This window comes from uncultured Algoriphagus sp. (genome assembly GCF_963974365.1).
In the GTDB taxonomy this organism is placed as follows: Bacteria; Bacteroidota; Bacteroidia; order Cytophagales; family Cyclobacteriaceae; genus Algoriphagus.
Genome location: NZ_CAXBBX010000005.1, coordinates 1 through 230,686, shown reverse-complemented (window position 1 = coordinate 230,686; position 230,686 = coordinate 1). Strand labels below are relative to the sequence as shown.

Genomic DNA, 230,686 nt, shown 5'->3' with positions numbered 1-230,686 from the left:
TACCTCCAACGATCAATCACTTCGAAGATGATGAAGCATTTGATCCAAAATTGAATTTAACTTTCAACAAAGCGCAGAAGAGAGAAATAAACTATGCGTTGAGCAATACCTTTGGATTTGGTGGACATAATTGTTCAGTAATTTTCAAAAAATATAATTAATCTGGATTTTGAAATTATTTCAAAGACTCGGATTCAACCATCTCTTCTTTAGTGAAAAAGACAAAAGGCTTGCTACCTCCATCAATTTGATGACGGGAAGCAGGCCTTTTAACTTATCTCTATATAAGCTTGCCCTCACTCCTTCTGGTCTGGGAGAAGAGACTTCCCAGGGTTTTCGACTTTCCAATGAACGACTGGAATTCCTGGGGGATGCAATCCTCGGAGCTGTGATTGCTGAATTTCTTTTCCAAAAATACCCCTTCAGAGACGAAGGATTTCTTACCGAAACTAGATCAAAACTCGTAAACAGAGAATCGCTGAATGATACCGGCATAAAAATCGGTTTGAGAAAAGCATTGGATATGGAGATCGGAGAGCGAAACTTCACAGGAAATAAATCACTTTATGGAGATATGCTGGAAGCCTTTCTTGGAGCAGTCTATCTCGACAAAGGTTACCATTTCACAAAGAAATTTATTACCCAAAGAATACTCCTTCACTTTGATGTAGAAAGCATGATTGCTACTACGACCAATTACAAAAGTAAAATCATCGAATGGTCTCAAAAGGAAAATAAGCAAGTTGAATTCGTGGTGCTTAGTGTAAGTGGCAACCAGCGTTTCAAGGAATTTAAAGTTGCTTTGCAGGTAGAAGGAGAAGAAGTAGCACAAGGAAAAGGAAGTACCAAAAAGAAAGCGGAGCAGGAAGCATCCAAAAACGCATGCGAAACTCTAAAAATCGCAACCTAGCTTCGTAATTTTAGGATCAATAATATCCATTCATGTCTTCAATAAAAATCGGCGGGGCAACCGTCAATCAAACACCGCTAGACTGGTCAGGCAACCTGAACAGAATCATTCTGGCTATTGAAGAAGCAAAAAGACAAGAAGTAGAAATCCTGTGCTTGCCCGAATTGGCTATCACAGGATACGGATCTGAAGATTTATTTTTGAGCTATTGGTACCCAAAGAAAGCGCTTGCTCAGCTGGAGCTTTTACTTCCTCATTGCCAGGGCATCACTGTAGCAGTAGGATTACCCATCAGAATTCAAGACAAAGTCTACAATACTGTAGCTGTCGTTGAAAACAGCAAAGTCAAAGGATTTGTAGCCAAACAATTCATGGCCATTGATGGAGTACATTACGAATTCCGCTGGTTTACCCCGTGGATAGCAAATGAAGTCGTCGAAATAGAATTTCAGAACCAGATGATCCCGCTTGGTGACCTTACTTTTCACCACAAGGACATTCATTACGGATTTGAGATCTGCGAAGATGCATGGAGAGGCAAGCTAAGACCTGGCTATAGACTTTGTGAACGAAAGGTAGATCTGATCTTCAACCCCAGCGCAAGCCATTTTGCCATGGGCAAGTCTCAGCTGAGAAAAGAATTACTGGAAGAAAGCTCAGCGACTTTCGACTGCTATTATTGCTACGCAAATTTGCTGGGAAATGAATCTGGAAGAATGATTTTCGATGGAGAGATCATGCTTGCTAAATCAGGAGAAATACTTTCAAGAAACAGCTTGCTTTCTTTCGAAGACTATCAGCTAAATAGCTTCTTCTTAGAACCTAAAACTCAAAAAATTGCTCCCATTAATTCCAAGAACGAGGAATTTGTACAAGCTTCAGCTTTGGCACTTTTCGACTATATGAGAAAAAGCCGAAGCAATGGTTTTGTGCTTTCACTTTCAGGTGGAGCTGATTCTTCTTCGATTGCAATCCTTGTAGCTGAAATGGTCAAGCGGGGAATCGATGAATTAGGACTGGACCGTTTTTGTAAAAAAGGCGGAGTAAAAAACTTCCCGACTTCTAAATACCCAGAAAAAGAACTGATGAGTCAGCTTTTGACTACGGCTTATCAAGGCACAAAAAACTCCTCCGACGACACATATTCTTCAGCAGAATCTCTTGCTGAAAGTATTGGAGCCACCTTTTACCACTGGGAAATCGATGAGGAAGTAAAGTCCTACACTTCAAAAATCGAAAAAGCAATTGGCCGAAAATTGACTTGGGAGCAAGACGATATCACGCTACAAAATATTCAAGCCAGAACCCGCTCACCTATTATTTGGATGCTGGCAAATATCAATAATGCACTACTTCTAACTACTTCCAATCGTAGTGAAGGAGATGTGGGCTACGCAACCATGGATGGTGACACGTCAGGAAGTATCTCTCCTATCGCTGCTGTGGACAAATATTTCCTTCTCAATTGGCTACGTTGGGCAGAGAAAAGTCTCAGTCGCCCAGGCCTAGCAAAAGTAAACTCGCTACAGCCAAGTGCAGAGTTACGTCCATTGGAAAGAACTCAGACGGATGAGAAAGATTTGATGCCGTATGCAGTAATCTTGGAAATAGAAAAACTTGCAATTCGCGATCGACGTTCACCCATGGATGTTTATCTCATACTTTCTGAAGAACTAACATTAGAACCTGTCACTTTAAAAGGCTATATCAAAAAATTCTTCCAACTTTGGTCACGAAATCAATGGAAAAGGGAAAGGCTTGCTCCTTCCTTCCACTTGGATGAATTCAATGTGGACCCTAAAACTTGGTACAGATTCCCGATATTGTCGGGAGGATTTACTGAAGAACTTGCCCAACTAGATCAACTTTAACTTATCAACTATGCTTGAATTAATCATGAACTATATCGTCTGGGATCCTAATCCTTCCGTAATTCACGGCTGGGAGAGACCGCCTTGGTATAGTATTCTTTTTGCTGCTGGCTTTGTGATTTCCCAGCAGTTCATGGTTCACTTCTTCAAGAAGGAAGGTCAAAACCCTGAGTTAGTTGATAAACTTACCATCTACATGGTGATCGCTACAATAGTTGGAGCAAGGCTAGGGCATGTGCTTTTCTATGAGCCAGCAAAATATTTAAGCAATCCAATCGAGATATTGAAAGTCTGGGAAGGTGGGCTTGCCAGTCATGGAGCTGCTATCGCCATTCTTTTTGCTCTTTGGCTTTATGCCAAAAGAACACCTGGGCAAAGTTACCTCTGGGTTGTCGATCGAATAGTCATCGTCACCGCACTGACAGGGGCACTTATTCGATTTGGAAACTTGATGAATTCAGAGATCGGTGGAAAAGATACCGGATCAGATTATGGAATAGTGTATGCATGGGACACTGAAGAATTACTTTCCACACTCAAAGTTCCGATCGAGTCAATCGATCCATATAAGCCAGCAGATAGAGAAAATGAATTGGTTGGAAATGGAATTGTCCCAGTTAATATTGATTTGAAAATCAATAAAGGATCTTATTCAGTAGAAGAATTAGAAAACACCTTAAGACGAGACATTAAGTACGCTTTAACGCAGTTCTCCTCCAGCCAGGATTACCTTGCCGAACCAGTAGAGAGCCCTTTGGATATGTCAATCTCTGATAAGGGGGATCATTATTTGGTGACAGTACGAACTTTTGGCAGGTCAAAGCATCCCACTCAGATCTATGAATCAGTGTCTTATTTCGTGATTTTCTTGGTTCTATTTGCACTTTGGAACAAATACAAAGAGCGATTGCCTGAAGGCATTCTCTTAGGAATATTCCTCATCACCGTGTTCGGAATGCGCTTCATATGGGAGTTTTTCAAGGAAAGCCAAGTTGACTTTGAAGATGCTATGCAATTCAATATGGGACAGTTACTTAGTGTTCCGCTGGTAATTGCCGGAATAATCTTAGTAATTCGAGCGCTAAGAAATGGCCTAAAACCAATCAAAAATTAAGGAACTGGATCATGCCCGTGGCCTCCCCAAGGATGGCAACGGGCGATTCTTTTCAACCCCATCCAGCCACCGCTGATGACTCCATGCTTCATGATTGCTTCCTTCATGTATTGACTACATGTGGGTGTAAACCTACAGCTGGAGGGGAATAATGGTGAAATGGTGTATTGATACACCAAGACTGGAAATATAGCTATCTTTCGAAGAATGGATTTTGCCATGAATAAGTCCTATAATTGTGGACATTGCGTAAATAACCAAAAATAAACTTTCAGAATTCCCTCTTGATCCTCAAGAAATCAAATATCCTTTATTTCTCTATACTATTCATGGCTCTTTTTATAGAGTTAGGGACTACTAAATCCTATGCACAGGTAGACACCTCTTACTCTCCAGCTAAAAAAGATACGCCAGACAGCGTAATGGTTAATAATATTTTTATCGTAGGGAATGTAAAAACAAAGAAAAGCGTAATTCTTAGAGAGCTTGATTTCGTCACAGATTTCTATTACGATTGGAACACTTTTTTAGAGATTCTAATTGCTGATCAAAAAAAAATATACAACCTAAGGCTTTTTACATCAGTAGAGATCACCCCACTGATTACTGAGGAGAGCCAAGTTGAGATCCTAATTACCGTAAAAGAACGCTGGTATATCCTTCCTCAAATCATCTTTCAGCTCGCTGATAGAAATTTTTCTGAATGGTGGACAAACCAAGACCACAGTTTTTCTAGGGTAAATTATGGACTTAGACTGAGTCACAGCAACGTGGGTGGGAGAAACGAAAAGCTCAAATTTGCGGGGCAACTAGGATTCACAAAGGCTTTGGATCTTCAATACAGCAAACCTTACATTGACAAAAAGCAAAAACATGGACTCGCTGCTCAGTTAACCTTTAAGGAAAATAAGACCATTCCGATTAAATCCGAATACAACAAGCAAATATTCTATACCGATGAGAATGAAGACATTATCAAGAAAAGCTTCTTAGCAGCACTTCGCTATACCTACAGAAGAAGCTATTACAATTATCATTTCGTGACATTGGGATACAGTTCCACCTGGGTCAGTGACGATGTACTCACTGAAAACCCAAATTACTTTCAACATGAAGGCAACAAACTGCGCTATGCATTTGCAACCTATACTTTCAGACACGACCGTCGAGATAATGTCTCCTATGCCACAGATGGGGAATTACTTCAGCTCTCAATCACCAAATATGGAATCATATTCACTGATGAATTAGACGAAGTAGAAGTGAATTTGACGGCGAATAAATATTTCAAGATCTCAGATAAATTCCATTTCAATACTGGTCTGACTGCCGATTGGTTTTTGAGTAAAACTCAACCTTATACCCTAGTAAGGGGAATCGGATATAACCCAAATTTCATCCGAGGCTATGAACTTAATGTAATAGAAGGCCAGCAGCTATACGTTCATAAAAATAGTTTCAGGTGGAAATTTGTCGACTGGGAAATTGACATTTCCAACCTGATACCATTAGAGCAATTCAATACTATTCCTATTCGACTTTACTTAAGTGCAAATTTCGATCATGGTTATGTCAAAGACAGAAACCACATTCCAGAAAACTCACGACTAGCCAACAAATACCTCATGGGCTATGGAACCGGAATAGATTTGGTTGGTTTTTACGATGCTGTTTTCAGGTTTGAATACTCGATGAATAACAGCAAGGAGGGCAATTTCTTTTTCAACTTTTCCGCTCCATTCTAACTAGCTCCGAATAAAAAAATCATCATTTTGGATTGAATATCAAGTTTTTAACTAAATTAGTTAAGACTTTTTCCAATCCATTATGAAGCAATTGACTTTTTTCTGCTTCCTGCTTTTCCTGTACTTTTCTACACAGGCTCAAACGGATCCGCTCACTCAGGTACATGGCGCGAGAAGCCAAGGCATGGGTAATCTTCGAGTGCATGGGATGGATACTTGGAGTTATTTTAATAATCCAGGCGGTCTTGCCAAACTGGAAAACTCTGCCATCTCTGCTGGATACGATAGTCGGTTCGGATTAAAAGAGCTAAGCACTGTTGATCTGGTCGGTGCCTGGAAAGTGAAAACTGGAATACTAGGATTCGGCGTCACTCGCTATGGAGGTAAATTATTCTCTCAGCAATCGCTTGGGGTAGCTTTCGCCAATCAGCTAGGAATTGTGAGCATCGGAGCAAGATTAGAATGGTTTCAAACACAGATAGAAGGGTTTGGAACAGGCAGCAGCCTTATTTTTAGTTTAGGAGGCATGGCTGAACTCAGTCCCGATTTTTCAGTTGGTGCCAGTATCATTAATCTTAGCCGTTCCAAAATCTCAAAAGACTCCGAAAATAGACTGCCAACTGGAGTGAGTTTAGGAATTTATTATACTCCAATCCCCGAGCTACAGCTTCACCTAGAAGTAGAAAAAGACATCCAGATCAAACCCATCGTAAAAGCTGGGATTGAATATGGTATTAGAGACTGGATATTTCTTCGAACTGGGATCAACAGCAATCCTAGTAGATTGTTCTTCGGTATAGGTCTAGAGTCAAATAGGATGAAATTAGATTATTCCTATGGTCAAAATCAGGCTCTTGGAAGTACAAATCATTTAAGTTTAGGTTTTTCTTTTGGCACAAAATGAAAGCGCTACTCCTGATAATGAGCCTTTCTGCCATATTCTATACCCATGCTAAGGCCCAGCAACCTCCACAAAAGGAAATAAATCTAGAATCATTTATGGAGCGCCTTTTTCCTGTTCAGGATGAAGACCTAGATTACGAGTCGATCTATGAAGTACTGCTTCAATTATATCTAAATCCCATGGATATAAATAAAGCAACTTCCGAAACATTAGCGGCAAGCTACCTGCTAGATCCCAGACAAATCAGCAGTTTGATAGCTTATCGCAATCGTTTCGGTCCGTTTATTTCACTCTATGAACTTCAAGCTGTCCCAGGTTTTGATCTGAAAACCATCGATCAAATTCTTCCCTTCCTAACAATAGGCTCTGGATTTTCTACTCAAACTCAATCCCTTTGGAAGCGAGTTATTACTGAAGAACAGGCTTACTTTCTTGTTCGCGTGCGGAGAAACTGGGAGACGCGCAAAGGATACACACCAGCTGATACTAGCTCCACAGGGAAAATTTCAAGTCGCTATTTAGGAGATCCAAACGAATTCTATCTCAGATTTCGGATACAGCATGCACGTGATTTTAGTTTGGGTGTCACACTGGACAAAGATCCTGGCGAGCAATTCACCTGGGATGGTAAAACTGCGAGATATGGCTTTAATTTCTTTTCATTTCACTTCACAAAGTATTATGTAGGAAAATGGAAGACAATTGCCTTAGGTGATTTTCAAGCACAGTTCGGGCAAGGGCTGGTTTTTGGAGCGGGATATTCCTTGGGCAAAGGGGCTGAAACAGTACCAACCGTCCGGAGAAGTAGCGTTGGTATTTTGCCCTACACTGCTGCTTTAGAATTTGGTTTCTTCCGAGGAGCTGGCCTTACTTATCAAAGTGGAAAATGGCAAAGCAGCATGATAGCTTCCTTTGCACCGAGAGATGGAAGGGCAGCTAGTACACGAGATACACTCAGTACTGAAGATTTGACGATTAGTTCGTTCAATCAAAGTGGGCTTCACCGCACAAGCAGTGAATTGGGTACAAAAAATCAATTTCGGGAAATTAGTCTTGGAGGCAATGCGCAGTACGCTGCAAGTAACTTTCAAATCGGTACAACTTATTTATTTACAAAATTTGATCATGCTTGGATCAAGGACCCAACACTTTATAATCAATTTGATTTTGCAGGAAAAAGCAATCAAGTAGCCAGCATTTACCTGAACTACAACTGGAAAAATTTCTTTCTTTTTGGAGAGTCTGCTATTTCCCATTCTGGCGGAAAAGGAAATGTAGTAGGATTTATTTCAAGCCTGAGCAAGCAGGTCGACTTCTCGTTGCTCTGGAGAAAATACGATAAGGACTTCCATAGTTTCTACGGCAATTCATTCTCAGAAAGTACAAAGCCAGCCAATGAACAAGGCGTCTATCTGGGTATTCAGATCAAGCCAATACCCAAATGGAAGGTAAATGCCTACTATGATTTTTTCAAATTCCCCTGGTTTCGATACAGAGTTTACGCTCCTTCCAAAGGCTACGAATGGTTAGCTAAAATCAGCTTTCAACCAAATAGAAATATGACTGCTTTCTTTCAAATAAGAGAAGAACAAAAAGACAGAAATCTCTCGGACTCAGGTGAACCTTCCCTCCCCTATCTCATCAAACCACTGAATAAGGTAAATGGATTGCTCAGCCTGGAGTACCAAGTAAGCAAAGCATTCTTCTTCCGATCACGAATTTTATTCAGCAGAGTACATTACTATGATCAAAAATCTTCGGGATTTATGATCCTTCAGGATGCCCAATACAGTTTTAGCAAATTCAGAGTAACGGGCAGGATAGCCCTTTTTGACACCGAGGATTACGACACGCGCCTTTATGCATTTGAAAACAATGTGCTTTGGACTTTCTCTATCCCTGCGCTTTCTGGTCAAGGTATGCGTTATTATTTATTAGGTCAATATCAACTTAATTCTCAAATCACAGCCTACTGCCGATTTTCTAGGACAACCTATACAGATAGGGAAACCATCAGTTCAGGACTACAGGAAATAAAGGGGAATCACCAAACTGAAACCACCTTACTCATTAGATACATGCTTCACCGCTAAATTTCCATCAATGGTATAAATCAAAGCCAGCTTTTTTGATAATTTGTAATCAAACCACACTATTCTATGAAAATAACACTACAATTAACCATTCTACTACTTTTCTCTCTGAGTTCAGGGTTTGGTCAAAACCTAGATTTGAGCAAATTGAGTAAGAATGATGGATTTATCCCATTTTACTTAGATGAAGAAAAAGGAAAAATATACCTCGAAATCGATAAGCTAGATTGGGAATTCCTCTATGTGAATTCACTAACGGCTGGTGTCGGGTCCAACGACATCGGATTAGACCGCGGCCAATTGGGAGACACTAGAATCGTAGAATTTAGGAGATCTGGAAATAAGCTTTTCCTAGTTCATAAAAATTACGATTTCAGAGCTTATTCAGACAACCCAGCCGAAGTCCAATCCATCAAAGATGCATTTGCAGAATCAATCTTGTGGGGATTTGAGATCGCCCAAAAAGATGGTGACACTTTCATCGTCGATGCCACGAATTTCTACTTACAAGATGTCCACGGAGTAGCGGAGACACTGACAAGAAGTCGTCAAGGCTCTTTTCGTACAGATGCAAGTAGGTCAGGGTTATACTATCCAATGACCAAAAATTTCCCTCAAAATACGGAAGTGGAAATGACCATCACCTTGACTGGCCAAGCAACAGGTGGAAACTTAAGGTCTGTCACTCCTTCGCCAGATGCCGTCACAGTTCGCCAGCGTCATTCCTTCATTGAACTTCCTGACGATAACTATACGCCGCGTGAGTTTGATCCAAGAGCTGGTTTTGGAAGCATTTCTTACATGGACTTCACCACGCCTATCTCTGAGCCGATCATGAAGAAATTCATTGCCCGTCATCGGCTTGAGAAAAAAGACCCGAGCGCTGCGATGTCAGAAGCAGTCGAACCAATTGTTTATTACCTCGATCGAGGTACTCCGGAGCCAGTTGCTTCCGCCCTCATCGAAGGTGGCAACTGGTGGAATCAGGCTTTCGAAGCCGCAGGATTTATAGATGCATTTCGGGTAGAACTAGCGCCGGAAGGAATGGATCTCATGGATGTGAGATACAATGTAATTCAATGGGTTCATCGCTCCACCCGAGGCTGGTCGTATGGCGCCAGTGTACGTGATCCTCGGACCGGTGAGATTTTGAAAGGACATGTTTCCCTGGGATCGCTACGTGTAAGGCAGGATTTTTTGATCGCACAGGGCCTTTTGCAGCCATTCGAAGATGGAGCTCCTGCTAATCCGAAAATGCTTGAACTTGCCGTTGCCCGCCTGAAACAGCTTTCGGCACATGAGATCGGTCACACAATTGGTCTGGCGCATAGCTATGCTACTTCGGCAGAAAATCGTTCCTCTGTGATGGATTACCCATATCCTTTGATCACAGAAACAGCGGATGGTGAACTAGACCTTAGCAATGCCTATGATGACAAAATTGGTGATTGGGATAAATGGGCTATTAAGTACGGATACGCTATCGCTCCTGAAGGTCAAAATGAAGCTGTTTTTCTCAAGACAACACTAGAAGATACTTACGATGCTGGACATCAATTTATCACAGACGCTGACTCTAGAAGTCAAAGTGGAGCACATCCTACTTCTCACCTTTGGGACAATGGAAAATCAGCCCCAGATGAATTAACCAGGATGTTAAAACTGAGGAAAAACAGAATGAAATCTTTTAACCTGAATGCAATCCCTGAAGGTCAGCCTACTGCATTACTGGAGGAGGTTTTTGTTCCACTTTATATGATGCACAGATTCCAGATAGAAGCTACAAGTAAGCTTTTGGGAGGCGTGGATTACAGGTATAAGATTAAAGGTGACAACCAACCTACCCACGGATGGGTACATTCTGACCAGCAAGAACAAGCATTGGAGTCTTTGCTTCTAACCATTTCTCCTGAGCAACTTCGGGTGCCGGAACATATTTTGAAATTAATTCCACCAAGACCATTTGGCTATGGAAGAAATAGAGAAACTTTCGTTTCGCGGGTAAATCCAATTTTTGATCCAATTGCACCGGCTGAAACCATCGTTGACCTGACCTTTGACTTTATGTTGGATGGGTCTAGAGTGAGCCGCATTTACCTACAACATTTGCAACAAAACAATCTTTTTGGGCTGAATGACATGTTGGAAAGCATGGAGAAGCAGCTATTCAAAAACTATCCTGATGAAGACCTCAACCTTGAGATAATCCTAATGACTCAAGCCAAATATGTCGATCATTTGATAGTATTATCTAAAAATGCAGATGTTTCCAATACAATCAGAGCGATCGCCAGAGGGAGATTAAGACAGCTATCTGTAAGCGGACCGCTTACATTAGGCGCAAATACCAGAGCCCAGCACCAATCTTACCTAGCTGAAAAGATAACAGCATTCTTAGACCTACCAGAAGAACTTATTGTCCAGGAAACCTTGAAAGCTCCAGATGGCTCCCCTATTGGAATGGAATCCATGAGCTGTGATTTAGATTACTAACCTGAGATCAGCACCGATTACTTGCACTTTGGCTTTCGCAGCTGAAGTGCATTTTTATTTTTATGGGAGACAACTAAAAAACAAACCATAAAATAGTAGTAAACATGTCAGGCCTACTCAAACTTTATCGACCAAATCGGTAAATTAGCTACTGAATTGACCTAAGCAGGTCATTTGATGGAACCTATCTTGAAAGCTCCTGTTTACTTAGCCAAACGATTTTAGATTTATGAATAACCCATTGTTGGTAGATTTCTCCACTCCCTTTGAAACTGCCCCTTTTGATCAGATCACCCCAACTCATTTTCTTCCTGCAATTAAATCAGCTATAGCTGAAGCCAAGGAAGATATTTCAAAGATTAAAGCCGAAGACGCTCCCGATTTTGAAAATACCATTGTTGCATTGGATGGTGCAGGCAAGAGACTAGGGATAATCGCCGGAATATTTTTCAATCTTAATTCCGCCGAGACAAATGAGGAAATACAAGCTCTGGCAAGAGAGATTTCCCCTCTTCTTACTGAACATGGGAATGATATTTTACTTGATCAAGAGCTTTTCCAGCAAGTCTTAAAGGTTTTTGAACAAAAAGACCTGTTAAATCTGACTGCTGAACAAACAACTTTATTAGAGAAAACTTACAAATCCTTCGTAAGAAATGGAGCGAAACTAACTGGAGACAAAGCCGAACAGCTACGGAAAATTGATCAGGAATTAGCTCAAGTCTCATTACAATTTGGTGAGAATGTTCTTGCTGAGACTAACAAATTTGTCCATTTCGTAGCCGAAGAATCTGATCTGGAAGGGCTTCCCGAAGGAATCAAAGAAGCAGCTGCGCAAATCGCCGAAGAAAAAGGCAAATCTGGCAAGTGGGCGTTTACGCTGGACTATCCTAGTTATATCCCTGCGATGACCTATGCAAAAAACAGAGGTTTGCGGGAAACACTCTTTATGGCAAACGGGACGAAATGTGCTAAAGGAGATGAACTAGACAATCAGGATAGTATCAAGAAAATCCTAAAACTTCGTCATGACCGAGCGGTATTGCTCGGCTATAAAAGTCACGCTGATTTTGTACTGGAAGAGCGCATGGCCAAAAGTCCCGACCAAGTCATGTCTTTTCTGGATTCCTTACTCGAGAAGGCCAAGCCAAAAGGAAATGCAGAAATAAAGGAATTAGAGGCATTTGCAAAGAGTTTAGATGGCATCGAAGAGTTGAAAAAATGGGATTTCGCTTACTACTCTGAGCTCCTAAAGAAAGAAAAATATTCACTAGATGACGAGTTATTGAGACCTTATTTCCAATTGGAAAAAGTAATCGACGGGGTGTTTCAAACTGCAGAAAAACTGTTCGGAATCACCTTCACTCCTGCTCCAGAAATCCCACTTTATCATAAAGACGTAACTGCATACGAAGTCAAAGACAAAGATGGAAAACATCTATCTGTCTTCTACGCAGACTTTTTCCCTCGCCCAGGCAAAAGAAATGGTGCTTGGATGACTAGTTACAAAGGACAAAGCATGCAAGGAGAAAAAGATTTACGTCCACATGTCTCTATTGTCTGCAATTTTACCAAACCAACCAAGTCCAAACCTAGCCTACTGACATTCAATGAAGTAACTACCCTCTTCCATGAATTCGGCCATGCACTGCACGGAATGATGGCAAAGGGCACATATGAATCGCTCTCAGGAACGAGTGTGTTTTGGGACTTTGTAGAGTTACCTTCCCAGATTTTTGAAAACTGGTGCTATGAGAAAGAATGCCTGGATCTTTTTGCGAAGCATTATGAAACCGGAGAAAAAATCCCTGAAGACTTAATTGAGAAAATCAAAAAAGCATCAAATTTCCAACAAGGCTATCAGACGTTAAGACAAATTAGTTTTGGGCTCTTGGACATGGCGTATCATAGCAAAGATCCAAGTGAGATTACTAGCATTTTCAACTTTGAAGCAGAGGTAATGAAGCCGACAGATCTACTTCCAAAAGTACCAGGAACCTTGATGAGCACTTCATTTTCCCATATTTTCCAAGGTGGTTATTCATCAGGATACTACAGCTACAAATGGGCAGAAGTATTGGATGCTGATGCATTCGAACTCTTTCAGGAGAAAGGAATTTTCGACAAAGACACGGCAGATTCTTTTGTGAAAAACATTCTATCCGCTGGCGGAAGTGAGCATCCATCTCTTCTTTACAAGCGATTCCGAGGAAGAGCACCAAAGCAGGGTGCATTACTGAAGCGTGCTGGATTGATATCAGAATAATTTGCTTTCTTTACTTAAACATATTTTGTAGAGATATATTAATATCAAAACCCAACCCTTAATGGAAATTACAAGCAATAAACTTCCTACATACCTTCGGGCGCTTTCAGTAATGATTTTCATTATTGTACTGGTTTTCTTTTTGATTGTAGGGAAAAGTTTGCTTGTTCCCTTATTTATGGGCGGTTTTTTTGCTATACTATTTACCCCATTAGCTATTTGGCTGGAATCAAAAAAAGTCCCTAGAATACTTTCCTGTATCATTTCACTGTTTCTGATGACAGCAATGGTTGGTGGACTTTTGACTTTTGTAATCAGCAATGTGGCAAAATTCACAAAGGACTTTGATGATGTATCTGGAAGACTTACTGAATATGCAATTGAAGTGGATCAATGGGCATTAGAAACATTTTCCTATGACACAGCTTTAGAAGAAAAAGCCAATACTGATTACTTGAAAAATTTGCTTAATGAGCATAGCTCAAGTATTGGGGACTTTGCTCTTAAAACAGTCGGGTCGCTTACTGGATTAGTGTTGATTCCCGTATTTATGTTTTTCTTTCTCTTGTATAGAAATCACCTAACCAATGTACTAATCCATATCTACAAGGACAAGGATCCTGAATTGGTAAAAATCAGAATAGTTAACCTACGAAAGGTAATTTTAAACTACATCGTAGGAGTAGTGAAAGTAATGGGAATCCTTGCTATCCTTAACATTACAGCCTTTTCATTACTAGGAATTAAACATGCAGTTTTCTTTGGTACACTTGGAGCCATTTTAAATATAATTCCTTACGTAGGTCCTTTCTTCGGAGCTATGCTCCCGATGGTTTACTCTTTCCTTACCAAAGACAGTTTATTTTATCCTGCAGGTGTTCTCGTTAGTTATCAGGTTATTCAAATGATTGAAGGCAATTACCTCACTCCAAAAATTGTAGGAGGAAATGTAAACTTGAATGCATTTATCACATTCCTTGGACTGATTGTAGGTGGCTCCATTTGGGGTGTAGCTGGAATGATCTTGGTTATACCAAGTATGGCAATTTTAAGAGAAATATTTGATCTTAGTGATGACACAAAACCATTCGCGCTTCTATTGGGTGAAGAAAAAGAGGAAGACAAAGAACAAGCATTAAAAGAGGAAGCTGAAGAAATAAATGAAGATAAGATCGATTAAAACCTTTTTCCTAGTTGCACTTTTAGTAATCGCGTTTTCATGTGATTCAGATGAAAGTAAGAAAGGGAGATTCCTTTTGAAAGGAAATGAAAAAATGGAAGAAAATGATCCTAAAGGGGCTATGGAATTCTATAGCGAGGCCCTTGAAATGGATTCAACATATGCTGACGCCTATTATAATAAAGCCCTTGCACACTTGCGGCTAAACCAACTTTCGGAAAGCATACAAGATCTTAGTCTAGCAATAAAATACAAGCCAGATTATTACGATGCCCTTTTCCAACGAGGGTTGAATTATCTTGATAATGGAGAATTTTATAACGCAAGAGAAGACGCACAGAAACTAGTACACCTCGATAACCAAAACTGGAAAAGCTATTTTCTCAAAGGTTTGGTAGAAGAGAAACTCACAAATTTTCCTGAAGCCATAGCAGCTTTCAAGCAGGCGTCTGGACTCGATCCTGAAAATTCAGATCTATTGGTAAACCAAGCCACCATTCTATATTATCTAAAGGATTATGAAGGAGCAAAAATGGTTTTAACACAGGCAATGGAAATCAACCCTCTGGAGCCAAACCTTCATAATTTAAGATCGATGATCTATTTTGATGAACAAAATTATTCTGAAGCATTAAACTCTGTAGAGAAAGCAATTTCTTTGGATAAGAGTCAAGCCTATTTCTACAATAATAAAGGCTTGTATTTGCTCTTTCTGGATCAGGAAGAAGAAGGACTTGCACTGATCAACCAAAGCATTAAAATGGACGCAAACAACCCTTTTGCGCTTAGAAACAAAGGGATTTACTACGTGATGCAAGGAGATAAAACCTCTGCTTTGCAGTATTTGGTGGAATTAAATCGGAATTATCCAGAAATGGATTTAGTGAAAGAATACCTTCAAAAGGCTCAGGCACTCTGATTTCTTTCGAAAATCACGTCTTGAATTATTTTCTGTAGCTCAGTCGCATCTATTGGCTTTGCTACAAATCCATCAAAATCACATTCCTCTATTCGGTCTTTGATTTCAAGTTTTGCAGCTGCAGTAAGAGCGATCACTGGAGCTTCAGTGATTTTTTTGATAGCCAATGTTGCATCAAAACCATCCATCTCAGGCATTTGAATATCCATTAAAATACAATCGAAGTTTGTCTGTTTTACAGCATTCACTGCTTCTAGACCATTCAAAACACGCTCGTAAGTAAAGCCCCATTTACTGATGATTTTGCCCAAGACCAAGGCATTTACATCGTTGTCTTCAGCCATAAGTAAATGTAGCGATGAGCTTTGTTTTGAATATCCATTAATCGAAATGGTATTCTGAGTCTGAATTTCAGCGATTTCAAACTCTAACTCAAAAAAGAAACGACTTCCAACATTTACGGTAGATTCGAGGGAAATTTCCGAACCCATCAAATTCAGGAGTTTTCGTGTGATGGAAAGTCCTAACCCAGTTCCGCCATATTTGGTACTGAAAGTAGGTCTCACCTGATCGAAATCCATAAAAATCTTCTCCTGATGCTCGGGAGCTATACCTATTCCATTATCACTTACTTCAAAGTAAATTTTGGCCTTCCCTTCTCCACTTTCAAGTAAATCTACCTTTACTTTAACTTCACCTTCATTTGTGAATTTGAGTGCATTTGTAATTAGATTATTCAGCACCTGAGAAAGGCGTGTTTTATCACCGGAAACTGCGATATCCAATCCTTCAGACATGGTTACTTCCAATCTGTTTTTACTGTCTCTAGCATGGAAAGACAAACCTTTAATTGTTTGAGCAACAAAAGTATTCAGCTGAAATGGTGCCTTTTCTATGGTAAGTTTACCTGCTTCAATTTTCTGGAAATCTAGTAAGTCATTGATCATAATGATCAGGTTATCGACTGCGAAATTGATCGTATCCAATTCAGATTTTTGATGCGATAATGGGTCATCCTGCATTAAGGAGTAAGTGGATCCTGAAATCGCATTCAATGGTGTACGCAGCTCATGACTGATCATTGATAGAAATTCAGATTTGATCTGATTTGCTTTTTCAGCTACTTTTCTCGACTCATCTAGAGTCGCTTCAAATTCCTTTTGCTTGCTAATATCTGTCAAGTAACCATACCAGACCATATCTCCATTTTCGAGAGCTTGTGGTCTAGCAGCACCCAGAATCCATTTGTATTCATCTGAGTTCAGATCAGATTTAACTCGGAACTGACACTGCCAAGGCTCTACTTTCCTGGCAGATGCAATAGAGGTCGTAATCACCTGCGGCAGATCCATCGGATGAACTCTAGAAATAGCCATTGAAATATCTGTGAAATTTTCAATATCGTCAGGCTTTAACCCTAGTACTAAGGCAATTCCTTTCGAGAGAAAAGAAAAGCTCATTTTGCCATCACTATCCAGAACTAGTTGATACAACCCGCCGGGAACTTGCTCAGTAAGGTTCATCAAGAAGTTGCTGCTATCTTCCAAATTCTTCTCTAGAATGACTTTCTCAGAGATATTTTGAAAAGAAAGCATTACATAGTGAATTCCATCCACAAGCAACTGCTTTGACGCAATCTCTAAGGTCAATTCATTCCCATCAGCGCTTGTAAGTGATGATGAGAATCTGTGAACTTTAAATTCAGAAACTGCAGCGCTTATCCAGTTTTTCCATTGATATGGATCAGAAAATATATTATCTAGTTCGCTGAAATGTACTGGTTTTTCATCCTTCTTATCAAATCCAAAAAGGCTTAATGCCGCTGCATTTGCAAGAAAAATTGTACCATCCGGCTTTAAAATCATTTGCGCATCTGGAGATTCTAACAGAAAGCGCTGGAACTCATTTCTTGTTGGCTGTCCTTGAGACCTTATTTTTTTTCCATTATGAAATAAAAAATAGTTTGTTGAGCTGTCTTGAGGAAGCTCAATCTTAAAGTCATATTCATTGCCACCATGGCTTAACGCTAATTCCTCTTTGAAAATAAAGCTGCTGATATCCAAACCAAGTCCCACTAGACTTTTTTCGATCAGACTTGAACCAATCTGATCTTCGAATGCTCGATTGGAATAAAAAATAGGGTATGGAAATGTGTCATCTGCAAGAAACACCATCTCTGATGACTCGTAAATTAATTTCTTAAATGTACTGTTGATTCCTCTTTCTTGCATCGAAGTAGCGCTTACTATGACTTCCTAGGGATCTTGATATAATTATAAATTTCAAAACCTTCCAGACATCAGGCAAACATACAGCAATTTGTATTTCGTAGCAAATAATTCGACTTATAAATACATTTATTTGAAGATAAATACACAATTGGCAATTTAACAGAAACAGCTTCTAGAGACTATCCATTATGTTGAGCATACCAATAGGTCAACTAGTAAATAAGAAAAACACAAAAAAAAGCCGTAGCGAAATCGCTACGGCTTTTTGCAAGAAATTGTGTCTTATGCTTTCGCTTTGATCAGGTTTAGTGCTGATCCTGCTTTAAACCATTCTATTTGTCCTTCATTGTAAGTATGATTTACTTGGATAGTATCCGAAGATCCGTCCGCATGGTTCAATACAACTTGCAATTGCTTGCCTGGAGCAAAAGTAGTGAGGCCAAGAATATCTATAGAATCATTCTCCTGAACCAAGTCATAATCGGCTGGATTCGCAAAAGTCAATCCTAGCATACCTTGCTTCTTCAAGTTAGTTTCGTGAATTCTGGCGAAGGATTTAACCAAGATAGCTCTAACACCAAGGAACCTAGGCTCCATTGCCGCATGCTCTCTAGAAGAACCTTCTCCATAGTTTTCGTCACCTACCACGATAGAACCGATTCCATTTGCTTTATAATCTCGCTGCGTTGCAGGAACTTCACCATACACTCCAGTCAACTGATTCTTCACAGAGTTGGTAGCATCAGTATAAGCATTTACTGCTCCAATAAGCATGTTATTGGAAATATTATCCAAGTGACCTCTGTATCTCAACCATGGACCAGCCATAGAGATATGATCTGTAGTACACTTACCTTTTGCTTTTATTAGGAGTTTTAGACCTTTCAGATCTGTTCCTTCCCAAGGCTTAAATGAATCCAATAATTGAAGACGGTCTGAAGTAGGGCTTACAGCAACAGTTACATTTGATCCATCTTCTGCCGGCTGCTGATAGCCAGCATCTTCAACTGCAAAACCTTTAGTAGGCAATTCAAGTCCACTTGGCTCATCCAACATAACGGAAACACCTTCTTCATTTACAAGACTGTCAGTCATAGGGTTGAAAGTCAAGTCACCTGCAATCGCCAAAGCAGTTACAATCTCTGGAGAAGCTACAAAAGAGTGCGTATTTGGATTTCCATCAGCACGCTTTGCAAAGTTTCTATTGAAGGAAGTGATAATAGAGTTCTTCTCTTGCTTTTCAGCTCCATGACGTGCCCACTGACCGATACAAGGTCCACAAGCATTCGCAAGAACTACACCGCCCATTTGACCGAAAGTATCCAAAAATCCATCTCTATCGACAGTAAATCTTACCTGCTCAGATCCTGGAGTGATTGTATATTCTGATTTGGCTACCAGTTTTTTGTCCACTGCTTGCTGAGCAAGAGAGGCAGCTCTGGAAATATCCTCATAAGAAGAGTTAGTACAAGATCCGATCAAACCAACTTCCAATTTTGCAGGCCAGCCATTTTCTTTTACTGCAGCAGCAAATTTAGAGATAGGCCAAGCCAAATCTGGAGTAAATGGACCATTCACATGTGGCTCCAATTCAGAAAGGTTAATTTCAATTACCTCATCAAAGTAAGTTGCAGGATTAGCATAAACCTCATCATCACCAGTAAGGTGTTCTGCGATTCCATTTGCTAATTCTGCTACATCTGCTCTCTCTGTAGAGGCTAAATAAGCGGCAGATTTTTCATCATATCCAAATATGGAAGTAGTTGCACCGATTTCAGCACCCATGTTACAGATTGTACCTTTTCCGGTCGCAGAAAGTGATCTAGCACCGTCACCGAAATATTCTACGATAGCACCAGTCCCACCTTTTACGGTAAGGATACCAGCTACTTTCAAAATTACATCTTTGGCAGAAGTCCAGCCAGAAAGTTTACCGGTAAGTTTCACTCCAATCAACTTAGGGAATTTCAGTTCCCAAGGAAGTCCAGCCATAACATCACACGCATCAGCTCCACCTACTCCGATCGCCACCATTCCAAGTCCACCAGCATTTGGAGTATGAGAATCAGTTCCAATCATCATTCCTCCAGGAAACGCATAGTTTTCTAAAACTACTTGGTGGATAATACCTGCTCCAGGCTTCCAGAAGCCAAGGCCATATTTATTGGAAACAGAAGCCAAGAAATCATAAACTTCCTTGTTTTTGTCTTTTGCTTTAGTCAAATCTTGATCAGCACCTACTTCCGCTTGGATCAAGTGATCGCAATGTACCGTAGAAGGCACTGCTACTTGACTTTTGCCAGCTTGCATAAACTGAAGCAAAGCCATCTGTGCTGTTGCATCTTGCATTGCAACCCTATCTGGTTGAAAATCAACATAAGAAACACCACGACCATATGCCTGTGAAGCGGCACCTTCACTTAGGTGTGCATAAAGAATCTTTTCAGTCAAAGTAAGTGGACGCCCCACAGCCTTACGAGCTGCTTCGATACGCTCAGGGTATCTGGCATACACTTTTTTGATCATTTCAATATCAAAAGCCATTGTATAGGGATTTTTTGTTTGGTAAAAGTTTCGATTTTAACGACTGCAAATATAGGAAGTTAGCCCAATAATCTGTAACCATCTACCCAGTGTAAAGTATCCTTTTCCTTATTTAAAACCATTTTAGCTTACATCTAATCATTATCACTCCATTTGATACCCATCCGCACTGAAAGCAGTCACTTTTTGTTCGAGTATTACTTAGTTATTTGTTTTTTTACTTTTTTAGGTAAGCTAATCCTTGTAATTTTATCATTCAACTTTTGGAGGTAATTGTCCCAAACAAAAGGTGATGACTGCAACTGATGGAATTTCCTACCTACTTATTTTCATTCACCCTTATACTTTCTTCCTTGCTAGTCAGCATGTTAGCTATTTATATAGCTACGAGCATTAAGGAACTCACCAGGACGGTCACTATTACCATGTGGTGTGCGGCGATATGGGGATTCTTTTATGGACTGGAGTTGATATCTGACACACGAGAACTCAAACTTCTTTTCATAGACCTTGAGTACATAGGCATTTCATTTATTGCAGCAACTTGGGTGAGATTCGCTATAAATTATACTAGTTATAAACCCAAAAATCGTTCTCTCATTCTTGGCTCTCTTTTTTTAATTCCAACTATCACCTTCATCCTAGTCCTTACAAGCCCTTATCATTCATTCTTTTACGAGCGAATGACCATCATCAAAGAGGATAATTTTACAAATATTGTTTTGGACAAAGCGCCATGGTATTATGTGCAAGTAGCATTTTCCTATTCAGCGTTTATTCTAGGGATAATAATTCTATGGCGTCGCTTCCGGTATTCAAACCCACTCTACAAAAAACAAACTAAACAAATAATCCTAGCAGGATCCATTCCAATTGCTTTCAATATTTTCTATCAATCCGGCATTCTCCGACCGTTTGATACGATTGACCTCACTCCTTTTTCGTTCTTGTTGTCTTTCGCGATAGTTGGCCTATCTATAGCGAGACATAATCTATTCAACATCAAACCTATAGCGCATAGTAAAATCATCGAGGCGCTCTCTCGCGGAGTTTTAGTTCTTAATTCGAATTCTGAAATTGTTGACTACAACTCTGTGATGAAATCATTCTTGGTAGAACCGAGGATAATCAAACCAGGAGACCCAGGTAGTGGCCTATTTCAAAACCAGCCTGAAGTAAGATTATTGCTATCCAGTGACGATGAAAAGACTATAAGATACATTCTAACTCAGAAAGACAAAAAAAGAAATATACAGGTAGAGAAAGTAGCACTTACCGAAAGTGAAAAAACTGTAGGTACTATCCTCTTATTTGAGGACACTACTGAGCAAAGAACCATTAATGAAACCTTACAGAATCAAGCTCAAGAACTGCAACAACTTAATGATCTGAAGGATAAATATCTCAGCATCATCTCTCATGATTTGAAAGGACCAATTTTCGGCATTAAGGAACTGATACACATGACCAACACTGGACTAGTTTCTCAAGATGAATTTATGGAGATGCTTCCTGAGGTTTCAAAAAACATGGAGCAGGTAGCACTTTTATTGGAAAATCTTCTGGCATGGTCTAGTTCTCAACTTCGTGGTGGAGAAACTGTGACTATTCAGGAATTCGATATTCATAAAATATTGACTCAGCAAAAAATAATTTTAGAACGAATTGCTAGCGAAAAGAAAATTGAAATAGTTATCGATGCTCAGGCTAAATCCTTCGTAAAGGCTGACAAAAACATGATGGAATTGGTCGTGAGAAATCTAATCAGCAATGCGATCAAGTTTTCTGAGCAAGGAAGTAAAATCTTGGTTTCAACTCAAGATATAGAAACAAAAATCAAGATTTGTATAGAAGATTATGGCAAAGGGATTTCTCGAGAAAACTTATCAAAAATCCAAGATGGCATATCTTTTACCACCATCGGGCAAAGCAACGAATCAGGAACTGGACTTGGCTTGGTCTTAGTTAAGGACTACATACAAAAAAACCAAGGTCAATTGGAAGTCTCATCTGAAGTAGGTGTTGGCACTAAATTTTGCATGAAATTACCAGCTGCCCCACCAGAATACCCTTCTTAACCCAATCCAATCAAAAAAGCCATAGTATCAACTTCATCAGCATAATCCCAAGGCTCAGGATTCTGAGCAGCCCCAAAAGGAACCTTCCCTGGACCAGCACCCACGATACATTGTATTTTATCTTTTAAGCCTGTAAGCTTTTGCTCAAGTTGGACTTCATCCTCATATACTTCATAAAAAAGCACAGAAATCGGAGACACTAGATCTTCGCTTTCTTTCAAAAGTAAAAAGCCGTTATCCAAGTGATCTTCTAAGTTTACCAGATAGATAGACTTATTGTAATCGTAATTATTATGGTATTTGTGATGCGAAGCGATTGGTGAATAAACTTCAAGCGCCCCCAAAAACCCCTGAAGTTGTTCTTTAGTTTTCACATAAATCTTAGAGACATTTCTGCAACCTAAGCCGAAGTATTGGAATATGTCCCTTCCCAAACGAATATAGTCTTCTGTAGTTTCATTGCCGGATAAAACAGCCACCGAAGTTCTGTTCTGTCGGATGACATGAGGATATTTCCCGAAATAATAATTAAAATAACGAGAAGAATTATCGCTTCCAGTAGCGATATAGGCATCCATTCCTTTCAGCATTTCTTCAATCCGAATCTGCTTTTCCAATCTAGGCTCCAGTTCCACCAGCTTTTTAATGATCCATTTCATCAAAATCTCGTCCGAAGAACTTAGCTTGATCACTGCCAGATTACCGGACAGAATCACACACATCATATCATGAAAACCAACGGCTGGAATGTTCCCCGCCAGCATCAAACCAATCGACTTTGGGTTTTCAACAGCTTTTAATTCGTAGTTGGACAGCCAAGCATCTAATTTTTCTCTAGATAACATTAAACAAATGCCTTCCAATGAAGACTCTACTGATTCTTTAGTAAACCAATTATTGTTGTTTTCTGCTCTCCAAAGCAATTCCTCCTTCTCATCGGGACTAAGGTTTTTTATGGCTTCCCCAAGATTTACAAATGCTGCTATTCGTTCTGCTGGCTTCATACGATACTATTAAAGTCACAAATTTAGCTTTTTTGAAAGGATGCGAACTTAGAATCGAATTAAATTAGTTAGTGTGACAACTTTTTTATTGCCTTACAGTTTTAAGGTTATTACTTTTGGTCTTTAAATAATTGAAGTTATGGCTATAATGATTACCGACGAATGCATCAATTGTGGTGCATGCGAACCAGAATGCCCAAACACAGCGATCTATGAAGGTGGCGTAGAGTGGACTTGGGGTGGCGGTACTAGTTTGAAGGAAGTTACGTTAGAAGACGGTACTGTCGTAGATGCTAATGACAAGCAGGAGCCTGTTTCTGACGAATTTTACTATATCGTGACAGATAAGTGCACAGAATGTAACGGATTCCATGAAGAGCCGCAGTGTGCTGCTGTGTGCCCTGTAGATTGCTGCGTAGATGATCCTGATCACCGTGAAACTGAGGAAGCTCTGCTGGCTAAAAAAGCCATGATGCACGGAGAATAATCACGCTGACTCCCCTATTTTCTCATTTAATTTCTACCAGATCCCCAACCAATTAGGGCGAGTAAGAGGTTATTCAGATAAAAAAATAAAGTTCTAGCTTGAATTGTAGGTTCGAATTGTTTTACTTAGGTCGTATTTTATCCAACCTTATCATATAACATATAGAATTGTGGACGATCAAAGAGGCTATGACAGAGAGGAGATTTTCTCTAAAAAAGTAAAAGCAGGTAAGAGAACGTATTTTTTTGATGTTAAATCAACTCGCTCAAATGACTACTATCTTACCATTACAGAAAGTAAGAGAAAGGTAAACGGCGACAATTTCACTTACGAGAAGCACAAAATCTTCCTTTACAAAGAAGATTTCTTCAAGTTTGCGGAAGCGCTTAATGAGACCGTTGATCATGTGAAAAATGAACTCCTTCCTGATGTTGATTTTGAGCAATACGAAAAGGAAGAATCCGAATCAGAGTTCAACGATGAATTGAAGTGGGAATAATTAGCTTTGATTCATTGAATTTCTAGTTTCAAAATAGAGAAATAGTATATTAGAGGAGGCAGTAATGTCTCCTTTTCTTATTTCAGAATATGCAGCGTTTTTTCATTTACCTCATTTTATTTATTGCAGTCTTCCTGCTTTTTGGATGGTATTTTTCCAATATCACCCTTTATCTGATTATTTCTTTGATCCTAGCTGCGCTTTTGCGTCCACTCACCAATCATCTAAATGACTTCCATCTTTTAGGACAGCACATACCAAGATGGGCGGCAATAATCCTATCCTACTCTGCTATAGTGCTACTGATGGTATTGCTCAGCTTTCTATTTTTCCCATTGATTAACAATCAAATCATCATCCTAAGCGAATTGGATCTCAATGGAATTTATGAACAAATACAAATTCCGGTTTCAAGAGTTGAAGCTTTCCTTTTCAGGCATGAGCTATTAGAAACTCAACCAGGATACCTATTTGGCCGGATGAAAGTCAGTATGATTGAAATGATCAAAGGCTTTGATTTCACCTCATTTATAGGAGGAGTCATTAACATTACCAGTGGTCTTTTCATTGGCACGCTCGCTATCGCATTTATCAGCTTTTTCCTTTTGCTGGAAAATGGATTGTTGCGAAGAAATTTGCTCAACCTGATCCCAAATCCATTCTTTGAGCTTTCTGTCGCGACTTTTACCAAAGTTGAGAAACTTCTATCCAATTACCTTTCTGGTCTTTTGCTTCAAATGCTAGCAATTTTTTCTCTTGCCAGTTTCGGTCTTACAGTCATGGGAGTAGAATACGCTTTGACTATTGCCTTATTTGCTGCTGTGGCAAATCTAATTCCTTATGCAGGACCATTATTAGGAGCTACTTTTGGAATTATCGTAGGCATTTCTTCCGGAAGTTTCGATACAACTACGGAATTGAACTACCTAATCATCAAAATACTTTCAGTATTTGGACTCGTACAGATCACGGATAATATATTTCTTCAGCCGATGATCTTTTCTAAATCTGTAAAAGCGCATCCCCTTGAAATATTTGTTGTTATCTTTGCCGGGGCAAAAATTGCCGGCGTTGTCGGGATGATCTTTGCTATTCCTGTTTATACCATTTTTAGGGTCTTCATTTTGGAGTTCTACAAAGGGTATAAATCTTACAGAATATTTAAAATAAAATAACGAATTAATGGCATTACAATGTGGCATTGTAGGACTTCCAAACGTAGGGAAATCCACTCTGTTTAACGCCCTATCCAGTGCGAAAGCTGAAGCAGCTAATTTCCCTTTTTGCACTATTGAGCCTAATGTGGGTGTAGTTACTGTACCAGATAAACGACTTCAAATTCTTGAAGAACTGGTCAATCCTCACCGTGTACTTCCTACAGTGATTGAATTTGTAGATATCGCTGGACTAGTGAAAGGCGCAAGTAAAGGCGAAGGTTTAGGAAATAAATTTCTAGCAAACATTCGTGAGGTAGATGCAGTTATTCATGTAATCAGATGCTTTGATGATGAAAACATCGTCCACGTAGCTGGTGGTGTAGATCCTATTTTCGACAAGGAAGTGATTGACACAGAACTTCAATTGAAAGATTTGGAGTCCGTGCAGAAAAAAATCCAAAAGACTGAGAAAGTAGCAAAGGCTGGTGATGCAAAAGCAAGAAAAGAACTTGAAACACTTTTGTTGTTCAGAGATGCTTTGACAGAAGGCAAAAATGCTAGATCGGTAGATGTGGAAAAAGAAGATTTGCTGGCTGTTTCCGATCTGCATTTATTGACGATCAAGCCTGTAATCTATGTCGCCAATGTAGACGAAGAAAGTCTACAAACCGGCAACAAATATGTAGATAAGCTAAAGGAAGAAGTGAAAGATGAAAACGCCGAGGTAATCATCCTTTGCGCAGCAATAGAAGAACAAATCGCTGAATTTGAAGACCCAGAAGAAAAGGAAATGTTCCTTGGAGAATACGGTTTGGAGGAAAGCGGGCTGAACAAATTGATCTACGGGGCGTATTCATTATTAAACTTAATCACCTATTTCACCGCAGGTGTGCAAGAAGTAAGAGCATGGACCATCAAAAAAGGATGGAAAGCCCCGGCTGCAGCTGGCGTGATTCACACAGATTTCGAAAGAGGTTTCATCAAAGCTGAAGTAATAAAACTAGCTGAATATCAGAAATTCAAAACTGAAGCAGCGTGCCGAGAAAATGGTAAAATCGCAATTGAGGGCAAAGAGTACGTTGTCCAAGATGGTGACATTATGCATTTTAGATTTAATGTATAACATTTTCTCAAAAAAAATGATAATTTTGTAATTGCTTATTCACCCCAAACGTTACAGTTTTATCTTATTTATTGTCTCATTTTATTTTTAATTTACCGTGAGAGTTAGACTAATATTTTCCCTAAAAAACAAGGGTTCCTATTTACCTTTCCACCATCAGTACATACTGGCGCAATTCCTTAAAGGGTTAATTGTGAAAGGTGGCAGAGAAGAGTTTTACAACTACAACTATTTCAATTTTTCTGGTCTGAAAGGCCAGACTAAGGTAAGTAGAAGTGGTTTGCATTACTATTCGAGTTTAGTGACCCTGGTGCTGTCTTCCCAAAGTGAAGACTTCATGGATTACTTGTTAGAGCAGGTTTTTGCCACCCCAAAAATCGAACTCGGCAACCTAATCATGGTTCCTGAATACACTGAAATCGAAGTTGAGCCAGTATTGGAAACCTCAAACAAGTTTGTTTGTATTTCCCCTCTGGTATTGATCACTCCTGCATTCAATGAGGAAGCAGGTAAGCGATTTATCAGCCCGGACAGCGATGAGTTTTCTGATTTACTGTATGAATCTACGCTTACACGGATGGAGCGATCTGGCTGGTACACTGCAGAGCAAATGGAGACTTTCTATAAGTTTCAGGTTGTTCCAGACATGGTTTATGTTAATAAACTTAAAGAAGCACAGAAAAAATTCGCTAGAATCTATGCCGTTTATGACATGGATGTGAAATATGAGGTAAGAGGATATACACTTCCTATCACCTTATATGCAGCTCCTGAGGTTCAGGATTTCGTATTCAAATGTGGTTTGGGAGCATTCACTCACAAAGGTTTTGGTATGCTGGATTTGGCTAATCACCCAACTGGCCCAAGAACTACCACATATAAATTCAAAAGAGAAGGTTTTGTTCCTTACAAACCAAGCAGCGAACGTACTCGTGAAAATGTTGCTCCACCAGTTGAGGATAGCAATGAAGATTCCTCTTCTACAGAAGAATCCTAAAATAAAATCCCTTCCGAAAATTCGGAAGGGATTTTATTTTATAGCCTTCGGCGATTTGGGTGTAGATAAATATAACCTACTAACTGATCATACCGAGAACCCAAATTCCTGAAATAGACAAGCACCTCGTACTCATTCTCCGTTTCGAAATAACTCCCTTCAAAATCCTGCGGGTTGAACTCTCCATTTTCCAAATACGCATATTGGTAGTCATACCAGCCTTGCTTAGCTAAGAGCGAGGTCGTATAAACACCCATTTTTGGATCCCATTCCATCTTTGCTTCGGGAGCTTTACCCCAATTTGTCAAAGAACCAAGCAAATATACTGGCTCAGCGCTTTGTGCTATTGCTAGCCTGTAAGTCATCAGCATGTATTCACTTTCTATTTCAGGATTTCCACCTGGCCTATCTTTGGTTTCAATCAAGTATTGACCATTTAAATCCAAATATTGTGAATAGGCACCGTCCGTTCTTGGCTTGTTTATATTTCCATCTGCGAAAATCACATCAGTCTCCACACGGATATCAGCGATATTCACACCATTTGCTCGGATAAATCGTAAATCCACAAACCTAAACTCATTACCTGCATCGAAGGTATTTGCTCCATCGAAGGATTCATATCTCAAAATCTTAGAACTCTCATTTAAGAAAGTCGGTTTGGCTAAATACTTAGCATTATCCCAGCGTTGGTTTTGGCGCATCAGCACTTTAATCTGTTCCTCAGGGTTGGTCACTTCGCCAGCAGAATAATTTACCACAATATTTATTTGTTGGGAATTCCGTCTATCTGAAGTCTGAGAAGGAGGAACTATAGCAGCCCCAACCTTAAAAATCTCCTCGTAAACCATAAACCTTTTGGTTAAAATCACATCAGTTTCATCTCGCTGTCTATAAACTTTCAAAATATAATTTCCTGATTTGGTCACTCTTGGCAGTTCAAACCGGTAGTGAATGTATGGAATTCGCGTGTTGACTGAATATTCATAATCCTGAATATTAAACTCGTTGAATGTCGGAGAAAAATCATTGTCTTTAAGCTGTGATTTTTGCCAATCTGCATCGCAGTGAATCAGCTTAGCAGTATAAAGCTCTGGATCATAAGCCAAATCATCAAACAATAATACTAGCGGCTTTCCATTCAAGAGGGGCACTACAGGCGCATCTAAAGAAGCATCAAACGTCACGCCTGCAGGAAATAAGCGCACAGACTGAATGTGTTCTTTGTATACTTTATCTTCCAGCTGTTGCGCAAAAAGTTGCAAAACAGCCAACATACTAAATAAAAAACTTAAAAAAAGGGATTTGGTCTTCATCCTGAAAAATAGGCAAAATGAAGACCAAATCTAATATTTACTAAGAAAGGACTTCCTGAAGATTAGAAATTTTGTCTACCAAAACTTCCCAATGCTCATTTGAAGCTTTGAGTTTGGCCTGAAGTTCTTGATAATTTTCCTGTATTTCTTGAGCTTCTTCCTCGCGAGAATACAATTCTGGATCAGCCATTTTTCGTTCCAACCCCAACTTTTTATCCTCCAAATTCTCCACTTCCTTCTCCACTCGCGCTAACTCTTCTTCAAGCTTTCTCAGATCTTTTTTGGCTTGCTGCGCCTCAGGATTATTCGCTTGAGGCTTTGGCTTTTGCTGCTCCTTTTTTGCTGGTTTAGGTGCAGATTGAGTAGGAGTAGCTTCTATTTGCTTTTCACGCCATGCTTCATACTCAGCATAAGTACCTGGATATTCTTTGATCTCATGATTCTCGATGTACCAGATTTTATTTGCCACTCCTCTTATGAAGTGTCTATCGTGAGAAACGGTTACAAAAGTACCCTCGTACTGCTGCAATGCCTGAATCAAGATGTTTACCGATTGGAAATCCAAGTGGTTTGTAGGCTCATCTAGAAGCAGAAAATTTGATTCTGAAATCAGGGTTTTTGCCAAAGCGACTCTGGATTTTTCTCCTCCTGAAAGTACTTTGATCTTTTTGAAAACTTCCTCATTGGTAAATAAGAAGCATCCTAGTACTCCTCGAAGCTCCATTTCAGACTTAGCACTTCCAGCTTGAGCCATTTCCTGAAGGATCTCATTGTCCAGCGTCAAAGCCTCTAACTGATGCTGAGCGAAGAACGATTTGATGACGTTGTATCCTTCTGTTCTTTCGCCTTGTAAATTCTTTTCAGAGCCATCGATAATTCTTAGCAAGGTTGATTTACCCTTTCCATTAGCTCCGATCAAAGCTATTTTATCCCCTCTTTCTATTCTTGCCGTAGTATTTTTCAGAATAACATTATCTCCATACGCTTTAGAAATATTATCCAGAATGACCACATCACGACCAGATTGCTTTGAAAACTTGAACTTGAAATTCACTGAAACCTCATCGCTCACCACCTCATGCACTCGATCCATTCTGTCCAGCGCTTTGATTCGAGACTGAACTTGATTGGATTTTGTCGCCTTAGCTCGGAACCGCTCAATAAACTTCTCAGTTTGCTTGATCATCTGCTGCTGATTCTCATATGCATTCTGCTGAATCTCCATTCTTTCCTTTTTCTCCTCTTTATAAAAAGAGTAGTTGCCTGAATAAAGAGTCAATGTATTACTCGCCACCTCCACAGTGCTGCTGATACAATTATCCAAGAAAGTCTGATCGTGAGAAACCACGATCACCGCACCTTCGTAGTTCTTCATGTAGTTCTCCACCCATTCTATAGACGGAAGATCCAAGTGGTTAGTAGGCTCATCGAGCATGAGTAAAGATGGCTTTTCAAGCAAAAGCTTCGCAAGCATCACACGCATTCTCCATCCCCCAGAAAAAGTTCTTAAAGGTTTTTCAAGATCTGCAGATTTGAAACCAATTCCTTCCAAGACCTCCTCAGCTTTTGCTTTGATAGTATATCCTTCATTTGCTTCGAATCTATCCTGAAGAAAAGCCAATCTATTGATAATCTCCTCAGAGTAATCAGTTTCCATCTTTTTCAAGACTTCATCGATCTCATCTTGAAGTGCCAAAGTTTCTTTGAATGCTGCCAAAGCCACATTCAAAATACTATCATCTGACTGATAAGACAGCAAATCCTGATTCAAAAATCCTATCGTACAATCCTTAGCTTTCTGAACTTCTCCAGAACTCGGCTGGTAGTCACCATTGATAATTTTCAATAAAGTAGACTTACCTGTACCATTTTGGCCTACTAGGCCGATCTTGTCTTTAGGCTTGATGTGTAAATTAGCGTTCTCATAAAGTGGACGCCCTCCGATGAAGTAAGAAAGATTGGAAATCGATAACATGGCGCAAAATTAACCATTAACCCGCTCATAACCTTTTCATTCCTAAACATTCTGAATGTTTCTTAACTTACTATATCAAAGAAACACCCAATTATGAAATATTTATCACAAATCTCAACAGCACTTGGTCTTGCAATCACGCTATTCAGCTTTGGATGCGAGCAAAACAAAAAAGCTGAGGCTCAAAGTTTTACAACACCAAATAGTGCAAACAAAAGAAATATCAGTACCGCCAAAGCTGATGTAAAACTGGATAAAATTATCCTTCCGGCGAATTTCAAAATCGATGTTTGGGCAGCAGACATTCCTAATGCCAGAGAAATGGCAATTTCCGATGAAGGAGTACTTTTCGTCGGAAGCAGACAAGAAGGAAATGTCTATGCTGTTATTGATGAAGATGGCGACGGCAAAGCGGACACCAAATTTACACTTGCTGAAGATCTCCAGATGCCCAATGGAGTTGCCTATAAAGATGGCGATCTCTATGTGGCTGAAGTCAGTAGAATTATCCGCTTCAAAGACATTTTAAACAATCTGAACACACCAAAATACGAGGTCATTTTCGATGAATACCCCACTGAAACTCACCATGGCTGGAAGTTTATCGCTTTTGGACCAGATGGAAAACTGTATGTTCCAGTTGGCGCTCCTTGTAACATATGTAAATCAGATGATGAAATTTTCGCATCGATCACACGAATTGATGTGGATTCACCAAACCCTACTCCTGAAATATACGCTCATGGGGTGAGAAATTCAGTTGGTTTCGATTGGGACCCAACTACTGGCGACATGTGGTTTACAGACAATGGTCGTGATATGCTTGGCGATGATGTACCAAATTGTGAGTTGAATCATATCTCTGAGGCTGGACAGCATTTCGGCTACCCTTATTGGCACGAAGGATCGGTCAAAGACCCAGAGTTTGGAGATCAAGGTGGTCCAGCAAGCGATTACGTAGCTCCAGCCGCTAAAATGGGGGCACACGTAGCTCCACTAGGAATGAGATTCTATGAAGGAAGTATGTTCCCAGCAGAATACAAGAATCAAGTGATCGTAGCCAAGCATGGCTCCTGGAATAGAAGTAAAAAGTCTGGATATGTACTTACTTCTCTTAAAGTAGATGGATCTACTGCTTCGGGAGAAAAAGATTTCGCAACAGGTTGGCTAGACGAAGAAGCTCAAGAAGCTTGGGGACGTCCTGTGGACGTACAAGAATTGAAAGATGGAAGTCTATTGATTTCTGATGATATGGCTGGAGTGATTTATCGGGTCACGTATTCGGCAAACTAGTTCATAATAAAGGGAAGCAATTGCTTCCCTTTTCTTTTTTACTATAATGTATTACTCTATTGCAGAGAAAACCATTTGGCGAAACTTCCAGCTGGATTCGTCTCCAGTTCCGCCTTGTGTTTGCTTCATAAGGATGCCAATCGTATTGGTGACTGGATCAGCAAAATATTGTGTATTGAAATATCCGCCCCAATCAAAAGTACCAAGACTACCTATCCCTCCCTGGGCAACACCATTTGCATCTACCAGTCCAAAAGCCAATCCATAATCTTTGCCTCCATCACCCAATAAATCTCCAACTTGATTGCTCATAATGGCTTTTATGGTAGTTGGACTTAAGAATCTTGTACCGTTATAAGCTCCACCGTTTAGGTACATCTGTAAGAATTTAGCATAATCTTCAGCAGTGGAAGAGAGTCCAGCTCCTCCAGAGAAGAAAGTTTTTGCACCAGTTTTTGGATAATCAGGATCGTAAAAAGTCACAGGAAATGATTCCCATTGGTTGTTTACTTTTCTGTGGATAGTGACCAATTTCTCTGCCTGAGTATCATTCAGATAAAATCCTGTATTCTTCATTCCCATAGGATCAAAAATCCTGGTTTGCAGAAATTGATCAAATGGCATCTCTGATACCACTTCAATAAAGTAACCTAAAACATCCAATCCTTCGCTGTAAGTGTATTTCGTACCAGGCTCATGATGAAGAGGCAGCTTTGCCAATTTCTTGATGTTATCCCCTATTTTAACCGGTTCAGTTGTAAATAAGTCTACAATTCCAGCCTTTTGGTATATCATTTTCATCTGCTCATTCCCATCGATCATTCCATAACCTAAACCAGAAGTATGCGTAATGAGATGCCTAATGGTAATTTCTCTCGGAGAAGGCTTTGTAGAGTATGAAGAATCCCCATATCGGAATCCTGAAAGTATTTGTGGATTGGCAAACTCTGGAATGTACTTGGAAATAGGATCATCTAATCTGAATTTTCCTTCCTCCCATAGCATCATGACCGCAGTGGAAGTTATTGCTTTGGATTGTGATGCTATTCTGAAAATCTGATCTTTGGCCATTTTGGTACTCGAAGCCACATCTGCAAACCCCTTAGCTTCGTGATAAACGATCTTCCCGTCTTTCACTATTAAAGCCACTAAACCCGGCACTTGGTTCGCACTTAATGTCTGATCTAGCATTTTATCGATGCGCGCCAATCGTTCAGCTGAAACGCCAGAAAGTGGTTGTTTTCCTTGTGGAGTTAAAGTAGTTGAGGGTGTTTGGGCAAAGAGGCTGAGGCTAAAAAGCATCGAGTAAACAAAACAGCTAAGTAAGCCGAAATTCCTTTTCATAGGTCGTAGGTTTTAATTGAAAAGTAAAATAAGAAATCTCAACCACTATTCTATCCCGCCAATACCGAAGACAAAAAAAACAGGCCGATGAAGAGTCACCAGCCTGTTTATAGCTTGATTATAATATCAATTAGTCAACTTCAAAATAATATTCAGTTCCGTCCCTGAACATCCCAAGAACGACTATTGAATCCCCTTCAGTATCTTCTAGCACTTCCAATAAATTGTCTACTCCAGAGATTTTTACCCGTCCGCTTTCTGTGATTATGGATGTTATGATAAACCCTGGTTTAGCACCAGCTCTTCTCCATTTTTCTCCCGCAACAGATGATATTAAGGCTCCACCAGATAATTCAAGTTGCTCTTTCACTTGATCAGAAACTTCTTCAAAACTAACTCCCTCAAACTCGTAAGTTTTAGGAATAATTTTCTCAACAATATCTGTAGTACCAGAGAAATTCTTAAGTGTCGCTTTGGTTTTGTAGGTAGTCCCGTCACGGATATACTCTACTTCCACTTTGTCTCCAGGGCGTTTTCTAGCTACCATTTCTTGTAGATTTGCCACGTTATTGGTCACTCTTCCGTCTACGCTTATAATGATATCGCCAGCTTTAAGACCAGCTTCTTCACCACCACTATTTTCATTTACACTTCTGATATAAACTCCTTGCTCAACAGGAAATTCCAGACCAAGACCGTCCGCTAGCTCTTGACTAACATCAAGAATCCCTACTCCAAGCAATGCTCGTTGGGCAGTACCGTACTTCATAAGATCATCCATCACTTTTTTCACAAGAGTACTTGGTACTGCAAAAGAATATCCACTAAATGTACCGGTAGAACTTGCAATTGCAGTGTTGATCCCAATCAATTCTCCTGCAAGATTGACCAGAGCACCTCCAGAATTCCCAGGATTAACCACCGCATCTGTTTGCAAGAAAGCTTCTACAGATAAGTTATCTTCTACATTTCTAAGAATACCGATATTTCGAGCTTTAGCAGAAATAATCCCTGCAGTCACTGTAGAATTCAGATCAAATGGATTACCAACTGCAAGCACCCATTCTCCAATTTTTGTCTTATCTGAATCCCCAAATCTCACAAAAGGCAATCCCTCTGCATCAATTTTCAAAAGAGCCAAATCAGTCGTAGGATCAGTTCCGATTACTTTGGCAATAAATCGCTTATTATTATCTAGAGAAATCTCTAATCTGTCGGCGTTTTCTACAACGTGGTTGTTTGTAACAATATATCCATCAGGGGAAATAATAACTCCTGAACCAGAACTCATCATCGTAGGCCCCTGCTGACCTCTTCCTCCCTGCTCATCTCTCGGTGGTATTCCAAAAAACTCTTGTAATGGATCTCTACGGCTTCTGCTACTTCCTGTATAAGTCATTTGACTTTTCACATGAACAACAGCCGGCACTACTGCCTCTGCAGATGCTACAAAATTAATTCCATCTGGGACTGTAAACTCTTCCCCAGAAAGCAAGTTTGCAAAACTCGCTGGTTGCTTCTCATCGAAGCTAGATGCATTTTGTGGTTGTACTAGAAAGCTAACGCCTGCCAAGGCAACGATGCCCCCAATTAAAGAGGCAAGAAGCATTCCTAGAAAGAATTGTCTTTTGCTCATATTTCCTAAGTTTTATTTAAATTATTAAACAGAATGATGATCAAATAGATCCAAAAACCACACCTGAAAAAGTGGCTACTAGGCCAAATTAACAGGAATTAACTGATTTTCTACGTATGGTAATTAATTAACTTGTGAACTGTACCCAGAGTTTAGAAATAAGTAAATAAAGAATGTGCATCATCGATAGAATAGGATATTCTCCGCAGCAAATAACATTTTGCAAATAGAAATACAAATACGATGAACCAAATCCGACAGATACATATATTAATTGGCAGAAAGCTGAATAGCTATTTATATAAAGCAGCTTCTTTCTACTTAGCAACCTTTTTTCAGTATTAAATATATTTTTAAATCATTACAGCTAACTTCATCTAAGTAATTTTGCATGAGAATGCACATCCTTACTTTTATATCAATCCAAAAAAGTCCTCTATGGTTAGGGAAATAGTTCTAAGCTTTATACTCTTTTTCAGTATCAGCATTTGCGTCCAAGCCCAAATAGACACAGCTGCTAAAACCCAAAATGACACTTTAGCGAGAAAAAGTTCATCTAGTTTACTAACTGACGTAAAATCGCTGGATAGTCTTTTTATTTTCCCAGATAGTACTGCCATTGTCTCCAAAAAGCGTACTTCCAATATTGGAGAAATACTATCTCTAGTAATCAATAAAGCCCAATTACATGCCATAGAACTAAGTAAGATTAAGCTTGAGTTATCTGATGTTATGGATACCTTAGAAATGAGCGAAAAACTTCCCGGGATAAACACATTTGCAGTTTCACTCAAAAAGCAGACAGAAGATAATCGGGATAAATTCAATCTCCGATACCTGCAAGGAATGGATAACCTTATCCGCTTGGTAAGTGAAGTCAATGTCGGTTTTGATAAGCAAATCAAGGAAAGAATACGAAAACTAACAGATGTAGGAAACCGGCTGGAAGAAATTAAATCTGACTCAGTATTCAACCTGACACTGCGTGATACGATGCTGATTCCTGCGATTAATAAGGAACTCAAGATGTTGAAAAACAACATCATATCTGTCGATAGTGCCTTTTTGGCCCAAGAAGTGATTTTAGCCAGATTTCAATCTAAAATCAGTAGCAATACAATCACTTTTCTGGAACTTGAACAAATCCTCAGCGCAAATAGACAACAACTCGAGCGTAGAGTATGGACTAAAGAAATTAACTATCCCTGGGAGCCAACAAACTTCGAAAAAGACCTGAGCTTTAAGCAGGTATTCTTAGAATCCACCATCCTCAATTTCCAATTGATGATCATATACATCAAAAGGTCCGCCGTGATGGTTGGTATTGGAGTTCTAGCGTTATTAATGTTGTATCTAGGATTTAAAAAAATCATCAAGCAGATATCTGATGAAAAAGAATTTGCAAGTCTAATACTTCAACGTGTAGAATATTTTGAAAAGAATACCTTTTGGTCAACCCTGATTATTCTTGTCCCACTCTATTTGATTGCCTTCACAAGTCCACCGTTGGTATTTGTGTCGATTCTGTCACTTCTGCTTGTGATCTCTTCCAGTTTTCTTATCAAGAAACAGTTCGGTTCGCAATTCTTCAAGTATTGGTTACTATTCCTAGGTCCATACATCCTACTAGCTTTTAGTGGTCTTCATTGGAAAATTGCCTTTCAGGAGCGTTGGTATATCATGATTTCTTCTTTGATTTTCATTGCCATGGGTTACCTTATGTGGAGAAATTTCAAAAATAAGAGTTTCGCTGGAGCAGATTTACTTGGCTATACGTCTGCTTTCATGATAGCCATGCAGGTCTTCGCTTTGGTGGCCAACATTTTGGGAAGATTTAATCTAGCCAAAACTTACGCTGTCACTGGAGCGATAACTTTCTATAGAGCAGTTGGCCTTTTCCTATTTGTCCAAGTCTTTCTGGAAGCAGTCTACCTGGCAATAGAATATAGCAAAAAGGAAAATGATGGATTCACTTCATATTTTGACTTCCAGGATCTTCAAAAAAGAATGAAAGGGATTTTATCCATTCTTGCAGCTGTGATATGGGTATATGGGCTTCTTTGGCATCTGGGCTACTATGACCATATCTATGAGTGGATTGTAGAGTTCTTAGACAAAACACGTTTATTGGGCGAAACTGAATTCCAATTTGGAAGCATACTTTTCTTTCTGTTTATTCTGTATGTCTCTGCATTTCTGGCGAATAATATTGCCTATTTCGCATCCATCAAAGATCAAAAACATGCAGGGTCAAGGAAACAAAGACTCGGAAGTTCCATCTTGCTGATCCGCTTGGCAATATTAATAGTCGGCTTCTTTATAGGTATGACAGCAGCTAAAATCCCATTCGATAAAGTAGCGATTGTACTCGGCGCTCTGTCAGTAGGTATTGGTTTTGGCTTGCAAACTATCATCAACAACCTTGTTTCGGGGGTAATTCTTGCCTTCGAGCGACCTATTCAGATCGGGGATGAAATTCAAGTTGGCCTGAATTCCGGGACGGTAAAAGAAGTAGGAATCAGGGCCAGTAAGATCCAAGCTTACGATGGCTCAGAGATCGTGGTACCCAATGGTGATCTGCTCTCACAAAGCTTGATAAACTGGACACTTTCGGATAAAAGGCGACGAATAGAATTGATTATTGGAGTGGGATATGGATCAGATATGAAACTGGTAAAGGCTGTGCTGGAAGAAGTACTAACTGGTGAAAGAATTCTCAAAGCCCCTGCTCCACACGTTTATATGCAGACGTTCAATGACAGTTCTGTTGACTTTCGTGTGCTCTTTTGGGTAGAAAACATGGATATCTGGATTGCAGTAAGAGGGGAAGTGATGAGTGCAATTTTTGAAAAATTCGCGGAAAACAATATTGAAATCCCATTCCCAAAGAGAGATCTCTATTTAAAATCTGTTCCTTCCAACTGGCAGGAGAAAATCTCCAAACCTGGAGAAGACATCAGTCCTAACAAACTAGATACTGATTCTGACGAAGAAGGGGAAGAAAATAACAATAAAAAATCCTCTGATGAATAATCATCAGAGGATAGTTTTTCGCTAACAAAAAAGATCTTAATTAAGCTCTTTTGACATTGACAGCATTTGGCCCTTTTTTGCCCTCTTTGATGTCATAAGTTACTTTGTCATTCTGTGCGACTTGATCCACCAAACCGGTTGCGTGTACGAATACTTCGCTTTGAGACTCATCGTCAACGATAAATCCGAACCCTTTGGCTTCATTGTAAAATTTTACTGTTCCGGTAAACATAATAATTTGTGATAAATTGGAATTGAAAGAGCGCTAAAAGTAAATATTCAATTAAAAAAAACAAAATAATCATTCTTATTTTCAGGAAATGAAGAAAATAATTTTGGTGAGGCACGGAAAATCAGCTTGGAACAATCCTAATCTGACAGATCACGACAGACTCTTAGCTGCACGTGGATTGGATGATGTACCTGAAATGGGCTTTAGGCTAATGGAAAAAGGAATCTTTCCTGATCTTATTATTAGCTCCACTGCCATTCGAGCTTCTCAGACTGCAGCATTATTAGCTGAAGTACTCCACTTGCCAAAATCGAAATTGACTTATGACAAAAACCTGTATCATGCTTCTGCTTCCATGATTTTAAAAACGATTCAGCGACAAGACGATTCGAACGAGTTGATTTTTGTGGTTGGACACAACCCTGGAATGAATGACTTCATTGATTTTTTCGGAGGAAATCTGGACAACTTACCCACCTCCGGACAATATGGCTGGCTAGCAGATACGGATCACTGGCTCCAACTTCGGCCTGAAAATTCCAGAACTTGGTTTATTGATTACCCGAAAAAATAAATAAAAAGGGATCATTCGCAGTATTCAGTCACAGCAGAACACTCTTAATCTCTAGTAATGTCAGAAAAACTAGCATTTGATACTTTTTAATAGCTGCGCTCTCTGCACAAAACTCGGCATCCACCGCGGTTATATAATCATCAGTGCAAATCAAAATTTCGGACATCCTGGATAACTTCCTGGAATTCATTTTCATGTTCCAATAGATAAGAAATCTTGGATGCTACTAATTCTGGAGAGGATAAATCCCCCTTCTCTTTGTAGCTCTTGAATCGCTCTATTTGCGGAAAATCCAACTCGTTAGCCTGTCTGATTTCTTCCTGCATCTGAGTGTCTACAATCCCAGGAGCTACACTAAAAAATCTAAAACGAGAATTACTACTCTCCTTCGCTGCAACCATGGTAAACATGGCAATTGCAGCTTTGGTGCTACAGTATTCTCCCCAACCTTCCATAGGCTTCGATGCGGCACCAGAACTTATATTACAGATAATCTTTTTCGCTTTAGAATCCTTATAAGCTGAAACAAAAGCATTGGTCAGATACATAGGTGCCAGCAGATTGGTATTGATACTATTCCTCATCGTTTTCACCTGAAGACTACCTACCGGTTTAATCTCCCCTATCCAACCAGCATTATTGATCAATAAAATCTCCTGGAATTCATCTGAAGGAAACAAGCTGGAAAGTTCAATTTCTAAAACTTCCAACTCACCGAAATCCATGCTGATTTCGGTGAGATTTGGTTTGTTCAATCCCAGTTTTGTTCTGGAAATAGCAATGATTTCAAACCCTTCTTTTTGCAAATACGCATCCAAAATTGCTCTTCCAAGCCCTTTACTATGACCTGTAAGTATGAGAAGTGACTTCATTACCTATTGGATTTTATTTCAAATTAGAATTAAAGAATATACTGAGACAGATCTCTATTCTGAACCAGCGAACTCAACCTATCCTGAACCATCTCTTTGGTTACCATGATTTTCGAATTGGCAGTGATCGTATCTGGCACATCAAACAAGAAATCATTTAACAAATGACTCATCACAGTGTGGAGCCTTCTTGCTCCTATATTTTCAACTTCCTGATTGATCAAAAAAGCTAATCGTGCGATCTCTTCAATCGATTCGTCATTGAATTCCAGGTAAACTTCCTCTGATTCAAATAGCGCCTGATACTGCTTGGTAAGTGCATTTTTAGGCTCTCGCAAAATTCTGGAAAAATCTTCCTGCGTCAGGCTTTGAAGCTCTACACGAATCGGAAATCTACCCTGAAGCTCAGGAATCAAATCAGAAGGCTTAGCCACATGAAAAGCACCAGCAGCGATAAATAGCACATGGTCCGTATTAATCACACCATATTTCGTATTGACAGCAGAACCTTCCACAATCGGCAGCAAATCACGCTGTACCCCTTCACGGCTTACATCAGGTCCACCTCCATTTTTACTTGATTTGGAAGCAATTTTATCAATCTCATCTATAAAGATGATTCCATTATTTTCTGCTAAATAAATAGCCTCTTCTTTTACTTCTTCAAAATCAACTAGCTTAGACATTTCCTCCTCAAGCAAGATTTTTCTAGCTTCAGAAATACTCACTTTACGCTTCTTGACTTTTTTGGGCATCATGTTGGAAATCATATCCTGAAGACCTGCCATGCTGGCATCGTCCATCATTCCATTTCCAATCATCCCTACGCCCATCGGAGAACCAGCCTTTACGCTGATCTCTATTTTGCGCTCATCCAATTCCCCATCCCGAAGCTTCTCACGGAAACGATCTCGGGTTCTCTCGTTCAATTCGGCATCATTGCTTGGCTCAGAATTATCATCCGCATCAGCAGGAATAGCTCGTGTAAAACCTGCGCTTTTCACAGGAGGAATTAAAATATCGAGGATAATTTCCTCCACTGCTTCAGAAGCCTTCACTTTTACTGCTTCGTTCTTCTGCTCTCTTACCAAAGCCACAGACTGCTCTACCAAGTCTCTTACCATGCTCTCCACGTCACGACCTACGTAGCCAACCTCTGTAAATTTAGAAGCTTCTACCTTCGTGAATGGCGCATTGGCAACCTTGGCTAACCTTCTCGCGATTTCAGTTTTACCCACACCGGTAGAACCGATCATTAAAATATTATTTGGGACAATATCTTTTTGAATATCCGACTTCACCATTAGGCGACGAATTCTATTTCTTAATGCTATCGCCACGTTGCGCTTGGCGTCGTTTTGACCAATGATATATTTATCCAACTCAGCGACAATCTGTCTCGGAGTAAGTGAAAGTATTTTTTCCATGTTGTTAGGTTAAAATGAGCTCAGTTCGACGTGGCTAATTGCGAACTAAGCAATAGTTGGTATCTTATTTAAAAGTGAGATGATTCCTTCAACCGGAGCATCTCACTCTTTTTTAGCTGTCTTTTCCGTTTTCGGACTGCAGATTGAAATGAATCGGATAATCTACTTTGGTTTTCAGCAAAGCTATCTCCAATACTTCTTCCACTCTATCCACAAAGTGGAATTCAACTCCTTTGATGTATTGCTCATCGATCTCCTCGATATCACGTTTGTTTTTACGGCAAAGAATAATCTCTTTAATCCCAGCTCTCTTCGCCGCAAGGATTTTTTCCTTGATTCCGCCGACCGGCATCACTTTGCCTATCAAACTGATCTCACCCGTCATTGCAACTTTAGCCTTCACTTTTCTCTGAGTAAATACTGATGCCATCGCTGTAAGCATCGTAATACCAGCAGAAGGCCCGTCTTTAGGAACAGCGCCTGCAGGCACGTGAATATGCAAATCGTATTGATCAAAAACCCTATGATCAATGCCCAGTCTATCTGCTTTTGACTTCAAATACGAAAGTGCTGTAATCGCTGATTCTTTCATCACATCACCCAGCTGACCTGAAAGCGTAAGCTTACCCTTTCCTCTGCTCAAGCTAGTTTCTATGAACAAAATCTCTCCTCCTACGCTCGTCCAAGCCAAACCAGTTACTACACCTGCAATACTATTATCAGTATAAGATTCCTTATCGAAAATCTCAGAACCCAAGATTCTCCTAACAGCTGCAGGGGTGATTTTTGGGCTATATTCCTCTTCCATTGCAATAGATTTGGCGATATTTCTCACCACTTTACCAATCGCTCTTTCCAAGCTTCTCACACCAGATTCGCGGGTATAATCCTCTATCAATTTCACCAAGGCAGCTTTATCGAATGAAATATCCTTAGCCTTCAACCCGTGCTCTTTTCTTTGTTTGGGCACCAAGTGACGCTTGGCTATTTCGACTTTTTCTTCTTGCGTGTAGCCAGTCACTTCGATGATTTCCATTCTATCCCGCAAAGCAGGTTGAATGGTATCCAGTGAATTGGCAGTTGCGATGAAAAGCACTTTGCTCAAGTCATATTCAACCTCCAAGTAGTTATCCAAAAAGGCATTGTTTTGCTCTGGATCCAGCACTTCCAAGAAAGCTGAAGAAGGATCACCACGGAAATCCGAAGAAAGCTTATCAATCTCATCCAGTACATAAACCGGATTCGAGATTTTGACTTTTTTCATATTCTGAATAATCTTACCTGGCATAGCGCCTACATAAGTTTTGCGGTGCCCACGGATCTCAGCTTCGTCATGCATCCCTCCAAGGGACATTCTGACATACTTTCTACCCAAGGCAGCAGCTATTGACTTTCCAAGGGATGTTTTACCCACACCTGGAGGGCCATAAAGGCAAAGAATTGGCCCCTTAAGGTCATTCTTCAATTTCAATACAGCCAAGTATTCTATGATTCTTTCCTTGACTTTTTCCAAGCCAAAGTGATCGCCATCCAATACTTTCTTAGCATGATTAAGGTCAAAATTATCTTGGGTAAACTCATTCCAAGGTAACTCAACCATCGTTTCTGCATAATTCAAGGCAATTGGATATTCTGCAGCAGAAGGATTGATTCTTAAAATCTTATCCAGTTCTTTTTGAAAATGCTTATTCACATCTGCAGGCCATTTTTTTAATGCACCTCTTGCAGCAAGATCTTCTACTTCCTTTTCTGGTCCCTCATCGCCAAGCTCAGTTTGGAGCACTTTCATCTGCTGGCGAAGGAAATAATCCCGCTGCTGTTGATCTATATCTGTATGTACTTTCTTCTGAATTTCAGATTTCAGCTCCAGCATCTGGATATCTTTCATCATGAATTCAAGCAAAAGCGTTGCACGCTCTACCCCATCATTGATCTCCAATAATCGTTGCTTGGATTCTACCGGAGCATTGATATTTGATGATAGAAAGTGTGTAAGAAAAGGGGTATTGTCAATATTGTCCAGCGCAACCTGAGCCTCACGAGGAATTTCAGGATTCAAGTGAAGAATTCGAGTTGCAGACTCCTTCAAAGATTCCTCAAGCGCTTGAATTTTCTTTGAGCTCTTCGGGAAATTTTCTTCCAAATATTCTGCTTTTGCTATAAAGTATGGATCATCAGTGATTTGCTCGCTGATTTTGAAACGCTTTTTACCCTGAATAATAATCGTAGTATTCCCATCAGGAAGCACGATCATTTTGATGATCTTGGCAAGGGTACCTACTTGATAGATGTCTTCCCATCCTGGATCATCGATATTTGGGTTGATCTGAGCACAAACTCCTATCAATTTATTTCCTTTTTGGGCTTTTTTCACAAGACGGATAGAACGCTGTCTCCCCACCGTAATCGGAATTACAACTCCTGGAAAAAGGACCGTGTTTCTCACAGAAAGAATAGGAATTTCCTCTTCCAGGATTTCCTTTCCTTGTGCATCATCCTCTTCGTCGGTAATCAACTGGATCAGATCTCCCTCACCGGCAAACTCACCGACCATTAAGTTTTGAAACACAGAATTTTCGAATTGGCTCATATAGACATAATGACAGCTAGGCTGTCTGTTTTTTGCTAAAATAAAAGAAGAACCCTCAAAATACGAAGGTTCTTCCTAAAAGGTCAAGGTGCATGCCAAAGGCTGAAGTAGTCAGATTGGCAGGTCACAAGTTATATTTCACTTCAAAATCTTCAACTTAAAAGATGTAAATGTATAACCACTAAATACTAGAGATTACAAGATACTGATCATAGCTCAATTCCCACAGACAGGGTACTCACCAAATAATTATAAACTGCATGATAGGTAAGTGGATAGAAATCCAGGTTTTTGATGAGAAAATCCCCTTTAAGCTCAACAAACAAACCTGTCTTCTCCGACAAGGCATGTCTATACCCTACTTTCAAATTTGGGCTTACAGCCATTTCCGATCGATCAACAAATATCGAATTGATCACATTCGGGCTCGGTTCTCCATTATCAATAATGAGCTCGCCCATATCAGGCTCGAATTTCGAAGCCCAGAAAGTCAACCCGACTCCAGTGTAAATCTCATTCCTATTTTGCCTAAATACAATATAACTCAAATGGATAGGGACTAAGAAAGATGATGATTTGTACTTTTCACGTCCCGATAGCTCAAAAGACACCAGCTTAGCATCCAACTGTAACGTATTGCTTTCTGAAATATACCCTAGACCAAGATCTACTATCAGCCTCGGTGCATTCCTAAATTCGCTGAACCTTACTCCTAATTCAAAATAAGGTAAGCTTCCCTTATCTAAACTATAACTTACATCCTTCTGAGTTGAGTAATGTTCAATCATACCGATTAAGCCTAGTCCACCCTGAAGTCTAAAAGCCAATTTAGAATAAGGGACCTGAGAAGCATAAATTTCAAATGGCTGACTATTGCATTTATAATACTCTGTAAACAATGAAATCAAATCTCTATCAATCAGGCTGGTTGATTCTATCTTTCTCTTAAGACCAACTCCACACTCATCATTCATGGCCAAGGTCAGCACACCTACATATTGGTTACTGTTCACATTCACTAGTTTCCCATTTTCAGTCCTAGTGGATTGATTTACTTTGAGTTCTATAATTACGCCTTCCCGATTGATAAAATATTTATTATCCCATTTATACAGGTCCATCATACCTGAAACTAGTACTTGTACGAAAACCGCCTTATCCCTCAATGGAATGATTTCAGATTTAAAATATCTTCCATTCTCTAATCCAAAACCTTGGATTTCACCAGGCAGATAAACTGATTTTTCACCTGACTGGGAAATAAATATAAGTTCAGGATAAATCTCCAAGTCAAACTGGCCTTCAATATCTCCTATAATCTCATCACCATTATTTAGGATTACAAAGTCACTCATCACTTTCACCTCCTGAGCGAAAGACGCTAAGGATAGAAATAATAAACCAAGCGAAAACAGTGTTTTAGAAGTTCTTAATTTCATTACTAATAATTTTTACCCTAAAAATAGATAAACAAATTATATGGACAAGAGAGATAGCAACATAAAAAAAGCCGGGATTTCTCCCGGCTTTGAATTCTAATTTTTAATGACTTATCCCTCCCCAGTAAACAGCTTCAGCACGTCATTTCCGATAGCAAAAACCATCAAAGCGAGGAGTATGACCATTCCGACTTTCTGAGCATTCTCAAGGAATCTATCAGAAGGCGCACGACCGGAAATCATTTCATAAAGCAAGAATATCACATGTCCTCCATCCAAAGCAGGAATAGGAAGTAAGTTCATAAAAGCAAGAATCATAGAGATCAGTCCAGTAATGGTCCAAAACTTACCCCAGTCCCAAGTATCTCCATAGATTTTCGCCATTCCGATAGGACCGCTTACGTTTTTGGTAGAAACCTCACCAGTGAACATCTTACCCATCGCTTTTGCATTCACAATAACTACAGTAAATGCTTTGGACGTTCCTTCCACAATTGATTCAGAGAAACCATATTTACGCTTTACCATATCAATTAATGGATTCACAGCAATATCAACTGTACCTCTATCAGTGACTGCTACCATCGTGTGAATGGTGTCATTTGCGCTAGTCAACAATTCAAAATCTGCCTCTGTGCCTTTATATTTTGCGAGCACAGACTGCAACTCATCGAAATAAGTAATTGGCTGTCCATTCACAGAAAGAATCTTATCATCAGTTGTAATTCCAGCTTTTTCAGCAGCGCCACCTTCGTCGATGGCCCTCAATTCAAATGGAAAGCGTATTTCTACAAAATTATTTAATGCTTCCTTACTATTGAAAGAATTGATAAAACCTCTTGGGATATCAATCTTTAAAATCTCACCTCCTCGATCTACCGTGTAGTAACCATTTTCGCTAAGCAAAGCTGAACCTGCAGTTAGATCACCTATTTTCTGATAGGGTTCTCCATTGATATCCAAAATCTTATCACCGGTTTTCAACCCGATAGATTCACCAATTTCCAGCGCTTCAATACCATTTTCTACTACTTGATCACGGGAATAATAAGTTTCCCCATTATTATAAACCAAGACCACAAAAATGACAATACCTGTAACGACGTTAACAATAATTCCCCCCAGCATCACGATCAGACGCTGCCAAGCAGGTTTAGAGCGGAATTCCCACGGCTGCGGTTCTCCAGCCATTTGGTCAGCATCCATGGATTCATCCACCATTCCTGAAATTTTCACAAATCCTCCCAAAGGAATTGCACCTATAGAATATTCAGTTTCTCCCCACTGGAATCCAGCAATTTTCGGAGGAAAACCAATAGAAAATTTCTCTACTCTCATGCCAAACATCTTGGCGGTAAGCAAGTGCCCCAATTCATGTAACCCCACAAGGATTGATAATCCCAGGAGTAATTGGCCCACCATAATTAAGGTATCCATTATACTTTATTCGTTATTAGTTTTTTAGTAATTTCTCTCGCCCTCATATCCGTCTCCACATAATCCTCCAAATTTGGATGTGCAATAAACTCAGCTTTTTCGAGAGTTTCACCTATCAAATCAGACATTTCCAGAAAACCTACTTCTTTATTCAAGAATGCAGCAACCGCAATTTCGTTGGCAGCATTCAGCACGCAGGGAGCATTTCCCCCTTTTGCAAGGGCGTTATAAGCCAATTGAAGGTTTTGGAAAGTCTTTAGATCAGGTTGCTCGAAAGTCAATTGAGGGTAATTCATAAAGTCAAAACGCTCAAAATCACTTTTCAAACGATCAGGAAAGCTCAGGGCAAACTGAATTGGGATACGCATATCCGGCAATCCGAGTTGTGCTTTGATAGAACCATCCTCAAATTGTACCATAGAATGAATGATACTTTGTGGATGTACGACTACATCGATCTGTTCGGTTTTCAGTCCAAAAAGCCATTTAGCCTCGATCACCTCTAAGCCTTTGTTCATTAAAGAAGCCGAGTCAATTGTGATTTTCGCTCCCATATCCCAATTAGGATGCTTCAGCGCTTGCTCTCGCGTCACTGTCTCCAGAAACTTTCTGTCTTTCCCTCTGAATGGGCCGCCAGAAGCAGTGAGAATAATCTTTTCTATTGGGTTGTGGAATTCGCCAATCAGACATTGAAAAATTGCCGAATGTTCTGAATCTACAGGGTAAATATTCACTCGGTTTTCCTTCGCAAGCGCTGTGATGATTTCTCCAGCAACTACGAGTGTCTCTTTATTGGCTAAGGCAATTTGCTTGCCTGTTTTAATCGCATTCACGGTAGGAATAAGGCCAGAATAACCTACCAATGCAGTCAATACTACATCGATCGTATCCATTTCTACTACCTGTGCAATTGCTTTGGTGCCTGCGTACACTTTGATATCCTTTGGCTGTAAGACATCACGTACTTTTCCGTACAAGCTCTCATTCCCTATTACCACGACATTTGGAGAAAACTCCAGCGCCTGGGTTATAAGTAAATCAGCATTATTTTGGGCCGTAAGAACCTCTACGATAAAGTCTTCAGAGTGCTGTCGAATTACCTCGAGGGTTTGAGTACCAATACTTCCGGTGCTGCCCAGGATGGCTACGCGTTTGGGTTCTGTCATTCAGTTTGAAATTGTTGAGTAAATAAAATCCGGTCAAGTAAAAAGGATTTTCTCAATAGCTGACAAAATTACAAGATGCTCCCATTTATCCTCGTACAATTCGTCAGTTTTTGCCAAATGGCATAATATTAAAGGATAAAAGGCAGCATTACTCCAATTTAGGAACTTAAAAAATGTGAATTTATTCAACGGAATATTTTCTCACTCGTCAAATTGATAAAATGATTCGCCTATGAACAGTCTATTCAAAACAACCGGAGTTTCCTTTCTGGCAGGCTTGGCCGGAGCTGCAGTTTGGACAACTATCAATTTCAATGAAACAGAGCAATTCTCTGATTTGCCAACTACTAATCAAACAGAAGTAAGTTTCGCTTCGCAATATCAACCCATTTCATCCCGCTCAAGTGCTGATGCTCCCATATCCTTTGTGGACGCTTCAGAAAACAGCACAGAGTCAGTCGTCTTCATCAAAAACTTTTCAGGAACAGACCCCAGAAGATACAGCATGTTCGATTACTTCTTCGGGGGCGGTGGAGCGCCTTCACAGCAAGTGAGCACAGGATCTGGTGTGATCATTTCGGGGGATGGATACATCGTTACCAATAACCACGTAATTGATCGTGCTGAAACCATTGAAGTGGTACATAAAAAAAGAACCTATAAAGCTACACTAGTCGGAACTGACAAAAACACAGATATAGCTGTTCTGAAAATTGAAGGAGAAAACCTCCCATCAATTAAACGAGGCAGTAGTCGTGACTTGAAAATCGGGGAATGGGTGCTAGCCGTTGGAAATCCATTTAATCTGACTTCCACCGTGACTGCGGGGATAGTATCTGCCAAAGAGCGTCAAATCAATATTCTTGGAGGAGACTTTCCTTTAGAGAGCTTTATCCAAACCGATGCTCCTATTAATCCTGGTAATTCCGGAGGAGCGTTAGTGAATGTAAATGGAGAACTAGTTGGAATAAACACAGCAATACTTTCCAGAACGGGTTCATACACAGGCTATGGTTTTGCGGTACCAGTTGACATCGCGATGAAAGTATCGAATGACTTAATCCAATACGGTGAGGTTCAAAAGGCTATTCCTGGAATCGAGGCAGTCGAAATCACGCCAGAATTGGCTGAAGAAATGAATATCAAAACGCTGGATGGCGTAATCGTCACTCACGTGATCAAAGACGGTGCGGCAGAAAGAGCTGGCCTTCAGAGAAATGACGTGATTACCAAACTTGGTTCACAGCCAATTACAGGAAAAGGAAGCTTTGAAGAAGCGCTATCCTACTATTACCCAGGTGAACAACTTCCAGTATCTTATTTGAGAAATGGAAACAGTAAATCAGCTAATCTAAAACTTCAAAATCTAGAAGGAGGAAATGGCGTAATAAAGCGCGAATTCTACAGCTCAGGCATACTTGGAGCGAGACTAGAAGCTGTAAATACCATCGAAAAGGACAAATTCGGAGTGGACTACGGCATCAAACTCACTGGTTTGACTCGTGGCTATCTCAGGGAGCTTGGGCTAAGAGAAGGTTTTATTATCACTCAAGTAAATGGTGATCCAGCGAAGGACCCTACCAAAGTTGGAGCCTATTTGGAGAAATTTAGTGGCAGATTATTGCTGGAGGGAGTAGCCTCCAATGGTCAACCATTTATGCAAAGTTACAGCGTGAGATAAGTTATTTCTGGGTGGATTGCTGCGGTAGGGGCTGCGACCATTGTACAGATGTCCCGTCCTTTCTGAGCAAATCCACCCAAATCACATGTTTCTCCTGTACATCTGAATCATCCCACTCAAGCGTTTGGGATTTTTCAGAGTTGATAGTCTCGACAGATACCCAAAGAAGCACTGGTCTTAGGTCCGGTGATGAGGGATCAATTTCTTCTGAATTGATTTGCACCAGATCATTGATTCCTAAATAGAATGGATATCCATCCTTCTTAGCACCTAACGGATCCTCGAATTCCGGCTTCATTTCTATACTTACCACTCCAAATCTTCCAAGTATCCCAAAGCGCTTCAGCGACTGAAATGAATTGTATACTGAAATAGAATAAATCTGATGCAGGGGAGTTTCGATCAAATCACCAAGTTGAAAAATTGGCGAACCATTGAACAAAATCAAGGGGCTTTTCTCATAGCGAAAACCTGAATTAGCGGGAGATAGAATTAGTTCGTAGCTGTCTTTATTTCGCTTCACAGACACCTTGGAAATAATCCCGGAAAACGCTTCTCGCAGTGTAGCAATTCCTTCATAATCTTTAGAGAAATAGACATTATCTGGAGCTACTTGATCGGACTTTTGCCAGAATGGCTCATAATTGTCAAAATCAGTTCTATAGATTTGGTCTATGTATTTCCGCTTTCTTTTATGATCCAGAATATTCACAACTGCATCATCAAAGGGCACCGTATTATCGAATGTGCTAAACTGCTTGTTTTTCCAATCCAAAAGATTCACTGTCACTTCCCCTAGCGGTTCCCCCAAATTATCAAACTGATACGCCCATACTGAAGAAGAGCCTTGATGTTTCAATAATTCCCCCTCCATTGAAGCACTATCCCGCAAATGGTATTCTTCCACCAATTCCTGATCCAAAAAATACACCGAAATTCGGGAGTTTGGATCTTTAGCAGGCGGAACCAACTGAAATGACTCCTTATTTCCTTCGCCTAACTCGGACTTTCTCACCACACCTACTACAGGATATCCCTCTAATAAAGGATCAAAAACCTTTACTGCCAACACTCCAAAATCTAGCATTTCGGATGAAACACTAAAGCTGTCTCCCTTTACATCCCATTGTATATCTTCACCTTCGCTAGAGCTAGTTACTATCTGAGCTCCTAGGTCGGGATTTGCATTTTCAGGTAAAACTGTAGAGGAAAAAATCGTAGGACTATAGACATGAATCAGTGCTTCTGTCTGAAAACTTGATCCTTGGATCTGGGCTATTAATTTATAATTACCCGTACTCAATTCCTCTGGCAACAAAAAAGCTTGATCAGTTTCCTGATTACCAGAATTGAACCGTTCTATCGCAGAGGTGCTTCCATCGTGCGCCACGAGATACAGATTGATCAGACTACCATCAGTCACTGGCAATCCATCTGGATCAAGTGTCTGCAACTGCAAGGCTACCAAATCCCCACTCACATACACTGAAGAAGAAACGAGCATTCTCACCTGAAGTGAGGCTGATTGCCCCCATGATCCAATCGTGGTGAACAATGAACAACATAATGCTAAGGGTATTATTTTCAGTATTCGTCCCACCATATCGGTTTTTGATTGGTATTTTCTGTTTGTGAACCTCGGTAATCTAGGCAATTGGAACAGCCAGCTGGAGGAATAAATGGCACACCTGGAATAGGTTCACAAGGATCCCTGAACGTAAGTGTGTAAGGCAGATCTTCCGGGGAAAGCTTCCATCTGTAGGAAGATTCATGTGCTACATAGAAAAAACCTGATACGGCTTCTTCCGGATTATTCACATTCTTAATATTGGTCACCAATGAAAATGGCGGAGGATCAAAAATTCCTCCTCCACTCTGCTGCTGAGTAGCCAATTGATCCCAAAACTCATAGCCTGCTGGAGAAAGGCTATATTGGGTAATGAGGGAAGAATAACCGTATTGAACCTGCTCATTGTCATCAGTTTCCAGGAAATACAAATCACGATTATAACCACCAGCCTTATCTTCCCAAACGCTTATGAACTGATACTCATAGAGATTGGTGACATAGCAGCGCTTATTAATGTTATTTTCGTCCAACCGAGACGTCTCAAATATCCAGCTAGGAATTATTTTCCAGCGGTAATAGTATTCTTCTCCGCCGTGCTCAGGCAATGGAACCGAAACTTGGATACCGCGCTGTTCTACGATCTCCGTTTGATTCCCAACTTCTATACTTTTTAAGATTGTTTTGTAATCCACATCGATCTCTTGAATCTCAGGAGCAGGATGTAATCTATCGGTGTCCGATTCATAAACTTTGCCATCGGAAGTTTCAATGCGGACTTTGTAATCCACATTTTCATTTGCGGAAAAATTCATATCTCTGATGAGATATCTCTGTTCTACTTGATCCCAGAAGTACCCAATACTTTCTCCATCAGATGAAATCAAAGTTACTGTAGCATCCGAAATCACTTCATCCAACACGTTATCCACGGCACTGCTCCATCTTACTGCTACATAAAAACGACGTGGCGGAGCAGGTTTCTGGGATTGATCTGCAAAAGAAATATTAGATATAAATCCATCCACAACCAGACGTCGGGGCTCACTACCAGTTTCAAAAGAAATCGGCTCTATACATGCCATCAGAATCAATAGAAGCGCAATTATATAACTCGGTCGCATCTTTATAATTTAAAATTGTAAGAGATTGAAGGGAAAGCACTGCCCAGAACGGAAAGCTGAAATGCGTTTCCTCTTTGCGTGAAATACACTGAGAATGGGTTTTTCCTCCCATAGACATTATACACAGAGAATACCCACTCTCCATCAATTACTTTCTCTTTTTTGAGACCACTTTTCAGGGTAAATGACAAGTCTAGTCTATGGTAATCCGGCACCCTATATTGATTTCGATCAGAGAAATTCAAGACAGAAAGAATGTCTTCATACTGGAATTTGGAAACGGGAACTGTGATCGGCCTTCCTGTAGAATATGCGAAGTTTAAGTTCATCTCAAACCTTCTACTTACCTTATAGTTCATCACCAACGAGATGTCGTGTGGTTTGTCATAATTTGCAGCAAAGAAATCCCCTCCATTAATCTTTTCTTCATCAAATGGAGATTCATCAAATTTTCTCAAGCTTCGCGAATAGGTGTATCCTAGCCATCCCGTGAGCTTTCCACGATTTTTCCGCACTAGAAACTCAGCGCCATATGCACGTCCTTCACCTTGAATAAGGTCTGCATCGAGGTTCTCATTAAGCAGAATAGAGGCTGCATTTTTGTAATCTACTACCTGCTGTATAGTCTTGTAATATCCCTCTACTGATATTTCGAAGAGGTTATCATTCCAGTTTTTAAAGAGGCCAATGGTGTATTGATCCGCGATTGATGGGGAAAGATTGTAGCCAGAAGATTTCCAGTAATTTACCGGAGATATAGCGGCAGTATTGGAGATCAAATGAATATATTGATTGGTCCTATAGTAGCTAAGTTTCAAAGAACTGGTAGGTGTAACGAGCCAGCGAAAAGATGCACGAGGCTCAAAGCCAATGAAGGTTTTGGCTACCTCATTTTGACCAAAACTCAAGGTATCCGTGATGCTTGCTGAGGACCTAGGCTGACTAGGATCAAAATCGTAATAGCTTCCACCGAGAGCCAAGTAGTTAGATACTCGAATACCATACACAAGCGAAGCTTTAGGAGAAATAACAAATTCATCATTGACATAAATAGCACTCTCTAAAGCATACTCTTCGGGTATGTGGATTTCTTCAGAAGTAGTGTTCTCTGTGCCAGGGTTAAAATTCCCGTTGTTAAAGGAATAGTAAAGTGAACTTATGCCAAAATCCAATTTATGGGCCGTGCCTAATTCATAAGAGAAATCGACTTTCCCTTGATAGTTGAGAATACCAGAGGTGTAGTCAAAATCATAGCTTTCTTGGGTATTTCTGATGTTACTTTGAAAGTCACTGACCACCAGCTGAGTCTGCATCAGGAACTTGTTACTAAATCGATGTGCCCATTTTAATATCCCAAGCTTAGTCTTCCACACATATGCAGTATCAGAAGCAAACTCAAAATTATCATCACTCAGATAGCTAGAAAAAGTAAGGACATTATTATCATCAATGGTGTGATTTATTTTGAAGTTCACATCATAAAATCCAGCCGCACTTTGGTAGAGATCTGGGTCTTTCATCTGCTTTAGCATCCAATTAGGATATGCAGTCCTACCGGAGAGCAGAAAAGTAGTTTTATCTTTTTTCAATGGCCCTTCTACCAAAAGTCTGGAGGAAATCAAGCCAATTCCACCTTGCACGTCAATGCCTTTCGAATTCCCATTTCGGAGATTGACATTGAGCACTGAGGAAACCCTTCCTCCATAATTGGCTGGGCCTCCACCCTTATAAATTTCTACGTCTCTGATCAAATCAGAATTGAAAGCGCCAAAAAAGCCAAATAAATGTGAGCTGTTGTAAACAATTGCTCCGTCCATCATCACTAGATTTTGGCCAGGATCACCACCTCTTACATTAAATCCCGATGAGCCTTCGCCTACGGAACTAACTCCTGGAAGAGATATTAGGCTTTTAATTGGGTCTACTTCGCCCATGAATGTAGGTAGGCTCCTGATCACGGCAATATCCAAAATCTCCCTACCGGCGATTTTTTCAGAAACTGAAACCTCCTGACTTCTGGCTGTAATCGTGAATTCTTCTAGCTTCAGCGTTTCATTAAAAAGTGCCACATCTAATTCACCAGAGTTAATTACCTGAACGTCGATGGACTTAGGTTCATATCCGGAGTACTGCACCAGTAATTTGTATTTACCTGGAATGATAGATAGCTCATACTTGCCATCCAAATCAGTCACTACTCCCTCGGAGCTATCTACTACTTGTATACTAGCTCCTATTAATGCTTCTTTTTCACCTGCGTCAATGATTTGACCGGTGATGGTCACTGGCAAATTGGAGTTTTCCGGTTTGCCTGTACCTATTAACTGATACTCCTTGAGATTGAGATCATCTTCATCCCATTGTTCATAGCGATAAGCTTCAAGGCCTTCTTGATTTACTAAAACTAAAAGGTTTCTATAGGGTACAATACTAAAACCATACGTACTCAATAAGTTTTTGATATTCTCGAGTGCATCTTGCCCCTTGGTTCCATTGACAAGGAAAGCTTCTATTCCCCATTCCTCTTTGTAGAAAAAGCGGATTTCGGATCTACTTTCAAGAGCCTCCAAAACTTCTGGCAGAGGTGTTTCTACGTAATTTTGATCAAAAACAATAGTTTTTTCGACTGTTTGACCAAAGAGAAAAGTTGTATTAAGAAGTACTAAAAATACAAGTAGTGGAAGTAGTTTTTCTTTCATAAAGAATATGAAGCATAAAAATGCCATCTACAAGTTGTAGATGGCATTTAATGATATTCAGTTTGTATTATTTATCCCACCACACTGGTGTATCCAATCCGTCAGCACCTTGACGTGCAACTACAGCTTGGTAGTTGTCAGAGTTAAGGTTCAACTCAAATAGTGGATAAGCCTGGCGAACTGGGATTTGCTTGCTTTCATTCAGAGCATCTACTCCAGGTTTCAAATCTGGATAGCCAGTTCTTCTCCATTCAGCCCATGACTCATAACCGTTTAGGTAGTTAGCAATCCATTTCTGAACAAGGATTTGCTCCATAGCCTTAGAAGCATCATACTTTACCCAAGTATTGGTAATGTAAGTTGCATAGCCATTAGATACACCATACTGGTCAAGAGAAGCTTCTATACCTTGGTAATAAAGTGCCTCAGCATCACCAGATATCCAGCCTCTTTGCGCAGCTTCAGCCATTGAAAACAATACCTGAGCTGAAGTAAAGATGTAGTTAGGAGCATCCTGAGATCTCAATTCCTCATTCAAGAAAGAAACATCAGAATTTGAAATTGCTCCAGCTTTAGCTTCAGATAGTCCATAAGGCATACCTACATACTTTCCTCCGATATCTGTAGGATCAGCATATTCAGGAAGACGAGGATCCATTGCTACGTTAAGAACGCCTCCATTAGCAGTAGTTTGCATTCTGTTCACAAGAGTATTAGCCACCGTATAATCACGACGGGTAAGGAATCTTGCGTACCAAGCATTTTGGAAAGCTGCTTCAGGAAGGTTAGCATAGAATACATTCTCACTGTTATCCAATGCAATCACTCCATCACTAATAGCAGAAGAAAATTCTGCTTGAGCAGTAGCAGGTTCCACCTGAGACATTCTCAATGCCATTTTCATTCTGATCGTATTAGCAAACTTTCTCCACATTTCCATATCACCTCCGAAAAGGATATCTCCTTGTACAGGAGCAGTAGAAGAAATGTTCCCCTGAGCTGTTTTAAGTGTAGATAACACGCCAGCGTAAACTTCTGACTGAGGATCAAAAGCAGGCTGACGAATACCCTCAGCTATGTCCAATGCCTGAGAGTAAGGAATATCACCCCATCTGTCAGTCAAAAAGCTGTAGAAGTATGATTGAAGAATTTGAGCAACAGCAATCTGGTTAGCATTTGAACCATATCTAGAAGCTTCTACCATCGTCTCCTCACTGGAGTTCATGATAATAATTTGCTCCAAATCCATCAAAACTCCTCTATAATACCCGCCGTAATCGAAAATGATTGTTTGGTAATTATCAGCACTAGTGTACTGAGAGTTTGCAAGATATTGGGAATAAAGTGATCCAGTTGGATCATCAATTGTACCCTTCAAGCTATTGATCGAGTTTGTCAACAAAGAAGATGGGATAGCCTGAGTCGTCTGATTAGGATTGACGTTAGTATCTCCAAAATCTCCTAGTTCACAGGATGTTACCCCTACGGCAATCAATCCTACAAGTATATATTTTGAAATTGAATTTTTCATGTTTCTTTATTTTAGAATCCTAGACGAATGTCAAAACCGATAGAACGAGTAGAAGGCAATTGACCTGAATCTACCCAAGCACCATTGTTTCTGGAGTTTCTAGTATCACCACTCACTTGAGAAGGATCCAAACCAGGAACATTAGTTTTAATCAACCAAGGATTGTTTGCAACTACTGCAAAAGAGGCAGTTCTTACAAAATTAGTACGCTGAAGAAGTGACTGTGGAAGGCTGTAACCAAATCTGATTTCACGAAGCTTCACATAGCTTGCGTCATAAACCCATGCCTCGTGAAGGCCGAATTGACTCTTCCAATATTCAGAAGTCTCTAGGTAAATGTTGTTTTCAGTACCATCAGCAAGAACTCCATCGAATCTCAATCCACCACCCTCGGCAACTGGATCACGCATTGGAGTACCTCTGTCGTTATTTCCTACAGTCATTTCACCTAGACCTGAGTATGCGTTAAACATATTGGTGATAGAGTTGATTTTACCACCCATTTGCCAATCAATAGTGAAGCTTAATTCAAAACCTTTGTAAGTAACTCTATTGAAAATACCACCTGTAAAATCAGGAAGAACTGTTCCTAGCACTTGGTTTTGTTCAGTCATTGGGTAGCCATCTCCATCAATAAGGATGTTTCCAGCCTCATCTCTTTGGAATTTTTCACCGATGATAGTACCCCACTCTTCTCCTACTTTCGCTCTTGCGGAGATGGAACCCCATCCACCACTCACGCGGTCTCCTAGGAATCCGTTTGAAAGTTGGATTGCATCGATACCAGGATAGATTTCTTCGATTACGTTTCTACTTCTAGCGATGTTGAAGTTTACATCCCAGTTGAAGTTTGCAGTCTTCACAGGAGTACCACCGATTGTCGCATCCCATCCTTTGGTAAAGGTTTTACCAGCATTGATCGTATAAGAAGAAATACCAGTAGTACTTGGTACCTCAGTACTTAAGATCTCGTTAGTGTTGTCATAGTAGTAGTATGAGAAGTCTGTTCTAATTCTACCTTGGAAAAACGCTAATTCAACACCAGCTTCCAAAGCTGCAGTAGTAGCAGCACGAAGATTAGGGTCAATCAATGAGTTAGGATACGTCATGGTAGGATTACCATTATACGGAGTATTCAAAGTGAACGCAGGATCCAACTGATAAGGATCAAGCTCTCCACCTACTTCAGCATAACCAGCACGTAGTTTACCAAAAGATAAAACATTAGTGCTTGGCAACAATTCAGAGAATATGAATGATGCAGAAACCGCAGGATAAGTAAATGCATTACTTGTCTCAGGAAGTACAGAATCATAATCACGACGAATAGATCCATCCACAAAAACGATTTCTTTCCAGCCGAAACTAGCTTGAGCAAAGATAGAGTTAACTTGTCTTTTCTCAATTCTGTTAGATGTGTTTGGTCTATCTACGGATGCACTGATGTTATACAAGTCTGGCACTGACAATCCACCTGCAGTAGAAATCTGATTATTGTCATAAAAATTATTTCTGATGTTACCACCGACTAAAGCAGACACTGAGAAGTTCTCAGTTACTTTATTGTATTGAGCCAAAAACTCATAGTTATCTTCCGTTTGTTGATATTTTCTCTGAGAATAAGAATCTAGATTCAATGTACCAGAGGCTATACGTCCCTCAGAAAAATAAGAACTGAAGTAACGGCTAAGATTAGCAGAAACAGAGAACCCATCTAAAAACTCGTAAGACAAACCAAACTTACCGCTGTAAGTATCTTTAGTGCTTTCAGAGAAGTTAGCATACTGCTCAGTGTAAGGATTATTCCAATACAATGGTCTAGGATTTCTTGCTGAATTGATGTTCCAGCTAGTATATCTACCATCAGGCATTTTATAATACTTTTTAAGCAGGTCCATATCTATCTGTCTTTGGAACCATTGGTTGAAGTTTTGACCGATACTTCCGTCTTGGTAACCTTCAGTTAAGCTACCGAATACATTTGTTCTGTTGTAGTTAGCCAAAGTATTCAACTTCAATCCTTTAGCAAGATCAACAGTTGCATTTAAATTCAAGAAAGTCTTTTCCTGCTTGGTATTAGGTAAAACACCAGAACGATTCACGTTTGATAAGGTACCAGTGATATTGTAACCTTCACCAGCTTTACTTATGGACAAACTGTTCTGTAGAGAAACACCAGTCTCAAAGAAGTTTTTAACGTTGTCAGGATTAGGAGACCAAGGTCTAGTCTGACCATATGTATCAGTACCTGGCGTAAATGCATCCCATTGTGCTACCTGCTGGCCACTCATTCTCGGACCCCAGCTCTCATCCGCATAAAACTCAGGAATCATAGCACCATCTAATCCAGCAAGAGCAGGATCATCAGTAGCAGGGTTAAAATTGAATGTCTGGAACTCCTGAGAGTAACCTCCACCGTATTCATTTTGATACTTAGGCATTACAGAGACATTCTCAAACGTAGTAGTGTTGTTGAAGTCAACGTTCATTCTACCTGATTTCGCCTTTTTCATGGTGATCAAAATCACACCATCACGAGCTCTTGAGCCATAAAGTGCAGAAGCATTCGCACCTTTAAGCACGTTGATAGACTGAACATTGTCCATGTTGATTGTAGAAGGATCTGATGTTGGAATACCATCCACTACATATAGTGGAGAGTTAGATCCAAATCCTCTTACACCACGGATACGGACAGCAGCCTCACCAAATTTAGCACCTGAACCAGAGATTACTTGTACACCAGACACTTTACCTGCCAATGCTTCGTTCAAGTTAGTCTCTCTAGCTACACGTAGGTTATCAGAGGTTACTTCTTGAGTAGCATAACCCAAGGTCTTTTTCTCTCGCTCTACGTTCAAGGCTGTTACTACCACTTCGTTTAGTTGAGTCACATCATCTGTCAACTGCGCGTCAATGGTTGATTGATTTCCAATCGTAATCTCTGTTGAGGTCATGCCTACAAAAGAGAATACCAATACTCCTCCAGTACTTGGTACTGATAGTTGATACTTACCGTCAATGTCGGTAATCGTTCCGTTTTGAGTTCCTTTCACGAGGACACTTACTCCGGGTAAAGTGGTTCCATCCGTCGAAGACGTCACCGTACCGTCAATGGTACGGGTCTGGGCCCAGGCTATACCTGTAAGGACCATCAAGAAAGAAAATAGTAAAATTTTCTTCATAAAGGTTTTGTTTAATTTGGTGTGATTGATGATTAGTTGAAACGTTAATATTTCATAATCGTATAGGGCAAATATATGTAATTTCGTAAACCGTACAAATTTGAACAGAATTCGCAAAGCACCAGTATTTGGAAAAAAGCCTCTTTTTCGATTACAACATTAAGACTATAGACCCACCAACAGATTTTTTCATCTATAAAAATTAAATTCTCTTCAGTTTTTGAATCTTATATCGAAATTTTCGAATTATTCATCTTCACCATTTTTTTCCAGATTCTCACTAAAAAAATTATTTTTTTTCCCGTGCCAAAAATCTAAACCCTCTTCCCTTATTTAACTTTAAGATAACATTCATTAAATAATATATATTATTCATCATATTTTATTATTTTAAGAGTATTAGATTTTAGACCCGTATTATGAAAACTATCTCAAAATCCTGCGCACTTCTTTTCGATGATTTCAGTGCTGAACTAGTTGATCTAACTGACTACGGAAAGAGAGCTAAAAGCGGCAACCTCACGGAATCACAATCGAGAGATCTCTTAAGTCATTTTGAAGCAACTCACGAAATGGCGTTAAATGTGATTACGCAGTATTTCAAGCAAATTGGCAAAGGGCCTTTTACAGGATCTAGGGATTTGACCGTTGAAGCTTTTCATGCGGAGTTAATCGATGATGGAAAAGCTTGGCTGGATATAATCATTGACCGCATCCAATACAACCCCGTGTATGATATTGATACTCAGGAAAAATTTCTGGACAATATCCAAAAACGCTACATCAGATTACTTCAGCGCTTTGAAGATACCATGGGTAAGAAACTGAATGAGTAAAGAAAAGCTTAATGGGAGGGAATTATCTTTTTAAAAAGACAGGTAGTAACTAATCAATGAAATTTGAATCCTATTAATAAGACCTCATCTTGAATTTCTTCTTCAACTCCAATACAGAATTACGGAAAGAAGTATCCGTTTCCATAATATCATTTACGGTTTGCACGGCATGAATCACTGTAGAGTGATCTCTTCCTCCAAAGTGATACCCAATCGATTTTAAAGAATGATTTGTGAATTCCTTGCAAAAATACATCGCTACTTGGCGAGCAGTTACAATTTCTTTTTTTCTGGTTTTAGCCTTCAAATCATCCAGCGCTATTCCATAATATTCAGAAACCGTCTTCTGGATAAAATCTACACCAACTTCAGTTTCTATATCCTTGATGATGTTTTTCATCACCGTTTTGGCAAGTTCTAGGCTGATTTCCACACGATTCAAGGAAGCATGTGCGATCAGAGAAATCAGAATTCCTTCCAATTCACGAACATTTGTATCCACAGTATATGCGAGATATTCCACCACATCGTCAGGAATAATGATTCCTTCAGATTGCATCTTACGACGGATTATAGCAACTCTCGTTTCAAAATCAGGCATCTGCAAATCTGCAGTCAAACCCCATTTAAATCTGGAAAGCAATCGCTCCTCCAATCCTTTCAGATCCCTAGGTGGACAATCTGATGTCATGATGATTTGCTTCTTACTCTGGTGCAGGTGATTGAAAATATGGAAGAACATTTCCTGAGTTCTATCTTTTCCAGCCAAAAACTGGATATCATCAATGATCAACACATCCACTTGCATATAGAAATTGGTAAAGCTTTTCACGTTACCATCTTTGATGGAATCCATGAATTGATTCACAAATTTCTCTGAGGACACATATAGCACAAACTTGTCTTCCGGACCATTTTTGATCTCGTTTCCAATAGCTTGAACCAAGTGGGTTTTCCCCAGTCCTACTCCACCATAAACCATCAGTGGATTGAAGGAAGTAATGCCTGGCTTTGTAGCAACCGCAAAACCAGCAGATCGCGCTAGTCTATTGCAATCACCTTCTATATAAGTGGTAAAAGTGTAAGTCGGATTTAGATTACTATTCGTCAATGCCTCAGCATTCAGCGACTTCATCTCAAAAGGAGTTTTATCAGGCTCTACTGGAGCTGCTGCTTTTTTGGTTCCATTATTTCCCTGGGGAAACGAAACCACATAGGGTTGATTGGAAGAATTCCCCCGATCGACCACTACTGCATATTCGAGTCTTCCGCTTTGCCCCAAAGTTGTTTTGATCGCAATTTTTAATTCCTGAACGTAATTATCCTCAAGCCATTCGTAAAAGAATTGACTTGGTACCTGAATGGTCAGCGAAGTGCCTTCCAGCTTTACAGGATTGATGGGCTTAAACCAAGTTGAAAAGCTCTGCTCATTGACGTGTTGTTCGATAACACGTAAACATTCATTCCAAACGGCGCTAGCTTCTGAACTCATTAGAGAAGATTTCTGAAAAACAATGATCTTGCGGTAGGTGCAAGGGTGTCAAATTTGGAGAAAATTAACTTAAATAAAAAATGGATTTCTTCTTGAAATATTGAGTTTTTGATCAATTAGTATTTTTTCCTCAAAGATTTTTTGGGATCAAAATCCATTTTGGTTTTTGAGAATCATAATGGAGCGACTGAAGGCATATTTTGTTTTCAGTAATTAACTATTCTATGTTTCAAGAGCTTGAAAGAATCATCAAACAAATCAAATTTTTATTGCAATTCAATTACATTCTTGATTTCCCCCTCATTTCCCTAATTTTGATAAAGGCCATTTTGATAGGCTAATGCAGAATAAAAAATGGTTTGAATCAACAGAAATACAGCAATAGCAAAATTTTAAACCCAACTATGACTACTAAGGATTTTTATCCCTTCTCTCCTTCCAGCAAAAATGACTGGGTTGATCAAGTAAAAAAAGATCTAAAAGGAAAGAATTTTGATGAAACACTTACTTCCATTTTATGGGAGAAAATCAGAATTCAGCCATTCTATACAGCCGAAGATTTAACTGAAGATGCTAACCAATACCAATTCCATCCTAGCTCAGAAATCCCAGGTATGTCTCCTAGAATCTGGAATAATTTAGTTTCAGTTTTTCCCGAAAATGAAAAAGAGACAAATGAAGAAATCCTGCATGCACTTCAAAATGGTGCAGATGGATTGGTTGTCTATTTAGATGGAACAGAAAATATAAATGAGCTACTAAAAGCCGTTCGTACAGAGTTTATTTCAACAAACCTCTTGCCCACTGGAGATACGATCCAATTCTTTCATTTAATAAAGGAATGGATTGAGTCTTTGAGTCTGAAGCCAGGAATGTTGCAAGGCGCGATCTTATGGAACCCCTGTGATGAGTTGTTCCGAAGTGGAGAAAATTTTGATTCAGCAATCAGCCAAGCGGCCAAAGCAATCAATGACTTTAAGGATTTCAGAGATTTTTATCCCATGACCATTGACCTTTCTCGCTATGCCAACGCAGGCGCAACTGGAGTCCAGGAACTTACTTATGGCCTGGCGGAAGTAATTGAATTGATAGATACGCTTTCCAAAAAAGCAATTTCACCTACACAGGTCTTTGAAAACCTGACATTTCATACGGCTATTGGCGATTCCCATTTCGCAGAGATCGCCAAAGTCAAGGCTCTACGAAAACTGATCGTTGGGCTAGCTGGCAATTATGGTGTAACTATCCAGATGGAAGACATAAATATCATCACTTCCCCTAGTGGATGGAGTAAGTCACTTTTGGATAAAAACACAAACCTTATCCGCCAAACCTATGAGGCTATGGCTGGGATTTTAGGAGGTGCAAATTCACTTTGGGTGAAACCTGTCGAAGGAAAAAAAGCCAGCATTTTAGAAAAAAGAATTGCGAGAAATGTTTCATCGATTTTAAAGGATGAAAGTTATCTGGATAAAGTAATGGACCCAGCAGCTGGATCATTCTACTTGGAAAAACTTCAAGAGGAATTAGAAAATTCGGTAATCACAGGATTACAGGAATTGGAGAAGAATGGCGGTTGGCTAAAAAGCTTTGAAGACCGTACCCTACATACTGAAATTCGAAATTCCAGAGAAAACACACAAAAGGAAGTTTTATCTGATGCCGCTATAAAAGTTGGTGCCAATAAATACCTCGCTAAGGACAAGCTTGAAAATAATCTAGCTTTTGAGCCTATTAAAGAAAAAGAATTTGAATTGCTCCCTAGCCGAGCAACCTATTTAGTGGAACAAAGAAACCTGAGCAACGCATGAGACCAGACTTAACAAATTGGAAATCTGCAAAAATTCAGAATTCTACATCTGAAAGAAACGCGAACTGGGAGGCTCCAGAACAGATTTTTATACCCGTCGCGTTCGATTCAGAACAAATCTCAAAGCTATCACATAGTAACTTTGCAGCGGGAATTCCGCCTTATTTACGTGGGCCTTACAGCACCATGTACCGTATGCGTCCTTGGACTATACGTCAATACGCGGGATTTTCAACCGCGGAAGAATCAAATGCATTTTATAGAAAGAATCTCGCTGGAGGCCAGAAAGGGCTATCTGTAGCTTTTGACTTAGCTACTCATCGAGGCTATGATTCTGATCATCCACGGGTAGTAGGAGATGTAGGAAAGGCCGGGGTTGCGATAGATTCTGTCGAAGACATGAAACTACTTTTTGATCAAATTCCCCTCGATCAAATGTCAGTTTCCATGACTATGAATGGAGCAGTGATTCCAATCCTCGCTTTTTACATAGTCGCTGCCGAAGAGCAAGGAGTGAAACCTAAGCAGCTAAGCGGAACGATACAGAATGATATTCTCAAAGAATTCATGGTGCGCAATACCTATATCTATCCTCCGCAGCCATCCATGCAGATCATTGCAGACATTTTCAAGTTCACCTCAGAGCACATGCCGAAATTCAATTCTATTTCCATCTCCGGCTATCACATGCAGGAAGCAGGAGCTACTGCGGACATAGAATTGGCGTATACGCTTGCTGATGGATTGGAATATTTGAAAACTGGAGTAAAAGCCGGTTTAGACATCGATGATTTCGCTCCCCGACTTTCCTTTTTCTGGGGAATTGGGATGAATTACTTTATGGAAATCGCCAAGATGCGAGCAGGGCGTTTACTTTGGGCTAAAATCGTAAAGCAGTTTAACCCAAAATTTGACAAATCTTTAGCGCTACGTACCCACTGCCAAACATCAGGCTGGTCACTTACCGAGCAAGACCCTTTCAATAATGTCACCAGAACAGCAGTTGAAGCACTTGCCGCTGTCATGGGTGGCACTCAGTCCCTTCACACGAACTCACTCGATGAAGCCATTGCTTTACCCACTGACTTTTCAGCAAGAATTGCCCGAAACACTCAATTGGTCCTACAGGAAGAAACTGGAATCACCAAAGTGGTCGACCCATGGGGAGGCTCACATTATGTGGAGTTTTTGACAGATCAGTTGGTGCAGCGCGCATGGAAATTGATCGAGGAAGTTGAAGAATTAGGAGGAATGGCTAAAGCAATAGAAGCCGGTCTTCCAAAATTGAGAATAGAAGAAGCAGCTGCTAAAAAGCAGGCGAGAATCGATAGCGGAAGGGATGTAATCGTCGGCGTGAATCGCTACGTGGTGGATGAGGAATCTGAAATTGAAGTTCGTGACGTGGATAATCAGGCTGTGAGGGAATCCCAGTTAGCCCGGCTGAAAACAGTGAAGGCATCTAGAAATCAAAGTGAAGTAGAAGCAAGTCTGGAAAAACTGACTCGGGCTGCGAAATCAGGCGAAGAAAATCTACTAGAATTGGCGATCGATGCTGCTAGAAAAAGAGCTACTTTGGGAGAAATCTCAGATGCGATGGAAGTTGCATTTGGCAGACATCAAGCGCAAACCAAATCAATAACCGGAGTTTATGCAGCAGAAGTGAAAAATCAAGACTCATTTAAAAAAGCGATCGCTTTATCTGACGAATTCGCAGCACTGGAAGGTCGCCGTCCTAGAATTATGGTGGCCAAAATGGGTCAAGACGGACATGATCGGGGTGCCAAAATTATTGCAACTGGTTTTGCAGATATGGGATTTGATGTGGACATCGGTCCACTTTTCCAGACACCCGAAGAAGTAGCTCAGCAGGCAATAGAAAATGATGTGCATATTGTCGGAGCTTCCTCTTTGGCAGCGGGTCATAAAACTTTGGTTCCTCAGTTGATCGATGAGTTGAAAAAACTGGGAAGACCGGATATTATGGTTGTCGCTGGGGGTGTGATTCCTGCAAAGGACTATCCGTTTTTAAAGGAGGCAGGAGTATTTGCTGTTTTCGGGCCTGGAACTGTTCTTTCTGAGGCAGCCATTAAAATCTTGGAGAAATTGATAGAGGAGTGAGATCAGCGATTCTATTTTGAAAACAAACGCATATCAAACTCAAAGGGATCTATTGAAGTGATTTCAACTTCTCTAAATCTTCTATGAGCAGGATTTATCAAAAAATTAAAGTCCCCCTGTACAACTACAGAAGGGACTTTAAAAACCAAGAAGTTATTTTCGGATAAAAATCCGTCTCCAATTTCCTGTGTAGTATGAGAATGTGGTATTGATTTCCAATCAGGAGGTAAATCCGAATTTTCAATAACCTTTATCTCAACTCCATCTGGTATGGTGATCTCAACTATTTCGTAGTCTGTAGGAATGTTCCCTAGTGGCGTATGGACCGCAATTTCAGCGGTACAAAGAGCTCGAGATTGGCTGGTATAAACCACGGCTTTTCCTTTGCTATTCCATCTCCCGCCCGCCAATTCAGCTCCTTTTCCTGATAAATCACTTGAGAACTTACTTTTGCTCAACCGAAAAACTATCATGCCAAGACACCATATTCAATTCTAGTCAGCTCATCTCTCAAGAGATTAATACCAAAGCTACTATCCAAAAAGGATTTTGGCATCAAGTCCCCCAATGCCAAACAAGGTGTCTCAAGCCAAGTCTGAAACTTTGATTTACTTCCGAATACTTCTACTCCCCTTTTTTGAAGCAGAGCAATTTCAATTATCTTTTCTGACTGCAAGGAATCAAATGACTTCTGTTCTTTTTGATAACGCTGCAACGTACGCTCTGATATATGCAGGTACTCTGCCCATTCTTCAGTTGAAAATGCACTTTTGGAGGCGAATTTATCAAAGTCTTCAAAAGTAACACCCTGCCTTACCAGCATTATCACCTCATTTATAAACTTATCATCTGTAGTATTATAAGCTACTTCTGGATCGAAAATAGTAAATTGAGTCATGGTCGATAAGCTATATTAAGTACAACTGTCATAAATTTAACGACATTTGTCGGAAGTTGTTTAAATTCATCAGTTTTTTTCAAAACTATTTCAATATGCCCTTTAGGTATTATACAGCTCTCTTTCTGTCAGTTTTATTTGCGTGTCATTCTCCTGAAAAGGAGGAAGATCCCAAGGAAATACTTGCGGACCAAATGGAAGATCATCTCACAACCGAAGTCCTCGACAAATGGTATCCTCAGGCTTTAGACACAGTTGATGGTGGATTTCTGAGCAATTTCTCTTACGACTTCAACCCAGAGGAAAAGCAGGAGAAAATGATCGTTACCCAGTCTCGCCACGTCTGGACCAATGCTAAAGCTTCAAAAAAGTATCCTGAAATTGAATACTACAAAAGAGGAGCAAAACACGGATTTGAATTTCTAAGGGATAAAATGTGGGATTATGAATATGGTGGATTTCATTGGCTGGTGGACAAACAAGGAAATCAGATCGGCAATCCAATGAAAACGGCTTATGGGAATGCTTTTGGGATTTTTGCACTTGCAGCCTATTACGAGGCATCGGGAGATAAATCTGCTTTAGACTTCGCAAAGGAAGCCTTTTTTTGGCTAGACAAACATGCACATGACTCTATAAATGGAGGATATTATCAGCATTTAGCCCCAGATGGCACTCCTATTTCCCGACCAGAATCTACTCCTTCCACTTCAGACCTGGGTTATAAAGATCAAAATAGCTCCATCCATTTATTTGAAGCATTTACTGAACTGTATCAAGTTTGGCCTGAACCATTGGTTAAAGATCGATTAGAGGAAATGTTGCTGCTCATCCGGGACCAAATTGTTACAGAGAAAGGCAACTTGACACTTTTTCTCTATCCCGATTGGAGCCCAGTAACCTTTGTAGACTCTACCGAAGAAGTGATATTGGCCCACCATAATCTTGATCATGTTTCCTTTGGTCACGATGTGGAAACAGGTTTTTTGATGATAGAGGCATCTGAGGTTTTAGGATGGGAAAATGACACAACTACTCATAGAATCGCCAAGAAAATGATTGATCATGCGCTGGAAAATGGTTGGGATAAAAGCGTAGGTGGTTTTTATGACGAAGGCTATTATTTCAAAGACGGCTATCGTGTGACTCATGATACCAAAAACTGGTGGGCCCAAGCCGAGGGGATGAATGCACTTTTATTGATGGCTGAGCTTTACCCAAATGACCCGCACGACTATTACGGGAAGTTTCTAAAACTCTGGGACTACACAAATGCTTATTTAATTGATCATGAAAATGGTGATTGGTATTCCGGAGGGTTGGATAAGCAGCCTGAGTTAAAAACTGTAGGAAAAGGAAATATTTGGAAAGGGATTTACCATCATTACAGATCATTAGATCACTGTACAGATCGATTGAGAGAAATGAGTGAACGATCCGAGTAGATAGAAAGAATTCAAAAGCCAATTAACTTTTCTAGATCATACCAAGTCGAGAACAATATTTGTAAATAAAAGGCTTTCCATTTGCTCAGGCTGGTATTTCCAACTTCCGTACAGTTTAGGAAATCAAACTTCTGTTACGCTAATAACCCAAAATGAAGAAAATCACTTTTGTATATGATCCGGAAATATCAAGCGAAAAACTCGATGAGTTGCTCGAAATGATGGATCCCAAACCTGATAAAAAACTTTCTTTGGATCAAGTGTCTATAGAAAACCTGGGCCAAAATGAATGGTTTGCCTGTTCGCTTTCAGATATTCAACTTCACCAACTACTCGATCAAGCAAAAGATAAAGAGATAAATGTAGCGCTCCTTCCCCACCCTGAGATGATTCAGGCTAAAAAAGGATTTGGAATTAATACTAATTTTAAAACTGCCTGGCAGGAAATTCAGGAAGCTGAAGAAATTCCTGAAATTGATTTGATGCAGGTAAATGAGGAGCTGGCATTTAATTCTTTAGTGGTCGGCACATCACTAGGCATTCTTTACTCCAATGGAGCAGCCAATTTCTTCGATGGTGTCAAGACAAGGTTCTCTCAACTACTTAACCTTTTTCGAAGAGTAAAACTCAAACCTTATACCATCACTTATAAAAATGGAGAGGAAGAAAGTAAAATTGACATAGCAGCAATGGGAGTTTTAGCTGTAGCCCATTGTGAAAGCAACTTGATTTTTCGTCGTGTAATTGAACAATCCGGTTTGGACGATGGTAGAATCCACCTGTTGATATTGGCACCGAAAAGCCTTTTCTCCTTAATTCAATTTGGATTGCAGAATCTTTTTTTCCCTATCAAAGGAGGAACGCTGCCAAGATTTGTAGGCTATATTTCCACCAGTGAAGCATGCATCACGTCAACTGAGACGATAAAGTTCGCCGTGGATGGAAAGGAAAAGGAGGAACAAGAAATAAAGATTTCCTTGACTGAAGAAAGGGTTAAAATTCTTCCGGGTGCAAGTATACAGGAAAAGGAAACTACAGAAGGCCCAAGATCCATCAATGTGTCAAGGCTTCCAACAGGACGATTAAAGGAAGAATTACTCCACTCTTATTTACCCTGGGTTCGCCATGCCACGGCTGAGGAATTCAAAGATCTTTTTACGCTCTTAAGGACAAATTCTCAGACTTCGTCCACCTACTTAGTGCTGATGGCACTCTCTACAATGATCGCTTCTTTTGGACTTTTTGGCGATTCCGCCCCTGTGGTAATTGGTGCAATGATTTTGGCTCCACTCATGGGACCAATTATTTCCTTGGCCATGGGTATGCTTCGTCAAGATGGTTTATTGATCAAAAACAGCTTGATTACCATATTCTGGGGCTCAATAGTAGGCCTATTCTTTTCAATTATGATTTCTCTGATCACTCCTCTGGAAGTATTAAATGATCAAATTCTTGCCAGGATTCGACCTAATCTTCTTGATCTAGGTATTGCAATAGCATCTGGAATAGCAGGAGCATATGCTTACTCCAAGGAGGAAATATCTAAAACGCTCGCAGGAGTGGCAATTTCAGTTGCACTGGTTCCCCCGCTGGCTGTGGCTGGAATTGGAATTGGATGGATGGATAAGGAAGTCTTTGGTGGAGCCATGCTTTTGCTGGGCACTAACCTAGCTGGCATCACCATGGCGGCAGCATTGACATTTCTGCTACTTGGATTTAGTCCTTTCAGGTTGGCAAAAAGAGGTCTATTGATAAGTCTGGGGATCTTGGCAGCAATAGCCTTACCGCTAGGACTGAGCTTTAATAAAATGGTAAATGAAACCTCGATCATCCAAGATCTGAGTGGTAAGGAAATCCCACATGGATTGCTTCGTGAGGTAAAAGTTGTACAGATGGAACCTTTGAAGCTTTCCGTAACCATTCTTTCAGAAAACGCATTGGACGCAAATGATTTCAAAGAGATCAAAGCTGAAATTGAAGAAAAAATCGGAAGAACGGCATCAATTGAATTGACACTTGGAGTACAATTGGGTGAGCCTATTACTAAGGCGAAGGAGTAACAGGAATCAGGTCGCAATACCAAAATCCGTATTTAGCAGGATCTTCTTTATCCTTGGAAAAGCACTGGTCCGAATTATCTTCGGTCTTTGGAGCTTCGTATTTTCTTAGCACCTTTTCTCCGACTTCAAATGTTATTGACTCACTGAAAATTGGCCCATCATAAACGAAAGTATGGAATTCACCATTTTCACCGCAGGGATCCACATCAGAAGGAAGGTCTTTTAAAAAGTCCTCATCGATCACTCGCCCGACAAAACTTTTATCCAAAAACTTCTCGTTGACACAGGTAGTGATGGTTTTGAAACCCAAATCCAAAAACTCGCGGATTAAGTTCTTTGTAGGCTGTTTCCAAAGAGGAAAAATTCCCTTCAAATCTAACTCAGCAAGTTTAGTCTCACGGTAAGTTCTCAAATCTTCCAGAAAGATATCTCCAAAAATTGAGGCAGTAATACCTTCCCTTTTCAACTCAGAAAGCGTTTCTCTCATCGTCTTTTCATAAACTTCCATTGACGGCATATCTGGAATCTCCATCTTCACTAAGGGAATCCCTATGTTTTTTGCCTGCATTTCAAGCAATTCAGATCGAACACCATGCATTGAGATTCGCTGATATTTTTGACTGATACTGGTTAGCAAACATGCAATTTCAAACTCCTGTGACTGCTGTAATTTGTATAAAGCAAGTGAAGAGTCTTTGCCCCCACTCCAATTGAAAAGTGCTTTCTCTTTGATCAAAATTTTAAAGTTTGCTTTATCAAAAGTAAATCCATTTGGGGACAACCGCAGCTTTCAAACAAAAAAACGGATATAAATTACTTTATACCCGTTTTCGATTTGACTGATAGTTATTCTTTATTCTACTTTCCTCAATTCTTTTCTCGGAATCATTTCATCTTTTTGAGCTGTATTATACACAAATGAAGCAATAACTACTGCCATTTGCTTTAAATCATCCAATTCCAATCTCTCAAATGTATCCATATTCGTATGGTGAGTACGGGTACGGTATTCTATTGGATCTTGGATAAACTGAAAACCTGGAAGGCTCAACGCATCAAAACTCTGGTGATCTGTGCCACCTGTATTACTGATCGTGATCGTTCGATCCTCTACGATATCATCCAAAGGCAAAAACCACTCATTGAAAATCGGCTCTGCAGCAGCATTTCCCTGTAGGTAAATCCCTCGAACTCTACCTGTCCCGTTGTCAATATTGTAATAAGCAGAAAGTTTCTCATGTTCTGGCTTCAACTCCATAGTTTGTGGATCGCCAAAATGTTTTGCCACATATCCTCTAGAACCATGTAAACCTTGCTCTTCACCTCCCCAAAGGGCAATACGCACTGTTCGCTTTGGCTGAAGACCTGTAGCTTTCAAAATCCTTACAGCCTCCATCATTACGATACATCCTGCAGCATTATCAGTCGCTCCGTTGGCTCCATGCCAAGAATCCAAGTGTCCACCAAGCATCACCACTTCTGACTTCAATGAAGGATCAGAACCTGGAATTTCTGCTATTACATTATACCCCTGAAGATCTTCTGTTCTAAAACGAGTTTTCACCTCTGCTTCTATCTCCACTTCTACCCCATTTTCACTCAATCGAGCCATCAAATTCACATTCTCAGGAGCAGTTTCCAATTCAGGAACACCTTCTGGAGTATCTTTTAGGTAACCTCTAGGGCTGCTGGTGAAAAGCGTACCGTGACGACCATTTACTCCTTTGATAATTAAAGAAACCTCCTCTTCCGCCATAAACTCCGTTACTCTTTGTTGCAAAGCTCTTGCTGCTCTGAATTCAGCAATCATTTCTGGAGTGTAGCTATTATTCCCGCCGCCTCGAGGAGCTGGATGTTCCATACCGTGTAATTGCTCTACGGTAAATCGAACTGCATCTGGTTCAAATGTAGGCTCTTGTGTCCCTGTTGGCTTAATAGCTACGATAGCACCTTTAAGTTTGCCTTTGTATTTGGCGAAGTCTTCTTCAGTTTTGATGTCGAGAAAATAAACCTTGCCACTTACTTCACCTTTGGTACTTTCTGTCCAAGCTTTTGGAATTGCAATAAAAGGCATATAATAAGGCTTAGTCATCGCCACATAGCTCTTTTCCATTTCCCAGCCTCGACCAAATTCTCCCCAAGGTTCGGCGTTGGCATTTTGTAAACCCCAGTCTGAAAGCTGCTGGATAGCGTAATCCACAGCCCGCTCGTAACCTTCGGAATTACTCAACCTCGGGCCAGCCTTGTCCACTAACTGAAATGCGATTTCCTCTACTTTTGAATTTTCTAAGCCTTCTTTTTTGATTTTTTCAATTGCCGCAAGGTCAACTTCCTGAGCAAAACTCATTCCGGCTAAAAGCAAGGCCGGCAGGATTAATAATTTTCTCATCATATTATTAGGGTTTGGTAATGGTGCTATTTGAATAAATTTTTGTCTAAAAATAAATTTCAGGGTGAAATTAAGCCAAAATATAGGATCACAATAGCTATTCATGTAAAAGTAGGTCACTCCTATAATAGGATGCAAATCAGTCACCTGCAGGCAGCATGTTTCGAATTGCGAAGATTTTCCATTGTTCCGTTTCTGTCACCACTGCGAAGGTGCTCCACATCTTTCGGATGGTTCCGTCAGCATTTTTGATTTCATAGCGTGCATCGACGATGGCCGCATCAGGGTTGAGAAATCGGATAGATTCCACCTTTAGTGTTCGGTCTCCAGGATTTTCAGCAGAACTTTCCATCATTCCTTTCACAGCCTCGACGATTCCCTTTCGCCAAACTCCAGAGGAAACCAACTGATCCACATCTTCAACCAATATTTCCTTGAGCAGAACTGTATCCCTTGTCTCCCTAGCTTTGGAATAAGAACTGATCAGGTCGATGATCTCTTGGGATTCGCTTTTTGTATTTATAGGGTTTTGGCAAAAGACTGAAGAGCTGATTAGGAGAAAGAAAAGAAAGACTAGGGTTTTCATAAGACTATTGACTATTTACGTAACATCAAATTAATCAATCAATTATATAAAACATAAGTAATTAATTAAAGTGCAAATATGCTGACAAAACTATCATACTCTTCTCCCGCGGGGTAAAAATAAATGGGGACGATGAGCTTAATAGAACCATCTATTTCATCTGACTCTTGGTAGAAATTTAATTTCCATGTTGATTGATAAAGCTGTTCAATTATTTCACCGTCTAAGTCCTCACCAAAGCCTTTAATCATTTTCACATGAGAAGGATTAGAATGATCCGCTAGCTCCACTTCGAAAAGGGCGAATTTCTCTTTTATACGAATTCCATTTTTGCTTTCCAAAAACAGAGTGAAACTTGGTGATATGTAAGCGCTATAATGTGCTTTAAATGAATTATCATAGCTACTTAAGGCTCTAATAACTTCAAGATCCCTCTGATTACTACTAAAATTGTCCTTGAAATTTATTTTATAATCACACATGCCAAAGACATACCCTCCATCTTCTTTTGTGTGAGCGCTAACTAATAAGTCAGATCCTTCAGGGAAAAACACAGCACAAGAGGTACCAATATTATCATCGCTTCTTCCATAGACATAGATGAAATTTAGTTTCGGTCCTTTAAAATGTTCGATAACTTCCACATCTGCCCTGTAAATTTGTTCTTCTCCTTTGTTGGGATAAACTTTTAAAATCTTAATCCTTCCCACAAAATCTGCCCCGATAAAGCTAGTATTAGGAGCTGAAAATGAACAATCACAGGCAATTGCGCTACTGCCTAAAATCAGAATGATTAATGTGAGTAGAAATTTCATATCCCTCTAAAATAGCAAAAGCTACTCAGCACTTAATAGCATTAAGTATTTTTAAGACATCCCTTCTCGCTTTAACAAGTCCAACTTCTGGAGAAGCAGGGCAACTCTAACCTCTGCGTAACCTTTGCGTCCTCAGCGGTAAAAACACCAAAAGCCACCCATTCCTGAGTGGCTTTAAGAATATTTAAAACTGTAATCGCTTACTGATCTTCTCCTCTTAGTTTGAGTACAGAACCTTCCAATACATCTCCAATACGGATTTGGCAAGCCAAACGGGATGTTGGAAAGTACTCTGGAAGGTTTTCCAACTGATCTAATTCAGGATCCGTGGCCTGACCCAATTCATCCTTGCCTTCCAACACTTCGATGTGGCAAGTTCCGCATAAGGCCATACCTCCACAGGTAGCCAAAATAGGATATTCGTATGCTTTGAGGATTTCCATCAGGTTGAAGCCCATATCATCTGGCGCTTCGCATTCTTGACGATTCCCTTCTTGATCTTCTACAGTGAAATTAACCATGCTGCAAAAATAGTATTAAAATGAATTTACACCATTAACGGTTGTGTATTTGAAGCTCAACTTCTGATCTGGATACACATATTTGAAAGCAGAATGCATCATGATCGCCGCTTCGTGGAATCCACAAAGAATCAATTTCAGCTTTCCAGGATAAGTATTGATATCACCTATCGCGTAGATTCGGTCAACTCCAGTAGAGTAATCTCGCGTATCTACCTCAATCGCATTTTTATCTATGCTCAATCCCCAGTCGGCAATAGGGCCAAGCTTTGGACTCAAACCAAATAATGGAATTAAATAATCAGTCTCTATCTTGATTTCAGCTTTGCTCTTATCTACAAAAGTGACAGATTCCAACGTGCCGTTTCCTGACACTTCTTTCAAATTAGAAGAAAGAATCAAATCAATTTTACCATTATTCGCTAGGTCAAATACCTTAGCAGCAGAATCAGGTGCTCCACGGAAAGTCTCATTTCTGTGAACCAAGGTTACTCTTTTAGCAACTTTAGAAAGGAATATAGTCCAGTCCAAAGCAGAATCTCCACCACCGGCAAGAATCACATTTTTATCGCGGAAAGTTTCAGGATTTTTCACCATGTAAGTAATTCCTTTTCCTTCGAAAAGCTCCAAGTTCTCTACTACTGGCTTTCTAGGCTCAAAGCAACCCAAACCACCTGCAATCACAATCACCTGTGCATGAACTTTTGTTTTGTCGCTAGTCGTCACGATAAACGATCCATCTTCCTGCTTATCCAAATGGTCTACTCGCTCACCTAAGGTAAACGTCGGAGAAAAAGGCTTTGCCTGCTCCATCAGATTGTCCACCAAATCCTGCGCATTCACTTCCGGATAGCCCGGAATATCATAAATAGGCTTTTGCGGATAAATCTCCGAAAGCTGACCACCCACCTGAGGCAGGGCATCAATAAGATGACAACGCATTTTCAGCAAACCAGCTTCGAATACTGCAAAAAGGCCTACTGGGCCGGCTCCGATAATACAAAGGTCTGTATGGATCATGATGTATGAAATTTGGGGTGCTTCCCCGGTTAAAAGTTTCCTTTTTCTTTAAACTTACTTATTGATCAAGCGACTCCCCATTGAGATTCTGATAAATTGTATTGAGAATTCGCTTAAACTCCTCGAAATCATGAGGGCTTAAATTCTCCCATGCTTTCTCTCTAATCTGAAGAATCTCCGGTCGCAAAGAACTCACTTTAGAAACTCCAGTTTCAGTCAAATGCAACTGAAAACTACGGCGGTCCTGTGGATGTGGCACTCGCTCCACGTATCCCTTTTTGCAAAGCAAATCGATAATACGAGTAAGCGTAGGATGATCTTTAAAGACCATATTTGCCAATTCTGTTTGACTTAACAGGTCATTTTCAGAGAGGTTTTTCAGCACCAACCATTGATCGACGGTCACATCAAAATCTCCTGATTTGAACTGTTGCTGAGCATATTGCTTCACTTTACGGGCCGTACGGTCCAATAAAAATGAATACTTAGAATATTGCTCTTGTGTCATACCAATAGTTAGTGTGACAAATATATAAAAAATCTGAATCGGGAATACAATTCTCTATTATTTTTATAGGGTTTATAGGATATTGAATTTAAAATTTGAAATTTCAAATCTCAAATTGAGAAATATCTCAATACCCATATTTCCCTTGCCACTTCAAGCTAAGGTATCTTCTCAACTCATTTTCACGGGCATTTTCTCCTGGATCATACAGTTTTAAACCTTTTATTTCGTCAGGCAAAAACTCCTGAGCGACAAAGTTTCCGGGGAAGTCATGGGAATACTTATAGGCTTTTCCATAGTTCAAATCCTTCATGAGTTTGGTTGGAGCATTGCGCAAATGAAGCGGAACGGAGAGATCACCTTTCTCCCGGACCAAGGCCTGAGCTTGATTTATCGCCATGTAAGCCGCATTGCTTTTCTGAGAACTTGCTAAATAAGTCACGCACTGGGAAAGGATAATTCTAGACTCTGGATAGCCGATAATCTTAACCGCCTCGAAGCAATTGGTAGCCAAAAGCAGCGCATTTGGGTTAGCATTACCAATGTCCTCTGAAGCCAGAATCACCAATCTTCTAGCTATAAATTTCACATCTTCTCCTCCTTCAATCATCCGAGCTAACCAATAAACCGCTGCATTCGGATCAGACCCACGGATTGATTTGATAAATGCAGAAATAATATCGTAATGCTGTTCGCCTGATTTATCGTAAAGTGCTACTTTCTGCTGGGCAATCTGCATCACTTTTTCATCGGTGATCACGCAGGGATCCTCATTTATCCCATCGATTACGATTTCCAGCAAATTCAACAACTTCCTTCCATCTCCTCCAGAAATACGCAGGAGAGCATCGGTTTCCCTCAGCTCAACATTGATTTTCTTCAACTCAATATCCTGCTCTAAGGCCTGATGTATCATCGCTTCAAGCTCAGTTCTTCCCAATGAATTGAGGGTAAAAACCTGACATCTGGATAGCAATGCAGCATTGACTTCAAAAGAAGGATTTTCCGTTGTAGCACCGATTAGTCGAATCACTCCCTTTTCCACAGCTCCCAAAAGCGCATCTTGTTGGGACTTATTGAAGCGGTGAATTTCATCTATAAAGAGAACCACGCCTTGTTGAAACTTTGCTTTTTCGATTACCTCACGAATGTCTTTTACCCCAGAACTTACAGCACTTAGCGTGTAGAAAGGCGCTTTTATTTCATTTGCTATGATATTGGCAATGGTAGTTTTCCCAACACCCGGAGGGCCCCAAAGGATCAAGGAAGGCACATTTCCGGATTTGATCGCTTTAAATAAAAATGACTTGGGAGAGGACAAATGTTCCTGTCCGATCAAGTCTTCCAATCGGGTTGGGCGCATTCGCTCTGCAAGAGGGGTGTTATTCATTTTGAGAAATCTAGATTCAAGAGGCAAGATAAGGAGAAATGAAAAAAGGACTTCTGGCGACCTATATTTTGACAATAGTTGTCTAGTTGAATTCTCTTACTTTGAATTAATTCTGAATCATCCGAATTTATCCATTGCCATTTACTCTCCAAAAAAATAGCATGCTGGAGTTTTTGATTCTGATTTTAAAGGTCTCATAAATTAAGTCAGGCACACTATTCATTATTAGCGCCTTTGAAGAGTCCACCCAAACTTCACTTCAAAAACATAATCCCTATTAGACGTCTCCACAGGTGGCTTGCTGTCGGTATTCAACACATAGTGGATACCTATATTGAAATGGTTAAGAAAAATATATCTTACATCCAAGCTTAAGCTATTTCTGAATCTTTCTCGGTCATCAAAGCTTTTGAAATATGTCCAATCTGAAGTCAGATCCAAATGTTCAAATAATCTTCCATTAAAATTAGCATTAAACATCCCTTCGGTGCTTTTAAATTCACTAGGTGAGTTGGTATAGTTTTCATAGTTTGAAACCAAACCAGTGGTCACAGAAAGATGCTGTGCTCGGCGATATATCAGATTTTTACCTAGTCCAAGTGTGAAATTCCTTCTTTGATCCAAACTTTGTTCTGTACTGGAATAAAGCAATATTTTACCATTGAAAAACCATTCTTTGGGCAGAATATAGGAAAGATTATATGTAAATGAAGTCCTGCCAATTATGGTTAACCCAACTATTGCTCCATAGTCCTTGTATTCCAGGCCGGTATCCCATCTTCTTGTCCTAAAGCTAGTATTTAATCCCAGAGAAAGGGACATAGAATTGTTGGATTTAGCTCTAGTGTAGCCTGCATCTATCCCCAGCTTGAACTTATCTTTGAACTTCTTCTTTTGGTCTCTGGAAAGCTCAAAAATATCCCGTTCCTCAAAAAAGTAAACTGAATCAGCTGTCTTGATTCCTATCAAATCATTGTTGAGCGAGTCTAAAACCAAATTCCCACGCCAATTCTTATTTCGAATATCATTCAATAGAAATCCCTCAGAACTTTTGGCATTAACAATTTCACTTAGTTTTATATCCACCGCTGAGCTACGGTAGGAAGTTTTAAAATAAATCTTATCAAAGGTGATCTTTTCTATCTTCCCTATTAAAACATCCCCATACTTGGTGTAAAGACTGTCTTGAGCAGTGGCTTGAGTGCAAAAGCCGATAATACCTAACAAGAGAAGGGAAAAGAAAAGCGTCTTATTTTTCATTCAATCTAATTGTGGCCCAAAGATGCTAAAATTATATTTTTTGGGATTTTGAATGAAAAATATCTTGACCTTTGGACTTAGAGTGGTTGATTTCTTTAGAACATTGCTAACCTCTTCCCAAACTCTTCCAACTGGTCATCATCAAAATCCAAATGAGTAACAAACCTTACCAAGTCTGGACCGAATTTGACAGCTTTGATTTCCTTGCCTGCAAGATTCTTTAAGAACTCCTCCGGAGAAATCCCGTCCAATCGGGCAATTACAATATTTGTAGCAACAGGAAAAACCTCAGATACAAAAGACAACTTCAATAACATCTTTCCTAAGTCTCTTGCTCGCGCATGATCCTCGGTCAATCGCTCAACATGATTGTCCAAGGCATAAATCCCTGCTGCAGCCAAGAAACCTGCTTGTCTCATTCCTCCTCCCCAGGATTTTCTTACTTTTCTAGCCCGCTTAATATCTGATTTTGAACCCAGAAGCAAGGAACCAACTGGACAACCAAGACCTTTACTCAAGCAAATAGAAATCGTATCAAACTGAGCCCCCCAAGCGGCTGGACTTTCTCCTGATTCTGCCAACGCATTAAACAATCTTGCTCCATCCAAGTGCAGTTTCAGTCCATTATCATCGCATACTTTGCGAATTGGCTTGACTTCATCTAGCGTATAAACACTTCCCCCACCCTTGTTCATCGTGTTTTCCAAAGAAACCAAAGTGGTCTCAGGAGCATGTACATCGTCAGGATTAATAGATGCTTTGACTTGTTCTGCAGTAATTTTCCCCAAATCTCCTTCGAGCAATTTCACCGAAGCCAAGGAATTTGCCATAATTCCGCCTCCCTCGTAGAGGTAAACGTGAGAATATTTATGGCAAATCACTTCTGTTTGAATTCGGGTATGAAGCCTGATTGCAATCTGATTGGTCATGGTGCCTGAAGGACAGTAAAGCCCAGCCTCCATCCCAAATAGCTTGGCAGCTTTCTCTTCCAATGCATTCACCGTCGGATCTTCTCCAAAAACATCGTCTCCAACAGACGCAGAAAACATTGCTTCCTTCATTCCTGCGGTCGGTTTTGTTACCGTATCGCTTCTTAAGTCAATTATCATTTTTTGAAATACTTGGATTTAGAACTTTTTGATGGAGCCAAAGTCTTGATAGCAGCTGCTGCTTCGATCGGTCTATCAGTAGCAAGAATGTCAGCACCTTTCTGCACAAAACTAGTATAGAGTTGGTCTCCACGCGCAATGGCACTTTTATCAAGGTTACCAAGTACACCCAAAATGGTAAATACTCCTTTTTCGTGTAATGCCCTATTGAACTCCTGTGGGCGCTCAGTTACTCCCGTAAAAGCAATAACTCTAGTCCAAGGAATCCCTGTTTCCTCAAACCGCTCAATCTCTTCTTCGTTTCGGATAGTCACCGAAAGCATTAACTCAGGAGCCATGGAATGAAGCTTTTTGGCTGCCGCAAAAGAATAAGTGATCAAAGCTGCATGGGCTTCTGATTCAGTTTCCCGTACCGCTTCGATGATTTTTTCATAAGGAACCGACTGCTTAATATCAACAGTCAACAATGCTTTTCCCTTTGACCAGATCAATGCTTCTTCAAAGGTTGGCACCTTGAAATCGGTAACATTCCCATCTTCATCTTTCAGAAAAAGAGTTTGAATCTCTTCATAGGTGGCATCACTCACCAGCCCTTTGCCAGTTGTGGTTCTATCCAGTTTATCGTCATGCATCAGAACCAAAACTCCATCTTTGGTCATGGCCACGTCCAACTCAACAATTGTCGGCGTGTATTTCACCACATTGGCAAAAGTCTCAATCGAATTTTCCGGAAAACCTGGATACGGCCCACCCCGATGAGCAGAAACCATAGGAATGCGATCCGAAGTCCAGGTATAAAAATCCCGGGCTTCTTCTACACTGCCTACCTTAATGTAATTTTCAGTAGTCTCAACTCCTGATTCTACTTCAAGGACTTCCTGATGCTCTAGTGGTTTTTGGCTGCATGAACCAAAAACCAAGAGTAGAAATGGAATCCATAAAAACTTATTCTTCATCCTTTTTTGATTCTTTTTTGAAGATAAAATCCAGCCCGCTACTTCGTTTTTCGAAAATATCCTCCATATCCCTAAGCTCAAGATTCAAAGCTTTCGTAGAAATCTGAATTTCGATTAGGGATATTCCCAAGGAAATCAAGAGTGAAGCCATGCTCCCTACGAAAACCCAATTTGCTACCATGGTATATCCGCGGAAGAGCAAATACATACAAATGATGCATAATAAAAAGCTGAAAACTCCGAAGAGTTGCATGTTTTTGATGAGTGTAAGTCGGCGTCGCAAATTATGGATTTGCTCTACTATAATTTCCTGATTAGATGCCTCCATATAGTTTTTGTGCAATCCTCTAATCAAGCTGGCAATTGCTAAAAAGCGATTGGTAAAAGCAAGCATTAGAAGTGTGATTGCCGAAAAAAGTAAGGCAGGCGTTGAGAGTTGGAGTTCCATAGGCGAAAGTTAATAGATTAAAGATGCTTCTATTTCCCGAAAATGAAAAAAGCCTACTCCTTTCTGAATCTACAAACCAGAAAATCAACCGCTATCAAAACTTATGGTGTAAGCTAACTTGTAATTGGCCTTTGCTCCAGTTATCCGTGGTCTGCAACATCCAGCCTCCCTGCACCCGAAGATTGGATAGCAAGCCATATCCCCCGCCGAGGTATAATCGATTTCTATCAAATAGCTCTACCGTCCTTCCATCACCAATATCACGTTGCCCATTAATGAAAATCTCATTATAAAGAGCCAAGTAAACGACTCCTTTTTCTAATGCAGAACTATTTAATGGGACATTCAGAAAAAGGTTGTACCGATATCTGGTTCGTAGATCCTGCGACTCCACCCATCTTTGCTCATACCTAATCCGATGAGTGAACAGGAATCTGTTACCTACCTTAGTTGGAAAAAGTACCTCTTGGTAAATCCTGTTTTCCAGTACCGTGTCATCAGATTCACCGAAAGCCCCAGTTGTAATATGGGCATAACCCAGCGTAAATAAGATATTGGCATTTTCAGGCGTATAAGTAAGCCCAGACCTGAGCAGTAACTGCTCCAAATCACTTACTGGACTCCAAAGCCTAAGTTGCACGTCTCCTTGGATACCAAACTGGGAGTTTTTGAAGGATTTATTATAAAAGTACATGTACCAAGTACCCAGCTGATCTTCATCCGGACCTGATTGGGCAAAGGAAACCACGGACAATGCAGAAAGAAAGAGACTGAATACTAACTTTTTCATAAGGTAAAACTGGTTGGATTTTTACAAAATAAAAAAGCCTGCTCTTTTCAGAACAGGCAATTATAAATTAAATCATTTTAAATTCTTAGGCCACTTCACCCAACACTACCAACTTCTCTAGTGTCGGTGATTTGGATCCGCCTTTCGGCTCAATAGTTATCGCAAATGCTCCGGCTTGTGCTACCGCTTGCATCTGTTGTAAAGTGAGCTTTTCACCTGAATTCACCAAGCCAATTCCTACTGGCCCATCGTCACCGATAGCCCATAGTTGATAATCAAGATCATCACTGAGATCATTTAGGTTATTTACCGCAATAAATACTTCTTGTGCATTTTGATCCCAAAGCACATCGACTCTGGCATCCTTCTGCATGTCGAAGCCTTCGCCTTTCATTTCAATTCGCTTGAAATCTCCAGCTACAAATTTATCAAGACGACTATCTGCTTCTTCAAATTCCTGCTTCACCTGATTCAGGTTATCAGCCATTACGCTTTGATCCTGAAGTAAGGCAGTAAATTGATCGTTTCTTTTTTGGTACTTGTCAGCATAATAGAATGCTGCTCCTGAGGCTACTATTGCCGCTATAGATGCTGCTATCGCAAAAGGCTTCCAAGGACTACCAATAGGCACCACTTTGGTATCAGCTGGTGCGGCAGTTGGCTTTGGAGCTTCTTTGAGGATGAACTCATTTTCTAGGGTAGAGAAAATCTTATCCTTTACTTCCTGAGATGGCGCTACACCAGTCATATTATCAAAAGAGAACATAGTCTCCTCCAACTCATCCAACTCTTTTTGGATCTCCGGATGCATCATAGCTAGGCTCAATACCTCCTCACGCTCTCGCTCCGTCAACTCTCCAAGAAGGAAGAGTTCCAGTTTACCTGACGATATGTAAGATTGAATATCCACTAGATTCTTGCTACATTTTTTTTCAACACTTGTATGGCCGCTCTCACCCTAGACTTGACGGTGCCAAGAGGAATATCGAATTCTTCCGATACCTCAGAATGTGTATATCCTTTGAAGTAAATATACTCTACTATGAACTTCTGATCATCGTTAAGTTCGATCATCAGCTCTTTCACTCCGATTCCGTCTATTTGTTCTTGGGTGCCTGATTGGCTCTCCATTCCATATACGAAGTCATCTATTGTGTTGGTCTTACCGGATTGTGAAATTTCTTTGGAGCGGAGTTTATCAATTGCTGAATTACGACAAATATTAGCCATCCAAGTGTATAGACGGCCTTTTGATTCGTCGTATCGCTCTATTTTTCTTGTGATTTTGACAAAAGAATCATGAAAAACCTCCTCAGCAATATCCTTATCGAATACAATTCTTGAGATCACCGCATAGAGAGCTCTTGAATATTTGTCATACAAATACTCTGTTGTCTTTCTGTCTTTTGCCCTGAGTCCGGCGATGAGTTGTACTTCTTCCAAAAATTGGGGGTTTGAAAAATTTCTTCCTAAATGTAAAACACAAGACCTACACTAGTAAGTCTTGTGCCCATTATTTTCAAAATATTTTTATCAAAGGTGGATCACTTCGTCATAAGCTGCGGCCGCAGCCTCCATAATCGCTTCAGACATAGTTGGGTGAGGATGCACGGTTTTGATCAATTCGTGACCAGTGGTTTCCAGTTTGCGGATAGCCACAATCTCGGCGATCATCTCAGTCACATTGTATCCTATCATATGTGCGCCCAGCAGTTCACCGTATTTCTTGTCGAATACCAGTTTCACAAAACCGTCCTTTGCGCCAGCAGCAGATGCTTTTCCTGAAGCAGAGAATGGGAATTTACCAATTCTCAACTCGTAACCAGCTTCTTTCGCTTTAGCTTCTGTCATACCTACAGAGGCAATTTCAGGAGAACAATAGGTACAGCCAGGAATATTTCCATAATCCAAAGGATCTGGATTCTGACCTGCGATTTTCTCAACACAGATAATACCTTCCGCAGATGCTACGTGAGCCAACGCCGGACCAGGAATCACATCACCGATCGCATAATAGCCCGGCATGTTTGTCTTATAGTACTCGTCAACTTTGATTTTACCTTTGTCTACCAAGATTCCAACGTCTTCCAAACCTACATTCTCCAAGTTTGAAACTACACCAGCAGCAGATAGCACAATATCACATTCTAGCGTTTCTTCGCCTTTTGCAGTTTTTACCGTCACCTTACAGCCTGCACCTTTGGTATCTACCGCAGTCACTTCTGAGGAAGTCATGATGGTCATACCTGCTTTTTTGTAAAGCTTCTCCAAAGTCTTGGAAACTTCAGCATCTTCAACTGGTACGATTCTATCCAAAAATTCTACGATGGTTACTTCTGTACCCATAGTCGCATAGAAATAGGCAAACTCGATTCCGATAGCACCAGAACCTACTACGACCATTTTCTTTGGCATTTTATCCAAAGTCATCGCATCTCTATATCCGATAATTTTCTTCTTATCGATCTTCATTGCAGGAAGCTCACGAGATCTTGCACCAGTAGCGATGATGATATTATCAGCAGCATAGACCGTTTTCTTGTCCTCGCTATCTGTTACTTCTACTTTCTTACCTGGCTGGATCTTACCCCAACCTTTGATCACTTCGATCTTATTTTTCTTCATCAGGAAGGTAACTCCCTTGCTCATTCCGTCAGCTACTCCACGGCTTCTTTTGACGATCCCTGTGAAATCAGCGCTGGCGTCTTTTACGGTAATGCCGTAGTCCGCAGCATGATTGATGTACTCAAAAACCTGAGCACTTTTCAATAAAGCTTTGGTGGGAATACAACCCCAGTTAAGACAAATACCACCCAATTCCGCAGCTTCTACTACGGCAGTTTTTAGGCCGAGCTGGGAAGCGCGAATGGCAGCCACATAGCCACCTGGTCCACTGCCCACCACGATCAAGTCAAATTTGGTCGAAGACATATCTATTACTTGTTTTTTAAAACGAATTGATTAACGCAAAAATAGGCCTTTTGGCTTCAGAAAAAAATCAGGTTCACTTCTCAATTTCAGGATAAAAACCTGAATTCTGTAATATCTGAGCGGCTTATCCAATCAATATTTTACTATTACGCATAGAAATAAAATTATATATCTGATAATTTAACTTTTACCAACTATTACTTATTAGCAGAATCAAAAGACAAGGGAAATCAATTTTAGAATCGAAAGTTTTGGGTTTTTTTCTAATTTTGACCAAACAAAATTTTAAACCCCATGGGATTACTTTCAGGAAAAACGGCATTGATCACCGGCGCATCTAAAGGCATCGGAAGAGCAATAGCTATCAGATATGCACAAGAAGGCGCAAATGTCGCTTTTACTTTTTTGTCAAGTGTGGAAAAAGGCCAAACACTCGAAAGAGAATTGGCAGCATATGGCATTAAAGCCAAAGGCTATAGATCTGATGCGTCAGATTTCAAAGCTGCTGAAGAATTAGTAAATGCTGTTGTTGCAGAGTTTGGTGGATTGGATGTTTTGATCAATAATGCCGGAATAACCCGCGACAACCTGTTGATGAGAATGACCGAAGAAGCTTGGGACGAAGTGATCGGGATCAATCTAAAATCCTGCTTCAACACCGTAAAAGCAGCAAATAGAACGATGATGAAAGCAAAAGCTGGATCCATAATCAATATCACTTCCGTAGTAGGCGCAAAAGGAAATGCTGGTCAATCAAACTATGCAGCTTCGAAAGCTGGTATCATCGGCTTTACCAAATCAATCGCTCTTGAATTAGGCTCAAGAAATATCCGTTGCAATGCGATTGCCCCGGGATTTATTGAAACTGAGATGACTGAGGTTTTGGACGAGAAAACTGTCCAAGGATGGAGAGAAGGAATCCCTATGAAGCGGGGTGGCCGACCTGAAGAAGTGGCTGACGCTTGTGTATTCTTAGGGTCTGAAATGAGTAGCTATATCTCAGGACAGGTGCTTCATGTGAATGGCGCGATGTATACTTAATCAATTTGAAATTTATTATTTGAAATTTGAGATTAAACGGCTGGAGAGATTCAGCCGTTTTTTTATAGCAACCTTTGAGGTGTCATTTCGAAGGAAGGATGACTGAGAAATCTCCTCGAAGTTTTTTATTTACATAAGACCTTCTTATTTACATAAGAGCTTCGAGGTTTGAGAAACCTCAAAGGTCAGACGAACGGCTGGAGAGATTCAGCCGTTTTTTTTGTTTTAACCGCGAAGTGCACGAAGTGACGCAAAGCGGTGGGATTCTAGTTATCCTCTATTTATTCAATCACTAAACCGACTCAAGTCAATCTTATAGAACTCGTATTCATCTTCGGATGCTTGCTCGGGTTTATTGATAAATAGACCTTCTGAAGTAGAAAAAATATTCTCAAAACGGGTTCCTGGAGGGTAAACTACTTCGAGCTCTGCTCTCAGTTTCCATTCAGAATCATAGATCAAAAGTAAATATGTGTTTTCATCCAAATACAATCTCTGCCGGGGATCCTTGATTTCAGGATCGTCCTTTTCGTTCTTTACTAGTGTCATTCTTACATTCATACCAGAGGAAAGGTCATGAATCAGATGCAAATTGAGAGCTCCGTTCTCAGGTCTTTCCCAAGAACCCCTATTTCTATCTCCTACATAAGTATCTGGATAATATGGAAATGGAGTCAACTTAGTCAATTTTATACGGTCTATCACTTTACAGTTTTTGATTTGATAAAGGGAATCTGAATAAGGAAACATTGCCCAAGACTTCCCCTCTGCCACCATCCTCAGCAAATTTCCTCCTGAAGAAGACTGAGAATAGGATTCATCGTATGGCGCCTTAAAATCAGATTTACATATTAAATTTCCCTCACCATCAAATTCCCCTATCCAAGATTTGAATGACAAATCCAAACCATCCCTCCCTTCACGAAATGCCATAAATTCAAAAGGGTTAAACGTCAATTCATACCTATTGTCGGTAAGGGCATGAAATGCATTTCTCTTATCTGTCAAATAAAGGTATTTACCTGGCTCATATGCTTCCATATCCCGCATATATGAGAGAGCCAAAGTGTCATTCCTGTATATATTGGTAAAGCCAGTAGAGCTTGTTACAAATAATCCACCATCATTCAAAAAACCTCCAACTTCCGGCATACTTTTAAACGCCATTGGCCCTTCCCTAGGAACCACATAAGTTGCTGTTTTCCGACCGTTCTTGACATCGTAAAAACTAAAAATCTCATTCCACTTAGTATAAGCCATTTCAATCCCGTCTTTAGTTATACTTCCCTGAAACCCCATAAATCCAGTCTCTGAGTCCCGTTCAAAACTCATTTCTCCCAAGACAAAATCTTCAAGCTCACCTTGGATCGGCTCTTTTTCTTTGGAACAAGCAAAAAATGTAAAGACCAGTAGAAGAGAGTACAGATGTTTCATTTACGAAATTTTAGAAGGATAACTAATAATACATAAAATCCTTTATCAATCATCCTGAATTGCCGGTAAAAAAAATTTTGAATGAAAACACCCTTCAATTTAAATCAGAAAACTTCATTTGAAAAATAGCATTATTCTTATAATCAGTTATAAAACATTAAATTCAGTAAAAAATGGACAATTGAAATTTTATTGATACCACTTTTAATTTTTTGGCATTTTTATTGGTACAAATAACATTTTACTATTTATAAGTTTTGAAATCACCCAGTTTTCACCCCATTCAAAAACTTTTAAACAAGTGAAAAAATATGTTTATACCCACACCCAACTTTAAAAAATATGAAAAAATCAATATCCGAAAAGCTAGGCATGATTACTCTAGCTGGATCCGTGTTAATGGTTTCCTGCTCTCCTCTGATCGAAGAAAGCATAGATCCTCAGCTAGTTAAATCATCAGAAGCACTTGTAGTTCCCGGATCATCCGGAGACCTAAATGCCAGAAAATCAACTGAAGTAGCTTATTTCGAACGGTTCACGAATCAACTTACACAGTTAGATGAACACGGTAATTGGACCGCAGTTAATCCCACATTCTTTCCAGGTACAGGCATAGGGAATTCCAGTCATATGGGGAAAGCCCTTACTTTTCTTAATCAGCGTACTGATAGATTAGGAACCGTGGGTGCTCCAGTGACTCAATTTTATTCTGAACAACTAGAAGCTTTAGGGATTTTTGTAGATAATCTTGAAGTAAGTTCGGTAACGACAGATGGAAAAGGCAATTCTGTTTGGTTCAAAAACATTCAAAACATTGCCTCTCCAATTAGTGAAGAGAGAATTGAATTTAAAGCTGAGGTTGAAATTATAGGAGGAACAGGGAAATTTGAAGGTGCTTCAGGTTCGGCAACTGTCGATGGTTTTTTCAATCCTACAAATGGCCAAGGCATGAGCACTATTAAGGGAAACATGTTGTATTAATCACCAAGAGTATAAGTAAAAAAGGCCAGCAAATGCTGGCCTTTTTATGTTTAGAATGTTCGTGTTTAAATCTGAGCTTGGCTCAATTTCAAATCAGCAAACTATCTTACAAATTAGTCTTCTCCCAAAAATGGATATTTGTAATTCTCAGGAGATACAAAAGTCTCCTTAATCGTACGTGGAGAAACCCAACGAAGCAAGTTGATCATAGAACCAGCTTTATCATTCGTCCCTGAAGCTCTAGCTCCACCGAATGGCTGCTGACCTACCACTGCACCTGTTGGCTTGTCATTGATATAGAAGTTACCGGCAGCATTTTTTAGTTTAATAGTCGCCAATTCCACCGCATAGCGATCCTGGGAGAAGATTGCTCCAGTCAAAGCATACGGAGAAGTCTGATCAACCAATTCCAGCGCCTCTTCGAATCTTTCTGCATCATAAACATATATAGTCAACACCGGACCGAAAATTTCTTCACACATGGTCGTGTACATAGGATCTTGGGTTACGATGACAGTTGGCTCGATGAAGTACCCCTTCGACTTATCGTAGTTTCCTCCAGCGATGATTTCCACTGCTGGGTTAGCTTTCGCATTGTCTATGTACTTAGCGATTTTATCAAAAGATTTCTCGTCGATCACCGCATTGATGAAGTTGGTGAAATCTTCCGTTCCACCCATTTTCATATCAGCAAGATCAGCCAGCAAGTTTTCTTTCACCTCATCCCAAATATTTGAAGGGATATAAGCGCGGGAAGCAGCTGAGCATTTTTGACCTTGGAACTCAAACGCCCCTCGGGAAAGCCCTACAGAAACAGCTTTTGGAATTGCAGATTTGTGAGCGATTACAAAGTCTTTTCCACCTGTCTCACCTACAATTCTTGGATAAGATTTGTATTGGTGAATGTTCGTGCCAATTGTTTTCCAGATATGCTGAAATACGCCTGTAGAACCTGTAAAGTGAATCCCTGCGAAGTCAGGATGTTTGAATATCACATCTCCTGCAACAGGTCCATCCACATAAATCAAATTGATCACACCAGCTGGAACTCCAGCTTCTTTGAACACTTGCATCAGCACATTTGCAGAATAAATCTGCGTATAAGCTGGTTTCCACACGATGGTATTACCCATCATAGCTGCTGATGCTGGAAGGTTACCAGCGATTGCTGTAAAGTTGAATGGAGTCAGGGCAAATACGAATCCTTCAAGAGGTCTTTGCTCCAGTCTATTCCAAACGCCATTTCCAGAAACCGGAGGCTGTTGAGCGTAGATTTCAGTCATGTATTGCACATTGAATCTCAAAAAGTCAATGAATTCACATGCCGCATCTATCTCTGCCTGCATCGCATTCTTGGACTGACCAAGCATGGTTGCTGCATTGATTTTAGCACGATATGGCCCAGCCAAAAGATCAGCTGCTTTCAAGAAAATCGCTGCTCTTTGTTCCCAAGCTAGGTTTTCCCAAGCTTCTTTGGCTCCCAAAGCTGCATCAATCGCCTGCTCAACGTGAGAAGCGTCTCCTTCATGGAAATGCCCCAACACGTGTTGATGATCGTGGGGCGGAGACATAGTGTGCTTATTACCTGTTCTGACTTCATCGGAACCAATATACATTGGCACATCAACTTGCTGAGATCTAGCTTCTTTGAGTGCAGCTTGTAACTCTTTTCTCTCGGGGCTTCCGGGAGCGTATGCTTTTACCGGTTCGTTCACCGGAGTTGGTACATTAAAAAAACCTTTGAGCATGATATCTGGGGTTATGATTTTCTGATTCGCCAAAGATAACCAGAAGGTTTTATTGGCGGGTGGATTTGAAGTAAAAGAACCCTAAAGTATGTCTTCTAGTTCTCTCAAATGTGAAATAGTATAGGTAGGCATCAGGTCAATGGACTTTCCAAGTGGATTGAAAAACACCTGATCTATACCCGCATTATATGCTCCTTTGATATCAGAGATAGGATTATCTCCTATCATCAGGCTGCTTTCTTTAGTTGCACCGGCTTGCTCCACAGCATATTGAAAAATTCTCGAATCAGGTTTTTTATGGCCAGTAGTCTCAGAAGTAACAACTATATCAAAGTAATCACTTAAGCCTGAAGATCTCATTTTTTTCGACTGACTTTCATAAAAACCGTTTGTGATCACATAAAGCTTATACTTTGGTTTGAGGTAATCCAAGATTTCAATCGTGTGTGGAAAAAGATGAGGTTTACTAGAAGTTCGGTGCATGAAGTCTCCCTCAAATTCTTCGGGAATCACCGCATCGATCGCTCCAGCCTGAGCAAATATTCTTGGAAAACGAGTTGACCTCAATTCTTCCTTAAGCAGTTCTCCTTTATCATAAGCTGCCCAAAGCTTGAAATTCACAGCATAAAAAGAGTCGATAAAATGCTGAGCAGATGATAGTCCTAGTTCCTCTAACTTATAATGAAGAAACAGCTCGGAAAGGGATTCTTGTACATTTCGATCATAATCCCAGAGTGTGTGATCTAGATCGAAGAATAGGTGCTGGTAAGTTTTCACGGTGATTAACGACGGTACTGATTATTCTGAATTTTATTGATTGCGAGCTCCCTGTTTGATTTTAAGATTTCAAAGGTTTGTTGATCCTTGATTAGGCTAGGATCTTTCTGGATAAACTTGAAAATCTGCTGAATGATTTCCATGTATTCTTCCAAAATGTAATAAAACACCCATTGGTCCACACGCCTGCTACCTAAAAGTCCTGCGTTTTTTAAGTAAATTAGATGCCTGCTTGTTTTTGTTTGGGTAAAATCTAGGATCAATTCAAAGTCAGAGATTGAAAGTTCCTTGTTGAGCATCAACAGGTGAAAAATCCTTACACGAGGCTCCTCTGAAAGAGCTTTAAAGATCCTAAGTCCGTAGTTTAAACTGATGTTTTTTAACCGCATTAGTAAGTTTTAACGGAGTTTATGAGGGTAAAATAAAAATTCATCCGAAATTGGAGTATTATCGTACCACTATTGACAACCATCTACCGTTCTATTAAGTTATTTTATTTGTGAAGAATCAATTACTACTTCGAATCACGTTTCTGTTTGTTTTGGGATTTATTTTTTCCCTGAATCACGCTAATGCCCAAGATGCGCAAGAAAAAAAAGTAATCCAACTATCTGGCATTATCCTTAATGCAGATAGTACAGATGCTGTGGCAGGGGTGAATATCTACGTTCCGAAGAAAGGAAGAGGTACCAGTTCAGGTCGGTTTGGTTACTTTTCCATGCCGGTTCTAGAAGGAGATTCAATTATCTTTAGCTTTATCGGTTTGAAAAAACAGACATTTAAAGTGCCTGAATCAGTAGAAAGTGACAGAATTAGCTTAATACTTACAATGCAGGTAGATGAAATTGCGTTGGCGGAAATCGAAGTAATGCCATATCCTACCGAGGAGGAATTCAAACAAGCAATAATTGCGTTGAATGTAGTCGATCCAATGTCTATTTCACGAGCCAATATGAGTCCTGAAATGCTCCTTCGCTGGGCAGAATCCATGCCTGCCTCTGGCAACGAAAACTTCCGCTATTTCCAGCAAACCCAAGCACAACAGAATCAGGATCTCTATGGTCCGAGAACACTCAGGCTCCTCGATCCATTCGCTTGGGGGCAGTTTATTCGATCAATTAAGCGGGGTGATTTGAAGAAGAAGGATTAGAAGAGGCTCTTTTATTGGTGCTATATTATTTCTCGCGGCGACGCAGCGGCGCGACGAATGATTTCGACCATGCTATAAATTGTTTGCCACTCTTTTAATTCCATCTTTTAATAGGGCTTCGTTGAAATTCAACAAGAGACCTAATTTCAACTTGGTTAGCCGTAAGTAGCTCATTAATTGCTTGGAGTGGACAGGAGCGATAACTTGTACGGATTTAATTTCCAAAATCACTTTATCCTCAACTATTATATCTGCTCTAAATCCATTTTCAAAAGTTATATCATCCCATTTAAAAGGAATGAAAACTTGATTGGATACTTTAAGTCCAGATTTTTTCAACTCGTGCATTAACACCCTTTCATAAATAGATTCCAGCAAACCTGGCCCCAATTCTCTATGAATTAAGAATGCTTTATCCAGAATCAGAGTAGAAATTTCATTTTCAACCTTTTCCATGTTCAAATAAAAAACACGCAGCGCCGCCGCGTCGCTGCGAGAAACATTAAAACATTCTAATCGATCTCCGGCAGTACCCAGTCTTCCAACACGCTTGGGAGGCGCATCATCTCTTCGATGGCAGCTACACTTCGAGGTGCATCTCCTGAAAGGTTCACAGCGCCTTGCTCAGTGATCAAAATGTCATCTTCAATTCTTACCCCTATCCCCCACCATTTTGGATCACAATCTGCCCCTTCAGGTATGTATATTCCCGGCTCAATAGTGAACACAAAACCAACTTTCAACGGCTCACGGGTTCCTCGATCATGCACATCTAAACCAATGTGATGGCTAGTGCCATGAGGAAAATACATGTGACTTTCTCCAGCTTTGATTATTCCAAGTTTTGCAAGTCCATCATTAATGATTTGACGACCTGCAGCATCTATCTCCTGAAAAGTTACCCCAGGTTTTGAAAGGGCTATCCCAGCTTCTTGTGCTTGATACACCAGTTCATAAATAGCTTTTTCCTCTGCATTGAATTTGCCATTTACCGGAATTGTACGGGTGACATCGGCGGTATACCCTCTCCATTCTGCACCGAGATCCATCAGGAGAAGTCTATCTTTTAGATCACGCTTGTCATTTTCGATGTAGTGTAAAATACATCCATTATTTCCTCCACCTACTATCGAAGGATAACCTAACTCTTCTGCACCGTAGCGTTTATAAATAAATTCATGCACTCCCTGGATTTCCCGCTCAGTCATCCCAACTTTCGCCGCTTTCATCACCTCTATTTGTCCTACAGCCGAAATTTTTACCGCTTTCTTTAATAAGACAATTTCCTCAGGAGTTTTTATTTCTCGAAGCACTCCCATTAAACTCGGCAAAGAAGTGATGTCAAGTTTTTGTTCTGGAATTCCTTCCTTTACAATCATACGTTTTTCAGGAGACTCTGCATTCATAAAAGAACTAATCAACGGGTCATCCATCATTTCAGGATATTGCTGCTTATATCTTCCCAGCATCTGAACCACTCGATCAGAAGATTCCAAATCAGAATTTTTGATTAATCTATACACTTGAGCACTTGCTTCATTTAGCTTCTCAGGATAGGCAGTGGCTTTTTTAAATTCCTCTACCATTGTGATCAATGCGTCATTGCTACTGCTTTCTTCTATATCCTCAGAAAGGCTAAAGGTCAACACCTTATCAAAGTCTTGAAGATTAATCCCTGATTTCGCCCCGAAATCCGAGTTGAGCAGCGCTTCCTTAAATCCCAATTCATTCATCATCCCTTCTACTCCCAAGCGCTTGCCATTCCACATTTCGGCACGAGGGTCTCTATTTTGCACGAAAATGAGTTCATCAGCCATTCCGCCATTTACCTCTCGCATTTCGCTAAATAACACAAGGACTGCATTGGGCTCACGGAATCCTGTCAAATAGAAAAAATCTGTATTGGGGTGATAAATATAATCTACGTCATTGGTTCGGTTTTTTACTGGATTATTAAAAAACACAGCCACAGAATTTTTCGGCATGAGCTTTCTCAACTCATCTCTTCTACCCCTATGCCACTCAGAAGTAAGTCCGTCTTCAAAATAGGACTGAGCGAAACCGCTCGCAGCGAACATCACCAAAACTAGAGTCCAAATAGTCTTTTTCATAAAATTAAATTAGGTATGGAAATCTAATGTCTATTGTTTTGACCATTTAACAAAGTCTTAATCCACAGATAGCACCATATCCTTATCTTTGGGAGTCCAAAAAATTTAAACCATGGGATCGGGCTGAACCTACCGAAAAGCGGTAGACTGCTAGGTAATTTCCAACCATGTTAGATTTTCCCGAATAAAGTTTCGGAAAAGGCTATTTGGCCCATTAATAACAATCATAAACACATGAAAAAATCAGGGATCGTATTTTTGCTTTTTATTTTGGCCTCAGGCCCATTGCTGGCGCAGTCAACTGCTAAAAAGCCCAAGCTAGTTGTAGGAATTATTGTCGACCAGATGCGTCAGGAATATTTATATCGTTTTGCCGATAGGTATTCAGATGGTGGATTCAAGCGTATGATGAAGGATGGCTTTATGATGAAAAATGGTCATTACAACTATATTCCGACATACACAGGACCAGGTCACGCATCAGTTTACACTGGTACTACCCCGGCTACACATGGCATTATCAGCAATGATTGGTATGTGAAAAGTTTAGACAAAATGATTTACTGTGCAGAAGACACACTGGTGACTAATATTGGTGGGTCTGAAGCAAATGGCTTTATCAGTCCAAGAAACCTACTAACCACTACCATCACAGATGAACTTAGAATTGCGACTCAAAAGCGTTCCAAGGTAGTTGGTGTAGCAATAAAAGATCGAGGAGCAAGTCTGCCTGCAGGTCATTTAGGCGATGCTTACTGGTATGATTCCAATACAGGTGAATTCATGACCTCCACCTATTATTATGATAAATTACCAAAGTGGGTAGATAAATTCAATGACAAAAAATCAGCTGACACCTACTTATCTCAAACTTGGAATACACTTTATCCTATAGATACCTATAAAGCGAGCATGGTGGATGACAATCCATTTGAGGGTACTTTCAGCGGAAAAGACACCCCTACCTTCCCATATGATCTGAAGGAACTTAGAAAGAGCAACGGAGAATTTGGGATAATCGCATCTACTCCTTTTGGAAACTCAATGACTTTAGATTTTGCTTTAGCAGCGCTTGAAGGCGAAAAAATGGGGATGGGAGAAGAAACTGATTTCTTGGCTCTGAGCTTTTCATCCACCGATTATGTAGGACATAGATTTGGACCACAATCGAAAGAAATTGAAGACACCTACTTAAGATTAGACCAAGATATTGAGCGCTTACTGAACTACCTAGATGAGACTTATGGTAAAGACCAATATGTAGTTTTCCTATCTGCTGATCACGCTGTAGCGGAAATAGCCACACATATGATCAGCGAAAATGTACCAGGCGGGAATCTTCGCACAAGCTTAGTCGGCACGGCACTTCTCAATTATATTTCTTCAAAATACGGGGCTGGAAAATGGATTAAAAACAGCTCAAATGGCCAGCTTTTCTTAAATCATGAGTTGATTCAAGAGAAAAATATTAATCAGGAAGATTTCGAAAATGAGATCGCTCAGTTCCTGTTAAAGTTTGATGGCATTAAAGAAGTTTATACTGGTACTGCCTTGCGCACGAGAGAATTCACAGAAGGCCGGGCTATGCGACTACAAATGGGATACAACCACAAAGCTTCGGGTGATATCTTGATGATCTTGGAGCCGGGATGGCTTACTGGCGGAGCAACTGGTACTTCCCATGGAACAGGATATTCTTACGACACCAATGTGCCAATCCTATTCTATGGATGGAATGTGCCGGCAGGAGAAAGCTCTCGCTATGCAACAATCACAGACATCGCTCCTACACTTTCCATGATGTTGGACATCAAATTGCCGAATGGTACGACCGGACAGCCAATCTTGGAAATCACAGACAAGAAGTAAGAATTAATTCTCCTCATGTAAAAAGCCTCGATCTGCACAGATCGAGGCTTTTTGATTTAGTGCTTTTTAGACAAACTCGCTTTACTCCGTCCAGCTCATCGGATAATTTTCATCTACAAATTCAAGTGCATCAGTAGTAATCTGAAGTGACTTAAACGTATCCAACATTACAGCATATTCATCTGTTGCTTTGGCTCCGATGGATTTCTCAACTGTCCCAGGATGCGGACCATGTGGCAAGCCCCCCATGTGAAGTGTGAAAGATCCTCTATCGATTCCTTTTCTACTCATAAATTCTCCTTCGGCGTAATACAAGACTTCATCCGAATCAATATTCGAATGATTGTAAGGTGCAGGAATAGAAAGTGGATGATAATCAAAAAGCCTTGGCACAAAGGAGCAAATCACAAATCCCCAAGCTTGGAATGTCTGGTGAACAGGTGGTGGCTGATGGATTCTCCCAGTGATAGGTTCAAAATCATATATGGAAAGCGCATAAGGATATAAGTAGCCATCCCAACCAACAATATCCAGCGGGCTGTGGCCATAAGCGTAATGATGAAGCATTCCCTGCTTTTTGATCTGGACTAGGTATTCAGCTTTCATATCCTCGACATGAAGCTCATATGGCGGACGAATATCCCGCTCACAATACGGCGAGTGCTCAAGTAATTGCCCTACCTCATTTCTATAGCGCTTGACCGTCTCAATAGCCCCAACAGATTCTATAATTAACAATCGCAGTGGACCCTTTTTCTCAAATTCAAAGCGGTAAATCGTCGTGCGAGGAATGACGATGTAATCTCCCTTATGAACTTCAAGTTTCCCAAACTGTGAATACATCACTCCTTCCCCATCGTGCACATAGATTAACTCATCTCCATCCGCATTTTTGAAATAATAATCCATTTTCCGCTGGCGAGGAGAGCAGATACCCATCATGACATCTGAATTCATCATGAGGTTTTTTCGTGCAGACAAATAGTCATCACCAGTGAATTCTACCCCAGAAGTCTTCAGGTGGGTTTGATTTAGCCCATGCGCTGTAGCTGGTTTCCAGGAATAAGGTTCAGGCTTGCCAATAGACTTTACTTGATTTGGATTATGAATATGGTAAAGTGTGGAGTAGATTCCTGAAAATCCTTTTGAACTGACCACTTCCTCTTTATAAAGACTGCCATCTGGCTGACGGAATTGTGTATGTCGTTTGGGCGGGATAGTGCCCATTCTGTGATAGTATGCCATTAGTTTTGGGTTTATTTCTTAGGCTAAATTTAAGCAAAGTATCAAAAGGACTTCGACTGTAGGTAGTAAAATAAGAGTATTACTTAGGTCTTTGTTTAAAAAATCACCAGCTTATTTACTTCTTCAATGATTAGAATGAAAATCCTTAAAAAACTAAATACGTACGAAATAGCAGGGAAAAGTCATAAAAAAAGCGGCTTTCGCCGCTTTCAATGAAATGATAATACTTAGTCTTCGAAAAGTTCTTTTCTAAGTTTATCTTCTGCTTGTCCAGTTTTCTTTTGAATTCGACCAAGCAATTCATCTTCTTGTCCTTCGACATAAGTCAAATCATCATCGGTCAATTCTCCGTATTTTTGTTTAAGATTACCTTTCAAGATATTCCAGTTTCCTTTTAATTTTAAGTTGGAAGACATAATAATAGTGGTTTAAGTTAATGATATTTGAATACTACTTATAAAGTCGCAAAGCCCATACCAAGCAAACCCAAAATGAAGATACTCCTAACCTTATCACTTGTAATCTTTATCTTAAATACGCCCTTAATAGCTCAGGAAGCGCGATTAATTTGGTCAGATGAGTTTTCTACCGAAGGTCTACCAGACCCTGATAAATGGACTTATGATGTGGGAGATCATGGATGGGGCAATGATGAATTGGAATATTATTCACAAAGTGACCTTAAAAATGCCCGAATTGTAAATGGGGAATTGATCATCGAAGCGCATGCTGATCCTTCTCACCCCAAAGGATACACTTCTGCACGACTGCTTACAAAAGGCAAAGCTTCCTGGCAATTTGGTTACATAGAAGTCAAGGCTAAATTGCCCTATGGTCGAGGTACATGGCCTGCAATCTGGATGCTTCCTGAAGAAAATCTCCATGGTGGATGGCCAAAAAACGGGGAAATTGACATCATGGAACACGTGGGTTACGACCCCGGTAAAGTTCATGGCACAGTGCATACCGAAGCATTCAATCACGTAATAGGAACTCAAAAAGGAGGATTTCAACAAGTCCCTGATTTCAACGATGTTTTCCATACCTACGCTGTTGACTGGACTGCTGATAAAATTGATTTTTTGATCGATGACTCCATTTATTTTACTTTTGAAAATACCGGAAAGGATTACAAGGAATGGCCATTTGACCAACCTTTTCACCTAATCCTAAATATTGCCGTTGGTGGTGGATGGGGAGGACAGCAAGGTGTAGCTCCAGAAATTTGGCCACAGAGAATGGTGGTAGATTATGTGAGGGTTTATGACAAAAAACCTCAACAGTGACATTTCAGTTAGTATTTTCAGAATGAAATTATATTTAAGAAACTTTTATTCTTAGTTTATCGAAATTTGGGAAGTCTGAAAGATATTCCTAAACTGGCAAACGACTTAGACCCTAATTAGCTATCCATGCAAAATACACCTTCTAAAAAAAGAAAAATCACGGCACTTATTATCATTGGTTTCTTGATGCTTTTAATGTACGGAAAGAACCTAACCGAGCGTACCGCATTTAATAACATAAGCAATACGTTCAAAGAAGTTTATAATGACCGCTTGGTAGTAGAGGGCTATATTTTCAGGATTTCAGAAAATTTATTCAAAATTCAAAAGCTAGTTGATCATTGCAACATCAACTATGATTACTCCAAAGTGGTCAATGAAATAGCAGAACATGAGAAAAGTATCATGGGAATAGTTATAGACTTTGAAAAAACGAACCTCACAGAGAATGAAGAGCAATATTTGTCTGACTTCAAAACTATCATTGAAACCGACCTACAGATAAAAAATTACGCTTTGCTCTATTCTGACTCTTCAGGAGTTAATTTAAAGCAAGTTCAGCTTTACGATCAAAAAATAACCAAAGCTCAGCAAGACCTCGATAACCTGAGTAAAATCCAGCTGGAAGAAGGAGAAAAATTAATCAACAAAGCCAACATCATAATCAATAGATCACAAATTTGGTCTCAATTTGAAGTGGCTTTGTTGATCATTCTAGCTCTTGCTTTGTATTTACTTCTTTTCAGAAATAAACTGACATTTACTTAATTTAAACCTTCAGTTTGCTCAAGTAAGCAGCATTCTTGGCAGCAGCTTCTAGTGGATTCGTACCCACGAAACGCTCTTGCTCTACGATAAAATACTCCATTCCGTATTTCTTGGATTTCTTAATGATGTCCGCATAGACTATTTCACCAGTCCCAAGCAATACTCCTCGATCATGTGCATCTGAGCTGGCTGCTTCGGCATCCTTGACGTGGCAAAGCTTGAATCGTCCTGGGAATTTGGCTACGTATTCCAATGGATCGTAACCAGCCACATAAGACCAATACATATCCAATTCGAAATCCACTAATTCGGGATCAGTATTTTCCATCAAAATATCCTGAGGCAATTGTCCATCAAGCATTTTGAAAGTATAATCATGATTATGATAGGCGAATTTCAATCCGTGAGACTTGAGTGTCGCTCCTGCTTCGTTAAACTTATCCGCTGCTTTTTTCCAGTCATCGACTGTTTTCTGAGCTCCGTAGTAAGGGCAGATAAGGTATTTCATCCCAACTGCTGCTGCCTGCTCTGCCTGACTATCCAAGTCCTTGAAAACATTGGCATGAGAGGAAACAAAATCAACTCCGATATCACTCAACAAGGTCTTGCATTCAGCAGGCTGCATTCCCCAGAGGATTCCTTTTCCCCCATCGAAACCTTCAAACTGCTTATATCCAAACTCTGCTAACTTGCGCATAGTAGCAGCAGCATCCTTTGCCATTTCTTCTTTGACAGAGTATAATTGAATCCCAAACTTGGAAAGTTTTGCAGCATCAAATGATCGTGCTGCAACTTCAAACGGAAATATTGCGGCACCTAGGCCAAGCATACTTCCAACCTGTAGAAATTTTCTTCTTTGCTTATTCATAAATAGGTAAGCCTGCCCTCTATTAGAAGAGCAGGCTTTGTTTTTTACAAGTGATTATTAAATAGCGTATTCTTTATCGCCTGGATTATAAGGGATACAAGGATCAAATCTTCCCGGAGTCTCTACATAGTTCAATGCCTGAGTAGCGCCGATTTCTGAAGTGAAATAGCCAAGTACAGTCAAGTCACGAAGCATATTGATCACTTTAGGACTTCTGTCGTTTCCGCTAGCTTTGTATTCCTCATACATTCCATTCAAGAAGGCTAATCTTTCTTCTGCAGGTGCTCCTACAAAACTCTTTCCATTAGCAGCCTTAAAATCTTTCCCTAGCTTATTCACTCCATCGACAAATGCAGTTTGATTTTCGCCATCGTAGGTATCTTTTACCATCATTACCATAAAGGAACCAATTCCTACCGCCTTTGCGCCAGGAGTATCAGTCGTAGGGATAATAGTATCTCCTAATTCATCCAAGAAAGCAATATCATCCGGATCAAAATCTAATCCTTCTATTTGGTTTTCAGGAGTACAACCAGTCAGGATTGCGGTAGCACCTATCATGGTCCCTCCCATCATTACCATCACGCCTTTTAAAGCGTCTCTTCTATTCATAGTCATAGTTTTGTCGTTTAGGATTAGAGATTTTGCTTATTCAATTCATCTACTGCAAATGCAGCCGCTCTAGCAGTCAATGCCATGTAAGTCAAAGATGGATTTACTGCTGCTGCCGAAGTCATACAAGCACCGTCAGTAACGAATACATTTTTCGCATCCCAAACTTGGTTATTCCCATTAAGAACCGAAGTCTTAGGATCACGTCCCATTCTGGCTGTTCCCATTTCGTGAATACCCTGTCCGAATGTATATCCTGAGTCATATTCATTGATATTTTTAAATCCGGCTACTTCCAGCATTTCCGCTGCATCAGCCATCATATCCTTACGCATCTTGATCTCATTATCTTTGATCTCCGCGTTCATCACCAATGACTCTATACCCCACTTATCTTTCACTGTATCACTCAGTTTAATAGTGTTTTCATGATAAGGCAAAATCTCTCCAAAAGCGGTGATCCCCATTGACCAAGGTCCTGGCTGCGTCAATGCTTCTTTCATCGGAGCTCCAAAGTTCATTTCGGCCACATCACGTTGCCATCCACTGCGGCTTGCTCCTCCCTGGTAGCCAAATCCACGTAAGTAGTCTCGTTTGTCACCATGGACATTTCGGAACCGCGGGATATAAAGTCCTGTTGGTCTTCGACCAAAGTAATACTTGTCTTCATAACCTTCCATAGTACCACTGGCACCTAGACGGAAATGGTGATCCATTACATTATGTCCAAGTTCTCCTGAGCTACTGCCCAAGCCACCTGGCCAAACATCCGTTGCAGAACGCATAAGAATCGCAGTGGAATTAAAGGCTGAAGCGCATAAGAATACAATTTTCGCATTGTATTCTATTGTCTCATTGGTTTGACCATCTACTACTTCTACTCCTGTAGCTTTTTTGGTGTCCTTGTCATAAATCAATCTTCTTACGATCGACCAAGGACGAAGCGTTAGATTACCTGTAGCTTCAGCAGCTGGTAAAGTTGATGCTTGCGTACTGAAATATCCTCCAAAAGGACATCCCAATGAACACTTGCTTCTGTATTGACAACCTGGTCTGCCAGGAAGAGGCTGAGTGATATTCGCCGGACGGCCAATTGTCCAGGTTCTTGCTCCTTTGTAATGCTCTTTAATCTTGGCAGCAGCATCAGTCTCAACGCAGTTCATCGGCATAGGAGGCATAAATTCGCCATCCGGAAGTACATCTAAGCCATCTTTAGATCCAGATACTCCAGCGAATTTCTCCACATAAGAATACCATGGCGCGATATCCTTATATCGGATCGGCCAATCCACCGCTACGCCTTCTTTTACATTTCCTTCAAAATCTATATCTGACCATCTATAAGATTGCCTTCCCCAAAGTAGCGATCTACCACCCACTTGATAGCCTCGAAACCATGTAAAAGGCTTTTCCTCCACATAAGGAGAATCATCCTCATGTGCCCACCAGTCCAAATTCAATTCATTGAGCACATAATCTCTACGAAGATTTGGGTGATTCTCTAATTGCTCCTGAGTTCTTCTTCCTCTATGAGGCACTTCCCATGGAGGTGTGGTAGCAGTTTTGTAATCTTTCACGTGCTCCACCATAGGGCCTCTTTCAAGCATCAACACTTTAAGTCCCTTCTCCGTCAACTCTTTTGCGGCCCAACCGCCACTAATCCCTGACCCAACTACAATTGCGTCATACGCTTCATTTGCCATAAATATAAATTTTAGGTTTTTGTATTATTTTAAACATCGCAGATCTGAACTCCCTGAGCCAATGCTGCAATCTTATCTTCAGATTTTGGAATAAACTCATGGGAAACATAGCCTTTATAACCTGTGGCTACTATCGCTTTCATTAAGGCAGGATAGTAAATCTCCTGCGAATCGTCCAATTCGTTTCTTCCTGGATTACCGGCTGTATGGTAATGTCCAAAATACTGGTGATTATCCTGTACGCTTCTAATCAAATCCCCCTCATCTATCTGCATGTGGTAGATATCGTAAAGCAATTTGAAGTTTTCACTACCCAATCGCTTGCATAATTCTACGCCAAAAGCAGATTTATCACACAAGTAATCCTTGTGATTCACTCTACTGTTGAGGAGTTCCATCTGAATGAAAACCCCATGCTTTTCTGCCAAAGGGATAATTTTTTCAAGACCTTGCACACAGTTTTTCAAACCTGTCTCGTCGTCCATTCCTCTTCTGTTCCCTGAGAAACAAATCAGGTTTTTGTAGCCAGCCTCCGCTACTTTGGGGATCATCTCTTTATAATTCTTGATGAGTTGCTCGTGGTACTTCACTTCGCCAAATCCTTCCGTCAGGCTAATCTCGGCACCGTTACACATGGAAGAATCCAGCCCATGTTTTTTCAAAATATGCCAATTGTTTGGGCCAATTAAGTCAATTCCTTTAATTCCGATTTTTTTGGCCTCAGCACAGAAAGCGTCAAGTTCAAAATCCCGGAAACACCAATGACATACTCCATGATTAATGTTTCCTTTCAATTCATATGGTTTTTCTTCCTTCATCTCGAACGATGAAAGGGTGCTGAAAGCAGCACCACCAAGCAATACTTTTTTGAAAGATTCTCTTCTTCCATTATCTATAGGTTTGGTCATGAGTGGGGGTTATTGATGTGAATTTATTTGTTCTTTCTTGAAAAGAGCCATGAAAAGTAGCAAAACCAAGACAGAAATACCAGAAGGAATTAGCCAAATTGATTTCCAAATGTGTGCTCCAACTTCATTTGTGTAATAATTGGAAATTAATCCAGCTGCCCAAAAACCGATCAGCATACCCAGTCCATAGGTAGCAAGGGTAATTAAGCCCTGAGCCGAGGATTTGTATTTTGCCCCAGCATGGGCATCTGTATAAATCTGACCACTGACGAAAAAGAAATCATAGCAAAGCCCATGAAGAGCGATTCCTATAAGCAACATCCACGCTCCTTCATCAGCATCTCCAAATGCAAAAAAAGCATAGCGAACTGCCCATGCTATCATAGCTACAATCAAGGTTTTTTTAATGCCAAATCTGGTAAAGAAAATAGGAAGCGCAAGCATGAAAACCACTTCTGACACTTGACCCATAGCCATTTTTCCTGTGGAATTATCCAAGCCAATTTCTGTTAGGAAAGGACTTGTACTTTGATAGTAAAATGCCAAAGGAATACAGATCAAGATGGAGGAAATAAAGAAAACCGAATAATTCTTATGTTTTAGAAGACTAAGCGCATCAAATCCCAAAGCCTCTGAAAGCTTGAAATCCCCTGTAGTTCTAGGCTGTGGCGGAGTATGAGGCAGTGCGAAACTAACTAGTCCTAATGCTAAAGAGCTGATCGAAGCCATAAGCCATGTATTTCTTAACAAACCTTCTTTCAGCCCTTCCTGGCTATCCCATGACATAATACTGATCATTAAACCAGCTGCAATCCAACCAATCGTCCCCCAAACACGAATCGCGGAAAACTCTTTAGCAGGATCTTTCATCTGGTTAAATGAAATAGAATTCACCAACGCGAGCGTAGGCATGAAAAGAATCATATAGACAAGTAGGATTGGGAAAAATCCAGAGAAATCTTGGGAATTGTACAGCAAATACATCAAACCGGCACCGATAAGATGAATCACTCCTAGTATACGCTGGGCATGAAAATAGCGATCTGCGATCAAGCCTACTATGAATGGAGCGATGATCGCGCCAAATGATTGGGTAGAAAATGCAAGAGAAATATCCTGATCCTTTGCCATCAGATTGGACCCTAAAAAAGTCCCCATCGTCACGAACCAAGAACTCCAGATAAAAAACTCCAAAAACATCATAATGGATAACCGGAGCTTGGTATTGATATTCATAGATTTAGAATCAGTTTAGGATAAGAATAATTTTTAAGAGTCGGCCAAAGTTTAAAGTTTAGCCAATTTGAAGTATTTTAGACATTTAAAATGACTTTCCGAAATAAGGACTTATCACTTAGTGACAAAGCCATTCATACCATGATGGAGCTATTGATCAATTATTGTATCTATTCACTCAAAGAACAAAGGTTTTTCCATTCGGAATCAATTATTTCAAGCATTTAATCCTGAATATAAAGTCTTTTCCCACATGTCATCCCCACAAAAATTAAAAATCGGACTCATTGGTGGTGGTCCAGGATCATTTATTGGAGCCATCCATTTAAATGGGGCCTTGATGGACGGATTGTTCGAGTTGGTAGCAGGCGCTTTTAGCTCAAACCCAGAAAAATCAAGACTTAGAGGCGAAGAGCTTATGCTGGACCCTTCTCGCGTCTATGCTACTTACGACGAGATGTTTACTAAGGAACTTGAGCTATCGAAAGAAGAACGTATTGATGTAGTCGTGATTGTCACACCGAACAATGTACACTTTGATCCTACAGTAAAAGCTCTGAAGCATGGCTTTCATGTAGTGCTAGACAAGCCGCTCACGCTCAACTATTCTGAAGCAAAAGAGCTATATCATATCGTCAAATCATCGGATAAAAGGTTCCTGTTGACTCACACTTACTCAGGCTATCCGATGATCAAGCAAGCGAAGCAGATGATAGCTGAAGGTGAAATCGGTAAAGTGAGAAAAGTCTATGTAGAATATCCACAGGGCTGGCTTTGGAAGCTATTAGAATCTGAAAACAACAAACAAGCGGAATGGAGAACTGATCCAAAGAGAAATGGTTTGGCAGGATGTATGGGAGATATTGGCACGCATGCGTTCCATTTGGCTGAGTATGTTTCCGGAGAAAAAGTTGCAGCAATCTGTGCAGATTTGTACATCAAAGTCGCTGGAAGGCCAATTGATGACGATGGCGTTGTATTGATGAGATTTGAAAACGGAGCTTCTGGCGTACTGACTGCTTCGCAAACTGATACTGGTGCTGAAAACAATCTGCGAATTCGTGTCTATGGAGAAAAGGGAGGATTGGAATGGCAGCAGGAATTAAACAATACCTTAATTGCACACTGGCCAGATGCTCCTGATCAAATCTATAGAGCAGGCAGTGGGTATTTGGGATCATTGGCAAACGAAAACACCAGAACTCCAGCCGGACACCCAGAAGGATATGTGGAAGCATTCGCCAACTTGTATAGAAATTTTGCACGCTGTATCTATGCAGAACGAGCTGGAGAATCTCCAAAACCAGAATGGGAAGATTATCCAGGCATAGAAGATGGAATCAGAGGCATGGCTTTTATAGATCATGTTTTAAAAAGCAACGAGTCCGAGGTGAAATGGACTCCATTTGTAGTTGAAAAATAAATTCTTGAACCTAATATTTTAACCTAAGTAAAATGAAGACAATTAAAGGCCCTGCGATTTTCCTCGCACAATTTATTGACGACAAAGAACCATTCAACAACCTGAAGAACATCTGTAACTACATGGCTGATTTGGGCTATGCGGGCGTTCAGATTCCTTCTTGGGATGGCAGAATGATGGATTTACAAAAAGCTGCGGAAAGTAAAACTTACGCAGATGAGATCAAGGGTACAGTAGAAGAAGCTGGATTGCAGATCACAGAACTTTCCACGCATCTTCAGGGACAATTGGTAGCAGTACATCCTGCATACAATGAATTATTTGACGGTTTTGCTCCTGACAAACTGAAAGGAAATCTACAGGGCAAAACAGATTGGGCAGTGCAGCAGCTGAAATATGCGGCAAAAGCCTCAGAAAATATGGGACTGACACAGCATGCTACTTTCTCAGGAGCATTGATGTGGCAGACAGTATACCCATGGCCTCAAAGACCAGCAGGATTGGTAGACACAGGCTTTACCGAGTTGGCCAAAAGATGGACTCCTATCCTAGACGAATTCGACAAGCATGGTGTAGATGTATGCTATGAGCTTCATCCAGGAGAAGATTTACATGATGGTGTGACATTTGAAATGTTTCTAGATAAAGTCAATAATCACAAACGCGCAAACATACTGTATGACCCAAGTCACTTTGTACTTCAGTGTCTTGATTACCTGCAATTCATTGATTTCTACCACGAAAGAATCAAAATGTTCCATGTAAAAGATGCTGAATTCAACCCAACTGGTAAGCAAGGTGTCTATGGTGGATATCAAGGATGGGTAGAGCGCGCAGGTCGTTTCAGATCTTTGGGAGATGGCCAAGTTGATTTTAGCGGAATTTTTAGCAAACTTTCGCAGTACGATTATGACGGCTGGGCAGTTTTAGAGTGGGAATGTGCGATAAAGCATCCTGAGCAAGGAGCTGCTGAAGGCGCTCCATTTATTGCTTCTCACATTATAAACGTTACAGAAAAAGCATTTGACGACTTCGCTGGCAGAGGTGCAGACGAGGAATTCAACAAGAGAATACTAGGAATCTAATAACTCAATTTAATATCCAACTAATGAAAATCACAAAACCTATAAATTTTGCCTTAGTAGCTCTGGCAGGATTTACATTCGCATGTGGCGGAGGAGAAAAAACATCTGAAACCACTTCAACAGCAGAAGTCCAAGCACCTGCAGCTGCTCCAGAAGTAGAAATGAGCCTTGAAGAAAAATACCAAGATGATCCTGTTTACATCAAAGGACTTGCTAAGCTGAAGACTTCAGATTGTACTTCTTGCCATATGGTGGAAAGAAAAATCGTAGGCCCATCTTATGCAGATGTAGCAGCAAAATATGAGTCAACGGAAGAAAATATCAACATGCTAGCCGAGAAGGTAATTTCTGGCGGTGTTGGTGTCTGGGGTGAAATCCCAATGCCTCCACATGCAGCATTGAGTTTGGAAGATGCTAAGGACATGGTAGCATACGTACTTCTCTTGAAAAAATAAGATGAAAAAAAATTATATTATCCTGGCAGCATTGGCAGGAGTACTTGCTTCATGCTCAGGAGAAAAAGTAGTAGAAACCGAATCGGAAGAAGTAACTGTAGCAGAAGCTCCATCTGAGGAATGGATTGACCTTTTTGCAAATAATGATTTCTCTAGCTGGCACAAATACAATGCTGGAGAAGTTGGCAAAGCTTGGAAAATCGAAAACGGTGAAGTATTCCTAGATGCAACGAACATAGATTCATGGGAAGAAGGCGATGGTGGAGACATCGTTACCAATGAGGAATTCGAAAACTTCCACTTGAAATATGATTGGAAAATCTCTCAAAATGGAAATAGCGGATTAATATTCTATGTACATGAAGCTCCTGAATACGGAAACACCTACAATACCGGTATGGAAATGCAAGTATTGGACAACGAAGGGCATCCTGACGCTAAAATCATCAGTCACAGAGCTGGAGATCTTTACGATTTAATCGTCAGCAGCGAAGAGACCGTGAAGCCATACGGTGAGTGGAATTCAGCTGAGATTATCTCTAATGATGGTAAACTTGAATTCATTCTCAATGGTACTTCGATCGTGAGCACTACCCTATGGACTCCAGAGTGGGAAGCGCTTATCGCAGACAGCAAATTCAAGGACATGCCAAATTTTGGCACTTTTAAGAAAGGCCGAATTGCATTACAAGATCATGACAATCTAGTGTATTTTAAAAATGTGATGATTAAAAAACTTTAATCTCTCACTTATTTAACATAAAAAGAGACCCACATTTGGGTCTCTTTTTTTTGATCTGACAGCTATTTAAAGCTACTTTTCAGCAGAAAATCAACTTTCGAATCCAGGTTTCACATTGTCCCAAAACTCATCCAATGCAATGATTCGAGGCTTGAGAAAAGAAATGATTTCAGGCCAATCCTGCTCATTCATTACATTCACGGCTGGTAGTATTTTTTCGATTCGGGAGACAAGCTGGCCAAACTCATTGACCTGATGCAATTTCCAATCCCAGCTCTCCCCTAGCGCAGCTTCTAGCATTTTTTTGAATTGGGCAAATTGATCAAAATACAATTCCTGCAACTCTTCGTCTGGATGTCCAATCTCAATACCAATAGAAGCAAAATCCCGCTCGGCTTTCATCCGAAAATAGATATTACGAACGCCCGTTTTGTAATTAGGCCAATTGATTCTCCTTCCCTCAGCATTTGGGATCGGCTTCATGTATTTACCGAAGGCAATCCAAAACTCAGAACGGATTCTTGATGTTTCAGCTTTGTTGTACACTTTTAATTTTTCTCAATGCTAAAGTATAATCAACTGTAATCTTCAGGGTATTGGATCTGTACCGAAGAGTAGCTCACTAATCCTCCCAATGAAGGATGGTGCTTTTTTAGGGTCAATCTGATTTCTGTGGTTTTCGGATAGGCTTCCAGGATGTCGGTCACGATCATGTGCCCAAGGTGTTCAAGGAGCTTCACCTTTACATCCATTCTGGCTTTGATGATTTTATACAATTTAGAATAATCAACTGTAGCGCTTAGATCATCGTGAAGCATGGCTTGGCGAAAATCAGTTTCCAATTCCAAATCTAACGTAAACCGATTCCCAAGCACATTTTCTTCGGGATAAGCACCGTGATAGGCATGAAATTCAATTCCTTCGAGACTAACTTTTCCCATTAGTCAAATTGGTCAAAAAATGACCCTGATTCATTCTTTGGATCATCCGAATATTTCGGTTGAGATGCCTGAGGCTTCATAGGTTCTTCCAGTGGCTTTTTAACTTTTTCCGCCTCAAGTTCTTCTATATCTTCTTCAAGCGCTTCATCTTCCAGCTGCATCTTAGTATCCTCCAGCTCCAATTCTTCTTCAGCTACCTCATGTTCTTCGATTTCCAGTTCCAAATCTGGCGTGGAGTCATGCTCTACCAAATCTATTTCCTCTTCTATAACTTCCATTTCGGCCATAGGACTTTCTTCGATTTCCTCCTGCACTACCTCCTCTTCCTCGTATCCTAGATTATCTAGATTGCCAAAAGTAAAGGTCTGAGATCTGCTTAGTTCATCTATCGCTCTGGCATGTGCCTTCGCGTCAATTCTAGAGTAATGAGCTTCCGAAAGATCAATTTGATTCAAGGTATCCTGAGCAATTCTCTTTAGACTTTTCACCATTGATTCTCTCTGTTCGGCTAGACCTTCATACGATCTGACCAGACCTTGCATACTTTCTCTGAGCTCGACAATTGTCTCCTTCGCTTTAATTTCCGCAGCACCGATAATCGCAGAAGCTTGATCCTCTGCTTGTTTTTTAGAGTCTGCGATAAGCTGATCTATATGCTTTGTGGCATTATCCGCAATTTCATTTGCATCCGCGATGATGAGATCTGCCGCTTCATTCGCCTCTACGATGATCGCAGCTCCAGTATCTTCGGCTGTTTTTAAGGTACGGAAAAGCGATTCCTCCACGTCTTTCAAGCGCTTTGCTTCAGCTTCTGTATTTTGAAGCTTTGTCCTCAGCTCCATATTTTCCTTGTGAAGTGCATCCACTACTTCACTTATTTCATCCAAGAATGTAGTGACTTCCTTTTTTTCAAATCCTCTGAATCCAACTTCAAAGGTCTTTTGCCGAATGGCTGCGGGTGTAATCTTCATGGGTTAATTTTCATCAATTTGCCAAATAGAAATAGTACGGTCATCGGAGACAGAAATGACATGCTGATGATAGCTACTCCAGATCACCTTGTTGATCGAAGTGCCATGACCAGCATTTCTTGCTTTGTCGATGACTTTGAGGAGTATTCTCTCTGTTGCGTCCCAAACCTTGATTGATTTGTCCATGGAGCAAGTAACTAAGAGATTTCCGTCCTCCTTGAAATATAAATAATTAATAGCATACATGTGTGCCACGATGCTTTCTAGTAGGGAATACTTGTCGGTTTCCCAAAATTTCAGTCTGGCATCTCGACCTGCGCTGACCAAAATTGACTCATCAGGGGAATAAGAAAGTGCAAATACTGAATTACTATGCCCAGTCAAATTGGCCACTGGATGAAAATTATCCGATAGGTCCAGGACTTTGATGGTATGATCGCTCAATCCCACGGCCAGTTGTCTTTTATCCTTTGCCAGAGACATGACACGTATGCTTTTCGATCCTAGCTTGATGTGCTTTCTGATAGTTTTTGTCGTAATATCCAACACGATCAATACGCCATCGCCAGTTCCTATATACACCTCATCTCCAAAGACTTTAATATCAAAAATAGCCTGATCGGTTAATTTCAAGGACCAAATTTCCTTACCAGCATTGAGATCGATGACATGAATTCCTTCAAAATTATGGCCTATAAAAAGCAAGTTTCTGATCGGATCTACAGCAAGTGCATACACTGAGTGTGGAAGTCTTGCTATCAATTTCCCGTCTTTGGGATGATCCAAATCCCATTCCACCACCATTCCATCTCCAGCTCCAGTATAAAAAAATCGTGGATCACAACCTTCCACCAAGGCATAAATGCAGTCATTGTGCCCTGTTAGTGTTTGTAATTTATTAACTTCTATTTTTGACATATATTGGACGGAGACTTTGGGTGCCCTTCTGGCTTATGCAGACAAAAATAGAAAAAATTGACTCTTCCTCGGCTTTGGCGATCAAGATTATCGAAACTCAGGACGAAAACGAATTGGATTTCCTCAGCTTTAGAGAAAAGCTTTCCTACGCAAATATTTCCCATCAGGAAAAAAAGAGAGAATGGGCAACTGCCCGAATGGCGATACGAGATGCCTTGGATGTATTACACGTTCCCTACCCTGGCTTTTTCAAAGATGAACATGGCAAGTCTCAAACCATGAATGGACATGGGTATATGTCACTTTCGCACACGATGGGATATGCCAGCGCGATTTATCATCGGGATAATCCTGTGGGAATCGATATGGATTTGATTCGTGAAAAAATCCTGAGAATTGGATTTAGATTTCTTGATCAGTCAGAAATTGATTTTCTAGACAAAGACCCGTTACCTTATACAATGGCTTGGTCGGCTAAAGAGTCTATCTTTAAATGTCAGGGAAAGCGAGGGGTTTCTTTACGGGAAAACATCCTGTTGGAACCATTTGATTCCAAGGCTGGAATCATTAAAGGTAAGGTCCGAGGGACGGACTTTACAGACCATCATTACACAGTGCAAGTTCGGGTGATCTCGGATGTTGTACTCACTTACACCATTTGGTAAATGAAAAATATTACTCTAGTTCTCCTGTTTTTTCTAGCTGCTACATTTTCAATTTCTGCTCAAAGCTTGCAGAGTATTAATTTAACTGATGCAGTGACTGATAAAACAATCAATATGCAAGCTCAGGTGAAGGGCAAAGGGCTTGTAATTGTCTTTCACAGTTTAGCTTGTCCATTTGCAAAAATGTATGAATCCCGATTGATTGCTTTGCGTAGCAAATACCAAAGCCAAGGCTTCACTTTTGTGCTGGTGAATCCTGAAGTAAGTGCCTCGGATGATGACAAAACTGCTTTGCGCAGCTACATCGATCAATCTGATATGAATATGCCCTACTTAATCGATGAAAATCAAACACTCACTAAGTTCTACAAAATCACCAAAATCCCTGAAGTGATCGTACTGGCTCCTGATGGGAATGTGAGCTACAGAGGTGCACTGGACAATAATCCCCAGGCACAAAGTGCGGTCTCTGCCTCTTACCTAGACCGCGCCTTGGATTCTATTTTGAAGGGGGAATCTCCAAGCCCAGGTCAGGCTCGGGCAGTTGGATGTAACGTTCGAACTTATTGAGAATTCAGAATAGAGATGAGCTCCTTTATTTCCTCTACCTTATCCGATTCTCCTAGCTTTTCGAAGGAATTCTCGAGATTTCTGAACATCCGTAACATCATCTGTAAGTGCGCACATGGCTCAAAGTAATCTTCCTTTGGCTCGATTTTCAACTGCTCCAAATAATTAAAAATATCGTTCCTGCTAAAAATCAAACCTTTGTTAAATGCATTGATGTAGAAAGTTACATCGGATGATTTATAAGTAAGCACAAATAGATTGGGCAGATTCACTCCATAAATCGGCAAGCCAAGTTTCTTTGCCACAAGCAAATAAATGGAACATAGCGTCAGCGGATTACCTCGTTTTGAATCCAAAACCGAGGAAAGCATGCTATTGGCAGGCGAGTGAAAATTCTTGGTATTGGCAGAAAAGCGAAGTGTATTAAACAACACATTATTGATCGAACGAACTTGCTCGTAGGGAGTCAGATCATTTTTGAAAGCAGTCCAAACCTCGAAGTAAATTTGATGCATTTCTGCATTCAGCTTCGCATATTCTAGATCGGGATATTGATAGGTATTGATAATCCACAGCCCAGTCAGCAAGTCCCGATCGTCTGTATCTCTCCAATCTGTCAATCTCGTTTTCAAAAGCGAAAACTGAAGATCATGAACCAATTCCTCTATTTCTTTCTGAATATCAGGATTAAAACTATTTTCCCACTTTTTCTCCAGAAAAGGAATTATATCATTCCCGAGTGATATAATCCGATCCCGAACATGCATTCTCACTTCACGATCGGAATCGTCCAATAAGGAGACCAAGGCATTTAATTCTCCAGGTGTCAATTCACTCATAGTCAAAAGGCTACCGTTTATGGCTTTAAACTGTAAAATAAGATACTAAAAATTGGCTTAAGTTTGAATCACGCCTACATTAAATCTTTCAGTTATCGGAGCATGATTAGCTGCTTCTATTCCCATACTGATCACTTTTCTAGTCTCTCGAGGATCGATTACTCCATCCACCCAAAGTCTTGATGCCGCATAAAACGGGCTCAGCTCCTCATTATATTTTGAGGTGATTTCGTCCAGCAATTCCTTTTCATCCTCAGGAGTGATCTCCAGCCCTTTTTTCTTCAAACCTGCTACTTTGATCTGAAGCAAAGTATTTGCTGCAGCAGCTCCTGACATCACTGCCATCTGAGCAGTAGGCCAAGAATAGATCAAACGTGGGTCATAAGCCTTGCCACACATGGCGTAATTGCCCGCTCCGTAAGAATTTCCAAGTATAAAAGTGAATTTCGGAACGACTGAATTTGCCAGGGCATTTACCATTTTGGCTCCGTCCTTAATAATCCCTCCATGCTCAGCTTTGCTGCCAACCATAAACCCGCTGACATCCTGAAGGAAAACAAGTGGGATTTTACGCTGGTTGCAATTCATGATAAATCGAGCTGCTTTGTCTGCTGAGTCCGAATAAATCACTCCGCCCATCTGCATTTCTCCCTTGGCAGTTTTGACGATCTTCCGTTGATTTGCCACTATACCCACAGCCCAGCCATCAATCCTTGCTGTTCCACAAATCAATGTTTTGCCATAGTCTTCTTTGTATTCATCGAAATCACCAGCATCTACAAGACCTTTTACAATCTGCAACATGTCGTATGGCTTCACTCGCTCAGTCGGGAATGAGCCAATGAGTTTATCACCTGTCAAACCTGACTCCCGCGATTCTACACGGTCAAAACCGGCAGAAGGATTATGACCTATTTTATCAAAAATCTTTCGGATCGCATCAAGACAATCCTGATCCGTATCGTATTTATTATCCGTCACTCCGGATATTTCGCAGTGTGTAGTCGCTCCACCTAGCGTTTCATTATCAATTGTCTCACCTATTGCTGATTTCACCAAATAGGAGCCTGCTAGGAAGATGGACCCAGTCTTATCCACTATCATCGCCTCGTCGGACATGATCGGCAAGTAAGCGCCCCCAGCCACACAGCTTCCCATGATCGCGGCAACTTGTATAATTCCCATTGCAGACATTTTCGCATTGTTTCGGAATTGTCTTCCAAAATGTTCTTTGTCCGGGAAAATCTCATTTTGCATGGGTAGGAAAACACCTGCGCTATCGACCAGATAGATTACAGGAATTTGATTTTCCATGGCTATTTCCTGGGCTCGAAGATTTTTCTTTGCAGTCATTGGAAACCATGCGCCTGCCTTCACAGTCGCGTCATTGGCGACGATCATGCACATTCTCCCACTCACATAGCCAATTCCAGTCACAACACCACCGGAGGGACATCCTCCCTCCTCTTCATACATGCCGTCGGCTACAAAAGCCCCAACTTCTAAAAAATCAGTATTCTTATCACGCAAATAGTCTATTCGCTCACGGGCGGTGAGCTTCCCTTTTGCATGTTCTTTTTCTATTCTTTTGGCACCTCCACCTAGTTTTACCTGCTCATATTTTGCCTGTAAATTTTGGAGTAAACTGTCCATGGTTGGATTAGAATTTCCGGTAATTGCTGTCATTAGTCAAATTTGGGTTTAGAAATCATAACCACTGCTTTTTACAAATAGTTAAGTTTCCAAGTTAAAAAAGAAAAAGCTAACAGGAACAGAATTCGAGTTTTAGGTCCCATTTTTTAGAGACATGATTCGGTCGAAAAGAAAAACCCAACAAATAGAAAAGCCCTTTTCCAATTTGGAAAAAGGGCTTTAAATGTTAAATAACCTGAAAATCAATTTTTCTCAACAGCTTCTTTATAATCCCGGATAGATCGATAAATAGCCGAAGCCATGTATTCTTTTCCCTGCTGACTCATCAAGAAACTTTCTTCTGAAGAGTTAGATAAAAAACCTAATTCCACCAATACTGACGGCATGGAGGGAGTCCAAAGCACATAAAATGGGCCTTGCTTCACCCCTCTGCTTTTGCGCCCAACCCGATCTCTAAATTGAGTCTCAACATTATCAGCCAAGGTCACAGAATTCTCAAAGTGAACCTTTGACATTAAATTGAACATCATATAGGACTCCGGTGAGGATGGGTCAAACCCTTCGTAATTTTCCTCGTAGTTATCTTCCAACAGGATCACCGAGTTTTCTCGTTTGACTATATCAAAGTTGGCGTCAAAATGTTTGGTACCCATAACGAATGTCTCGGTACCATAGGCAGATCTATTAGCAGCAGAATTGGAGTGTATTGACACAAATAGATCTGCTTTATTGTTGTTAGCGATCATTGGTCGCTCCTTTAACGAAGGAAAGCTATCATCTTTTCGAGTGTAGACTACTTCTACATCTGGCAGATTTTCTTTGATGTATTTTCCAACCAAAAGTGTAACCGCAAGATTAATGTCTTTCTCCTTAGACCTAGACCCCAGATTACCAGGATCTTTACCTCCATGACCAGCATCAAGGACAATTTTTTTCATCCGAAACATTGGCATCATTGAATCGTTGGTAATAAATCCGCCGAATACAAAGGGAATGCATAAAATCAGACTAAGAAGAATTTTTTTGTTTTTGGACCGTTCCATGAGGGCAATAAAATTAACTTTACACGAAATTTCACTCAAATTAAATAAAGCGTAAGCAACAGTGCAGGGATTCAGGCTCTTTTTATTTTGCTTTTTTGGGCTATTCATTGTTCCGCTGCTAGCGACTGCACAAGACCCCGTTCGCAGAGCTGAAGAAAAGCCGTTGACTCTTCCCGATACGTTGATGCCGCCTTCGCGAGATCTGATCAATTTGGACACTATTCCAAACCCTGCAGATACGCTCGCACTTTCTGATTCGACAAAAATTATGCCTAGGAGTGACATCTCCACAGATATTACCTATTACGGTGAAGATAGTATTGTCACAGATTTCGAGGAGAATAAAATATACCTCTATAATCAAGCATGGTTTGAGTATGGGACTATGCGATTGGAAGCTGATCTGATTGTGATCGACTGGGCAAATTCCGAATTGTATGCCACTGGGGTCACGGATAGCCTGGGGAATGTTCGAGGATCGCCATTCTTCAAAGACGGCCCATCTTCCTACGAAATCCGAAAGGAAATGAGGTATAATTTCAAAACTCAGAAAGCCATAATCAAAGATGTGGTCACGGAGCAGCAAGACGGAATTCTACGCGGTGAAACAATTAAGAAAACTGCCGATGGTAGTATTTACCTTGCAAATGGCTACTACACGACTTGTACACTCACTACGCCTCACTACCATGTAGCTGCCAATAAAATCAAGTCCATAGAAGGCGGGCAAGTAGTAGCTGGGCCTTTCAATCTCTATTTTAATGGTATTCCAACCCCGCTAGGTTTGCCTTTTGGCATCATTCCAAATACTCCTGAAGAAAAAGCCTCTGGGTTGATTTTTCCCTCTTATGGTCAGGAGCAAAAAAGAGGATTATACCTACGAGATTTAGGTTACTACTTCGCGATCAATGACTACATCCATGCGCGGGTGACTGGAGATATTTATTCCAATGGAGGCTGGGGATTGAAATCTCAAGCTGTGTATAAAAAGAGGTATCGTTTTGGCGGATCTTTCAATATAGACTTTCAAAAATTTAAATCTCCGGAAACTGAGCTGAATCCAGTGGACTACAATACATTCCGGATCCAGTGGTCACATACTCCTGAATCCAGGGGAAGCAGTAGGTTTTCTGCTTCCGTAAATGCCGGTTCTACGAGTTATTTCAACAACATTGTCAACCCAAATAATTTCTACAATAATGTAACTTCGGATTTATCTTCGAATATTATTTACAGTAAAACATTCACCGGCACCCCTTTCTCCTTCGGAGCAAGTATGCGGCATTCTCAAAGTGTGCAGACTGGAGAAGTGCAGCTTAGTCTACCTACCATGAATGTGAGTATGAACAGGCAAAGTCCGTTCAAAAACATGAACTTCGAGCCGCTGAAGACTCTAAATATATCCTATAATTTTGACCTCCAGAATACTATTACTAATAAAGTGACTCAAGAATTCGGAGTGGATCCAGATTTAGTGGAGGACACAGATACCCCGGATTTAGTACCATTCACGCCTTCTAACTTTGGCTATTTGCTTCAAAATGCTAATAATGGAGCAAGGAATAGAATCCCTGTCAGTTCCAACTTCAGACTGATGAAGCATTTCTTATTTACCGCATCAGCAAACTTGAATGAAATTTGGTACCTGAAAAGAATCAATTATTTCTATAATCCAGAAGAACAACGGGTAGATAAAATCCTTGAAGATGGGTTCCAGCGAGTGACTTATTACTCAAGTTCCTTCGCGATGAACACCAACATTTATGGTTTTTTCAATTTCAAAAAAGGAAATATTCAAACGATCAGGCAACTAATCCAGCCTTCTGTGAGCTTCACCTTTGCTCCTGATTTCTCAGATCCATCGCTTGGCTATTGGCAGAGTGTGACAGTAAACGAAGACGGAGACACGCGCTTATTTGATAGATACCAAGGATTCTCATTCAGTGGTGCTCCTCAAGGCGAAAACAGGTCGATGAGCTTTAGTCTTCGAAGCGTATTTGAAGCGAAAATCCTTGATAAATCCGACTCTACAGGAGAAGGAAAAACCAAGAAAATCCCGCTTTTGGAAAATCTCGATTTGGGGTCGAGCTTTAACTTTGCTGCAGACTCCTTTCAGCTAGCTCCTATTCGAATCAGCGCGAGGACCAGTTTCTTCGATAGAAGATTATCGATCAACATGAGTTCTACTTTGGATCCATATGCCACCAGAACTTTCAAGAATGAAGATGGGACTGACGTCACTCGCAAAGTCAATGAATTTGCTTGGAAAAATGGACAGGGTTTAGGTACGATAAGATCTGCTTCCTTGAACATGAATACTTCTATCAATCCCAACAGCGCACAAAACCAAGGAGAGGTCAGAGACGAACTGACAAATAACTTCATGCAGACAGGTGGAGTAATGAACGAATTTGTGGAAAGTGAAATCAACAGGATAGCCACTGATCCCAGCCAATACATTGACTGGGACATCCCTTGGAATGTCTCCTTTGGCTATGTTCTTTCCTACAGCAAGCAAGTATCCGGCAGAAAAAACATCACCCAGACTCTGAGTATGAATGGGGATTTTTCCTTGTCTGATAAATGGAAAATCAACTTCAATACGGGATTTGATGCGCAGACCAAGCAGCTAACTCAGACGATGATCGGCATAGCCCGAGATCTGCATTGCTGGACGATGAATGTGAACTGGGTTCCTTTCGGTGCATTTACCTCCTACAACATCGATATACGTGTGAAATCAACGATACTTCAGGATTTGAAGGTGTCTAGGAGACGATCATTTTTTGACAGATAGCTAGTTCACTTCAAAAAGCCAATTTTTGAAGTCTGGAAAAAAACAGCTTTCAAATTTTTAATTTCAACCTTATATCAAACTCTCGATCTGCTCAGCGGCATGGTCATACACCTAGGCCCACCAAGTCCACGGGACAGTTCGGAGGATGGAATCTCCAACACCTCCACTCCCATCTCTCGAAGCGCACGATTGGTGTGAATGTTTCGATTGTAAGAGATCACTCGGCGTGGGCCAATTGCAAAGACATTCGCTCCGTCAAACCATTGCTCACGCATAGCATAGTCAGGATTCCCATCAGCCGTATGGAGTATCTCCAAATGTGGAATTTCCCGCTCCAAGATGGTAAGTAAGGATTCTTTCAGAACCTCACGTTTGATGACCACCTTATCGTCCCTGATTTCTTTCAAAGTATAAAGTGAAGTCTGCAGTACTGAATTCAATGCATCAGGATAGGTCAGTGCAAGGTTTTCATCCAATATGGTAAACACCGTATCCAAGTGCATGTACTGACGCTTTTGGGGAAGATGCACTTCATACACCCGCTCCACAGTCCCTTCACCGAGCAAGGCTTTGGCAGCATGATAAATTGCTTTCTCTTCGGTGCGCTCAGAATTCCCAATTGCAACGGCTTTTTGCGAAAGTATAATAATGTCGCCTCCCTCAATACTCGGAGGGCTATGCATGCCCTCGGCGGGATAGAGCTTATTGATATTGTCTTTGAAGTCAGGATGGTTCTCAAATATTGTCCGCAACAAATCTGCTTCACGCTGTCTTCCCTCCATTTTCATACTGGAAAAAATAATCCCTCCAGGAGTGACTGCCATAGGGTCACGCTGGAAATACAAATTGGGACAGGGTGCTATCGCAAAAGCATAATCCATCAATTCTCCAGGATTTAGCTTGGGAAGTTTTCGCTTCAACTCATGGATTTTCAATCCCCCTGTGAGAATACCCGCACATTCGGCGGTAGAGTAACGCTCAAGTATTGCCTCGGCCAGATGAGATAATCCTGAACGCTGGAGTGCATTTTGCATCAACTTGAGTAGGATCTTCTGGTCGTACAGTACGCGAATCAAGAGTTCTCTCAGCTGATAAACCATCGCACCTGTGGATGACTTCACCAGATCTGAAAAAGTATCGTGCTCTTTCTGCAGAGCTTCCAGATAGGGCACATCGTCAAACAGCAAAAACTCCTTATTATAGGGAGTTAACCGATCGATTTCCTTTCCGGGTCTATGCATCAAAACTGCTTTGAGCGTACCGAATTCTGAATTAAGTCTAAGATTCATATCATTAACACTTTATTACCTATTTTAAGGATAAATTACCATATCTCAAAAAATGAAAGTTATTTGTTGAAAATAATGAAAAATTAAATCGAGATATTCTTCTTCATTTATACAAAACCTCTTACCTCAGGTTGAATGAAAATTAATTGAGGTATCATTGTTGAATAGAAATAGGTTCACCTAGTCTGATCAACATGAATTTAAGTAAAAACTTAGTCACAAAAATCTCAATAAGCTTCACTCTCGCTTTCGCCCTGCTTCTTGGAAGTTGCGACACACTAAATCAACTGAGCAAAGCCTTAGACCTTGGTACACCTACCGATGCGGAAATTAATTCGGGCCTTAAGCAAGCGCTAGAATACGGAACAGGCTATGCCTCGGATCGCCTGTCTAAAGAAGATGGATACTTGGGTAATCTTGCAATCAAAATTGTCTTTCCAGAAGAGGCTAAAAAAGTAGAAAACACCCTACGCTCTTTGGGGCTTGGAAGTCTCTGCGATCAGGTGATCACTAGTGTGAATAGGGCCGCAGAAAATGCTGCCATGGAAGCAAAACCCATTTTTGTCGCTGCTATTAAAGACATGAGTATAGCTGATGTAAAAAACATCCTTTTAGGGGCTGATAACGCAGCTACGCAGTATTTTGAAAACAAAACTACGAGCTCACTGGAAGACAAATTCAAGCCTATTATTGAGTCTAGCCTTACCAAAGTTGGCGCTACAAAATACTGGAGTGATGTGATCGGACGCTACAACAAAATTCCTCTCATGACGCCGATTGAAGCAGATCTATCCAACTATGTAACGCAGAAAGCTATCGACGGCTTATTCTATGAAATCGCAAAAGAGGAATTGAAAATCCGAGAAAATGCTGCTGCTAGGACCACCTTACTTTTGCAAAAAGTATTTGGCTATGCAGCTCAGCAAGGGGCTTAATTTGGACCGCCATTATTAATGGATTTTGCATTCCGCAGTTGCATGCAACTTAGCTACCTAATAACATTCTGATTTTCAAACCTTAATTAGACCAACTTAAATACTGTAAAGCCAACAATCACATTCTTGTGAAAGCTCTTAGTTTTTTCCAATATATTTGCACTATCGTACTAAAACAATACGTGCGAATATTTCACCATGAACGAAAAACTAACGATATTTTACACGGATGATGACATCGATGATCTGGAATTTTTCAAAACAGTCATTAAGATGATCAGTGATGATTATGCGGTAGTTACCTACATGGATGGGAATCAACTGCTGCATGCGCTGGACAATCCTCCACCAAACCCACATGTGATTTTCTTAGACATCAATATGCCAGGGATGAGTGGATTGGAGGTATTGGAAACACTGCGGAAATCAGACAAATTCTCCTCTCTTCCTATAGTAATGTTCTCTACGACTAAGGATGAATTTATCATCCAGAAGACGAGGGAACTTGGTGCAAACTACTATGTACCTAAAGCTGAAAGCTTTAAGAAGCTTCGCAAATCCATCGAACATACGCTACAAATCAATTGGAGGAATTTTCACGCTGATCAAAACAACTTCCTGTACTCAAGCAACTAAGCCTACTTTCAGATGAGTATTGTTGATCCCAAACCATCTTTTCCACAGAGATTAAAAGAAGAAACATCCTATCTTCATCAGGCGCTTGAGAGCCTTCCTCTTTCCCAATCAATTCTCAAAGAAAATGTCACACAAGAGGACTACCTGATTTACCTTGGTCTTATGTTTGATATAGTTTCAGACATAGAATCAGCTATTTTCCCATTGATATCTACAGTTATTTCCGACTTGGAACATCGGAAGAAAGCACATTTACTTACGCTAGATTTCGAGAAGTTGGGTTATATTAAAAGCAATAATACGCCAGCATTCAGCGATCTAGAGCATACAATATCCCTTGGCTTTGCCATGGGCATGCTCTACGTGATCGAAGGATCTACTCTTGGAGGCAGAGTAATCTACAAGCATATTCAGAAAACGCTTGGATACTCTTCTGAAAATGGAGCTGCTTATTTTGCCGGATATGGGGATCAAACTGGACAGTTTTGGAAAAATTTTATTGGCGAGTTAGTCGAGCATGAAAAAAGTGAGGGGAGTGGAGAAGAAATAATAGCTGGCGCTAATTATACTTTTAAAGCAATCACCACACATTTTGCCGCAAACTCAGGGAGTTAGTTTATATGAAGTTAAAGGACATTGTAAATAGAGAATTAGTCAATCTTACGAATTGCGAACAAGAGCCAATTCACATCCCAGGAAGTATTCAACCGCATGGATTTCTAATTGGGCTCAATGAAGATTCATTGCTGATTGACTACTGCAGTGCAAATTCTGCTCAGTTTATAGGCATTTCCCATCAGGAGATCCTTGGGAAAACGTTTCAGGATGTTTTTGGGAAAAAGGCAAAAAAAGACTTACTGGATTACATTTCAAAAGACAGAATGTTGTCCTCTTTGCTTCATAAAACCAAACTCCTTGGAAATGATTTTTTGTGTACAGTTCACAAAAGTGAGTCAACCTATATTCTAGAAGCTGAGCCTGTTCTCAAAAAAGCTAAAAAGGTCAATGAGGTGTATGACCATACCTCTCAATTTCTTTCCTACATGCATACCACAAATAGTCTTAAAGAACTATGCAGCTTGGTAGCTAAAGGAACCAGAGAAATCACCGGCTATGATCGTGTGATGATCTATAGGTTTGATGAAAATTACAACGGTGAGGTTTACGCGGAAAGCTGTCGCGAGGATCTGGAGCCGTTTTTAGGTCTGCACTATCCGCATACTGATATTCCACCTCAAGCAAGGGAGCTGTATATGAAGAATCTGCTTCGTCTAATCGCAGATATTGATTATACTCCCGTACCTATTTTCACAGTAGATGATCAGGAGAATAAGAACCTCGATCTCAGTCTTTCAATATTGCGCAGCACCTCTCCTATCCATGTGAAATATTTACATAACATGGGTGTAGGCGCAACGCTGACAATTTCTTTGATCCACAAACAAAAACTTTGGGGCCTGATTGCCTGTCATCATTATTCTCCAAAAAACCTTTCTCCGGAAATACGGCTTGCTGCACAATTACAGGGACATTTTATCACTTCCCAAATCGATGTTAGGCAATCGAATGAAGAGTATGAAGTCTCCAGAAAAGTAAATACGGCATATGACAAAGCGGACTCATTCGAACTTTCTGAGGATCGCAATTCCTTCTATGAGTTGATCGAGCGACCAGAAATCCTAGCTCTTTGCAATGCTGCAGGTGTTTCCATTGTTTTTGAAGGAGAAGTCTATTTGAATGGAACCACTCCAACAGAGCAGGAGGTAAAATTTCTGGCAGATTATTTTGCAGAAAACACATCTCATACCAGTATTTCTACAAGTAAACTGGTAGAGATACTGCCTGAATTTAGAAGCCTCTGCAAAAACACTGCAGGAGCAATTTATCATTCCCTGGATATTGAAAGTAATAACTGCATCATCTGGTATAGACCAGAAACCAAAACAGAAGTTAATTGGGCGGGAGATCCAAGCAAATCTATAATTTTGGACAAAAAGGGCTTGTCTCCAAGAAACTCCTTTAAGCTCTGGAAAGAAATCGTGGACTGTACAAGTAAACCATGGATTCAACCGGAACTGGAAACTGCAGCAGCTTTTGCTAATGGCCTTCAGCGACAGATTAATTTGATAAAAATCACGCAGGAAGAGAAGAAATACCGAAAGCTCAGTGAAATGCTAAAGGAAGCAAACGCAGAGCTTGAAAACATGAACTGGATCAGTTCCCATGATCTACAGGAACCACTTCGAAAAATGCAGCTGATTTCGTCTCATTTACTCTACGAAGATAAGGTATCCGAAAGTGTGCATCACTCACTGACACGCCTCAATCTCTCCGCTGAGCGGATGAGAACTTTGCTTCAGGATATCCTGAAATACACCCGTCTGAAGTATTCTGAAGATGATTTTGAATTGGTGAACATAGATAAATTGGTTCATGAAGTGGCGGATGAGTTGAGCGATGGAGCAGATTCTATCAGATTTGAAATGAGCAATCTCCCTACCATTCCTGGAGTACCTTTTTTTCTTAAACAGCTGTTTTCCAATCTTCTTTCCAATTCCATCAAATATTCGAAGGCAGATGTGACTCCAATAATTCAGATCGCTGGCAAAAAAGCCCCTAAAAATTACCCCACTGCTGAAGACAAGCCATATCATGTGATTTCAGTTAAAGACAACGGAATCGGCTTCGAACAGAAATATGCGGAATCCATTTTCAACGTCTTCAAGCGTCTACATCTCTCTTCAGAATACAGCGGCTCAGGAGTGGGACTAGCACTTTGCAAGAAAATCGTGAAAAATCATAATGGGCACATCACGGCTAAAAGCACGCCTGGAAAAGGCACGGAAATCACACTTTATTTCCCCACAGAGCAATAAGAAAAGGTAGCTTGGTAAGCTTTAGGTTGAGCTCGTTGCTCATCAAATCTCAGGAATTGATTACTGCTTGCTGATGATTTTGATCAGCATTCCTTTGGATACCTGATCGTTCAAGTGCATACCATTCAATAAGGAAAGTTCCTCATGACGCTCCGCTGGCATTCCATAATATTTTAAGGCTGCCTCTAAAGACATTGCATTTGGAATGGTTTTGATTCTGATAACTTCCGGCTTACGATTCAACTTTTCTGAATCTCGCAATTCCTTAAAATCCCGTATCGTCTTTGCGAAAATAGCTTGATAGGAATTAAAATTAGCTATATCCGTCACCCCCATGAGACTGTAAATATTCCCTTCAAACTGAATTAGAGAAGAAAGAACTCGAAGGGTAGCAGCTTGCTCTTCTAGTCGATCTCCAACCAACAGTACAGCTGGCATTCCGTTAATAGTTTCCTTCTTAGATTCTACCAGCGTCAATCCATAGTTTTCTAAAATTGCATTCGCAGCCTCCTCTAGGTTAGCTCCAGATGCTAAAGTGAGAATCATTACCGCATCGCCCTCTGCTGGCGCCATTTGAAACTGTTGTGGAGAATTTTGATACTGCCACCCAGTTGGAACAGGAAACTGGATTTTCAAAACTGGATGATAGAATGCACTGTTCTCCACAAAGCCTTGTTTGGGATCTGCACCCACAATCAAGCCATCAATTTTCCTTAGGTAACTATCTCGATTTATTTCAAACTCGGTCAATTTGGACTTATCCTGCCACTTTTGCGCAAGCACCTCCACGGTTGCATTTCGTTCTACTGGGGATGGGTGGGTGGAAAGAAAAGGAGGAATTTCATCCGCTCCTGTATTTGTTTGCTGTCTTTCCAGCGTCTCAAAAAAGTCAGCCATTTCTTTTGCATCATACCCGATCTGGGAAGAATATTCCACACCTAGCTCATCTGACTGTCTCTCAGCATCTCTACCAAACTTCAATAAAGCTAATTGCATTCCTTGGGAGAGAGGGTCCATAAACTGACCAAGCTCTGGAACCAAAATGATCCCAGCAATAAGACCCAGCTGTCCAAGAATTTGATTTCGTTGCTGTATTACTGAATGCCTCGCCGTGACATGACCGATCTCATGTCCCAGCACCCCGGCAAACTCAGCTTCATTGTTAAAATGCGCCATGATGCCACGTGTGAAATAAACAAAGCCACCCGGCAAGGCAAAAGCATTAATCACAGGTGAATCGACTATTTTGAACTCATAGGCCAATTTTGGGCGATGTGAAATAGCTGCCATTTCATTTCCCTTTGTGGTAATAAACTGCTGGAGTTCTGGATCTTCATACAATCCAAAAAAGGCAACAACCTCTGGATCCGACTGCTGTCCCATAGCGATTTCCTGAGCTTCAGACATCAAAACAAGTTGCTTTTTTCCAGTTACTGGATTGATGGCGCATGATCCTAAACTCAAGAGAAAAAGGGCCGAAAAGAGGCTAAGGTAATTCTTAAAAGTTCTCATTAGAGGTTGAGGTTGGTGGCTATCTGTTAATGAGGTATTGAAAAATTCATTCCAATTAATTTCGGAAAGGGAAGTAGCCTTCATCGCGGGTGATTTGGAAAATCTTGAGTAAAGACATTCACGGCGACAAAGCTATGGCTCTTTGACAATAGCAAGACTAACTATATCGCTTACGCTCTTTCTTTATAATTAACCCCTCCGTGAATCTCTGCCCAAAACTCCGCGCCCACCGCGGTAAAAACCCAGCCACAAAAAAAACCGAGCCTCGCAGCCCGGTTTTTACTTTTATGTCAATCTGGATTAGTCGACGAGCGATACGGTGATAGCATCACCCTCTTTAGTCACTTTGGCAACTCCCTTGCCTGTAAGGCCTTTCATTGCTACATCCCATTTCTTTCCGCTTAGTCCTGCTTTTCCTTTCAGATCTGCTATCGCCACTGGAGACTCTGCTTTTAGCAATTCGAAGATACCTTTTTCCTCCTCAGTCATTTCCACCTGCTTTTTCTCAGGTCTCATTTGAGGGAAGAATAGTACTTCCTGTATCGTGGTATTGTCTGTCATCAACATAGTCAGACGGTCTATACCGATTCCCAAACCTGAGGTTGGAGGCATGCCGTACTCCAAGGCACGTAGGAAATCCTCATCCATCGCCATCGCCTCGTCGTCACCACGCTCAGCCAATTTCAACTGATCTTCAAAGCGCTCACGCTGATCGATAGGATCGTTTAGCTCGGTGTAGGCATTCCCGATTTCCTTACCATTCACAAACAGCTCAAATCGCTCCACCAAGCCTGGTTCAGTTCTATGCTTTTTCGCCAGAGGCGTCATCTCTATCGGATAATCGGTGATGTACGTTGGCTGGATCAAATGTGACTCCACCTTCTCAGAGAAGATTTCATCCACTAGTTTGCCCTTACCCATAGTCGCATCAGTCTCTATGCCCATTTCCGCACAAACCTTACGAAGACCTTCCTCATCCAACTTACTCACGTCGACACCAGTATATTCCTTGATAGAATCGTACATCGTCAATCTTCTATACGGTCCGGCAAATTCAATCTCGTTCTTACCTACTTTAATTTTGGTTTTGCCATGAATGGCTTCGCAAACTTGCTCGATCATTTCCTCGACCATTTCCATCATCCAGATGTAGTCTTTGTAGGCTACATAGATTTCCATGGAAGTAAATTCTGGGTTATGTGTGCGATCCATGCCTTCATTTCTGAACATTTTCCCAAACTCATACACCCCATCAAATCCACCTACGATCAATCTCTTCAGGTATAGCTCGTTCGCAATTCTCAAGAAAAGCGGCATATCCAAGGTATTGTGATGCGTATCAAATGGACGCGCTGCAGCCCCACCATGCACAGCTTGCAGGATTGGGGTCTCTACTTCAAGCCATCCATGATCATCAAAATAGCGACGCATCTGAGTGATAATTCTAGAGCGAGTAATAAAGGTCTTCTTCACCTCAGGATTCACTGTCAAATCCACATAACGCTGACGGTATCTCATCTCAGGATCAGTAAATCCATCGTGCACATTGCCGTCTTCGTCTCTTTTCACCACCGGAAGTGGCTTTACAGATTTAGAAAGCACGGTCAACTCAGTTACGTGAAGAGAAATCTCTCCAGTCTGCGTAGTGAAAATATAGCCTTTCAGCCCCAAGAAATCACCAATTCCCAAGAGCTTTTTGAATACAGAATTGTATAAAGTCTTGTCTTCGCCTTCGCAAATATCATCGCGACGAACGTAAAACTGTAATCTGCCAGTAGCATCCTGAATCTCGCCAAAAGAAGCTGAACCCATGATTCTACGGCTCATCAAACGTCCTGCTATCGAAATGCTCTTATAGTCATTCTTGCGATTTTCATAGTTACGATGAATATCCTCCGCAGTGACATTGATCGGAAACGCCTCAGCTGGATAGGGATTGATTCCCAGTTTCATCAGTTCTTCCCGATCTTTACGTCTTTCTATTTCCTGTTCGCTCAAAAGTTGCATTTGTATTGATTTGAGATTTGTTGTCTATATTATTGTTGGGTGTCAGATGACTGATGTCAGATGTTTGTCACAACCATGCAACTTTACCACCTTTTCACTTTCTAACTCACACTTTTCTCTTTACTTGGCAAACATCGGTCACCCGACATCGGACATCAAGCCTTTTATTTCTCCTTCTTTCTTCTCTCCACTTCTTTCTTGATCATCGAAAACTCGCGACTGCTTTGACCAGCTATACTGGAATTCTCAGAAGCTCTACGGATCAGGTAAGGCATTACCTTTTCCACAGGTCCATAAGGAACATATTTCAAAACCCGATAACCTGCATCTGCGAGATTAAAGGAAATATTATCACTCATTCCATAGAGCTGCGCAAAGAAAACACGGTCAGACTCTTTGTCGATTCCATACTTTTCGATCAGCTCTACTACAAGATGATTACTTGCTTCATTATGCGATCCACTTACTAAGTATACTCCATTAGCAATACAAAACTCCACACCTAGATTATAGTCCGTATCAGTAGCCGATTTGCTAGGTTGAATAGGACTAGGATAGCCCATTTCTTCCGCTCTCTCTGCCTCTTTCTCCATGTATGCACCGCGTACCAACTTAGCTCCTAAAAGAAACCCAAGTTCATCTGCCAAAACTTTAGCTTCCTTCAATCTCCCCAGCATGTCGTGGCGATACATCTGATATGTATTATATACCACACATCTTTCCTTATTGTATTTCTCCATGGCTTCATAGGTCAGTGTGTCGACCACATCTTGAAACCATGACTCTTCTGCATCGATCAAGATCTTCAATCCTAAATCATAGGCTGTTTTGCAAAGTAAATCCACTCGGGCTTTACAACGCTCATACGCCTGATATTCGGCTGGAACGAGAGCCTCACCTGCTTGGATTTTGATCAGAATATGGTAATCTCCCAAACCAGTAACCTTAATTACTCCGAAAGGCATGTAATCAGTTTTGGCTGACTCCACCATCGTCTGCCGGATCTCCTCACAGGTTTTATCAAAACTCTCTTCGTCGCCTTTTCCTTCCACAGAGTAGTCCAAGATTGACTCCACTCCAAATTTGGCAAGACTTTTACAATCTTCGATAGTTTCTGAGATTGTTTCACCCCCACAGAAGTGCCCAAACATGGTTTGCTTCATAATACCTTTGATAGGCAAATGAAGCGCAAAACCGATTTTGGTCAGTGCAATCCCCATATCTGAGACAAATTTATTGTTCAACATGGCAAAGACTAAATGCATTTTTTTCAGTTCTGCATCACTTTTTGAGGCAAAGGCAACCTTTAAGTTGTCAAAAGAAATAGTGGGTTTGGCGGGCATAATCCAGAAATAAAGCTGCAAAGATATCAAAAAAACTGCTTTTGGGTTGGTTTTGTTGGGATAATTGAACCAGTGAAAAGCGACTGTATTGTAGGCATTAGAGACTGGAGAAAAGCAATTGCTTGTTTCCTTATGTGATTCATTACAAGTACAGGTGAAATTTCACCAAGACTCTTATTCTTTTTAAAAACCAACATCCTTTCTCCTTAAACCCTACCGGCATTTTTAAATTATTCCAAAAAAAATTTTACAGCTCCAAAGAGAAGTATTTTCATATAAGTCAAAATATAATTCCGAAAGCACTGAATTTTTTGTCAAGATTTAGAAATATTCAACAAATCACCTGAATCTTTGCCGATTAAATAATACCTGTGGCGAAAAATTAATTTTGATTTTAAAAATCACCACTTTACATTTGGCACATGTTAAACACAGCAGCGACATATTTTAGCTTCTTTTACTTTTACTTTCGAAGACAAAATCGAATCGGAGTTGTGTATTGCCTTGCCTAAACTAAGAAACAAAATATAACACATAAAGCCCGATTCGAAAGAGTCGGGCTTTTTTCATTTAAAGCTCAGTAATTATGAAATCGAGCATGACAAAAAACATCACCAAGTGCGATGATATAAACCATGCGAGATTCCATGTGACCATTGAAATTAAACAACAAACACATGAAAGATCACAAGCAAATCAAAGACTGGGGCCTAGGACTTACAGGCCCGACCATCATCGCAGGACCTTGCTCCGCGGAGACTCCAGAGCAAATCGAGCAGATTTGTATCGAGATGAAGGAAAACAATGTAATTCCATCTATGTTCCGTGCCGGAATCTGGAAGCCAAGAACTAGACCAGGAAGCTTCGAAGGCATCGGGGAAGAAGGACTAAAATGGATGGAGATCGTTCGTCACCACCTAAACATTCCTATCACGGTAGAAGTTGGAAATGCAGCTCATGCTGAAATCGCCCTTAGAAACAACGTGGACGTAGTTTGGGTTGGAGCCAGAACTACTGTAAACCCTTTCGCAGTTCAGGAAATCGCTGACGCATTAGCAGGTTCTGACATCCCAGTGATGGTGAAAAACCCGATGAACCCTGATTTAGATCTTTGGATTGGAGCATTGGAAAGGTTCCATGCAGTGGGTCTTACGAAGTTGGCCGCCATTCACAGAGGATTCTCTGATGCATACGACAAGCGATTCAGAAACAAGCCAAACTGGTCTATGCCTATGCACTTGAAGCGTGTTTGGACTGGAATGGAAGTAATCAACGATCCTTCTCACATTGTGGGTAAAAGAGATGGAATCCTTGAGATTTCTCAGAAGGCGATGAACTTCGGTTTGGATGGCTTGATGATCGAAACTCACCATGATCCGGACAAAGCTTGGTCTGATGCTAAGCAGCAAGTGACTCCAGCTCGTTTGAAAGAAATTCTTTCTGCTATCGATTTCAAAAAACCACTGGAATCTGAGCAGCCAAGTGAGCGTCTGAACGACCTGAGAAGAGCTGTTGATCACATGGATGATCAGTTGTTGGATATACTTCAGGAAAGATTTGCGGTGATCGATCAGATCGGTGCACACAAAAGAGAGCACCATCTATCCGTATTTCAGTCTGATCGCTGGAAAGATGTGATGGAAAGCCGTACTCAAAAAGGCGTGGCTAAGAATCTTAGCGAAAAATTCATGAAGGAGTTGCTTTATTGTATTCACGAAGAGTCAGTAAAACGTCAGGAAAAACAGCTTAGAGAAGCTGACCCTGTAAAGAAGTAATCCTTAACAGTTGATAGTTTGCAGGCTTTAGTCCATGGCTTGTAGCCTACATTCCATCAAAAATTGCTAACATATAATCACTGAGCTTATTCAAGTCTGAGGGGAATTTTTCTCCTCAGACTTTTATATCCTATTTTTAAGCTCAGTAAACCTCAGTCTTCGTGAACTCAATTATCTTTTCTGAAAATGCATCTGTGGATTTGACCGCCGTTCTTGGCGAAATCAAATTTTCCAGCCTCTTTATCCTCACAGATGAAAACACCAAGGAACATTGCCTTCCCTTGGTAGAAGAAGTTTTCCCTTCGAACAGCACTTTTTATACGATTGATTCTGGCGAAAAAAACAAAACCATCGCTACCTGTATGAATATCTGGGCAGCGATGACTGAAGCCCAGCTTGACAGAAAGGCGCTTTTCATAAATATTGGAGGTGGCGTTTTGGGAGATATGGGTGGCTTTTGCGCCAGCATATACAAAAGAGGAATTCGCTTTATCAATATGCCAACTACCCTACTTTCACAGGTAGACGCGAGTGTTGGTGGAAAATTGGGTGTAGATTTCGAAGGATTGAAAAATCACTTAGGCGTATTCAATGAACCAGAGACGGTCATAGTTGCCTCAGAATTCCTAAAGACTCTACCTCAGCAAGAACTAAGATCCGGTTTTGCAGAGATCATCAAACACGGTTTGATTCGGGATAAAAAATATTTTGAAAGTCTGGATTTTGAGCATTGGGAAAAATCCTACTGGACTCCGCTAATCCACCATTCTGTGGAGATCAAAAAAGCCGTAGTCAAAGAAGATCCTAAGGAAGCTGGCTTGAGAAAAATCCTGAATTTTGGACATACGATAGGCCATGCTTTTGAAACATATTTTTTGGACGGACCTAGACATTTATTACATGGAGAAGCCATAGCAGTCGGCATGATTTGCGAAGCTTGGCTCTCGCACAAGAAATTAGACCTTTCGATGGCAGAAGTGAAGCAAATTCAAGCTGCCTTTTTGAAAGTTTATGGCAAAATAGAAATCCTTGAAACTGACCTTCCCGCGGTTCTTGATTTCTGCCTGCAAGACAAGAAAAACGAAGGCAAAGAATTGATGTTTTCTCTGCTCAGTTCCATCGGCGATTGCACATACAACACTCCTGTCACCCGAGCCGAAATCAGGGAAGCAATCCATTATTACCAAAATTTACCTCAGACCTAATTCGATTTATTTTGACTACTGAAACCAAAGAAACGATTCATCTGGCCCAAATATCAGATTTTTCGTCTACACATATTCCACTTCCTTCTTCCAAAAGCGAATCCAATCGCGTGCTTATCATCGACGCGCTTACCGAAGGAAAGAATCACTTAAGCAACCTGGCTGAAGCCCGCGACACACAGACGATGATCAGTCTGCTGGAAAAGAATCCTCCGGTTTTTGATGTATTGGACGCTGGGACTACAATGCGATTTTTGACAGCTTATGCTGCCATCACCAATCAAAACAAAGTCTTGACCGGTACTCCGCGAATGTGTGAGCGTCCAATCGGTATTTTGGTGGATGCATTGAGAACTGTGGGAGCGGAAATCCATTACCTGGGAGTAGAAGGCTATCCTCCTATGGCGATTCATGGACTTTCGGAGCAGAAAAGCGATAAAGTAAAAATTCGGGGAGATGTTTCCAGCCAATATATTTCTGCGATGCTCATGATCGCGCCTTTGTTGCCGAACGGGCTGGAACTGGAATTGGAAGGAAAGGTTGGTTCTCGCTCCTATATAGAAATGACGTTGGATTCCATGTCTCAGTTTGGAATCAACTACGAATGGAAAGACAACAAAATCTCTGTTACTCATCAGGCTTACCAGCCCACTACATTCGCAGTAGAAAGCGACTGGTCAGGCGCCGGATACTGGTTTAGCTTATTGGCCTGCGCCGATTCCGGGGAGCTTTTCCTTTCTGGTTTGAAAGAAAACAGTCTTCAGGGAGATTCCGCTGTGGTAGAAATCATGGGACAATTGGGAATAAAGAGCACTTTTAAAGATGGTGGCGTTTTACTGGAAAAACAGCCTGTGAAAGGATTAAAGCACTGGGATTTTACTCATTGCCCAGACTTAGCTCAGACTATCGCAGTGACCTGTGCCATTTTGGGTCAAAACGCGACCTTCACCGGCTTGGAAAGTTTGAAAATCAAGGAAACAGACCGGATTTATGCGCTGCAGCAAGAATTGGCTAAGTTCAATGCTGACTTGAAGGAAATCGAACCGGAAGTGTATCAGGTGATTCCTTCAGTGACCATGCCTGCTGAAGTAAAAATCCACACCTATGATGACCATAGAATGGCTATGGCTTTTATGCCTTTGATCACCAAAACGCGGGTAAGTATAGAAGATCCTTCCGTAGTGGACAAATCTTATCCAAGCTTCTGGAAACACTGTCAGTTAGCCGGCATTTCTATCGTCAGTCAATCTTAATCTATGAGCACGCTTAAAATAGCCATTCAGGGAGTTCCGGGCTCCTTTCACCATCAAGTTGCCTTGCGTAATTTTGGTGAGGAAATAGAAATCCTAGATTTCACCACCTTCGAACCGGTAGCAAGAGCTGTGGCAAATGGTGAAGCTGACTTTGCAGTGATGGCCATCGAAAACTCCATAGCTGGAGCGATTTTGCCAAATTACGATCTAATAGATCGTTACGGCCTGAGCATTCGCGATGAATATTACCTTCCTATTGGACATCAATTCATGGCTCTTCCAGGCCAGACTATCAAGGATATTTCAGAAGTCCGATCACATCCTATGGCACTTTTGCAGTGCAAAGCTTTTTTTGCGCAGCACCCACATATCAAGCTCAAAGAAGATACAGACACTGCTTCTGTGGCAAGAGATATCGCAGCCGGAAACTGGAAGGGAATAGCCGCAATTGCATCCAGCATCGCAGCCGAGATCTATGGAATGGAGATCATCGCTCCGGATATTCAGACGGTGAAAAGCAATTTTACCCGTTTTATCATTCTTCAGAAAGAATCAGTAAAACCATCCACTGAGGTTAATAAAGCATCGATTAAAGTCACCATTCAAAATCAAAAAGGTGGATTAGCGAAGTTGCTGACTTTGATTTCTGAAAACGGAATAGATCTGAGCAAAATCCAGTCAATTCCAGTGATCGAAAAACCTTGGGAATATGCATTTTTCATAGACTTGGTCTTTGATGATCATGCCATATTCACACAGACAATTGAAGAAATTCGAGCTAGCTTTGGAGAAGTGAAAATTTTTGGAGAATACCTTAGCAGGAAATAATTATCCGCATTGGTACTATCACCCAAACACACTTTACTCACCCCGTCCGAAGACCAAAGACGGATGACCGAAGTAGCCCAAATGGCAGTCTTAAACAAATCCTAGAATGCTTTAGTCTCTTTACAGATACAAAAACAGAAATAAATAAAATAAGAATAGATAAATGAAAGGCTTTGCAGATCGAGTCAACAGTGTAGAAGAGTATTACTTTTCAGCCAAACTCCGAGAGGTAAATCAGATGATTGCCGAAGGAAAACCTGTCATTAATCTTGGGATTGGAAGTCCGGATTTGGCTCCAGATAAAAAAGTGACAGATGCACTGAAAAGCACCTCGGACAATCCACAGGCACATGGGTACCAGAGCTACCAAGGCATTCCGGAACTGAGATCTTCCATCGCTAATTTCTACGCAAGAGAATACGGAGTCAGCCTAGATCCGAATAGGGAGATTTTACCGATGATGGGCTCCAAGGAAGGAATCATGCATCTGAGTATGACTTTTTTGAATCCGGGAGACGAGGTTTTGATCCCTAATCCTGGCTATCCCACTTACACCTCAGTTACCAATTTGCTGGGTGCAAAACCTCTTTATTACGGAATTGACCTGACTAAATCGGGAAGACCGAATCTGGAAGAATTGGAAAGTCAGGATTTGAGTAAAGTGAAACTCATGTGGATTAACTATCCGCACATGCCTACCGGAGCTGCGGGAAGCCGGGAGATTTTGCAGGAATTGGTAGCCTTTGCCAAAAAGCATGAAATTGTCTTACTTCATGACAACCCTTACAGCCATATTCTGACGAAAGAGCCGATGAGTATTTTATCAATTCCAGGTGCCAAAGAGGTTGCCATGGAATTGAATTCACTTAGTAAGGCTTTCAATATGCCAGGCTGGCGAGTTGGAATGCTTGCAGGTCGGGAAGACTGGATAGCAAAAGTTCTGAAGGTGAAAAGCAATATGGACTCCGGGATGTTTTTGGGAATTCAGAAGGGCGCAATAGCAGCACTGAATTTAGGAGACAGTTGGTTTTCGGATATTGAAAGCACTTATCAAAGCCGCAGAAAACTAGTCTGGAAACTTGCAGACAAGCTTAACCTGACTTATGACACCAAAGCAGCAGGTCTATTCGTCTGGTGCCAAGTGCCTGAGGGAAAAACTGCCGATCAAATTGTGGATGAATTACTATACGAGAAAAATATATTTATCACGCCTGGAAAAATCTTTGGTTCTGCCGGCGAAAGCTATGTACGCTTCTCGCTCTGCATACCTGAGTTCAAGATCTTGGAGGCAATAAACAGGATTAAATAAATTGACCGATGACGGATGACCGAAGACACGAATTTGCTGGTGTTGAACGAATCCTATGATGCTTTCATCTTTTTTTTGAAGAAAAGCAAAGATTAATCTAAACTACTAACTATGAAAAAAATACATATTATAGGCTTAGGACTTCTGGGAGGCTCTTTCGGCTTGGCAGCAGCCAAAAAGTTTCCAGACATTTCGATCACTGGATCGGATGCTGACGAGAAGAATTTGCAGGATGCGTTGAATCTGGGGATCATCCAAGAAGCAAAAGATGCTCCTGATGCAGATACAGATATTGTAATATTGGCAACTCCTGCCGACACACTGAATGAACTTCTTCTAAAAACGCTTGATCAAGCAGGTGAAAACACCTTGGTTTTTGATGTGGGTTCTACGAAAGCCAAACTATGTGCTTTGGTGGCTGATCACCCTAAAAGAAAACACTATCTCGCGGCTCACCCGATTGCAGGAACTGAATATTCGGGGCCAAAAGCAGCTTTTGGGGATTTGCTAGACCGCAAAGTAATGATCATCTGTGAGTTGGAACAAACGGATCTTAGTCTGAAGGAGAAAGCCTATGAGCTATTTGATGCACTGAATCTGAAATTGAGATTTATGGATCCGGAGGAGCACGATCGCCATTTGGCTTTTGTATCTCATCTTTCGCATATTTCTTCCTTTATGCTGGGCAAAACAGTATTACAGAAAATGGAAGACGAGAAAAACATCTTCGATATGGCAGGCTCAGGCTTTTCCTCTACTGTACGACTGGCGAAATCAAGTCCAGCGATGTGGGCTCCTATTTTCACTGAAAATAAGGACAACATCTTATCTGCCTTGGATGGTTATATTTCCAATTTGACTGCTTTCCGTGAGAAAATTGCCGCCAGTGATAGCATTGGACTATCTGATGAAATGACTGAAATCAATAAAATCAGGGATATTCTGGATTTGGAAAAATGAAGTGATTTCGAGTTTCATCGATATGATTTCTGAATTGTAAAAGCGCCATTTGTTAAGATATGCAGATGGCGCTTTTGTTTTTCTTAAATTCATAAATATAACTAGAAAGGATCCAAGATCAGATTAAATTCTAATTGCATTCCCAACTCAAAAATCCCTATTTTTATTCTAACCAAATCAGAATTCTATCCCTATGAAGTACTTTTTCAGTTTAGCATTTCTATTAATAGCTTTTGCTGGATTCTCACAATCTGCTGATCAATGGACGGCCGTAGAAACCCTCAACTACCCCCTTCCTAGGCATGAAAACTCGTTCGTGGAATGCAATGGTAAATTCTACCTTCTAGGCGGAAGAGGCGTCAAACCGATCGAAGAATACGATCCTAAGACTAACATGTGGAAGACACTGGCAATGGCTCCAATCGAATTCCATCATTTCCAGGCTATTTCGTATAAAAACGAAATCTATGTGATCGGCGCATTGACCGGAGGCTATCCACACGAAACCCCATTAACTCATTTTCTGATTTTCAATCCTAAAACAAATGAATGGCGAGAAGGAGCCGAAATCCCTAAAGATAGAAGAAGAGGCTCAGTAGGAGTAACAGTTCGTGGTGATAAAATCTACCTTGTATGTGGAATCGTCGATGGACACTATGCCGACTTTGTTCCGTGGTTTGACGAGTATGATACCAAAACAGGCCAATGGACAGTTCTTCCGGATGCACCAAGACCAAGAGATCACTTTGGGGCTGTACTTGTCGAAGATAAAGTATATGCTGCAGGAGGAAGAACTTCTCATGCAGAAATAGGAAAAGTGTTGGATTTAGTGATTCCTGAAGTAGATTTCTTTGACTTCAAAACTAATTCCTGGAGCACAGTAGAAGCAGGTTTGCCTACCCCAAGAGGAGGTACTTCATCCATTGGAAATGGAAAATATTTACTGGTGATGAATGGTGAAAGCACAGTTCAAGAATCATCTCATGCCGAGGTTGAAGTTCTCGATACTCGAACTGGCGAATGGTCAAGCCTTCCTGACCTGAATCAAGGGAGACATGGAACGGGAGTGATTTACTACAAAGGCAAGCTCTATGTGGCAGCTGGAAGTGCCAAACGAGGCGGAGGCCCAGAGCTGAACACCATGGAAGTACTGGACTGGAAATAAGGAATCTTTGCTTGTTGACTACCGATTTATAATTTGAGATCAGACTAGTTAGCGCTGAATTTTAAGCTCTGCTCCCTTAATTTGTCTTAACAGAACTAGTTATTTTTAAAGCTGGCTTCGATTTTGAATAAGTAGCAGCAGAACTAAACCAAACACACAAATGAAAAATTATTTAACTATCGTACTTGCACTACTATTAGCAGTACCCGTTTTTGCGCAAGACAACATGACCGTTCCTCTGATTGAAGTGGAGGGCTTTAGTGAGCGTAAGATTGCACCTGACGAGGCTGCCTTCCACATCAATTTGGAAGAAAAAGCAATGAAAGTGGTAGATGCAGTGAAAGTGCTAAATAAAAAAACTGAATTGCTGGCAGACGCTTTGAAAAAAGCAAAAATCAAAGATTACAAATTGATTGCAGACAACTATTCCGTGGATGTAAATCGAATCTATAGAAGTGGTGTTCAACGCGATTCCGGCTATGTAGCGAGGCAGTCATTACGAATCATTACATCCAGTAAAAATGAGGATTTACAAAAAATTGTAGAATCTATTCAAGGAGCTGGAGACATGAGTTTCAATTTGAATTTCCAGATTTCCGAAGCTACAAAAAAGTCTCTTGAGGATGCTCTGCTTACTGAGGCATTGAAAAATGCTGAAAGCCGTGCACAACTAATCGCACAAACATTAGGGATTAAATCTATTCGAGTACATAGAGTTTCACTAGAGTCTCAGCCTATCTCCTATGGCTATGCAAAAATGGAAATGATGCGAACTAGCGCAGACGCAGCCGCGCCACCAATGCTAAATCCAGATGACCAAAGCATTCAAAAGCGTGTTTACGTAAAATATACTTATTGATAACTAGTCCGCTTAGGCGGACTAGTTCGTATCTTTTTTAAACCAACATTTTTAACTCATCAAATTTTTAAGCAATGATTGATTCAGACATCAAAATCAAACCGGTAATCCATGATAGAATAGTTTCCAAGTGTGAGCAAATTGGATTTACAATGCCTTCAGATATTTACGTTGGCACCCTTCTAAAAACTTTAGTAGCCAGCAAGCCCTGCGGTGATTTTCTTGAATTGGGTACCGGAATCGGCCTTTCACTTTCCTGGATGGTAGAGGGGATGGATGATTGTGGAAATATTATTTCTATCGATAATGACCCGAAACTGACAGAAATAGTGGGCCAATTGTTTGATCTTGATACCAGAGTCAATATACTTTGCCAAGATGGAGCCGAATGGATCCGGAATTATACTGGAGAAAAATTTGACTTGATTTTCGCCGATGCCTGGCCAGGAAAATATAGTGTGTTGGACGAAGTTCTCAACTTGCTGAAAGTAGGTGGAATCTATGTAATCGATGATATGGATGAGCAGCCGAATTGGCCGGAAGGACATGCAGAAAAAGCCAATCAATTAGTCGAAACTTTGGAAGGGAAAAAGAACTTTTCTTTGACGAAAATGAATTGGTCTACAGGAATTATTTTGATGACAAAATTGAAGTAGTTCCCTTTTTCATTGCTCAAAGGCAAACACCCTTTTATGAAATTCCTTACTATCGCGTTCGTTCTTCTACAATTTTCGATAACTGCATTTGCGCAGACTTCAACTATCACAAGAGAACCTTTGGTGATTGGGGTAAATGTAGAAATATTTTCGGAAGCACTGAATGAGAACCGGGCATTAAACATTTACTTGCCTCCAAGTTATCATAAAGATTCTGCCGATAAATTTCCAGTGATCTATTTGTTGGATGGTGGAATGGATGAAGATTTCCTGCACATCACCGGTCTGGCTCAGTTTGCAAGTTTCCCATGGATACAAATGATTCCTGAGTCAATCGTCGTAGGAATAGTAAACGTAGATCGACAAAGGGATTTTACTTTTCCTACTACTAATAAGAAGGACAAAATAGATATCCCTTCCAGTGGTCAATCGCAGAAGTTTATCCAATTTCTATTGGATGAACTGCAACCATTCATCTCAGAAAAATACTCAAACCATCCTTCCAAAACACTGATTGGACAATCACTTGGAGGCTTGCTGGCTAGTGAAGTACTATTTCAAAAACCCAATTCATTTACCAATTACGTCATCGTAAGCCCAAGTCTTTGGTGGGATGATGAATCATTTCTTCAGCGTGAGATCCACTTTGCAAATAACTCTCCATCTATTTTTATAGCTGTAGGCAAAGAGGGAGAAGTCATGGAGCGAACCGCAAAATCACTTGCTGAAAAACTCCAAAACTCAGTACAGGAAAACGATGCGATTTTCTTTGAATTTTTAGAAAAACAAGATCACGGTGACGCTCTTCATTTGGCAGTTTATCATGCGTTTGAAAAATTTTCCCGCAAGTAATTAAAGTAAACAATAAAACATCTTGAATCACTGTACATTGATTAGTAGCCAATGGCATTGACAGGTTCATTATTGGGAATACTTATTCCAATGACCAAACTTGGCTAGAAGTAGCGTTTTGCAACGCTGAATCTGTATTGAACGACTTCTTTGGGATTGAATCTATTATCAGCGAAAAGTACCATCCTTTCAGTTGTCCTGAATAAAAAACAAGAACGCCGTTCAATTGTATGAGGTACGCTTGGGATAAGGCTATAGAGCTATTAAGTAAATGAAAAATGTGACTACTCCTATAGCCAAACCAATGATAAAAACAGTGTAAGCATGTGCCAAAAGCTTATATTTTCTATTTAAGACCTTGCCTTGATAGTAAAGGGAAATAGCCATCTGCTCTTGAACTTGTTTTTTGGATGGCAAGATTTCGTCCAGTTCTGTGAGGTATTCTTGAAGGGTAAAGTTGGAGCTAACTCCAAAAAACATCATACTAGACTTCACTTCCTCTTCATTATTTTTTCTCCTACCCAGAAATTTGGGTCTAGCTGCCTGCACTGCCAGGATAGTAGACACCAAGCAAGTAGTAATCAAAACCATAATTGGTATCAAGGTAACTGTCCTTTCGTAATCAAATTGATGGGATAACGTACCATAGCCAATAATCGCAACCACAGAAGAAATCACCAGCGCATTGATGCTGATCACAATATTGGCTTTATTGTCTGCGATCTGAAGCAGGTTACAATTATTCATGAAAGTCACACGAAAAAAAGTCTGAGTTGCTCTTTCTGTTTTATCTTTTTTTGGCTCCAAAACTTCTTCCATTTCCATAAAATTATTCAAACTGAATTTACAAAATAAATTATCGACCCGAGGTAAGTCTCTGAGAGAGTATAAATTAGCTATTTCCTCTCAAATTCATAACAAAAAGGAAATCATTGATTACTTATCCGAAATGCAAAAAGTCCCTATACTTATCCTTTAAATCAATAAGTAATGAACGATTCAAGAAGAGAATTTTTAAAGAAAGCAGCCTTGGTTACCGGTGGAGCAAGCATTTGGAGCTCCATGCCAATGGCTGTGCAACGCGCGATGGCTATTCAAGCAGCGCCGGGAACAACTTTTTATGATGCGGAGCATGTAGTGATGCTGATGCAGGAAAACAGATCTTTTGACCATTGCTTTGGCACCATGAAGGGTGTTAGAGGTTTCAATGATCCTAGAGCCATCTCTCTTCCAGACAAAAATCCAGTTTGGCTTCAGCCGGATAAAGAAGGAAATCGCTTTGCCCCTTTTCGCTTTGACATCAAAGACACAAATGCTACCTGGATGGGCGGCACGCCACATTCTTGGGAAAATCAAGTGGATGCCAGAAATGACGGAAAATATAACAATTGGATAGAGGCTAAAAGACCTGGTAAAAAACATTATAATATCCCACTGACTATGGGTTTCTATAGTCGAGAAGATTTGCCTTTCTATTATGCGCTTGCAGATGCATTCACCGTTTGTGATCAACACTTTTGCGCAGCACTGACTGGTACGACAACAAATAGAAGCTATTTCTGGACTGGAAAAACGCATGGTTCTGAAGGAGATAAAGCCAAAGTCCGAAATGGCGAACTGACTTACGGCAAAGAAGGGACTTGGAGAACTTTTCCGGAATTGCTGGAGGAAAACGATATCTCATGGAAAGTATATCAAAATGAAATCAGTCTCACGACCGAACTAGAAGGCGAAGCAGAATCGCTTTTGGCAAATTTCACTGATAATAATCTGGAGTGGTTCTCACAATTCGGAGTACGCTTTCACCCAGAGCATTACCTGTTCCTACAGAAAAGACAAAAGGCTCTTCCCGCTGAAATAGCGGAAGTCAAAGTAAAACTGGCCAGCAACCCGACCAATTTAGAGGAGCTACAAAAAGAATTGAAGGAGAAAGAAGATGGCTTGGCGTACCTGGAAGTTTACCTACAAAAATGGAATGCTGAAGAGTTCGAAAAACTCTCATACAAAGCGAAGAGTCTTCATAGAAAGGCTTTCCAAACTAATACAGGAGACCCAGATTACCATCAAACTGAAACCCTTGCTTACCAGGAAAATGGAGAAGACCGTGAAACTTTGATTCCAAAAGGAGATATTTTTCACCAATTCAGAAAGGATGTCAAAGAGGGCACTTTGCCTACTGTAACTTGGCTTGTAGCTCCGCAAAAGTTCTCTGATCATCCAAGCGCGCCTTGGTATGGTGCATGGTACGCCTCAGAGGTTATGAATATTTTGACCGAAGACCCAGAGGTGTGGAAAAAGACCATTTTCATCATCAATTACGATGAGAACGACGGGTATTTTGATCACATCCCTCCTTTTGTCCCACCAAATCCTCAAACTCCAAATGGAAAAATGTCTGATGGGCTTTCAAGTGCCGGGGAATTTGTTTTTGCTGAAGAGGAGCTAAAAGCTGGATTCAAACCTGATGAAGCCCGAACAAGTCCCGTCGGTTTAGGGTATAGAGTGCCCCTTATCATTGCATCTCCTTGGTCTCGAGGTGGATGGGTCAATTCTGAAGTTTGTGACATTACTTCTACCATCCAATTTCTGGAGACTTTCCTTTCTAAAAAAACTGGGAAGAAAATCGAGGAAACAAATATTAGCTCTTGGAGAAGAACGGTGAGTGGTGATTTGACCTCTGCTTTCCGTCCTTATAATGATGAGAAAATAAAGCATGCTGAGCCTGTGAATCAGGAGGAATTCGTGAAGCAGATTTACAATGCTAAATTCAAAAACGTCCCTACTAACTTCATCAAGTTAACGGAAGAAGAAGCGAAGAAAGAAGCTGCTAACGTTGAAAACTCATCAATTTTCGCAGTTCAGGAACAAGGCACAAAGCCTTCCAACGGATTAAAATATGATTTGCATGCAGATGGAAAAGTAAGCTCCGACGGAAATAAGTTCGTAATAACTTTCACAGCTTCGCAGGAAGTATTTGGAAAAGACGCTTTAGGCTCAGGCTTCAATGTGTATGCTCCCGGCAACTACTTAAATCCGGAGACAAAGGCTTTCGAACCAGTCAAAACATGGGCTTTTGCAGTGAAGTCAGGCGATAGTATTTCCTATGAATGGCCTGTAGAAGAATTCGAAAATGGGTTAGTTCATTTGAAAGTCTATGGCCCAAATGGTTTCTACAGGGAATTTAAAGGCAAAAATTCAACAGTTGAAGTGAGTGCAAGACCGCTTTTAAAAAACAAAAAAGTAAGTGAGGAGATTGAATTTAAGATCAAAAACACATCAGCAGCTAGCCTCACCTTGCTTGCAAAAGATGGCATTTACCTCAAACTGAATAAGGAAATCAAGCTTAAGGCTGGAGAAATGACCAACCTTAAACTTGACACTAAAAAACATAAAGGATGGTACCAAATCGCACTTTCTGCTAAGGAAGATCCAAAACTGGATATCACTTACGCAGGAAGGCTTGAAACCGGGAAAGACAGTATTTCAGATCCGCAGATGGGAAAAGTGATTTAACTACACTGACCCAAAAGCATAAAGATGATCACAAAAACCAAAATGGTTCCTAGGCAACCTCCACCTAGTTTATATGCTCCGTAGCCTGCGATTAGTCCTTTGAAAAGATTGTTCATGTTGGGAAAGTTTAGTGGTTATAATGATTGCTATGGTAACAATTCACAAGTTGTGCCATAGCAATTTTCGCTTGTTGGATGAATGAAGGTTGTTGACTCTAATGTGTGGTATGAGTTGAGACTTTCTCTGCAAATCCCCCCTAGCCCCTTTAGAAAAGGGGGATTTGGCAAATCTGAACTTCAATCACTGAATCCAAAAAGGCACTACTTTTCAGCAAAGTGCTAATAATTATTTAAGCGTTAGAATGATTTTCACCTCTTGTATGAGTAAAAAAATCCCGTTTTGAGACAAGATTCATTTCCCGAATTGGGAAAATGAAAAGTTTCTTTATAGTGTGCGGTGTTAATACAGATCGTGCCGTTGGCACTCTTGGATGACTTTCATTTATTCTTCCCCCGAATTTCGCTTCGCTGTATTCGGGGCTACTACAGGTTGTACCGTTGGTACAAAATAAATACTTTGACAAAAGCCTCTTGCCAAAGGCAAGATATGTAAAAGCCCAGAATGCAATTCTGGGTTAAAGAAATAAGACCAATGATACTGCTAGAGTGCCAACGGCACGATCAGTAATCAACGCTTTTAAAACACCAACAACCCGTGTTCTCTAAGGATTTCCCAGACTTCTGATTCCACCATCTCTTCAAAGTCGCCAAATTGAGATTCATAGCTTTCCCGGATTGGCTTTAGAGTATTTAGCTTTTGGTTATAACCCACTGTATTTAGAAGTTCAGTAACCCAGATCCCCAAATCAAGCGGTAGCTCCATAGCGAAGTCTTCTTTTTTCCCTGAAAAAATCAACTCAGACAACTCATCCTCCTCGAAAACCTGCAGCTCAGGCTGCGCCCCAATCCAAAGTATTCTGTTCCGATCTTTATATTCTGGAGCTGGCTCGTTACTGATCTCTTGAGCTATGTAATTCTTTGAAATCGTGGTCTTTGGCACCTTGGCTTCAAACCAATCCTGCAGCGGCACATCGAAGCATACTCCATGCATGTAATTGAAAAGTGATTTGCGTAAGCCCTCGCTGAAGATCTCATGATCAGCTCCCGTAGGATCATCATGAGGCAAATCATTATTTGCAAAAGTACCTTCCACAGGCATGAGATTAACTGCTCCAAAGGACTTCGGATCCAGTCCAACTGGGCTATGTGCAGTCATAGCAAATCGATGCCAGAAACCGGATTGGATCACTCCCGCTTGAATTAGCTGACGCACCATTTCCAAGGAATCAATTGTTTCCTGAGCAGTTTGGGTTGGAAAGCCATACATCAAATACGCATGAACCATGATTCCTGCTTGGGTGAAATGGTTGGTCACTTGCGCGACTTGAGAGACTGTCACTCCCTTTTTGATCATTTCCAGCAAGCGATCAGAGGCGACTTCCAAACCGCCGGAAACCGCAATACAACCAGAAGCTCTCAAAAGTCGGCAGAGGTCTGCGGTAAAACTACTTTCGAAACGGATATTCGTCCACCAAACCACAGAGAGTTCTCTGCGAAGAATCTCAATTGCCAGATCCCGCATCAACGCAGGTGGTGCTGCCTCATCCACAAAATGAAACCCATTTTCGCCAGTCTGAGCGATGATCTCCTCGATGCGATCGCATAAAATCGATGCAGTGATCGGCTCATATCTCCCGATGTAATCCAGCGACACGTCGCAAAAAGTGCATTTTCCCCAGTAGCAGCCATGTGCCAGTGTCATCTTATTCCAACGACCATCCGACCAAAGTCTATGCATTGGGTTTGCCACTTCGATCACAGAGAGGTAATCCCGAATCAGTAAATCGCTGTAATCCGGCGTACCGACTTCGCGTTGTGCCACATCTTTTACTGCGTGATTATTACAAAAAGTCACTTTACCGTCAACTCGGGTAAAGGTTCGCTTTAGCTCAGCAACCGGTATCTTCCCATCCAGATGATCGAGTAACAGCCGAATCGGTGCTTCTCCATCATCAAGTACGATAAAGTCTATATAATCAAAAACCCGAGGTTCTTTGAGTGAACGCAATTCTGTATTTGGATATCCTCCACCCATCCAAAGTACCAAGTTTGGATGATGCTTTTTCAGGTACTGACCGCATTTGAAAGCCCCGTAAAGATTTCCTGGAAATGGCACTGAAAAGGCAACAGAAGTAGGTTGGTACTGCTGTATCTTTTGCTCCAATAAATCACAAAGCAACTCATCGATCAAACCGGAAGGTTGATTCAGTGCTTCCTGCATCTCATCAAAAGTATTGGCTGACATCCCCAATCGCTCAGCATATCGGCTAAAGCCGAAATGAGGATCTATCTGCTCAGAGATCAAATCACCGATATCTTCCAGATAAAGAGTCGCGAAATACCGGGCTTTATCCCGAATCCCAAGTGTACCAAAAGCCCATTCCAGATCATCCAATTGCTCGAAGCGACTTGCCTCAGGCAGGTAATCTCCTTCAGCTATTCTATAAGCCAGCGTAGGATTTCTATCCTGTAGGAAAGCAATCACAGGATCTATGGTTTGTAGGTAATTAGCTTTCAATCGCACAATACGTGCAGCATTGTCCGACAAATCCGCCTCATTAGCTTCAATCGCTGCAAAAATCTTGGCTAATCCTGTCTTTGAAAACAACTGCAAAATCACCTCTATTCCTAGATCAACCTGATTGGATGCTACCCCGATTTGATTCATATAGCCTTTCAGATAAGCCGTAGCCGGATAAGGTGTATTTAGCTGTGTAAAAGGCGGGGTGATGAATAGAACTTTTGAAGCCAAGGGAATAGTCAAAGATTTGTGCGTGCAAGTTCGGAAGAATAGTATGAAATCTAAAGTATGAAGTTTGAAGGCTGAAAGGTGGGAAAGTGGAAAGGTTGAAAAGTTGAAAGGTGGATGGTCGAAGGGTTAAAGGGTTTTCTATATCTAATTTCTAATGTCTTACGTCTATCGTCTTGATTCTCGATTCTTGGCTCTTGGCTCTTGGTTCTTGGTACTTGATACTTTGTACTTTGTACTTGAAATCGTCTAAAGAATTACACGAATGAATTTATTTACTTCATGCAAATCAGTAAATTACACTACAACCCACAAAACCAATAACAATGAAGGAATTACGAAAAGAAGACATAGACCAAGGCGTATTTGATCTATACGATGCATACGCACACAACAAACTTGAGCGAAGACAATTCATAGAAAAACTTTCTGCCTATGCCGTAGGAGGCGTAACGGTTGCCGCGCTTATGAGTGCGATGATGCCAAATTATGAAGACACCCGTACCATCAAAGCAGATGATCCTCGCTTGGAATCAAACTACATCACCTACGATTCTCCAAAAGGAGGAGGCAAGATCAAAGGATTGCTTTCTACTCCAGCCGGAATGAAAGGTAAAGTACCTGGAGTGGTAGTGGTCCATGAAAACCGAGGCCTGAATCCGTACATAGAAGATGTGGGAAGAAGAACAGCTGTAGCGGGTTTTATCTCTTTGGCTCCCGATGCGCTCACCCCACTGGGAGGATATCCAGGCAATGATGATGAAGGACGTGCGATGCAAAGCAAAAGAAATCGGGATGAAATGCTGGAGGACTTTATCGCTGCTTATGAGTATTTGAAAGCGCACCCTGACTGCAATGGCAAAATCGGCGTGGTAGGATTTTGCTTCGGAGGCTGGATCTCCAATATGATGGCAGTTCGCATCCCAACTCTGGATGCCTCTGTTCCTTTTTATGGAGGTCAACCATCTGCAGAAGAAGCCGCAAAAATCAAAGCTCCACTCATGCTACAATTTGCAGGACTGGACGAGCGGGTAAATGCCGGCTGGCCAGCGTATGAAAAAGCCCTGAATGAAAATAATGTGGAAAATAAGGCTTTCATCTATCCCGATGTAAACCACGGATTCCACAATAACACCACGCCTCGCTACGATGAAGCTGCGGCGACATTGGCTTGGGAAAGAACGATTGGGTTTTTTAAGGAGAAGCTGGGGTAAGGAAATCTAATAGATATTAAATAAGAGTGCTGAAAGGCGCTCTTTTTTTTGTTTAATCAAGAACAAAATTGTTCAACCCTTCAGGATTGCCGGAATATGGTAATAGGCGAGTATCCACGGGTTGCACCCGCGGTTATTGAAAAGTTGGACCACTCCGTGGTCATGCTTGTGATATTAGAACTAAAAGCATGACCCCGAAGGAGGTCAAACCATTAATAACCATGGGTGCAACCCATGGTAAAAGAATAACCGCTCTTTGCGTGGACCGCGCCTTCCATTAGATGAGTTAGTAACTATATCTTTTAATTTTTCTAGAATCTGTTTTTCAACTCCATTGCAAAGTGGTCTGTGGGGACCCAGACCACGACGGGAGAGGTTCAACACACAGCCCAATCGCTCCGCCGTTGTTCGTGTCATCCCGAACAACAGCAATAGTCTCCCGCTATTTAAAAAATGTTGTAATTTGGCTTATGCTCTAACCGCAAATCAGCATGAATAAAATAAGAATTTTAGGATTAGTACTTATAGCCATGGGCATTTCAATCTATTTCCTGCCTTACCATGATTGGAGCGCCTTTCTTATGGGTTGTTTCATTGGAGGTGGAACAGTAATACTTATAACGGGTAAAATCGGAAGATATGAATCCAATTAAACCGAATTACTCAATATCAACGAAGAATAGCATTGACTCCCCCCCACTTATCGTATACAATAAACGTTAAGCTAAGCATAGACCAAGGGCTTGACAAGGTGAGTTTGTAACTCATATCTTTATGTTTTTCTAGAATCTGTAGTTCAATCCCATTGCTAAGTGGAAGAGCTACAAACCACGGCCCAATCGCTCCGCCGTTATTCGTGTCATCGCGAACAACACAAATACAGTCTCTCTACCCTTCCGGAATCATAAGACAAGGAAAAATACTGCTAATCTCACCTCTCTTTCCTAATGTTTCCTTTCCAATTTCCCACCTCGGCGTACTAATTGCTACCTTAAGGACAATAACTTATATTTTTATACATGAACAACAACAAATTCAACATCGCTGTCCTGATTGACGGGGATAATGCACAAGCCAAACTGATCAAAGAAATACTGGAGGAAGTATCCAAATACGGCAAGGCCACCATCCGGAGAATCTACGGGGACTGGACCACGCCACATATGAATAGCTGGAAGGAAATGATCAACCTACATTCTTTCAGTCCCATCCAAAAATTCTCCTACACCACTGGCAAAAATTCTACTGACAGCTCCATGATCATCGATGCGATGGACATACTCCACAGCGGCTCTGTGGACGGTTTTTGCATTGTTTCCTCGGATTCTGACTACACAGGCTTGGCAAAAAGAATCCGGGAAGAGGGCATGTTTGTGATGGGAATCGGTCGCAGGATCACCCCAAAAGCGTTTGTGCAGTCCTGTGAGATTTTCACCTATGCTGAGAATCTTTTGCCAGAAGAAAAACCAAAAGCAACGGCTAAGAAAGCGGATAAATCCCAAGTTAGCACCACTAGAAAAAACGTGGTAGTGAATGAGGAAATCAAAAAGGAACTTCCAGAAAAAGAAACCGCAGAACTTGATCTGAGCATCATTGATAAAGCTTTTGAAATCTCATCCGACGAGGAAGAGGAAATCCACATTGCCAAGATCGGGGCATCGTTGAGAAAGATAGACCCCAGTTTTGACCCTAGATCCTATGGCTTCCGCAACCTCACAGAGTTATTCAAGAACTTGGATAAATACGTGCTGGTGAAGAACCTGGTGAATGGGCTGAACTATCCACTGGTGAAGTTGAAGTAGTTGGGTGACTGATGTCGGGTGACGGATGTAGTTTGAATGCTAGTGTTAAGCATTTTATTTAGTGCTTTGATTCCATTTACTAGAAAAAATAGAACTTCTAATAAATGGTTAACTTCTACTGTGAAGCCACACCGGACACCGGACAAATGCCATAGAGTTATTGCATTATCAGGTATAATTAAGAACAGCCATAAAATATGAAAATCATTATCACAGGCACTACAGGAATGGTTGGCGAAGGCGTAATGCAACGCTGCCTTGACAACCCAAAAGTTGAAAAGATTTTGGCAATTAGTCGCAAGCCGAATGGCCATCAGCATCCCAAATTGCTTGAGTTAATACATCAGGATTTTACAGATTTGAGAGGTATTGAAGATCAACTGAGCGGGTTTGACGCCTGTTTTTTCTGTGCAGGAATTTCGTCAGTGGGAGTCAGCAAAGAGGACTATGAAAAAATCACCTACGATTTGACCTTAAGCTTTGCGCAGACTTTGGCGAAGCTTAATCCTCAGATGACTTTCACCTATGTATCCGGGCAGGGAACTGATAGTACTGAAAAGGGCAAAAGTCACTGGGCAAGAGTGAAGGGTAAAACTGAGAATGACCTGAAGAAGCTTCCCTTCAAGCAGGTTTTCGCCTACCGTCCCGGAGCAATGAAGCCTATGGAAGGAGCCAAACATGTACTTTCTTGGTATAAATACTTTTCCTGGATGTATCCTATAGGAAGAAAACTCTTACCAAATGCATTCAACACCTTAGCTGAGGTAGGTGACTCAATGCTCTATTTAACCCTGAATGGATATGACAAATTTATTCTGGAAGGAAAAGAGATAACAGAGACGGCAAATAAATTGACCTAGAATTAGGCCTAGAGCAACTCTCAGCAAATAGATTTTTTTTATAAAAAAATGCTGTAAATTTTAAGTCAATATCTCTTCAGTATTGACTTAACTTTTTCCCGTATGAAAGCAAAGCTACTACCAGCACTAATCTTCACATTGATAGGTTCGTCTGCTCTTGCCCAAGATCAGATCTCTTCAGAAAGATTGTTTACTGAGAAAGACCTAACCTCAAAACAGATTTCAGGAATACTGCCTAATCAGCTTAAACCGGGAATTTCGAACTTTTCCCCAACTGAAAATTCAACTTTCAATTTAGCAGACACAGTTCCTACAGCTACTTCTGGAGGAGAAATTCTACCTGGAGGTTTTATTGAGAAAATGGATAACTACCTGATCACTCAGCTAGCATTTGTAAATGACACAGAGCGATTTTCTGTGGATCAGGGAACTCAAGATTACCAGATTTATCCGAATGGATCTTCAGCGCTGAAAATCCATTTTAACTACCGCTTTTTATCAGTTGGATTCAGCTTGATACCCAAATTCATCTCAGGCAATGATGACAATGATTTGAAAGGTGAAACCAAAGGTTTTGGATTCAATACTGGGTTTAATTTCACTCATTGGTTTCAAACTGTTGGATATGGTCAAATCAGAGGGTTTTACTTAGACAACACCAAGGATTTCGACAACTCTTGGCAAGATGGGGACCCGTATATTCAATTTCCAGATTTGCTTTACAGAAGTTTCCACGGTACCACTGGCTATAGCTTTAATCCTAATTTCTCCACAAAGGCTTTAATGACAGGCACCGAACGTCAACTGAAAAGTGCAGGAAGTTTTATCCCAACTTTAAAGTACCGATACTATCTGGTGGACAACCGAGAAAAACTCAATGCCACCAATTCTACCCAAAAGTCCAATAATTTTGAAATCCTTGCCAATGCCGGATACTATTACACTTATGTGATTAATAAGGAGTTTTACCTTTCTGCAGGTGGATCTGCAGGTTATGGTTTTTTAAACTCAAAAGTAACTACCCGCAACATCAGTGATGAGGCAGTAACCAAACAGAACAATGGCGTTTTCAGATATGATCTGCAAGCTGCTGCTGGATATAACAGCGAGCGGTTTTATGCTGGTTTGATCTTTACTACCGAAAATCGACAATACAAACAGTCCAACACTTCGGTGATTAATTCCGACTGGAGGGTATTTTCGCAGATTACTGTTGGTTACCGGTTTAACGCTCCAAATGCTTTAAGAAATAATTTGAATAAAATCTCTCCCCAATAAGGAAACTGATCTTACTCCACCTCCTTTAGCTTAAAAACTTCAAAGCTCATTAGGTCTTCTTCGTTTGCGGGGTTGTCAGGATGAGAAATGGAGATAAAAAGCCCCTCTTTGCTTACAAAAGAATTATTTGGATAGTAGGTGTTTTCAGGCATTAGCGTTTCTCCCAACACATTCAAGTCCTTATCCAGAATCATCACCGCAAATTTCCGTGGAAACCTTCTGAGTTGAGTGATTTCTTCCTCATTTTCGACTTCAACTTTGGGAAGCACAAAGCGGTAAAAAACTCCTCGGTACTCATCATACAATATACGCTCATAGCGATCTGAGGCGTACACATATTTCATCGTATTAAAACGATCCGTCGCTTCATTAAAACTAGGAAAGCTTTGATCTATATACTTGCTTTTTGCATTCACAGTTTTTATACCATTTCCCTCCAAATCGGCAACATATAAATGATGATCAGCAACTAGGGAGTAAACCAATTTCTCTCCATCAGTAGCCATGCTAAATTCTAAGAGTTTTGGACCTGATTGATTGTAATCTTTTGGATAGGTAATAGGCAGGAGTTCTACTTCTGAACTCTTCAAGTCAATCGTATAGCTGAGTCTTTTGGAGGCGAGTGTATCATCGAAAACTTCTCTTGGATTAGCCTCAAATTTTGTGTTTACCAGCAACTTATTTCCTCTTAAAATAGGCGTGTATTTGTAGTAAGCATTGTGTACAAATGCACCCGTATATGAGAGTGGAGGTTCATAAGTATACTTGGCTTTGATTTTTGCACTTGTGTCAGTCAGATTCAGATGGGACATGGGATACCCAAAAAGAAATATACTATCTAAACTTTGCACGTGGATTCCTGAAATATAATCTACTCCTTCCGGCCCTTCTACATCGAAGACCATTCTCTTCTGAAGAGTCTTTGAGTCCAGATCATAAAGCTGGACTTCATTATTGGTATAATTGACATTAAAGAGCCAATTTCTATCTGTGGAAAAAGCGACCAAACCTGCGCTTACATTCGAAGTCTGACTATCTATAGGTAGGGAAACCAGTTTTCCATCAGAAAACAATTCCTGAGGAGTTGTGATGTTATCAGACTCTGATCCGCAACTCGTCAATAAGCTCAGACCTCCAAAAAGCAGAAATAAAATGAAACGATTTTTTCTCATGCACCTAATTTAAAAGTTTCAGTTTATAGTAGGTTACAAAATCATCTTCAGTCTCAAAAAAGTCAGGATGCTTTAGCGCTAAAACTTCTTCATCCTCGGTCAAAACAGTAGTAAAAACTAGCCCTTTTGGAACGGGAATATCATTTTGAAGTAAGTTAAACTCATCGTCAAATACGGCGACATAGTACTGTTTCAATTTTTCCAATTCTCTCCGTCCCGAAGATTCATCCCTATCATATTGGCTTGCCAAACTCTCTGCAATTCCCTTGTTGTAAATTACAATTGTTCTGTTGGTTGATCTGTAAATTTCCCGAATCGTACCTGGGAAATTATTCCTGGTCAATTCTCTATAATCTTGTTCTTGTTCGAATGGAACGCCAATAGGCTGGACAGCATCATTCACTTCGAGACTCACCTCTCTTTGGAAATTGACCTCGCCCTCCTTTTCGGTGTACACCCAGAATTTCATTTCATTCCGGAAATAAAGAATCCATTCCGTATCAGTTCTAATGACGGTTGGAAACATCCAATAATTGAATTCCCCATTGCTAAAGAATGAATTGGGAGGAAAAGGCATGGTCTCCCGACTACTATTCGAAACTGTGTCGATAACTTGGAGAATTGGCTGACCATAAATCCCTTCAAATATGCTTGTCGAAGATTCGTCTGTAACGACTTCAGCACGTTCAGGGCGGATAAATGCAATCTCATCACCCAAAGGATAAATTGCGTCACCAGACAATCCATTGATATAGAAATAATCAAAAGGCAACTTATACTGCCAAATTCTATTTCCATTAAAGTCGTATCTAAAAAAACCTTGATTCATGACTTGAAGTTCTATCTTTCCATCTCTCAGTCCAATTGGGTTTATAAGTCCATACATTGCGTAAGGCCCATCAGATGGAAATTCAATCGTTGATTTTGTCAGCCCATCTCTATCTAAGATCATATATTCCTTATCACGATTTCCTTTAGCCAAATAACTTTTGCTTTCAGGTTCGTAATCTAATATCCTCAGGTTACCCAAGTAATCTATCTGAAGTGAATCAACGATTTCAAACCTAAAATCTGCTATTGGTTGAGAACCAGCCTTCTCTCTTGAATCACAAGAAAAATATAACAGTACGATAATTATCGGGAGTAAAAGTCTTTTCATCCCTGAAGATAATTAGCTAAAACTGAGAGTCTAGGTTAATTATTCTTAACTCAACTTCTGGCTGAAATATTAAAAACAAAGGCTCTATACTTCAGTAAAGCTACGAATGTCGCTCCCCCAAAAGCATTGCCGATCAAGGCTGTACTTTGGAAAGACAAGTAATCCAAGACGGAAATATCAGGCGAACTCAACATCCCAGAAAATACCTCCACGCTGCCAATAATACTGTGATGCAGTCCCGTAAAAGCCATCACGGCGGTGATCATGTAAATCATCACTATTCTACTAATCGTATCTCGTGAGGAAGCCAACAGCCATGAAAGTAAGCCCATCAACCAACCTGCCACTATCGCACTGACGAAAATCACTGGCAATTTGGCATGCAAAACATGCGTTGCGATATTGACCACCACTTCCCTGTTGAAAATACCGAGATGCGGACCTAGCCAGAGTAGTATTCCAGCCATCAAATAACCTCCCACCAGATTTCCGGCGATCACCACTCCCCACAACTTGAACATACTTCCAGCAGAACGTTTTTTATTCAAAACAGGAAGTGTGAGTAGAGCTGTCTGCTCGGTAAACAGGATACTTTGCCCCAATACCACCAAAATAAACCCAAGAGGATATACTAAAGAAATGAATTTGATCAGGGAGGAATCTTCCACTTTCCCCATCAGGAAAAAGTAAAGCGTACAAAGCATGAGGTAACTAAAGCCAATTTCCAATCCTGCCGTGAGCGAACTCGTAAACAAGCTTTGGTAACTTTTATCGTAAGTTTCCAGCGCATCGATGATCTGATCACGTAGGATTTCCCCATGGGTTTTGGCAGAATCTGAACTTTTCGACTTTGACTGGCGAAGCTCTTTGTCAATTTCCCGCTGCTGATCTTCCGCCAGTTGCTCCTCGGTTTTCTCTTTTTTCCAAGCCATCTATGAGGTGATTATAAATTTGGTCAGGTATCAATTTAGGATTCTCACTATATTCTGAGCAAAAAATCAACCGTAAACTATAAACTGACTTAAACTCTAATTTCTCCTTAACTCCTAAAATCACTCAGTGGTTCTACATGCGGACAAAATATTAAAATCAAATCGCCTGTCATTCTTTAGAATTTCAAAAAATTCCTTCAGGTATTTATTCATGAATTTCACCTCACTTGGAGGCAACAAAAATGCCTGTCGCTCTATTTCCCCATAAAGCAAATCCTCCCTCGCTAAAAACTCACCGCGTATTGAATGCATCATTTCTTCCTCTCTGCAAAACCCTCTATACAAGCGCTCACTGACGCTTTTAATAGCTACTAGATTGCTAACCTGTGCATAAGGAGGCATTACCATACCCGTCATATCAAAATCGTATGCGAGTGGCACTACAGTTTTAGCATCCAATTTCAGGATTTTCATGTTGTGCTGATACAAACTCGACCAATCAGTATTGCCAATCATGAATTGAAACAAATCATGTCTAATAGCTGAAGAATCCTCCAAAACCATCCCCGCAATCATCTTATTCTCTAAAATCTCTCCATCAAATCGATCCGCAACCTTATCATCATCCTCTATCAGAAAACCCAGTAAATTGACTGCTTCTCCCTTTTTATCGTCTTCATTTACAAAATTGATTCGTATCATCCGCGTTTGGAAAGTATACTGACTCACCTGCTCATAAAATCTATAGCACAAAAACTCCTTAACTATAAATGAATCCGCATTTCTGCCAGACGAGCATGGAAATACCACCTTCAAATTTCTACTTCCATCAAACAAGTTACCCTTTCCCTCCTTCTTTTTGAGTCTCATCCTAACAGGTGGATAATAACAATTCTCCTTCCTGAAATTCCCTCTTGCCCTGAGCCCTACTTCCAATGTATCAAGGGTGCCTTCAGGAGTTGTATAGATCAAAAATGAATCTATGAACGTGGAATCATTGGTGTCTTTTCTTAGACTTTTGATTGAAAATTTCATATTGACCTCCAAAATTTCCTCTGAATCAAACAGTCTTTCCTGCTCCTGTGCGTAGGTAGAAAAACAAAAAAGAATGCAAAAAATGAGTAAGAGCTTTTTCATTGTTGGGGAAATTAAATCGTAAAAAATCTACCTAAACAAACTCAGTGAGCCTATTTGTGCTGTCTCGATCTAATTTAACCTTTCTAGGCTACAAATCTTTATTATTGGAATAATACTATTCACCTAGTCGTATCAAACGTAACCAACTGATTCTATGCCTATAAGCATAGTGAAGTAGTATTTCCGAAATAGGTTATGACAACTTTTAAAGCTTTGTCAACATCACATTTTTAAACTCAACCTCTGCTCCTTCGGCTTGTAGAGCGATTCTACCCCGGGAAGCGGTGGCATTAAAGCCATCATTGACCAAATCACCATTTAGCCAGACAGTGACCTTATCGCCATCGCAGCGGATTTTGATATGATTCCACTCGCCCAGAGGATTTTCGGAATCGTCTGTGAGGTTTTTTATCCTTCTCAGTTTCTTGCCATTTATACCCCAATTCTCCTTTGGTCCTCGCCTAGCTTCCATATCCTCCACTTCTATATTTTGCTCTATGCACCAAAAATCTCCTGCGTTTGAATGCATCAGCTGAACTTCGATTGACTTAGGAAACATCTCGTAAAGCGCTCGTGGCGTCGATGCATGGACAAGAATTCCGCAATTCCCAGGCTCTCCAGCAAAGCGATAATCTAGTTCGAGCGTATAATTATCATACTCAGCATCAGTAATTAAATGCCCCTGGGGAGTGCCTAAACTAACAAATAGCCCATCTCTAATAATAAAGGGGATTCTAAGTGAACTATCTGCTTCCAGATCTGGCACATCCATATGCCAACCGTCCAGACTTTTTCCATCAAAAAGATTGATCGTTTGACTTTGGGCGAAAAAAGTGACTAAGGCAAAAAGTAGCAATAAACTAGTTCTTCTCATGATTTCGGGATAGTGTTAAAGATTCCTTAAGCTAAAAATAATCCACGAATTCTCATGAGATACTTTATTAATGTCCAATTAGAGAGCTGTACCTATGGCACAGCTGATTTTCGGATTAATTCTTTTTCTACCCTTAGATTGTCCTTAAAGGGACTTGTTCACATTTTGGTTCAAGTCTATTGACTTGGACCTAAGGTATTGCAGTCCTCAAACAGCCTTGTGATGATAGGGCCTATATTTTGCTACAGCAGTCTGAATACTGCATTGAAAAAAGCAAAAGTCAGGATACTTGCACCAAAGGCTGTGATTGCAAACTGAGACTGAAAAACTGTACTCTACTTAACTCTAGCTTCCCAAATCCTCATAAAAAGCATGTGCGCCATACGTCTTGCATGTTCTTTGGCGTAGTTTGCAGTTTCTCCTTCGAAATACCTGTCCAAGGTCTGAAACCAAAGCTCAAGCCAATTCCCAAAGTGGGCCTGCTCTATGCTGTTATCCACTTCAGCATCAACTTGGCGATGAACTTTTACAGGATTGAATTTTCCAGCACCAGGTCCGGTTTGAAGCAAAATCATTTCCCAGAAATCACTGAGATGGATCAGATGCGTGTCCCAATCTTTGACAACTCCATTGAAAATCGGGCCCAGTGTATCATGAAGCCTGATTTGATCATAAAAACGTCTTACCAAAAAATCAACTTCCTTCCTCGATCTTATATCAATCTTATCCATCTTTTACTTTAAAATTGGCTCCAGTACTTCCAATTCCCCATCAATATTCTCAGGAATCGGAAGCCCAAGTATCTTACATACTAAAGGATACACATGGATATTCTGAAAAGTTTCAATTTCCAAACCTGATTTGAACGCAGGTCCGTTTGCATAAAAAATCGCATGCATATCCTTATAAGCTGGACTATAGCCATGCTCGCCAAAAGTATCCGTATCCAACCTATCCATGTTGTCTTGCATCCGAGTAAGTGTGGTCTCCCAAGCCAAATAATAGTATCGGTCAGGAATAATCAAAATATCACCTATCCTATCCTTATACATTAAATCCTGGTAGTTTTCCTTATCATCCACATCGGTGATATGAATCGGCAGCTCAGACATTTCCAGCTGCTTTATGATTTTCTCCTTGTCGTTTTGGTCTTCAAGATACACATGTGCCAGCGCACCATTATTCACGATTCTAGCGGGAATACCCTTTGTCAGATCAGTCAAATTAAGGAAGTGATCTGGTGTAACGTCCATCATTCCATGATCCGACACCACGATCACATTAATATCCAAGTCATAGCTTTTGATGCCTTCGAATAGCGCACCCAACTCATGATCTAGCTGAGTCAACCTTTCGGACAGCTTTTCATCATTGCTAGGCCCATAGCGATGTCCCGTATCATCCATGTCTGAGAAATATAGGGTAATCAATCTCGGGCGCTTTTCCTCTGGCAATTCCAGCCATTTGAACACTTCTGTCACTCTAGTGAGATTGCTTACGTTCCCGTCGTAATCATAATAGTAGCTCGGCCTCACGCCTTGCACATCAGCTTCCGAACCCACAAAAAAGTAACTCGCAGCGATCATATTATTTTGCTCTGCAAGCACCCAAAGCGGCGTTCCTCCATACCAAGTTCCGTCTTGAACAATCTCCTTTTTCCCAATACCATAGGTCAAATCCTTCTTCGGGTCATAGAAAGAATTGTCTACCAAACCATGATGCTCAGGCTTCAAACCAGTAGCGATCGTATAGTGGTTTGGAAAAGTCTTGCTTGGGAAAGAGGGTATCATACTCTCTGCCGCCACTCCTTCAGAGATAAAACGACTTAAATTCTCTGGTTTAAACCGCTCCACATAATCGTATCGAAAGCCATCAAGCGAAATCAGAATGACTATAGGCTCTTTCTTTTCTTGGGAAAAAGTAAGAACTGGAAATGAAACCAGTGCAATCAGCAAGAGCGAGCAGAGTCTTTTCATGGCGTATTCTTTTTTCAAAAATACCTCCTGTAGGATTGCGATACAATCCGATTGTCACTAATAATAGTTTGATAAAATCAGAAGGGTTGGCAACACCTACTTTTTGAAATAGGAATGGTCTTCCAACCAATCTTTCAATCGATCTGGCCAATGATTGATGCTTACAAATTCAGAGCGATAGCCCATGTTAAAGGCATGCTCGTCCTTGGAATACAAATGCATTTCTACATCAGCTCCTGCTTCCCGATAAGCTAGCATAATGTCCACAATGGTACTGGAGCAGCATTCATCTTTGTTTGCCGCAACGAAAAAAGCTGGCGGAGCATCTTTGGAAACGGATCTAGGCGTTCCCAACGGACCTGGATAAACCTGAATCTGGAAATTTGGCTTCGCCGAAAATCTATCCAACGGATCCGTAGCAGTAGCAATTCCAGGATTCTCATCATACGCGACCCAGTTCACCACTTCCCCTCCTGCCGAGAACCCCATGATTCCTATCCTGTCAGAATCGATACCCCATTTTCCAGCATTGGAACGAACTAAGCGCATGGCCCGAATGACGTCTTGTGTAGGATGTGACTCGTCATACGGCGAATTTTCTTCACGAAAAAGCCGGTATTTCAAAACTCCAACTGTTACCCCAAGCTCATTGAGGAATTTTGCAGGAGCCACACCTTCACCATTGTAACCTAGATTTCTAAATCCACCGCCTGGACATACCAAGATGAAGCTTCCGTTAGGTTTCTCAGGCTTGAAAAGGGTAACGCTGGGGTTATTGATATTTCTCACCCACCAGTCTTGAGCCAGTTCAGGTTCATCTTTTCGGGATTCAAAACCCGGCGCTCCATTTTCCCAGAGATAAATAGTCTCGGGATTATCTTGGCCAAGTACAAGGTTTGAAGCAATTAGAAAGAGGAAGAAAAGAAGTATTCTCATTTTCAGGTTAGGTTTATTGGAGTGAATATTTTTTTAGCAATAAAAGCACAACTACAAACTACCACTTTTCGGGGAAACCAAGATCAATATCATCCCTTGTCACCACAAAATCGGGAACATTTTCCCATGAAGAAAATCGTAAAATGGCTCTAATTAGCTTCTAAGCGACATGGTACATGAATTGGAATCAAGTGTAGCATCAAACAAACAATGATATGAAGACGACCAACAAACTTTTAATGGCGGCACTAATCACCTCTACCACACTAGGTGCTGTAAGCTGTAAATCAAGTAATGCTGTCAAAGGCGGGGCTATAGGAGGTGCAGCTGGTGGTGTACTCGGCGGCGTGATAGCAGGAAAAGGCAATACTGCGGTAGGTGTTCTGATAGGTTCAGCTATCGGTGGATCTGCCGGTGCCATTATCGGAAATGAGATGGATAAAGCAGCAGATGAACTTCAGCGAGATTTGGAAGGAGCCACAGTAGAACGCGTAGGTGAAGGAATCAAGATCACCTTTGACTCTGGACTTATGTTTCCAGTAGATAAATCTGAATTGAGTGATATTTCTAAGCAAAATCTAACAGAACTGGCAGAAACGCTTAAGAAGTATGACGAGACCAATATCCTCGTAGAAGGTCATACTGATAACACTGGTGCAGATGACTATAACATGGATTTGTCACGTAGAAGGGCGTATTCTGTGGAGGATTACTTGACTGAAAATGGTATTTCCAAAGGAAGAATGGAAATCACAGCCTATGGCGAGATGCAACCTACTGCTACGAATGAAACCGAAGCAGGACGTCAGCAAAACAGACGAGTAGAAGTTGCGATCTATGCAAATAAGAAAATGCAAAAAATGGCTGAACGAGGTGAAATCGGAGAATAATTATTCTCAGATCGATCCCTATTTATAAATCCGAAAGGCGACCTCTGGTCGCCTTTTTTTGCCTTTACTGGTTTTGGTTGAGCAAGTTCTGGTAATAATTCATTCGCTCTTCATTTCCGAGACTTTTATTGATCAAATATAAGTTCCCAAGTACAGCACGATTAGAACCATATTCCAAGGATTTTTCCAGTGCTACTAAACCCTCTTTCTCTTTTCTCTGAGCCAACAAAACAGAACCCAAATTCATATAAGCACTAAATGGATCTTCCGGGTTGGCCATCGTGGCTTCTCGATAGTAGCGCTCAGAAGTTGGATAATCCTTATCTTTTAAGAAAGCTATAGTTCCTAAGTTGGTGAGTACAACCGGGTTTTTAGGGTCGATTTTATATGCTTTTAAAAATTGTTTTTTAGCCGCAAGTGTATCTCTGGTTTCTAAAAGTGATTTTGCATAAGCCGCATTGAAGGAAGGGTATTTTTCTGCTCCCCCATACTGCTCAAATTCGGCTTCACACTTAGCATATTTCTCTACTGCTGTGACATAATCATTCCTTTGAAATGCACCATTTGCTTCTGACATAGTAAACACAAATGTCATTTCCTCAACAGATCTCCCCGTTGAATCTGCTGTCTGGTATTCCTTGGCTTTTTCCATATCACCCGCCTGAGAATAGAGATAGGACAGAGTGCTCTTTGTGGAAGGGTCATCCTGGTATTCCAAAGCTTTCTCAAACATGGCAATAGCCTTCACACTTTCACCCTTTCTCATGTAAGTGAGCCCAAGGTTTTTGTAGTTCGGAAAGTACTCTGTCTTATCTGATTTAAGACTTTTCAGATAATATTCTTCCGCTTTATCAAAATTACCTTCCTCAAAATTCAGCATTGCCAATTTAAACCAGCCGAAATATGCAGCTGGGTTCTTTTTGACACTTTCTTCAAAAACTTTGACAGCTCTTAAAGTATCTCCATATCCTAAAAGTACTTCGCCTAATGCATTGAGATATTGTGACACTGAGGCTTCTTTTCCTAAGATTTCATTAGACAAATCAAATTCCTTGATGGCTTCTTCGTAATATGCTTTGGCAGAATCAGTAGAAGTTTTTTCGATTTCTTTTCCTTTCAGCCTTAGCTCTTCTGCATACATTACATGCGTTCTCCAACTTTTCGGAGCAGTCTCCACTCCTGATTTTGAAAGGGTCAGATTGCTTTTCCATACCGGTGAACGATCAATTGTTTTCCATGAAAAGGCCAGTATCACCGGAAGTAGCACCAGAGGCAGAATTAACTTCACCTTGGAAGACTGATATTTTAGTACCAACTGATACAGACCGACAACAATTAAAAAACTAAATGCCAATGAAGGAATAAATAAGAAACGCTCACCAAGATTGGAGCCAATGATCAGCGAAGTCGTAAGGTTGGCAAAAATTGAAAAGCTCACGAGATAAAAGAGTATTCCAAAGCTGAACACATTCCTAGACTTAAACCCGAGGTAAGCCAAGTAAATCAACCCGCCAAAAAAAACCAAACTCAACCAAACTATTGGGCTTTTGAATGTCTGAACATCTAGCTGTGCAAAGGAATAGTCCCAACTCAAAGGATGAGGGAAAAAGAGGAGCTTAATGTACTGTAGGTATATATATAAATTGGTTGCTAGACGATCACCGCCGGTTAGACCATAGATTACGCTGTTTATTTTAGAGTCATAAGTAGTCGACGCACTGTCCAAAACAATTGCGCGAATAATTAGATAAACCAAAGCAGGAATTACAAAAGGAAGCGTTGATTTGATGGACTCCCAAACAGATTTCTGCTGGAAAAAGTAGCCAATGAGAGCAACCAACGCAATTAAAGGAAGTGATTCTTCTTTTGATATCAAGGAAAAGAAAAACAATATTCCTACCAAGCTCAACCTAGGAATGCTAAGATTTTTTTCCCACTTGATCCAAAGTAGAATTGCCGAAAAAGCGAATAAAGAGGCTAATAAAGTGTCCCGACTTTTCACTGATGCCACCACTTCCACATGTAGTGGATGGACCGCATATAAAGCTAAAATCAAAAGAGGAATGAGCAATGGCCAACTTTTTCTCTCACATAGCTTCAGTAAAAACAGCCCCAAAACTACAAGTAGGCTACCGTATAAAAGCACATTTAAGGAATGACCATTTCTAGCATTAAACTCTCCAAAAACCTGATATTCAACAGCAAAAGTCAATAAAGTAAAAGGGCGATAGATACTCGTATTTACAGGATTGATCTGAATGAAATTCATCGAACCATACTTGAATAGCTCAGTCCATTCATCCAGCCCTTTTTGAGTTACTCGATTGAAATAGGCATAGATACCATCATCTCCGGAATACCCATAATTATAAGTTTGAGCGTAGAGCAAAACGCCAAAAAAGGCTATCAAAAGAATCCAAAAAAATGATTTTTGCTTCATTGAGTGGTTTTGAGATTAAGGTTTGAAAATAGGGATAAAATCTTTAATCTACCATAAGCGAGCTAGTTGGGCTTAATTTCCCAACCTCTTCAAAACCTCAACTTAAACTTGAAAAAAAACAATCATCAAAAATCTATTCGCATCAGAAAATCAGTTTGAATCTCATCACCAAAAGGAAAGGGATGTGAACTGAAGACACTCAAACCATTCTTTTCGTAAAATTTAATTGCTCGAACATTCTTTTCCCAGACACCAAGCCACAGGTACTTTTTCCTGTTTAGCTTAGCAAAATTAATGGTGTGATTCAGCAAAACCTTCCCTAGTCCTTGACCGATATAACGTTGAAGAAGATACAATCTAGCCACTTCCAGACTAGAATTATCCTGAAGATCTGTTTGAGCGGGAACAAAATTAACCTTCGCGTAGCCAGCCAACTCCCCGTCTACTTCCAGAAGAAAAAATACAGAAGCCGGATTCTCCATTTCTTCGGAAAATTGTTCTTCAGTAAATGCCTCTTCTAGGTAGGCGTTGACATTTTCAATTTTATTCCCTTCCGTGAAAGCTTCGACAAATGAAATTCTAGCCATTTCCACCAAAGGATTCAGGTCCGCAAAATTGGCTTTTCTGATTAAATAGGGCATGTGATAATAATATAATAGGAAAGCCCCTGTTTGGAGCCTCACAATTTTCGCACAAAGCTAATTTGATTTTTTTTCTAGGACCTAAAACTCTAGCTTTTCCTCGGATAAAAAATCTACGGGCCTTGTATAAAAAATTAAGATCTAATCCTTACTAATTGGTATTCAAGTGGAATTAGACTGAACAAACCTACTTTACTAATTTTTGAATTTCCGCTTCAATTTCTATCCCTTTTATCTTGGCTTTATCCAATGGAATTCCAGCATTTAAGCCCGGTCTACGATGGCCAGTAGCTGTGAGCCAAGCATCACGAAGCAAAGCTTGTCTTTTCGCAACTAAACCCAAAATTTCTTCACCATTGGGAAAGGAGACAAGAGCCTCATGGATATCCTCAAAGTCCTCCACCTCTGATTCACCCAAACCAAGCAAAATCTCCTTTGCCATTAGCCAGTGGCCTATTTCTCCTGGATGCACTCCATCTTTTGCGAGATAGAAGGCGCTATCCAATTCACGCTGATCTTCCAAATACTTTCGCATCGGCCAATGAATATCAATTACTTTCCAATCCTCAGTATATCTTTTAGAGATCAGCCATTCCGAATAATTGTCTAAAACATTGGCATAAGCCTCACCCTTTTTCGGATCATATACCGGCGGAGTCACGAAAATCGCCTCAGCACCAATTTCTCCAATCTTTGTATCCAGCCAATTGATCCCATCCTTATACTTTTGGAACCTCTCTTCGTCTAAAGGCAAATAAATCCCATCGTTCATGCCATAATTCACAAAAACCAAGTCGGGCTTCATCTGCTCGAATACCCGATCCAATCGCTCATGCAGATCTGGTCTTGGAAAAGCGCCATTCGCATGGTTTTCCTCAGATAGTCCAGAAACCGTCTCAGATGGCAGTCCCACATTGATCCAATCTAATTCGCGATCTGGATATTTTAAACGATAATACGTCTCCACATAACATATGTATTGCCCAGCGTACGTGATGCTATTTCCCAAAAACACTATTCGCTGCGTATCTGCGGGGATTTCATAATTCGACTGTGAAAAGACAGAAACTTTTGGAAGAATAAATAGTAGGAAAACAAAAGCAAATCGAATCATGATCTGAGATTTGGAATAAAAGGTGTATTAAAATCCAAGTTAAAAAGATTATTACGCAGTCCAGCAAATCGCTCATTTAGGAAATCTTGATTTGTGCACCTCGCTGGAGCAAAGTATCTTCACTTTCAATTGTCCTTTTTTCGGCATCTACCTTCTTAAATTTTAATAACAAAATGGCTTCTGGAATATTTGCATTGCTTGATGATATCGCTACTCTAATGGATGATGTAGCAGTAATGAGTAAAGTGGCAGCGAAGAAAACCGCCGCTATTTTGGGCGATGATCTTGCTGTAAATGCAGAGAAAGCTTCTGGTTTCGTGTCGGATCGTGAAATCCCTGTGCTTTGGGCGATCACCAAAGGTTCACTTCTTAACAAGGCTATTATTCTGCCTTTTGCTTTTTTACTCTCTGCTTTTGTACCAGCAGTCATTAACTATATTTTACTACTCGGGGGTCTTTATCTGGCATACGAAGGCGCTGAGAAAATCTACGAATACATCGTGCCTCACAAGCCGCACAAAGATGTAAGCCTTGACGAAACTCTTACCAAAGAGCAGATTTTAGCTAAAGAAAAAGAAAAGGTAAAGTCAGCTATAGTCACAGATTTTATTTTATCAATAGAGATCATAATTATTACTCTTGGCACTGTGATAGGCGAACCAATTCTAGAGCAAATCCTAGTGGTATCCGCAATCTCTATGCTTGCTACTGTCGGCGTTTATGGCATTGTCGCATTAATCGTTCGTATGGATGAATTTGGCTACAAACTGATTGCTCTAAACGAACAAAAAGATAGCTTCTCTGATAAAGTAGGATTAGTACTCGTCAATGCTTTACCAAAAATCATCAAGGGAATGGGCATCGTCGGAACCATCGCATTGCTTTTGGTATCTGGTGGAATCTTCGTTCATAACCTTGATTTCATGCACCACATTTTACCCTCTATCCCGTCTATCATCACCGAATTCCTAGTCGGTTTGGTTGTAGGGTTCGTTGTGTGGGCGATTATTCATTTTGGGAAAAAACTTTTCATAAAGAAGTAGAATTTAGGCGCTGCGAACCCCTTTACTCATGATTCTAGGATGAAGTGATTATCTTAATCTTTCTCATCCAAAGAATCTACTATGAAGCCAATCCATTTGATTACTCTTTTAGCATTTGCATGCCTTTCAATTTCCGCAAATGCACAGGAGAAAAGACCTGAAGGAGTACCCCATAAATTCTCTAAAGACTATCAAAAGCCAGTTTTCAAAAAAGATCATAGAGCTGAAAAGATCAAGGAAATCCTACCTGAACTAGAAGCGCTCATGACAAAATACGCCAAGGAAAACCACATTCCAGGAATTTCTTATGGCATTGTGGTGGACGACAAACTGGTCATAGCATCTTCTACAGGTTTACTAGATGTGGAGAAAAACACCTCAGCATCCACCAATTCTGCTTTCAGGATAGCTTCAATGACCAAAAGCTTTACTGCGATGGCCATCCTAAAACTTCGGGATGAAGGCAAACTGTCTTTATCTGATCCAGCGGAGAAATATGTTCCTGAATTAGCCAATCTCAAGTACTTGACCCAGGATGCAGCCTTAATTGACATCGAAAATCTGTTGACCATGACTGCTGGTTTCCCAGAAGACAATCCTTGGGGAGACCGCCAGTTAGATGAGCCAGACCAAATGCTTTTAGATCTGATTAGCCAAGGCATTTCATTGTCCAATTCGCCCTCTTATCAATACGAATACAGCAATACCGGCTACGCGATCTTAGGTCACATCGTTTCGAAAGTTTCCGGGCAACCCTATCAGGAATACATCACCGACAATATTTTGCTACCGTTGGGAATGACGCATACTTACTGGGAAATTGATGAAGTTCCTGCTGAAAAATTAGCAATTGGATATCGTTGGGAAGATGAACAATGGAAACTGGAGCCAATGCTTCATGACGGAGCTTTCGGAGCGATGGGTGGATTGATTACATCGATTGAGGATTTTAGCAAGTACGTAAGTTTTCATCTATCTGCTTGGCCACCCAGAAATGGCCCAGAAGAAGGACCGATCAAACGAAGTTCGCTACGTGAAATGCAAACACCACAATTCCCGCGGCTAAACTCCAACGGGGCTTGCGCTATCATGAGCGGCTATGGTTTTGGATTGGGTATTTATCAAAACTGCAACGGTACCAAGTGGGTGTCTCACGGAGGCGCTTTGCCTGGTTTTGGAAGTAACTTTAGGTTTTTTCCTGAGTTCGGAATCGGGATCATGGCATTTTGCAACTTGACATATACAACCCCCTGGCCACTTGCAGAGATTGAGAAATTGCTTTATGACAAAGGTGTAATGATCCCGAGGCAGTTACCAGTTTCAGATATTTTAGAAAAGCGAAAGGATCAAATCGTGCTTTTAATTCAGAAGGGAAGCCAAGAAATAGAAGAGTCGATTTTAGCTGAAAATTTCTTTTTGGATCAATCAAAAGAAAGTCGCTATACTGAATATAAAGCTATGTTAGACCAAGCTGGAAAAATCAGAAATATCACCGACCTGATTCCTCAAAACCAACTTAGAGGTAATTTCACGATGGAAGGAGAAAATGGAAATGTTTCGATTTTCTTCACCCTAACTCCCGAGAAAGACCCAAAAGTCCAGCAATTGGACATACGTTTCAAGCCGAAGCAATAATCCTAAGAACCTGGAAGTCAATAATCACCAAAAAAATATTTTACATGTACATACATTTATCTTCTAAACACGGAACTTAAAGAACCTGTCAGTGTTTAGTAGTCATATCTTTTGATGCTACCATCAAAAGTTTGAAAACTGAACCAACATATTATGCAAGTTTTAGAAAATCTGAATTGGCGATATGCCACCAAATCAATGAACGGAACTCCTGTTCCGCAGGAAAAAGTAGATTACATCCTAGATGCTATTAGACTTTCGGCTTCATCTTCGGGATTGCAGCCTTACGAGATTTTGGTAATCACTGATCCAGAAGTAAAGGAAAAAATCAAGCCTATCGCTTGGAATCAAAGCCAAATCACAGACGCATCACACGTACTTGTATTTGCTGCCTGGGACAATTACACACCTGAGCGTATCAACGGTGTATTCAAATACAACAATGAACAGAGAAATCTTCCAGACTCTGTTACGGATGATTATCGCAACATGCTTTTGACAAGCTATACTGCGAAAACTGCAGAAGAGAACTTCACTCACGCAGCTAAGCAAGCCTATATAGCGCTTGGCACCGCACTGATCGCTGCAGCTGAGCAGGAAGTGGACTCCACTCCTATGGAAGGTTTTGACCCAGCGGCTTTGGATGAGATTTTGGATCTTAAATCCAAAGGACTTCGTAGCGTGGTTGTTTTGCCACTTGGCTACAGAAATGAAGAAGGCGATTGGTTAGTCAACATGAAAAAAGTACGTACACCGAAAGAGAAATTTGTGACAGTTATCTAACTGAAACTTTATCCATATATACAAAGCGGATTGGGTAATTACCTGATCCGCTTTTTTATTTTCTACTTAGGAATGCTGAAATTAGGATAGACAACTACGAGCTCTATGATTACTTCAGAAGCCTTCACCCAACTTGCACTCTCTTTTCCAGGAACCGAATCAGCTCCACACTTTGACAGAACTGCTTTCAAAGTGGTGAAAAAGCGAATATTTGCAACGCTTCATGAGAAATCAAACACGGCGAACCTTGTCTTGTCCTTGGATGAGCAAAGGGCTTTTTGCGAATATGACACTCAAGCCATCTACCCTGTTCCCAATAAATGGGGAGAAAAGGGCTGGACAACTTTTGATTTCCAAAAAATCTCGAAGGAAGTGCTTTTCGAGGCGTTGAATTCAGCCTATTCAGCTGTATTCAAACAGAAATCAAAATAGAATTGGCTAACAAAAGACTAAATCAATCTCCTATTTGTAAACATTTCGGCATTCATATTTCTTTAACTTTAACCTAGTGACTTTTAGAAATACAAGCCAATGACTGCATCTACTAGAAAGAACATTCAAACCCAAAGCTCCACCGATTTCACAGGAATTGATCTGAAAAAACCAGCACTGTATGCGGCTGGACTCACTGGAGTAAAAGTAGCGCTTCAGCATACCTTCAAGGAAATGGGAGTGATAAAATCCTTCCAGACTCTTTCTCATATGAACCAGAAGGATGGGTTTGACTGTCCTGGTTGCGCATGGCCTGATCCTGAGCATCCATCCAAAGTGGCAGAATACTGTGAAAATGGAGCTAAGGCACTGGCCGAGGAAGCCACTTCCAAAGTGGTGGACAATGCCTTTTTCTCCAACTATTCCGTGCAGGAGATTTCGCGCTGGTCTGACTACAAAATCGGGCAAAGCGGTCGCTTGGTAGCTCCGATGATCTTGAAACCAAACTCAAATCACTACGAGGAATGTACCTGGGAAGAAGCTTTTAGAGTGATCTCAGAGCATCTTCATGCGCTCGCCAGTCCTGACGAAGCCATCTTCTACACTTCTGGAAGATCGAGTAACGAAGCTGCCTTTTTATATGGACTATTCGTCAGAGCTTTTGGCACGAACAATATGCCCGACTGCTCCAATATGTGTCATGAATCCAGCGGAGTTGGACTTTCTGAAACGCTAGGAATAGGAAAAGGCTCTGTGAAGCTCGAAGACTTTGATAAAGCTGAAGTGGTGATGGTGATCGGTCAAAATCCGGGGACAAATCACCCTCGTATGCTTTCTGCGCTGGAAAAATGCAAAGCAAATGGAGGCAAAATAATCTGTATCAATCCACTCCAAGAAGCTGGACTCATCCGATTCAGAAATCCACAGGCATTCAACGGCATGCTACTTAATGGACATGGGTTGACGGACATTTACCTTCAGGTAAAAATCAATCAGGATGTAGCACTTTTAAAACTGATTGAGAAAAAACTGGCTGCTTTGGATAAGGTTGACGGGAAGGTATTTGATCATGAATTTATCGAGAAATATACCGAAGGTTACGAATCACTTTTGGCACATCTGGAAACTCATTCTGAACAAGAATTACTGGAATTATGTGGCGTGGACGAAAAATTGATTGACCAAGCAGTCGCACTTTTAGCCAAGAAAAGCAAAATCATCATCTGCTGGGCTATGGGATTGACCCAGCATAAAAATGGAGTAGAAAACATCAAAGAATGCGTCAATCTGCTATTGCTGAAAGGTAGCCTAGGAAAACCCGGAGCGGGAACCTGTCCCGTTCGTGGCCATAGCAATGTGCAAGGTGACCGAAGTGTGGGTATCATGCATTATGTTTCCAAGGACCTGAATGCAGCTATCAAAAATACGTTTGGCTTCGAGGCTCCTGATCATGAAGGAGTGGATGTAGTCAAAGCAATTCCGGCCATGCATGAGGGAAAGGCAAAAGTTTTCGTCGCGCTTGGGGGAAATTTCGTGTCCGCTGCTTCAGACACTGAATACACTGCTAAGGCACTTCAGAACTGTGACCTCACAGTTCAGATCAGCACCAAGCTAAATCGTAGCCATGTGATCACCGGGAAAACTGCTTTGATTTTACCCACTCTCGGAAGGTCAGAAAAGGATTTCAAAGATGGAGAGCAGCGACATTTCACCGTGGAAAACAGCATGGGGATAGTGCATCAATCCAAAGGTTTTCTTGATCCAATTTCAGATGACATCAAAAGTGAACCCGAAATAGTGGCAGGATTTGCAGCGGCATATTTCAAGGGAAATCATTCTGTAAAATGGAAGTTGCTTGGTTCGGATTATGAATTACTTCGCGAAAAATTAGGCGAGGTGATTTCCGGCTTCAAAGACATCAATTCAAAGTCTGAAGGGTCTGGATATTACCTTCCAAACAATGTGAGAGACTTGGATTTCAGTAAACTACCAAATCAAAGAGCGCAGTTCAGCAACACCGAACTCCCCATTCACACCCTCAAAGAAAACGAATATCTGCTGATGAGCATCCGCTCGCACGATCAGTTTAATACGACGATTTACGGCTTAAATGATCGATATAGAGGCATTTACAATGAGCGCAGGGTTCTTTTCATGAACGAAGCTGACATGTCTCGAGAGAATCTTAAGAAAATGGACGTGGTCAATATCCTAAGTAACTATAATGGACAAGAGCGTAAAGTTTTCCAATTTTTAGTCATCCCCTACCAAATTCCTAAAGGCAATCTGGCGGCCTATTTCCCAGAGACAAATCCGCTAATTCCCATCCATGAATACGCCAATAAAAGTAATACGCCGATTTCTAAGTCTGTGAGGGTGAGTGTGGAGAAGGCTGGGTGAATTTTGTAAACAGTAAGTAGTCAGTAGTAAATTTTGTTTTACTACTGACAAAGTTTACGACTAACTACTTACAAATCCCTCCGCTCCACATGCAATCCATTTCGTAAGAAAATCAACATCCAAACTTCAGCACAGGTTAGTATTAAAAAAGATAATTGCTATTTTAAGCGACACTTAAAATTATTTTTAGGTGAAACCCAAATTATCCCAAATAACCTTAACCTATTCCCATGAAATCCAAACAATGGAAAATACTGGTGCTCACTGTGCTAATCATGACAGTTGGTGCTTTCCTAATTTTATTCAAAGAAAACAAACTTGATCCTACACTTGCAGGAATTCCCTTTGTCTTTTGGACAGGATTTCTAGTAACTGCGCTGACTGTCTTTGCCACCTTTTTGGGGTCAAAAGTTTTTCCATATGAAGATCCGAAGAAGCAATGATTGGATGGTTAATATTCTTTTTCACACTATTCCTGGCGATGCTGGGATACGCTTCCTACCGATCCTATAACAAAGAAAGAACCTCCGATGACTTCATTTTCGCAGGTTCTAACATCGGAACAATATTAGGTTTCCTGACTTTCTCGGCGGCATTATTCTCTGCATTTACCTTTATGGGAATGCCTGATTTCTTCCGAACTCACGGCGTAGGAGCATGGATTTTCCTGGCTTTATCAGATGCCTTGATGGTCTTTTTCCTCATTTGGTTTGGTTATGCGCTGCGCAAAAGAGCTAGTATAAATGGTTATAAAGGAGTCGCTGGATTGATGAAATCCTGCTACGGAAATTCCTTTGCCGGGTATTTAGTCTTTACCAGTGCCTTTCTATTTTTAATCCCTTATGTGGCAATTCAAATTCGAGGGATCTCCATATTCCTTGATGCCGCTTTTCCAGATATGCTTCCTTACTGGTCATGGTCTGCCCTTTTGGTATTCATTATGCTAATCTATTCAGAAATCGGCGGGTTAAAAGCCATCGTGTATAGCGATGCTATTCAGGGAGTAATTATGCTTACTGTGATTTGGATTATCGGCGTGACTTGCCTCAGCATGAGCGGAGGACTGGAAGCCGGACTTGAAAAAGTATCAGCTACAAACCCAGAATTAATCACGCTTCCTGGACCGAAAGGTTTATTCACTTCGCCATTCCTGATCGCTTCAGCCATTGCGATTGTATTGATACCAGTTTCGCAACCTCAATTCACCACGCGATTGGTGGTGATGAAAAACCTGAAATCTGTCCACAGAATGGCTTATGCTGTGGGCATTTTCGCAATGCTGGTAATCTTACCAACTGCATTTATTGGACTCTATGGAGCGATCAAATACCCTGAAGCAAGCACAGCAGATTTCTTGACTAATGCATTGTTGTTTGATCAAGCAGTTCCGGTTGCAGCACTGGCAGTGGTTGGTTTATTTGCCGCCTGTCTTTCTACGACCAATGCACAGATTTTTGCTCTGGGCACCGAACTTAGATCTCTGCTTTCCGGCTCTGACAAAACCAATATGCGGATCACCAAGATCTCTATTATGGTCTTTTCGCTGATCGTATTGGTATTTTCTACCTATATGAGCGATGAGCTGGTTTTACTTGCGCGTGTGAGTTTCACCGGCACGTCTATGATCGCACCAGTAGTATTGGGAGCAGTGATTTTCTCTAAGCCTCCCAAATCTCTAATAGTACTTTCCACGGTTGCTCTAGCCACTTTCATAGGTTCTCTTCTGGAAATTGTACCAGGAAAAATAGCCGGACAACCTATTGATTACTTGATGTACGGTGTCTTATTTGTAGTGACTGCCATCATTATGATCACTCATTCTCAATCACAAAAGAAACAACATGCAACTCAATCCTAACTTTTCCATAAATGATCTTGAAGTTCAACTCAAACGATTTTGGGAGCTTTCCGGAGAAAAAATAAACTTGATTGAATCATCATTTGATACTGCGAATGGTGCACCTGTTTTTACAGAAAAAGGAAAATATGTCACCCGAGGCTGGACGGAATGGACTCAAGGGTTCCAGTACGGTTCTGCAATTCTCCATTTTGATGCGACTGGGGACGAGCAGTTTTTGAAAATAGGCAGAGATAACACCTTGAATAAGATGGCTCCGCACCTCACACATACTGGTGTGCATGATCATGGTTTCAATAATGTGAGTACCTATGGAAACTTGCTTCGTCTGATTAAAGAAGGGAAAATCGAAGGCGCTGATTGGGAGAAAAACTTCTACGAATTAGCCCTGAAAATTAGTGGAGCTGTGCAGGCCATGCGCTGGACTCCTACGGTTGACGGAGGCTATATTTATTCATTTAATGGACCGCATTCGCTTTTTGTGGATACGATTCGCTCGTGCAGAGCTTTGGTCGTCTCACACGGTTTGGGGCATGTGCTGCAGGGTGAAAATGACAAACGAATCTCACTTATCCAGCGAGCGATTCAGCATATTTTGAGCACAATTCGATATTCTATTTACTACGGGAATGGCAGAGACACCTATGATGTTTCTGGTAGAACGGCGCATGAAATCATCTTCAACACAAACGATGGAAATTATCGTTGTCCAAATTCTCAGCAAGGCTACACAGGCTTCAGCACCTGGACTCGTGGTTTGGCTTGGGCTATTTGTGGTATTGGGGAAACGTTGGAAATTTTAGATCAAATTGATGAAAGTGATTATGCTGAGATCATTTCTAAAAGAGACTTGATCAAAGAACTAACTGAGGCGGCAAATGCCACAGCTGAATTTTACTTAGCTAATACTCCTACAGATGGAATTCCTTACTGGGACACGGGAGCGCCAAATTTGCATAAAATGGGAGATTACCTAAACGAGAAATCTGATCCTTTCAATGCGCACGAACCTATAGATTCTTCTGCAGCTTGTATCACCGCTCAGGGATTGATCAGAATTGGGAATTGGCTGAAAAGCTCCGATCCTGAACGATCAGAGAAGTACATAAACGCAGGAATTCAGATAGCGGGTAATCTTTTCGCAGAACCCTATCTATCAACTGATCCAACCCACCAAGGCTTAATCTTACACTCCATTTACCATCAGCCAAATGGCTGGGACTACAGACCAGACCCAGCCAAAGCTCCTTACGGGGAGTCATGTATGTGGGGGGATTACCATGCCCGGGAGCTGGCTTTGCTTATTCAGCGCATGCAAAAAGGAGAAAACTACTACAGCTACTTTAACTGCGTAAGCCAATGAGTACTGGAAAATACAAGCCACAATACCCGAGAGTTGCGCAGCTGAAAACAGCAGAAAATCTTCGTGACCACCTGAATAAAGAAGGTATCAACTTGGGTTTTGATGAAGAGTTAAAAACAGGAGAAAATTCACCCTTTGCGAGAGCCCATACCACACGTGCAGGCAATAAGATTGGAAATGCATTCTGCATTCTTCCCATGGAAGGTTGGGATGGGACTACGGACGGCAAACCTACCGAACTTACCAAAAGACGCTGGAAGAACTTTGCTATCAGCGGAGCCAAATTACTCTGGGGTTGCGAAGCTGTAGCAGTGCAACCTTCCGGGAGAGCAAACCCAAATCAACTCATGATCAATGAGCAAAATCTCGGAGATTTTGATGAGTTATATAAAATGGTAGAAAGTGAGCATAAGGCAGCATTTGGGAACACTGATGATTTGCTCACAGGCCTGCAACTCACACATTCAGGTAGGTTTTGCAAGCCAAATAGCAAAACTCAGATGGAGCCGAAGATTCTATATTCGCATCCAGTGTTGAATAAGAAATTTGGTCTGGCGGATGATTACCCGCTTATGACTGATGGAGAAATATCCGAGCTGATCGATGCCTATGTGATCGCAGCAGTTCGCGCACAAAAGACAGGATATAAGTTCGTGGACATCAAACATTGCCATGGATACTTAGGCCATGAATTCCTGAGTGCTTATGACCGTGAAGGAAAGTATGGTAAGTCACTGGAAAACAGAACCCGTTTTATACGGGAAATTGTAGCAGGAATTAGAGCAGAAGCGCCAGGATTGGAAATTGGAGTCCGCATGAGCATTTTCGACTGGGTGCCATTTAAGCAAGGAACTGAAGGGACAGGAATTCCAGCTGCCGAAAGTCCTTATAACTATGCTTTCGGAGGAAATGAATCCGGGATAGGCGAGAATCTTTCGGAGTCATTTGAGTTTTTGAAAGAATTGGAGAAGCTTGACATAGAATTACTTTGCACCACTGCAGGCAGTCCTTATTACAATCCCCACATTCAGCGCCCAGCACTTTTCCCACCCTCAGATGGTTACATGCCGCCAGAAGATCCATTGCATGGAGTCGCTCGACAAATCGATGCTGTGGCAGAAGTAAAAAAAGCATTCCCTAAATTCTACACCGTCGGATCCGCCTACTCCTACTTGCAGGAATGGTTACCTAATGTGGCTCAAAATGTATTAGAAGCAGGAAAAGCAGATTCAATCGGCTTGGGAAGAATGGTACTGAGTTATCCCGAATTGCCAGCAGATGTTTTGGAAGGAACACCAATGAAGCGGGCAAAAATCTGTCGTACCTTCTCGGATTGTACAACTGCGCCAAGAAACGGAATGATTTCAGGATGCTTTCCACTGGATCCTTTTTACAAAAAAATGGAAATACACGAAACACTTAAAACTATCAAAGCATCATGAGCCGAGTAGCATTAGTCACTGGAGGATCCAGAGGAATTGGTTTGGGAATAGCGCGAAAACTTGCAGAAGCTGGAATCAACTTAGCCATCAATGGAGTTCGTGAGGAAGCGAGTGTACGGGAAGCTTTGGAAGAACTGAAAGGCTATGGTGTCCGAGTAGAGTATCTGCAGGGGAACATCGCTTCAGGTGAGGATCGTCAAGGAATTGTTGAAGGCTTGTTAGCGAAATTTGGTAAAATCGATATTCTGGTCAACAATGCCGGAGTGGCTCCACGAACTAGAAGTGATTTCTTCGACGTGACTGAAGAAGATTATGATCATCTGATGGAGATCAATCAAAAAGGCACTTTTTTCTTAACCCAAGCTATCGCAAAATGGATGGCTGATTTGAAAACAACCAATCCTGATTCAGAAATCTCAATAGTCAACATCACTTCTATTTCCTCCACTGTTGCCTCCACAACCCGTGCTTCCTATTGTATGTCTAAGTCAGCTTTATCCATGCTTTCTAAGGTTTTAGCGGTGAAAATGGCAGAATTTGACATCCCGGTTTATGAAATTCGTCCTGGGGTAATAGAGACGGATATGATAGAAAAAGTGCGAGAAACTTACCATCAAGGAGTTAAAAACGGAATGACACTAGAGCGAAGAATGGGAGTTCCTGAGGATATTGGCAAAGTAGTCGCTGCCTTAGTGAATGGTGATCTTCCCTATTCCACAGGCCAGGTAATTTGTGCCGATGGAGGAATGACAATTTCTAGGATGTAGAAAAAATCATGTCACATGATTATCAAGGTTAGTTAGTTTAATCTCTTAACTTTTTAAACCGGAGGTAATTGTCCGACATTCGGTCAGGAAGACAGTAGACACAATTCATTAATCCTATTTTTCACAGGAAATTGGGAAATCAAACTTCATTTAGGTGTTGCAAAGTCTAATCAATTTCTCGAGTTTGTAGCATCCTAACACTAGAAACCCATGACCTTTCGCATACTATTCTCTTTCCTCTTCCTTTTTTTCTTCAGTTTCCAATCTATCGCCCAGCAGAAGCGAACCAAAATTGGAGTAGCTGGACTCACACACGGACATGTTGGTTGGATTCTAAATGCAAAAGATCGCGCTGATTTGGAAATCGTCGGAATTGCTGAACCTAATAGAGACTTGGCAAAACGTCTAACTGAGCAGCATGGGATTTCCATGGATTTGGTTTTTGACACCATGGAAGAAATGCTTGAAAAGACCAAACCAGAAGCGGTGACTGCTTTTGGAAACATCTATGATCACTTAGCTGTGGTCGAGGCTTGTGCTCCAAGAGGAATTCATGTGATGGTGGAAAAGCCATTGGCGGTAAGTCTAGAACATGCTAAAAAGATGAAAGCTCTTGCTCAGAAACACAACATTCATCTTATCACAAACTACGAGACAACTTGGTACCCTAGCACTTTCAAAGCTTATGAAGTACTTCAAAGTGGAGAGGTAGGAGACCTTCGGAAAATCGTAGTACGTGACGGTCATAAAGGACCGAAAAACATTGGTGTAAGTGAAGAATTCCTAGAATGGCTGACTGACCCTAAATTAAATGGCGGCGGTGCAATCATCGATTTTGGTTGCTATGGAGCAAATCTTGTGACTTGGTTGGAAAATGGGAAAAGGCCTAAATCTGTAACTGCTGTGACTCAACAGCTTCAGCCTGAAAACAATCCAAAGGTAGATGATGAGGCTACGATTATTCTTAATTATGAAGATTCCCAAGCTACTATTCAGGCCTCTTGGAACTGGCCAATTGGCAGAAAAGACATGGAAATCTATGGACTTACCGGAGTGATTTACGCAGACAATCCCACTGATGTTCGCATTCTATCTGCTGAAGGATATTCAGGTTTTGAAGAAGAAAAGTTAAAACTTGAATATCAGAACACACCTTTTGAAGATCCATTCACACTGTTCCTAGCAGTGATTAATGATGATCTAACTCTTGAGGAATATGCTCTACCTTCTTTGGAAAATAACATGATCGTTGTAGAAATTCTCTCTGCAGCCGTGGAAAGTGCAAAGACAGGAAAGACGGTTTATTTGAAGTAGGAAGCTGGAATCCGGAAGCTTCAGCCAACCCTTTTGAACAAATAAAAAAAGCCGTTCGTGTGACACGAACGGCGGCAAATAGTTTGCAACTCTATATTTCTTGATTCTAGAATCTTGGTTCTCCCATTTGAAACCTTGCTACTTATATCTTGATACTAGCTACTTCTTAAAGCTCTTTAATCTTCAAATTCTTAAATATCACTCCCTGCCCTTCACTTTGTAAACCAATATAACCTTCATTCAAAAGCTTGCCATCTTCCTTGTATTTTGGGTCAAATCCTTGGGTAACTCCGCCACCAATTTGTGGTAAGGTGTATCTAAGAACCTCTTCATCATTAACTAGGTGGATCACCAATGAATCGCCATAAACGATCAAATCAGCCTTTACCCATTCGGCCCACTTGAAAGTCGGCGATGTGGAGTTAATGCAATGTCTGGGATCTTTTTTCCCTTCGAAAAATACATCCGTGCCTGGTGAACACATATTTCCCGTCGGCCTAGCCACTCCTTCTTCCTCTTCAGCTAGCATTTGCCATTCCACAGAAATCGGCCAATCCTGCTCTTTTAGAATCGTCTCAGGCGCTTGAGAATGGAACATCACTCCACTATTCCTGTAAGTATAGCTCGCTGCATCCTCCAGCCACTGATCTGTAAATCTGTATTCCCATGTCATATGGAAGGATGAAAAAGGCTTCTTGTAAAACAAGTGTCCATAGCGATCATTGAAGCCTTCATTGTAATCATCGTAATTAACTTCTATAGCGCCGTCGACTACGCGAAACGTATTTTGGTAATTTTCACCGGTCTCGTGATGGTAAATTTTCGGAGTCCAATCTTCTAGATTTTGTCCATTAAACATTTCTATCCATTCTGCTTTGGGCTCTTCGGAGACCATCACTTCTTTCTTCTCAGAACTACAGGAAATGAGTACGCTACCCATCAAGGAAGCAAATAGTACTTTTCTAAACATGGAAATCAGGGTTGATGTAAAAAGATAAAAGTAAGTTAAGGAATTCTGGGGTTCTGATTAACTCTTTTAGATGAGTGCACGCTTTCTAGGAAGTATGGCAAGCTTTGAATGACTTTCCTGTCAAAAACTGAAATGCATGTTTCTCTATTTTGGCAGTAATTGATTCTGGACTCCCCATAATTTCTCCATCAATTTGAAACTTAGCGCCTGTTGGATTCAAAAGTTGGCATGAATCTACTGACCAAGTCTGCACACTTTCCAATTGGTCCAGATCTCCCTTAAAAAATGCCATTGTCATTTTCAAATAATCCTCAGCAGACTGCGGATTAATGGAAATGACCTCAAATTTCCCATCGCCCATTTTACCTCTACAGTTCACAATTGCCCCCGTTCCGTATCGATCTCCATTGGCTAGAACGATCATTTTAGCCTTAATTTCGATTACCTCAGTTTCCAGAACAAGTTGAAAGTGGGCTTCCTCTGCACCAAAAATCTCAGAAAACGAATTCTTCACATAGCCAAACATGCCTCGGGATTCCTCCTCCTCAAATTTTTTGATCAGATTGGCATTCATTCCAAAGTCGGCTAAATGAAGACAAAGTTCGCCATTGATGTAGATAGCATCTATTGCCTGAGGGTTAAAATCATGAATAGCTTCCCAAGAATCCACCAAATCATTAATTTCCATACATTTAGCCAGGCCGTTGGCTGAGCCTAAAGGCAAAATGCAAAGAGGGACATTCTTGCCATGCAGCGTATTTGCAACCAACTTAACTGTACCATCTCCCCCACCAATCAGAACCAAATCAGGAAGGAGCTCTTCAAATTTCTTTATTAATTTTTCATCATCCTTTTCACCAGTAGTTTTCCATAATTCAAGGAAAAAATCCGGCAATTTAACTTCAGCTAGTTCCAGAAGCTCAGCTTCGGTAATAGAATCATTCCCAGAAATAGGATTGAAAACTAAGAGACATTTTCTAGTCATTCATTTGAAAAGTTTGCCTAATTAAAAATTGATTCATTCTCGACTATTTGAATTGCCTCCTTGGATGAGGATATAAAATGAAAGTGATTAAACCCAGCCAAATTCTTTAACTCATTCTCTCTATTCTCATCCAATTTCCCAACAATTCTAATGAATACATCCTTGATTCTTCCGGGATAGTTCTTTATCACTTCAGCATAAATCTCAGGATCATGCTGTCCACTATCTCCGATCAAATAGAACTGCATCTCTGGATACATTTCCATAAGCAGCTCGATCTTCTTAAGTTTATGCGTATGGTCTCCTCCCCCTGACTTCCATATGTTTTTCAGGTTGATATGCTTATCCTTTAGCAAAATAGGGCCATTTGGAATATGCCTATATTTCAGAAAATCCCGAATCATATCATAAAGTGACCAATCACTACTTGACACATAGAAAATCGGTATTTCCATATCCTCGGTAATCTTCTTATAAAATTCAGACACACCAGGCAAGGGCCTTCTAGTGTATGCATTCTTGGAGATAGAAAGCCAGAACTTTTTACCCAAATCAGTAGAATGAGATATTATAATCGTATCATCAATATCTGAAATCACCCCAAGATTTCCGGAGTACCTAACTACCTCCATGCGTACTACTGGAGACTTTTTAGTCACTGGCTCCAACACCTGATAGGTTACAAATTCATTTATCTCTGTACTGGGTTGGGAGTCCCCGATCTGTAGCTCAAAAACCCCATCTTCATCGGTTGATACAATAAAGCTTTTTTCCTGAAAGGTGATTTCAACCTTCGCAAGGGAAACAGAAGAACCTGAATATCTTTTGACTGCCGAAATGATATTTGAGAACCAATTATGCCGGGAAGACGGCCTCTTCTCTGTGTAGGCCTTTATTACTCTTCCCTTGAAAAAAACCTCATCTTCATTTCCAAAGGCTAAGAAAGGTTCTACTCTTATTTTATCCTGTTTTGAAATACTCATCAAATGTACCACAAGTTGATAAGCCATTATTAAGGCAAAAACTACGCATATTATGGTGAGTACATTTTTCATTCGACTAGTTACTTACTAAGACTTAGATCCAAATTAATGCTTCCAGTCGTACTGATCTATCTCTTCTAAACAGGTTTTCAACAACGCAATCGAGTCTGCAATATCTTTCTTGTGCGCCATTTCTATCACCTGATGTAGATGTCGGGTTGGAATTGAAATCGCTCCAGCTATTGCACCCTGCTTGCCCATACGCTGCACGCCTGCTGTATCTGTTCCGCCGGCTACAAGTATCTCAGGCTGCCAAGAGATCTTTGCTTTGTCTGCTGTTTGCTTCATAAATTCTACCATGCGGTAATCACAGATGGTCATCGCATCCATTATCTTGATCGCCGTACCTTTACCTAATTCAGTCACTTTTTCGTGAGCCTGAGCTCCAGGTACATCAAAAGCAATCGTGGTGTCCAAAGCAATCCCAAAATCAGGATTAATACCATGCGCTGCTACATTGGCACCACGTAAACCAACCTCTTCCTGCACGGTGAAGGTAGCATAGACATCATAAGCAGGGTTTTCAAGTTGCTTAAGAGTTTCAATAAGAATGAACACAGCAACGCGGTTATCTATAGATTTACAATTCACACAATCACCCATCTCGATCAATTCCCTATCTCGAGTTACTGGATCTCCTACGGTAATGTATTTTTCCACCTCTTCTTTGGACATTCCCAGATCTATGAAAAAATCTGTCGTCTTTGGAAGTTTTGTTCTCTCTTCAGCTGACATTACATGGATAGGTTTACTTCCCATCACGCCTACCAGATCTTTTTTGCCATGTACGATCACACGCTGCGCCGTGAGAGTCTTTGGATCAAAACCTCCCAATGTATGAAATCTCAAAAAACCATTATCATCAATATGTGTAACAATAAAACCAATCTCATCCATGTGAGCTGCGATCATTACCCGCTTACCATCAGGATTTCTTTTACCTTTTTTGATAGCGATCACATTGCCGATATTATCTACTTTGACTTCATCAGCTAATGGAGTGACCAAATCAATCACCATATCACGAACTCTTTTCTCAAAACCAGGTGCTCCGGCGATTTCACAAATTTCCTTAAGAAGGGCTACGTTTATATCCATTTTGTATTTTTTTCTGATTAGGTGAAATTAAGAATTTGAACTGTCTTGAAAGAAAAAAGGCACAAAGAATAACTTCTCTGTGCCTTAATAATTCTATATGAATAATAGCTTCTCTACCAGTAAGGAGGCAAAAGCAATGTAGGTAATGTTAAAATTAAGCATTGAGTCCGCTTCGATCTTCCGATGAGATAAGCAAAGATCCTAAGGTGAATGACATCATTGCGGATAATCTAATTATTCCAATACTCTATTCGAATTCATTCGAATGATTTTGTTTAATAGGCTCTTACGGTCTTGCCTTCCATGAAATTCACAAATGATTTATTCACTACGCGCATACCGCCAGTAGTAGGATAATCGCCAGTGAAATACCAATCTCCCAAGTGATCAGGACAGCATTTATGTAAGTTTTCCACAGTTTGATAAAGAACTACCACTTCAGCTTTGATATCATCATTGGTAACGATCTCAGAGATTTTCTCTGAAATCTCATCATCCGTAAAAGAGCTGTAAACGCCTTTGACGAAATTCTCCGTAGAATATGGTTGTGCTACACATGAATCATGAACCTGTTCTAGTGTGTAGTCAATTTTTCGTTCTTTGATCAAGGCTAATGCAGCTCTGAAAGCAATAAATTCCTTCATTTTCGACATATCGATTCCGTAGCAATCAGGGAATCTAATCTGTGGAGCAGAAGAAACTATAATGATTCGCTTTGGATTTAACTTATCCAGCGTTGTCAAGATACTTTTCTCTAGTGTAGTTCCCCTGACGATACTGTCGTCAATTACCACTAGGGTATCGACACCAGGCTTGATTACCTCATAGGTGGTATCATAAACATTGGCGACTATGGAATCACGATCTTCGTCGTTGGTGATGAATGTACGCAATTTCACATCTTTGCTCACCAGCTTTTCCACTCTTGGTCGGAAATTCAATAGCTCATCCAAATCCCCCATATGAGGTTTGCCGTCCACAAAGACTTCTCTTCGTTTGGCCGCCAAATAATCCTCCAAGCCTTCAATCATTCCTAGGAACGCAGTTTCAGCAGTATTTGGAATGTATGAAAAAACAGTGTTTTTAAGATCAAAATCAATCGCTTTCAAAATCTGAGGGATCAATGCCTTCCCAAGATTTTTTCTTTCCTGATAGATATTTGGATCAGTTCCTCTAGAGAAATAGATTCGCTCAAATGAGCACGACTTCTTCTCCCTTGCAGGCATAATTTCTGATTCTGCAAAAGACCCATCTTTATTGATCACCAAAGCATGCCCTGGCTGAATTTCTTTGATTGAATTGAAATTAATATTGAAGGCGGATTTGATTGCAGGCTTTTCTGATGCAACCACAATCACCTCATCATCGGCGTAATAATATGCCGGACGAATACCGGAAGGATCCCGAACTACGAACGCTGAGCCATTCCCTACGATGCCCGCCATAGCATATCCCCCATCGAAATCTCTACATGATCTCCTAAGGATTCTAGCCATGTCCAATTCGTCCTCAATCACCTGAGTGATCTGCTCATTGGAGAATTGGTGTTTATATTTATCAAAAATTCGTTGATTTTCCTCGTCAAGGAAGTGACCGATTTTCTCCATCACAGTGACTGTATCAGTCTTTTCCTTTGGGTGCTGACCAAGCTGAACGAGCTTATCAAAAAGCTCCTCTACGTTAGTCATGTTGAAGTTACCGGCCATTACCAGGTTTCGGCTTCTCCAGTTATTTTGCTTAAGGAAAGGATGGCAAGTCTCAATTGAGTTTTCACCATGAGTTCCGTATCTCAGGTGCCCCAGCCATACTTCTCCAGTGAAAGCAATGTTTTCTTTCAGCCAATTTCCATCAGTCAATGCATCATGACCTCCGATTTTCTTGGCCTTCTTATATTTCCTGTTGATTTTGTCAAAAATGTAGTTGACAGCTGATGGCTCAATAGATCTGTATCTACTAATGTATCGAGTACCAGGCTTAGTGTCTATTTTGACATTGGCGACACCTGCGCCATCCTGCCCTCTATTGATTTGTTTTTGCATCAGGACATACAACCTGTTAGAAGCAAAAGCAGCTGTCCCGTACTTATCAATGTAATATTGGGCAGGTTTTCGCAATCTAATCATTGCTATGCCGCATTCGTGTTTGATAGCGTCACTCATAGAGTCTGGCAAATGTTATTTTGAAGAATCAAAGGTAATTGTTTTCTGAAGATATTTTCGGCAAAATAAGTTCTCTTTGCTTCCAATAAATTTGGCAAATCATACTCATTTTGACATTTCTCAAATCCATATAATTCAAGTCAAACCCCAATTCCCCTGATAATCTGAGATTAAATTCTGCGCATAGAATTAGCTAACTCCCTTCAAAATCAGCCCTATCTCTTACCAATCGAAGTTGGTAAAAGGATCATTGTCTAGTTTCCCCAATTAAAAACACGGGGCAGAAACCCCTGGTTTATGCATAAACTCAACCTTTATACTAATGTTCAAAGAATGTAAAATTTTTGAAATTATTTTATGTATATCCGCTTTTGTTCCAGTATGGAGTCAAAAGCACAAAAGGATTTTTTAAACTTAAGAATTGAGGCCGCTTCAGCCTGTCCCGCCTGTGCGGGAGTCTTCGGTCATTCGGTCTTCCGACCAGGTAAGCAAAGAATCTAAGGTGACTGGCATCTTTGCGGATAATCATAAATTCTTCTTATTCCATAATTACCTGAAGTGTCAGTTTTACATATGCATCATTGTTATTGAAATTCTACATGCCTGAAGGGATGACAAATTCGTGATTGAAATGATGTAATTCCCGCAACTGGTATTGGCAACTTTCTGACAAATCCTCTGATGTCATACCTAATTTGTATGTTCCAAAGCAAATGCGAAAAACCTTTAGATTTCTACTTTTAAAAAACCACCCTACGATAATTCTAAGGACAAAATCACCTCACTAGTTGAGATATTCAGAGAATAAATTAAAGATTAGTTGTCTATTGACCCTTAGCAAAAATGCATAGCGCACTTGTCTGGTGCTTTTTTTGTTAATTACCCATCAAAAGAATTTAATTCATGAAGCATATACTATTAGTTGAGGATGATCTGACCTATTCAAGAATTGTCAAGACCTTTCTTGAGAAAAATGGATTCACCGTTCAAACTGCAATAAAAGTCAAAGAAGCTCAGCAATTTTTTAGCAATTCTAAGTTCGATTTGATTATTGCTGATTTCAGGCTGCCCGATGGTACAGGTATGGAGCTTCTCCAATGGTCCAAAAGTAACTACCCCCAAACTCAAGTAATCCTGATTACTCACTACTCAGATATCCGAATTGCTATCAAGGCTATGAAGCTTGGGGCATTTGAGTACATCACTAAGCCTATCAATCCAGATGAACTTCTAGCAACTGTCCAGGAATCTTTGTCTGCTAAAGTTCCTGAGCAAGCTGCAGCGGTAGCTTCTAGCGCTTCCACTTCTTTATCCAAGATAAAATCCGAAAGCAGCTATGTAATAGGTAGTTCGGCGGAAGCGGAGAAACTTGAGAAACACATTCAGCTAGTGGCTCCTACCGATCTCAGCGTTTTGGTGCTTGGGGAAACAGGAACTGGAAAAGAATTCATTTCTAGAAGAATTCATGATTTCTCTACGCGTAAGGACGGTCCATTCATCGCATTGGACTGTGGGGCTTTGCCCAAAGAATTGGCCGGAAGTGAATTATTTGGGCATGTAAAAGGAGCTTTCACTGGCGCATTGGAAAATAAAACCGGTCACTTTGAAATGGCAAATGGCGGGACAATTTTCCTAGATGAAATCGGAAACCTGAGTTATGAAGTTCAAATCCAACTGCTTCGGGCAATTCAGGAAAGAACTATAAGAAAAATCGGAGGAAATAAAGAAATCCAGATCGATGTGCGGATTATCGCCGCCACAAATGACAATTTAATCTTACAAGCTGGGGACGGTCATTTCCGTGAGGATTTGTACCACAGACTTAACGAGTTTACACTTAGCGCAATACCTCTGCGTAATAAGAAAGAGGATTTGGAAGACTTTGCAGACCAATTTCTTGATGAAAGCAATGAGCGACTTGGTAAAAATGTGAAAGGTTTCTCGCCGGACGTTTGGGAGATTTTCCTTGCATATGATTGGCCAGGGAATCTAAGAGAATTACGAAATATCATTAAACGTGCTGTCCTCTTGACTTCTGGCTCTCATGTAGAAAAAGATGCTTTGCCAGCAGATCTTTATGAACCGTCTGTGAGTGTTGCAGGCAACTCTATTAGTCTTGGTGGTTATTCCCGTAGTTCAGAATTACCATCTCCAAAAGATTACAAATCACAATGGGTTGAGCAGGAAAAGGAATTGATTCAAAAGGTCTTGATGGACACCAAATTCAACAAGTCCAAAACTGCACGCATACTTAATATGGATCGAAAGACGCTATACAGCAAAATGGAAAAGTACGGATTGGACTAAAACCTACACATTCACTGATTTGTCAATGGTCTCGGTAAGTGCTGAAAGTAAGATGCGGATCTCCTCATCCAACTGATTCAGCGAATCACCGAGGCCATTTTTATTACCTATTTTCAAGCTGTTCTCTACCTTTCTGGCAGTTTGCCCAGCCGAACTCTTGATCTGCCCTAGACGACTTCCTAGCTGATGACAGATTTCAAGAATCCCCTCAAAATCATCATTTTTTCTAGCCTTATTGATCTTATCCAAGTCCTTTTGAGTCTCCACCACAAGCTCTCGCACAATATCCTGCAGCAACAGTTCATCACCCATGCAGAATCTCGCCAAATCTTTCAATTGGAATAAGCTACTCTCCGAATCGCTGACTTTTTGACTAGCTGTGGGTGCTTTCAATACATGATTTGGAAAAAAGGTACCTAATATCTGAATCAAGACTCGTTCTTGAAAAGGCTTGAAGATAATTTCAGTAAAACCACTTTCCATCATCTTGTCTCGTTCTTCGATGAACACATTTGCAGTCATCGCCATGATCGGAATCTCCTTGTACAAATCCACAGAACGCAGTTTATCTACCACATCGAACCCGGAAAACTCCGGCATCTGTATATCCAAAATCGCCAAATCAAAAGCTACGGGAACAAACTCGTCTCTAAAGTTAGTACCGCCAGGATAGGCAATAACTGAAGCTCCAAAGTAACTTAGGATTGTTTCCAAATACCTAATCCCTACTTTGTCGTCATCCACAAGTAGGATTTTCAGACCAGAAAGATCCAAAGAAACAATTTCATCAGGGTTGAATTCCACATGCTGCGCTTCCGTTGCCTTCATAGGTAATTCCACTCGCATGGTAGTACCTTCATGTTCTATGCTGGAAGCGTTGATCTCCCCTCCCATCAAGGAAACAAGGCGTTGGACGATTGCCAAACCAAGACCCGTACCACCGTATTTTCGGGAAATCGACGTGTCCGCCTGATCAAATTCACGAAACACCTTATCCAAAACTGCTGGAGACATTCCTATCCCCGTGTCCCTTATTTCCACATTTAGTAGACTATCTACCCACCACACAATTACTCGGATTGAACCCTCCGAGGTAAATTTAAAAGCATTGCTCAGAAGGTTGTTCAGGATTTGTTTCAAGCGAAGCTGATCACCGATGAGCCATTTGTCATCTGGCAAGTCTAGAGACCATTCAAAATCAACTTTTTTCTCCGCAGCCTGCAATTCAAAGAAACTCTGAAGAGATGAGAAAAGAGATGCCGGATCAAATGGGTTTGCCTCTAATTTCAATTTACCCGCTTCCAACTTGGAGAAATCTAATACCTCATCCACGATTTCCATCAGCGTATCCGAGGCAAAACCTATCATTCTTAGATGTGATTGCTGACTCGAATTGAGTTCGGATTTCTCCATCACTGAACGGTATCCCTGAATCACATGAAGCGGATTTCTAATCTCATGACTCATGTTCGCTAAGAATTCCTGCTTGGACCTCGCCAGCTGCTCTGATTTTTGGCGTGATATCTCCAGGTTTTCCTGGTATTTTTTGGTCACTTTGATTTCCTTCAAAATCGAATAAACCATAATTGCTGCGCCCAGCACTGCAAAAACTACAATCATGATCAAAAAATAAGTCATGTCATAGGTTAGCTTATACGCGGAGTCGTTTTGAGTATTTGATTTTTCAATCGCCCGCTGCTGCAACGTGACCACTAGGTTCTGAATCGTCTTAATAATCTTACTTTGACTGATGGAAATATCAGATTCCATCTTAGCAAGCTTCTGTCTCTGAAAAGACTCCTCGCGGTTTACTCTATTGATTACCCCTTTGATATTGTAAAGTACACTATCCAATGTCTGACCTTGGGGAAGGTTAGAGTCCCTGAAATTCTGTCTTTGTAAATCCCGCAGATAAGCTATTGACTTATCATCTTCAGTAGTTATAATGGCTTTCTGTGGTACTTTACTGATTTTGGCTTCCTGTCGTGAAGAAATTTCCTGCTGTAGCTCATTAAAAAGATTTTCTTTGGGATTGATTTTTTCAATTGGTTTTTGCTCGAGACTAGCTGCTCTTCTTCGAATTCCAAGCTCTACTTTATTAAGTGCTTCCTTCGTGAAATTCCTACTTGCCATACTTGACTTTACCTCATACAAATTCACATAGCCAAGGATGAGCGTATCAAGGTTCGTCTGTACACTCTGAATATAAGAGATTTCCAAAGAATCCTCTGCCAGCAAAGCTAGTTCCTGTAGCTTAGTCTTGAGGGAGGTCACACTGGAGTCCTGTATCCTAAAGTCCGACTCCACACCAGAGAGATCCAGCTGGGTGATTTCAATAATCTTGGATTGAAGCTCGTTAAGAAGGTTGAGTTTTTGATTTGGAGCAGCTAATTCCCCCATTGTTTGAAGGAGCCTATTTTGGGTATAATAGGTCATCCCTGCTATTCCAATTAAGAAAATAGCGGCTAAGAAAAAGCCTGCGACGACTTTTCCTGCAGTATTGGAACTTGGGGATTTTTTTTTCATGAAAAACACATTACCCCCAGAACCAATAATTATTCCAACTGGAGATTAAAATTTTAAGACTGTGTATCCTTTTGGTGCATAGGTTGTCACCGTAGTCAAAGCCGAAAGTGCCACATTGACACCATCGTACAAATCAGATTTCTCCAGATTTCTTGCTCGCATTGATTGACCGCAAACAAGAATTTCTGCTCCTGCCGCTTCCAAAGCTTTAAAGACAGGAATATTTGGATTTTCAGAATTATATCGCTTTTGATATACTTCATTGTTCATAACGGTTGCAATCGCACCACCATGAACTACCACTTTTACATGCATCCGATCCTTGGAAACACCAGCGAGCCCATGAAGATTCATCATTCGTGCTACATTATCTACCCAGCGACTAATCTCTGCATTGTTTTCAGCTCCTGTGGACAAGTCAACCAAGACATAATAATCCATACTACCATCTGGCCTTTCAGATGCCTCAGGAACTTCATAAATCCCCCCAAAATCCTTTACGAGAGGGAATTGGGCAGATTGGCCAAATGAAAATTGTGTAGTAAAAATCGCAGCACAGAATAATGCTGTTTTAACTAGTTGGTTCATAGAAATCAAATTTGGCTCAAAATGTAGGAAAAAAAATATGGAGAGGAATGCCGATGGTGGAAAAAAGTCAATTCACCTCCATAAGTACTTCAACGATGGCAAATCCACCAGAAAGCTCAGTTAAGCGAGAACACAACTAACTATCAACCAGTTATAGTTTAAATCTTTGTATGATGATCAAATCACTTCTGATTATTATATTAGTACATATGATCAAACCAACGTAAACTGACCTATGTGCAAAACTGTGAATAAGGTTTAGTGAAATTGGTACTCTTCTTATTTTTTTTTAACAAAACTTCCTATGACTGTTCGAAAATTCACACTTGAAATCGAGGGATTATTTAAAGCCTCAGGAGAAATTGACATAGACGATTCTGTGGTAAACACCTCCCTCCTTTCGACTATCGCTGCACCCTCTACTCCAACTCCTGAGCATAAACAAGAACGAGAACCATACAAGCCAACACCTATTCCTGAGGATGCAATAAGTATTCATGAGTACGGAGTTGAGCCAATAGATTCCCAAATAGAAGGGTTAACGTTTCAAGGCTGCTGTTATCCTGGACATTCCACACCGATGGGTGATGGATACTGGATAGAGCAAAACAATGGGGTGAGAATAATAAAAATTAAAAATGGAGTTAAAACCAGCGAGTTGGCCAGAAGTTACATTGGAACTCCTGAATTTAATAATCTTGATCTCTCCAATGTTAACCTATATATACCCAAAGGGACTTACATCCACTTGCAGGGAGCAGGAATGAATGCACTTTGGTATCAGAAGACTAAAAGTATATCGGGTGAAGGGACGTTGATCGGAATTAAAAATGATAACAATCCATCTTTCAATAAAATATCCACTAAAGTACAAGGTATAACACTAAAGAATATCATTGTAGAATGTACTCCTGATAGACATGCTGACCAGATCTTACATGGTCTAACTATTAACCTAAACTCTTTAGAAAAAAGCAGAAACCCTATTACCGTTGACAGTTTAAAGGCAACAATCGAAGCAGATGGAGTAGTAATTGAAACAGAGGCTCAATTGAGGTCAGGTTTTTACATTGACCACGCAAAAAAAGTAAGTATAAAAAATTCCTCTATCGTGGCTAGTTATGCCGATAACGGTATTCGTGTAAGCCGCGTACTTGAAACCTGTGAGCTCATTGGAAATACATCCGGAAAGGGATTTAATACAGCTTTACAAGCATCAGCCAATAGGGAAGCTTTGTCCATTGGATTTAAATTTCATAGAAATACAGTAAACGAAGTATTGGAAGAAGGAGCTGGATTTGATTCCTATGCAAACTCGCTGAATCTATTGCCTGTTATTACCAAATTTTATATTTCCAAGGCATACAGAGGAGATTCCGGAACAGTAATAGAAATTGATACTCTTTACTTCATTGAAGAATTAATAGCAGGCAAAAAATATGGGAATAAAACTGTAAATGCTGCTTTTGTGGGAGATGCTAAAAACTTCCTTTTCGTGATTGATAGCGAGTACAAAGATTTTAGAGTTATTTCTTCTGAACCATACAACAATGGTAATTCTCTTAAAATTGTTATTGAAGGTGACTATATCCCCTCCGTAGGTTCTGAAGCTTCGCTGGTCACTGGTTTTTATAAATGTTCTATCTCCGAAAACACGGTAAATGGTGTCGTACCCAAGACCAATCAGCCTGGACATGCACTAAGTCTTTGGGGAGGTGGATTTCATAATATAATTGCACGAAATGTGGTAAGAGGAGGCCGAAGTGGCTTAAATATGGCTAGTCTTGGAGCTTTTGGGGTAGAGAATCCAGATTACTTTTGCCATGCAATAGGCAACATAATCGAGGAAAATAAGATCTACGACACTATTAGTGCAATCCGCATTACTAGCGAGTACAGTAAAAGATTTGGATATGGCAATAAACTTTTGAAGAATGAGGTATCAGGGGGCGAAATTTATATCAATAACCAACGTGACTTTACTATGAGAGGAAATTACCTTTCAGGTAATACTGTAATGATCGAAAATGTATCAGGTATTTTGGAAGGTGGTGTCTTGACAGATACACTAATTGAAATAAAAAATTGTCCTGATTTGGTCTTAGGATCTATAGATCTGGTAGGCAAATCTGAAATAAGGAGAGTGTAGTGCCCTACAAAACGCCCTACAATAAATGAAAAAAGGCCTATATGATGAGTATAGGCCTTTTCTGTGCGCACGAGAGGATTCGAACCTCCACACTACTTAAAGCACCAGCCCCTCAAGCTGGCGTGTCTACCAGTTTCACCACGTGCGCGGTTAACAGTCTGCAAAAGTATCAGACTTGCCTATTCCAAGCAAACCCGATGCTAACCTTTTGCAATTATTTTCTTGGGATTCCTCCAACGCCCCTGTTAGTGTCTCACTAACAGAAACACATTATCATCCGTAAACTTTCTTCTCAGCTGACAATAGCGTATTGTAAAGTAAAGATGCAATCGTCATCGGCCCTACTCCACCAGGTACCGGCGTGATCGCAGAAGCGATTTCCTCCACTTCTTCAAACTTCACATCTCCAACCAATCTGAAACCTGATTTCTTGCTTGCATCTTCAATCCTGTGAATCCCCACATCGATTACCACAGCGCCTGGCTTCACCATATCAGCAGTTACGAAATGAGGCTTTCCTAAAGCTACGATCAGAATATCTGCAGTTTTAGCGATCTCTTGAAGATTGGCAGTCCGGCTATGAGTCAACGTCACCGTAGCATTTCCCGGATAGCCATTTCTGGCCATCAGGATACTCATCGGACTTCCTACGATATGGGATCTACCGATCACCACGCAATGCTTGCCTGAAGTCTCGATATTGTATCTCTTCAGCAATTCTACGATGCCGTAAGGAGTCGCCGCAACGTAAGCAGGCCAGTTCAAAGCCATACGTCCAACGTTTGCTGGAGTAAATCCATCTACATCTTTCTCGGGCTTGATCTTATTGGTTACTTTCTCAACAGAGATATGCTTAGGCAGCGGAAGCTGAACGATCAATCCATCTATATCAGCATTCTCATTAATATCCTCCACCACTTTTAACAATTCCTCTTCGGAGACATTATCCTCCAGTCTTACCAAAGTTGATTCAAAACCACATTCTCCACAGGCCTTCACTTTTGCATTAACGTAGGTCTGGCTGGCTCCATCACTTCCCACAAGAATAGCTGCCAAATGAGGTGTTTTGCCTCCTTCAGCTTTTATTTCCGCCACTCGGGTAGCGATTTCATTTTTGATGTCTTGTGAGGTTTTTTTACCGTCAATTAAGATCATTTGATTTACGAATTACGATTTTGGATTTACGAGTTCCTCAGGAACTCCAACCCTTAAATTATATAATGATCCTGAAAATCTACTTTTAGAATTAAGAGGATCTTGCTGTTTTTATGCTAGCAACAACTATGGCTAATAGTTCATCTGCTTCTTTAATTAATCTTTTGATCTCAGGAATCAACTCAGGATTATCATTGATTTCGTCAATCACTTCAAGAAAGAATTGACTTTCGTCACCCTCTTCCTCCACAATTTTCAATTTATTAATAAAATCAGCTTTGGATTTAGCTCTGCAAACTGCTCTATAATTAGCGGCAACAGAACTAGAACTTCTGATTAACTGATTCACATAATTATTATACTCTCTAGAATGAGGCAATTTCGAACTCAATCTCCAAACATCAATAGCAAACTGCTTTGTCCTTCGAATCATTTCCTCTTTCATATAGCTTTCATTTAGAACTAAATCTAAAAAACTTACCTATGAAATTACGGGTCGATTTATGATTAAATCTCGTAAATCACATCTCGTATGTAACTCACCAATATTGAAGTTGTGGAACATTGATTACAAAAGACGATCAAGGTTCAGATGGATGTCGTAAATCTCAAATCGTAAATCGTAAATACGTTAATCCAGCTTCAGCACCGCCATAAATGCTTCCTGAGGCACCTCGACGTTTCCGACTTGTCTCATTCGCTTCTTACCTTTTTTCTGCTTTTCAAGCAATTTACGCTTACGGGAAATATCACCTCCATAACACTTCGCCAACACGTTTTTACGCATCGCCTTTACTGTTTCTCTAGCGATAATTTTCTGACCTATAGCCGCTTGGATAGCGATTTCAAACATTTGACGTGGAACCAATTCCTTCAGTTTCTCACAAAGTCTTCTGCCCCAATCGTACGCTTTATCTCTGTGAACTACCGCTGACAAGGCATCAACTGGCTCGCCATTTAGCATCACATCCAATCTCACCATGTGCGAGATCTCGTATCCTTTCAACTCATAATCCAAGGAAGCATAACCTCTGGATATGGTTTTCAATTTATCGAAGAAGTCAAAAACAATCTCCGCCAATGGCATATCGAAAGTCAATTCCACACGCTCAGCAGTAAGGTAAACCTGGTTTTTGATCTGACCACGCTTGTCCATACAAAGCGTAATTACTGCGCCAACATATTCTGCGGCAGTGATGATGGAAGCTTTCACATAAGGCTCTTCAATATGCTTCATCCGAGTTGGATCCGGCATATCGGAAGGTGCATTGATTATCTGGTATGTATCATTAGTCATGAGTGCTTTGAACTGTACCGAAGGCACTGTCGTGATCACAGTCATGTCAAATTCCCGCTCCAAACGCTCCTGGATAATCTCCATGTGGAGCATTCCCAAGAATCCGCAACGGAATCCAAATCCTAAAGCCATGGATGTTTCAGGTTCCCAAACTAGCGAAGCATCGTTCAACTGAAGTTTCTCCATGGAATAGCGTAGCTCTTCGTAGTCCGTAGTCTCCACAGGATAAATACCTGCGAAAACCATTGGCTTTACGTTTTCAAAACCCTGAATTGCTTTATCACATGGTCTTTTAATGTGCGTGATTGTATCTCCCACTTTAATTTCTTTGGCAACTTTCACCCCAGAGATCAGGTAACCTACGTTACCAGCGCTCATGGTTTGTTGCGGAATTTGGTTTAAGCCCAAAATCCCGATTTCATCCGCCTCGTATTCCTTTCCAGTGTTGACAAATTTGATCTTGTCTCCTTTGCTGAACGTACCGTTGAAAATTCTGAAGATTACCTCCACACCTCGGAATGGATTGTAAACCGAGTCAAAAATCATCGCTTGAAGTGGTGCATCCGGATCTCCTTTAGGAGCAGGAATTCTAGTCACCACAGCTTTCAGGATATCGTCAATACCAATACCTGTTTTGCCGGAGGCCAAAATAATATCTTCTCTATCGCAACCAATCAAATCAATCACCTCATCAGCAACAGACTCAGGATCAGCTCCAGGAAGGTCAATTTTATTTAGTACAGGGATGATTTCCAGATCATGACCCAAGGCTAGGTAAAGATTGGAAATCGTCTGAGCTTCAATTCCTTGAGAAGCATCCACGATTAGCAAAGCGCCTTCACAGGCCGCTATAGATCGGGAAACCTCGTATGAAAAATCCACGTGACCGGGGGTATCAATTAGGTTGAGCGTATAAACCTCACCTTCATGAGTATATTTCATTTGAATCGCATGAGACTTGATCGTGATGCCACGCTCCCGCTCTAGATCCATATTATCCAACAACTGATTTTGCATATCGCGATCTGCGACCGTATCAGTTTGCTGTAATAGTCTATCCGCCAAAGTACTCTTCCCATGATCAATATGGGCTATAATACAGAAATTCCTTATTTTTTGCATATCCATTCTGCCCGCAAAAGTAGTAAATAAGTAGGAGATAAGAGAATTTTCAAACTCAATGATCAAGTTTCAAATTCAATATTCAAGTTTAGCCTCCACTTCTTATACTATTTGAAAATTGATCATTGTTAATTGTTAATTGAAAATTTCCCCAACTTTGTCTTTTCAAAAACCAGTCTCATGCAGTCAGTAGCCGAAAACAAGAAGTCAAACAGCATCGCCGAATACATCATCTACATGTACCAAATGGAGGATCTGATCAGATCCTACCAGGGAAATGCGGATGAAATCAAAACCTTCGTAGTAGAGAAATATCCAGTTTCTGAGGATGAGAAAAAGCAAATAGCTGATTGGTATTTAGGTCTTCTTGATAAAATGAAAGCTCAGGATATTTTGGAAAAAGGGCATTTGGAAGAATTAAATAATCTTGTTTCAGAACTGGCTCAAATCCACTGGAACCTACTAAAAACTGATCCTACATACTTTGAAGCCTATAAAAAAGCCAAACCATTTATTATTGAAGCTGTAATGCAGGCCGAAGGTCAGGATCTGGGAAATGAAATTCAAATCTGCCTAAATGGGGTTTACGGTCTTTTGCTTTGTCGCCTTCTAGGAAAAAAAGTATCCGATGAGCAATTGAAGTCAGCTGATGCTTTTGGGGATATTCTTAGCACGCTGAGCTATCATTTTAAAGTAAAGAATACGATTTCAAAGAATTGAGAAGAATTATAAATTTCCAATTTTCAATGTCCGATTTTCAGAAATTATATCCTCCATCATCCCAAAAACTCCCACACACTTTTATACCCCTCATTTTTCTCAAAATACTGAAGTAATTGATCAAAGAATGGGTTTTGGGCTAATGTGCTGCTATCGCCAATAAGGACTAATTTTCGTTTGGCGCGTGTTAATGCCACATTCATCCTGCGAGTATCTGCAAGAAAACCAATCTCCCCTTTCTCATTGGACCGAGTAAGGGAAATCATCATCAGATCACGCTCCTGACCCTGGAAACCATCCACCGTATCGATCGTAATCACATCAGAAAAAGCTCGCAGATTTGGATATTCAAAACCTTCGAAAATCAAAGATCGAAGCAAGCGGACCTGTGCTCCATAGGGAGCAATCAGACCAATAGTCCAGCCTTCTTGCTTAAAACCCGAAATTCCAATTCGTTTAACAATCTCATTCAAATAGCGGCAGGCAAATGCAGCTTCTTCGGGATTGCATGTACTCAAGCTGTCTTGTTCCTTTTGATCAATAAATCCTGCACCGGCCGTATCAATCCATTCCAAAGCATTGCTCTCACCAGGAAAAGTATGAGATTTTGTATTCTCGGCAGCTTGTAGTTCTCCTTTATAAAACTGCTCATTGGAGAATCCCATAATTGCTTCCGGCATTCGGTATTGCATTTGTAGCATTTGCGAAGCATGAGGCTTCCGGGCGATCACTTTCTCAAATAAGGTTTCAGCCAACCCTTCCTGAGCCGCCTGAAAAGACTTTATTGTAGGCGGAAGCTGGCAATGATCGCCTGCAAACACCACTTTCTTTGACTTCAAAATGGGAATCCAAGTTGCCGCCTCCAGTCCCTGAGCTGCTTCATCGATAAAGACCACATCAAACTCTATCCCTTTCAAATTGTAAGATGATGCACCTACAAGTGTGCTGGCAAAAACCTTTGTCCTCTGAAAAATATCGTATTGAATGTATTCTTCCAGCGATTTGGATGCATCCCTCAGCCGGGAAACTTCCGCATACATCAGCTTTCTTTGTGCACGTTCTTCAGGACCAAAATTACGCTTGTATTGCTTGGCCAATTTCAGGTATTGGTCAGTTTCTTTTCTAAGCTTTTTTAGATCACGGTAACTCGGATGGTAAGCTGTTTTGGCATCCAAAGTCTGATTCAGAATCTTCTCCTCCACTCTAGCCGGATGGCCAAGACGCAAGGTTTCTATACCCCGATCGATCAGCTTTTCTACCAAAAGATCCACCGCGGCATTACTTGGTGCACAGACTAAAATCGATTCTCCGGCGATCACCGAATCTTGTATCGCTTCGATCAATGTTGTCGTCTTTCCAGTTCCCGGAGGTCCGTGAACCACCGCCACATCTTTGGCATTTGCTATCAGTTCACAAGCTTTGTTTTGGGAAAAATTGAGATTGGGTTTTGTGTTAAACTGCTTTTCAGAAAACTGGGGCGATTTTTCACCCAGCAGAATATCCTTTAACTCATCTACCCGCTTGTTTTCAGAAGAAATCACTTTTTTCAGTGCAAACTCCATTTCCCGATAGCTCGCTTCATCAAAAAGAAGATCCACCCCAAGCTTACCTCCGTCCATCCATTCTGGCAATTCATCTGCCTGCAAAGTGACGGTCATGGTATTTTGTCTGACAAAATTTATGACTCCGTTTACCCGATTCTCAGTAGCATTATAGTATTCATGAGTACTGAAAAAGGAAACTGATTTACCCGAATTAAACGAAGAGGCATAACTAGCTTCCGAGCGCTCCACCTCCACGATAAGGCGTTCTCCCATTCCGATTTTACTCTTTTTGAGTTGAATTGGGTGCCAAGTAATTCCTGCTTTTTTCTTCTCAGCAAGCGAAGTATTCAGGAATTTCTGTTTGTATTGGGCGAGATCTTCCTGCCATTCCAGTTTTAAAAGTTTCAGTCCTTTCTTTAATTCCTCAGTGACTTTGTCCATCAATCCGTATTTTAGACGAAACTAATCAAAACCGCTCGAGTTTTCCCAACTCAATATTGCCTATGAACTACCTCGCGCATGCTTATCTTTCTTTTGGTCAGGATGAAGTGCTTGTAGGGAATTTTATTGGTGATTTTGTGAAGGGAAAAATGATGGGTGGCTTCCCTCAAGGCGTTCAAAATGGAATTAAGCTACATCGTGAAATTGATTTGTTCACAGATACTCATCCGTTAGTGCGAGCCGGACAGAGTTATTTAAGGCCAACATTCAGACATTACTCCACCGTGATTACGGACATTTATTTTGATTATTTCCTGGCAAAAAACTGGGCAATATACAGCAGAATCCCTCTGGAAGATTTTATCCAAAACACATTTGCCACACTGAGACACCATCGGCAACTCTTCCCGGATCGATTCGCAAACATGTTTCAATGGATGGAAAAAGACAATTGGTTGTTGAAATACCGAGAAATAGACGGGATCAAGCAAACACTTACGGGAATGTCCCGAAGAACTCGCTTCGATTCTAAAATGGATGTAGCCCATCTGTCTCTAATAGAGAAAGAAGCAGAATTTGAGGTGATTTTCTTCGCTTTCTTCAAGGATTTGGAGACTTTTGCAAGAGAGAAATTAATAGAAATTCAAGATTCCAATGCTGGTCATTAAACCAAAAGTATCCACCTACATTTCATTAAGCCTAGTTTTGCTCATCCTTATCTCTGGCTTAGTATTCATTCTGCGAGACTTTGCCTACAAAGGAAGTTTTGGAATATGGTTTTATTTAATTGCCTGCTCGCTGATCACCTTAGTAATTTTGATGTTGCTGGTAAAAATGCTGGCTGGATACCGATTCATCACAGCAGGAAGAGATCAGATCATAGTCAAATTACCTTTGAAAGGGTATACCAAAACCTATCCAGTCAGTCAAATTTTAGCTTGGGAAGAAGAAGTAGTTATGGCGAATAAAAAAGAGTTTCGTCAAGTAACCATCGCATTTTCAGATAAACAATCCATTTCGGTATCTAATCACGAACATGAAGCTTATAAAGATCTAGTGGCATATTTGGCTAAAAAGGCAGGGAAGCAGAAGGTAAAAAATAAGAAGTAGGAAGTGGTCAGTCGCAGTTTTGAGTCACCTTATCCCTTAACTTCACCAAGCAAACAGACTGCCTATAAATCAAATTTTAAATTTTACCTCACAGGTTTACTTTTCTCAGCTACCCAGCGCTCTCTGCGAATCCTTTGTGGTCTGCGGTTAAAACCAAAAAAAGCCTGAGATCAATCCCAGGCTTTAATTTCATCGTTTGGTTCTAAAGTTTTGGTCGTAAAGATCAACGCTTTCTCTAATGATCCGCATTGCATCTTCTTTGCCAAGGAAGTCTTCTACTTTTACTTCTTTGTTTTCAAGCTTCTTATAATCCTCAAAGAATCTGTGAACTTCTTTCATCAAGTGTGGTGGAAGATCGTCAATGTCGTTAATGTAATTTACAGACTGGTCACCAGCAGCTACAGCTATGATCTTATCATCAGCTTCACCACCATCGATCATTCTCATCACACCGATTACTTTGGCCTCCACTAGACACATCGACGGAATGTCAATTTGAGAAATAATCAAAATATCCAAAGGATCATGATCTTCACAGAAAGTTTGTGGAATAAACCCATAGTTTGCTGGGTAATGCACCGCCGAGAAGAGTACGCGATCGAGCATCAGCATTCCGGTTTTCTTGTCTAGTTCATACTTACCTTTGCTACCTTTTGGTATTTCAATTACACCTGTTACAAATTCAGGGGCATTTTTCCCAATGTTGACGTCATGCCAGGGATTAATCATAATATCTTGAATTAGTTAATAAAAAGTGAAGCTTTCACAAAGCCCATGCAAAGATACTGTTTAGGACGAAAATGCCCAGTACCCACTTGTTATTTCATGCTTGGCAGTGTGACTTTGAAGGTAGTTCTTTCGCCGAATATCGATTCCATATCGATTTTACCTCCCATTTGCTCCACCGCTTCCTTCACCATATAAAGCCCTAGACCTGTTCCCACGTTCTTCTGAGTTGCTCGTGTGAAGAGGTTAAACACATCTGGATGATGCTTTTCTTCTATGCCTATTCCGTTATCAGACAAGGTGATAATAGCTTCCGATTCGTTTACTTCAATACTCAGGTTGATTTTCTTTTCACTGAGGTCGGATTTCTGAAACTGCACCGAATTACTGAACAGGTTGTTCAGAATCACACGTATTTTAGAGTCGTCTGAGAAAAACACATGTTCTTGAGTAATTTGAATATCAACCAAAATGTGTGCTATATCAAATTTAGCACGGTAAGCTGTTAATTGCTGATCGACGATCTCCTTAAAATCGATTTCAGATACTTTATTATCAATTTTGGTTGATCTGTAGAAATCAAGCATTTTGTAAATAAAATCGTCCAGCTTACCAGTGGCGCTATCTATCATATCAAAATACTCCGCTGCTTCAGGATCTTTCAGTTCCATTTTGGCCAGCTTAGAAACACCTGAAATACTCATCAAAGGACCTCTCAATTCATGCGATAAGCTGTACACAAATTGATTCATCTCTGAATGAAGCTTTTGGAGTTTTATGTTTTTCTCTTTCAACTCGCGTCGCATGAAGTATATATCAGCAGCATTTTTAATCGAGTTTTTAATCTGCTCTATATTCCAGGGCTTATCTATAAAACGATACACCTCGCCTTTGTTTATCGCATCAATAACTGATGCGATATCTGAATAGCCTGTTAACAAAATCCTGATCGGATCTGGTTTGAACTTCACAAGTTCCTCAAAAAACTCTGTACCAGTCATTCCTGGCATTCGTTGATCCGCGATGACCACATGAACTTCTTCTTCACGAGCGATCTTCAACCCTTCTTCAGCATCGATAGCTGTAAAAATTTTAAAGTCCTTTCGTAATGTAGCTCTGAAAGACTTGAGGTTATTGTCTTCATCATCTATATAAAGGACGTGAATTTTATCATTCATGGCGTTGCGTGCTTTGATATATAGGAAGAGTTATCTTAAAAGTAGTACCCTGGCTCTCCTCCGTAATTACTTCCAGCGTTCCTTTGTGATTTTCAATAATAGAATAAACAATTGAAAGTCCCAAACCGGTCCCTTTCCCTACAGCTTTTGTCGTAAAGAATGGTTCAAAAACTCGCTGTTTTACGTGTTCTGGCATTCCAGGGCCATTATCTATTATTTCTATGGAGACAAACTCTCCTAACGACCTCGTCCGGACCTCTATTATAGGGTCAGCAATGGTATCAATGTGATCAGCCAATGCATGAACTGCGTTGTTGATGATATTCATAAACACTTGGTTGATTTTCCCGGCAAGACATTCTACCAACGGCAATTCACCGAAATCACGGACAATCCTAATTTTTGTAGGCATCGTACTATTGAGAAGGATTATCGTGCTGTTGATCCCATCGTGGAGATCTACTTTCTTCATATCCTGCTCGTCTACACGTGAAAAGAGTCGGAGACCTTTCACGATCTCCACTGTTCTCCTGGCACCATCATCCATTCCTTTCAGCAATTGATTGACTTCCTCCAACACATAATCGAGTTCTAAGTCTTGTTCAAGTTGCTTCGCTTCTTTCTGGGTATCTGGGGTAAATTCCTTGGCACCAGTAGCTCTATAAAACTCAATCACTTCCATAATGTCCTTAATATCCCGCTTCAGCGGCATGATATTCGAACTCACGAAGTTGATTGGATTATTGATCTCGTGGGCAATACCAGCAGTAAGTTGACCGAGAGAGGCCATTTTTTCTTGATTCACCAGCTGGCTTTGCGTATTCTGCAAATTTCTTAATGCCTGCTCTAGCTCATCAGTTCTGATCTTGACCTTGTCTTCAAGCATGACATTCTGCTCTCGAATTAACTGCTCGTTTTCAGCCAAAGCCTTCAATCGCTCAGACTGTTCTTTTTCTTTTTCCTTTTTAAGAATATTGATCTTATCTGCCAAAGCGAATGACAACAGAATTGCCTCAAATGCAAAACCTATTGTAAACACATAGTTGGTAAAGAAATTATGCGGCAGTATATCCTCATATGTAAGGAGAAAAATTATCATACTAATGATAAGCAATGACCATGAAATCAAAAAGAATTTGGCTGGCCGGTATCCTCTTTTGAGGCTATAAATCGAAATGGAAAGCAAATAAAAAGAAACTAAGCCCAATAGTGCTTGCATGATTTTGATATTCAACTGACCAATCCTCATTTCAAAAATGAAAGTTAGAAAGATCAGAAAATACACAAATAGAATCCCTAGTCCTACACTATGCAATTTTCTATTTAACTTCTTAATATTCAGAAATTTTAGCGAGTAAAAAATCCCAATACTAGACACTAACACGGTACTTAGATAGAAGGAATTTTCTTTCATAAACACACTGTTGGGCCAAAAATAAGCATCAACATACCCCCCTAAAATCCCTTGCGTAATTCCTTCAAGAAATATGTATAATATGTAAATCCCGTACAGATAATCCCGAGTGGATGACCATAAAAACATATTGTAAAAAAACATGGCCAAGACTATTCCAAAATAAATACCGAATAAGACATTTTTCTCATCCAATTTAAAACCAGGGTTTCCACTATCTTCTATTTCTATAGGAACTATGATATTCCCTAAACTTTTCACCCTAACATAGTAGGTTAAACTGGCATTTACAGGTATAGTTACCTTGTTATAAAGCGAATTAAAATCATTGGTGGTATAATTAACTCTTCCTAATTCCGAAATTAATGCCCCTCTATTGTCATACACATCCACTTCGTTGAGCATGGGGTTATTGAAAGAAATCTGAAGTTTTTCCTCTTCAGAAAATTTAGGGTGTAAAACCAATTTTATCCAAAAAACCGAATCACTATAGCCAAGCAATAAATTAGGCCTTTCAACCTCCTCGAAAACCATTTTCGGACTTTCAGCAATTGGATTAATTTCATTTCCATCGTCCACAGAACTCGTGTAGCCAATATATTGAAAGTCACCACTAGTTTGATTAGTGCAGGAGAGTAATGTAAAAGCTAATAGTACTATAAAAATTATTTTACTCATTCTAAAAAGGAAGTATATTGAAGTGTAACATGTCTTTTCCTGTAAACCTCTTCTATTATAAGAGACTTATTATTTCTGATTTGAAAAATTGGTTCTCGATGTTCTTCTGCAGTTAGAGGTAAACCTATTACATCATGAAGCTTCATAGCCGTAGCGATAAGGTCTAGTTTAGGGTAGTAAAAGGTGCCATTATTCCCTACTTCGGTTAATACCTCATAGCCTATTTCTAAACCAAGTTTTACTGTGGTAGGAGCAAAAAGAGCATATAGAGATGTCAACCCAAGTTTAGGAGCTAGTGCCAAACATGCTTTGACCATGAAGATAGCCCCAATCCCTAAACCTGTTATCACTCTTGAATTCCATAAGCCGCATACCTCACCCGTACCCGAATCAAGATCTTGCTCAATTACATCTTTGATAGAGCTATCTAAATCCTGAATCGCTTCTACCATAGGTAGTGGAGATTCAGAATTCGCTTTATGTATCCTAGCTCCACCATAAATCAACCCATCTTCGCTAGACTCCACAATCACCACAATTACATCTGGGTTTTGAGCCCAAGAGTCATTTGCAGAGGTGACTTTCTTCACGCCAATACTTTCTAGTACCTGCCTGTGTCCTTCGATAAACATTTTACATCTATCCGGATAATCTACAGCTTTAAACGCAATTAGTTTGTACATAATTAGTAGACTATAAGGTTATCCCAAATATCACGTCTATACGATCTCATACTTGGTTCATCTACAATATTAAGCCTAATCATAAATATCTCCTCACGCTTTTTATCCCTATTGAATAGTGTATTCAGATCACTTTTCAATTCCATTATAGCTGCGGTCTCATCTTCCGTAAAACCTGTAGCTTTCTCTCTTCCTATCCTATGGAAAATAAATAAAGATGCTGCTATGGGTTGGACGCTTATCCCATCTAAATTCGCTCTTAACCAGATTCTTTGGAGTGCAACACCCGCATTCAAAATTGCAACCGGATTATAGCTATCTGTTTCCAGCATCAGAACTGCAGAAGATGAAAGCACTGTTTCATCAGAAATATTAGACAAGCCATGACCTAGGTCATACTTCCTAAAGAATTTCACTGTTTCTGCATCTCTCACCAAACCCATAGCGGCTCTAGCAGACTTATCCATCTCCAATGTTGCGATATCTATTCCATCCCCTGTCTCTTTCGCCTCTTCATTTGACCACCGTATTTCATTCATGAAATCCGTATAGCCTTGCTCATGAAGTAATCTGTAACGGTCCATTGCACCGACCACTTTTGCTAATTTAACTAAATCCTCTTGCTGTTTGAGTTCTTCCACAAAAACATCACTTTCTAAAGCAATACTTTTTAGGACATTAAGTTTCTCTTCTGATAATTCTTGCTTTGGTCCATTCTTTCTATTTGTACAGCGGAGCGCAATTCCCTTGGCGAGCTCAGCGAAAGGAATAGATTTTTTTTCATCCGATTTGGAAATAAAGCGCACCTGAGCAATATAATTTTCATCAAATTGGTTGATGGTATAGGTGATTTCCACCCCAATTCCCATCTCAGCGCTGACCAAGCGAATATTTTCCAACGCTGCACCAAATGCCAATAGTGATCCTGTGCTTTTATAATCTAGCAGGGAATGACTTAAACTCTTATTTTCGAAAAGATGTAAAACACCTTTTTTATCAAAAACCCATATCCAAGGCTGGCTATTCCCTCCCGATGGCGCCAGATTAGCAGAATTAATTATCTTCTCTAGCTCATTTCTCAACAAAAGGTAAGATGAGGCTTGGATATTTTCCGGAACTTTTAGGTCAGACAGATTATAACTCGGATGTGTAAAATCCTGCTCTTGGTGTATATCTACATGTTTTGTTGGAATAATTTCGTCAAGATCTACATAGTATCGCCCAGACTTCACATCTTCGCCTAAAAGAAATTTACGAGCGACATGCCCTACTGAAGCTCCTCCCAAAAATACTGCAGAAGCAAGCTGCGGCCAGGAAGTCAAAGACTGGTTAATCTCCAAAAGAGATATTTTCATACGTGTAGACAACGTATCTACTCCGGTTATTTTCAGCACCATCGGTACTTTCTGCTTATTGGTAAGATCTCGCAAAGAGGCGTAATCTATATCACCTACAAAGCCGTGAAATATTGGCCTTTCATGCTCAATATCAAATCGCTCGATATCCAGCATTCCTCGATCCGACGTTTCCATCATTACTGGGATCTGAAACCCTTTGGCTCTTTCTCTTATCAATATTTTGATATCCAAGCTATCACATTCGTCTATCACCAAGTCCAATTTCCCTTCTTTAGTCAAAAAATCATCGATGTTGTTCTCATCTACACCTTTCCGATAAATCGTCAACTTAATGTATGGATCTAATTCTGCTATTTCTCTTGCAGCAATGATCGTTTTTTCAAGTCCCAAATCTGGAAGACCAGCCCTAATTCTATTTAGATTACTAAGCTCGAGCGTATCAAAATCAGCTAGTCTTATCTCACCACAACTTCTCTCCATCGCTATAGCCAACGCGACACTCTGGCCTACCGAAAGTCCAACTATACCAACTTTTTTGGTCCTAAGCTCTTCCTGTTCTTCTTTAGTGATTTTATAATTATTCCTAGAAGTTCTCACTTCAATAAATTCCTCTTCCGGAATTAAATGAACTAAAACATTGCTCCAGGGGTAAAAAACCCAATTCCCATAGGTATCCTTAGGATTAACTTCAAAAAAATCCAAAAGAAGATTTGTTATCTCTTGGTCTGAAAGTTGCTTTCCTGCATGTTGTGACTTGATCAAATCAATCACCTGTGTATCCAAATGGTCAACTACACGAACATTTCCGCTATTAATGAGGTCTTGTACTTTAGCTGCATGTATTGGAACTTTTAGATCATAGATAATTGGAAATATTTGATTTTCAAGGTCAAATTCACTTGTACCGAACATTTTATTAGTGGGGGTGATAATTAAATGCTAAAGATAATTTTAAATGCGAATTGAACGTTTTAATTCACAAATAATTTGCTAATCCGTAAGTGTTTTCTATAACTATTCCATTATCGGGCAACTCAGAATATAATTTTCAGCTTTATTAAGAAAAAAAAATGTTTTTAACTTACATAATCACCCCTTTTTCTAGACTTTTGTAAAATGGAAAATAAATCCGAGGAAAAAATCAAAATTCTATACGTAGATGATGAAGAAAACAACCTTCAAGCATTCAAAGCAACTTTCAGAAGAGATTATAAGATTTTCATCGCTATATCCGCTAAAGAGGGTCGCGAGATCCTAAAACAAGAAGAAATAGACGTCATAGTCACTGACCAACGAATGCCCGAGGAGACTGGCGTTGAATTCCTAGAATCTATTATTCCGGATTTTCCAGACCCTATCAGAATTTTACTTACTGGATACACAGATATTCAAGCAGTAATTGACGCGATCAACAAAGGACAGGTTTATCACTATCTAACCAAACCTTGGGAAGAAGATTATCTTCGCACAGTGATAAAAAATGCATTTGAGATCTATCAACTTCGTAGGGAGAATGAGCAATTGACCAAAGCGCTAATAAAGTCAAATGATCAGCTGGAGTTTATTCTAAGGCAAAACCTTCTCTCCTGATATTTTAATACCTAGCTGCTAGTAATAACTGCAATTCCTTGTGGCTAATACCAAACTTCCTACCCAAATAAGCATTTGTCAGACTTCCCCTATAGGTGTATACTCCCCTCAAAAACCATTTGTAGTTAAAAATCATTTCTTCAGCCCCACCTAGATCAGCCATCTGAAGTATAAGTGGAGTGAAGATATTACTCAAAGAATAGGATGCAGTTCTTGCGACTCTAGAAGCAATATTCGGAACACAATAATGAATAATATCATGAACCTCGTAAACAGGCTCGTCATGTGACGTCATTCTTCCCGTTTCGATACAGCCTCCTTGATCTATGGCTACATCGATAATAATACTTCCGTGCATCATATTGGCAACCATTTCTTCGGAAACCACGATTTTATTTCGCCCTTTTTCAGCACGTAACGCACCGATTACCACATCTGCCTCCGAAAGCGCTTGATTTAGGCTGAAATTATCGATGGTCGAAGTGTAAATCTGCTGACCGAGCAATTGCTTAAGTCTTCTTAATTTATAGATATGGTTGTCGAAAACTTTGATATTAGCTCCTAATCCCAAGGCCGTTCTCGCTGCATATTCAGCCACTGTACCTGCGCCGATGATCACTACTTGAGTTGGTGGCACACCAGTAACGCCCCCCATTATTAATCCTTTGCCGCTATTTTCGCTAGAAAGATACTCTGCAGCTATTAGCATCACCGTACTTCCGGCAATCTCCGACATAGCACGGACTACTGGCATTCCTCCTACTTTATCTTCTAAGTATTCGAATGCTACTGCTGTTATTTTCTTTTCGTTCAGCTTCTGGATAAATTCCTGACTTTGTCTTTCCAGCTGAAGGGCAGAAATAAGGCAACTACCAGTAGTCATGTAGCTCAACTCCTCCTCTGTTGGTGGATCTATCTTTAAAACCACCTGCGATTCAAAAACCTCTTTTTTTGAACTGGTAACTTTCGCTCCGGCATCAGAAAAATCCTGGTCGGAAAACTTTGATTGTAAGCCAGCGCCTGCCTCCACTACAACGCTAATCCCATTATTAGTAAGTAAGCCTACAGATTCTGGGGTTATGACTACGCGCTTTTCCTGTGTAGAAACTTCTCTTGGCAAACCTATAACCAAGGAGTAGTCTCTTTTTTTCACCTTGGCAGGCGATTCCTTCGGTATCAGCCCTACTGCAGTAAGTTGATCGATTTCAGCTGGCATCTTGAATATGTTGAAAGTTCAGGGTTCGTTTTGTGTCGGATTCATTGATGATCCGAATGAGGAAAAATTTCTCTGGCAAAAATGCAGCAACTTTCTCTGCCCATTCTAACCAGCAATAATTTCCACTATAAAAATACTCTTCTATTCCGATATCCAAGGCTTCTGTAGCATCATCCATTCTATAAAAATCAAAGTGGTAAAATATTTCACCAGCTTGATTTTCATAGTGGTTTACTATCCCAAAAGTAGGACTACTGACTTGATCTAGGATGGAATAGGATTTGGACAGCGCTTTGATAAGCGTGGTTTTACCCGCTCCCATATCACCCTGAAACACCCACACTTTTTCATCAGAAGCGGCTTCAATAACAGCTGAAGCTGCTTTTCCTATCTCATCTAGCTCGTATGTAAACTGGGTCAAATGCGCAATTATTTTGGTGACAAATGAACGATCGGAATGATCATTTCCTCCAAAGATACACCTCCATGCTGGAAAGTATCCTTGTAGAAGTTCACATAATAATTGTAATTATTCGGGTATGCAAAGAAATAATCTTCAACGGCAAATACATAAGTAGAAGAAACATTCAGCCGTGGCAATTTCGCGTCTTCAGGTCTTTTGATCTCAAAAACTTTCCCCTGCTCAAAATTCAGGTTTTTCCCTTGCTTATACCTCAGGTTTGTAGTCACATTTTTATCACCTATAATTCTGTAAGGCTTATTCACTCTTTTGGTACCATGATCTGTTGTGATGATCACCTCCGCTCCTGCATCATGAATCTTTTTCAAAAGCTCAAATAAGGAAGAATGCTCAAACCAACTTGTGGTTAATGATCTATATGCTGACTCGTCAGGAGCTAACTCCCGAATCATTTTCATGTCCGTCCTAGCATGGGAAACCATATCCACGAAATTGTAAACCAAGACATTCAGATCATTTTGAAGAAAAGTATGAAACTGTTCCAATACTGCTTTTCCCTGGTGTGCCTGAATAATTTTATTATAACTTGACTTAATATTAAGTCTGTTTTTCTCAAGGTTAACTTTCAACCACTCTTCTTCGAAATTATTTTTTCCTTCATCAGAATCCTCATCTTCCCAAAACTGCGGATAGAACCTCGCCATATCCATAGGCATCATGCCGCTGAAGAGTGCATTTCTCGCAAAAGCCGTGGTAGTAGGTAGAATACTGTAATACGTATCCTTGTCTTTAATATTGAAATAAGGTGCAATGATCGATTCTATATCTTCCCACTGGTCAAGTCGGAAATTATCAATCACGATAAAGAAAAGCGGTTTTTTCTCTTGAAGCTGAGGAAAAACTTTTTTCTTCATCACCTGATAAGAAAGCAACGGCTTGGTTGGATTTTTCTCTTCCATCCAATCGAGGTAGTTTTCTTTAATGAATCTGCAGAAATTAGCGTTCGCTTCTATTTTTTGCGATTCCAGGACAGGAAGCATGTTTTTGTTTTCCGTATCATCGATCTGCATCTCCCAATACGTCAGTTTCCTGTAGATATCTGCCCAATCCTGATGATCTTCAGCATCGCCAAATGCCATACTGATATTCATAAAATCCTGCTGATAACTTTGGGTAGTTCGCTCATCGATCAACTGTTTGTTTTGCAGTAACTTCTTCACCGAAAGCAAAATTTGGCTTGGGTTAATCGGTTTGATCAGGTAATCAGCAATTTTCCCTCCGATCGCATCATCCATGATATGTTCTTCCTCACTTTTGGTGATCATTACCACAGGAACTTGAGGCTTCATTTGCTTGATTTGCTGCAAAGTTTCCAGACCAGTCATTCCTGGCATCATTTCATCTAGAAAAATCACATCAAAGTTTTTTTGCTCTACTTCTTCGATAGCATCTACCCCGGAATTCACCGTGGTAATAGCGTATCCTTTTTGTTCGAGAAAAAGAATATGTGGTTTGAGCAAGTCGATTTCATCGTCTGCCCAGAGTATGTTGAATTTTTGAGACATTACAGGTTCCGTTTCTTTTAAAATTATAATTACTTTTGAGGCAAACAAAAAAGGCCTCCTTGAAAAGCCAGAAGATACTAAACGACCCGGTTTACGGATTTATCACGATCCCAAGCGAGTTGATTTTTACGATTATCGATCACCCATACTTTCAACGATTGCGGAGAATAAAACAACTGGGTCTGACCGACTTTGTCTACCCCGGTGCGCTCCACACCCGATTTCATCATGCGATTGGGGCAATGCACTTGATGAGCATTACGCTAGACAATCTACGAATAAAAGGTACTGAAATCACAGACCAGGAATATGAAGCTGCTTTAATCGCTATTCTTTTGCATGACATAGGGCATGGACCTTTTTCGCATGCCTTGGAATATAGCTTACTCAGAGGCATTCCTCATGAGGAGCTATCCCTTTTAACTATTGAACTCCTCAATCAGGAGTTTGGTGGCAAACTAGACCTTTCTTTAAGAATATTTAAGAATCAATACGAGCGAAAATTCTTTCATCAACTGGTTTCCAGTCAGTTGGATATTGACCGGCTAGATTACTTGCAGCGAGATTGTTTTTTCACAGGAGTATCCGAAGGAACAATAGGTGCGGATCGTATCATCAAAATGATGGATGTGAAAAATGATCAAGTGGTCATCGAAGAAAAAGGAATCTATTCCATAGAAAACTTTCTGAGTGCTCGTCGTTTGATGTACTGGCAAGTTTACCTCCATAAAACTACTGTCAGTGCAGAAAAAATGCTCATCAAACTGATCGAGCGGGCTCGGTTTCTTCGCCAATCAGGCACAAGCTTTACTATCACGGAGGAATTTGACTTTCTTTTGAGCCAAAATTTATCTTTGTCCGACTTCCGAACTAATCCAGACTATTTGCGATTGTTCCTCGAAATGGATGATTTGGATATTTGGGGAGCTGTAAAGCTTTGGAAAAACCATCCTGATTACGTCCTTAGAAATATTTCTCAGATGTTTTTGACTCGGAATCTTTTCAAAATCAGTTTAACAAACGAAGCGTTTAAGCCTGAAGAAATTGCTCTGCTGAAAGAAAAGACGATTTCCAAATTGGGAATTCCTGCTCAAGACCTGGATTATTTCTTTTCGCACGGGGCAGTAAGTAACTATGGGTACCTCGCCAAGGACAGAATTAATATTTTGACGAAAAAAGGCGAAGTAATTGATGTAGCTCAGGCGGCTGACCTACCGAATATAAAAGTCATGAGTAAAATCGTGGAGAAACATTATGTATGTAAGGCCAAAAGCCTAAATTTAACTTACTAAATTCTTTTTAACTGTTTATGGAATTCACCCTCGGACAAGTTGCTGCGATCCTTCAGGGAAAAGTAGAAGGCGACGAAAACCAAAAAGTTTCCAGACTGGACAAAATCCAGGAAGGTAAGCCGGGAGGAATTAGCTTTTTGGCTAATGAAAAATACACTCCATTCATCTACGAAACGGAGGCTACTGCAGTAATAGTATCCAAAAGTTTTGTGCCAACCAAAGCTCTGAAAACCAATTTAATCAAAGTGGAAGATGCTTACAACGGCTTTACAATGCTCTTGGAGGCATATTCTATGATGATGAAAAACAGCATTGTGGGTGTGGAAGAGCCCTCTTTTATGGATGCTAGCTCTCAAATAGGTGAGCAAGCCTATCGGGGAGCATTTTCTTATATTGGGAAAAGCTGCAAAATCGGAGATTCAGTGAAAATCTATAGCCATGTTCACATCGGAGATCGTGTGCAGATAGGAAATAATTCGATAATTCATGCCGGGGCAAAAATCTGTGCTGACACGATAATTGGCGACAATTGCGAAATCCATCCAGGAGCTGTAATCGGTTCAGATGGATTTGGATTTGCTCCTCAAGAAGATGGAACATATAGAGCGATTCCTCAAATAGGGAATGTTATCTTGGAGGACAATGTAAGTGTTGGGGCTAATAGCACGATAGATTGCGCCACTATGGGTTCCACATTGATTAAAAAAGGAGCAAAAATAGACAACCTGGTGCAAATCGCACACAATGTGATCATTGGTGAAAATACAGTTGTCGCCTCCCAAACGGGAATTTCAGGATCTACTGAAATAGGCAACAACTGTATTATCGCCGGTCAGGTAGGAATAATTGGCCATTTGAAAATCGCCGACAATACCACAATTGGTGCAAAAACCGGGATTATTAAATCAATCAAAAAGGCTGGAGATACCCATTTTGGATACATAGGAATTGACATGAAAAATTTCCTCAAGTCCTATTCTATTTTCAAAAACCTAGAAGGGATCGAAGACCGCCTAAGAGAACTAGAAAAAAAGCAGTAAATTTGCAGCCTTTAGCATGCTGAACGGTTCAATAATCAGATGAAAGTAAAACAACACACCATTAAAAAGCAGGTGGAATTATCCGGAGTAGGACTACACACCGGAGTTATTTCCAACATGACATTCCTCCCTGCACCTCCAAACCACGGATATAAATTTCAGCGAATTGATCTGGAAGGCAGACCAACCGTAGACGCAGACTGCGACTTGGTGGTAGATGTTTCCAGAGGCACCACGTTGGAGCAAAATGGTGCTCGCGTCTATACTGTAGAGCACGTATTGGCAGCATTGGTAGGTTTAGAAATAGATAACGTACTAATCCAATTGGATGGTCCTGAGCCTCCAATTATGGACGGGTCGTCTATTCAGTTCATCGAAGTATTAGAAGAAGCAGGTCTAGAAGAGCAAAATGCACTGCGTAGATTCTACGAAGTTCAAGAAAGTATTCAATACAAAGATTCTGCTCGCGAAGTAGAAATGGTGGCATTGCCAACAGATAACTATCGCGTAACAGTAATGGTAGATTACAACTCTCCAGTATTGGGTAGTCAGCATGCTTCTATCACGGACATCGGCCAATTCAGATCAGAAATTGCTTCTTGCCGCACGTTCTGCTTTTTGCATGAACTAGAGATGCTTTACAATTCTAACTTGATTAAAGGTGGAGATTTGAACAATGCCATCGTGGTGGTGGATAGAATAGTAGAAGAAGCGGAATTGGTTAATTTGGCTAAGATGTTTAATAAGCCAAAGGTTGAGGTAAAGAAAGAAGGCATTTTGAATAATGTTGATCTTCGCTACCGCAATGAACCGGCTAGACATAAATTACTTGACGTTGTTGGGGATTTAGCCCTTGTAGGACGTCCTTTGAAAGCACAGATTATGGCCGCAAGACCAGGTCATGCCGCTAACGTAGCTTTTGCAAAGAAAATAAAACGTGCTATGGAGAAGTCTACCACTTCACACATTCCATATTACGATCCTCGCCTTCCACCAGTAATGGATATCAATCAGATTAGCAGCATTTTGCCGCACAGATACCCTTTCCAGCTGCTCGATAAGATTATTTATCTTGACAATACGGTGGTTGCGGGCGTGAAAAATGTAACTATCAACGAACCTTTCTTTATGGGGCATTTCCCAGCAAACCCTGTAATGCCTGGCGTATTACAAGTGGAAGCAATGGCCCAAACTGGTGGTATTTTAGTATTGAGTACAGTGGATGATCCAGAAAATTACTGGACTTATTTTCTGGGAATCGAAAACTGTAAGTTTAGAAAAATGGTTCTTCCTGGTGATACACTAATTTTTAAATGTGAACTTTTGGCCCCAATAAGAAGAGGTATTGCTAAAATGCGTGGTGAAGCTTATGTTGGAAATACGCTAGTATGTGAGGCCGTAATGACAGCAAGCATAACCCGAAAAGAATCATGATCAGCCCATTAGCCCATATTGATCCGAAAGCTACTATCGGAAAAAACGTTACAATTGAGCCTTTCACTATGATTGGTGAAAATGTCACTATTGGTGATAATACCTGGATAGGACCAAATGTTACTGTTTTTTCAGGTGCAAGCATTGGAAAAAACTGCAAGATCTTCCCAGGTGCTGTCATAGCAGGTATCCCCCAGGACTTAAAATTCCAAGGGGAAGATTCTACTGTAATGATTGGGGACAATACTACAATCAGGGAGTGTGTGACGATCAGCAGAGGAACAGTTGAAAAACAAACCACCGTTATCGGAAGTCACTGCTTACTTATGGCTTATGTCCACGTCGCGCACGATTGTGTAATCGGCAGCCATGTGATCATCGCTAATTCTGTTCAAATCGCTGGTCACGTTTCCATCGATGATTGGGCGATAGTGGGTGGATCAAGTGCCGTTCACCAATTTGTGAAAATCGGAATGCATGCCATGGTTTCCGGTGGATCTCTGGTAAGAAAAGACGTCCCTCCATTCACTAAAGCAGCACGTGAGCCACTTTCATATGCAGGTGTCAATTCCCTTGGCTTAAGAAGAAGAGGCTTTTCTAGTGAATCCATTTCCCATATTCAAGAAGTTTACCGATATCTTTTCTTGAATAGCATGAATAACAGTCGTGCATTGGAAGAGATCGAAGTCAATCTACCTGCTACCAAAGAGAGAGATGAAATTTTGAATTTCATTCGCTCTTCTGAAAGAGGTGTGATGAAAGGCTACATCAATTAACTATGCTGAAAATCCACTTAGAAGAGGCGTCAAAACGCTTCCAATACGAATGGATTTTTAGAAATCTAAGCCTTGATCTATCTCAAGGAAATTCCTTAGCTATTACTGGAAGCAATGGATCTGGAAAATCCACTTTACTGAAATGCCTATCTGGAGCAATTCCCATTACTTCAGGAAAAATTGATTACCAGCTTGATGGAAAATCAATTTCAGAAACAGATTGGTTCTCTTTTTTAACTATTTCCGCTCCTTACATGGAAGTACCGGAGGAATTCACTTTGGAGGAGTTGCTTGACTTCCATTTCAAATTCAAAAACCCTTTTGAAGGAATATCTACCAAAGGTATTATTGAGCAACTTTACCTCACTCAGCACGCCTCCAAGCCCGTTGGACAATTTTCATCGGGTATGAAACAGCGTTTAAAATTAGGGCTAGCTCTTTTTTCAGATGTCCCTTTGATATTTCTAGATGAACCTACCTCGAATCTTGATCGTAAAGGAATCGAGTGGTACCAAGAAATGATCGAGCAGTTCGGAAAAAACAGAATTCTGGTAATCTGCTCAAATGAGCCGAGAGAATATAAGTTTTGTGAGCAAAAAATAGTACTTGAACATTATAAGTAAACAATAGCTTTGAAGTTTAATCCTTAACTTTAAAGCTACAGGTATCAATAAACAAACATATGAAGTCGAGCATGACGAAGAAAGTCACACACTGGGATGATTATAACCATGCGAGATTCCATGTAGCCACTGAAAAACAAATTATAAACACATGAAATCACTTTTGTTTAGATTATTCCTTCTGACCTTCGTCATGGTTGCCATTCAAAGTTGTGGTGGAGATGACCCAGATCCTGATCCAATCAAAACTCCGGAACAAATTGCCACGGAGGCATTGACGGGAACTGGAACCCAAACTTGGGGAATCGACGGAGGAGGGTCTGTACAGCGTGACGGAGCAGTAGTAACAGATCTGTACGCTGGCTTTGAGCTGGTAATGAAGTCAGGGTCTGCCAAAACCTATACTTCCAAAAACAACAATGACATTTTTGACGCTTCAGGAACCTGGAGTTTTGTAGGAACGAACTTCGACAAGTTTATGCTCTCAGGCACCAAACCAGTCGCTGGAAGAGAAATTTCCTTCACTCAAAACAATGACAATCTCACACTTACCTTTACTATTCCTGCACCAGGAGCTCGTGTCAATGGAGTGATGGCAGTAGCCGGTAATTATACTTTCAGACTGCTTAAAAAATAAAGCTTAAAATCTTATTCAGTAGAAAAGGGGAACGAAATCGTTCCCCTTTTGTCTTTTATTTCAAAGTAACAAGCGTAACACCTGCCCCACCCCGATCCGCATGCTCGTCCTCCATATGCCTAACCTGACTCATATCCTTAAGAAAATTACGCGTCAAATCTCTTAATATCCCGTTGCCTTTGCCATGGACAATCCTGAGATCCTTCAATCCTAACATATATCCTTCATCAATAAAAGACTGGATCATAAATAGTATTTCTTCGCCTCGTTTCCCTCTCAAATCGAGATTTGGCGAATAATCCATCATCTTTTCATTGGTATTGTACCCGCTTCTTGAGACAGCCGCTTTCTTTTCCCTCTTCGCTTCTCCCTGAGATATTTTCTCTAATCGCGAAAGCTTCACTTTTGACTTGAGCTCACCAATAGAAACCTCCAGCTCATTGCCTTTGATCTGAAGAACTTCCGCTATAGCGCCATTGTCTTTGACTCTCACCCAGTCTCCCACGGCGATCTTTCCTCCCAGCACTTTGATTTCCGGGCTTTTTATCACATTTTTTTCAGGCTTGACTTTCTCTTTAAATTCCTCCAAATCTTTTCTGACCTGCTTAGTAGCCTCCTTCTCAGCCTTACCCTCTTTGATCTCCCGGATCGTAGCTTCAATCTTTTTATTTGCTTGATCCAGCAGTTGCTTTGCTTCTTGCTTTGCCTCCTGGAGATACCGTTTCTTGGTAGTCTCCATCGTCTCTTTCAGCTCATTGTATTCCTGAAGGCGGGTTTTCAGTAGTCGCTCTTTAGATTTTACATCAGCGAGTAAGGTGGCGTATTGATTCTTCTCGTTTTCTACCTGAGTGAGTAATCTATCGTAACGCACACGCTCTTCACCGATCTGTTCTTTTGCATAGTTCAAAATCTCCTTAGGAATCCCGATTTTAGAAGCGATCTCCAACGCAAAAGAAGACCCTGGCTTCCCAATTTCAAGCTGATAAAGTGGCTCTAATTTATCCACATCATAGCGCATCGCGCCATTTACCATTCCTTGGTTCTTATTCGCAATTTGCTTCAGATTGCCGTAGTGAGTCGTAATCACGCCATAAGCTCCGAGTTTATTCAGTGCTAAAAGAATAGATTCGGCGATTGCCCCTCCAAATTGTGGCTCCGTCCCCGTCCCAAATTCATCGATAAAAAGGATTGTTTTCTTATTTGCAAAAAGCGAAAAATGCTTCATGCTCATCAAGTGCGAACTATAAGTACTGAGGTCATTCTCCAAGTTCTGCTCGTCACCAATATCAATGAAGAAATTATCAAACAAAGAGCTTTTGGAATCGGGATGCACCGGGATTAGAATCCCACATTGAAGCATGTATTGCAGCAAGGCCACAGTTTTCAGCGTGACCGACTTCCCCCCTGCATTTGGCCCGGAAATGACTAATAATCGCTCATGCCCACTCAATTTCACATCCAGAGGAACCACATTCTTTCCCTGCGCCTTCAGGGCAATCTCCAAAATAGGATGTCTTGCTCGAGTCCAGGTAAGTTGCCTTTCCTTCGTGATCTCAGGCCTGCAACTAGCTGTTTTCTGAGCGAATTTTGCCTTGGCACGAATAAAATCTATCAGTCCAAGGAAATTAGTAGCTTTCCTCAGTGCAGGAATTGCGGGCCTGATTCGATCCGTCAATTGAGTCAGAATTTTGATAATCTCCCGACGCTCCATGTATTCGAGGTCACGGATTTCATTGTTGATATCCAGGGCCTCCTCTGGCTCCATAAATACCGTCTGGCCAGTGGCAGATTCATCGTGGATGAAGCCTCTAAGTTTACGCTTATTTTCTGCAGCAATAGGAATCACCAACCTCCCTGAACGCACCGTAATCGCAGAATCTTCTGTTGTAAGACCTTTTGCCCTGGCTTCCTTGAAAACGCGATCCATTACCTTACGCAGGCGACTTTCTTCGTAGAGAATCTGGCTTCGGATCAACTGCAAGTCCTTGCTTGCATTACTTCTCATCTTACCTTTTTCATCGATTATCAATTCGATAGATTTGAGTAAACTCAAATCCAAGTCAATCAATAACCCTAAGAGCTGCCCCAACACCGGATATTCCTCCTCTCTTATCTGGAAAAAAGAAATACATCCCCTCAGTGTGTCTAGAGATAGCTTTATTTCATAGAAATCCTCTTCATCAAGAAAGGAATTTTCAAGTTTAGCTTTTTCTAAATAGGGATTCAGATTGGTGAAATTAGAAGAAGGGAAAAGGTCCCCTGAGATCAAAATCTGGCGAAACTCCTCCGTTTGATCAAGTAATTTGCTCACCAAATTAAAATCAGAAGAGAAAGCCAAACGATCCACATACTGCATTCCAAGCGGAGAAGAACACTCCACTTTTAGCAGTTCCTTAATCTTTATGAAATTAACTTTTTGTTCGAGGTTGCGAGGGTATAGCATTAGTATTGGTCTACAATTCCTTCAGAAGACTCTTTCACTACCAGAGAATCTACCACACGAGAATAAATCCGCTCCATTTCATCAGGGTCGCGGAGGTAATACATCATACTTTGGGTGAATACTGAATCAGAGACTTCATGCTTGATGAAAACTTCTTTTTCCAGTAAAGAATAAAGCACTTTTGAGGAGTCATATGCTACCGGCAAAGCACTCGTAAGCCCCTCAGTTAGATGGATATCTATGAGTACTTCCACCATTTTATCCTGAGGCAATAATCCGTCTGGCTTATTACCAGAATTGCAGCTTAAAAGAGAAAGAATGCAAAAACTTAGTATTAGAAATCTTTTCACAGGTCAAAATTAGGTTTTTTTAACGGAAAATCTCCCCACCCTTCATGTAACTGAAATTTTATAATTCAGCTTAGAAGCATAACTTAGGCCGTTCAAATCATCCTTCATGAACGAATTATTCAACAAGCTCAGAAAATACGAAATCATGATCCGAAAGGTGGCTAATAATCACCTGCAAGGAGAATACCAGTCTCTTTTCAAAGGGTCAGGATTGGAGTTTGATGATCTCCGTCCTTACCAGTACGGTGATGATATTCGTACCATTGAATGGAAGGTAACAGCTAAAGGACACGGGACGTTCGTCAAAACGTTTCGTGAAGACAAAGAACAGTCTGTTTTCTTTCTTTTGGACATAAGCGGCAGTCAGGATATCGGCCAGCCAGGAAATAAAAAAATTGACCAAGGCAAGATTATCGCAGGAGTATTAACTCTGGCAGCTGTATTTGAAGGTAGCCAAGTAGGCCTGATCAGTTATTCAGATCAAAAAGAAAAACTTGTCCTTCCTGCCAAAGGAAGTAAGCAAGGAGTCAAAATGATCCGTGGAATCTTTGATCACGAAAACAACTCTCTAAAAACGGACTTGAATTCCATGTTCATGTTTGCTTTGAACCTCATTAAGAAAAGAGCGGTAATTGTTATCATCTCAGATTTCATCGATGATGGCTATGAACGACCATTCCGAGCGCTGGCGGAAAGACATGATGTAGTAGCCATTCAGCTTACGGATCCCCGTGAATCAGCGCTTCCTTCGTTGGGAATCATTCCAGTATTTGACAAGGAAAAAGGTAAAACTACTTGGGTGAATACTGCCTTTGGGAGTTTTTCTAAAAAAATAGCAGATACCTTTACCTCCGAGCGAGAGCAACTGAAGGATATCTGCAAAAAAAATCAAATAAACTACTTGACCATCGACACTACCCAAGACATCGTAGGTCCGCTTCTTGAGCTATTTAAGTACCGAAACAAAAGCATGAAACGTGGCTAAGACGCTCAAAATCTTATTATTTCTATTTATTCCATTCCTGTGCAATGCCCAGCAGATCACTGTGGATGGATATTTCTTGCAGGATTCTGCCAAACTTGGCGAGCGGGTAGGTTATGTACTCAAAGCAACGTATCCACAATCAAAGCAGCTAATATTTCCAGATTCAACCTTTGATTTCTCACCGTTGGTTTTACTTGAAAAGAAAACATTCATTTCGAGTACTCAGGACAGTGTGACACAAGATAGCACAATCTATTACCTGTCAAATTTCTCGTTGGATCCTAGCTCTTACTTGACTCTGCCGGTTTACGAATTGGCACGATACGATACTGTAGTACATTTTCCTCTCGAAGCAGAGTTAAAATTGAAACTTACGCTGGACAGTATTCCTGAGGAATTGGTTTTTCAGCAAAACAACATATATCAACCGCTAGAAAAGTCCTGGAACTGGATCATTATCGGAATTATTCTCGGTGGTATTCTTCTTTTGCTCGGTGTCCTCTACTTCCTTTTCGCAGATAGAATCCAAGAATACTGGAACGAAAGAAGGGAAAAAAGACGCTGGGCTCAATTTGAGAAAAAGTGGAAAACTCAAACTGCTCTTCTATCCGAGAATCCTTCAATTGAATCTGCAGATGAAGTCATAGGGCTTTGGAAAGGCTATATGGAAAGCATCACCAAGTTGCCAGTGCGGGAATGGACTTCCAGTGAGATAGGAATACGAATGGACAATCCGGAAATATTCAAAGCGCTCAGAGCTATTGATTTAATTATATACGCTGGAGAATCCTCACAAAGTGAAGAGGCAACAAACTATCTAGTAGAAGTGGCGAAAGAAAAATACCAGGAAAAACAAACCAAAATCACTCATGAGAGAGCAGCTGTCTGAATTCTTTAGCTGGTCTTGGTTTCAGCCTGAGACCTTCAAAACTTTTGAATGGGAAAATCCTATTCTACTGAATTTGATATGGATTATTCCGCTTTTCGTTCTTTTCAGAACCTTTGTTAAGTTTCTGAAAAACCCTGTTTTAGAGCTTTCTTTACCTAAACGAGTATCAAGAAATAATCCCTGGACTTATTTAAGACTTATTCCAGCAGGCTTTTTCTACCTTTTCCTGATTCTGCTGGTAGTTGCTCTTGCTCGACCTCAGCGAAGTAATGAGCGTGTAGAGCAGTTTACAGAAGGAATCGATATTATGCTTGTGCTGGATATATCTGAATCCATGGACCTGCAGGATTTCACGCCAAATCGTCTGGAAGCAGCTAAAGCAACAGCAATTGAATTTATAAATGGCCGTGTGGGGGACCGTATCGGCATGGTTGTTTTTGCTGGAGAAGCCTATTCTTTAGCCCCGCTGACCAATGATTACGAATTACTAACAGATCTTGTGAAAGAGATTTCCTTCAGCATGATGGAGGCAAAAGGAACCGCTATTGGCTCGGCACTGGCATCAGGGACCAACCGCATGAAAGAGTCTGAGTCTGCCTCTAAAGTAATGATCTTGCTGAGTGATGGAGAAAGCAATGCAGGAAATGTGGACCCTTTATTTGCAGCAAACCTTGCTGCTGCCTTGGATATCAAGCTTTATACAATCGCTATGGGCAAAGATGGACTCGTTCCTTACGGTACAGATTTCTTTGGTAGACCCCAAATGGTAGAGAGTTATTTGGATGAGTCAACGCTTCGTGAAATTGCAAAAGTTGGAAATGGAGAGTTTTTCAGAGCAGCTGATGGCGGAACTTTAGCATCTATTTTCGATAGAATTGACACGCTTGAAAAAACTGAAGTGATCGAAAACCGATACAAAGAAACTGCTGATTACTACAGAATCTACCTATTCTGGGGGTTGATTTTCTTCTTTGTTTGGCTTGGCCTGAAGAGTAGTTTCTTGAACAACTTCCTCTTGGATTAAAAATAGCTAAATAGCTAATTGAGCTTATTCGCACATAGTAATTTCCACCTGCTGATTCCCGTAATCAAACACCTGCAAGTTTGGGCTGTAAAACATCCCGAGTCCTAAACCACGGACGATAAATAGTAATCCAATTACAACTCCCAAGTAAGGAATTGCTTTTTGGAAATTCTGTCTGGTCTTTAGTGAAAAAATATTTCCGGAGAACATTAGCACAAGAAGTAAAGGGATCGTTCCTATTCCGAAAAAAAACATATAAGTAGCTCCAAGAAGTGGGTTTTGCAAAGCTAAAGCTGCCACCAATGCCATATAGACCATTCCACAAGGAAGCAGTCCATTTGCTAGTCCGGTCGCAAAAAAAGCAAACGATCCTCGAGCTCTGATGAATTTATTCAGTTGCCTCTTTACCCACATTACTATTCCCGATAGTGCTGGTATAGCCAGAAATTGATCTGCCCTCTTGTAAGTAACTGCAAAAATCAAGATAATAGCTCCCGCCACAATAGAGAAAATCTGCTGAACGCCGGCAAGAGACAAGGAAAAACCTATGCTTCCTACGATCAATCCCAGCATCGCATAGGTGACACTTCTGCCAAGATTGTAGAGAATTTTATTCGAGAAATATGCACTTTTCCCTTTGCCAGCAACTGCCAAAGCAATAGGGCCACACATTCCCACACAGTGAAATGAACCCAGAAACCCTAGTATGAAGGCAGTCCACAGCATTTATATGGTGATCTTTTTCTCTTGATAATGATCGACTCCATTTTCTGACCAATTCAGCTGGACTTTCCAGTATCCAGTTTTCAGGTTTTCGAGAGTAACTTCTGTTATTCCAGAATGAGTTACGTTCACCACAATTTCCTGATCCAAAGAGGAATCAGATGGACGAAATAGCTGCAAAGTACCTGTGGTACCATTAGGAAGGTCTAGCGCTAATACTTTGGATTGAGCATCATAGGAGATCACTTCTCTATCCAATCCCAAAGCAGAATTCGATTCATCGATTCTATCCTGATACTTTATCTCTTCTTCGTAGTAATTCTCTGTCACCAATTCAATTCCATCCATACGGACAGAAATCACGACCATCGTCATGATCAGAACCACGAAGGCTATAATCGTAAGTACTATTCCTGTTCCCCAATTCATAATTTCTTTAGTTAATTCCCAGAATTACTTGACTGGAGCTGTGAAATTAGTCTTGATATGATCTATTTCCTCACCTAAATGTAGGAGAGATAGCTCCACTTTTTCCTGATTCACGGTGACCTCTCCTTGCTTTCTTACCAGAAAAAACCGCCCTTCAAATTTAGACTGCGGTTCCAATACCCAAAGCTGCTCTCCAACGATTTCCACAGTCATACCTTCGGCAAGAGACTTTAGTGAAACTTCCTGCGGATCGTAAGTTTTATTGATCAAAGTTATTTGATACAAGTTCGTCACCATCCCATCTTCACGCTCCTGGTAAGTCATCCCTGGAAAACGCGTGACAGTCGCAGAAATATCATTTCTGGTAGCCAACAAAGTCACAAATGCAGCAACCAACAATGATAGGATCACACTATAAATCTTGACTTTGCTGGTGAAAAGCTTTTGAAAACCTTCTTTAATACTGTTTTCGGAAGCATATCTGATCAAACCTACAGGTCTATCAACTTTCAGCATCACCTCATCACAGGCATCAATACATGCTGTACAGTTGACACATTCCATCTGAATACCATTTCGGATATCTATCCCCGTCGGGCAAACTTGTACACAAAGACTACAGTCCACACAATCGCCTTTGTCAGCGTTTTCTTCAGCAATTTTACGGATCGGAGCGCGCGGTTCACCACGGATATAATCGTACATGACATTGATGGAATTATTGTCCAGCATCACTCCTTGCAATCGTCCGTATGGACAAACGACCAGACACGCCTGCTCACGAAACCAAGTAAAGACAAACATGAAGATCCCAGAGAAGGCGATCAGCCCAATAAATCCCGGCATATGAGCAGTAGGTGGAGAAGACACGATCTCAACCACCTGATCAATACCTATTAAATAGGCCATCACCAAATGCCCTATCATTAAAGAAATGAGTGAGAAAATGGTAATCTTGATCGTTTTCTTAGTGATTTTCTCTGGGGTCCATGGCTGAGCATTCAAAGCTCTTTGCTGATTAGCATCTCCTTCGATTAGGTATTCTATTTTTCGAAAAACCATTTCCATGAACAGCGTCTGCGGACATGCCCATCCGCACCATACCCTGCCAAAAGCGACGGTAAAGAGAATGATAAAAACAAAGAATATGAGTAAAAGAAAAATGAGCAGGTAGGTATCTTGTGGCCAGAATACAGCTCCGAAAATGATGAATTTCCGCTCGAAAATATTAAAAAGCAACCATGGCCTTCCATCGACTTTGATGAAAGGCCCTGCAAATAAGATAGTCAATAATAGCCAGGAAAAGTAAGTTCTGTACTTGTAAAAATATCCTTTTACTTTTTTGGGATAAACCCAATTCCTATTTCCATCATCTTGGACGGTAGCTAGCGCATCTCTGAATGTCGCAGGATTTAAATGTGGGTTTTTCTTTGCCATAGTAGAAGGCTATTTTCCACCGGGAATTCCAAAATTCTCGGTAGAGTTAAGTTATTCAGCTATTGCAGAAGAATCCGCTGGAGCTCCCGAATCTTCAGTAGGCGCTGTTTCTCCTCCTTCATATAGTTCTCCTTGCGGATCCTTCGCAACCGCAGGACTCATGCCTTGCAGTGTAAGAATATAACTGGCGACTTCTCGTATTTCCTGAGGACTCAACTGATCTTCCCATGGAACCATCCCCTTCTCTATGACTCCATATTTTATCACAGAGAAAAGATCCTTAATACCACCTCCATGCAACCAATATTGATCTGTTAGATTTGGACCTACTCCCCCTCCTCCATCTGCAGCATGGCAAGCAGCACAATTAGTTCCAAATATCGTCTTACCAGCTTTCAGTCCCACAGCTGAATCATCTACTTCTACATTGTTCTCATCGATCGATGCCAGAGCACTAGCTCCACGAGCTTCTGCCTCTATAGCTGCGATACGAACTTCTTCTTCGTACTCTTCAATGCCTGTCTTTCCATAGCCCAAAATCGTATAATATCCAAAATAAACAAAGGCGATGATGATCGTACCAGTAAAGACATATTGAAGCCATGGAGGCATAAAGTTGTCCAGTTCTTGAATACCATCGTAAGAGTGTCCAGTCATTAATTTCTCCTGAGAAAGCTCTTCTTCGATATCTCCAGTGACAAATCGCTCTTTGAAAGATTTCCACCAGCTAGGTTCCTCAGCTAATTCTGGATTTTCCTTGCGGAAAACAGCAGAGATAAAAGACATTAAATAAAGCATCAGAATAAGAAGTAGAATAATCACTCCCAATATGACACCGATGATAATAAAGATAGCTACTTGATTTGAATCCATCGCTTGCATAGCTCCCGACACAGACTCCTCCTGAGCAAATGCTGAGCTCGAAAGCAGTTGACCGATTAAAGTTAAATATTTCTTCATGGCTGTTTGTCGGTTAATTCTTTATCATCATCCATTGGGAGAGAACTCATATGTTCAATATAATCCTTTGGAACTCTCAGTGCCCAAATAGCCATGCCTATAAAAAATAGAACGAATATCACTAAAGAGATAATCGGGAATATCTCTACATTTTCCATTGATCTTAATACTTCTTTGTACATGATTTCTGGTTAGTTAGATGATGACACTTTAATATCTGTACCCAATCGCTGCAAATAGGCGATCAATGCTACTATTTCAGTATTTGGCAGTACTTCTACTCCCGCATCTTTCAAGCCTGTAGCGATTCCAGCAGCTTGAGTTTGTAGATCCGCTACTGCTTGTTCATCGTATCCTTCTGGATAGGGCACGCCTAGCTTTTGCATAGTTCTTATTTTCGCAGGCAGATCTGAATAGTCCAATTCATTAGTGACTAACCACGGATACGGTGGCATCAATGAGCCTGGAGACATACTTCGAGGGTCTTCCATATGGAAATAGTGCCAACTATCTGGGTATTTCCCACCTACGCGATGTAGATCGGGCCCCGTTCGTTTGGATCCCCACAGGAAAGGTCGATCATATACATATTCCCCAGCTTTGGAATATTCCCCATAGCGCTCCGTCTCAAATCTAAATGGCCTGATCATCTGAGAGTGACAGCCTACACAACCATTTTTAATATAAATATCTCTTCCTTCAAGCTCAAGAGCTGTATAAGGCTTGACCGAACTGATAGTCGGAACATTTGATTTCACCAAAATCGTTGGAATGATCTCCACGATTCCACCAATAAGTATTGCGACTGTAGCTAAAACAGCAAAGAAAATTGGTTTTCTCTCCCATGCTCGGTGCCAGAATTCCCCTCTAGGATTATAGTTTTTAGCCAAAGCAGGTGCTGAGTCTTCCTCTGTTTCTACAAACGTACCTTGCTGAGCAGTTTTGAACATATTATAGCCCATCAAAATTGCACCACTCACATAGAGTAAACCACCAAATGCCCGAAGCATGTACATTGGCACTAACTCTACTACAGTTTGAAGGAAGTTACCATAAGCCAGCTTACCCATCTCATCAAATTCTCTCAACATCAAGAATTGTGTCAATGCTGCCACATACATTGGCAAGGCATAGAAAATGATTCCCAAGACTCCAAGCCAAAAGTGTGTATTTGCCATCTTAGTTGAATAGATGGTTGTCTTAAATAATCTAGGCCACATCCAATACAGCATACCAAAGGTCAAGAACCCATTCCAACCTAATCCGCCAATGTGAACGTGAGCAACTATCCAATCGGTATAATGCGCTATTGCACTGACATTCTTAAAAGAAAGCATTGGTCCCTCAAAGGTTGCCATACCATAAGCCGTGATCGCCACAACCATGAATTTCAATACTGGATCATTTGTCACTTTATCCCAAGCTCCACGTAGAGTCAACAGACCATTTACCATACCACCCCACGACGGAGCCAAAAGCATCACAGAAAACACTGTTCCCAGTACTTGGGCCCACTCAGGAAGTGATGTGTAAAGCAAGTGGTGAGGCCCTGCCCACATGTATAGGAAGATCAAGGACCAAAAGTGTATGATAGAGAGTTTATAAGAATAAACGGGTCTATTAGCAGCTTTTGGAAGGAAGTAATACATCAATCCAAGGAAAGGAGTAGTAAGGAAAAATGCCACTGCATTGTGACCATACCACCACTGCACTAATGCGTCCTGAACACCAGCATAAGCGGAGTAGCTTTTCAAAAAAGAAACTGGCAATGCTAATGAATTAACAATATGAAGAACAGCTACTGTGATAAATGAAGCTAAGTAAAACCAAATAGCGACATACATATGACGCTCCCTGCGGGTCAGAATGGTACCGATCATATTTACCCCAAAAGCTACCCACACCACAGCAATGGCAATATCAATTGGCCATTCTAGTTCTGCATATTCTTTTGAAGAAGTTAGTCCTAAAGGCAAAGTAAGGACTGCCGCAAGAATAATTATTTGCCAGCCATAGAAGTGAAACCAGCTCAGTGATTTCTTCCACATCGGTGCTTTAAGTAACCTAGGCATGGAATAATACACCCCAGCAAAAATTGCATTTCCCACAAAAGCAAAAATTACCGCATTGGTGTGGAGCGGACGAATTCGCCCAAAAGTAGTGTAGGGATTGCCTAAATTAGCTTCAGGCAAGAATAGCTGTGTCGCCGCAAGTACGCCAACTAGCATCCCTATTACGCCCCAGATAATCGTGGCAGCTCCAAAATATTTGACAATTTTATTGTCATATTGGAACCTCTCCAGCATAGTGTCATTCATAGGAATCGGGTTTTGATGGTTGATCTTTCTTTGTTTTTTTCGATTTGTTATCGAAGAGTATTCTTATTGAAGGAGTATAATTATCATCAAATTGGCCGTCTTTCATTGCTCTAAAAAAAAGGTAGAGAAATGTACTCGCCAGTATTAGACTAATCGCGATTAATAGAAAAATAACCTCCATTCTAAAACAGTTTTGAAGTTAACAATCCCCTCTTCCAGGCAACAAAATTGGTGGTCAACGTAGTAAAGACAACCACCGAAATACTACTTAAGGGCATCAAAATAGCGCAGATTACCGGACTCAAAAGCCCCTGTACTGCCAACCCAAGTCCAACTAAGTTATAAAATAAACTCAACATAAAACTTGCCTTGATAATAAGTCTGCTTGATTTGGCAAAACTTAGGAAATCTGGAATCATCCCAAACACTTCTGAATCCATGATTGCATCACTTGCAGGAGAGAAATGACTCACTCGATCAGAAATTGCTATTCCCACTTGACTCTCTTGCAAAGCACCCGCATCGTTTAAGCCATCTCCTATCATTAAGGTATGGTTGACTTTATTCAAGTTCTTCAAATAGGAAAGTTTATCAGCTGGACTTTGTTGAAAATTATAAGTGATTTTATAACCGAGCTTTTCTTCCAGATAAGTTTGTTCGTAAGGAAAATCTCCCGACAACATATGCAGGTTATAGTTAGCGCTTAGCTCACTAATTACTTCTGGCGCCTTTTCGCGAAGACCAGTTTCAAATTGGAAATAACCTAATTCCTGGCCTTCTACAGTGAAGCATACAATATTTCCGACTTGACTTTTTGGTTGACTTTTATATTCTGTGAACTCAGCAGAACCAATTTTGAAGTGTTGGTTTATATAAGTTGCTTGGACCCCAGCTCCTTTAATTTCTGTTACGTGCTCTATTGAAACAGCTTTCTGACCCTCAAGCCAATAATTAATACGATTGCTGAGTGGATGGGTAGAGCGCTGGACCAGAGCTTTCAAAACACTTCTTGATTCTTCAGAAAGGCACTCCCCTTTAAAAATGATTTTGGCATTTGAAGGATCCGTGAGAGTACCCGTTTTATCGAAGACTACTGAATCAATTAAGGCTAATCGCTCGACAACATTCGCATTTTTTAAGTAAAATCTACTTTTCCCAAAAATCCTGAGCGTATTACCTAAAGTAAAAGGCGTTGACATTGCCAAAGCACAGGGGCAAGCTACGATAAGCACTGAAGCGAATACTTTTACTGCAAGAGATAAATCAGTGAAAGACCAATAGACAAATGAAACAAATGCAATCGCTACAACAGACCAGGTGAACACAGCACTGATACTATTTGATATCGGCTCGAGTAACCCTTCCTTTCCCTTTTCAAAAGATTCATTGTTCCATAAATCAGTGAGATATCCCTGAGATGGAGATTTTTGGACTGTCAGCAATATAGCACCTCCCATCTGACGACCACCAGCGTACACTAATTCTCCCTTTTGCTTAGGAACTGGAACTTCCTCCCCAGTCACAAAGCTATAATCAATGCTAGCATTAGAACTCAGTAAAACAGAATCGGCAGGGATCAACTCCTCATCACGCACCATAATCATATCACCGACCAAGAGATTGGATAATGGGATTACGAATTCTTGATCTTTTGATATTCGGGTAACAGCAATTGGGAAATAGGCCTTATAGTCCCTATCAAACTCTAGGGTTGAAAAAGTTTTCTGTTGATAGATTTTCCCTAGTAGTAAGAAAAATAACAACCCACCAAGGCTGTCCATATATCCAGACCTTTGAAAAGCAAAAATTTCCCATAGCGAATAAACAAACAATGCTACTAACCCCAATACTATAGGAACATCCATATTTATTCGCTTCTGCTTAATCGAATTCCATGCAGAGAGGTAGTAGTCACTTGCTGAGTAAATGACGACTGGAATGGCAAGAATTACATTTAGATAGCTAAAGAGCCCTCGAAATGAAGAATCGATCAATTCGGCTTCAGAAAAATATTCAGGTATGCTAAAAAGCATCATGTTTCCAAAGCAAAATCCGGCAACAGCAAGACGTTGAATTAGACGCTTATCGATTCCTGATCCAGGTTTTTCATCAAGATTAGAAAGGTTAATTCTAGGTTCATAGCCTATGGTAGAGAGTAGATTTACTAGCTCTTTGATAGAAATCTTATTATGAAGAATTTTAATCTGAACCTTCTTTTTAATAAAATCAACTCGACTATAAAAAACACCTGAATTAATTTGACTTAGATTTTCCAGTAGCCAAATGCATGATGAGCAATGGATAGCTGGGATGTTAAAAGTGATATGACTTTCAGTTTGATTACTGAAGTCAAGGAGACGATTCGCAGTATCTTGATCATCTAGGTAATCAAACCGATTAGATTGAAATTTCTTGCTCTTCTGGCTTTCTCCAGGATGACTTTCAATATCATAATAAGAACAAAGATCATTCTCAGACAGAACTTCATAAACCAACTTACATCCCTGGCAACAAAAGTTTCTTTCCTGCGAAACAATTACCATGTCATTACAATCTTCACCGCAGTGAAAGCATGTCATTGTGCTTGTTGGAAATTTATCCTCAGTCATTACAATCAATCTAAAAGTTATTCAAACAAACAACTCAATTCATATATCCTTGCTAAGCAGTAAAATACTATAGCTAATTGAATGGCTCTAAAATCTAATAGGTCACGAAAGTATGGTATTGAAAAAGCACTATTTCTGAGGAAAAACAAGTAAAAATATGACATAAGTCACCTTCTAAACTATTGTTGACTTAGTATAAGTTATGAAAAAAAACAAATAAAAATAATAATTGCCAATACAAAGAGGAGCAAATGGTCAAACATTTACGAACGCGACTATGTTCTTTACAAAATTAAAGCCCCTCTAGATACGTTTTGTTTAGGATTAAGGGAGGTTATTCGCGTAAACAGGATTGGTCCAAACGCAAAAAAGCCTTCCGTTTTCACGAAAGGCTTTGAATAAATGAGGCGGCGA

Annotated in this window: 190 protein-coding genes and 1 tRNA gene (1 of these 191 cut by a window edge); 85 read left to right on the top strand and 106 right to left on the bottom strand. The window is 40.6% G+C overall.

What is annotated here, in order from left to right; genetic code table 11:
* The 4 genes in view from fabF to AACZ87_RS08860 are tightly spaced (at most 32 nt apart) and all read left to right on the top strand, a layout consistent with a single transcriptional unit that may run on beyond the window.
* Positions 1-161: the 3' portion of a beta-ketoacyl-ACP synthase II gene (gene fabF, locus AACZ87_RS08875; protein ID WP_339866515.1), read on the top strand. It extends 1,090 nt beyond the left edge of the window; 161 of the gene's 1,251 nt are visible here — the last part of the coding sequence; its start codon lies off the left edge, out of view; the stop codon is at positions 159-161.
* Between the two features lie 8 nt (positions 162-169).
* Entirely contained in the window at positions 170-910 is a 741-nt protein-coding gene (gene rnc, locus AACZ87_RS08870; protein WP_339866513.1) for a ribonuclease III, read from the top strand.
* Positions 911-942: 32 nt separating this feature from the next.
* Positions 943-2,781, top strand: coding sequence for an NAD(+) synthase (gene nadE, locus AACZ87_RS08865; protein WP_339866512.1), 1,839 nt, complete (start codon positions 943-945; stop codon positions 2,779-2,781).
* 10 nt (positions 2,782-2,791) lie between these two features.
* Complete coding sequence (locus tag AACZ87_RS08860) at positions 2,792-3,895, top strand: prolipoprotein diacylglyceryl transferase (RefSeq protein ID WP_339866510.1); 1,104 nt, start codon at positions 2,792-2,794, stop codon at positions 3,893-3,895.
* Here the strand turns inward: AACZ87_RS08860 and yidD are convergent.
* The gene (yidD, locus tag AACZ87_RS08855; RefSeq protein ID WP_339866509.1) at positions 3,892-4,116 is read right to left on the bottom strand and encodes a membrane protein insertion efficiency factor YidD; all 225 of its coding nucleotides are present in this window, start codon (positions 4,114-4,116) and stop codon (positions 3,892-3,894) included. The two genes, AACZ87_RS08860 and yidD, sit on opposite strands and share 4 nt — an antisense overlap.
* 108 nt (positions 4,117-4,224) lie before the next feature.
* Here yidD and AACZ87_RS08850 point away from each other — a divergent pair, with 108 nt between their 5' ends.
* The 7 genes from AACZ87_RS08850 to AACZ87_RS08820 all read left to right on the top strand — a co-directional run bounded on the left by AACZ87_RS08850 (position 4,225) and on the right by AACZ87_RS08820 (position 15,495).
* The gene (locus AACZ87_RS08850; protein WP_339866508.1) at positions 4,225-5,640 is read left to right on the top strand and encodes a hypothetical protein; all 1,416 of its coding nucleotides are present in this window, start codon (positions 4,225-4,227) and stop codon (positions 5,638-5,640) included.
* Between the two features lie 82 nt (positions 5,641-5,722).
* The gene (locus AACZ87_RS08845) at positions 5,723-6,544 is read left to right on the top strand and encodes a hypothetical protein (RefSeq protein WP_339866507.1); all 822 of its coding nucleotides are present in this window, start codon (positions 5,723-5,725) and stop codon (positions 6,542-6,544) included.
* 95 nt (positions 6,545-6,639) lie between these two features.
* Positions 6,640-8,637: a helix-hairpin-helix domain-containing protein gene (locus AACZ87_RS08840; protein WP_339866506.1), complete on the top strand. Its 1,998-nt coding sequence runs from the start codon at positions 6,640-6,642 to the stop codon at positions 8,635-8,637.
* Positions 8,638-8,703: 66 nt separating this feature from the next.
* Positions 8,704-11,130 carry a zinc-dependent metalloprotease gene (locus AACZ87_RS08835; RefSeq protein ID WP_339866505.1) on the top strand — a complete coding sequence of 809 codons (2,427 nt, stop codon included), beginning with the start codon at positions 8,704-8,706 and terminating at the stop codon, positions 11,128-11,130.
* A gap of 229 nt (positions 11,131-11,359) precedes the next feature.
* The gene (locus AACZ87_RS08830; RefSeq protein WP_339866504.1) at positions 11,360-13,396 is read left to right on the top strand and encodes a M3 family metallopeptidase; all 2,037 of its coding nucleotides are present in this window, start codon (positions 11,360-11,362) and stop codon (positions 13,394-13,396) included.
* A 61-nt stretch (positions 13,397-13,457) separates the two neighbouring features.
* Positions 13,458-14,576 carry an AI-2E family transporter gene (locus tag AACZ87_RS08825; RefSeq protein WP_339866503.1) on the top strand — a complete coding sequence of 373 codons (1,119 nt, stop codon included), beginning with the start codon at positions 13,458-13,460 and terminating at the stop codon, positions 14,574-14,576.
* Positions 14,557-15,495 carry a tetratricopeptide repeat protein gene (locus AACZ87_RS08820; protein ID WP_339866502.1) on the top strand — a complete coding sequence of 313 codons (939 nt, stop codon included), beginning with the start codon at positions 14,557-14,559 and terminating at the stop codon, positions 15,493-15,495. Before AACZ87_RS08825 ends, AACZ87_RS08820 begins: the two co-directional genes overlap by 20 nt.
* Here the strand turns inward: AACZ87_RS08820 and AACZ87_RS08815 are convergent.
* Positions 15,483-17,726, bottom strand: coding sequence for an ATP-binding protein (locus tag AACZ87_RS08815; RefSeq protein WP_339866501.1), 2,244 nt, complete (start codon positions 17,724-17,726; stop codon positions 15,483-15,485). The genes AACZ87_RS08820 and AACZ87_RS08815 overlap by 13 nt on opposite strands.
* Positions 17,727-18,008: 282 nt before the next feature.
* A complete protein-coding gene (locus AACZ87_RS08810; protein ID WP_339866500.1) occupies positions 18,009-20,270 on the bottom strand; it encodes an aconitate hydratase in 2,262 nt (753 codons plus the stop codon).
* Between the two features lie 305 nt (positions 20,271-20,575).
* Here AACZ87_RS08810 and AACZ87_RS08805 point away from each other — a divergent pair, with 305 nt between their 5' ends.
* Positions 20,576-22,348 carry a histidine kinase N-terminal 7TM domain-containing protein gene (locus tag AACZ87_RS08805; RefSeq protein ID WP_339866499.1) on the top strand — a complete coding sequence of 591 codons (1,773 nt, stop codon included), beginning with the start codon at positions 20,576-20,578 and terminating at the stop codon, positions 22,346-22,348.
* Here the strand turns inward: AACZ87_RS08805 and AACZ87_RS08800 are convergent.
* Positions 22,345-23,352 carry an acyl-CoA reductase gene (locus tag AACZ87_RS08800; protein ID WP_339866498.1) on the bottom strand — a complete coding sequence of 336 codons (1,008 nt, stop codon included), beginning with the start codon at positions 23,350-23,352 and terminating at the stop codon, positions 22,345-22,347. The two genes, AACZ87_RS08805 and AACZ87_RS08800, sit on opposite strands and share 4 nt — an antisense overlap.
* A gap of 139 nt (positions 23,353-23,491) precedes the next feature.
* On the opposite strand from AACZ87_RS08800, the gene AACZ87_RS08795 reads away from it, so the two are divergent.
* From AACZ87_RS08795 to cas6, 5 genes are all read left to right on the top strand, one after another.
* Complete coding sequence (locus AACZ87_RS08795) at positions 23,492-23,839, top strand: 4Fe-4S dicluster domain-containing protein (RefSeq protein ID WP_339866497.1); 348 nt, start codon at positions 23,492-23,494, stop codon at positions 23,837-23,839.
* A gap of 169 nt (positions 23,840-24,008) precedes the next feature.
* Entirely contained in the window at positions 24,009-24,338 is a 330-nt protein-coding gene (locus tag AACZ87_RS08790) for a DUF3276 family protein (protein ID WP_339866496.1), read from the top strand.
* Positions 24,339-24,427: 89 nt separating this feature from the next.
* The gene (locus tag AACZ87_RS08785) at positions 24,428-25,513 is read left to right on the top strand and encodes an AI-2E family transporter (RefSeq protein ID WP_339866495.1); all 1,086 of its coding nucleotides are present in this window, start codon (positions 24,428-24,430) and stop codon (positions 25,511-25,513) included.
* Positions 25,514-25,520: 7 nt separating this feature from the next.
* Positions 25,521-26,618, top strand: coding sequence for a redox-regulated ATPase YchF (ychF, locus tag AACZ87_RS08780; RefSeq protein WP_339866494.1), 1,098 nt, complete (start codon positions 25,521-25,523; stop codon positions 26,616-26,618).
* 97 nt (positions 26,619-26,715) lie between these two features.
* Positions 26,716-27,615, top strand: a complete 900-nt coding sequence (gene cas6 / locus AACZ87_RS08775; protein WP_339866493.1) for a CRISPR-associated endoribonuclease Cas6 — start codon at positions 26,716-26,718, stop codon at positions 27,613-27,615.
* Between the two features lie 38 nt (positions 27,616-27,653).
* On the opposite strand, the gene AACZ87_RS08770 is transcribed toward cas6, so the two are convergent.
* Both AACZ87_RS08770 and AACZ87_RS08765 read right to left on the bottom strand, forming a co-directional pair.
* A complete protein-coding gene (locus tag AACZ87_RS08770) occupies positions 27,654-28,931 on the bottom strand; it encodes a DUF5103 domain-containing protein (protein ID WP_339866491.1) in 1,278 nt (425 codons plus the stop codon).
* Positions 28,932-28,971: 40 nt separating this feature from the next.
* Positions 28,972-30,906: an ABC-F family ATP-binding cassette domain-containing protein gene (locus AACZ87_RS08765; protein ID WP_339866490.1), complete on the bottom strand. Its 1,935-nt coding sequence runs from the start codon at positions 30,904-30,906 to the stop codon at positions 28,972-28,974.
* Positions 30,907-30,999: 93 nt separating this feature from the next.
* Here AACZ87_RS08765 and AACZ87_RS08760 point away from each other — a divergent pair, with 93 nt between their 5' ends.
* Positions 31,000-32,199 carry a PQQ-dependent sugar dehydrogenase gene (locus tag AACZ87_RS08760; protein ID WP_339866488.1) on the top strand — a complete coding sequence of 400 codons (1,200 nt, stop codon included), beginning with the start codon at positions 31,000-31,002 and terminating at the stop codon, positions 32,197-32,199.
* 51 nt (positions 32,200-32,250) lie between these two features.
* Here the strand turns inward: AACZ87_RS08760 and AACZ87_RS08755 are convergent, their stop codons facing one another.
* Together AACZ87_RS08755 and AACZ87_RS08750 are read right to left on the bottom strand one after the other, a co-directional pair.
* Positions 32,251-33,543 (bottom strand): serine hydrolase domain-containing protein, encoded by a 1,293-nt coding sequence (locus tag AACZ87_RS08755; RefSeq protein ID WP_339866486.1) that lies wholly within the window; start codon positions 33,541-33,543, stop codon positions 32,251-32,253.
* Between the two features lie 130 nt (positions 33,544-33,673).
* Positions 33,674-35,179, bottom strand: coding sequence for a trypsin-like peptidase domain-containing protein (locus AACZ87_RS08750; protein WP_339866485.1), 1,506 nt, complete (start codon positions 35,177-35,179; stop codon positions 33,674-33,676).
* A 438-nt stretch (positions 35,180-35,617) separates the two neighbouring features.
* Between AACZ87_RS08750 and AACZ87_RS08745 the strand changes: the two genes are divergently transcribed.
* Positions 35,618-38,212 carry a mechanosensitive ion channel domain-containing protein gene (locus tag AACZ87_RS08745; protein ID WP_339866483.1) on the top strand — a complete coding sequence of 865 codons (2,595 nt, stop codon included), beginning with the start codon at positions 35,618-35,620 and terminating at the stop codon, positions 38,210-38,212.
* Between the two features lie 40 nt (positions 38,213-38,252).
* Here the strand turns inward: AACZ87_RS08745 and AACZ87_RS08740 are convergent, their stop codons facing one another.
* Positions 38,253-38,444 (bottom strand): cold shock domain-containing protein, encoded by a 192-nt coding sequence (locus tag AACZ87_RS08740; RefSeq protein WP_339866482.1) that lies wholly within the window; start codon positions 38,442-38,444, stop codon positions 38,253-38,255.
* A gap of 88 nt (positions 38,445-38,532) precedes the next feature.
* Between AACZ87_RS08740 and AACZ87_RS08735 the strand changes: the two genes are divergently transcribed.
* A complete protein-coding gene (locus AACZ87_RS08735; protein WP_339866480.1) occupies positions 38,533-39,018 on the top strand; it encodes a histidine phosphatase family protein in 486 nt (161 codons plus the stop codon).
* A 140-nt stretch (positions 39,019-39,158) separates the two neighbouring features.
* Here AACZ87_RS08735 and AACZ87_RS08730 read toward each other — a convergent pair whose 3' ends face one another.
* The 6 genes from AACZ87_RS08730 to AACZ87_RS08705 form a co-directional block, all read right to left on the bottom strand.
* Positions 39,159-39,890: an SDR family NAD(P)-dependent oxidoreductase gene (locus AACZ87_RS08730; RefSeq protein ID WP_339866478.1), complete on the bottom strand. Its 732-nt coding sequence runs from the start codon at positions 39,888-39,890 to the stop codon at positions 39,159-39,161.
* A 29-nt stretch (positions 39,891-39,919) separates the two neighbouring features.
* Entirely contained in the window at positions 39,920-41,317 is a 1,398-nt protein-coding gene (gene hslU / locus AACZ87_RS08725; protein WP_339866477.1) for an ATP-dependent protease ATPase subunit HslU, read from the bottom strand.
* A gap of 112 nt (positions 41,318-41,429) precedes the next feature.
* Entirely contained in the window at positions 41,430-43,907 is a 2,478-nt protein-coding gene (lon, locus tag AACZ87_RS08720) for an endopeptidase La (RefSeq protein WP_339866475.1), read from the bottom strand.
* Between the two features lie 209 nt (positions 43,908-44,116).
* Positions 44,117-45,346 (bottom strand): hypothetical protein, encoded by a 1,230-nt coding sequence (locus AACZ87_RS08715; protein WP_339866474.1) that lies wholly within the window; start codon positions 45,344-45,346, stop codon positions 44,117-44,119.
* A gap of 111 nt (positions 45,347-45,457) precedes the next feature.
* Positions 45,458-46,783 (bottom strand): RIP metalloprotease RseP, encoded by a 1,326-nt coding sequence (rseP, locus tag AACZ87_RS08710; protein WP_339866473.1) that lies wholly within the window; start codon positions 46,781-46,783, stop codon positions 45,458-45,460.
* On the bottom strand, positions 46,783-47,949 hold the full coding sequence (locus AACZ87_RS08705) for a 1-deoxy-D-xylulose-5-phosphate reductoisomerase (RefSeq protein WP_339866471.1): 1,167 nt from the start codon (positions 47,947-47,949) through the stop codon (positions 46,783-46,785). Before AACZ87_RS08705 ends, rseP begins: the two co-directional genes overlap by 1 nt.
* A gap of 232 nt (positions 47,950-48,181) precedes the next feature.
* Between AACZ87_RS08705 and AACZ87_RS08700 the strand changes: the two genes are divergently transcribed.
* On the top strand, positions 48,182-49,630 hold the full coding sequence (locus AACZ87_RS08700; RefSeq protein WP_339866469.1) for a trypsin-like peptidase domain-containing protein: 1,449 nt from the start codon (positions 48,182-48,184) through the stop codon (positions 49,628-49,630).
* 1 nt (position 49,631) lies between these two features.
* On the opposite strand, the gene AACZ87_RS08695 is transcribed toward AACZ87_RS08700, so the two are convergent.
* From AACZ87_RS08695 to AACZ87_RS08675, 5 genes are all read right to left on the bottom strand, one after another.
* Positions 49,632-51,233, bottom strand: a complete 1,602-nt coding sequence (locus AACZ87_RS08695; RefSeq protein WP_339866468.1) for a hypothetical protein — start codon at positions 51,231-51,233, stop codon at positions 49,632-49,634.
* Complete coding sequence (locus AACZ87_RS08690) at positions 51,215-52,321, bottom strand: DUF4249 domain-containing protein (RefSeq protein WP_339866467.1); 1,107 nt, start codon at positions 52,319-52,321, stop codon at positions 51,215-51,217. Before AACZ87_RS08690 ends, AACZ87_RS08695 begins: the two co-directional genes overlap by 19 nt.
* A gap of 2 nt (positions 52,322-52,323) precedes the next feature.
* Complete coding sequence (locus tag AACZ87_RS08685) at positions 52,324-55,020, bottom strand: TonB-dependent receptor (protein WP_339866466.1); 2,697 nt, start codon at positions 55,018-55,020, stop codon at positions 52,324-52,326.
* Positions 55,021-55,087: 67 nt separating this feature from the next.
* The gene (locus tag AACZ87_RS08680) at positions 55,088-56,551 is read right to left on the bottom strand and encodes a SusD/RagB family nutrient-binding outer membrane lipoprotein (protein ID WP_339866464.1); all 1,464 of its coding nucleotides are present in this window, start codon (positions 56,549-56,551) and stop codon (positions 55,088-55,090) included.
* Between the two features lie 11 nt (positions 56,552-56,562).
* Positions 56,563-59,736, bottom strand: a complete 3,174-nt coding sequence (locus tag AACZ87_RS08675) for a SusC/RagA family TonB-linked outer membrane protein (RefSeq protein WP_339866462.1) — start codon at positions 59,734-59,736, stop codon at positions 56,563-56,565.
* A 419-nt stretch (positions 59,737-60,155) separates the two neighbouring features.
* Between AACZ87_RS08675 and AACZ87_RS08670 the strand changes: the two genes are divergently transcribed.
* Complete coding sequence (locus tag AACZ87_RS08670) at positions 60,156-60,572, top strand: nucleotidyltransferase substrate binding protein (protein WP_339866460.1); 417 nt, start codon at positions 60,156-60,158, stop codon at positions 60,570-60,572.
* 73 nt (positions 60,573-60,645) lie between these two features.
* Here the strand turns inward: AACZ87_RS08670 and dnaA are convergent, their stop codons facing one another.
* Complete coding sequence (gene dnaA / locus AACZ87_RS08665) at positions 60,646-62,064, bottom strand: chromosomal replication initiator protein DnaA (protein ID WP_339866459.1); 1,419 nt, start codon at positions 62,062-62,064, stop codon at positions 60,646-60,648.
* 404 nt (positions 62,065-62,468) lie between these two features.
* Here dnaA and AACZ87_RS08660 point away from each other — a divergent pair, with 404 nt between their 5' ends.
* Complete coding sequence (locus tag AACZ87_RS08660; RefSeq protein ID WP_339866458.1) at positions 62,469-63,875, top strand: methylmalonyl-CoA mutase family protein; 1,407 nt, start codon at positions 62,469-62,471, stop codon at positions 63,873-63,875.
* Complete coding sequence (scpA, locus tag AACZ87_RS08655; protein ID WP_339866457.1) at positions 63,872-65,992, top strand: methylmalonyl-CoA mutase; 2,121 nt, start codon at positions 63,872-63,874, stop codon at positions 65,990-65,992. Before AACZ87_RS08660 ends, scpA begins: the two co-directional genes overlap by 4 nt.
* Before the next feature lie 11 nt (positions 65,993-66,003).
* Here the strand turns inward: scpA and AACZ87_RS08650 are convergent, their stop codons facing one another.
* Positions 66,004-66,465, bottom strand: a complete 462-nt coding sequence (locus AACZ87_RS08650; protein ID WP_339866456.1) for an RES family NAD+ phosphorylase — start codon at positions 66,463-66,465, stop codon at positions 66,004-66,006.
* Positions 66,462-66,890 carry an antitoxin Xre-like helix-turn-helix domain-containing protein gene (locus AACZ87_RS08645; RefSeq protein WP_339866455.1) on the bottom strand — a complete coding sequence of 143 codons (429 nt, stop codon included), beginning with the start codon at positions 66,888-66,890 and terminating at the stop codon, positions 66,462-66,464. Before AACZ87_RS08645 ends, AACZ87_RS08650 begins: the two co-directional genes overlap by 4 nt.
* 95 nt (positions 66,891-66,985) lie before the next feature.
* Here AACZ87_RS08645 and AACZ87_RS08640 point away from each other — a divergent pair, with 95 nt between their 5' ends.
* Together AACZ87_RS08640 and AACZ87_RS08635 are read left to right on the top strand one after the other, a co-directional pair.
* The gene (locus AACZ87_RS08640; RefSeq protein ID WP_339866454.1) at positions 66,986-68,335 is read left to right on the top strand and encodes an AGE family epimerase/isomerase; all 1,350 of its coding nucleotides are present in this window, start codon (positions 66,986-66,988) and stop codon (positions 68,333-68,335) included.
* A gap of 152 nt (positions 68,336-68,487) precedes the next feature.
* A complete protein-coding gene (locus AACZ87_RS08635) occupies positions 68,488-70,395 on the top strand; it encodes a TIGR00341 family protein (RefSeq protein ID WP_339866452.1) in 1,908 nt (635 codons plus the stop codon).
* Here the strand turns inward: AACZ87_RS08635 and AACZ87_RS08630 are convergent.
* The 16 genes from AACZ87_RS08630 to lpdA form a co-directional block, all read right to left on the bottom strand.
* A complete protein-coding gene (locus AACZ87_RS08630; RefSeq protein WP_339866450.1) occupies positions 70,379-71,131 on the bottom strand; it encodes a diphthine--ammonia ligase in 753 nt (250 codons plus the stop codon). The two genes, AACZ87_RS08635 and AACZ87_RS08630, sit on opposite strands and share 17 nt — an antisense overlap.
* Positions 71,132-71,248: 117 nt before the next feature.
* Entirely contained in the window at positions 71,249-72,787 is a 1,539-nt protein-coding gene (locus AACZ87_RS08625; protein WP_339866449.1) for a M20/M25/M40 family metallo-hydrolase, read from the bottom strand.
* A gap of 136 nt (positions 72,788-72,923) precedes the next feature.
* Positions 72,924-73,370, bottom strand: a complete 447-nt coding sequence (locus AACZ87_RS08620) for an SgcJ/EcaC family oxidoreductase (protein ID WP_339866447.1) — start codon at positions 73,368-73,370, stop codon at positions 72,924-72,926.
* 65 nt (positions 73,371-73,435) lie between these two features.
* Complete coding sequence (locus AACZ87_RS08615; RefSeq protein WP_339866446.1) at positions 73,436-74,185, bottom strand: hypothetical protein; 750 nt, start codon at positions 74,183-74,185, stop codon at positions 73,436-73,438.
* A 200-nt stretch (positions 74,186-74,385) separates the two neighbouring features.
* Complete coding sequence (locus AACZ87_RS08610; RefSeq protein ID WP_283411734.1) at positions 74,386-74,706, bottom strand: 2Fe-2S iron-sulfur cluster-binding protein; 321 nt, start codon at positions 74,704-74,706, stop codon at positions 74,386-74,388.
* Between the two features lie 15 nt (positions 74,707-74,721).
* Positions 74,722-75,726, bottom strand: a complete 1,005-nt coding sequence (locus tag AACZ87_RS08605; protein ID WP_283411735.1) for an NAD(P)/FAD-dependent oxidoreductase — start codon at positions 75,724-75,726, stop codon at positions 74,722-74,724.
* Between the two features lie 58 nt (positions 75,727-75,784).
* Complete coding sequence (locus tag AACZ87_RS08600; RefSeq protein ID WP_339866443.1) at positions 75,785-76,234, bottom strand: MarR family transcriptional regulator; 450 nt, start codon at positions 76,232-76,234, stop codon at positions 75,785-75,787.
* Positions 76,235-76,361: 127 nt separating this feature from the next.
* Positions 76,362-77,624 carry a replication-associated recombination protein A gene (locus tag AACZ87_RS08595; RefSeq protein ID WP_339866441.1) on the bottom strand — a complete coding sequence of 421 codons (1,263 nt, stop codon included), beginning with the start codon at positions 77,622-77,624 and terminating at the stop codon, positions 76,362-76,364.
* Positions 77,625-77,849: 225 nt separating this feature from the next.
* Positions 77,850-78,884 carry a DUF481 domain-containing protein gene (locus tag AACZ87_RS08590; RefSeq protein ID WP_339866440.1) on the bottom strand — a complete coding sequence of 345 codons (1,035 nt, stop codon included), beginning with the start codon at positions 78,882-78,884 and terminating at the stop codon, positions 77,850-77,852.
* 95 nt (positions 78,885-78,979) lie between these two features.
* Positions 78,980-79,993 (bottom strand): GntG family PLP-dependent aldolase, encoded by a 1,014-nt coding sequence (locus tag AACZ87_RS08585; RefSeq protein ID WP_339866438.1) that lies wholly within the window; start codon positions 79,991-79,993, stop codon positions 78,980-78,982.
* Positions 79,990-80,949 (bottom strand): glycerophosphodiester phosphodiesterase family protein, encoded by a 960-nt coding sequence (locus AACZ87_RS08580; protein ID WP_339866436.1) that lies wholly within the window; start codon positions 80,947-80,949, stop codon positions 79,990-79,992. The genes AACZ87_RS08585 and AACZ87_RS08580 overlap by 4 nt, the downstream gene beginning before the upstream one ends.
* Positions 80,939-81,397 (bottom strand): DUF2721 domain-containing protein, encoded by a 459-nt coding sequence (locus AACZ87_RS08575; protein ID WP_339866435.1) that lies wholly within the window; start codon positions 81,395-81,397, stop codon positions 80,939-80,941. The genes AACZ87_RS08580 and AACZ87_RS08575 overlap by 11 nt, the downstream gene beginning before the upstream one ends.
* A gap of 94 nt (positions 81,398-81,491) precedes the next feature.
* Positions 81,492-82,187 (bottom strand): DUF2490 domain-containing protein, encoded by a 696-nt coding sequence (locus tag AACZ87_RS08570; RefSeq protein WP_339866433.1) that lies wholly within the window; start codon positions 82,185-82,187, stop codon positions 81,492-81,494.
* A gap of 85 nt (positions 82,188-82,272) precedes the next feature.
* Positions 82,273-83,097, bottom strand: coding sequence for an anti-sigma factor (locus AACZ87_RS08565; protein WP_339866432.1), 825 nt, complete (start codon positions 83,095-83,097; stop codon positions 82,273-82,275).
* The gene (locus AACZ87_RS08560) at positions 83,097-83,630 is read right to left on the bottom strand and encodes a sigma-70 family RNA polymerase sigma factor (RefSeq protein WP_339866431.1); all 534 of its coding nucleotides are present in this window, start codon (positions 83,628-83,630) and stop codon (positions 83,097-83,099) included. Before AACZ87_RS08560 ends, AACZ87_RS08565 begins: the two co-directional genes overlap by 1 nt.
* 90 nt (positions 83,631-83,720) lie before the next feature.
* On the bottom strand, positions 83,721-85,118 hold the full coding sequence (gene lpdA / locus AACZ87_RS08555; RefSeq protein ID WP_339866430.1) for a dihydrolipoyl dehydrogenase: 1,398 nt from the start codon (positions 85,116-85,118) through the stop codon (positions 83,721-83,723).
* 294 nt (positions 85,119-85,412) lie between these two features.
* Between lpdA and fabG the strand changes: the two genes are divergently transcribed.
* Entirely contained in the window at positions 85,413-86,159 is a 747-nt protein-coding gene (gene fabG, locus AACZ87_RS08550) for a 3-oxoacyl-[acyl-carrier-protein] reductase (protein ID WP_339866429.1), read from the top strand.
* Positions 86,160-86,444: 285 nt separating this feature from the next.
* On the opposite strand, the gene AACZ87_RS08545 is transcribed toward fabG, so the two are convergent.
* Complete coding sequence (locus AACZ87_RS08545; protein ID WP_339866428.1) at positions 86,445-87,593, bottom strand: hypothetical protein; 1,149 nt, start codon at positions 87,591-87,593, stop codon at positions 86,445-86,447.
* A gap of 342 nt (positions 87,594-87,935) precedes the next feature.
* Here AACZ87_RS08545 and AACZ87_RS08540 point away from each other — a divergent pair, with 342 nt between their 5' ends.
* Positions 87,936-88,574 (top strand): hypothetical protein, encoded by a 639-nt coding sequence (locus AACZ87_RS08540; protein ID WP_339866426.1) that lies wholly within the window; start codon positions 87,936-87,938, stop codon positions 88,572-88,574.
* A 113-nt stretch (positions 88,575-88,687) separates the two neighbouring features.
* On the opposite strand, the gene pruA is transcribed toward AACZ87_RS08540, so the two are convergent.
* The 3 genes from pruA to AACZ87_RS08525 form a co-directional block, all read right to left on the bottom strand.
* Positions 88,688-90,322: an L-glutamate gamma-semialdehyde dehydrogenase gene (gene pruA / locus AACZ87_RS08535; protein WP_339866424.1), complete on the bottom strand. Its 1,635-nt coding sequence runs from the start codon at positions 90,320-90,322 to the stop codon at positions 88,688-88,690.
* An 81-nt stretch (positions 90,323-90,403) separates the two neighbouring features.
* The gene (locus tag AACZ87_RS08530; RefSeq protein ID WP_339866423.1) at positions 90,404-91,099 is read right to left on the bottom strand and encodes a YjjG family noncanonical pyrimidine nucleotidase; all 696 of its coding nucleotides are present in this window, start codon (positions 91,097-91,099) and stop codon (positions 90,404-90,406) included.
* Between the two features lie 5 nt (positions 91,100-91,104).
* Entirely contained in the window at positions 91,105-91,488 is a 384-nt protein-coding gene (locus AACZ87_RS08525; protein WP_339866421.1) for a metalloregulator ArsR/SmtB family transcription factor, read from the bottom strand.
* Positions 91,489-91,598: 110 nt separating this feature from the next.
* Here AACZ87_RS08525 and AACZ87_RS08520 point away from each other — a divergent pair, with 110 nt between their 5' ends.
* Positions 91,599-92,249 carry a carboxypeptidase-like regulatory domain-containing protein gene (locus tag AACZ87_RS08520; RefSeq protein ID WP_339866419.1) on the top strand — a complete coding sequence of 217 codons (651 nt, stop codon included), beginning with the start codon at positions 91,599-91,601 and terminating at the stop codon, positions 92,247-92,249.
* A gap of 72 nt (positions 92,250-92,321) precedes the next feature.
* On the opposite strand, the gene AACZ87_RS08515 is transcribed toward AACZ87_RS08520, so the two are convergent.
* A complete protein-coding gene (locus AACZ87_RS08515) occupies positions 92,322-92,705 on the bottom strand; it encodes a GxxExxY protein (protein ID WP_339866417.1) in 384 nt (127 codons plus the stop codon).
* A 56-nt stretch (positions 92,706-92,761) separates the two neighbouring features.
* Complete coding sequence (locus tag AACZ87_RS08510) at positions 92,762-94,360, bottom strand: aminopeptidase P N-terminal domain-containing protein (protein ID WP_339866415.1); 1,599 nt, start codon at positions 94,358-94,360, stop codon at positions 92,762-92,764.
* 234 nt (positions 94,361-94,594) lie between these two features.
* Between AACZ87_RS08510 and pafA the strand changes: the two genes are divergently transcribed.
* Positions 94,595-96,229 carry an alkaline phosphatase PafA gene (gene pafA / locus AACZ87_RS08505; RefSeq protein WP_339866413.1) on the top strand — a complete coding sequence of 545 codons (1,635 nt, stop codon included), beginning with the start codon at positions 94,595-94,597 and terminating at the stop codon, positions 96,227-96,229.
* 81 nt (positions 96,230-96,310) lie between these two features.
* Here pafA and AACZ87_RS08500 read toward each other — a convergent pair whose 3' ends face one another.
* Both AACZ87_RS08500 and AACZ87_RS08495 read right to left on the bottom strand, forming a co-directional pair.
* Complete coding sequence (locus AACZ87_RS08500) at positions 96,311-97,474, bottom strand: homogentisate 1,2-dioxygenase (RefSeq protein ID WP_339866411.1); 1,164 nt, start codon at positions 97,472-97,474, stop codon at positions 96,311-96,313.
* A gap of 227 nt (positions 97,475-97,701) precedes the next feature.
* Complete coding sequence (locus tag AACZ87_RS08495) at positions 97,702-97,890, bottom strand: CsbD family protein (RefSeq protein ID WP_339866409.1); 189 nt, start codon at positions 97,888-97,890, stop codon at positions 97,702-97,704.
* Positions 97,891-97,965: 75 nt separating this feature from the next.
* On the opposite strand from AACZ87_RS08495, the gene AACZ87_RS08490 reads away from it, so the two are divergent.
* Both AACZ87_RS08490 and AACZ87_RS08485 read left to right on the top strand, forming a co-directional pair.
* A complete protein-coding gene (locus tag AACZ87_RS08490; protein WP_339866407.1) occupies positions 97,966-98,760 on the top strand; it encodes a glycoside hydrolase family 16 protein in 795 nt (264 codons plus the stop codon).
* 126 nt (positions 98,761-98,886) lie between these two features.
* Positions 98,887-99,528, top strand: a complete 642-nt coding sequence (locus AACZ87_RS08485) for an MCP four helix bundle domain-containing protein (RefSeq protein WP_339866405.1) — start codon at positions 98,887-98,889, stop codon at positions 99,526-99,528.
* 1 nt (position 99,529) lies between these two features.
* On the opposite strand, the gene AACZ87_RS08480 is transcribed toward AACZ87_RS08485, so the two are convergent.
* From AACZ87_RS08480 to AACZ87_RS08460, 5 genes are read right to left on the bottom strand one after another with little or no spacing between them, the layout of a single operon-like run.
* Positions 99,530-100,396, bottom strand: a complete 867-nt coding sequence (locus tag AACZ87_RS08480; RefSeq protein ID WP_339866404.1) for a sugar phosphate isomerase/epimerase — start codon at positions 100,394-100,396, stop codon at positions 99,530-99,532.
* Positions 100,397-100,453: 57 nt separating this feature from the next.
* Entirely contained in the window at positions 100,454-101,014 is a 561-nt protein-coding gene (locus tag AACZ87_RS08475) for a gluconate 2-dehydrogenase subunit 3 family protein (protein WP_339866403.1), read from the bottom strand.
* A gap of 17 nt (positions 101,015-101,031) precedes the next feature.
* Positions 101,032-102,711 carry a GMC family oxidoreductase gene (locus AACZ87_RS08470; protein WP_339866401.1) on the bottom strand — a complete coding sequence of 560 codons (1,680 nt, stop codon included), beginning with the start codon at positions 102,709-102,711 and terminating at the stop codon, positions 101,032-101,034.
* Positions 102,712-102,740: 29 nt separating this feature from the next.
* Positions 102,741-103,619: a TIM barrel protein gene (locus tag AACZ87_RS08465; RefSeq protein ID WP_339866399.1), complete on the bottom strand. Its 879-nt coding sequence runs from the start codon at positions 103,617-103,619 to the stop codon at positions 102,741-102,743.
* 9 nt (positions 103,620-103,628) lie between these two features.
* A complete protein-coding gene (locus tag AACZ87_RS08460; RefSeq protein WP_339866397.1) occupies positions 103,629-104,855 on the bottom strand; it encodes a nucleoside permease in 1,227 nt (408 codons plus the stop codon).
* Between the two features lie 253 nt (positions 104,856-105,108).
* On the opposite strand from AACZ87_RS08460, the gene AACZ87_RS08455 reads away from it, so the two are divergent.
* The 4 genes from AACZ87_RS08455 to AACZ87_RS08440 are packed head-to-tail and all read left to right on the top strand — an operon-like array spanning position 105,109 to position 108,560.
* A complete protein-coding gene (locus AACZ87_RS08455; protein ID WP_339866396.1) occupies positions 105,109-106,278 on the top strand; it encodes a Gfo/Idh/MocA family oxidoreductase in 1,170 nt (389 codons plus the stop codon).
* Between the two features lie 32 nt (positions 106,279-106,310).
* Positions 106,311-107,363: a sugar phosphate isomerase/epimerase gene (locus tag AACZ87_RS08450; RefSeq protein ID WP_339866395.1), complete on the top strand. Its 1,053-nt coding sequence runs from the start codon at positions 106,311-106,313 to the stop codon at positions 107,361-107,363.
* A 23-nt stretch (positions 107,364-107,386) separates the two neighbouring features.
* Positions 107,387-107,818 (top strand): c-type cytochrome, encoded by a 432-nt coding sequence (locus AACZ87_RS08445; RefSeq protein ID WP_339866394.1) that lies wholly within the window; start codon positions 107,387-107,389, stop codon positions 107,816-107,818.
* A 1-nt stretch (position 107,819) separates the two neighbouring features.
* A complete protein-coding gene (locus AACZ87_RS08440; RefSeq protein ID WP_339866393.1) occupies positions 107,820-108,560 on the top strand; it encodes a DUF1080 domain-containing protein in 741 nt (246 codons plus the stop codon).
* 90 nt (positions 108,561-108,650) lie between these two features.
* Here AACZ87_RS08440 and AACZ87_RS08435 read toward each other — a convergent pair whose 3' ends face one another.
* The 4 genes from AACZ87_RS08435 to AACZ87_RS08420 are packed head-to-tail and all read right to left on the bottom strand — an operon-like array spanning position 108,651 to position 111,390.
* On the bottom strand, positions 108,651-109,106 hold the full coding sequence (locus AACZ87_RS08435; RefSeq protein WP_339866392.1) for a DUF4268 domain-containing protein: 456 nt from the start codon (positions 109,104-109,106) through the stop codon (positions 108,651-108,653).
* A 29-nt stretch (positions 109,107-109,135) separates the two neighbouring features.
* Positions 109,136-109,501, bottom strand: a complete 366-nt coding sequence (gene folB / locus AACZ87_RS08430; protein WP_339866390.1) for a dihydroneopterin aldolase — start codon at positions 109,499-109,501, stop codon at positions 109,136-109,138.
* The gene (locus tag AACZ87_RS08425; RefSeq protein ID WP_339866388.1) at positions 109,501-110,472 is read right to left on the bottom strand and encodes a DivIVA domain-containing protein; all 972 of its coding nucleotides are present in this window, start codon (positions 110,470-110,472) and stop codon (positions 109,501-109,503) included. Before AACZ87_RS08425 ends, folB begins: the two co-directional genes overlap by 1 nt.
* A gap of 3 nt (positions 110,473-110,475) precedes the next feature.
* Complete coding sequence (locus AACZ87_RS08420; protein WP_339866386.1) at positions 110,476-111,390, bottom strand: WD40 repeat domain-containing protein; 915 nt, start codon at positions 111,388-111,390, stop codon at positions 110,476-110,478.
* A 35-nt stretch (positions 111,391-111,425) separates the two neighbouring features.
* On the opposite strand from AACZ87_RS08420, the gene AACZ87_RS08415 reads away from it, so the two are divergent.
* Both AACZ87_RS08415 and AACZ87_RS08410 read left to right on the top strand, forming a co-directional pair.
* Positions 111,426-112,055, top strand: coding sequence for a 4'-phosphopantetheinyl transferase superfamily protein (locus tag AACZ87_RS08415; RefSeq protein ID WP_339866384.1), 630 nt, complete (start codon positions 111,426-111,428; stop codon positions 112,053-112,055).
* A complete protein-coding gene (locus AACZ87_RS08410; RefSeq protein ID WP_339866382.1) occupies positions 112,056-112,625 on the top strand; it encodes a redoxin domain-containing protein in 570 nt (189 codons plus the stop codon).
* Here AACZ87_RS08410 and AACZ87_RS08405 read toward each other — a convergent pair.
* From AACZ87_RS08405 to AACZ87_RS08395, 3 genes are all read right to left on the bottom strand, one after another.
* On the bottom strand, positions 112,619-113,464 hold the full coding sequence (locus AACZ87_RS08405) for a transglutaminase-like domain-containing protein (RefSeq protein ID WP_339866380.1): 846 nt from the start codon (positions 113,462-113,464) through the stop codon (positions 112,619-112,621). The two genes, AACZ87_RS08410 and AACZ87_RS08405, sit on opposite strands and share 7 nt — an antisense overlap.
* Positions 113,465-113,521: 57 nt before the next feature.
* Positions 113,522-115,117 carry an acyl-CoA carboxylase subunit beta gene (locus AACZ87_RS08400; protein ID WP_339866622.1) on the bottom strand — a complete coding sequence of 532 codons (1,596 nt, stop codon included), beginning with the start codon at positions 115,115-115,117 and terminating at the stop codon, positions 113,522-113,524.
* 242 nt (positions 115,118-115,359) lie between these two features.
* Positions 115,360-116,160 carry an N-acetylmuramoyl-L-alanine amidase gene (locus AACZ87_RS08395; RefSeq protein ID WP_339866378.1) on the bottom strand — a complete coding sequence of 267 codons (801 nt, stop codon included), beginning with the start codon at positions 116,158-116,160 and terminating at the stop codon, positions 115,360-115,362.
* A 61-nt stretch (positions 116,161-116,221) separates the two neighbouring features.
* On the opposite strand from AACZ87_RS08395, the gene AACZ87_RS08390 reads away from it, so the two are divergent.
* Positions 116,222-118,957 carry a putative LPS assembly protein LptD gene (locus tag AACZ87_RS08390; RefSeq protein WP_339866376.1) on the top strand — a complete coding sequence of 912 codons (2,736 nt, stop codon included), beginning with the start codon at positions 116,222-116,224 and terminating at the stop codon, positions 118,955-118,957.
* A gap of 74 nt (positions 118,958-119,031) precedes the next feature.
* Here AACZ87_RS08390 and AACZ87_RS08385 read toward each other — a convergent pair whose 3' ends face one another.
* Entirely contained in the window at positions 119,032-120,246 is a 1,215-nt protein-coding gene (locus AACZ87_RS08385) for an arginine deiminase family protein (RefSeq protein WP_339866373.1), read from the bottom strand.
* A gap of 194 nt (positions 120,247-120,440) precedes the next feature.
* Between AACZ87_RS08385 and AACZ87_RS08380 the strand changes: the two genes are divergently transcribed.
* From AACZ87_RS08380 to AACZ87_RS08365, 4 genes are all read left to right on the top strand, one after another.
* Positions 120,441-121,181 carry a DUF4197 domain-containing protein gene (locus AACZ87_RS08380; RefSeq protein WP_339866372.1) on the top strand — a complete coding sequence of 247 codons (741 nt, stop codon included), beginning with the start codon at positions 120,441-120,443 and terminating at the stop codon, positions 121,179-121,181.
* A gap of 198 nt (positions 121,182-121,379) precedes the next feature.
* Positions 121,380-121,817 (top strand): response regulator, encoded by a 438-nt coding sequence (locus AACZ87_RS08375; RefSeq protein ID WP_339866370.1) that lies wholly within the window; start codon positions 121,380-121,382, stop codon positions 121,815-121,817.
* Between the two features lie 12 nt (positions 121,818-121,829).
* Complete coding sequence (locus tag AACZ87_RS08370; RefSeq protein ID WP_339866368.1) at positions 121,830-122,432, top strand: biliverdin-producing heme oxygenase; 603 nt, start codon at positions 121,830-121,832, stop codon at positions 122,430-122,432.
* A gap of 5 nt (positions 122,433-122,437) precedes the next feature.
* Entirely contained in the window at positions 122,438-124,693 is a 2,256-nt protein-coding gene (locus tag AACZ87_RS08365) for an ATP-binding protein (RefSeq protein WP_339866366.1), read from the top strand.
* Between the two features lie 60 nt (positions 124,694-124,753).
* Here AACZ87_RS08365 and AACZ87_RS08360 read toward each other — a convergent pair whose 3' ends face one another.
* The 3 genes from AACZ87_RS08360 to AACZ87_RS08350 all read right to left on the bottom strand — a co-directional run bounded on the left by AACZ87_RS08360 (position 124,754) and on the right by AACZ87_RS08350 (position 129,555).
* Positions 124,754-126,205: a M48 family metalloprotease gene (locus AACZ87_RS08360; RefSeq protein WP_339866364.1), complete on the bottom strand. Its 1,452-nt coding sequence runs from the start codon at positions 126,203-126,205 to the stop codon at positions 124,754-124,756.
* A 300-nt stretch (positions 126,206-126,505) separates the two neighbouring features.
* Positions 126,506-128,212 (bottom strand): lysine--tRNA ligase, encoded by a 1,707-nt coding sequence (gene lysS / locus AACZ87_RS08355; protein ID WP_339866362.1) that lies wholly within the window; start codon positions 128,210-128,212, stop codon positions 126,506-126,508.
* Positions 128,213-128,376: 164 nt separating this feature from the next.
* The gene (locus tag AACZ87_RS08350) at positions 128,377-129,555 is read right to left on the bottom strand and encodes a proline dehydrogenase family protein (protein ID WP_339866361.1); all 1,179 of its coding nucleotides are present in this window, start codon (positions 129,553-129,555) and stop codon (positions 128,377-128,379) included.
* A gap of 677 nt (positions 129,556-130,232) precedes the next feature.
* Here AACZ87_RS08350 and AACZ87_RS08345 point away from each other — a divergent pair.
* From AACZ87_RS08345 to AACZ87_RS08300, 10 genes are all read left to right on the top strand, one after another.
* On the top strand, positions 130,233-131,330 hold the full coding sequence (locus tag AACZ87_RS08345) for a chorismate mutase (RefSeq protein WP_339866359.1): 1,098 nt from the start codon (positions 130,233-130,235) through the stop codon (positions 131,328-131,330).
* Between the two features lie 161 nt (positions 131,331-131,491).
* Positions 131,492-132,535, top strand: a complete 1,044-nt coding sequence (aroB, locus tag AACZ87_RS08340) for a 3-dehydroquinate synthase (RefSeq protein ID WP_339866357.1) — start codon at positions 131,492-131,494, stop codon at positions 132,533-132,535.
* Positions 132,536-132,546: 11 nt separating this feature from the next.
* The gene (locus AACZ87_RS08335; protein WP_339866355.1) at positions 132,547-133,788 is read left to right on the top strand and encodes a 3-phosphoshikimate 1-carboxyvinyltransferase; all 1,242 of its coding nucleotides are present in this window, start codon (positions 132,547-132,549) and stop codon (positions 133,786-133,788) included.
* Positions 133,789-133,791: 3 nt separating this feature from the next.
* Complete coding sequence (locus AACZ87_RS08330; RefSeq protein WP_339866354.1) at positions 133,792-134,616, top strand: prephenate dehydratase; 825 nt, start codon at positions 133,792-133,794, stop codon at positions 134,614-134,616.
* Between the two features lie 163 nt (positions 134,617-134,779).
* Positions 134,780-135,925, top strand: a complete 1,146-nt coding sequence (locus AACZ87_RS08325; RefSeq protein ID WP_339866352.1) for an aminotransferase class I/II-fold pyridoxal phosphate-dependent enzyme — start codon at positions 134,780-134,782, stop codon at positions 135,923-135,925.
* A 111-nt stretch (positions 135,926-136,036) separates the two neighbouring features.
* On the top strand, positions 136,037-136,885 hold the full coding sequence (locus AACZ87_RS08320) for a prephenate dehydrogenase (RefSeq protein WP_339866351.1): 849 nt from the start codon (positions 136,037-136,039) through the stop codon (positions 136,883-136,885).
* Positions 136,886-137,078: 193 nt separating this feature from the next.
* The gene (locus AACZ87_RS08315) at positions 137,079-138,050 is read left to right on the top strand and encodes a kelch repeat-containing protein (protein ID WP_339866349.1); all 972 of its coding nucleotides are present in this window, start codon (positions 137,079-137,081) and stop codon (positions 138,048-138,050) included.
* A 160-nt stretch (positions 138,051-138,210) separates the two neighbouring features.
* The gene (locus AACZ87_RS08310) at positions 138,211-138,909 is read left to right on the top strand and encodes an SIMPL domain-containing protein (RefSeq protein WP_339866348.1); all 699 of its coding nucleotides are present in this window, start codon (positions 138,211-138,213) and stop codon (positions 138,907-138,909) included.
* Between the two features lie 74 nt (positions 138,910-138,983).
* Positions 138,984-139,565 (top strand): class I SAM-dependent methyltransferase, encoded by a 582-nt coding sequence (locus AACZ87_RS08305; protein ID WP_339866346.1) that lies wholly within the window; start codon positions 138,984-138,986, stop codon positions 139,563-139,565.
* 36 nt (positions 139,566-139,601) lie between these two features.
* A complete protein-coding gene (locus tag AACZ87_RS08300; protein WP_339866345.1) occupies positions 139,602-140,417 on the top strand; it encodes an alpha/beta hydrolase-fold protein in 816 nt (271 codons plus the stop codon).
* A gap of 252 nt (positions 140,418-140,669) precedes the next feature.
* On the opposite strand, the gene AACZ87_RS08295 is transcribed toward AACZ87_RS08300, so the two are convergent.
* A complete protein-coding gene (locus tag AACZ87_RS08295) occupies positions 140,670-141,236 on the bottom strand; it encodes a Pycsar system effector family protein (protein WP_339866344.1) in 567 nt (188 codons plus the stop codon).
* Between the two features lie 171 nt (positions 141,237-141,407).
* Between AACZ87_RS08295 and AACZ87_RS08290 the strand changes: the two genes are divergently transcribed.
* Positions 141,408-143,930 (top strand): phospholipase C, phosphocholine-specific, encoded by a 2,523-nt coding sequence (locus AACZ87_RS08290; protein WP_339866342.1) that lies wholly within the window; start codon positions 141,408-141,410, stop codon positions 143,928-143,930.
* Positions 143,931-144,626: 696 nt separating this feature from the next.
* Here the strand turns inward: AACZ87_RS08290 and AACZ87_RS08285 are convergent.
* The gene (locus AACZ87_RS08285; RefSeq protein WP_339866340.1) at positions 144,627-146,801 is read right to left on the bottom strand and encodes a radical SAM protein; all 2,175 of its coding nucleotides are present in this window, start codon (positions 146,799-146,801) and stop codon (positions 144,627-144,629) included.
* A gap of 323 nt (positions 146,802-147,124) precedes the next feature.
* Between AACZ87_RS08285 and AACZ87_RS08280 the strand changes: the two genes are divergently transcribed.
* The 4 genes from AACZ87_RS08280 (at position 147,125) to AACZ87_RS08265 (ending at position 151,952) form a co-directional block, all read left to right on the top strand.
* On the top strand, positions 147,125-148,012 hold the full coding sequence (locus AACZ87_RS08280) for a dienelactone hydrolase family protein (protein WP_339866339.1): 888 nt from the start codon (positions 147,125-147,127) through the stop codon (positions 148,010-148,012).
* Positions 148,013-149,031: 1,019 nt separating this feature from the next.
* Positions 149,032-149,814: an NYN domain-containing protein gene (locus tag AACZ87_RS08275; protein ID WP_339866338.1), complete on the top strand. Its 783-nt coding sequence runs from the start codon at positions 149,032-149,034 to the stop codon at positions 149,812-149,814.
* Between the two features lie 197 nt (positions 149,815-150,011).
* The gene (locus AACZ87_RS08270) at positions 150,012-150,674 is read left to right on the top strand and encodes an NAD-dependent epimerase/dehydratase family protein (protein ID WP_339866336.1); all 663 of its coding nucleotides are present in this window, start codon (positions 150,012-150,014) and stop codon (positions 150,672-150,674) included.
* A 102-nt stretch (positions 150,675-150,776) separates the two neighbouring features.
* A complete protein-coding gene (locus AACZ87_RS08265) occupies positions 150,777-151,952 on the top strand; it encodes a DUF4421 domain-containing protein (RefSeq protein WP_339866334.1) in 1,176 nt (391 codons plus the stop codon).
* 11 nt (positions 151,953-151,963) lie between these two features.
* Here AACZ87_RS08265 and AACZ87_RS08260 read toward each other — a convergent pair whose 3' ends face one another.
* The 8 genes from AACZ87_RS08260 to AACZ87_RS08225 form a co-directional block, all read right to left on the bottom strand.
* Positions 151,964-153,124: a DUF4221 family protein gene (locus AACZ87_RS08260; protein WP_339866333.1), complete on the bottom strand. Its 1,161-nt coding sequence runs from the start codon at positions 153,122-153,124 to the stop codon at positions 151,964-151,966.
* 4 nt (positions 153,125-153,128) lie between these two features.
* Positions 153,129-154,283, bottom strand: a complete 1,155-nt coding sequence (locus AACZ87_RS08255) for a hypothetical protein (protein WP_339866331.1) — start codon at positions 154,281-154,283, stop codon at positions 153,129-153,131.
* 50 nt (positions 154,284-154,333) lie between these two features.
* The gene (locus AACZ87_RS08250; protein WP_339866329.1) at positions 154,334-155,215 is read right to left on the bottom strand and encodes a formate/nitrite transporter family protein; all 882 of its coding nucleotides are present in this window, start codon (positions 155,213-155,215) and stop codon (positions 154,334-154,336) included.
* A gap of 120 nt (positions 155,216-155,335) precedes the next feature.
* Positions 155,336-156,352, bottom strand: coding sequence for a hypothetical protein (locus AACZ87_RS08245; RefSeq protein WP_339866327.1), 1,017 nt, complete (start codon positions 156,350-156,352; stop codon positions 155,336-155,338).
* Between the two features lie 205 nt (positions 156,353-156,557).
* On the bottom strand, positions 156,558-157,226 hold the full coding sequence (locus AACZ87_RS08240; protein WP_339866326.1) for a DUF1080 domain-containing protein: 669 nt from the start codon (positions 157,224-157,226) through the stop codon (positions 156,558-156,560).
* A 335-nt stretch (positions 157,227-157,561) separates the two neighbouring features.
* Positions 157,562-157,957 (bottom strand): group III truncated hemoglobin, encoded by a 396-nt coding sequence (locus tag AACZ87_RS08235; protein WP_339866324.1) that lies wholly within the window; start codon positions 157,955-157,957, stop codon positions 157,562-157,564.
* A gap of 3 nt (positions 157,958-157,960) precedes the next feature.
* Positions 157,961-159,202, bottom strand: coding sequence for an ectonucleotide pyrophosphatase/phosphodiesterase (locus AACZ87_RS08230; protein ID WP_339866323.1), 1,242 nt, complete (start codon positions 159,200-159,202; stop codon positions 157,961-157,963).
* 96 nt (positions 159,203-159,298) lie between these two features.
* Positions 159,299-160,138 carry an alpha/beta hydrolase gene (locus tag AACZ87_RS08225; protein WP_339866322.1) on the bottom strand — a complete coding sequence of 280 codons (840 nt, stop codon included), beginning with the start codon at positions 160,136-160,138 and terminating at the stop codon, positions 159,299-159,301.
* A 215-nt stretch (positions 160,139-160,353) separates the two neighbouring features.
* On the opposite strand from AACZ87_RS08225, the gene AACZ87_RS08220 reads away from it, so the two are divergent.
* A complete protein-coding gene (locus AACZ87_RS08220) occupies positions 160,354-161,028 on the top strand; it encodes an OmpA family protein (RefSeq protein ID WP_339866321.1) in 675 nt (224 codons plus the stop codon).
* 64 nt (positions 161,029-161,092) lie between these two features.
* Here AACZ87_RS08220 and AACZ87_RS08215 read toward each other — a convergent pair whose 3' ends face one another.
* The 3 genes from AACZ87_RS08215 to AACZ87_RS08205 all read right to left on the bottom strand — a co-directional run bounded on the left by AACZ87_RS08215 (position 161,093) and on the right by AACZ87_RS08205 (position 165,223).
* Positions 161,093-163,468 carry a tetratricopeptide repeat protein gene (locus tag AACZ87_RS08215; protein WP_339866319.1) on the bottom strand — a complete coding sequence of 792 codons (2,376 nt, stop codon included), beginning with the start codon at positions 163,466-163,468 and terminating at the stop codon, positions 161,093-161,095.
* 125 nt (positions 163,469-163,593) lie between these two features.
* On the bottom strand, positions 163,594-164,109 hold the full coding sequence (locus tag AACZ87_RS08210; protein ID WP_339866318.1) for a GNAT family N-acetyltransferase: 516 nt from the start codon (positions 164,107-164,109) through the stop codon (positions 163,594-163,596).
* A 187-nt stretch (positions 164,110-164,296) separates the two neighbouring features.
* The gene (locus AACZ87_RS08205) at positions 164,297-165,223 is read right to left on the bottom strand and encodes an SGNH/GDSL hydrolase family protein (protein ID WP_339866316.1); all 927 of its coding nucleotides are present in this window, start codon (positions 165,221-165,223) and stop codon (positions 164,297-164,299) included.
* A gap of 173 nt (positions 165,224-165,396) precedes the next feature.
* On the opposite strand from AACZ87_RS08205, the gene AACZ87_RS08200 reads away from it, so the two are divergent.
* The 11 genes from AACZ87_RS08200 to AACZ87_RS08150 all read left to right on the top strand — a co-directional run bounded on the left by AACZ87_RS08200 (position 165,397) and on the right by AACZ87_RS08150 (position 178,260).
* The gene (locus AACZ87_RS08200; RefSeq protein ID WP_339866315.1) at positions 165,397-166,266 is read left to right on the top strand and encodes a DUF808 family protein; all 870 of its coding nucleotides are present in this window, start codon (positions 165,397-165,399) and stop codon (positions 166,264-166,266) included.
* Between the two features lie 81 nt (positions 166,267-166,347).
* Positions 166,348-167,901: a serine hydrolase domain-containing protein gene (locus AACZ87_RS08195; RefSeq protein WP_339866313.1), complete on the top strand. Its 1,554-nt coding sequence runs from the start codon at positions 166,348-166,350 to the stop codon at positions 167,899-167,901.
* Positions 167,902-168,054: 153 nt separating this feature from the next.
* On the top strand, positions 168,055-168,684 hold the full coding sequence (locus tag AACZ87_RS08190; RefSeq protein WP_339866312.1) for an NAD(P)H-dependent oxidoreductase: 630 nt from the start codon (positions 168,055-168,057) through the stop codon (positions 168,682-168,684).
* Between the two features lie 105 nt (positions 168,685-168,789).
* Positions 168,790-169,116, top strand: coding sequence for an MmcQ/YjbR family DNA-binding protein (locus AACZ87_RS08185; protein WP_339866310.1), 327 nt, complete (start codon positions 168,790-168,792; stop codon positions 169,114-169,116).
* Between the two features lie 99 nt (positions 169,117-169,215).
* Positions 169,216-171,516 carry an FdhF/YdeP family oxidoreductase gene (locus tag AACZ87_RS08180; RefSeq protein ID WP_339866308.1) on the top strand — a complete coding sequence of 767 codons (2,301 nt, stop codon included), beginning with the start codon at positions 169,216-169,218 and terminating at the stop codon, positions 171,514-171,516.
* 230 nt (positions 171,517-171,746) lie between these two features.
* On the top strand, positions 171,747-171,959 hold the full coding sequence (locus AACZ87_RS08175) for a hypothetical protein (protein ID WP_339866306.1): 213 nt from the start codon (positions 171,747-171,749) through the stop codon (positions 171,957-171,959).
* On the top strand, positions 171,956-173,374 hold the full coding sequence (locus AACZ87_RS08170; protein ID WP_339866305.1) for a sodium:solute symporter family protein: 1,419 nt from the start codon (positions 171,956-171,958) through the stop codon (positions 173,372-173,374). Before AACZ87_RS08175 ends, AACZ87_RS08170 begins: the two co-directional genes overlap by 4 nt.
* Positions 173,358-174,737, top strand: a complete 1,380-nt coding sequence (locus AACZ87_RS08165; RefSeq protein WP_339866303.1) for a glycosyl hydrolase — start codon at positions 173,358-173,360, stop codon at positions 174,735-174,737. The genes AACZ87_RS08170 and AACZ87_RS08165 overlap by 17 nt, the downstream gene beginning before the upstream one ends.
* The gene (locus AACZ87_RS08160; protein WP_339866302.1) at positions 174,734-176,179 is read left to right on the top strand and encodes an NADH:flavin oxidoreductase; all 1,446 of its coding nucleotides are present in this window, start codon (positions 174,734-174,736) and stop codon (positions 176,177-176,179) included. Before AACZ87_RS08165 ends, AACZ87_RS08160 begins: the two co-directional genes overlap by 4 nt.
* Positions 176,176-176,946, top strand: a complete 771-nt coding sequence (locus AACZ87_RS08155; protein ID WP_339866300.1) for a 3-ketoacyl-ACP reductase — start codon at positions 176,176-176,178, stop codon at positions 176,944-176,946. The genes AACZ87_RS08160 and AACZ87_RS08155 overlap by 4 nt, the downstream gene beginning before the upstream one ends.
* Positions 176,947-177,156: 210 nt before the next feature.
* Positions 177,157-178,260 carry a Gfo/Idh/MocA family oxidoreductase gene (locus tag AACZ87_RS08150; protein ID WP_339866298.1) on the top strand — a complete coding sequence of 368 codons (1,104 nt, stop codon included), beginning with the start codon at positions 177,157-177,159 and terminating at the stop codon, positions 178,258-178,260.
* 166 nt (positions 178,261-178,426) lie between these two features.
* Here the strand turns inward: AACZ87_RS08150 and AACZ87_RS08145 are convergent, their stop codons facing one another.
* The 5 genes from AACZ87_RS08145 to AACZ87_RS08125 form a co-directional block, all read right to left on the bottom strand.
* Positions 178,427-179,155, bottom strand: a complete 729-nt coding sequence (locus AACZ87_RS08145; protein ID WP_339866621.1) for a DUF1080 domain-containing protein — start codon at positions 179,153-179,155, stop codon at positions 178,427-178,429.
* Between the two features lie 160 nt (positions 179,156-179,315).
* Complete coding sequence (locus tag AACZ87_RS08140; RefSeq protein WP_339866296.1) at positions 179,316-180,215, bottom strand: diacylglycerol kinase family protein; 900 nt, start codon at positions 180,213-180,215, stop codon at positions 179,316-179,318.
* Positions 180,216-180,232: 17 nt separating this feature from the next.
* Positions 180,233-181,270 (bottom strand): phosphatase domain-containing protein, encoded by a 1,038-nt coding sequence (locus AACZ87_RS08135; RefSeq protein ID WP_339866295.1) that lies wholly within the window; start codon positions 181,268-181,270, stop codon positions 180,233-180,235.
* A gap of 33 nt (positions 181,271-181,303) precedes the next feature.
* Positions 181,304-182,356: a M42 family metallopeptidase gene (locus AACZ87_RS08130; RefSeq protein ID WP_339866294.1), complete on the bottom strand. Its 1,053-nt coding sequence runs from the start codon at positions 182,354-182,356 to the stop codon at positions 181,304-181,306.
* A 275-nt stretch (positions 182,357-182,631) separates the two neighbouring features.
* Positions 182,632-184,515: an amidophosphoribosyltransferase gene (locus tag AACZ87_RS08125; RefSeq protein WP_339866292.1), complete on the bottom strand. Its 1,884-nt coding sequence runs from the start codon at positions 184,513-184,515 to the stop codon at positions 182,632-182,634.
* 903 nt (positions 184,516-185,418) lie between these two features.
* On the opposite strand from AACZ87_RS08125, the gene AACZ87_RS08120 reads away from it, so the two are divergent.
* Complete coding sequence (locus AACZ87_RS08120) at positions 185,419-186,822, top strand: sigma-54 dependent transcriptional regulator (protein ID WP_339866291.1); 1,404 nt, start codon at positions 185,419-185,421, stop codon at positions 186,820-186,822.
* Between the two features lie 3 nt (positions 186,823-186,825).
* Here AACZ87_RS08120 and AACZ87_RS08115 read toward each other — a convergent pair whose 3' ends face one another.
* Complete coding sequence (locus AACZ87_RS08115) at positions 186,826-189,348, bottom strand: ATP-binding protein (RefSeq protein WP_339866289.1); 2,523 nt, start codon at positions 189,346-189,348, stop codon at positions 186,826-186,828.
* A gap of 45 nt (positions 189,349-189,393) precedes the next feature.
* The gene (locus tag AACZ87_RS08110; RefSeq protein WP_339866287.1) at positions 189,394-189,936 is read right to left on the bottom strand and encodes a DsrE family protein; all 543 of its coding nucleotides are present in this window, start codon (positions 189,934-189,936) and stop codon (positions 189,394-189,396) included.
* Between the two features lie 304 nt (positions 189,937-190,240).
* Here AACZ87_RS08110 and AACZ87_RS08105 point away from each other — a divergent pair, with 304 nt between their 5' ends.
* Positions 190,241-192,085, top strand: a complete 1,845-nt coding sequence (locus tag AACZ87_RS08105; RefSeq protein ID WP_339866285.1) for a hypothetical protein — start codon at positions 190,241-190,243, stop codon at positions 192,083-192,085.
* A gap of 64 nt (positions 192,086-192,149) precedes the next feature.
* Here AACZ87_RS08105 and AACZ87_RS08100 read toward each other — a convergent pair.
* The 4 genes from AACZ87_RS08100 to lepA all read right to left on the bottom strand — a co-directional run bounded on the left by AACZ87_RS08100 (position 192,150) and on the right by lepA (position 195,665).
* A tRNA-Leu gene (locus AACZ87_RS08100) sits at positions 192,150-192,233 on the bottom strand.
* 125 nt (positions 192,234-192,358) lie between these two features.
* On the bottom strand, positions 192,359-193,240 hold the full coding sequence (locus AACZ87_RS08095) for a tetrahydrofolate dehydrogenase/cyclohydrolase catalytic domain-containing protein (RefSeq protein ID WP_339866284.1): 882 nt from the start codon (positions 193,238-193,240) through the stop codon (positions 192,359-192,361).
* Positions 193,241-193,331: 91 nt separating this feature from the next.
* Positions 193,332-193,685 carry a four helix bundle protein gene (locus AACZ87_RS08090; protein WP_339866282.1) on the bottom strand — a complete coding sequence of 118 codons (354 nt, stop codon included), beginning with the start codon at positions 193,683-193,685 and terminating at the stop codon, positions 193,332-193,334.
* A 186-nt stretch (positions 193,686-193,871) separates the two neighbouring features.
* Complete coding sequence (gene lepA, locus AACZ87_RS08085; RefSeq protein WP_339866620.1) at positions 193,872-195,665, bottom strand: translation elongation factor 4; 1,794 nt, start codon at positions 195,663-195,665, stop codon at positions 193,872-193,874.
* A 174-nt stretch (positions 195,666-195,839) separates the two neighbouring features.
* Between lepA and AACZ87_RS08080 the strand changes: the two genes are divergently transcribed.
* Positions 195,840-196,379 carry a DUF4924 family protein gene (locus AACZ87_RS08080; protein WP_339866280.1) on the top strand — a complete coding sequence of 180 codons (540 nt, stop codon included), beginning with the start codon at positions 195,840-195,842 and terminating at the stop codon, positions 196,377-196,379.
* A 56-nt stretch (positions 196,380-196,435) separates the two neighbouring features.
* Here the strand turns inward: AACZ87_RS08080 and AACZ87_RS08075 are convergent, their stop codons facing one another.
* Entirely contained in the window at positions 196,436-198,364 is a 1,929-nt protein-coding gene (locus tag AACZ87_RS08075; protein WP_339866278.1) for an AAA domain-containing protein, read from the bottom strand.
* Between the two features lie 62 nt (positions 198,365-198,426).
* Between AACZ87_RS08075 and AACZ87_RS08070 the strand changes: the two genes are divergently transcribed.
* A complete protein-coding gene (locus tag AACZ87_RS08070) occupies positions 198,427-199,032 on the top strand; it encodes an ACP phosphodiesterase (RefSeq protein WP_339866276.1) in 606 nt (201 codons plus the stop codon).
* Entirely contained in the window at positions 199,019-199,474 is a 456-nt protein-coding gene (locus tag AACZ87_RS08065; RefSeq protein WP_339866274.1) for a hypothetical protein, read from the top strand. The genes AACZ87_RS08070 and AACZ87_RS08065 overlap by 14 nt, the downstream gene beginning before the upstream one ends.
* A 189-nt stretch (positions 199,475-199,663) precedes the next feature.
* On the opposite strand, the gene AACZ87_RS08060 is transcribed toward AACZ87_RS08065, so the two are convergent.
* The 5 genes from AACZ87_RS08060 to AACZ87_RS08040 all read right to left on the bottom strand — a co-directional run bounded on the left by AACZ87_RS08060 (position 199,664) and on the right by AACZ87_RS08040 (position 206,423).
* The gene (locus AACZ87_RS08060) at positions 199,664-200,203 is read right to left on the bottom strand and encodes an inorganic diphosphatase (protein WP_092899840.1); all 540 of its coding nucleotides are present in this window, start codon (positions 200,201-200,203) and stop codon (positions 199,664-199,666) included.
* Between the two features lie 89 nt (positions 200,204-200,292).
* Positions 200,293-201,378 (bottom strand): hybrid sensor histidine kinase/response regulator, encoded by a 1,086-nt coding sequence (locus AACZ87_RS08055; RefSeq protein ID WP_339866273.1) that lies wholly within the window; start codon positions 201,376-201,378, stop codon positions 200,293-200,295.
* Positions 201,371-203,470 (bottom strand): 7TM diverse intracellular signaling domain-containing protein, encoded by a 2,100-nt coding sequence (locus AACZ87_RS08050; protein WP_339866271.1) that lies wholly within the window; start codon positions 203,468-203,470, stop codon positions 201,371-201,373. The genes AACZ87_RS08055 and AACZ87_RS08050 overlap by 8 nt, the downstream gene beginning before the upstream one ends.
* The gene (locus tag AACZ87_RS08045) at positions 203,467-204,153 is read right to left on the bottom strand and encodes a hypothetical protein (RefSeq protein ID WP_339866269.1); all 687 of its coding nucleotides are present in this window, start codon (positions 204,151-204,153) and stop codon (positions 203,467-203,469) included. The genes AACZ87_RS08050 and AACZ87_RS08045 overlap by 4 nt, the downstream gene beginning before the upstream one ends.
* Positions 204,154-204,155: 2 nt before the next feature.
* Entirely contained in the window at positions 204,156-206,423 is a 2,268-nt protein-coding gene (locus AACZ87_RS08040; RefSeq protein WP_339866267.1) for an Rv1355c family protein, read from the bottom strand.
* A 204-nt stretch (positions 206,424-206,627) separates the two neighbouring features.
* Between AACZ87_RS08040 and AACZ87_RS08035 the strand changes: the two genes are divergently transcribed.
* A complete protein-coding gene (locus tag AACZ87_RS08035) occupies positions 206,628-207,101 on the top strand; it encodes a response regulator (protein ID WP_339866265.1) in 474 nt (157 codons plus the stop codon).
* A 4-nt stretch (positions 207,102-207,105) separates the two neighbouring features.
* Here the strand turns inward: AACZ87_RS08035 and AACZ87_RS08030 are convergent, their stop codons facing one another.
* From AACZ87_RS08030 to AACZ87_RS08020, 3 genes are read right to left on the bottom strand one after another with little or no spacing between them, the layout of a single operon-like run.
* Complete coding sequence (locus AACZ87_RS08030; RefSeq protein ID WP_339866263.1) at positions 207,106-208,317, bottom strand: alanine dehydrogenase; 1,212 nt, start codon at positions 208,315-208,317, stop codon at positions 207,106-207,108.
* Complete coding sequence (tsaE, locus tag AACZ87_RS08025) at positions 208,307-208,738, bottom strand: tRNA (adenosine(37)-N6)-threonylcarbamoyltransferase complex ATPase subunit type 1 TsaE (RefSeq protein ID WP_339866261.1); 432 nt, start codon at positions 208,736-208,738, stop codon at positions 208,307-208,309. The genes AACZ87_RS08030 and tsaE overlap by 11 nt, the downstream gene beginning before the upstream one ends.
* 8 nt (positions 208,739-208,746) lie before the next feature.
* Positions 208,747-210,303 (bottom strand): PglZ domain-containing protein, encoded by a 1,557-nt coding sequence (locus AACZ87_RS08020; protein WP_339866260.1) that lies wholly within the window; start codon positions 210,301-210,303, stop codon positions 208,747-208,749.
* 59 nt (positions 210,304-210,362) lie between these two features.
* Between AACZ87_RS08020 and AACZ87_RS08015 the strand changes: the two genes are divergently transcribed.
* The 6 genes from AACZ87_RS08015 (at position 210,363) to AACZ87_RS07990 (ending at position 216,105) form a co-directional block, all read left to right on the top strand.
* Positions 210,363-211,595 carry an HD domain-containing protein gene (locus AACZ87_RS08015; protein WP_339866258.1) on the top strand — a complete coding sequence of 411 codons (1,233 nt, stop codon included), beginning with the start codon at positions 210,363-210,365 and terminating at the stop codon, positions 211,593-211,595.
* Between the two features lie 17 nt (positions 211,596-211,612).
* A complete protein-coding gene (gene lpxD / locus AACZ87_RS08010; protein WP_339866256.1) occupies positions 211,613-212,635 on the top strand; it encodes a UDP-3-O-(3-hydroxymyristoyl)glucosamine N-acyltransferase in 1,023 nt (340 codons plus the stop codon).
* A 39-nt stretch (positions 212,636-212,674) separates the two neighbouring features.
* Positions 212,675-214,069: a bifunctional UDP-3-O-[3-hydroxymyristoyl] N-acetylglucosamine deacetylase/3-hydroxyacyl-ACP dehydratase gene (locus tag AACZ87_RS08005; RefSeq protein ID WP_339866254.1), complete on the top strand. Its 1,395-nt coding sequence runs from the start codon at positions 212,675-212,677 to the stop codon at positions 214,067-214,069.
* Positions 214,066-214,845, top strand: a complete 780-nt coding sequence (gene lpxA, locus AACZ87_RS08000; protein ID WP_339866253.1) for an acyl-ACP--UDP-N-acetylglucosamine O-acyltransferase — start codon at positions 214,066-214,068, stop codon at positions 214,843-214,845. Before AACZ87_RS08005 ends, lpxA begins: the two co-directional genes overlap by 4 nt.
* Positions 214,846-214,847: 2 nt before the next feature.
* On the top strand, positions 214,848-215,468 hold the full coding sequence (locus AACZ87_RS07995; protein ID WP_339866251.1) for an ATP-binding cassette domain-containing protein: 621 nt from the start codon (positions 214,848-214,850) through the stop codon (positions 215,466-215,468).
* A gap of 151 nt (positions 215,469-215,619) precedes the next feature.
* The gene (locus tag AACZ87_RS07990; RefSeq protein ID WP_339866249.1) at positions 215,620-216,105 is read left to right on the top strand and encodes a hypothetical protein; all 486 of its coding nucleotides are present in this window, start codon (positions 215,620-215,622) and stop codon (positions 216,103-216,105) included.
* A 55-nt stretch (positions 216,106-216,160) separates the two neighbouring features.
* Here the strand turns inward: AACZ87_RS07990 and AACZ87_RS07985 are convergent, their stop codons facing one another.
* Together AACZ87_RS07985 and AACZ87_RS07980 are read right to left on the bottom strand one after the other, a co-directional pair.
* Positions 216,161-218,548: a Smr/MutS family protein gene (locus AACZ87_RS07985; protein ID WP_339866248.1), complete on the bottom strand. Its 2,388-nt coding sequence runs from the start codon at positions 218,546-218,548 to the stop codon at positions 216,161-216,163.
* Positions 218,548-218,898: a DUF4296 domain-containing protein gene (locus AACZ87_RS07980; RefSeq protein ID WP_339866246.1), complete on the bottom strand. Its 351-nt coding sequence runs from the start codon at positions 218,896-218,898 to the stop codon at positions 218,548-218,550. Before AACZ87_RS07980 ends, AACZ87_RS07985 begins: the two co-directional genes overlap by 1 nt.
* Positions 218,899-219,004: 106 nt before the next feature.
* On the opposite strand from AACZ87_RS07980, the gene AACZ87_RS07975 reads away from it, so the two are divergent.
* Genes AACZ87_RS07975 through AACZ87_RS07965 form a run of 3 tightly spaced genes read left to right on the top strand, consistent with a single transcriptional unit; the run spans position 219,005 to position 221,796 of the window.
* Entirely contained in the window at positions 219,005-219,883 is an 879-nt protein-coding gene (locus tag AACZ87_RS07975; protein ID WP_339866244.1) for a DUF58 domain-containing protein, read from the top strand.
* Positions 219,876-220,772: a hypothetical protein gene (locus AACZ87_RS07970; RefSeq protein ID WP_339866243.1), complete on the top strand. Its 897-nt coding sequence runs from the start codon at positions 219,876-219,878 to the stop codon at positions 220,770-220,772. Before AACZ87_RS07975 ends, AACZ87_RS07970 begins: the two co-directional genes overlap by 8 nt.
* Positions 220,753-221,796 carry a VWA domain-containing protein gene (locus AACZ87_RS07965; protein WP_339866242.1) on the top strand — a complete coding sequence of 348 codons (1,044 nt, stop codon included), beginning with the start codon at positions 220,753-220,755 and terminating at the stop codon, positions 221,794-221,796. Before AACZ87_RS07970 ends, AACZ87_RS07965 begins: the two co-directional genes overlap by 20 nt.
* 24 nt (positions 221,797-221,820) lie before the next feature.
* Here AACZ87_RS07965 and AACZ87_RS07960 read toward each other — a convergent pair whose 3' ends face one another.
* From AACZ87_RS07960 to AACZ87_RS07925, 8 genes are read right to left on the bottom strand one after another with little or no spacing between them, the layout of a single operon-like run.
* Positions 221,821-222,522 carry a sulfite exporter TauE/SafE family protein gene (locus AACZ87_RS07960; protein ID WP_339866241.1) on the bottom strand — a complete coding sequence of 234 codons (702 nt, stop codon included), beginning with the start codon at positions 222,520-222,522 and terminating at the stop codon, positions 221,821-221,823.
* Complete coding sequence (locus tag AACZ87_RS07955) at positions 222,523-222,948, bottom strand: FixH family protein (protein ID WP_339866240.1); 426 nt, start codon at positions 222,946-222,948, stop codon at positions 222,523-222,525.
* 24 nt (positions 222,949-222,972) lie between these two features.
* Positions 222,973-224,385 (bottom strand): cytochrome c oxidase accessory protein CcoG, encoded by a 1,413-nt coding sequence (gene ccoG / locus AACZ87_RS07950; RefSeq protein ID WP_339866239.1) that lies wholly within the window; start codon positions 224,383-224,385, stop codon positions 222,973-222,975.
* Between the two features lie 51 nt (positions 224,386-224,436).
* Complete coding sequence (locus tag AACZ87_RS07945) at positions 224,437-225,345, bottom strand: cbb3-type cytochrome c oxidase N-terminal domain-containing protein (RefSeq protein WP_339866237.1); 909 nt, start codon at positions 225,343-225,345, stop codon at positions 224,437-224,439.
* Positions 225,342-225,527 carry a cbb3-type cytochrome c oxidase subunit 3 gene (locus tag AACZ87_RS07940; protein WP_339866235.1) on the bottom strand — a complete coding sequence of 62 codons (186 nt, stop codon included), beginning with the start codon at positions 225,525-225,527 and terminating at the stop codon, positions 225,342-225,344. The genes AACZ87_RS07945 and AACZ87_RS07940 overlap by 4 nt, the downstream gene beginning before the upstream one ends.
* 9 nt (positions 225,528-225,536) lie before the next feature.
* Positions 225,537-227,663, bottom strand: a complete 2,127-nt coding sequence (gene ccoN, locus AACZ87_RS07935) for a cytochrome-c oxidase, cbb3-type subunit I (RefSeq protein WP_339866233.1) — start codon at positions 227,661-227,663, stop codon at positions 225,537-225,539.
* Entirely contained in the window at positions 227,656-227,844 is a 189-nt protein-coding gene (gene ccoS, locus AACZ87_RS07930; protein ID WP_339866232.1) for a cbb3-type cytochrome oxidase assembly protein CcoS, read from the bottom strand. The genes ccoN and ccoS overlap by 8 nt, the downstream gene beginning before the upstream one ends.
* A 1-nt stretch (position 227,845) precedes the next feature.
* The gene (locus AACZ87_RS07925) at positions 227,846-230,272 is read right to left on the bottom strand and encodes a heavy metal translocating P-type ATPase metal-binding domain-containing protein (RefSeq protein ID WP_339866231.1); all 2,427 of its coding nucleotides are present in this window, start codon (positions 230,270-230,272) and stop codon (positions 227,846-227,848) included.
* Positions 230,273-230,686: the final 414 nt, after the last annotated feature.

Excerpts from the sequence above, each read along its gene's own strand:
- nadE (WP_339866512.1), top strand. The coding sequence starts at position 943 with ATGTCTTCAATAAAAATCGGCGGGGCAACCGTCAATCAAACACCGCTA.
- AACZ87_RS08860 (WP_339866510.1), top strand. The coding sequence starts at position 2,792 with ATGCTTGAATTAATCATGAACTATATCGTCTGGGATCCTAATCCTTCC.
- yidD (WP_339866509.1), bottom strand. The coding sequence starts at position 4,116 with ATGGCAAAATCCATTCTTCGAAAGATAGCTATATTTCCAGTCTTGGTG.
- AACZ87_RS08850 (WP_339866508.1), top strand. The coding sequence starts at position 4,225 with ATGGCTCTTTTTATAGAGTTAGGGACTACTAAATCCTATGCACAGGTA.
- AACZ87_RS08845 (WP_339866507.1), top strand. The coding sequence starts at position 5,723 with ATGAAGCAATTGACTTTTTTCTGCTTCCTGCTTTTCCTGTACTTTTCT.
- AACZ87_RS08840 (WP_339866506.1), top strand. The coding sequence starts at position 6,640 with ATGGAGCGCCTTTTTCCTGTTCAGGATGAAGACCTAGATTACGAGTCG.
- AACZ87_RS08835 (WP_339866505.1), top strand. The coding sequence starts at position 8,704 with ATGAAAATAACACTACAATTAACCATTCTACTACTTTTCTCTCTGAGT.
- AACZ87_RS08830 (WP_339866504.1), top strand. The coding sequence starts at position 11,360 with ATGAATAACCCATTGTTGGTAGATTTCTCCACTCCCTTTGAAACTGCC.
- AACZ87_RS08825 (WP_339866503.1), top strand. The coding sequence starts at position 13,458 with ATGGAAATTACAAGCAATAAACTTCCTACATACCTTCGGGCGCTTTCA.
- AACZ87_RS08820 (WP_339866502.1), top strand. The coding sequence starts at position 14,557 with ATGAAGATAAGATCGATTAAAACCTTTTTCCTAGTTGCACTTTTAGTA.
- AACZ87_RS08815 (WP_339866501.1), bottom strand. The coding sequence starts at position 17,726 with ATGCAAGAAAGAGGAATCAACAGTACATTTAAGAAATTAATTTACGAG.
- AACZ87_RS08810 (WP_339866500.1), bottom strand. The coding sequence starts at position 20,270 with ATGGCTTTTGATATTGAAATGATCAAAAAAGTGTATGCCAGATACCCT.
- AACZ87_RS08805 (WP_339866499.1), top strand. The coding sequence starts at position 20,576 with ATGGAATTTCCTACCTACTTATTTTCATTCACCCTTATACTTTCTTCC.
- AACZ87_RS08800 (WP_339866498.1), bottom strand. The coding sequence starts at position 23,352 with ATGAAGCCAGCAGAACGAATAGCAGCATTTGTAAATCTTGGGGAAGCC.
- AACZ87_RS08795 (WP_339866497.1), top strand. The coding sequence starts at position 23,492 with ATGGCTATAATGATTACCGACGAATGCATCAATTGTGGTGCATGCGAA.
- AACZ87_RS08785 (WP_339866495.1), top strand. The coding sequence starts at position 24,428 with ATGCAGCGTTTTTTCATTTACCTCATTTTATTTATTGCAGTCTTCCTG.
- ychF (WP_339866494.1), top strand. The coding sequence starts at position 25,521 with ATGGCATTACAATGTGGCATTGTAGGACTTCCAAACGTAGGGAAATCC.
- AACZ87_RS08770 (WP_339866491.1), bottom strand. The coding sequence starts at position 28,931 with ATGAAGACCAAATCCCTTTTTTTAAGTTTTTTATTTAGTATGTTGGCT.
- AACZ87_RS08765 (WP_339866490.1), bottom strand. The coding sequence starts at position 30,906 with ATGTTATCGATTTCCAATCTTTCTTACTTCATCGGAGGGCGTCCACTT.
- AACZ87_RS08760 (WP_339866488.1), top strand. The coding sequence starts at position 31,000 with ATGAAATATTTATCACAAATCTCAACAGCACTTGGTCTTGCAATCACG.
- AACZ87_RS08755 (WP_339866486.1), bottom strand. The coding sequence starts at position 33,543 with ATGAAAAGGAATTTCGGCTTACTTAGCTGTTTTGTTTACTCGATGCTT.
- AACZ87_RS08750 (WP_339866485.1), bottom strand. The coding sequence starts at position 35,179 with ATGAGCAAAAGACAATTCTTTCTAGGAATGCTTCTTGCCTCTTTAATT.
- AACZ87_RS08745 (WP_339866483.1), top strand. The coding sequence starts at position 35,618 with ATGGTTAGGGAAATAGTTCTAAGCTTTATACTCTTTTTCAGTATCAGC.
- AACZ87_RS08740 (WP_339866482.1), bottom strand. The coding sequence starts at position 38,444 with ATGTTTACCGGAACAGTAAAATTTTACAATGAAGCCAAAGGGTTCGGA.
- AACZ87_RS08735 (WP_339866480.1), top strand. The coding sequence starts at position 38,533 with ATGAAGAAAATAATTTTGGTGAGGCACGGAAAATCAGCTTGGAACAAT.
- AACZ87_RS08730 (WP_339866478.1), bottom strand. The coding sequence starts at position 39,890 with ATGAAGTCACTTCTCATACTTACAGGTCATAGTAAAGGGCTTGGAAGA.
- hslU (WP_339866477.1), bottom strand. The coding sequence starts at position 41,317 with ATGGAAAAAATACTTTCACTTACTCCGAGACAGATTGTCGCTGAGTTG.
- lon (WP_339866475.1), bottom strand. The coding sequence starts at position 43,907 with ATGAGCCAATTCGAAAATTCTGTGTTTCAAAACTTAATGGTCGGTGAG.
- AACZ87_RS08715 (WP_339866474.1), bottom strand. The coding sequence starts at position 45,346 with ATGAAATTAAGAACTTCTAAAACACTGTTTTCGCTTGGTTTATTATTT.
- rseP (WP_339866473.1), bottom strand. The coding sequence starts at position 46,783 with ATGGATACCTTAATTATGGTGGGCCAATTACTCCTGGGATTATCAATC.
- AACZ87_RS08705 (WP_339866471.1), bottom strand. The coding sequence starts at position 47,949 with ATGACAGAACCCAAACGCGTAGCCATCCTGGGCAGCACCGGAAGTATT.
- AACZ87_RS08700 (WP_339866469.1), top strand. The coding sequence starts at position 48,182 with ATGAACAGTCTATTCAAAACAACCGGAGTTTCCTTTCTGGCAGGCTTG.
- AACZ87_RS08695 (WP_339866468.1), bottom strand. The coding sequence starts at position 51,233 with ATGGTGGGACGAATACTGAAAATAATACCCTTAGCATTATGTTGTTCA.
- AACZ87_RS08690 (WP_339866467.1), bottom strand. The coding sequence starts at position 52,321 with ATGCGACCGAGTTATATAATTGCGCTTCTATTGATTCTGATGGCATGT.
- AACZ87_RS08685 (WP_339866466.1), bottom strand. The coding sequence starts at position 55,020 with ATGAAAGAAAAACTACTTCCACTACTTGTATTTTTAGTACTTCTTAAT.
- AACZ87_RS08680 (WP_339866464.1), bottom strand. The coding sequence starts at position 56,551 with ATGAAAAATTCAATTTCAAAATATATACTTGTAGGATTGATTGCCGTA.
- AACZ87_RS08675 (WP_339866462.1), bottom strand. The coding sequence starts at position 59,736 with ATGAAGAAAATTTTACTATTTTCTTTCTTGATGGTCCTTACAGGTATA.
- AACZ87_RS08670 (WP_339866460.1), top strand. The coding sequence starts at position 60,156 with ATGAAAACTATCTCAAAATCCTGCGCACTTCTTTTCGATGATTTCAGT.
- dnaA (WP_339866459.1), bottom strand. The coding sequence starts at position 62,064 with ATGAGTTCAGAAGCTAGCGCCGTTTGGAATGAATGTTTACGTGTTATC.
- AACZ87_RS08660 (WP_339866458.1), top strand. The coding sequence starts at position 62,469 with ATGACTACTAAGGATTTTTATCCCTTCTCTCCTTCCAGCAAAAATGAC.
- scpA (WP_339866457.1), top strand. The coding sequence starts at position 63,872 with ATGAGACCAGACTTAACAAATTGGAAATCTGCAAAAATTCAGAATTCT.
- AACZ87_RS08650 (WP_339866456.1), bottom strand. The coding sequence starts at position 66,465 with ATGATAGTTTTTCGGTTGAGCAAAAGTAAGTTCTCAAGTGATTTATCA.
- AACZ87_RS08645 (WP_339866455.1), bottom strand. The coding sequence starts at position 66,890 with ATGACTCAATTTACTATTTTCGATCCAGAAGTAGCTTATAATACTACA.
- AACZ87_RS08640 (WP_339866454.1), top strand. The coding sequence starts at position 66,986 with ATGCCCTTTAGGTATTATACAGCTCTCTTTCTGTCAGTTTTATTTGCG.
- AACZ87_RS08635 (WP_339866452.1), top strand. The coding sequence starts at position 68,488 with ATGAAGAAAATCACTTTTGTATATGATCCGGAAATATCAAGCGAAAAA.
- AACZ87_RS08625 (WP_339866449.1), bottom strand. The coding sequence starts at position 72,787 with ATGATGAGAAAATTATTAATCCTGCCGGCCTTGCTTTTAGCCGGAATG.
- AACZ87_RS08620 (WP_339866447.1), bottom strand. The coding sequence starts at position 73,370 with ATGAAAACCCTAGTCTTTCTTTTCTTTCTCCTAATCAGCTCTTCAGTC.
- AACZ87_RS08615 (WP_339866446.1), bottom strand. The coding sequence starts at position 74,185 with ATGAAATTTCTACTCACATTAATCATTCTGATTTTAGGCAGTAGCGCA.
- AACZ87_RS08610 (WP_283411734.1), bottom strand. The coding sequence starts at position 74,706 with ATGGTTAATTTCACTGTAGAAGATCAAGAAGGGAATCGTCAAGAATGC.
- AACZ87_RS08605 (WP_283411735.1), bottom strand. The coding sequence starts at position 75,726 with ATGATCCATACAGACCTTTGTATTATCGGAGCCGGCCCAGTAGGCCTT.
- AACZ87_RS08600 (WP_339866443.1), bottom strand. The coding sequence starts at position 76,234 with ATGACACAAGAGCAATATTCTAAGTATTCATTTTTATTGGACCGTACG.
- AACZ87_RS08595 (WP_339866441.1), bottom strand. The coding sequence starts at position 77,624 with ATGAATAACACCCCTCTTGCAGAGCGAATGCGCCCAACCCGATTGGAA.
- AACZ87_RS08590 (WP_339866440.1), bottom strand. The coding sequence starts at position 78,884 with ATGAAAAATAAGACGCTTTTCTTTTCCCTTCTCTTGTTAGGTATTATC.
- AACZ87_RS08585 (WP_339866438.1), bottom strand. The coding sequence starts at position 79,993 with ATGATAATTGACTTAAGAAGCGATACGGTAACAAAACCGACCGCAGGA.
- AACZ87_RS08580 (WP_339866436.1), bottom strand. The coding sequence starts at position 80,949 with ATGAAGAATAAGTTTTTATGGATTCCATTTCTACTCTTGGTTTTTGGT.
- AACZ87_RS08575 (WP_339866435.1), bottom strand. The coding sequence starts at position 81,397 with ATGGAACTCCAACTCTCAACGCCTGCCTTACTTTTTTCGGCAATCACA.
- AACZ87_RS08570 (WP_339866433.1), bottom strand. The coding sequence starts at position 82,187 with ATGAAAAAGTTAGTATTCAGTCTCTTTCTTTCTGCATTGTCCGTGGTT.
- lpdA (WP_339866430.1), bottom strand. The coding sequence starts at position 85,118 with ATGTCTTCGACCAAATTTGACTTGATCGTGGTGGGCAGTGGACCAGGT.
- fabG (WP_339866429.1), top strand. The coding sequence starts at position 85,413 with ATGGGATTACTTTCAGGAAAAACGGCATTGATCACCGGCGCATCTAAA.
- AACZ87_RS08545 (WP_339866428.1), bottom strand. The coding sequence starts at position 87,593 with ATGAAACATCTGTACTCTCTTCTACTGGTCTTTACATTTTTTGCTTGT.
- AACZ87_RS08540 (WP_339866426.1), top strand. The coding sequence starts at position 87,936 with ATGAAAAAATCAATATCCGAAAAGCTAGGCATGATTACTCTAGCTGGA.
- pruA (WP_339866424.1), bottom strand. The coding sequence starts at position 90,322 with ATGCTCAAAGGTTTTTTTAATGTACCAACTCCGGTGAACGAACCGGTA.
- AACZ87_RS08525 (WP_339866421.1), bottom strand. The coding sequence starts at position 91,488 with ATGCGGTTAAAAAACATCAGTTTAAACTACGGACTTAGGATCTTTAAA.
- AACZ87_RS08515 (WP_339866417.1), bottom strand. The coding sequence starts at position 92,705 with ATGGAAAAGGTTGAAAATGAAATTTCTACTCTGATTCTGGATAAAGCA.
- AACZ87_RS08510 (WP_339866415.1), bottom strand. The coding sequence starts at position 94,360 with ATGAAAAAGACTATTTGGACTCTAGTTTTGGTGATGTTCGCTGCGAGC.
- pafA (WP_339866413.1), top strand. The coding sequence starts at position 94,595 with ATGAAAAAATCAGGGATCGTATTTTTGCTTTTTATTTTGGCCTCAGGC.
- AACZ87_RS08500 (WP_339866411.1), bottom strand. The coding sequence starts at position 97,474 with ATGGCATACTATCACAGAATGGGCACTATCCCGCCCAAACGACATACA.
- AACZ87_RS08495 (WP_339866409.1), bottom strand. The coding sequence starts at position 97,890 with ATGTCTTCCAACTTAAAATTAAAAGGAAACTGGAATATCTTGAAAGGT.
- AACZ87_RS08490 (WP_339866407.1), top strand. The coding sequence starts at position 97,966 with ATGAAGATACTCCTAACCTTATCACTTGTAATCTTTATCTTAAATACG.
- AACZ87_RS08485 (WP_339866405.1), top strand. The coding sequence starts at position 98,887 with ATGCAAAATACACCTTCTAAAAAAAGAAAAATCACGGCACTTATTATC.
- AACZ87_RS08480 (WP_339866404.1), bottom strand. The coding sequence starts at position 100,396 with ATGAATAAGCAAAGAAGAAAATTTCTACAGGTTGGAAGTATGCTTGGC.
- AACZ87_RS08475 (WP_339866403.1), bottom strand. The coding sequence starts at position 101,014 with ATGACTATGAATAGAAGAGACGCTTTAAAAGGCGTGATGGTAATGATG.
- AACZ87_RS08470 (WP_339866401.1), bottom strand. The coding sequence starts at position 102,711 with ATGGCAAATGAAGCGTATGACGCAATTGTAGTTGGGTCAGGGATTAGT.
- AACZ87_RS08465 (WP_339866399.1), bottom strand. The coding sequence starts at position 103,619 with ATGACCAAACCTATAGATAATGGAAGAAGAGAATCTTTCAAAAAAGTA.
- AACZ87_RS08460 (WP_339866397.1), bottom strand. The coding sequence starts at position 104,855 with ATGAATATCAATACCAAGCTCCGGTTATCCATTATGATGTTTTTGGAG.
- AACZ87_RS08455 (WP_339866396.1), top strand. The coding sequence starts at position 105,109 with ATGTCATCCCCACAAAAATTAAAAATCGGACTCATTGGTGGTGGTCCA.
- AACZ87_RS08450 (WP_339866395.1), top strand. The coding sequence starts at position 106,311 with ATGAAGACAATTAAAGGCCCTGCGATTTTCCTCGCACAATTTATTGAC.
- AACZ87_RS08445 (WP_339866394.1), top strand. The coding sequence starts at position 107,387 with ATGAAAATCACAAAACCTATAAATTTTGCCTTAGTAGCTCTGGCAGGA.
- AACZ87_RS08440 (WP_339866393.1), top strand. The coding sequence starts at position 107,820 with ATGAAAAAAAATTATATTATCCTGGCAGCATTGGCAGGAGTACTTGCT.
- folB (WP_339866390.1), bottom strand. The coding sequence starts at position 109,501 with ATGGGAAAAGTTAGTCTCGAAGGAATTGAATTTCATGCCTATCACGGT.
- AACZ87_RS08425 (WP_339866388.1), bottom strand. The coding sequence starts at position 110,472 with ATGAAGATTACACCCGCAGCCATTCGGCAAAAGACCTTTGAAGTTGGA.
- AACZ87_RS08420 (WP_339866386.1), bottom strand. The coding sequence starts at position 111,390 with ATGTCAAAAATAGAAGTTAATAAATTACAAACACTAACAGGGCACAAT.
- AACZ87_RS08415 (WP_339866384.1), top strand. The coding sequence starts at position 111,426 with ATGCAGACAAAAATAGAAAAAATTGACTCTTCCTCGGCTTTGGCGATC.
- AACZ87_RS08410 (WP_339866382.1), top strand. The coding sequence starts at position 112,056 with ATGAAAAATATTACTCTAGTTCTCCTGTTTTTTCTAGCTGCTACATTT.
- AACZ87_RS08405 (WP_339866380.1), bottom strand. The coding sequence starts at position 113,464 with ATGAGTGAATTGACACCTGGAGAATTAAATGCCTTGGTCTCCTTATTG.
- AACZ87_RS08400 (WP_339866622.1), bottom strand. The coding sequence starts at position 115,117 with ATGGACAGTTTACTCCAAAATTTACAGGCAAAATATGAGCAGGTAAAA.
- AACZ87_RS08395 (WP_339866378.1), bottom strand. The coding sequence starts at position 116,160 with ATGGAACGGTCCAAAAACAAAAAAATTCTTCTTAGTCTGATTTTATGC.
- AACZ87_RS08385 (WP_339866373.1), bottom strand. The coding sequence starts at position 120,246 with ATGAATCTTAGACTTAATTCAGAATTCGGTACGCTCAAAGCAGTTTTG.
- AACZ87_RS08380 (WP_339866372.1), top strand. The coding sequence starts at position 120,441 with ATGAATTTAAGTAAAAACTTAGTCACAAAAATCTCAATAAGCTTCACT.
- AACZ87_RS08375 (WP_339866370.1), top strand. The coding sequence starts at position 121,380 with ATGAACGAAAAACTAACGATATTTTACACGGATGATGACATCGATGAT.
- AACZ87_RS08370 (WP_339866368.1), top strand. The coding sequence starts at position 121,830 with ATGAGTATTGTTGATCCCAAACCATCTTTTCCACAGAGATTAAAAGAA.
- AACZ87_RS08365 (WP_339866366.1), top strand. The coding sequence starts at position 122,438 with ATGAAGTTAAAGGACATTGTAAATAGAGAATTAGTCAATCTTACGAAT.
- AACZ87_RS08360 (WP_339866364.1), bottom strand. The coding sequence starts at position 126,205 with ATGAGAACTTTTAAGAATTACCTTAGCCTCTTTTCGGCCCTTTTTCTC.
- lysS (WP_339866362.1), bottom strand. The coding sequence starts at position 128,212 with ATGCAACTTTTGAGCGAACAGGAAATAGAAAGACGTAAAGATCGGGAA.
- AACZ87_RS08350 (WP_339866361.1), bottom strand. The coding sequence starts at position 129,555 with ATGCCCGCCAAACCCACTATTTCTTTTGACAACTTAAAGGTTGCCTTT.
- AACZ87_RS08345 (WP_339866359.1), top strand. The coding sequence starts at position 130,233 with ATGAAAGATCACAAGCAAATCAAAGACTGGGGCCTAGGACTTACAGGC.
- AACZ87_RS08330 (WP_339866354.1), top strand. The coding sequence starts at position 133,792 with ATGAGCACGCTTAAAATAGCCATTCAGGGAGTTCCGGGCTCCTTTCAC.
- AACZ87_RS08325 (WP_339866352.1), top strand. The coding sequence starts at position 134,780 with ATGAAAGGCTTTGCAGATCGAGTCAACAGTGTAGAAGAGTATTACTTT.
- AACZ87_RS08320 (WP_339866351.1), top strand. The coding sequence starts at position 136,037 with ATGAAAAAAATACATATTATAGGCTTAGGACTTCTGGGAGGCTCTTTC.
- AACZ87_RS08315 (WP_339866349.1), top strand. The coding sequence starts at position 137,079 with ATGAAGTACTTTTTCAGTTTAGCATTTCTATTAATAGCTTTTGCTGGA.
- AACZ87_RS08310 (WP_339866348.1), top strand. The coding sequence starts at position 138,211 with ATGAAAAATTATTTAACTATCGTACTTGCACTACTATTAGCAGTACCC.
- AACZ87_RS08305 (WP_339866346.1), top strand. The coding sequence starts at position 138,984 with ATGATTGATTCAGACATCAAAATCAAACCGGTAATCCATGATAGAATA.
- AACZ87_RS08300 (WP_339866345.1), top strand. The coding sequence starts at position 139,602 with ATGAAATTCCTTACTATCGCGTTCGTTCTTCTACAATTTTCGATAACT.
- AACZ87_RS08295 (WP_339866344.1), bottom strand. The coding sequence starts at position 141,236 with ATGGAAGAAGTTTTGGAGCCAAAAAAAGATAAAACAGAAAGAGCAACT.
- AACZ87_RS08290 (WP_339866342.1), top strand. The coding sequence starts at position 141,408 with ATGAACGATTCAAGAAGAGAATTTTTAAAGAAAGCAGCCTTGGTTACC.
- AACZ87_RS08280 (WP_339866339.1), top strand. The coding sequence starts at position 147,125 with ATGAAGGAATTACGAAAAGAAGACATAGACCAAGGCGTATTTGATCTA.
- AACZ87_RS08275 (WP_339866338.1), top strand. The coding sequence starts at position 149,032 with ATGAACAACAACAAATTCAACATCGCTGTCCTGATTGACGGGGATAAT.
- AACZ87_RS08270 (WP_339866336.1), top strand. The coding sequence starts at position 150,012 with ATGAAAATCATTATCACAGGCACTACAGGAATGGTTGGCGAAGGCGTA.
- AACZ87_RS08265 (WP_339866334.1), top strand. The coding sequence starts at position 150,777 with ATGAAAGCAAAGCTACTACCAGCACTAATCTTCACATTGATAGGTTCG.
- AACZ87_RS08260 (WP_339866333.1), bottom strand. The coding sequence starts at position 153,124 with ATGAGAAAAAATCGTTTCATTTTATTTCTGCTTTTTGGAGGTCTGAGC.
- AACZ87_RS08255 (WP_339866331.1), bottom strand. The coding sequence starts at position 154,283 with ATGAAAAGACTTTTACTCCCGATAATTATCGTACTGTTATATTTTTCT.
- AACZ87_RS08250 (WP_339866329.1), bottom strand. The coding sequence starts at position 155,215 with ATGGCTTGGAAAAAAGAGAAAACCGAGGAGCAACTGGCGGAAGATCAG.
- AACZ87_RS08245 (WP_339866327.1), bottom strand. The coding sequence starts at position 156,352 with ATGAAAAAGCTCTTACTCATTTTTTGCATTCTTTTTTGTTTTTCTACC.
- AACZ87_RS08240 (WP_339866326.1), bottom strand. The coding sequence starts at position 157,226 with ATGAGAAGAACTAGTTTATTGCTACTTTTTGCCTTAGTCACTTTTTTC.
- AACZ87_RS08235 (WP_339866324.1), bottom strand. The coding sequence starts at position 157,957 with ATGGATAAGATTGATATAAGATCGAGGAAGGAAGTTGATTTTTTGGTA.
- AACZ87_RS08230 (WP_339866323.1), bottom strand. The coding sequence starts at position 159,202 with ATGAAAAGACTCTGCTCGCTCTTGCTGATTGCACTGGTTTCATTTCCA.
- AACZ87_RS08225 (WP_339866322.1), bottom strand. The coding sequence starts at position 160,138 with ATGAGAATACTTCTTTTCTTCCTCTTTCTAATTGCTTCAAACCTTGTA.
- AACZ87_RS08220 (WP_339866321.1), top strand. The coding sequence starts at position 160,354 with ATGAAGACGACCAACAAACTTTTAATGGCGGCACTAATCACCTCTACC.
- AACZ87_RS08215 (WP_339866319.1), bottom strand. The coding sequence starts at position 163,468 with ATGAAGCAAAAATCATTTTTTTGGATTCTTTTGATAGCCTTTTTTGGC.
- AACZ87_RS08210 (WP_339866318.1), bottom strand. The coding sequence starts at position 164,109 with ATGCCCTATTTAATCAGAAAAGCCAATTTTGCGGACCTGAATCCTTTG.
- AACZ87_RS08205 (WP_339866316.1), bottom strand. The coding sequence starts at position 165,223 with ATGATTCGATTTGCTTTTGTTTTCCTACTATTTATTCTTCCAAAAGTT.
- AACZ87_RS08200 (WP_339866315.1), top strand. The coding sequence starts at position 165,397 with ATGGCTTCTGGAATATTTGCATTGCTTGATGATATCGCTACTCTAATG.
- AACZ87_RS08195 (WP_339866313.1), top strand. The coding sequence starts at position 166,348 with ATGAAGCCAATCCATTTGATTACTCTTTTAGCATTTGCATGCCTTTCA.
- AACZ87_RS08190 (WP_339866312.1), top strand. The coding sequence starts at position 168,055 with ATGCAAGTTTTAGAAAATCTGAATTGGCGATATGCCACCAAATCAATG.
- AACZ87_RS08185 (WP_339866310.1), top strand. The coding sequence starts at position 168,790 with ATGATTACTTCAGAAGCCTTCACCCAACTTGCACTCTCTTTTCCAGGA.
- AACZ87_RS08180 (WP_339866308.1), top strand. The coding sequence starts at position 169,216 with ATGACTGCATCTACTAGAAAGAACATTCAAACCCAAAGCTCCACCGAT.
- AACZ87_RS08175 (WP_339866306.1), top strand. The coding sequence starts at position 171,747 with ATGAAATCCAAACAATGGAAAATACTGGTGCTCACTGTGCTAATCATG.
- AACZ87_RS08170 (WP_339866305.1), top strand. The coding sequence starts at position 171,956 with ATGATTGGATGGTTAATATTCTTTTTCACACTATTCCTGGCGATGCTG.
- AACZ87_RS08165 (WP_339866303.1), top strand. The coding sequence starts at position 173,358 with ATGCAACTCAATCCTAACTTTTCCATAAATGATCTTGAAGTTCAACTC.
- AACZ87_RS08160 (WP_339866302.1), top strand. The coding sequence starts at position 174,734 with ATGAGTACTGGAAAATACAAGCCACAATACCCGAGAGTTGCGCAGCTG.
- AACZ87_RS08155 (WP_339866300.1), top strand. The coding sequence starts at position 176,176 with ATGAGCCGAGTAGCATTAGTCACTGGAGGATCCAGAGGAATTGGTTTG.
- AACZ87_RS08150 (WP_339866298.1), top strand. The coding sequence starts at position 177,157 with ATGACCTTTCGCATACTATTCTCTTTCCTCTTCCTTTTTTTCTTCAGT.
- AACZ87_RS08145 (WP_339866621.1), bottom strand. The coding sequence starts at position 179,155 with ATGGTCTCCGAAGAGCCCAAAGCAGAATGGATAGAAATGTTTAATGGA.
- AACZ87_RS08140 (WP_339866296.1), bottom strand. The coding sequence starts at position 180,215 with ATGACTAGAAAATGTCTCTTAGTTTTCAATCCTATTTCTGGGAATGAT.
- AACZ87_RS08135 (WP_339866295.1), bottom strand. The coding sequence starts at position 181,270 with ATGAAAAATGTACTCACCATAATATGCGTAGTTTTTGCCTTAATAATG.
- AACZ87_RS08130 (WP_339866294.1), bottom strand. The coding sequence starts at position 182,356 with ATGGATATAAACGTAGCCCTTCTTAAGGAAATTTGTGAAATCGCCGGA.
- AACZ87_RS08125 (WP_339866292.1), bottom strand. The coding sequence starts at position 184,515 with ATGAGTGACGCTATCAAACACGAATGCGGCATAGCAATGATTAGATTG.
- AACZ87_RS08120 (WP_339866291.1), top strand. The coding sequence starts at position 185,419 with ATGAAGCATATACTATTAGTTGAGGATGATCTGACCTATTCAAGAATT.
- AACZ87_RS08115 (WP_339866289.1), bottom strand. The coding sequence starts at position 189,348 with ATGAAAAAAAAATCCCCAAGTTCCAATACTGCAGGAAAAGTCGTCGCA.
- AACZ87_RS08110 (WP_339866287.1), bottom strand. The coding sequence starts at position 189,936 with ATGAACCAACTAGTTAAAACAGCATTATTCTGTGCTGCGATTTTTACT.
- AACZ87_RS08105 (WP_339866285.1), top strand. The coding sequence starts at position 190,241 with ATGACTGTTCGAAAATTCACACTTGAAATCGAGGGATTATTTAAAGCC.
- AACZ87_RS08095 (WP_339866284.1), bottom strand. The coding sequence starts at position 193,240 with ATGATCTTAATTGACGGTAAAAAAACCTCACAAGACATCAAAAATGAA.
- AACZ87_RS08090 (WP_339866282.1), bottom strand. The coding sequence starts at position 193,685 with ATGAAAGAGGAAATGATTCGAAGGACAAAGCAGTTTGCTATTGATGTT.
- lepA (WP_339866620.1), bottom strand. The coding sequence starts at position 195,665 with ATGGATATGCAAAAAATAAGGAATTTCTGTATTATAGCCCATATTGAT.
- AACZ87_RS08080 (WP_339866280.1), top strand. The coding sequence starts at position 195,840 with ATGCAGTCAGTAGCCGAAAACAAGAAGTCAAACAGCATCGCCGAATAC.
- AACZ87_RS08075 (WP_339866278.1), bottom strand. The coding sequence starts at position 198,364 with ATGGACAAAGTCACTGAGGAATTAAAGAAAGGACTGAAACTTTTAAAA.
- AACZ87_RS08070 (WP_339866276.1), top strand. The coding sequence starts at position 198,427 with ATGAACTACCTCGCGCATGCTTATCTTTCTTTTGGTCAGGATGAAGTG.
- AACZ87_RS08065 (WP_339866274.1), top strand. The coding sequence starts at position 199,019 with ATGCTGGTCATTAAACCAAAAGTATCCACCTACATTTCATTAAGCCTA.
- AACZ87_RS08060 (WP_092899840.1), bottom strand. The coding sequence starts at position 200,203 with ATGATTAATCCCTGGCATGACGTCAACATTGGGAAAAATGCCCCTGAA.
- AACZ87_RS08055 (WP_339866273.1), bottom strand. The coding sequence starts at position 201,378 with ATGAATGATAAAATTCACGTCCTTTATATAGATGATGAAGACAATAAC.
- AACZ87_RS08050 (WP_339866271.1), bottom strand. The coding sequence starts at position 203,470 with ATGAGTAAAATAATTTTTATAGTACTATTAGCTTTTACATTACTCTCC.
- AACZ87_RS08045 (WP_339866269.1), bottom strand. The coding sequence starts at position 204,153 with ATGTACAAACTAATTGCGTTTAAAGCTGTAGATTATCCGGATAGATGT.
- AACZ87_RS08040 (WP_339866267.1), bottom strand. The coding sequence starts at position 206,423 with ATGTTCGGTACAAGTGAATTTGACCTTGAAAATCAAATATTTCCAATT.
- AACZ87_RS08035 (WP_339866265.1), top strand. The coding sequence starts at position 206,628 with ATGGAAAATAAATCCGAGGAAAAAATCAAAATTCTATACGTAGATGAT.
- AACZ87_RS08030 (WP_339866263.1), bottom strand. The coding sequence starts at position 208,317 with ATGCCAGCTGAAATCGATCAACTTACTGCAGTAGGGCTGATACCGAAG.
- AACZ87_RS08020 (WP_339866260.1), bottom strand. The coding sequence starts at position 210,303 with ATGTCTCAAAAATTCAACATACTCTGGGCAGACGATGAAATCGACTTG.
- lpxD (WP_339866256.1), top strand. The coding sequence starts at position 211,613 with ATGGAATTCACCCTCGGACAAGTTGCTGCGATCCTTCAGGGAAAAGTA.
- AACZ87_RS08005 (WP_339866254.1), top strand. The coding sequence starts at position 212,675 with ATGAAAGTAAAACAACACACCATTAAAAAGCAGGTGGAATTATCCGGA.
- lpxA (WP_339866253.1), top strand. The coding sequence starts at position 214,066 with ATGATCAGCCCATTAGCCCATATTGATCCGAAAGCTACTATCGGAAAA.
- AACZ87_RS07995 (WP_339866251.1), top strand. The coding sequence starts at position 214,848 with ATGCTGAAAATCCACTTAGAAGAGGCGTCAAAACGCTTCCAATACGAA.
- AACZ87_RS07990 (WP_339866249.1), top strand. The coding sequence starts at position 215,620 with ATGAAATCACTTTTGTTTAGATTATTCCTTCTGACCTTCGTCATGGTT.
- AACZ87_RS07985 (WP_339866248.1), bottom strand. The coding sequence starts at position 218,548 with ATGCTATACCCTCGCAACCTCGAACAAAAAGTTAATTTCATAAAGATT.
- AACZ87_RS07975 (WP_339866244.1), top strand. The coding sequence starts at position 219,005 with ATGAACGAATTATTCAACAAGCTCAGAAAATACGAAATCATGATCCGA.
- AACZ87_RS07965 (WP_339866242.1), top strand. The coding sequence starts at position 220,753 with ATGAGAGAGCAGCTGTCTGAATTCTTTAGCTGGTCTTGGTTTCAGCCT.
- AACZ87_RS07960 (WP_339866241.1), bottom strand. The coding sequence starts at position 222,522 with ATGCTGTGGACTGCCTTCATACTAGGGTTTCTGGGTTCATTTCACTGT.
- AACZ87_RS07955 (WP_339866240.1), bottom strand. The coding sequence starts at position 222,948 with ATGAATTGGGGAACAGGAATAGTACTTACGATTATAGCCTTCGTGGTT.
- ccoG (WP_339866239.1), bottom strand. The coding sequence starts at position 224,385 with ATGGCAAAGAAAAACCCACATTTAAATCCTGCGACATTCAGAGATGCG.
- AACZ87_RS07945 (WP_339866237.1), bottom strand. The coding sequence starts at position 225,345 with ATGAAGAAATATTTAACTTTAATCGGTCAACTGCTTTCGAGCTCAGCA.
- AACZ87_RS07940 (WP_339866235.1), bottom strand. The coding sequence starts at position 225,527 with ATGTACAAAGAAGTATTAAGATCAATGGAAAATGTAGAGATATTCCCG.
- ccoN (WP_339866233.1), bottom strand. The coding sequence starts at position 227,663 with ATGAATGACACTATGCTGGAGAGGTTCCAATATGACAATAAAATTGTC.
- ccoS (WP_339866232.1), bottom strand. The coding sequence starts at position 227,844 with ATGGAGGTTATTTTTCTATTAATCGCGATTAGTCTAATACTGGCGAGT.
- AACZ87_RS07925 (WP_339866231.1), bottom strand. The coding sequence starts at position 230,272 with ATGACTGAGGATAAATTTCCAACAAGCACAATGACATGCTTTCACTGC.